The following is a 230,686-nucleotide window of genomic DNA, read 5'->3' on the forward strand; positions in this document are numbered from 1 at the left end:
ACCGATTCCGTTCAATAACAGGATGGTTGCCGGGTCTACCTTGAACAGGACGGGCACCAGTACGGTCGAACCGAACATGGCGAACAAATGCTGCAAGCTTAACGGGATGCTTTGCAGCAGCGGCGGCCGTTCGTTGACCTGAATTTCGCGTTGCGACATGAAAACACTCCTTAATAAGATGAGATAGTTCTGTAAAAACACCTTCATAATAGTACCAAAAGTCCATGTCGTTTGGAATCGATTTTTTTAACATTTTGTAAAAAGATGTCTGTGACAGTTGGAGAACGGGTTGGACTTTACGTTTACGATCCGCTTGATTATAATTAATTTTACGACTAAATATTTTAACGTTAAAACAAGTTGAGGGCAGCTTGCGGCTGCCTTTTGCTGCGGGGAGTGGGTACATGGCTTATCAGATGGATGCATCATTAACGGAAGGACCTATCGGCAAGAAGCTCATTGTGTTTGCATTACCTCTATTAATGGGTAACGTTCTGCAGTCACTCAACGGTACAATCAATGCCATTTGGGTCGGCAATTACTTGGGCGAGAGCGCCTTCGCCGCGACCTCCAACGCGAACAACATTATGTTTTTCCTGTTAAGCCTCGTATTCGGGATCGGGATGGCATCGACGATACTTATAGGGCAAAGCATTGGAGCCCAGGACGAGACCCAGGCTAAGCGCGTCGTTGGTACGAGCGCATTGTTTTTTTTATTGCTGTCGCTTGTCATTACGGTCATCGGCCTTATATTCTCACCGATGATTCTTAAGGGAATGAATACGCCGCACGACGCTATGGATTATGCGATATCTTATTTACGTATTATTTTCATAGGATTGCCATTTATGTACGGTTATAACTTTATCATGATGATTATGCGCGGGGCGGGAGATGCGAAGACGCCGTTTTATTTCTTGCTGATCTCGACGTTCCTCGATATTGTGCTCAATCCATTGTTTATTTTTGGACTGGGTCCGGTTCCCGCTCTCGGTATTTCGGGTTCAGCGGTAGCGACCGTTGTGGCTCAATTCGTAAGCTTGGCCTGTCTTGTTGTGTTTTTGTACCGGAAACAATATTTTTTGCGGATTACCCGGGAAGATTTGCCGTATGTCCGGTTTGACCGGGAGATCATCGCTTCCCTAGTGAAAAAGGGCGTCCCGATGGGTCTGCAAATGCTGATCGTGTCGACGAGCGCCATTGCGGTCATTAATCTCGTCAACAGCTACGGATCGGTTGCCACGGCGGCGTTCGGTGCAGCTATGCAGCTGTCGAGCTATGTGCAAATGCCGGCTATGGCGATCGGCGGAGCCGTATCGACGCTGGCCGCTCAAAATGTGGGCGCAGGCAAATGGGATCGCGTTCATAAAACGACCATTATGGGCATATTGATCAACTTCTTTATGACAGGTGTTCTAGTAGGCATCATTTATTTGTTCAACCGGGAAGCGCTGGGATTATTTCTTCAGGACGACGCGGCGATCGAAATCGGTATGCGTATCAATCTGATTACACTGTGGGCATTCATTTTGTTCGGCATCACGTTCGTCGTATCCGGTGTCGTGCGGGCGACGGGAGCCGTTATGGTGCCGCTCATAACGACCTTCCTTGCATTATGGTGTATTCGGATCCCGATCTCCTATTGGCTGAGCGCCGAATACGGACTCGATGCTATTTGGTGGAGCTTCCCCATCGGATTTACCGTCGGAATCATTTTATCCGTCTGGTATTATGTGTGGGGAAATTGGCGCCAAGCCAAAATGATCGGCAGCAAGCAAGCCCAGCCTGCAAAATAATAGCTTGCTGCAAAAGACAAAAGAAGCTCTCTTCAAGAGGGCTTCTTTTTTGTTAACGCACACACGTTCGCATTTTTCGGTGAATTATGGTACAATATAGCAATCGCTTCGCGGCAGTGGTCCCAAGCTGCGATGCCTTTACGGGAGGAAGAGGAGACAGTCGTGGAATGACAGGAAAAACCCATTTAATCGTAAGCACGGGCGTGACGTTATCCGTTATGCAATTCATGGGGCAAGGAATAACACTGGCTTCGGCCGCCATTGCGGTAATCAGCTCGCTGCTGCCCGATATCGATGAGCCTAACAGCCTGCTGATGCAAAAAACGATGCCGAAGAAGCTGCTCAACTTCATCAAGCTGTTTTTTGCGGCGGCGGGAATCGGATTTATTGCCTATTGCTATTTGCAATCCTTTTATACACCTTACAGCTATGGAGCCGGAGCGCTGCTGATCATAATGTGTCTTGTGAATCAGAGGCTGTTTCGGCAAATCCTGATGATATTGCTCGGAGGGCTGCTGCTGTACGTCGGAGCGGAAGCGGGGCCTTGGTGGGGAACGGCCGGAGCCTTGATCATGGTATGCGCGCTGCTGCCGCATCGCGGCTTGACTCATTCCTTATACGGCGTTGTGATGTGGGGAGGCCTGCTTTATTACGCATCGATCAGGCTAGGGGTCACCTTGTGGATGGCCGGAACCTTATCGTACACGCTGCACCTGCTATGCGATATGCTCACCAAGCAGGGGATCCATCCGCTTCCGCCATTGAAATGGAAGCTGGCGGTCCCGCTAATGAGCACTGGGAAATTCAGCGGCTTCCTCGTGGAGAGCGTTTGTATCACCTTAGCGTTCGTGATGTTGTGGAATGCATTCGTCGTGCCGATGGGGCTCGTCACCTACAGCTGGTGGGAGCAAGTGAAGGCCGTGTGGAGCAGCGTATAGAACGAGAACAGAGAGTACGGATTCGATGTCCGTAGTCTCTTTTTTTACCTTAATGCAATGGATAAGCCGTTATTGCAGGATTTTCCTTGGAATGGTGGAAAAAGTAACAAGTGCACGCGATTCGTAATGCCTGCCTATTACGGTAAGAGGGGATAATGCAAATGACGGAACGACGGACATTGGATTACTTTATACGGAACGAAAAAGAAGCGGAGCTGGCGGCGCTGGCTGACCGATTGGCGGAAGGGTTCGCATCCAGAGCCGCTGCGCACGATGCAGACGGCTCGTTTCCCTTCGAAAATTTTGAAGAGATGAAGAAGTCGGGCTTTCTGAAGCTTGCAGTTCCGAAAGAGTACGGAGGTGACGAGATCGGATTGTACGAGCTTGCTCTCGTACAAGAACGATTGGCCCGGGGAGACGGCTCCACGGCGCTCTCCGTCGGATGGCATATGGGGCATATGCTGCATTACCGTATAGCGAGACCATGGCCGGAATCGCTGTTCGAATGGTTCTGCTCGGAGGTTGTGACCAAGGGGGCTATGATTAACAGCTTTGCAAGCGAACGGGCGACCGGGAGCCCGAGCAGAGGGGGCAAGCCGCAGACCGTCGCAGAGAAGGTGGACGGCGGTTGGTTGTTAACCGGGAGAAAAACCTACAGCACGCTCAGTCCGATTCTTGAGCATTTTATCGTATCGGCCGCAATTGCCGATGAGGATCGGAACGGGGAATTTTTCGTGACGCGTTCTCCTGGAATTACTATAGAAGAAACCTGGAACACGCTGGGGATGCGCTCCACCGGAAGCCATGATCTGGTGCTGGACCGTGTATTCGTTCCTGATCATGCATTCGTGTCGCAAGCAGCGGAGACGGAGCGGAAGTACCCGAAGCAAAATGACGGAGGCGGCTGGATGCTGTTTATCCCGGCTTGCTACCTGGGGATCGCTTGGGCAGCGAAGGATTTTGCCGTCCGGTATGCGAAACAGTACCGCCCTAACAGCTTGCCCGGACCGATCTCCGATCTTCCGAACGTTCAGCAGCTCATTGGTTCGATGGAGGTCGAGCTGACAACGGCTAGGCATTTGCTGTATTCCGTAGCCGCCCGCTGGGACGAACAGCCTGAAGCGCGCAGCGCGCTCAAGACTGAGTGCGGCATAGTGAAGCATGTGGCTACGAACCATGCAATACAAGTCGTGGATAAAGCGATGCGGATTGTGGGCGGAGCAAGCTTGTCACGGGCATTGCCGCTGGAGAGAATGTACAGGGATGTCCGGGCCGGCTTGCATAATCCTCCGATGGACGATGTCGTTATCAAAAATGCGGCATTGAGAGCAATAGCCGAGCAGGAATTGAGTTAATGTGATTAATCATTTATCTCATTAACTAAATAAATCAGCATAGATTACAGCTTTAAGTAAGCCCTTATTATGGAAAAAAAAGTGAGTTTTAAACAAATATTTCTTAGTTTCCTGCATTGTTAAAAAATGGATTTGTTCGTATACTTTGACTATCGGGCACAGCGTCAACGTATTGCCAATCCGGTTGGCGCCGCCCGAAGTGACCAGTAAAGGAGGGATAGTGGCTTCGAAGTTTATGAAAGCGTTTACCATTGCCGCTGTGCGGCATATCCATCCCAAAGGAGCTGATTTGATGAGAAAAGGACGATGGTTTGCAGCAGTACTTATGATCAGCACGATATTGCCGTTTCAGGCATTCACCGCCTCGGCAGCCGGGGAATTAAGACCGTTCCCGCAGCATACCACATACACCTCCGGCACCATCAAGCCGAATAATGTAACTCAAACCCAGCTGGATAACGACGTGAAGCGGATTTACGACGAGTGGAAGGCAAGATACTTGAAGCAAAATCCGAAAGCTACGGACCAATATTATGTGTTTTATAATCTGGAGGGATATTCCGAACCTGCCAACGCCGTATCCTGCTCGGAAGGGCACGGATACGGGATGCTCGCAACGGTGCTTATGGCAGGCTACGATACTAACGCCAAGACGTATTTCGACGGCTTGTACCGTTTTTATCGCGCTCACGGCAGCGTGAATAACAGCAATCTGATGGCATGGCAGCAGATCAAGGACAGCAGCGGGAATATCGTCGATAATCCCGACGGAGGTAACGATTCGGCGACGGACGGCGACATGGATATCGCCTACGCTTTGCTGCTCGCGGATAAGCAATGGGGCAGCAGCGGATCGATCAACTATTTGGCTCAAGCGAACAACGTCATCGGCGCAATCATGAGCAAGGATGTCAACTCCAGCGAATGGATCTTAAAGCTCGGTGACTGGGCGGCGAACAGCGATGCTACCTATGGCAAGAGCACGCGGTTGTCCGACTTCATGATGAGCCATCTGAAAGCGTACCAGTCGGCTAGCGGTAACGCGAACTGGGCCAATGTAACGGATAAGGCCTACAATATTATCAATTATTTGTACAACAATAAAAGCCCGAACACCGGATTGATGCCGGACTTCGCGGTCAAGGGCTCGTCGAATTACGATCCGGCTGCCGCAGGCTTCCTGGAAGGCCCGAACGACGGCAAGTATTACTACAACTCGGCTCGTACGCCATGGCGGATTCCGGTCGATTATTTGCTAACCGGTGACAATCGCGCTGTCGGACAGCTGACCACGCTTAACAACTGGGTCAAAACATCGACCTCCAGCAATCCGAACAACATTAAATCGGGCTACAACCTGAACGGTACGGTTATTACCGGTGAAACGGACAATACGATGGCCTTCGTTGCTCCTTTTGCCGTCAGCGCTATGATCAATTCAAGCAATCAGACGTGGTTGAACAGCCTCTGGACGAAAATGGCCGGAACGTCGACCTCAAGTCTGTCTTACTTCGACAACAGCATTCGTCTGCTCGTTATGATCACGGTATCCGGTAACTGGTGGTCGCCGGTATCGGCATCAACACCGCCAACATCGGTTACACTTGTTGACGACAACTTCAACTCCGAGACAACGGGAGCGGCGCCTACAGGCTATACTACAAGCGGCAACGCTACCGTAGTGAATGTGCCGAGCTCCACGAATAAGAGCATCAAGCTGAACGATACGGATACGACCAATTCGATTAAAGCCAATAAAAGCTTTACTTCCCAGGCAGGTCAGGTGACCGTTGAGTACAAAGTCATGCTGCCGGCTGCAGCCAACAATCTGTACGTTCATTTGAAGCAGGGCTCAACCACTGCGGTTACGATCCAATCCGGCTCGGACGGAACGTTACGCTACCGGAATGCAGACGGCTCGAGCACTAACATTGCGAACTATACCGCCAACGGCTGGACGACGATTAAAATCGAGGCGGACTCGGCAACGGACAAAGCCAATGTCTATGTGAACGGTACCTCGGTTCTGTCCAATGTCGGCTTCCGGACGGCTGTGACGGGAATCGACGCGTTCGAAGCGATTACTCATTCCACAGGAACGGGCGTCCTTCATATTGACGACGTCAAGGTCACAACTCCATAAGTAGTAACGGCGAAAACGGCCTTCTCTTGCAGAAGGCCGTTTTTGTCATGCCGCAGGAGCCGTTTTTGTTGCATCCTGCATCGAAAAATGGGTTTACAAGGTTCCGTACGAGGGCTATATTTTGTATAGCGAACCACATCAACGGATAGAGGAGAGGCAGCCATGCAGGTAACGGATTCAACGCCAACCCGGAGACATCACTTTGTTTTTATTCTTGTTACGTTATTTTTCTGGGCATCTCTCTATACGTATGTCCCCATTTTGTCGCCATATCTGGATCATCTCGGAGCGACTTACAGCTTCGCTGGTTTAGTGCTAGGAAGCTACGGCTTTGTCCAGATCCTATTGCGCCTGCCTCTCGGGATAGCTTCGGACAGGATGAAAGTCCGCAAGCCTTTTATCATGCTCGGCATGCTCTCTACGACATTGAGCTGTATTTGCTTCGCCATGGACGGACATTTGGGCTGGGCGCTGGCAGGACGGATCGTATCCGGAATCGGTGCGTCGACATGGGCTGCCTTTACCGTGCTCTATGCAAGCTATTTCAGCCGGGACCAAGCGACCCGGGCGATGAGTCTCATCAGCCTGCTTACGGCTTCCGGTCAATTGGTCGGGATGGGCGTCAGCGGCTATTTGGTCAAGGAGTGGGGCTGGACGTCGACATTCTGGGTCGGCAGCGTCATCGGCGCTGCAGGTCTCATCATCAGTCTCGGCATCCACGAGCCGAAGGAAGGGATTTCAAGGGAACCGATTCAATGGAGCAACCTGTATCGGGTCATGAAAGAGCCTCTTCTGCTGAAGGTATCCACGTTGTCCATACTGGCTCACAGCATCCTTTTCATAACGATGTTCGGCTTTACACCGTCCCACGCTATGGCACTGGGAGCCGACGAATTGGGCCTGACGCTCCTTGTATTCGCGTTCATGCTTCCCCATGCGGTAAGCAACTATATATCGGGCAGATTCCTGGCACCCCGTTACGGTTCCTGGACTTTGGTCATTATTGGCTTCATTCTCAGCGCTCTGTGTACGACGGCCATTTCATTGGCGGACAGCCTAACGGTGCTTGTTGTAACGCAAGTATGCAACGGCTTTTTCCAAGGAATCTGCTTCCCGCTGCTGCTGACGCTCGCGATTGACAAAATCGACCGGGAAAAGCAAGCGACGGCGATGGGGTTTTATCAGGCGGTATATGCCGTCGGCATGTTTGCAGGTCCGTTTGTTGCCGGGTGGATCAACGAATGGGGAGGCTTGAAGAGCGGGTTTTATTTCGCCGGAGCTTTGGGCGTCGCGGCGACTATTCTGGCAATCATCTGGAGCCGGGCGGAGATGAAATTAAGTGCCGCTCAGGCGCGGAAACGAAACGTTACCGTAACCTAAGCTCACGAAGAGACAGTTTCCTGACAAGGAAGCTGTCTTTTTTTATGTTAAACCATAAAAAAACATATGGTCATAATAATTTAGCCAATTTTCAACGGGAGCCAACATGCTTAAGATTGAGATAGGTTTTGAAATATCCATTTTGCATCACTGATATACTGTTTTTTCCAAGTTTTGATTGCGGGATCAATGAATTTGAAAGAGCTTTCAAGAATGGTGAATATCGTCGTAACAGCCGCACTAGACTATGGAACATGCCCCGAAGTTGGGCGGGAGGAGACGTGAGATATGACCATGGAAAAGAAGCGATTGCTGAGAGATGCCCAATTGACGATGTTGAAGGTTGCCCGCAACGATTATCAGGAGCAGGAAGCGATACCGACTCATCAGACTGGAGATTACCATCAACTTATTGTTGTACATAGGGGCTCCGGCAAACTAATAGTGAACGATCGCCATTATCCGGTTATCAGCAAATATTTTTATCTTCTGCCTCCGCATTCCCGGCATACGTTAGATTTTACCGATGCAGCGATAATGATGACATTCAAATTCAAGCTGTGCGACGAGGGACTGGAGCATGCTCTGCAGTCGTATCCTGCACATGGCTGCTGTGGCAGCGACGATTGGGCTGATTTGAAGCAATGGTTTCAGTTGTCCGTCGAATACAGTAAAACGCCGGAGCCATTAACGTTGTATCGTATCGATTCCGGGTTCAAAGGGACTCTGCTGTCGCTTCTGCAGGGCAGTCGAATGGAATTCGAGCAGCCCAAGGACACTCAGCGGGCGAGAACCGGAGCTCACTCCAATTTCCCCATCGCCGCATATATTTCCAACCATTTGTCAGAGAGACTGTCTCTCGTTGACATTGCGAGTCATTTCGGGTTTCATCCTCACTATATAATTAAAATTTGCAATGATCACATCGGAATGAGCCCTATGCAATATTTGCAGGAGCTTCGTCTTGAAAAAGCAATGGAATATTTGCAGGATACCGATCTGACCGTTTCGGAAATCAGCGAAAAGCTCGGATGGACGACCTCGTACTTCTCCAGGCTGTTTCACCAGAAGAAGGGAATGTCACCTTCGCAGTTCCGCAAGGATGCATCCTATCGCATGATGGCGACGGATATTTCGCTATCTAATGAGCATGCGGCAGCAGGGCAGTGAAGCTTGCGTATGACAAGCTGTCGGGTTTGTTTAAAGTATGGTAAAATAGGAGGCGAAATGACGAGTCAGGAGAGGATGCGTTCGAATGAAGCATTTTGCCGTATTTTTACCGATGCTGGATGAAGAGAAAAGCCAGACCTACCGCTCCGAGCATCTCGATTATTTGGCGGCTGTACGCAGCCAGGGCCACATTTTTGCCAACGGAAGATTTACGGACGGGGCCGGGGGCTTGGTTATTTATCGGGCGAATACGCTCGAGGAGGTTCAAGCGTTCGTCAATCAGGATCCTTATGTGATTCATAAGGCGAGAGGCTTTGAAATTCATGAGTGGGATATTGTCATCGCCGACAAGTAGTTATTATAAAATTAACTTCATTAACAATTAATGATGTAAATGAATAGCTGAATCTAGTCCAGCCGATTTTTCCCGACAAGGGAAAGTCGGCTTCTGTATGTTCGATTGGATCAATACATAAGAACAGGAGAACGGATATTTTGAACGCTTCCTATTTCGAATACGCACGGTTCGGGGATCCGCTGGAGGTTCTCGAGCTGAAGTCCAAGCTTGTGACGCCTCCGGCTTCAGGCGAGCTGCTGGTCAAGATGACGGCGCGACCGATCAATCCGTCCGATCTAATCCCGATACGAGGTGCATATTCCCACCGTATTGCTCTTCCAGCGATCCCCGGATATGAAGGGGTCGGCGAAGTTATTGAGGTAGGGGCTGGAGTTTCTACCGCACTGCTGGGCAAACGAGTCCTTGCTCTGCGCGGGGAGGGGACGTGGCAGGAAATCGTCCGCATGAACGCGGATTGGGCGGTTCCCGTACCGGACTTGATTCCGGACGACGCGGCGGCGCAGCTGTATATCAACCCGATGACGGCATGGTTGATCTGCCGGGACAGGTTGGGACTTCAGCGGGGAGACACGCTGATCGTCAATGCCGGCGGATCCGCGATCGGCCGGATCTTCACCCAGCTTGCCCGGCTGCTGGAATACAAGCTCATCGCCGTAACGCGAAATGACAAGCATACGGCCGAACTGCTCTCCTTGGGAGCGGCACATGTCGTTAACGCAACGGCCGTCCCGGTGGCTCAGGCAGTGATGGAGTGGACGGACGGCCGTGGAGCCCATGCGGGGATCGATAGCATAGGCGGTGATGACTCAGCTCAGTTGGCGAGATGCATACGGCCAGGCGGGAGTGTGCTGAGTATCGGGCTGCTGTCGGGCATCGCTCCCGATTGGATACGGATTGCCAAAGAGACCGGCGTCCAGCCAAGCCTGTTCTGGCTTCGTCATTGGGTGGAACGCGTGAGTGTGCAGCAGTGGCACGAAACGTTCAACGAGCTGATGAAGCTGATAGAGCATGGCAAGCTGCGAATGGCTGCAGCCGGATCGTATTTTAAGCTGGAGGAGGCAAAAGAGGCGATACGAAGCGGATTGGAGCCGGGCGGGGAATCTAGAGGCAAGATTTTGCTGATAAGCGGGCGGCCGCATCGATGATGTGGTTCCGGATTGTGCCGCAAACTGGCAGCCGCGGTTCATTCACCGTCTGCACTTGAGAGTAGCTAGGGAAAGGTCTGCCCGCGTTAAGCGTCCATTTCCCACGCTACTCGTTCATTTCCCGGGGAAGCGCACGTCTCGATAAAATCGCAATCGATTCGACAATTCTAGCTTGGGTCCTGCCGAGTTGGACGGGTGCTAAGGTTTTTTAGTCCCCAAAAAAAGACTCCTGTCATCAGGAGCCTGCATCGGTTAGAACATGCTGAATTTTTTGCAGTCGGATATACTCGTTTCTTTGGAGACCCGGGCGGAAATAACAGTATAAGTAAGCCGCTTCATCAAAGGTGAGTCCCGGGTGGCATACGACCTCTTGGATCGTAAGCGGATTGTCCAGAATGAGCTGCCATTCGCCATCTCTTTCGCGAACAGGAACCGTTTGCAAAATTCTCTGCTTGATCTCCGTCATCTGCTGTAATTCCTCCCAAATATGAATCCAGGAAGGACTGAACAGGCCGGGCTCGGGAAATAGGCGGGCGGCTTTATCAAGCCAAGAGCGAAAGCTTGGCACTTCCTCGTCTCTCATTGTCTTGAGACGCTTTTTGTAGCCTTCAAGCAGCATATGAAACGCGGAGTAGCCTCCGTCACGGATCGAGCTTTGCCATTGTTCGAGCTGTTCCTCGGTAATCCCGTCGGCCAGATGGTCCCATTGATTGCGGCTCATGAATCGGTCTCCTCTATAGATAAAGTGGTAGATTGTCCTTAATTTAGCATATTATCGCAGCAATGAAAAGAAGGCGGAGGAGCTTTGACTTTCTTTTCCAAGTTGTGTAGCATGAGAAGTAGCTGACAAGCTGATTTACCTTCCAACCGTATGACCATTCGAAAGGAGAGACCGAGAATGTATGACGTAGTTATTATTGGAGCTGGTCCGGCAGGAGCCAGTGCAGCTTTATTCACTGCCAAAGCAGGGAAGAAGACGTTGTTGATCGATAGCGATCAAAGCATGACCAAACGAGCATGGGTGGAAAATCATTACGGCGTCATGGAAATTACCGGACCTGATCTGGTCGAGATCGGCCAGAAGCAAGCCGCTAAATTCGGTGCGGAGCTGGCTCAGGGTAAAGTTCAGAATGTTACGAAGGCAGGCGAGGGGTTCCAGATCGTAACCGAATCCGGCAGCCAGTACGAAGGCAAGCACGTCATTTTGGCTACAGGGGTATTGACGGACCTGGCCCAGCATATCGGTCTGCAAACCAAAGACGGCACCGAACCGAGAATTAAGACGGTTATCGATGCTTCTCCGGAAGGCAAGACATCGGTAGAAGGCATCTGGGCGGCGGGTACAGCGGCAGGCGTGAGCGTACATACCATTATTACCGCGGGAGATGGCGCCAAGGTGGCCATCAATGTCATTAGCGAATTGAACGGCGCCCGCTATGTCGATCATGATGTGATGAAGAAGGAATCCTGATCGCGTTCGGGATCTTACCAAAAGGGATTGTTCCAACAGGGACAGTCCCTTTTTTAATGTCCGTAAAGTATGCAGCGATTGCTGCCAAATCTCTTTAGCGATATGTTCATCTGCAGATTGGAAAAAAAATCAACCCTCTTAATCCGGATTGGATGATGAGGGTTTTGCTTCTTCTTGTATTTGTCATAATGATAAAAAGATATGCTCAGTCTGTTCGAATACCTAACTTTGTAACGGAGCGGTACAACCAAGCTTTCTAGAAATTTCATCGGCTGCTTGTCTTACCTTTTGGATATACTCGGGCAGCTGTTCTTCGCCGAATTGCACTTCCAGTCCTGCGGTACTGAGGGCAGCGATAATTTGACCGGAATGATCGAAGATGGGAGCGCTTAATTCCGCGGTATAGTTCTCAAGCTCCGACTGGCTGAAGCTGTACCCGCGTTTTCTGGTCAGCTCTAGAGAAGCACGCAGCTCTTCTTTGCCGGCAATCGTTCCCGAACCGATCGGCTTCAATTCAACCTCATTCAAGTAAGCCTCCCGTTCCTCATCCGGCAAGAAGGCGAGAATGGTCCTAGAAGAGGCACCGGCATACAGAGGAGCCTTTTTTCCGATTTTGGTAAAAAGTCTGACCGGATGATTCGTATCCAATTTTTCAATGTATATGGATTCTTGACCATCCCTGAGAACGAGATGGACAGCATGTTCGATATCGTCACGAAGCTTCTCCATCACAGGGAATGCGATATGACGGATATCCAGCCGTTCGGCGACCAAGTTGCCAAATTGCAGAAACAACAGCCCGAGGGAATAGATTCCATCCTTGTCCTTGTGAAGAAAGCCCATTTCTTCAAGCGAGCCGATCATTCGATGGACGGATGTTTTGGGAATGCCTGAGAGCTGTACCATCTCGTTGATGCTCAATTTGCCATGGTTCAAGAAAAGATTAAGAAGATCCATGGATCTGACTACCGTTTTATTTTTGTTCTGCACTTTACAAATGTTCCTCCTGAAGCCCTGATTACGGCGTATTTCGCAAATCAAGTATACACTAAAAAGACCAATGAACTCCATTGTCTGCAAAGGTTTGTGAAAAAACCGTCGAAATTTCTCTTGATTTTCAATAAATACCGACTATAATGATCGTATATCTAGGTTATTAAAAAACGGAATTACAATTCCGAAAAACGGAATTTAAATTGAGGGAAGAGGAAGGAGTCAAACAACAATGAATGGGCAGGCTCAAGTTTTGGAAGTAAGGAGCAGACGTGACATCGTCGATTTCATCAACTCCAATCCGGTAAGTAAGCCGGGATTTAAAATTATTTTGTTGGCGCTGGCAGGCGTGTTTGTCGATGCCTATGATTTCACGAGTATCGGGATCGGGACGGCTCAGCTGCAGCAGCAGTTTGGTTTGACGGCAGTCGAACTAGGAAGCTTGACGGCCATTATGGCTGTCGGTTCTTTATTGGGAGCGGTATTCGGAGGCTATTACACCGATAAATTCGGCCGTAACAAAATGTTCTTGATCGACTTGTTTCTTATGGTGTTTGCTGCCTTCGGCGCAGCGCTCTCACCCAACTTCGGGACGCTGGTCTTCTTCCGGCTATTAATGGGCATAGGGGTCGGACTCGACATTCCGGTTGCTTTAAGCTTCATCGCGGAGTTCAGCAATATGAAGAAAAAAGGGGCAAACGTGACGCTATGGTGCCCTCTGTGGTTTAGCGCTGCCTCTGTTACGGGATTAATTGCACTGCCGTTTTATTTTTTGAATCAGCATGAATACATTTGGAGATGGTCCGTCGGCCTTGGGGGCGTATTTGCACTGATCGTTTTATTCTTACGGTATTTCTATATGAATGAAAGTCCTTTGTGGGCGGCTCATCATTTGTCGCTGGAAGAAGGCGCTAAGGTTATTCGTAAAACGTACAACGTCGAAGTTCGCGTCAGTCCCGCTGCCAAAGAGGAATCGAATACGAAGAGCAGTGCAAAGCTGTCCTACATGGAAATTTTCAAAGGCAAATACAAGCTTAGAACTATTTTGGCTTCGGTGATCACCTTTACGCAAAGTATGGAATATTTCGCTGTTGGTTTTTATATCCCGACCATTTCCACGATTCTTTTCGGCCAAGGGGTCATTTATGCCATTACGGGCACGATTGTTTTCAACTTGTTCGGGGCGCTCGGAGGATTTCTCGGCTCTTCCTTGAATACCCGTTGGGGCGTTCGCAAGCTATCTATTGTTGGTTATGTTATTGCAGCTATCGGTTTGCTCCTGATGGGTACGGCAGGGAATTCCTACGTTGGAATCTCAGCTGTTCTGTTAGCCGCCTTTATCTTCGGACATGCCTTTGGGCCAGGTTCGCAAGGGATGACCATGGCGACACTTTCTTATCCGACAGAGCTTAGAGGACTTGGGGCTGGGTTTGGTCAAGGAATTACGCGGGTCGGCAGTATCCTGGGATTTTTCCTTTTCCCTGTCGTACTGGCTGTAGCCGGGTTATACAATACGCTGTTGCTGCTGGCTATTGTCCCTGTGCTGGGTTTGCTGGCGACATTGCTGATTAAGTGGGAACCGATCGGAAAAGATGTGGAAAACGAGACGATTGCATCATAACGTCTTTTCATGCAGAGACGGATAATCCTCTTGATTTTTTATCAACACCTACTATAATGATCGTATATATTAAGTTTCGAAATACGGTATTGTAATTCCGAAATACGGAATGGATAAACGCCTTACGTTGATATTCGTTACTTAGCCCCGAGAATTTGTCTATAGTGAGCATGGATATCCATCTTGCTAGGGCCTCCTTGGGGCTAGCCTATTTTTCAATTACACTATAGGGAGTTATAGTTGAATAGGAGCTCTGATACTTGTTCTTCTTCCCGAAGAAGTCAGGTATGAAAAGGAGATGATAGTATTCGTTATGTTGAAATGTCTCCGTTAGGGGATTGTGCCATCACGGTAAAGCTCGGCGATCAGGTAGATGTGGAGACTCACACCAAGGTCAGAGTGCTTTCGGATTATTTGACGCAACATCCTTTTAACGGACTGATTGAATTTATTCCTGCGTTTACTTCAGTAACGATTGTGTATGATCCCTTGCTGCTTTTTGTCAACAACAGCAAGGAATCACCTGCGGGAGAGATTCAGTATCCATATGACCTCGTGAGAAATCAATTAATAACCATATTGGAGCGGCTGAATGAAGGTACGGTGCCTGAACCAAAGGTTGTTGACATACCTGTCTGCTATGGCGGCGAGTTCGGCGTGGATTTGGTGCATGTCGCGGAGATCAACGGGCTCAGCACGGATGAAGTGATCCGAATTCATTCCGGAGGGCAGTATTTAGTGTATATGCTGGGGTTCGCTCCGGGCTTTCCTTATCTTGGGGGAATGGATAAGCGGATTGCAGCTCCACGGAAGGAGTCGCCAAGGTTAGCGATTCCGCCGGGGACCGTTGGAATTGCGGGAGAACAGACGGGCATTTATCCGATCCAGACGCCGGGCGGCTGGCAGCTGATCGGACGTACGCCATTATCGCTGTTTTTACCCGATAGGCAGCCTCCTACCTTGCTGGAGGCAGGTAACCTGATACGATTTTACCCTATCACACGTGAACAATATGACCGGTGGGGGGAATGAATCGATGACAATTCATGTTCGCAAGCCAGGCTTGCTGACAACGGTGCAGGATGCCGGAAGGTATGGTTATCAAAAGTATGGTGTCATCGTAAGCGGCGTGATGGATAGCTTTGCTCACAGGACAGCCAATTTGTTAGTAGGGAATGATGAGCAGGCAGCCTCACTCGAGATGACGATCATTGGTCCGTCACTGTATTTTGAAGCAGCTGCATTGATTGCGGTCTGCGGATCCGATTTTTCCGCCAAAGCGGACGGTATGCCGGTGCCAATGTGGAGGCCGGTTTATATAAAAGCAGGGACGACGCTAGAGTTCGGCCCCTCCCGCGAAGGCTGCAGAGGCTATATAGCTGTATCGGGGGGCATGGATGTCCCGAAGCATATGAATAGCTACTCCACCTACCTTCGCGCGGGTTTCGGGGGCTTCGAAGGCAGGGCGCTCAAGGAAGGGGACTTGCTTCAGCTGAAGCCTGCAACGGCACTGGGAAGGAAGATGCTGAGACGCCTAGAGTCCGAAGCTGGCGAGACGGCATTTCATTCGGTAAAGTGGCGAGTATCCTATGAGACCCTGCCGGCCTATAAGCCGAACCCGGAAATTCGGATAATCCCCGGAGCGCAATACGATTTGTTCGATTCGGACTGTATCGAAGCCTTGCTGTCGTCGGAGTTTAAAGTGCAGCCGCAGTCGGACCGGATGGGGTACCGGTTGGCGGGGCAGCCGCTTGCCATGCTTGAGCGGAAGGAGATGCTGTCTGAGCCGGTGACGTTCGGAACGATCCAGGTGCCGCCGGACGGGAATCCTATTGTATTGATGGCCGACAGACAGACGACGGGCGGCTACCCTAAGGTGGCTCAGGTCATTACGGCGGACCTGCCTCTATTGGCGCAAGCGCAGATCGGGAGCGGCGTGCGGTTTAAACTGGCGGATCTCCATGAGGCTCAGGAGGCTTATCTGCTAACGGAATGGAATTTGATCAATTTGAGAAAGAGCATTCAAATGTATTTCTTATAAGGAGGCATTTTTCATGAGATATGTCGATCTGAATTGTGATATGGGCGAAAGCTTCGGGGTATATAGTCTCGGCAGAGATGCGGAAATTTTATCTTTTGTCACATCGGCGAATATCGCCTGCGGGTTTCATGCGGGGGATGCGGGAACGATGAGAAAGACGGTCAAGCTGGCTCTGGAGAACGGAGTTGCGATCGGTGCTCATCCGGGATTACAGGATTTGATCGGCTTTGGCCGCAGAAGGATGGATATTTCCCCTCAAGAGGCTTACGACATCGTCGTATACCAAATCGGAGCGTTGTATGGATTTGTCCGGTCCGAGGGCGGTACGATGCAGCATGTGAAGGCTCATGGCGAACTATACAATATGGCGGCGGTGAATCCGAGCCTGGCTGAAGCCATTGCCGAAGCTGTCTACAAGGTTGATCCCGCGCTGATCTTATTGGGTCTTGCGAACAGCGAGCTTATCAAAGCGGGGGAGAAGGCCGGACTGCGTACAGCGAGCGAAGTATTCTCCGATCGGACGTACCAGTCGAACGGATCCTTAACTCCTAGAAGACAGCCGGATGCAATGATAACGGACGATTCGGAAGCGGTGAATCAAGTGATCCGTATGGTCCAGAAAGGCAAGGTGCTTTCTCGGCAAAATGCAGATGTCCACATTCAAGCGGATACCATTTGTATTCACGGCGACGGTGTGCATGCCCTTGAGTTTGCCCGAACGATTCATGAAGCATTGCAGAAGGCAGGCATTACCGTTCAACCGATCGGACAAACGATCTCCAGCAAATCCTGACACAGATAGGAGCATGATGATGAATCCTTTGCATATACAGACGGATGTCTTGGTAATTGGCTCTGGGGCCGCAGGGATGATGGCCGCCAAAGCGGCTGCAAACGAAGGAGCCAAGGTTGTTTTGGTCGATAAAAGCTTGGTCGGCCGCGGAGGCGCCACCATCCTGGCACAAATGACCGTGGCGGTAGCGTTGGGTGAAGCGGAAGAAGATAATGCAGATATTCATTTTGAAGATACAATGAAGGGCAGCCGCGGGATGGCGGATCCGGAAATCGTACGGACCATAGTGGACCGCGGTCCCGAGCTCATTATGGAAGCGGAAGGCTACGGGGTCAAATGGGCCAGAACACCGGACGGGAAGCATTCTCAAGTCGTCGCGCCGGGTCATTCACGGCGCCGCTGTGTCTACGTGGATATATTGAACACCGGAGGCGCCACCTCGGCAGGGCTTAGAAAAGCGATTTGGAAGGACGAGTCCATCGAACGTTTAAAAAATATCATGATCACGAAGCTGGTTATAGAAGACGGTACTGTCGTGGGAGCTGTAGGTTTTGCTATGGAGACATTTCAGCCCGTAATGATTGCGGCCAATGCCGTCATCCTGGCGACCGGCGGACTGACGGAGATTTATGAAAGAAACAGCGCATCGGCGAATATGACAGGCGACGGATTCATGTTGGCGGCCGAAGCCGGAGCCGAGCTGCGGGATATGGAAATGGTGCAATTTTTCCCGATAGCCCATCTGTATCCGCCGCTGGTCGGTATCGACCCGATCATGTGGGATCCTTTCCGTTACAAATTAGGCGGGCGGCTGTTAAACGGCAATCTCGAAGAATTTATGGATAAATACAATAGCGAAGTTGCAGGAAAGTATACGGCAGCGCGAGATCAGACTACCTTCGCTATTTTTAAAGAGGTTGAGGCCGGAAGAGGGACTCCGCACGGAGGCGCCTATCTCGATTTTCGCATGGTGCCGGAGGAGCAATTGAAGGAAGCGTTCGGACCGGTCATTCAAATATTGAAGAACCAGGGCGTCGATTTGACCAAAGACATGGTCGAGGTAGCGCCGATGGCGCACTTTACGATGGGCGGAATTCGCGTCAACCGTACGATGGAAACGACTGTGCCTCGCTTATATGCCTGCGGCGAGCTGATCTACGGCATGCATGGAGCGAACCGGTTGTCGGGTAATGCGATTACGGAAGCGTTAGTAACGGGCCGAATTGCTGCGGAATCCGCAGCGAAGGCCGAGCGTCGTCAGGAGCCGTCGGGCCGTCTGCAGGCTGAGCTGGAACAGGAGCTTCGACGGCTGGAACAGCTGTGGCATCCTCGTGAAGTGGATAAGGATGAGGTTTCGATGCTCTCCGTAAAGCGCGAGCTGCAAGAGTTGATGTGGGAAGGGGCAGGGCCTTTACGTACGGAGACGAGCTTGCGCGAAGCGCTGGACAAGCTGCGTGAGCTCAACGCTCGCGTGGAAGGAATTGCCTTGGCCCGACAAACCTATTATGCTCTGACCTTGGTGGAGAAAATAGAGCTGCTCCATATGCTGAAATTGAGCGAATCGATAATTATCGGAGCTTTGGCGAGACGGGAGACGCGCGGCGCTCATGTTCGCCTTGATTATGATCATGCTTATGACACTGCGGTTAGCACCACATTCCGGCTCGAGGCCGAAGGTGAATGGACGATGAAGGAAATTCCACTGCCTCGTGCGGCAGACGTCTGAATAAAGGGGGATACAACAATGTCTAACGTAAGATTACACGTGGTCCGCGGCGATTCCGAAACCGGCAGAACCATGGAGGATTACGAGGTGCCTTATCAAGAAGGTATGAGTCTGCTGGATGCGATCTTCTGGATTCGTGAGCATAAGGATACATCGTTCTCCGTAAGGTACTCCTGCAGATCGGCAAATGCATGTAAAGAGTGCATGGCCGTTGTGGATGGAAAAGCCGGTTACCTGTGCAGCATTCGGGCTGTTCCCGACTCCCATGTTCATATCGAGCCATTGACAGGTCTCCCTTGGATTAAAGATCTGATCACCGCACTGGAATAACCGGCGGTAAACCGGCTGTCATGCCAAAAGATCGAACTCATAAATCAGCGGCGGTCTAGGACGCTCTACGTCCTATGCTGTCGCTGTATTTTTTTGAGCTTTGCGCGGATTGCCCCCTTTGAGATTAAAATAAGCGGGTTATCCTATCAACGGGCACCAGCCGGATTCGGAAGGGATTGGAAGTCCCCGTAGTCTCATTGGATGAGACCTTCCAGACAAATTTCGACTAATTCTTTCGTTGTCTGTCTCCTCAAAGTACTTTACAATGGAGTCAAATCACGTCGGGGGGGAAGCGAGATGTGGAAAATAAAACGGGGCAAGGCGGGCGGACATAAGGTGTTTCTGCGGCTGTTGGTGCCCAACCTGCTGTTTTTGCTGCTCCCGCTTCTTGTCGGTTGGGTCATATACAATCAAACGCTTCAGGAAATGGAGAAGGAAGTAACTGCCGGCAACATAAGCATGCTTCAGCAGAGCAGGGATATTCTCGACCGGAGGCTGGCTGAAATCTCATCCATTGCCATGCAGCTTGTGGGCGATACGAGAATTATGCAGTTCCAGCACATTACCGAACCGTTTCAAGGCTCCAACATCAACCGCATACTCGATACGCGCAAAAGTCTCAACAACTACAGTCTAACGAATAATTTTATATTCAATTTTTTTATTGTATATAAAAACAGCGAGCTCGTGTTCACCGAGAACAGTACGTATAAGCTGCCCGAATTTTATAACAACTTTCGCTACGGGCAGATGGAGCTTGATAAATGGAAGCAGATGATGGTAGGCGATTATCATCAGCGGGACGTGCTTCCCGTCCAAAGTGTGACGATAAATGGAACCGCTTACTCACTGATGACCTACATTCATTCGCTCGGTTATCCTGGCTATCCGCAAGGCGCGGTGGTCATCACCGTCGATAACCGGGAAATCCAGAAGCTGCTGGGCGGATTAAAGCCGTCCGGAGAAGGCTGGGCGTATATTATTGACGATACGGGCCAAATCCTAACTTCCACGGCCTCCAATGCGCCGACGAGCTGGATCGACCGCAGCAAGCTGCTTGGCAAGCAGGGGAATATGCTCGAAACCATAGACAACCAGCAAATGATGGTGACGTACACGAATTCCTCCTATAACGGCTGGACCTATCTCGTAGCTCAACCGGCATCCATCGTGTTGAAAAAAGTGCTGTATATTAAGAAAATTACGTTTACCATGGCGTTTGTGTTTCTGGCGCTGGGACTTCTGATCGCTTATTTGCTCGCGTACCGGAACAGCCGGCCTCTCAGCACGATTATGGATACCATCATCGATCGAATGGACGGAGATGCCTATTCGGAGCCCGATGCGTACCGATTTATACGGGATTCCGTAGCCAAGCTCATCGATAACAACCGCGAGCTGCAGGACAAGATGAAGAAGCAGGCGCCGTTTCTGCAAGCCGCCTTGTTCGAGAGGCTGTTGAAGGGCGATTTCCTGTCCACCAAAGATACGCCCGTTCTGCTGCAGCACGTCGGAATCGAAGCGCAGGGCAATTGCTTCGCCGTTGCCATTCTTCAGCTGCGCGGCTATGAGAGCGGCTTTGACCGCAGTCTGCTTGAAGAGCTGGATGTAAAGCGGGTCAAGATCAAGGACATCCTTCGCCGCGAGTTCCAAGGGAATATTTATTGGCACGATGTGGCCGAGGACCAATTCGCCCTCTTATTTGCGTTTGCTTCGAGCAAGACGGAGACCAACGTGTCTTACTTGAATGAAATGCTTCCTCATGTGCTCGAACTGATCCAGCAGCAGGTTCATGTCGCGATATGTCTGGCTGCGGGAAACATGTACGACGAGCTGCTCAATGTCTCCCGATCCTATGAGGAGGCAAGGCAAACGCTCGAATATTTAACTTGGCGAAATCAGATAGGCGTCATGAGCTATAACGAGCTGCCGCAAGAGCAGAGCGGCTATTTTTACCCGTCGGATTTGGAAATGCGGCTCAGCAACCTGGCTAAAGCGGGGGAATGGGAAGCGGTGGAGACGCTGCTGCAGGAGCTGTATCAGATCAACTTCGAAGAGCGACGGCTGTCGGTACCGATGCTGCAGCTTTTTATGAACGAGATGCTGGGCACGGTCGTGAAGCTGCTGCCTCAGGTGCAAATGGACGAATGGAGCGTAATGGAGCGGATGAAGCAGCTTCCTGCGGAAGCGGCGAGCTACGAAGGGCTGAAGAAAAACTTTGCTTCGCTCACCAACGTGTACAGGCAAGTGTGCAGCTTTGTTAACGATCATAAGAAGAGCCAGAACGTGCAGCTGCTGGAAAGCATCGTAACCCGCCTGCATGAAGGCTTCGCATACGCGGATCTGAGTCTCGATTCCGTGGCGGATCAGCTTGGCATATCCAAAGGGTATTTATCACAGTTTTTCAAAGAGCAGACGGGCGTTAATTTCTCCGACTACCTGGAGGATTTGCGGATGACGCAGGCGAAGGAGCTGCTCGTACGCACCGATTTGCCGGTTTATGAGATCGCGCTTCGCGTGGGCTACAGCTCGTCCAATACGTTTTGCCGCGCCTTCAAGCGGTTGAACGGCGTGAGCACGACGGCATTTCGCGGTTCTCATCCATCTTGAAAGCGCATTCTTAACATTTGAATATGAGCTGAACGATTGCACATCGGCATTCTGAACAGATGCACATCGACCGTTAAGCTATCCTATATACATTCAACGGCTACCAAGCTATCTTGATAGCAGGGCAGCCGTTGATTCTATGGTACGGTCTGTGTATACCCTGCAAGCAAGTGATCCATAGCGCAACCGCCGCTACCCATATCACAGTTCTTAAAGGGGATGAATGAGAAGAAGGAGGTGAGCAATTGGAAGCGCTAAAACAAACAACAGGAGTACAATCAAAAGCCAGCGTAATGACGAGAAGCAAATCGCCGTTTTCCAAAATTCGCAAAGGATGGAGGCTGTACGCACTCATAGCATTGCCGCTTATTTATATTCTTATTTTCAAGTATGTACCGATGTACGGCGCTCAGATTGCTTTCAAAAACTTTATCGTCACGAAGGGTGTACTCGGAAGCGAGTGGGTCGGGTTCAAGCATTTCATCCGGTTTTTTAATTCGTACGAGTTTTGGAGATTGATGAGCAATACCATTGTTTTGAGCGTGTACAGCTTGATCGCCGGGTTTCCTTTTCCTATTATACTGGCGCTCAGTCTGAACTACGTAAGACACAAATTTTTTAAGCAATCGGTTCAAATGATCACCTATGCGCCGCATTTCATATCCGTCGTCGTTATGGTCGGCATCATTCTGGAAATGTTGGATCCGCGCAACGGGATCGTCAATACGATACTGAGGTTTATCGGCCTGGATACGATCAACTTCATGGGGGTACCCGAATACTTCAAGTCCATATATGTATGGTCCGGCATTTGGCAGAGCGTTGGCTTCGGCTGTATCATCTATTTGGCCGCGTTGTCGGGGATCGATCCGTCGCTCCATGAAGCGGCGGTCGTGGATGGGGCTACGAAGGTTCAGCGGATGTGGCACATCGACATTCCGGGTATTATGCCTATTGCCATCATTATGTTGATTATGAATACGGGACATATGCTGGATGTCGGCTTCGAGAAAGTGCTCCTGATGCAAAACCCGCTCAATTTGCGGACGTCGGAAGTCATCGATACTTATGTATATAAGGTTGGTTTGGCGTCGCAGGCGCTGAATTATTCTTATTCTTCCGCTATCGGCTTGTTCAAATCGGTAATCAACCTGATCTTGCTTATTATCGTTAATAAAATCGCCCAGAAAACGAAGCAGGCTAGCTTGTGGTGACCAGGGGCCGGAAAGGAGAAACCAGTGGAACATTCGAATATTCAGGAAAACCGAAGCGACAAGATGTTTACGATCATTAATTACACGATATTATCTTTGTTTCTGATTACCATAATGTATCCTCTCATCTACATTGTAAGCGCTTCAATAAGCAGTTCGGAAGCTGTCATTTCGGGAGCGGTATGGCTGTGGCCGATCGATCCTACGCTCGATGGGTACAGTGCCGTCTTCAAGCACAAGCTGATATGGAGCGGCTTTATGAACTCCATCTTCTATACGGTCGCAGGAACGGCGATTAACGTCGTCATGACCATTTTGGCTGCGTATCCGTTGTCGAGGAAAGATTTTTACGGAAAAAATGTGTTCATGTTCCTGTTCGTGTTCACCATGATGTTCTCCGGAGGGCTGATCCCGACTTACCTCGTGGTCAAAGATCTGGGGCTGCTGAATACGACTTGGTCGATGCTGCTTCCGGGCGCGCTCGGGGTATGGAACATGATCATTACGCGCACCTATTTCCAGACAACGATTCCCGATGAGCTGCTGGAAGCGTCTCAGCTGGACGGCTGTACGGACTTTCAGTTTATTTGGAAAATCGTGCTTCCTTTGTCGGGTCCGATTATTGCCGTAATCACGCTGTTTTATGCCGTCGGGCACTGGAACTCTTATTTCAATGCGCTTATATATTTGAAGAATCAAAATCTGTACCCGCTGCAGCTCGTGCTCAGAGATATTTTGGTGCAGAACGATGTGGATTTGAACATGCTGATGGACGTAGCGGAGCAAGCGAAACGGGAAGGACTCCGGGAGCTGTTGAAATATTCGTTGATCGTGGTAGCTACGGTTCCGCTTCTCGTTGTGTATCCGTTTGTTCAGAAGTATTTTGTTAAGGGTGTTATGATCGGGTCTTTGAAAGGGTAAGAGCGTGACCTCGTAATCTTATAAATTCTATTGTGGTAAAGAAACCGTCTAGGAGGGGTTTGTTTGAAAAAAATGACGCTAGTCATGCTCTCGATCCTGTTATGCTTCGGAATTGTATTAAGCGCATGCTCCGGAGCCGACGCACCTGCCGGCAAAGATACCGGAAAAACGCCGAGCGTAGCCGTAACGCCTGCCGGGCAGCTCCCGATAACGAATGAGAAGACAACGATTAAAATCCTTGTCAAAGGCAGCGCATCGGTTGAAGACTTTGCCACGAACGAGTTCACCAAATGGCTGGAGCAAAAAACGAACGTTCACATTGAATGGGAGGTAGCTCCTGAAAAGTCGGCTACCGAGAAGCTGAATCTGGTTCTGTCGAGCGGCGACTATCCGGACGTCATTATGGGCTTCGGCGTATCCCCGACGCAGATGATGATTTACGGCAGCCAAGGCGTATTCCTTCCATTGAACGATCTGATCGACAAGTACGGGGTTGAAATGAAAAAAATGTTCGACGTCAACCCGTTCTACAAGGATCTGATCACCGCGCCGGACGGCAAAATTTACGCGCTGCCGCAGGTTAACGAATGCTACCACTGTATGTATCAGCAAAGAATGTGGATTCATAAACCGTGGCTCGACAAGCTCGGACTGAAAATGCCTACGACCACCGACGAGTTCTACGAAGTGCTGAAAGCGTTCAAAACGAAGGATCCGAATGGCAACGGCAAGGCGGATGAAATTCCATTGTCCGGTTCGATTCAAGCCGGCAGCAGCCACTTGTTCTCGACTCAAATGCTCGATTCGTTCATCATGAATGCGTTTATTTATGATCACGGAGATAAGAAGCTGTACTTGGACAACGGCAAAGTAACCGTTCCGTACAACAAGCCGGAATGGAAGGAAGGCTTGAAATATTTGCGCAAGCTGTATGCCGAAGGCTTGATTGACCCGCAGGCATTGACGCAGGATAACAACCAGCTGAAAACGCTGGGCGAAAATCCGGATACGGTTATTCTCGGAGCTTCGAACGGCCATAATATGGGTTCGTTGACAACTCTGGGCGGAAGCACCGGCAGATGGCTGACTTATGTCGCCGTGCCTCCTCTGAAAGGTCCGAACGGCTTCCAAACTGCTGCATATCATCCGTATGTGGTCGGCAACGGGCAGTATGTTATTACGAAAAATGCGAAAAATCCTGAAGTGGCGTTCCGCCTCGCCGATTTCTTATACAATTCGCCGGATACGACTTTGAGATGGTATGCCGGACGTGAAGGAACCGAATGGCGCTATGCGGAAAAAGGCGAGATCGGTATTAACGGCAAGCCGGCGATCTGGAAGCAGCTGACTCCATGGGGCGGCGTACAAAACGTGAACTGGGGCCAAACCGGTCCGAACTACCGCTCCAACGATTTCCGTCTCGGTGAAGTTGCGAATCCGGATCAACCGCTGGAAGTCATTCTGTACAACGAAACGAAGCAGAAGATGGAGCCGTACCAAATGAAGATCGATAAAGTTATGCCTCCGGTCTTCTTCACGGCGGACCAGGCGTCGGAGCTGGCCGATCTGGAGAAAACGATTCTCGATCATGTCAAAGAGATGATGGCTCGGTTTATAACAGGCGACTCGGATATCGATAAGAACTGGGACGCATATGTGAAAAATCTCGACAACATGAATCTGAAGCGTTATCTCGAAATTTACCAATCGGCGTATGACGCCAAGCAAAAGAAAAAATAACGGCTTCTTAAGCGCCCTTCACACCGTTAATGGATGTGGAGGGTGCTTTTTTTCGCAGTATTTCGGCATGCTCGTCAACTCGACAGATTTCGACAAAAGTTCCCGTTGAATCCGGAATAAATCCATAATAAGATAGCCGCAGGAGGCGATTCCAGTTAATGGTTTTGCGCATTTGTACGAGAAATGAACCTGTAATCCTTTCGTAACGATTTCCATTTCGCGATTGGTTATAGTTAAGGTATCAACGTAGAACATTGACACCTTAAGTGAATGAAAGGACAGAAGACAGATGAGCCGAATCGCTATGATGGAGGATACAGGCAGCAAGACGAGGAGAAGAGAGAATGGCGGCCGATGGGACGGCACGGGCTTAAGCTTCCGTAAGGGAGGAAGCCCCGATGCCTAAGCCTGTACAAGGCGGCAGCAGCCGCTATATGGCCGGACTGGACGGCTTGCGCGCATTGGCTGTGCTTGCCGTCATCGTGTACCATCTGAATATGGAATGGGCGCCTGGAGGGCTTCTTGGCGTCGGTGTGTTTTTCGTATTGTCGGGATATCTCATAACCGATATACTAATCTCCCAATGGAAGCAGACCGGAAAGCTGGATTTAAGATCGTTTTGGGTCAGGAGGGCACGAAGGCTGCTCCCAGCGCTGCTGCTAATGCTTGTGCTGGTCAGCGCATGGATTTTGCTGTTCGACAAACCGCGGGTAGCGGGGCTTCAGGCGGAAGTGGTAGCCGGCTTGCTGTATGTCAGCAACTGGTGGTTAATTTTTCGTCAAGTCTCGTATTTCGAGAGCTTCGGGCCGCCGTCTCCTTTAGGACATTTATGGTCCTTGGCGGTGGAGGAGCAGTTCTACTTGCTGTGGCCGCTTCTGCTGCTCCTGGGCCTGAAGTTTACGCCGCGACGGATTCAGCTGCTCGTGCTTACCCTGATCGGCGCAGCGGTATCGGCTGTCGCGATGATGTGGCTGTATGAGCCCGGGACGGACCCGAGCCGCGTGTATTACGGAACCGATACGAGAGCCTTCGGGCTGCTGATCGGCGCAGTTCTGGCCATGGTCTGGCCCAGCCGGAGGCTGACGGCTCCAACGGACGCTCCCTTCCGGATAACGCTGGATACGCTGGGGATTCTGGCGCTGGCAGCGATAGGCTTCATGGTATGGAATACCGACGAGTACGACGGATTTCTGTATAACGGAGGATTAGTCCTGTTGTCGCTTGCAGCTGCCGTCGTAGTAGCGGTCATTGCTCATCCAGCAACCTATTTGGGGAAAGTACTGAGCAACAAGCCTTTGAAGTGGATCGGAGTAAGATCGTACGGCATTTATTTATGGCATTATCCCGTCATCGTGCTCACCAGTCCCGTTATGGATCACGGGCAGGTTTCGATACTGAAGATGATATTGCAAATGGGGGTGACGGTCCTGATTGCCGCCTTGTCATGGCGGTTTGTGGAGGAGCCGATCCGGCGCGGGGTATGGAGGCGAAGCCGGACGCAAGCAGGGGAAAGCAGACGAAGCCGGCAGCGGCCGCCTGCGGCTCGCTGGACTCCTGCCGCCTGCGTGCTGTTTCTTATCGGATTTCTCTGCGTTGGTATGGTAGACCGGGTAACGGATGCGACGGCGAGCTCAACGCCCCCCGGCATAGAAGCTCCGTCGGGACCGTCGGACGGGGATAAGGCTCAACAGCCGAGCGATAAAGAAGAAGCGATAGCAGCCGTCGGACCTGTCAAGCCGGAGCCGATAGCTATCGATCCGCCGAGCCAGCCGATCTCTGCCGGACCTAACAATGACGGCGGAATATCCGAGCAATTGGAGGATACGCCCGCGGAAGGAACAGGCAAGCCGTCTGATCAGTCGGACGGGCATGCTGCGGACTCTCTACCGGCAACCGTGGAGCCGAAAGGCTCGGTTGCGGCGACGACGGATCCTTCCAAGGAAGCCGGAGCGGAGATAACAGCCGGCGTTACGCCTGAAGCCAAACCGAAAGTCGGAGACGGCATAACGGTGATTGGGGATTCGGTTATTTTGGGTGCAGCCACTCATTTGGAGAAGCAGCTGCCGGGAATCGTCATCGACGGCAAGATCGGCCGGCAGCTGCTTCAAGCGGCGGATGTGGTGAAACAGTTAAAAGAGGAAGGAAAGCTCGGCAAGCGGGTCATTCTTGAGCTGGGCTCCAACGGACCCTTCACCGAGAAGCAGCTTAATTCTCTCCTTGAATCGCTAGGGGATCCCGAGCAGATCGTTCTTGTTAATACACGAGTTCCGCGAAAATGGGAGAACGAAGTCAATACGATATTGGCATCCGCTGCCGAGAACAATCCGAAAGTCAAGCTGGTGGACTGGTACGCAGCGAGCGAAGGCAAAGCATCGATCTTCGCCCAGGATGGAGTTCATCTGGGGCCTGAAGGATCGGAGCTGTACGCTTCACTGATCGTTTCCGCGCTTGCGGAATCCAAATTATAAAAACAGGGCCTCACCTTCGTATGAAGCGGGAGGCCTATTTTTTTGCTCGATAAATAGTTGAAAAGCCTGCCCGGTTTCATGAAGAAACGGGACAGGCTCGCTCGGATGTTTACCATACGCTCGGCATGACTTTGATGCTGGAGTCCAGCTTAGGAAGAAAGGAATAGCTAGGATTGAAGGTGAAAATACGTTTGATTTGGTATGTAATCATAACGACGGCAGTGATCGCTTCCGTCAGCGAAAGCTGAAGATCGGGGCAATCGACAAGCAGCCGCTTGGATTCCTGCTCGAATTCCGAACAACCGGAAATTAAGGTTAACGTCCCTTTTTGTACGGCTTGCTCCATCGTTTCCAGGAAAAATTGCGCCTGCTGAAATCCGAATTTGTTTCTCAGCCATTGATGCGTATCGAAAATAACATAGTTCGTCGTAATGAGCTTGCGGTCCAAATCGTCCAAATCGAGAAACATCGTCCGCGCTTTTGCATAATAGGGATCCTGCGGGTTCATAAATGCCATTAAGGCCGACTGGTCCAGATATACAGCCTGCTGGAGATTCGTTTCATCAAGATTGTTCATATTCATACTTCGGTTCTCCGTATAAATTAATGTTGCGTTCGGCTAAAGCGTCCAAATAAAGCAAAGGATTGCGCTCCAGCTGTTCTCTCGATATAGGAACCAGCAGGTCGGCGCTCTTGGCGGCAACATGCTGTTCCAGTATGTAATGGACCCATTCGTTTACGCTGATTTGCTGCGCATCCGCCTCTTGCTGGCATTGTTCAAATATAGCGGGCTCAAGCACGACGGTTCTGTTATCTTCTTCTTCCTCGGGTCCTGCAATAAACTGGGTTGCCGCAGTTTTCCATTGTTCCAGCCGGCGCTGCAGCAGTCTTGTGGAATTGCCCATGGACTTGCACCTCCGTTGTAATTGGTTACGGCATCTGTATCATTCGTCGCCATCTTACATGATTCGTGGGAAGTCGACAGTTTCATGGGGTCCGCTTTTTGCAAAACGACTTTCATTCGGGATAGAAAATGTACGGATTTTCCAGTTCTTTTTTCTTCACAAATGCCCCCGCAAGTTGGGCAGGGGGGACGAAGAGTATAAAATCTCGGAGCATAAGGGGACAGGACAAGTCTGTGCAGCAAGCTTACGCTGTGTACAGCACAATTCACCAACTACGGGCGCGAGAATAAGCAAAGAATATAAAAAGTCCTGCGCTTCGACAAAACGATTGAGACGGAGGATGTATATGTTTAGTGAGCTGCAATTTGGGATCGATTTAGGCACGTCCAATACGATTATTTATCAGCGAGGGAAAGGGATTGTTCTTCAGGAGCCATCCGTTATTGCCGTGAAGCAGGATACAGGGGAAGTTCTTGCCATTGGCTCGGAGGCGCAAGCCATGATCGGACGGGCACCGGGCAATCTTGAAATCATTTATCCGCTGCAGGATGGCGTCATTTCCAACTACAATTGGTCGACGGCGATGCTGCAGCATTTTATGCGAAAAATTCAGGGCCGCTCTTGGATGCGGCGCTCCAGGGTGTTCATTTCGATTCCATGCGGGATTACGAGCGTGCAGAAGCGGGCCGTTGAAGAAACGGTGTTTCAAAAAGGGTCCAATAAAGCCATCACGGTAGAAGAGCCGCTGGCTGCGGCATTGGGTGCGGGGCTGCCGGTCGACCAGCCGCTCGGCAATATGATATTGAACATCGGCGGCGGAACCTCGCAGGTAGCCATCCTGTCTCTCGGAGGCATCGTTTCCAGCAGAACGATCCGCAGGGGGGGCATGTCGATCGATCGGGACATTATCGAGTATGTCAAAAAAACGTACAGCCTGGATATCGGCGAACGGACTGCGGAAGACATCAAAATCAAGCTCGGTACGGTGGTAAAGCCGGATCCCGACGTGCAATTGGATATACGGGGAAGAGACCTGGTCGAAGGACTTCCCAAGACGATTACGATATCATCGCAAGAAATCTATAGATTGCTGGATAGCTTCATCGGCACGCTGGTGGACACCATTCGAGCGACCTTGGAGGAGTGCCCGCCTGAGCTTGCGGGGGATGTTATGGAGCAAGGCATTATTTTATGCGGAGGCGGCTCTTTGTTGAAAGGGCTTAACACGAGGCTGCAGTCGGATACGCACATTCCGATTTATTTGGCGGATCAGCCGCTGGAGTGTACCGCATTGGGAGCAGGGAAAATGCTCGATTATGATATCCGTAAATTGGACCGCACCCGTTCCTCCAAAAGCGGCAGCAAAGGGTTCCAGCCGGATCCGCTTCATGAGAATGAAGCCGTTAAGCAAGCGGCGGGAGATTAATTGCAAACAAACCGTACATACGATGACCTTGAAGCATCGTTCCATAAGGAAACCGCAGGCTCTAGCAGAAGCCTGCGGTTTTTTCTGTTGCTTTAAATACGTGCAGCCTAACCGTGTTACCTGGTCGCATAACGCGATGCCGACGCAGGGGCGTTCTTGCTTTCGGACTCCTGCTCTTTCCGGTTGTCGATAGCTTCCGCCATCGTTTTATCGGTCAAATGGGCATAAATCTGCGTCGTTTCCGGCGAAGCATGCCCGAGCTGCTCCTGCGTCTTGTACAGGTCATTCCGCAAATAATAGTCGGTTGCGAAAGAATGGCGCAGCTTATGTACGGACAGGAACGGCTTGCCGAACCGCTTGGCATACTTGATTACCATTTCCTGCATCGCGCGCTTGGTCATCCGCTCGCCTTCTTTTTTTCCGTTCGCTATGGCAAGGAAGAGAGCCTTTTCTCGCTTGGGCGCTTTGTACCTGGTTTGCCGCAGATCCAAATACGCTGCGAGGTCGTCGAACGCCTCCTGACGGAAGTAGACGGGCGTCTTGAAGGAGTCGTCATTTTTACCTTTGCGGTACACATGGGTCAGCTTCTTCTTCATATCGATATCGTCGACATTGAGATTCACCACCTCGGAGACACGAAGCCCCGAGTTTAGAATGAGGCTGATGATACAGCCGTCGCGCACTTTATTCAGCTCGTACGAATACATCGCCTGCTTGTTGTTCGCGATATCTTGCTCATAGCCGTTATATACATAATCCAGGAATTCGCGGATTTCGTCCTCCTGCAGCAGCTTTCCTTCAAGCTTCGCCGCAGTGTCCTTCGGTTTATGAGTCCGTTTGATCTCGACCTTAGCCATCACATTGCGCTTCAGCAGCGGATAGAACTGCTCATCCTCGGCGATCTGGCTTAAGTAGTGGAACAGCGAGCGAAGAGACGAGAGCTTGCGGGATATCGTTGTCTTGCTGTTGGCATTTTCCTTGCGCGTGGACAAAAACATGCGGAAATTATCGATGCTCTCCATATGCAGCTTCTCCAGCGATTCGATAGGCACATCCTTTATCGTTTGACCTTCGGCCAACCCTTCGGCCAGCAGCCAGGATAAGAAGGTTTCATAATCCCTAACATATTCCAGCAAGGACGAGGGAGACAGGTCGGGCAGTTTATAATTGATGAATTTTTCGACATACCAAGGCATGGACGGAATTTTTTTGTCCAGCTCTTGACGGTCCTTCACTTTCAGTATGTTCAAGAAGAGTCACCTCGCTATTGTATTGTTCGCAGGAAAGAAACGGCAAGTGAGGAAAAGCTATCTGATTCTTAGTATAGTACAGCGCGGCGGTGAATTGTAGTGTGCAAGTCCGTCTACCCGTAAAAGGATGGAAAGATGGAGGATGCATGAGAAGCAATTGAACAAAGCATACTAAGAATTAAATTAAAGAAAGGGGGACAAACTTCATGTCCAATCACACTTCCAAAATGGTTGTATGCACGATTTCGGCCTTCCTGCTCGCAGGCTCATTAACGGCGTGCACACGGAACCAAGCGGCGCAGCCCGCTCCAAATCAATCCGTACGTCAGCAGGCTGCCAATCCAACGCCGGCTGCGATTCAAGACAATCGGATTCAAGTGGCCAGACAGGCGGCGGACAAAATCGTTCAGCTTCCCGGAGTCAAGTCCGCGAACGTTCTGGTTACACAGAACAATGCTTATGTGGCTGCCGTGCTAAAAGACGGCACTGGACAGCTGACGAGAGATATGGAAGGTAAAATCGCCCAACAAGTAAAATCGACGGATGGCAACGTTCATAACGTGTATGTATCTACGAACCCCGACTTCGTTCAACGGGTGAACAATTATGCTGCCGATGTTGCCGCCGGCAGACCGGTTTCCGGCTTTTTTGCGGAGTTCACGGAAATGGTAAAACGGGTATTCCCGAATCCGCGATAACGATGATCCGAAGCCCTGAGTGATGAGAAGCCGCGAGGCGGATTCATTGCTTCAGGGCTTTTTTTGCTGCAATCTCTTCGTAGATTTTTCGAGCCTCCTTATGGTAAAGTTTAGTTTGATACCATTATTACTGAGGACATCTTACGAACGAAAGAGAGGTTGCGGCGAATGCAGTTGAGCGAAATTCAATCGTTGGCGCAAACGATTCGAGCTAATGTGAGCAAGGTCATCGTTGGAAAGGAAGACGTTATCGACAAGCTGCTTATTGCCCTCATAGCTTCCGGTCATATTCTGCTCGAAGACGTGCCCGGCACGGGAAAAACGCTGCTCGCCAAAGCAGTGGCGAAATCTTTGAATTGCAGCTTCAAACGGATTCAATTTACTCCCGATTTGCTGCCTTCGGATTTGAGCGGAATCAATTATTTCAATCAAAAGCTATCGGAATTCGAGTTCCGCCCCGGGCCTCTGTTTACGAATATTTTGTTGGCCGACGAGATCAACCGGGCCACGCCGCGCACGCAATCGAGCCTGTTGGAATGTATGGAAGAAAGGCAGATCAGCATTGACGGCGAGACGAGGGGGCTGGAGCAGCCTTTCCTGGTTATTGCAACCCAGAACCCGGTGGAAAACCAGGGGACGTTTCCGTTACCCGAGGCGCAGCTGGACCGGTTTCTATTCAAGGTGAGAATGGGGTATCCTACAACCGAAGAAGGACTGGACATCATGAAACGGTTTAAGGATGCCAACCCGCTCGAAGCGATTGTGAGCGTAGCGGGAACGGACGAGATCATCGCGGCACAGCGTCATTATTCCCAGGTGACGGTTAGCGACGAGCTGTTGAGGTATATGCTGCAGATCGTGGAAAAAACGAGATATCACAGCGAAGTGGCGACAGGCGTCAGCCCCCGCGGCAGTCAGGCATTATTGAAAGCGGTTCAAGTGCAGGCGCTGCTTCAAGGCAGAGATTTCGCAACGCCGGATGACGTCAAAGCGATGGCAGGGCCCGTGCTTGCGCACCGCATAATGGTCAAAGGCTCGTTCCGCTCGCGGCATCTTGCGGCTGAGTCGATTGTCGATTCCATCCTGCAGGAGGTTACCGTACCGGCTGAATCCGAGTTGGTGAAGCAGGAATGAGCATTCATTGGTTGTTATTCATTACCTTAATTGTTTTGGTGCTGCAGGTAATCTTGTTCCGCTTCTTCGGCGACAAAGGGCTTACTTATCATCGGTATTTCAGCATGAAAGCCTGCTTCGAAGGGGAGGAGGCCGAGATGGTGGAGCGGATCGCGAACCGGAATTTACTGCCGGTCCCCTGGCTGAGGCTAGAATCGCTGATCCATGCGAATTTGGTATTCTACAGCCAATCGAACCTGGACATCAACAACGGCGCCATGTTCCAAAATCATAAGAGCTTGTTCAGTCTGATGCCCTACACGCAGGTGACAAGACGTCACAGGATGGTGTGCCGCAAAAGAGGCTGCTACCGCTTGAATACGGCAGCGCTTACTCACGGCGATCTGCTCGGGATGTACAAAAATACGCTCAAGCTCGAGCTGGATGCCGAGCTGCTGGTGTACCCGAAGCTCGCGCCCCTCGAGGAAATCGCGCTGCCGTCGCACAGCTGGCAGGGGGACTTCTCCGTGCGCCGCTGGATCGTAGACGATCCGTTCATGATCACAGGCGTACGGGAATACCGATACGGCGATCCCTTGAACGGGGTGAACTGGAAAGCGACGGCCCGGATGGGCAAGCTCCAGGTGCATCAGCGAGATTATACGGCGGATCACCGGCTTATGATTTATTTGAATGTGGAAGATCATGAGAAGATGTGGAATCAGGTCAACGATGAAGAGCTGTACGAGCGAGGATTGTCTTATGCCGCCGCCATTGCCCAGCAAGCTATAGATCAGGGGATGGAAACGGGCTTCGGCACGAACGCCTATACCGTCGATGCTCCGAAGGAAGCGGTACGCGTTCACCCTGGCAGCGGTTCGGAGCAGATGACCTTTATTCTGGAGACGATGGCGAAGGTTGTCGTCGCCCGCAGCATTCCGTTCGATACATTGCTCGAGGAGGAAGCAGCGAGCGGATTCTCCAATCGCGATATTCTCATTATTACTTCTTATATAGGCGAGAAAATGAAGACGCCGATCGAGCAGCTCCGTTATCAAGGCAACTCCGTGGACATCCTGCAGCTGGAGAAGCGAATGCGCCCGGATGAACAGGCGGGTGAGAGCGCATGAGCTTCCTCTCCCGTATGGGTGCAGCGGTCCTTAAAGGCTGCGCCGAGCTGCTGCTGTTTCTGCCTCTGCTGCTCGTGTTATCCGTCTATGTGCTGCCGGAGAACGTTCGCTGGATATGGCTTGCTACGCTTCCGGTATGTTATGCCGCCGGTTTTGCTGCCGCCACATGGATCCGGATAACAAGGCTATTCCAGCTGTTATTTCTCATCGCTTGCTTGGGCGGTGGCTATACCTACCTGCTGTTCGGCACCGACCTTATCGCGCTGGTGTCCATCCCAATAGCCTGCATAGCGGTCTACAGAGGGATCAAGCTGACGGAGGTTCCCTGGTATATGCTATTTCCGGCAAGCTTTTTCCTGCTCGGTATGATTTTATATTTTTTCGCATCGGTTATCTTGCATTTCATGCCTGAATTTGAACCTTTCATGCCGTTATTGACAGGGGGCGGACTCGTATCGCTGGCAGTGACCCTGTTTGTGACGAATGAATCCAACATGAAACAGGAATCGCTGCCAGGGGATAAAGAACCGGTCATTGCATCGGAAATGAAATGGAAAAATCGCCTGCTGATCGGGCTTGTTTTGCTGCTGATCGCACTCATCGTAGCATTTCGGATGCTGCAGCAGGCGATGGGGTGGCTGAAGGAGCAGCTGGCCGCCCTGCTGCGTGCGCTGTTCGCTTCCTCCGACAAGCCGCCGGCTATGGTTCCTGAGCAAAAGCCGCAGCCTACGCCGCCTAATTTGGGGGTGAGCGAGGCGCCGCCGGTTTGGCTCGAGGTGCTGGAGAAGATATTTTACTATATTACGGCGGCGGTTATTATTGCTGCGGTCTTGTATTTGCTGTACAGGATCGCGATCAAGATTCCCGGCTGGGCGCGGCTTTTCTTTACCTGGCTCGCAGGCAAGCTCCGTTCGAACGATATGCGGGCAAGCCGGACCGGGTATGAGGACGATGTCGAGAGTCTGATGGATTGGGATCAGCTCGGCAGCCAGCTGTTCTCCCGCTGGAGACGATGGTTCGGCGGTTCGCGGCCGGAGAAGTGGGAGGATATGGCCACGAACCGGGATCGCATCCGTTTTTTGTATCGCAGCTGGCTGCGTCAATCGATCCATCAGGGATACCGCATTAAACGGTATTTGACCCCACGTGAAACCGGCCGGGAGATAGAGGCTTGGCACAAGCTTCCTCCCGATGAGGCGGATAAGCTGGTCGCCATGTATGATTCCGTCCGCTATGGTGATAAGGATGCCGTTTCCGATCAGGAGGTTCTTGCTCTGAAACGGGCAATGGAGAAGAAGCAGTAAGCATCCTGCCGCCGCCAAGAGTCGAATCGGTTGAAATAGGGGAGCGATTTCCATTATAATTTTTGAAGCGTACAGGTTACAGGAAGGGTGAGCAGGTTGATTAAGGTAATGGATGCATCCATGTCATACAGCAAGGAAGACGGCTACATCGGGAAAGTGGCTTTTGAATTTAAGGATCATAAGCTGCCTTACGAAATCACATTGCACAGCAAGAACGGGAAAGAATGGAGCTACGGCTTATTCTTCCTGAATGAATCGGGTAGTGAGGATGAGATTCTGGAAGTCGAGGATGTGCTTGAGGAAAGCGACGAATGGTACGATTTCCTCGTCAACGCCGCGAAAAACACACTTCAGAAATAAGCTGTTTCAAAAGGGAACTGTCGACCGGGTGTCGGCAGTTTTTTTTTGTTGGAACAGCCTACAAATGTTTCCCTTGACAAAAATATTTTGCCGAGTACAATCACATACATAGGAACTTTTGCTTTAATCAGCATATAATTTAATTACGCAATTGGTTTTTTTTACCCGAAAAGTTGCACGAGGCAAACAAATTTAACCTAATGCATAGATGTCCATATTATTAAGACTGTAAGAGGTGATAGCTTATGTTGGAAAACAGCCAAATCAACCAAACGGCGGACGAAGGATGGAGATTGTCAAGGAAGCAGGCGACGCTTCCTGAAGTATACCGTTCTCTCAAAATTCCTAAGACCGGAAGCTGGATCAAAAAATTTCTTGCGTTCGCCGGACCGGGCTACCTGGTAGCCGTCGGGTACATGGACCCGGGAAACTGGGCGACGGATATCGCAGGAGGATCGATGTTCGGATATTCCTTGCTGTCGGTCATCCTGTTATCGAACCTGATGGCGATGCTGCTCCAATCGCTGGCCGGCAAGCTCGGGATCGTCACAGGCAGAGACTTGGCTCAAGCATGCCGGGATCATTATTCCAAGCCGGTTGCATTTACATTGTGGATCCTGTGCGAGCTGGCGATAGCGGCTTGTGATCTTGCGGAAGTGATCGGATCGGCCATAGCCCTGAACCTGCTATTCGGCATCCCGTTACTGTACGGGGTCATGATAACCGCCGTGGATGTTCTGTTAGTTTTGCTGCTGCAAAATAAAGGCTTCCGGTTCATTGAATCGCTCGTCATCGTGCTTATTGTAACGATCGGCGGCTGCTTCTTAACCGAAATGATCTTGTCGAAGCCGGATATCGGCGGCATTGCCCGAGGCTTCGTACCGACCACGGAGCTGTTCACCAATCCGACGATGCTGTACATCGCTATTGGGATTCTCGGCGCAACGGTCATGCCGCATAACCTGTATTTGCATTCCTCTATTGTGCAAACACGGCAATTCGATCAAACTCGTGACGGGAAACGTCAAGCCATCAAATATGCGACCTGGGATTCGTCCATTGCGTTATTTTTCGCCTTGTTCATCAACGCGGCCATTCTTATTTTGTCCGCCGCTACGTTCCACAGGGCAGGAATGACCGATATTGCGGAAATCGGGGATGCTTATCAAATGCTGACGCCGCTTCTCGGTACGACGTTAGGAAGTATTCTGTTCGGCGTAGCGCTGCTCGCATCGGGGCAAAATTCTACTCTGACCGGAACGCTGGCAGGCCAGATCGTCATGGAGGGCTTCCTGAACATCCGGCTGCCCGGTTGGCTGCGCCGGCTGATTACGCGGATGATCGCCATCATTCCGGCGGTTATTGTAACAGCCATTGCCGGGGAGAGCGGAACGGCGAAGCTGCTTATTTTGAGCCAGGTCATTTTATCGCTGCAGCTGTCCTTTGCCGTTATTCCATTAGTATTTTTTACGAGCGATAAGAAGAAAATGGGTGAGTTCGCCAACAAAGGCTGGTTGAAATGGCTGTCCTGGGTGGTCGCAGGAGTCATCGCCATCTTGAATGTATATTTGCTGTACCAAACCTTTTTCGAATAAATCATTAGCTTGTTCACGATCAGGTCAGGAATCGGACTCCTAAACGGGAGGGAAGATCCTGGCCTGTTTTTTGCAGCATTATATTATAGTTATTTCCTATGAAATAAATTGAATTTATATATTTTACATTATAACAGTCGCTGTATACTATAAATAGTAACAATGAAGAAATGAGGGATGGACATGAACGAGAAGGTGATCCGCCAATTTAATGAGGTGGCGCATAAGTATGATGAGCAGAGGCGGCTGCTGATTCCGTGCTTCGACGATTTTTACGGCACCGCAGTACGATGGGCGCAGACGGATAAGCCCTCGCCGCGAATCCTTGATTTAGGCGCAGGGACCGGTCTGCTGGCGGAAGGAATGCGGACCAAGTACCCTGCATGCAAGCTGACCTTGATCGATTTGGGAGACAAGATGCTCGATATCGCCAAGCAGCGGTTCGCGGCCGTGGAGGAAATCGAATACATAGTCGCGGATTATACGGAGTATCCGTTCGAGCACAAGTTTGACCTCATTGTCTCATCCTTATCGATCCATCATCTCACTCACGAGGCTAAGCAGACGCTGTTTCAAAGAATTTACGGCTTGCTCGAAGACGGCGGCTTGTTCATTAACGCCGATCAAGTGATGGGGGAGACTCACGCCGTGGATCAGCTCTACAAACAGATGTGGGTGCAATGGATACGCACCAACGGAATTTCGACGGAGGCTGCGGACGCATCGATCGAGCGGCGGAAGCTCGACATTAACGCGAAGGCCGGGGACCAGCTCCGCTGGCTTCAGGAAGCCGGTTTTCAGGAGTCGGACTGCGTATATAAGTACCAGGATTTTGCCGTTTTTTATGCAAGGAAATCGGAATAGGAAGCATTTCTTGATAAATAAAGTCTGGCGTTTCTGCGCCAGGCTTTTTGCTGTCCGTTTCGACAAAAAGTCAAAATCGTCGACAATGTAATCAAAATACCGTTAAATATCTTGCATTGCCATTGCTTATAATAAACTCAACATTATAGAAGTAGAGGTGAAGCATCGTGAATTCTAACACATCGGCTGCTGCGGCAGAGAAGCGCATATCGCAAAAGCGGAACGGCGGGCTACAGCGGAAGGAAACCTTAGCGGGCTTCTTGTTTGTAAGTCCCATGCTGATCGGGGTTACGGTTCTTGTCTTAATTCCCATCATCGCCACTTTCGTTCTGAGCTTCGCGGACTGGAATTTTATTGTAGGCTTTAAAGGCTTCAACTGGGTAGGATTGGATAACTTCCAAAAATTGATCACGGATGCGACATTCTTGAAATCATTCCGCAATAACGCGGTGTTCTTGCTTACCGTGCCCATTTACTTAATTATATCCTTAGTTCTTGCCATTATTATTGATAAAAACGTGTATTTGAAAGGCTACTTCAAGGTTGCTTACTTCATGCCTTACATCTCCAGCGTCGTGGCTGTAGCGATCGTATGGCAAGTATTGTTTCATCCTTCGGCCGGTCCGGTCAACCAGTTTCTGATGTCGATCGGCATTTCCGATCCGCCGAAGTGGATCGCCGACCCGAACTATGCCTTGATCTCCGTTATGATGATTTCGGTCTGGATTTCCATCGGCTTTAACTTGATCGTTTATATTGCGGGTCTGCAATCGATTCCTAAAGATTTGTATGAAGCAGCGGATATCGACGGCGCCTCCAAATGGGTGCAATTCCGCAGCATTACACTGCCTTTGCTGTCGCCAACGACATTCTTCCTGTTGATCACCGGTATCATTGCAACTTTCAAAGTTTTTGACTTGATTGCCGTTCTGACGCAAGGCGGACCTATTCAGTCCACCAGCATGATCGTATGGTATTTGTACGACACGGCATTTACGAACTTGAAAATCGGTTATGCATCCTCCATGGCGGCTGTGTTGTTCTTGTGTGTATTGGTCATCACTGGACTGCAATGGATCGGTCAGAAAAAATGGGTTAACTATTAAGAGTCAAGTCATATGAAAGAAAATGAGGTGGGTACAACATGAAGGAGCCATTAAGCCTCCGTAAATTAATCATTACGGTCATCATGTTTGCAGTCAGTCTAATGTTCCTGATGCCGTTCTTCTGGATGCTTTCCGCATCCTTCAAAATGGAAGCCGATGTATTTAACTTTCCAATCGACTGGATTCCGAAGCAATGGAATGCGATTGCCAACTACAAGGAAGTCTGGTTCGGCGATTATCCTTTCTACTTATACTATTGGAACTCCATCAAAATTACCGTTGTGACTACAGTGCTTTCCGTTACGGTATCTGCACTTGCGGCCTACGGATTCTCCAAAGTGCAGTTTGCGGCAAGCAAATGGCTGTTCTTGATCGTCTTGACAACGTATATGGTTCCGTCTCAAGCGATCCTTGTTCCTCAGTTTATTCTGTACCGGTATATCGGATTGTTCGACAATCATATCGGGCTCATCATCATTGGCAGCTTTAGTGTCCTCGGTACCTTTATGCTGCGGCAGTTTTTCATGGGGCTTCACAACGAGTTCATCGAATCCGCCAAAATTGACGGAGCGGGTCACTGGAGAATTTTCTGGTCCATTGCGATGCCGCTGGTTCGTCCTGCGGTTGCAACGTACGCGATTCTACGTTTTATCTGGACTTGGAACGACTATACGAACGCGCTGATCTTCCTGCGGACGGACAAGCTCTTCACAATCCAATTGGCTATGCAGAAATTTACCTCGCTGTCCGGCGAATTCTATTCTTTGATCATGGCTGCCGCGGTATCTGCGATCCTGCCGCTGCTGATTATTTTCATCATTGGTCAAAAAAGTGTTATTGAAGGTATAGCCATGGGCGGGGTTAAAGGATAATAAGTACAGGATAAGTCAAAATAATTGTAAAAAAGTCAATTTACGCGCATGGATGAAAGATAGTAAATTGATACAATTTCAAAGAACACAAGATACAACACATAAGTTCAGGTCCAAACAAGGAGGGTTAAGTAAATGAACAAAAAAGTAGGAGCCGGTATTTTAACCAGCGTAGTGGCATTAGGTGTGCTTGCAGGCTGCGGCGGTGCCGGAGATCAGAAGGATGCTGGCCAAGGTGGAGCGGCTGCTGGAGGTACGACTGAGCTTCGCTTCTATACATTCGGGACAGAAGGCAACTATGCTTGGAAAAAAACGATTGCCGCGTATGAAGAGAAAAATCCGGGAGTCAAGATCAATGTAATCGGACTGAGTGAAAAAGGCGACACGCAAGAAGCTTTGAAAAAACTCGACCTTGCGGCTGCATCGGGCGAAGCAATGGACGTTCTGATGTTCAGTGATGCGGCAAGCTACGCACAACGCGTTGCTCTCGGCATGGTCGCTCCGATCGACGATTACATCGCTAAGGACGGCTACAAAGTCAATGAAGAGTACAAAGTAGACACGAAGCTGAACGGCAAGTACTATGCGCTGCCGGGCAAGTTTAACCCATGGTACGTTCTGTTGAACAAAACCATGCTGGACGCGGCAGGATTGCCGGTACCAAAGGATTGGACATGGGACGAATTCATGGACTACGCCAAAAAGCTCAGCAAAGGCGAAGGCGCGAACCGGGTATACGGAACGTACTTCCACGGACCGCAAAACGGCGGCTGGCTCGACTACGTGAAGCTGGCGATGTCCAACCAACCGGAAAATCCGGAGTTTATCAAAGCGGACGGCAGCTCGAACATGGACAGCCCGCTGTTCAAGAAATCGCTTGAAATGCGCGTGAAAATGGAAAAAGAAGACAAATCCGCAACACCTTACGCGGACATGCTTTCTCAGAAGCTGAACTACCGTACCCAATTCTTTAACCAAAAAGCGGCTATGATCGTGACAGGCAGCTGGATGAACACCGAGCTTGGCGGTACGGATCAAGTTCCGTTGAACTTTGACGTAACGGTTGCTCCATTCCCTAAAAACAATGCTTCTGAGCAAGGCGGTTATGCAACAGTAACTACTGACTATATTTCCGTAGCGGCTGCTTCCAAGAATAAAGATGAAGCTTACAAGTTCATTCGCTGGTTGACAACGGACGGACAGCTTGTTCAAGGCAAGAACATTCCAGCCTGGAACAAAGTGAAACAAGAAGATCTGGGCAAAATCATCGATACGATCTTGGCCGGCACGAAAAACCCCGAGAAAGTCGACAAAGCTTCTCTGGTGAGCGTTCTTGCTAATTCGAAATCCTCCGCTATTGTTCCTCCGGTTTCTTACCAAGCCGAAGTATACAAAGCGGTGAACGAAGAGTTCGAGAAGCTGATCCTGGGCAAGCAAGATCTCGATACGACGGTGAAAGCATCTCAAGACCGCGTCAACAGCATCATTGCAACGAACAAAAAATAAGGGTTATACTAATGCAAGGAGGGGAAGGCCAAGCCTACCCCTTCTTTTGCTGCGGTATGGGGATTGTCCATTTGCGAATACAGCGAGGTGATAAGGTTTGTTCAAACGGAAACGCCAATGGATAGCTTCCCGGTCGTTCCGCTTCAAGCTGATGACGGCGGCCATAACATGCATATTGATCCCTGCCTGCATCACGCTCTTGATGTACAACTACTTGACCCGGGATGCCGTGAAGGAACAGGCGGTATCGAACTCGCAGGAATCGCTGCTGCTCGTCAACAACTACGTCAGCAATACGCTGAAATACATGCTTAATATCGCCAACTCGATCCAGATGGACTCCGACTTGAACTCCATTATGAAGCGCAATGTGTTCGGTGCGCCTTATACGGGACCTACTGCCGAGTATGACGAGTTCAACGACCGGAATAAAATACTTAAACAAATTGATAATATCACTATCGGCGGAGAAAAAAGCTATGTGACGATTCTGCTGTCCAACGGCACTTATTACTCCAATTATTCGGTATATGACTATAATCCCATCAATTTAACCAAAGAACCGTGGTTTTCCCAGCTGAAAAACTTATACGGATTTAACTCGTTGTGGGTCGGCGCTTCGCCAACCGTATTCTCCTCCTTGAAGGACAGCCATCCATATCAGCTGTCGGTAGTCAGGACGCTCCGCGGAGAAGGCTCGATTATTTTCGGTTATGTCTTTGTGACGATAATGGAAAATCAGATGAATCAAAACTTCGAGCGGCTGGCCGAAAATCAGGAATTTAAAATTGTCGACGCCTCGAATACTATCATTTCGGATAATGACGTGACCAAGATTGGACAACGGTTTCCTATCGAGCTGGATGGAAGCCGGAAGGATATGGCGTCCGACATCGTACAAATCGATAACGAAGATTATCTGCTCACGCAAAAAGAGCTGTTTACCGGATGGAAGATCGTGTCGCTGACGCCTTACAAGAAGGCGATTTATAAGATCGATTCCATCTTCAATAAAGTGTTTACGTTCCAGATCGTCTCTTTTATCGTATTCTTGCTGCTGCTTGTCTATTTGCTGCGCACGTTTACCAAGCCGCTGGTCGGTTTGGGCAAGGTGGCGATGAAGGTGCAAAAGGGCAATCTCGAGGTCCGCTCCCACATCCGCGGCGAGGACGAGATCGGACGGCTCGGCTTTTCCTTCGACCAAATGCTCGACCGGATCAAGGAGATGATAGCGGAAATTTCCGATACCCAGGCGCGTAAGCGAAAGGCGGAGCTCGATATGCTGCAGGCGCAGATCAATCCGCACTTCTTGTTTAATGTGCTGAACTCCATCCGCATGAAAGTCATGTTTCGCGGAGACAAGGAGAGCGCCGAAATGATCGGCTCGCTGTCGAAGCTGCTGAGGATGACGATCAATCAGGATAAAAGCATTATTCCGCTCCATGAGGAAATTGAGATCGTCATGGATTATACGAAGCTGATGAATATGAGGCAGAAGGAGAAGGTGCAGCTTAAGACCGAGATATCTTCCGATGCGCTGCTGGAGAAAGTGCCTAGGTTTTTCTTGCAGCCTCTGATCGAAAACGCGCTCATTCACGGGCTTAGCCAATCGGCAGGGACGATTCTTGTGGAAGCCTGGGTGGAAGGGCACATGCTGATCGTCGCTGTGGAGGACAATGGAGTGGGCATGGACGAGTCAGCCTTGAATCGTCTGCGCAGGAAGGTCGAACCCGGCACGGAAAAGGCAGCTCCGGAGGAAGCGGAGCATGAGAAACATCGGGGATTTTCCAGTATGGGATTAACGAATGTCAATGAACGGATGCGCATGACTCACGGCGAGGCGTTTGTTATGCAAATTGACAGTGAACAGGGTAAGGGCACGCGCATTACGATGTTCATTCCTAGTTTGGAGGTGACATCTTCTCATGTATAAAGTAATGCTGGTCGACGACGATTATCCCGTTCTCGAGTTTCTCTCGGAGACCATTCCATGGAATGAATACGGGCTGGAGCTTCAAGGGTGCTACGAGAACGGAGCCATCGCCTTGGAACAGGCGGAGAAAGCAATGCCCGACATTCTTATTACGGACATCGGGATGCCCAGAATGAACGGCTTGGAGCTGATAGCCAAGCTGAAGGAGCAAAAGGCAAGCTTGCGCGTTGCAATTCTGTCGTGCCATAACGAATTTCATTACGCCCAGCAAGCGGTCAAGCTGAATGTGCAGGACTATGTGCTGAAGGATACGCTGGACCCGAAAGACCTGGAGAAGCTGCTTCAGCAGTTCAAGGCCAGTCTGGATCAGGATGAGCGGGTACAGACGCATCAGCATCAGCTGCAGCACATCGTAGATCGGAATAAAGAGCTGCTGAAAGAAAAATTCATTCGCAGAACGCTGCAGCAGCCGATCATGGACGCGGGGGATTGGCTTGCCGAAGCAAAGTCGTTTCAGCTGTCTCTCGAAGGCATGGAGTGTCTGCCGATTCTCGGGTTGATTGACGAATACCGCACGGCGAAGCAGCGCTTTGTGTCGGACGATATATTGCGCTTTGCCGTAGATAACATAATCGGTGAAGTGAGCTCAAGAGACGGCTCGCCGGCCGTCCATTTCGCCTATGGAACGAAGGAGTCGTTCTTCTTGTTCCCGTATTTGCCGTCGTTGAAAATCAACCCGTATGATGCCGCCGTGGAGCGGATGAAGCAGATTCAAGCCGCGCTGAACAAATATTTGAAAATCTCGATGTCCTTTATTATCGGCGAACGGTGCCGCAATCCGGAGGAAATCAAGGGGACTTTAAACGGACTGCTGGCGAGCGGCCTGCAGCGGTTTTATATGGATGAGGGCTCCATTGTGAAAAAGCAGTCGTTGAAGCACGGCGACATCGATCTGTTCTCCTGGTATGATCAAGCCAGCACGGAGCTTAGGGAATTGATGCTGGAGAAGCAGACCGGGCCGATTGTCTCTACGGTCAGACATTGGATGGCGTTTTTGAAAGAGCACAGCTTTGAGCCGGAGAAGGTTAAGGATTGGGTGCTGAAGCTGCTGCTCGATCTGAAGCTGAAGCTTCAGTCGCTGCAATATTTCCGTTCAACGTATGCCGTAGATGTGCTGCACAAGGAGATTCTCGAAATCGACTCCCTCTTTGAGCTGGAGCACTGGCTTGTAGAGCATTTGCAGTCGGTCATCGCGCTGGCCGGGGAAATAGGAGAACGGGGCAAGCGGACGGAAGTCGTAGAAGCCTGCCATTACGTATCGCTTCATTTGGACAAGCGGATCAGTCTGGAGGAGGTCGCGGACCATTTGTTTTTGAACAGCAGCTATTTCAGCCGTTTGTTCAAGAAAGAAACCGGGGAAACGTTCATCGAGTACGTCACGCGGATGAAGATGAACCGGGCCAAAGAGCTGCTCGACCAAACGAACCACCCGGTGGGGAAAATTTGCGAAATGCTCGGCTACGACAATCAGAGCTATTTCATAAAAATATTCAAAGCATCGGTAGGGGTCACGCCGCTGGAATACAGAGGTCAAAAAACTTCGCTTTAATGTAAAAATAGTCCTATCGTTCGGCGTGGCGATGAGCTAGGATTAAGATAATAACCATTATCTATCCATGGAGGACGCTGCGCTATGAAAAGCGACGAAATCAAGCAATTGCTGCAGCAGTCGATGCCCGTCGACAAGCTGCTGTTTCCGTCTTGCGAGCAGGAATCTTGGTGGGAGCAGGTAAGACAAGCGGAAGCCTATCGGCCTATGATAGACGAAATCCGTGCCGAAGCGGCGCTGCTTCTGGATCAGACCGCTCCCGCGCTTTCGTATTCGTTGTTCCGCATTTTCAAAGACCGCGGTACGAGATTGGAATACGAGCGGGTTTATTTCGAAATGAGAAAACGGCTGAACACATTCGCCATCATGTCCTTGTTGGAGCCGGAGCGGGAAGATTATCAGTCGGCGCTGGAAGAGACGCTGTGGTCCATATGCAACGAATACACATGGAGCTTGCCTGCGCATGTGAACACGACGACGGAGTCTACGGTCGAAACAGAGTATTCCGTGCAGAAGCCGAGCGAGGCTATTGCAGGCAATGCCGGCGCCATAGACTTGTTTTCAGCGGAAACCGGATTCGCCTTGAGCGAGATTTTGCGGTTAACGGAGCACCGACTGCCGCTATTGCTTCGAAACCGGATCAGACATGAGGTGTACCGACGCATTTTTTGGCCGTTCATCCATCAGGGCCCGTTTCACTGGGAAACGGCGAGTCATAATTGGGCTGCGGTATGCGCGGGCTCAATCGGTGCGGCTGCGCTTCACTTGATCAAGGACCAGGATGATTTGTCGATCATCCTGGAGCGAGTGCTGCAAGCCATGAATCATTATTTGTCCGGATTCAAGAGCGATGGGGCGACTACGGAAGGATACGGATACTGGTATTACGGCTTCGGATTTTTTGTATTTTTCGCCGATTTGCTGAAGGTCAAAACGGGAGGCGCTCTGAGCCTGTTTTCAGACGAAAAAATTCATCAAATTGCGCTGTTCCAGCAAAAGTGTTTTCTATGCGGAACATCGGTGGTCAACTTCTCGGATTCCCAACCGGAATCGCACATTCATATGGGACTGACCCATTACTTGAATCGGATGTATCCCGATGTGGAACTGCCGGAATTCGCGCTGCGGACAAGCTATACGGAGGATCATTGCAACCGCTGGGGTACGGCCTTCCGCAACTTGCTGTGGTTTCAGGAGGATAAGGCGGCGAACGGAGCGCCTTGGGGACCGGCCACCTACTTCCTTGAAGATTCGCAATGGCTGATATCAAGACATGCCGACGAGATCGGAATGTACTGCTTTGCGGCAAAAGGCGGGCATAATGCGGAGCCGCACAACCACAACGATGTCGGCCACTTCATCCTGCATTATGAAGGGGAGACGTTCCTAGCCGATCTCGGATGCGGCATGTATACGAAGGAATATTTCGGTGCGGAACGGTACTCTTATCTATGCAACGGGGCACAAGGTCATTCCGTGCCCGTAATCAACGGCCGGCTGCAGCAAGCCGGAGCTGAATATCGCGCGCGGGAGGTAAGCTGCTATTCCGATGGCGATACCATACATTATGAAATGGAGCTGTCCGCGGCATACGGCGCCGATGCTCAGATTAAGCTGTTGAAACGGAGCTTTGCATGGGAAAGAACGGAGAAGCCGGTCCTTACGTTGACGGATACGTTTGAGTTCACCGGAACGCCCGATGAGATAACGGAACGATTTGTTACCGTGCTGGAGCCGGTAATGGCGGACGGCAAGCTGACGATTCCCGGGAAGGAGCAGCGGCTCATCGTTTCATACGACCCGGACGTGCTGGAGCCGCACATTCATAAGCTCGAATATGCTGACCACTATGGCGTCATGAAAGATGTGTATGCGATAGAAATGAAGCTTCGTCATCCTTCGCAGCAGTGCAGCGCCGTGGTGCAGTTTCAGTTCGAGTCATAATTTAAGGGGGAATAGATGCAATGACTGCTTTAAATACAAGCGGCTGGGTTGAGGAAGCCTGGCAGCAAACCGTAGCCAAGGTAAACCGGACAAGCCGGAGGATCGGAGCGGGATTCCCGCATGCCAGCGTGGACGGAACTTATAAACTGGAGCCGGCTTATTGGTGGACGGCGGGCTTTTGGCCGGGGCTGCTATGGCTCTTGTACCGCGATACGAAGGACGAGCATTTCAAAGCGATAGCGGAGCAATGCGAGAGCCAGCTGGATCAAGTGATCGCCGATTACTACAAGCTGGATCACGATATCGGCTTTATGTGGACGTTGACCAGCGTTGCGCAATACAAGCTGCTGCAGTCGGAAGACTCCAAGCGCCGCGCGCTGCTTGCCGCCAATCTGCTGTGCGGCCGCTTCAATGTCAAAGGCAACTTCATCCGCGCCTGGAACCCTTGGCGGGAAGGCGAGAACAACGCCGGCTGGGCCATCATCGATTGCATGATGAACCTTCCGCTTCTGTACTGGGCCACCGAAGTAACCGGAGACCCGAGATATAAGCATCTGGCGATGGAGCACGCCGATACGGTATTGAAGCATTTCATCCGCCCGGACGGCTCCGTCTATCACATCGTTCGTTTCGACGAAACGACGGGAGAGCGAGTCGAAGCTTTGGGCGGTCAAGGCTATGCGCCCGAGTCCGGTTGGTCGCGAGGCACCGCTTGGGCGATCTACGGGATGGCGCTGAGCTACCATCATACCCGTGAAGTGCGCTATTTGCATGCCGCGAAGCAAGCGGCTCATTTCTTTATTTCGCAGCTGCCGGAGGATCATGTCCCGCATTGGGATTTCCGCATTCCTCCCGAGGTCACGCCGTATCGGGATTCATCGGCCGGCGCTTGCGCCGCGTGCGGGTTGCTTCTCATCGCAGACGAAGTAGATGCGTTGGAAGCCGATGGCTACCGGAATGCCGGAGAAGCCATCCTGCATTCGTTATACACGAACTACGGAGCGTGGGATAACGAGCAGGAGGAAGGGCTCATTCTTCACGGAACAAGCCATTATCCGGAGCAAAAAAATATGGATGTGCCGCTGATTTACGGTGATTACTATTTTGTAGAAGGCTTAAGCCGGTTGAAGGGTCATACGGAGCGTTTTTGGTAAAAATTACGAAATGGTGATGATAAAAAGCCATCTTCAAGCAGACTTGCTGCTGGAGATGGCTTTTTTGCTGTTGTGCTGCAGAAAACGGATTATCTCAAGTATTGATTTTCTGAAAATAACAGCGGCTGGAGGGAGGTATCCCACCGGGGTACTCATACTGCTTTTTCGGTTGTATGGGTTTCGAGTCACTCTAAAGAAGCCGACTGAACGTCGGCTTGTCGCCTTACTTACCGAAGCGTTCCAGCTGTTCGCCGGTGAATACCGCGCTCCCCGCCTGGGCATTTTTGGCTGCCTGCTCCGGAGATTTGGCTCCGGGGATCGCTACGACGGAAGGGCGGGATATGACAAAGCGAAGCGCCGCCGTCGCCATGTCTTCACCATCCGCCAACGCTTGGCGAACGGCTTCGAGCTTGCCGATGCGTTCTTCAAATTGCTTCCGGCCGGCGCCGTCTTGATTCCACCCGCTGCGGACGCTGTCGGTAAACACCGACTCCGCCGTATAATTGCCGGACAGAAGTCCCATTGCCAGAGGGCCTCTGACAAGAACCGCAATACCGTTGGCTTCGCAATACGGGAGGAATTCATCCTCCGGCTGCCGGTTTAACAGCGAGTAGTCCGCTTCCACTACCCGGCAAGTGCCGTTTGCGTTAAACCGTTTGAGCACTTCCAGGTTATTGGTGGAAATGCCGTATTCGCGGATTTCGCCGTTCTGCTTCAATAGGTCGAAGCCTTCGAGGAATACGGACGGATCTTGAATATCTCCGATATGGCACAGCATCACATCGACCCAGTCGGTTCTTAACCGGTGCAGGGAAGCATGGGCGCACAACCGGATCATATCGGGGGTTGTCAGCGGGACGCCTTGTCCGGTCCGCTTGCCGAAGTTGCCGATTTTCGATACGATATACGACTTATGCCGGTCCCCGCCAAGCGCTCTGCCGAGCCGCTGCTCGGAGAGTCCGTTCGGAATGCCGTACGATTCCGCCGTATCGAACAGGTTCACTCCATGGTCGATGGACGTGCGAATGGTAGAGTAGGCTGTCGCTTCATCGATATCGCCCCATTGATTGCCGATATTCCAAGTTCCGAGTCCGATGGACGATACGTTCCAGCCTGTACTTCCAAATTTGCGGTATAGCACGGGTCTCACTCCTTAATGGGTTCAGTATAAAGCAGAGTACTAATTCATCCCCATTATACCTGAATTTTATATCCGTGCGTTAAAGCGTTAATGAAAAACGGAATATCGGATATAAACAAGTGAATATTGACTATATCCATTCGGATCGGCCGTCTTTTATACTGTAGTGGTTTATTGCAAGACATTTTAAACAGCGAGGAAAGGTAAGCGGGGAAAAAAATGAAAAACCGAAGTGAGCTGCCGGCAGCCAAAAAGGAGCTTTCCTTATGGTATTTGTCGTGGCCGATTGCCATTGAAATGTTTTTACAGTTTCTCATGGGAACTGTCGATACGTTGATGGTAACCCACATCTCCGATTATGCGTCATCCGCGGTCGGACTGTCGAATCAAATCTTGAACGCAACAAGCGTCATGTTTACGATGATTAATTCCGGCGCAGGCATTCTCATCGCGCAAAAGCTCGGCTCCGGGAATGTAGAGCAGGCAAGGCGTACGGCTGCTATCACCATCAAGGCGAATATTGTAGTTGGAGCGCTGCTCAGCGTAGCGATGTTTTTCAGCGCGGAGTGGCTGTTGGGCTTTATGCAGGCTCCCGAAGAGGTGCTTCCGCTGGCCGTTACGTACTTGAGCATCGTCGGATCGAATACGATCGTCATTTCGCTGTATGCGGCTGCGTCGTCCATTATACGCAATACGGGAAATACGCGGGGACCGATGCTCATCGTCATGGGAATGAATGCGATCCATCTGGTATTGAATTACTTATTCATCTATGGGGAGTTCGGGATTCCTCAGCTGGGCATCTTCGGTGTTGCTTTGTCTACGGTTATCAGCCGGACGGTTGCGCTAATCCTCGCTCTCATCGTGATGTACAAGTCGTTCAAGCCAGGCTTTGTCAAGAGCGATTGGAAAGGGTTTGACAAGCCGCTGGCCAAGGAAGTATGGCGAATCGGCTGGCCGATGACCTTTAACGCCGCATCCTGGAACTATACGCAAGCGATTATTTTCGCCATCGTCGCCTCCATGGGCGCAGCAACATTAGCTTCGTTCACTTATATGAACACGATTCAGTCGCTTCCGTGGCTGGTCGGCATGTCCGTAGCCATGGCTTCACAAATTCGAGTCGGCCATTTGTACGGCGCCCGAAACTTTGAGCCGTGTTACCGCAGCGCTTATTCGGCGCTCTGGGCGGGGTTGCTCTTCGTCCTGACGACGTCGCTGCTCCTGCTTAGCGTAGGAAGAACGGCTATAGGCTGGTTTACTTCTGACGCCGAAATTATTCGGATAGCGATGCCGTTATTCTTTATCAACGTGGTGCTGCAGCCTCTGAAGATGGTGAATCAGGCCTTTTCCTTCTCATTGAACGGGATTGGAGATACCCGGTTTACCGCTTTGACCAATATGCTGTCCATGTGGCTGGTGGCTGCCGCCTGCTCTTATTTGTTCGGTATCGCACTAGGATGGGGCATTATCGGTATCTATATGGCAATGATTGCAGATGAGACGGTTCGGGGCATCCTGGTCGCCATCCGTTGGAGGAGAAGAGGCCGTCTGCCGGAGGCGGCAGCCGATAACCTTAGTTTCGGACACAAACATATGAGTTTGTAGCATTGAGAACTGGGTGGATTTGGAATAGGATGGTAACGAATGAAGCTTGTCCCGAATTTGGTTACTGTCCGACGACAGTCAAATAACAATAAGGGGAGTGTTCTGTATGAATCAAGCAGTTGGAGTACTAACGAAGCAAAGCTGGGTGTTAAGCTCTCCGGATGCCGTAATTCAGTTCAGCGTCGAGTTGAATGAATCCGGCATGCTGCAATACAGCGTAAGCAAAGAGGGCAAAGCGATTGTCGCCGCCTCGCCGCTGGGCATCGTTACGGACAGGCAGCGGTTTACAGATCGGCTGCAATTTATGGAAAAATCCGCTGCGGTAATTGATGAGACTTACTCGCTTCCGCACGGGAAAACATCACAATACGTCAATCATGCCAACGAAATGACGCTCGCCTTTCAAAAAGACGGGGACGTGCTGCAGCTGGTATGCCGCGCATACAACGACGGCATCGCATTCCGTTATGTGCTGCCTGCCGAAGGCGTGCTGACGATCACGGAGGAGCCGACCGGTTTCGTGCTTCCGCAAGAGACGCTGGTCAATGTATGGGCTCAAAAGTTCATGGAATGCTACGAGCGGACGTACGATTTGAGCATGATCGAGCTGATGGATGAAGAGGATTATGCCTTTCCTATGCTGTTCCAGGTAGGCAACGACGGCTGGATGCTGTTGACGGAAGCGGCCGTGTACGGCCATTACTGCGCGTCTCATCTAAAGGTTAACCGTGAGAAGCCTCGCACGCTCGATCTGGCTTTTGCACCTGATCAGCCAACCCCGAACGTGACGGACGGACCGCTCGCTACGCCTTGGAGAACGGCGATCATCGGCGACAGCCTGGCGACCATCGTTGAATCTACTTTGGTGTTCAACCTCAATCCCGCTTCGGAAATCGAGGACATGTCCTGGATCCGTCCCGGCCGTTCCGCGTGGTCGTGGCACTCCGATTCGCAATCGTGCCGGGATCATGACAAGCAGGTGAAGTTCGTCGATTTTGCCGCTGACATGAGCTGGGAGTACTCGCTTGTGGACGGAGGCTGGGACCGTGAGGAGAGCACGACGAACGTGCCGGAGCTGATCCGCTACGCGGAAGGCAAAGGTGTCGGCATCTGGGTATGGACGCATTATAACCGGATTCAGGAGGAACAAGAGTGCCGGCGGAAGTTCGCGCTATGGGCCGAATGGGGCGTTAAAGGCGTGAAGGTTGATTTCTTCGACAGCGATTCCCAGTCAAGAATCCAGGTATATGATATGATCGCACGGGTGGCGATGGAATATCGGTTGATGATTAACTACCATGGCTCCACGAAGCCATCCGGTGAACAGCGCCGATGGCCGCATGTGTTGACCAGAGAAGGAATTCTTGGTGCGGAATACTGGAAGAACGATTTGAACGAGGGCCCTAATGCCGTACACAACTGTACGGTACCTTTTACACGCAACGTGGTCGGGGCGATGGACTACACGCCGGTCACCTTCTCGAGATTGACTCGGACCGGGCACTGCCACCAGCTGGCATTGGCGGTACTGTTCGAATCCGCTGTGCAAAATTTTGCCGACTCCGTAGAGGCTTACCAAGAGAGCGCAGGACAGCCGTTCCTGAAGCAGGTGCCGGCAGCTTGGGATCAAACCGTTCTGCTGGAAGGCTATCCGGGACGTTATGTCTCGATGGCGAGAAGGAGCGGGGAGGACTGGTATGTCGGGACGATCTGCGCAGCAGGAGGCCGGACTGCCCATATCCGGCTTGACTTCCTCGATCCGGGCGAAGCGTACACGGCTGAGATTTATGAGGAAGTATTCGGGCAGCTTGATCATTACCGTTTCAAACATTCGACGGAAATTACCGTCCGCTCGGAATCGGTTACCGCAGGAGATACACTGCATCTTCCATTGAGGGTTAACGGAGGAGCCGTCCTCCGAATTGTCAAAGCTGTGAATTAACAGCTTAGCTAAAAAGGGTCCTGGCGGCGCCAGGACCGTTTTTTCCTGCCATAATAGATTTTATATAATTCCGATGTCATCGGATGGATACAGAGCTGTATTTGGCGATGAAAACTAAAGGAGAAGGTCCATGAGCAGACTGATAAAAGCAGGAACGAATGAGGAGCTTCGGCAAGCCGTTGAGAAAGCGCTGCCAGGAGACGTCATTGTCATGAAGAACGGGATTTGGACGGACGTAGAGCTGGAGCTGAAGACAAGCGGCACGCCTGATCAGCCTATTACGATCAAGGCGGAAGCTCCGGGGGAAGCGGTGCTGACCGGCGCGTCCGCACTCACTTTTGCCGGTGAATATGTAGTCGTTGAAGGGTTATTTTTCAAAGACGGAGTGCAGCCCGGACGGAACGGAAGCGACACGGTCATCCGATTTCTTAAAGAGTCCTCTCATTGCAGACTGAGCGAAACGGCCATCATAGATTATCATCCGGCGAATCCGGAGAAAAAATATTTCTGGGTCACCATCGACGGCTCCCATCATAGAGTGAATCACTGCTACTTCAAAGGCAAATATTATGCCGGGCAGCTGCTGCGCAATATGAAATATTCGAGTCATAACCTTATTGACGGTAATTATTTCGTAGACATTCCGGCATACGGAATCAACGGGCTTGAAATTATTCAAGTGATGGGGATCGGCAGCGACGGCGAGCTCGGGAGCGCAGGAGGGGAGCATGTCGTCATCGAGAATAACCTGTTCGAGCGAGCCGACGGCGAATGCGAAGAGGTCATCTCCTTGAAGTCCAACCACGATACGGTCAGAAACAACACGTTCAAGGAGTCGATAGGCGGATTAGTGATCAGGAGCGGTCATAATACGGTTGTGGAAGGCAATTATTTTATCGGCGGCCAGGTGGGCGGAACTAAGGGAATTCGCATTACGGGAGAAGACAATATCGTTAAGGGCAATTATTTGACCGGGCTTCAAGGCTTCGGGATCAGCGTTATGTCAGGGGAGTACATCGACGATTACTTGACGGATCAATGGCAGCCGACCTTACGTGCCGGTACGCCTCTGGGACGGGTTCCCGTATACAACTGGTCCAAGAACAATACAATTGCCGATAACGTGCTGATTCATAACGACGGAGTTGACCTGGACATCGGTATCGGTTATAAAACGGCATGGCCGTCCAAGCAGCGTGTTCTGCTGCCGGAGAGCAACCGGATCGCGGACAATGTCATTGTGAAGGAAAAAGGCCGGGTATACACGGCAGCGCAGCAGGATGCGTCAGTTATGAATATTTCTTTTGCCCCGAATGATTATGTTAACAACCGGATTGATTCACAGCCATCGTCCGGAATACCCGAAGGCTTCACCTTCGAAGCCATTGAGCTGCAAAGGTCGAACAACGGATTACAAGAGCCGCTAGACGGGAGAGGACTTTCTGCGCAAGGGCCATTGACAGAGGATGATGCGGGGCCAGAGTGGACCAAGCAGAAACGAAGAGCGGGAGAGCCGTTATTCCAAGCTAGAGATCAATTTGCGACGGTAGAACGTGTTCCGTGGAATACGGATAGAAACACAGCTGTACTATGTGCCGGAAGCAGTGATATGTTCATCCGCTCCCTGCGGACCAAACTGGATGTCCGCCGCCGGGATCTCTGTCCTTTGGAGCTTAATGGAGAGATACTGCTTCCCGTACAGGCGGTAGCCGAGAGACTGGGCTTTGCCACCGTAACGACGATGGTGGGAGCAGCCGTTGAGGAAATTCGAATTCGCCGAGGTGCGTCGACCTGCGTTCTAAGCGAAGGCAGGTGCACGGTTGTCTCTAACGGGGAAGAGAAGGGTATCGACCATGCTCCTATACGCTACGGGAATGTACTATTCCTGCAAGCGAAGTCCATAGCGGAGCTTCTGGGAAAAGCATTGCAGTGCTGCGAGCAAGGGCTCGTTGTGTTAACGGATCCAAATGAATCGGTGTCTTCATTTGACGACGAAGCAACCAGGATGGCAGCGTTCGAGCTGTTCAAAGTAACGGCAGGCAGCTTTGATAAGGAAATGACGATTCCTCCGGAAGGCAGATCCCACGGAAAAATTCCGGCCTATACGCTTCAGGAAGAACCGGATACTTACTGGGCTTCTTATGGGGATGGGCAGTGGATACGCTATGATCTCGGGCGAGCGGTGGAAGTCGGATCTGTCGCGATCGCTTTTTTGAACGGCGAAGCCTACGGATATTCGGCAGACATTGAAGCATCGGACAATGGGTTCGATTGGACACCCATCGGCTCTGTGGTAAGCGATAGCGATGAGCTGAAGCCGTATCCCGTTCAAGCAGTATTCGCCCGCTATGTTCGGATTGTAGGACGAGCCAATAGAGTGGGCAATGCGAATCGGATTCGTCAGGTTCAGATGTATTCTGTACAAGGTGAAGCTTTACTTTAAAAAGTGCAAACCATATGCGGCTGCCAAGACAACGTCTCAGGCGGCTGTTTTTTTGTTTGGGGATCTTTACCAAAACTTCACATCAAGGAAACATTCGATTAATAAAGCAAACCTATACTATAAATAAATCAAATTGATTAACTTAACTCCTGGAGGTCTTTTACCGCTATGTTCAACTTTACCCGAATCATGTAAGATAAGGAATCATCGGCATACGGTCGCAAAAGTAAATTGAGCGGGTGCCGATCCAAACGTCAGGAGGGTGAAGCCCATGTCTTGGAGTTCCAATGTACAGCCTCAACAGCTCGATCCCAATATGCGCACCCATTCTTTGCAAGGGGACTGGGAGTGGTATTCTCCGCTTACGCCGCCGTTCCAGGTATATGGTTTCCCTTGGCTTGCCGAAGAAGGAATATACCGCAGACTGCCGCTTAATCCGAAGGAAGCTCTGCCATCCGCTATCGACCGGTTGGCCAATTGCACCGCAGGCGGGCAAATTCGCTTCCGAACCGATGCAGAGCGGGTGGCTGTTCGCGTCCGGCTAGGCGGTACTGCTTCGATGGACCATATGCCTGCAACCGGGCAAAACGGCTTCGATGCCTATATCGGGGAGCCGGGGAGGGAACGGTATGTGGGAACATCCCGCATGAAGCTGCATGAATCCGGCTATGAGTGCATCCTGTTTAGCGGGAGCAAACCGGACAAGCTGCGTACGGTCACTCTCAATTTTCCGCTGTACCAAAGCGTATCGGAGGTTGCCGTCGGTGTTGCTGCAGGCGCCGCCATCGAAGCGGATGAAACGTATCGAAGCCGGGGGAGAATCGTCTTTTACGGCACGTCGATTACTCAAGGCGGCTGCGCCGGCCGTCCGGGATTGGCCTACCCGCAGCAAATAGGCAGAGCGCTGGCAAGAGAGGTCATTAATCTGGGCTTTTCGGGCAACGGAAAGGGAGAAGCCGAGCTGGCAGCCGTCATCGGCACCATTTCGCGCGTCGATTGCTTCGTCGTCGATTATGAAGCGAACTGCAGCACAGAGCTTTATATGCAAACGCTGGAGCCGTTTATCCGGCAATATCGGTCCGCTCAACGTGAAGTGCCGATTCTCGTCGTTTCCCGTATTCCATACGCCAAAGAGCTGCTGGATCGATCCGTTACTGCGGAGAGGAAGAAGCGTTTGGTATTTGCAAAAGAAGTCGTAGGCAAGCTGTACCGCGACGGCGATGAACGGATTGCTTTTGTCGATGGCTCCCGCCTGCTGGGCAAACGGTATGACGAGTGCACGGTTGACGGCGTTCATCCGAATGATTTGGGCTTTACCCGTATGGCTAACGGCTTGCTTCCGGCGATTCAAAAAATAATAGGCGAACCGTAAAATAAAGTTGCGATTTAGGATTGTAGAAAGGAAAGCGATATCGTAAAATAATAATTAATCAATTTGATTTATAATTAAATATTTAATCGTAGAAGGGTGGAATGATACCATTCAACCGGATACAATGATGCAAACTCATCTCAATAACGGGTGGCGAATCGTCAACGAAGCCGAATTCCAGGTGTCCCCCGGCGTCAGGCACTTCAGGCAGAGGCTCTTAGGAGAGCAGCTGTTACAGTCCGTGCACATGATAGAGCTTGACCCGGCTCATGAGTACGTCAGGCTGGAGCCGGTCTCTTCCTCACACAAGGTCCATCGATTGGAGACGGTAGGAAACTTGATGGCGGAGTTGGAGCAGGAAGGGAAAAGGGTCGTCGCAGGGATTAACGGCGATTTCTTCAGCTATGCGGGCGTTCCTTCCGGGCTGCAAATGATTGATGGTGAAATCATCACTTCTCCCGAAACCATCAAGGTCGCTATGGCTGTTATGCGTGACGGCAGTGTAAGGCTGGAGAGAGGAATTACGATGAGCGCCGAACTGTGCTGTGAAAACGGATACATGACACCGGTTGGCATGGTGAACCGCGCCATTTCGCCTAAACAAGCGGATATGACTGCCGTATATACGTGGCGTTACGGCTCGACTAACAAAAGAGCGGGAACGGCCGGCCGTCTGGAAATTACGGTTGCTACGGCAGAGCGGCAGCTAACGCTAAAGCCCGGTATTCCCGTTATGGGAATCGTTCAAGCCATTGCAGAACAATGCGGCGAAGCGGAAATCGCTCCCGGAAGCTGGGTTATTTCGGCTGCGGGCTCTGCAGCGGAGCATTGCCGCAGACATATGCAGATCGGCCAGACCGTTACACTTCGCATGAATTACAATAAAGATTTCAACAACGCCGTGCACGTGTTATCGGGCAATTCCACACTGGGCATGGAGCTTCTACAGGATGGCATCATTCCATCATCTGTATGGGACCCGGACGTAAGGCTGAACAGTGACCGGCACCCTAGAACCTTTCTGGGAACGAAAGGCGGCAAGCTGTATTTGTTTGCGGTCGACGGCAGGAGCCCCGGACATTCGGACGGGATGACCTTGGCCGAGCAAGCGGTTTATTTGCAGCAGCTCGGTATGGAGCAGGCGATCAATCTGGACGGAGGCGGCTCTACAACCTGTTACTTGAGAATCCCGGGAGAACAACGGGCGGAGCTGATCAATCGGCCGTCCGACGGCTTCGAGAGAAAAATTGGCAATGCACTGGCTGTTATATCAAGCGCGCCAGCTCGCGAGCTATCGGAGCTGATCGTGACTCCCGATCCGGTGCGGATCATCGCCGGAGGCCGTATCGCCTTCGGTGTCAAGGGTCATGACCGGCATCTCAATGCGATCAGGATTCATGCAGCGGACCTGCATTGGTCTGCCGAAGAATCCATCGGCACAATCGACGATGAAGGCTGTTTCACTGCCGGACCTAAGGCCGCAAGCGGGCAAGTGATCGTCCGTCACGGAGCTGTGACCCGGTCCGTCCAAGTACAGGTAATCGATGCATTAGCCCGGATCGATATTGCTCCTTCCAAGGCTGCTGTAGAGCCTGGCGGGAGTTGTCAACTGTACATTCGTGCTTACGACGATTATGGTCATCCGATTATAGTGCCTAATGAACTCGTATCTTGGACCTCGGACGAGAGCATTGGCGAGATGAATGCTTCCGGCGTATTGCAAGCCGTTACCACCGAAGCTCGCGGTACAGTCACTGCCGTTTGGGGAGGACTGCGTGCCCGTTCCTACGTTCAGGTCGGCAAACCGCACCGGATGATCGCCGATTTTGAAACATTGGATGGAATCCGAGTCCACGAAACGGGTACTGTGCCCGGCGCCGTTAATCTGAGCAAAGTCGCGAGGCCTTTGCCGGTTCGTTTCGGGACGTTTTCCGGCAGGCTTACCTACGAATTCGTCAGTGGAACGGAGAACTCTCATATCCGTATTTCGATGCTTAACGAGCAAGGATTCTCCGGGCGGTTGCTCGAGGGGAATCCGTTCCGGTTTGGCTTATGGGTGAACGGGGACCGAAGCGGCAACGGCATGAAGCTCGTTGTTGAAGATTCCGAAGGGAACCTGCATTCGTTACCGATAACCGGACCGGCCGGACTGAATTGGAAAGGCTGGAAATACGTTTGCGCAGAAGTCGATCCTTCCCAAGGCTCACCGTTACGGGTTCATTCGCTTATATTAGTTGGGACACCGGGAGCCAAGCCGTCAGGTGTTATCTATTTGGATCATTTCAGGGCGGAATATACGGATTTCAATGAGGATGTCGAGGGGCCGACGTTCGATCAAATGCAGCCTGCCGAGAATGCAGAAGTCACTAGCAAGCGGCCGCTGCTTCAAGTTCACGCGACCGATCCGGGCAGCGGGGTAGATCCTTCGTCCATTCGGGTTTGGCTCAATGACAGGCATATGCGCCACCGCTACTTTCCCGGCACAGGGAGAATCGAATGCTTGCTTGATACGGACCTAGAGCCCGGGCCTTACCAGGTCACCGTCGAGGCTTCCGATATGGAGCGAAATGCTGCGGTACCTGCATGCTCCTGGCATTTTACGGTCGTAGGTTAGCCTCCGCTCGTACAGTTCAACCAAAATCAATATAAAAAGGTGAGAAAACCCATGATAACCAGAAGTCGTCTTTCTATGGCTCTGCTGCTCTCATTATCCGCTGCGATAGCTGCAGCCGGCTGCTCGAATTCGGCGCAAACGCCGGCAAAAGGAAACACCGCAGGCACGGAAGCCCCGGCCAAGGCGGAGGAGCTTGTTATCACCGAACCGGTTACCGTGAAGCTCTACTCCCATAGTGCAGCGATCAATACGCCTAAAGATGTGGACGCCCTGTTCGGTACGGTCAAGAAAAAGCATCCGAATATTAACATTGAGCTCATAAAAGGAGTAAAGCTAACCGATATGATCGCTGCCGGCGAGGTGCCGGATCTGATTGCTACGACGCATTTTTATATGAACGATCTGCTCCCCCTTGGCGTAGTCAGCGATATGAACGAATTCGTCAAAAAGTATCAAGTCGATCTCAGCAAATTTGAACCGCAAGCCATCAGTGCCATCAAATCGTATGGGAAAAAAGGGGAGCTGTACGGAATTCCTTACACGCTGAACTATGGAGTGCTTATTTACAACAAAGATATTTTCGATCGATTCGGAGTCCCTTATCCGAAGGACGGCATGAAGTGGGAGGAGATTATTGAGCTGTCCAAAAGGCTGACCCGGGAAGAAAACGGAGTGCAATATTTGGGCTTCGATCCGGGCACGGAGCGCACTTTTTCCAGAGGCTATTCCTTGGGCACCGTGAATGACAAAGGACAGCCGATCTTCGATTCTGAAGGATATAAGAAAACATTCGGTTTGCTCAAGCAGATGTATGAAATTCCCGGATATATCGATCCGAAGAATAAATTTCAATATGGCGTCGATTATTTCATAAAAGATCAGAAGCTTGCCATGTTCCCTTCTTGGCTTGCCGCCATCACCAGCCGTCTTCCCCAGCTCACTGAAGGGGGTAAAGAAGGCTTCAACTGGGATGTAGCCGGTCATCCAGTGTTTGACGATCGGCCGGGGATCGGCAGGGAAATTGAGTTTCAATCGTTCATTGTTCCGCCGACAAGCAAAAACAAGGAAGCGGCTTACCGCGTCATTCTGACGATGATCAGTGAAGAATCGCAGCAGGAAATGAATCGCGGCAACAATTTGACCATCTTAAACAATCCGGAGCTCAAAAAGCAGTTTGCATCGAATACGGATATTTATAAAGGCAAAAATCTGGAAGGGATTTTCAAGGTAAAACCGGCGCCCGCACCTGTTAACTCCGAGTATGACAACGAGAATTATAAGTTTTTACGGGAAGGCTTGAACGGCATGCTATTTGACAAGAAGGACATCAATACAATTCTGCGCGAGGCGAATGAAAAGGCCGCCAACTATATGCAGGCCGAGCAGGCGCGAAAATAAGTAAGGATAAGCAAACGGGCAGGCATTGTTCAACAGGAGGCACTGCCGGACGGCCGGAATGCTGGTCAGTTCTGCTGCCTCCCGATCATTTCGCGTTCGGAAATAAGAGAGGAGTGAGTGAGGGCTTATGCAATATGTCGGCATATCTTGGAGAAAAGCCATTACGGCGTTGCTTGCGATCCAGCTGCTGATTTTGCCTGTCCTTGAGCAGGCTGGACAGCCTTACTTTGTTCGTGCCGAGGAGGCGCCGACGTCAGCGGCAACAGCTACAGCAGCTACAGCTACAACGACCAATTCGGCGAAGGTGTCATGGCAAACGATAGAGGAAAGTCAATATCCCGTCTCTCCGGGCGTAGTACATACGAGCCGTACGTTGACAGGCAACGGGCTGAAGGAATCCGTTCATCTGCTGGAGATCGATCCGTCGAATCCTTACGTGAAAGTGGAGGCGGTTTCATCCCATGGGGAAGTGTCCGAGCTCGGGACGGTGAATGAGATGCTCCGTCAGCTGGAGAGCAAAGGCGGGCGCCCTGTGGCGGGAACGAACGGGGATTTCTTCAGTTCGCTCGGGGTTCCGTCCGGATTGATGATATCGAACGGCGAGCTGGTCAGCTCACCTTCGACCAGCAAAGTAGCGATGGCCATTATGAAAGATCATACCGTAAAGATCGAAGATAATGTGACGATGACCTCGAAGCTGACCAAAGACAACGGCGAATCGTTAACCTTAACCATGATTAACAGAACTCGTGTCGCAACGCATACGAATCATGCTTTCTTGTACAATTGGCGTTTCGGAAGCTCAACACGGACACCGCAAGGCGGTGTGGAGGTCGTCGTTCGCGCCGATGATCCGGCCTATAAGCTCATCCCCGGCCAGCCGGTTAGCGCAACGGTCGTGACAGTTGCCGAATCGGCGGACACGGCTATCGAGCCGGGCACGTTCGTTTTGTCGGCAACCGGCTCCAAGGCGGATTGGATAAGGCAGAAGCTGTCCGCAGGGACGAGACTACGGCTCGACATCGCTTTCAGTAAGGGTTTTGGTGATGCGGAGCAGGTAATCTCAGGCAACTCGACGCTCGGGTATGTTCTGATAAGAAACGGCGAGGTGTCTCCGACGGTTCTCGACCCGGCGGATCCGAATACGAGCGACAGGCACCCGCGCACGATGGTTGCTTCGAAACAAGGCAAGCTGTATATCTTGACCGTAGACGGCCGTCAGCCGGGTCACTCCGATGGCATTACGATGGCGGAGGGCGCGTATTATTTGCAAAGTCTCGGCATGGAGAACGCGATTAACATTGACGGCGGAGGGTCAACCACGTACTACGTGAGGCAGCCGGGAGATGAGCATCCGAGTCTGCTCAATCGTCCGTCCGACGGTCACGACCGCGAGGTCGGCAATGGCATCGCCGTCTTGTCGACGGCACCGGTAACCGCATTAAGCCGTCTGGTTGTATCGCCGGACAGCCCGGTTCAGGTTGCGGCAGGCAGCCGCTTGTCGTTCGAATTGAAAGGGCAGGACGAATACTTTAACGGTGTACCCGTCAAGCCCGAGGAAGTCCAATGGTCAGCTCAGGGCAGCATTGGAGCTTTTGATGGTCCGGGAGCGTTTACCGCATCCATGAGCCCTGCTTCCGGCATTTTGACGGTACAAAGCGGAAATGCGGTCAAACTAATCGACATCACCGTTGTAGATCGTGCAGACCGCTTGACGCTATCGCCGAATCCGGCGGTGATCGAACCGGGCGCAGCGGTACGTTTTACCGCAGCGGCAGCCGATTCGCAGGGGCGACCGATTTGGATTTCGCCGGATCGGATCGGCTGGTCCGCGGAAGGAGCTATCGGCTCCATTGATGCCAACGGGACTCTGCAGTCCGTGAACGGAACGGCCGACGGCAAGGTGACAGCCTCCTATAACGGAGTCAAGGCAGAGGCTTTCGTTCAGGTCGGCAAGCCGCCGCTGCTGCTGGAGCCATTCGAAGGAACCGGGAATATGCAGACGAAGGAATCGAATGCCGTCGCCGGCTCCGTTACCATCACCGCCGTTGCCCGGCCGAATCCGGTCCGCTACGGAACCAAAGCCGTGAAGCTGACCTATGATTTTACAGGAAAATCGGGCAGCTCTAACGCTTATGTCAATCTGCTGAACGATGCGGGAGAGATAGGACGCGAAGTGGAAGGCAAGCCTTACCGGATCGGGATGTGGGTATACGGCGACTCCAACCGACATTGGCTTCGTTTGGGCGTCACAGACGGCATGGGGACGAGCCGCGTTTTCAATTTCACCCAGCCCGGAGGACTGGATTGGACCGGATGGAAATATGTGACCGCGGATGTTCCCGAGAACACGATCTTTCCGTTGAAGGTTCGTTATGTGCTTGTGAATGAGACAGATGAAACGAATAAAAACAGCGGCGCCGTCTATCTGGACAATTTGCGGGCCGAGTACATGGATTTGGGTGAAGATGTGACAGGACCTGTGTTCGGTGTCTCTACTCCGGCACCGGACTCGGAAGTGCAGGGGCTTAGACCTGAGATTGCTATCGGGATAACCGATGCTGGTACCGGAGTCGATCCGGGATCGATCCACTTCACCGTTGACGGCGTAGCTGTAGATCATCAGTATGACGAAGCTCTAGGTACGATTCGTGCGGTTCTGCGGAACGATCTGACCGAAGGAGAGCATGTGGTACGCGTGGACGCAGCCGATCGCGCAGGTACTTATGCCATTCCATCCGCTGGATGGTCGTTCCGGGTGAAGGCTCCGGATACCGAACCGCCGAGATGGGGAGACGGAGCGGGATTGACGGTTACGGATATTACCTATCATTCCGTGAAGCTGAGCTGGAGAGAGGCTGCGGACAATGCAGCCGTGCACGGATACCGTATATTCCAGGACGGCGTATCCGTTGCATCCGTCACCTCATCCGTTTACACGGCTACAGTAGACAGCCTTGCAGCCAATACCCGGTATGCCTTTGAGATAGAAGCCTTCGATCCATCCGGCAACACGGTACGAAGCGGTGCAATAACAGTTACAACGGCTGGAGATCCTGTGCCTCCGGCGTCACCTTCGCAAATCCGAGTCAGCGGTCACGGACACGAAATTCAAGCTTCTTTTACACCGCCAACGGACAACGATTATGCCGGCACGCGGATAGTTATTTTGCGGAACGGGAAAGAAGGAGGCAAGGAGGGCGAAGCGGATTCGCAGTTTTTGCCGCCTGGAATCCGGGAGATGAAATCGACTTGGTTGAAGCACGGGAAATACGAAGTCAGCATTTGGGCCGAGGATACTAGCGGCAACCGGTCTGCACCAGCAGTATTTGAGGTCAAATTGAACGAAGGGAACGGGGAAGAAGAAACCTCAGCATTGTAGCGAACTATACGTCAATCTGCGAATGGTTTCGATTGAAGTATGACGCTGAATGTCGTACAATATAATTAATCAAATTGATTGATTAACAGATCGTTACTTTTTGCAGAAAGGAATATCAGCATGTGGGAAATGTTGTTACTTGGTTTGGGATGTACGGCAGCGGCAGTTCCGTTGTTGTACTTCGTCTGGATGCATACAAGCCAAAGAAGAAAGAGGGATGCGGACGCTTTAATTGTGCTCGGCTATCGCTGCGACGGTAACCGCATTCATCCTCTTTTGCAGGAAAGGCTGGATATAGCGATGCGGCTGTTTCGCGAGAATCGGTACCGCTATATGATCTTGTCCGGCGGGGCTGTGAAATCGGAAATTACGGAAGCGGACATAATGAGGGAATACCTTCTGAAGCAGGGAATGGATGATGATTGCCTCCTCTTGGAGACCCAATCCCGCAATACGGTGCACAATATGGTGAACTGTAAAGCGCTGCTTCAGGAACACGGGCTGGACAGCTGTGTCCTTATTTCCAATTCTTTTCATTTGCGGCGCATGGGGTATATAATGAAGTCATTGCAAATCCCGGCGTCCCTGTATGCAAGCCGTAATTGGAACAGCATCGTGAAGCTGCAGTGGAAACTGACGTTTCAGGAGATACGGGCTTTCCGCTTGACCCTCCCGTGGCTGGAGCAAGCAATCCATATGAATTCGCCCCAGACGATGGGGAGCAAGAAAGGTGCTGCATCCCGTGAAGCCTGAACGAACAACCAGCAATAAATTACTCAAATCGATCAATCAGCAAAAGGTGCTGAGGCTCATTTATACAGAAGGCCCGATCTCGAGGGTTGAATTAGCCGACAAGACGGGCCTGACGCAGCAGACGATTACGAATATTGTCAATCGGCTGTTGGAGGAGGATTATTTGCTCGAGACCGAACCTGTCGGCGGCAGCAGCGGGCGCAAGCCCATCCCTCTGCTCGTGAAGACGGGAGGAATGTATGCGATTGGCATTGAATTGGCGGTCAAGTATGTCCGGGGCGCGCTGATTGATTTTCAGCACAGCATCATTCATGAAGTGACAGAGCAGGTCAACGAATATACCAATGTAGACACTCCGCTCGAATACGTAACGCAAGTCGTCGATCAGCTGTTGAAGCATGTTCCAAAGCCCGAGCAGCTAAAGGGGATCGGCTGCAGTATCCAGGGACTGGTCGATTCCAAACAGGGCGTCGTCATCTATTCCCCAGGCTTGCGCTGGAGAAACTACCCTTTGAAGGAACGGCTGGAGAGCCGTTATAACCTCCCGATCTATCTTGAAAATGATGCCAACCTGCTCTCTCTTGTAGAAAATTTGAACGGCAGGCTGGCCGACTCCGCTAATAATGTGACGATCAAGCTGGATTACGGGGTCGGAGGAGCTCTCGTACTGAATAATCAGCTGTGTACCGGTGCAACGCATGTAGCGGGAGAATTCGGTCATTACAAAGCTTTCGCAGCTGAGGATTCGCCGGTATGTCATTGCGGTGCCAGAGGCTGCTTGACTTCCTTTGCCTCGGTAAGCGGACTAAGACGGCATGCGGGGCGGACACCCGAGCAGTTCGACGAGCAATTGGAGGCTAATGATCCAACTGCCGTGGCGTTACTCGCCAAAATCGAGCTTGCTATCGGGACGGCTATCAGCAACGTGATCACGTTCTTCAACCCGGACCATGTGCTCATAACGGGCAAGATGATCGATGTTCTCGGACATCGGCTGCTTCCTCTGCTGGAGAAGCGCATTTATTCGACTATACCGGAGTCGTGCCGTGGGGTTAAGCTGATTCATTTGCCGCAAACGCCTAACGAATCCACTTCGGCCGGAGGGCTTGTTGTAAACCACTTTTTCGATGTTCCTTTGGAAAGCTTATCATTATAAGTTTAGCGTCTTTTTGCTGTTATTGAAGGCAGGAGACCGGGAGAGGAAGAAAATGTTACCATGTCGCGATACCGGTTGTTGGCTCTAGACCTCGACGGAACGACTTTGACCGAGGAGAAAGTCATTACTCACGAGACACAAACCTGGATCCGCCGAGCGGAAGAGGCGGGAGTTACGGTCATCTTCGCCACCGGTCGCGGGACTCAGACGACGCAATCCTATTGGGAGCAGCTGGGGCTGCAATCTCCGATGGTCCTAGTGAATGGTGCGGAAATATGGGGCAATCCTGATTCGCTATGGGAGAGAGCGAACATTCATCGTGAGCTTATACGTGAGCTTCATTCGCTTGCAGAGGAATGGAACGCTCATTATTGGGGCTATAGCGTTGAGAGCTTGACAAGCAGGCGAAACTGGTCGGAAGCCATGTTCGATCGGGATTGGATGAAATTCGGCATCCGTCATGACGATCTTGATACCATTCAAAGGCTCCGCGATATCGTCGATAGCTGGGGTACTTTGGAGATAACCCGTTCGGCTCCGGTTAATATGGAGATTTCTCCGCAAGGCATTTCCAAAGAATCCGGCGTCCGGAAAGTATGCGATAGGCTGGGGATCGGGATGGACCAGGTTATCGCCGTCGGAGACAACATGAACGATTACCGTCTTATCCGCGCCGCGGGTCTAGGTGTCGCCATGGGCAATGCGGATGAGCAGCTGAAGCGGGTCGCAGATGCATTCACCGACACCAACGAGCGGGATGGCGTGGCCAAAGCGATACAGCGGTATGTGTTCGGTTTGGATGTTGAAATGGAGCTTGCAAGCTCCATTTAGAATATGAATAGAAAAAACAGGCCAATTTCACATGGGATAATGTGAAGTTGGCTTGTTTTCTTTTTTTTCGTAGCTCCGCTTTGCGGGACTCCATTCCTCTATGATCTTTTAGCTTCCTTTTAGCCTATTTTAAAGTCTATTTAAGGTTCGGGCCTCATGATAGAGTCATAAGCCACAGCAAATACCGCAAGTGACTAACTTTTATCAGGAGGGCTTTCTATTATGGATAACTACAATCGTCAAGATAATGATAAGCTTCATCAATCGGAGAACCAGTATAACCCGCCGTTGGATCAAGATCAGGACAGCATAAGCAGCGAAAATGCGGAGAATGTGGAAGTGACGAAGCCGAAACGAAGCAGCTCGTTTTTCAAATATTCCGGACTTGTCACATTGGATTCCAATCAGCAAGAGCATGAGATGTACGCAGCACCGAAACGAAATTCCCTGAAAAGCATGTTTGCCGCCTTTTTGGCCGGAGCTGTTGTAGTAGGGAGCTTGATGTTCGCGGCGGATAAATACAACTTGTTCACCGTGAACGGCACATCCCAAGTCGCGCAATCTTCTTCGTCATCCGCCGGAGCAGGCGGTGCACAGACCGCCTCGTACAACACTATAACGAACGGAAGCATTGCGTCCATTGCGAAGGAAGCAAGCCCGGCGGTTGTCAAAATCGAGACGAAGGTGAAGGCGAGCAAGCAAGGCAATTCAATGCTTGAAGACCCGTTCCTGCGGCAGTTTTTCGGCTATGACGGCAGCCAAGGCCAATCGCAGCAAAACCAAAGCGAAGAGCTTCAGCCGAGCGGATCGGGAAGCGGATTTATTTTCCAGTCGACCGGATACATTTTGACCAATGAACACGTCGTTGACGGCGCAGATGAAATTAATGTGTATGTACAAGGACATGACGAGCCGTATAAAGCCACATTGTTAGGCAACAGCTATGATCTGGACCTGGCTGTGCTCAAAATTGAAGGAGATCAGCCATTCCCGACATTGCCGATAGGTAATTCCGACGATGTTCAGGTAGGCGACTGGGTTGTTGCCATCGGAAATCCGTACGATTTCGATTACACCGTTACATCGGGAGTCATTAGCGCCAAGGAGCGACCGATCAGCATTCCGGATTCGAAAGGAACACGCAATTACAAGCATTTGTTCCAGACGGATACAGCCATCAATCCCGGTAATTCCGGCGGACCGCTTCTGAACATGAATGGTGAGGTCATAGGTATCAATACAGCTGTAAGCGCCGACGCACAAGGAATTGGTTTTGCTATTCCAACCAGCACGATCAGCTCTGTTCTTGAAAACTTGAAAAACAATGTGAGTATTCCTAAAGAACCGTCTCCTTATATCGGTGTCGGCGTTCAGGAGGTAACGGAAGATTTGGCGAAGGATTTGAATCTGCCAAACACCAAAGGCGCTTATGTCGCCGATGTCCAGCCTAAAACACCGGGTTTTGAAGCCGGTTTGAGACCATACGATACTATTATTGCCGTTAATGGCACCGAGCTATCCAAACCGGAGGATTTAACGAAGAAAATTCAAGCCTCCAAGGTCGGTGACAAAGTGAAGCTGACCGTCATTCGTGACGGAAAACAGCAGGAGTTCACAGTGACTGTCGGAGACCGCAATGCCACAGAGAAAAAATAACAAAAAGGCTGCCGTGAGGCGGCCTTTTTTGTTTTACCATACTGCTGCGATCCCTTACCAAATTGACAAAAAAATGGGTAATCAGTACAATTTCCTTACGAATATTCGTTTTGCAAGGAATCGGAAACCAATTTGACAAAAGGGGATACATCATGATTGACATGGCAACGCTTGGCGCATTTTTGGCGGTACTTATCGGCATCTTTCTCATACCCGGACCTGCCGTACTGCTAACGGCGACGCGAACGGTTCAAGGGGGACGGAAAGCAGGGATTATGGCTGCGTTCGGCATAGGATTAGGCGATATGATTCATACGATTTTTGCCGCGGTCGGTCTTTCCGCGATATTGATGACATCCGCTTGGGCTTTTCAGGCAGTGAAATTTGCCGGAGCTGCGTATCTGATTTACTTGGGAATCCGAGCGTGGATGGAGAAATCCGTTGACCCGCAGCTGCCTAAGGTTCAAGCTCTATCGCCTTTACAATCGCTAGGTCAAGCAGTGTTGACGGAGCTGCTGAATCCGAAGACGGCGTTATTCTTTTTGGCATTTTTGCCGCAATTCGTTCATCCGGAGCGGGGGGCGTCGGTGTTCCAATTTTTAATTCTCGGCTTGATCTTCGTGCTGCTGGGAACGGTATATACGATATGTATTGCAATGAGCATCCGGCCGTTGAGCCGGGTGGTGAAGCGGGTTTCTTGGCTTGGGCGTTGGAGCGGCAAAATAATCGGGACCATTTATATCGGGCTCGGATTGAAAGTAGCTATGCAAAGCCGTTGAGTGTTTGGACGAGCGGCATTATTGAACGAGAGAACGGCTGCCGTGCGGCAGCCGTTTTGTTGTTAGTTGTTCTGTTATCTGTACCCGTTTGCGACCAACTCTTCTAATCGCGCCATAACCTTATCCCTGTAGATGCCCCCATGGTAGCAAACGACCTTGTCTATATCGAATGCCAGAAGCTTGCTTAGGGAAGCGTGAGCGGTAGCGGGATCGAAGGTCGTTTCAGGATCGGCTCCGTGTAAAGATCCGTCGCGCACTACGAGCGCGTCCCCTGCGATCAAGGTACGTGATGGTGAATGATATATACTCACATGCCCAGGCGTGTGACCCGGTGTGTCAATGACAACGCCGCCGCCGCACCATGGGAGGCGCTGACCGCCCGCAATCACATCGTTCACCGGTGCCTTTGGCGTATTAAGCATCAGAGCTTTTAGTCCTTTTCTAAACGACTCCGGTACCTGCTCAGGCATCCTATCGACTGCCGCTATAGCTTCGTCCGTAAAGCGAAGAAGCCGTCGGTCCCCTTGGATATAAGGCTTCTCCAGCAGATGAGCCGATACATGGATAGGGGTGGCGGAGCTCTCAACTAAGTCCTGTAAGCTGCCGATATGATCGATGTCCTGGTGTGTGATGATAATTCGTGTCAAACGTTCCAGAGGAACGCCGCAGCTTTTCGCTTCAGAAAACAGCTGCTGCTTCTGTCCCGGATATCCCGTATCGACGAGCACTACGTCATGATCATCCCATAGTAAAACCGGATGTACGGTGTCCATACGGCCCATTACAGGAGCGGATATAGAGAGCATGGCAATTCCTTGAGCAATAAGCATAGGGGTTCACACTCCTTGTCAGGATATGAAATACCCGGCCGGGGTCATTCTTTTGTATTGTATCGAAAGTTTAGATGTGTGTAAATGATAAATATTTTATAATACCATAAATAAAGTTATTTGTCAATAGTTAATTCGTAGAATAGAACATCTTTCTCCTTGGATGCTTTGCCAACTGATGTTGAAGGCGGTTCAAGGAAACAAAACTGTCGTGCTTGTGGCAGATTTTGTTCGGGAAGACGTTTCGGAGCTTATGGACACAGCTTGTTCAAGCGCCTTTTAGGTTATATAATAGAAAAGGGTATAATGACCGATGATATAAATTCCATGTCGAAAGAGAGCGGGAACAGAATGGGACGTAAGTGGAACAATATTAAAGAAAAGAAAGCTTCTAAAGACGCAAACACGAGTCGTATATATGCCAAATTCGGACGCGAAATTTATGTAGCGGCCAAGCGGGGGGAGCCGGATCCTGAGTCCAATCGGGCTTTGAAGGTGGTCCTCGAACGCGCCAAAACGTACAACGTTCCGAAAGCGATCATTGACCGCGCCATCGAGAAAGCGAAGGGCGGAGGGGACGAAAATTACGACGAGCTGCGTTACGAAGGCTTCGGTCCTAACGGCTCCATGGTTATCGTAGATGCTTTGACGAACAACGTGAACCGGACCGCATCGGAAGTTCGTGCGGCATTCACCAAGAACGGCGGAAGCATGGGAGTGAGCGGATCGGTATCATACATGTTTGATGCTACGGCTGTATTCGGGATTGAAGGCAAAACGACGGATGAAGTGTTCGAGCTGCTGCTGGAAGCCGATGTGGATGTACGCGACATCAGTGAGGAAGAAGACGGAGTTATGGTGTATGCCGCTCCTGAACAATTCCACAGCGTCCAAGAAGCATTCAAGAATGCCGGCATTACGGAATTCTCTGTTGCCGAGCTGACGATGCTGCCGCAAACGTACTTGACGATTCCGGGCGACGCGCAGGCGCAATTTGAGAAAATGATTGATGTGTTAGAGGATTTGGAAGACGTTCAGCAAGTATACCATAATGTTGAGTTCGAAGATTAATCTTCATGGAAAAACCGCGCAAGCGGTTTTTTTTGTTTCATCATTGGTCAATCTGTATACAATGAAGCTGATCGTGAACGGAAAGGCTGTCGCCTTTCTTTTTTTGACAACAGTTTAACCGAGTTTAGTCTAATTGTGACGCGTATCTCCAGAAGATTGGAATCGATTGGAAGGAATTTCGTGCGTGAACGAGAATATTAAATCAAAATAACTGATGAGGAGGAGAGTCTGGGAATGAAGGTCAAACGAATTGTCGCCAATATTGCGACGCAGCATGTGTTGGCTGCCCAAAGCTTTTATCAGGATGTGCTTGGCCTCGATGTACTGATGGATCATGGATGGATAACGACTTACGGCTCCACGGATGAGATGAGTATCCAAATCAGTATTGCGAGCCAAGGCGGGTCCAATGCCCCTATACCGGATCTGTCGATTGAAGTGGACGATGTCGATGCTGCATTAGAGCGGGTGAAGCAAGCGGGATTTCCGATTGAGTACGAGCTGACGGAGGAGCCTTGGGGTGTTCGGCGGTTCTTTGTCCGTGACCCTTTCGGTAAGCTGATCAATATTCTTGCTCATGTATAACAATATGAAGATGTTAGAGAGCGGTACCTGGAAAGAGCCGGGAGAGCAGGCGGCAGGCTGACTGCTCTCCGTAATCACAATGCTGAAGAGAATGCAATGGGTTAGCCTTGTTGGCCTTCTTGAGTCGAAGTATTCTGCTCGATTTGGGATAGCACCGATAAATGCTGCTGCATCATTTGGATGACCAGCGCGAAGGTTTGTTGAGTCTGCTCGTTGTTCATTTGCATTTGTTCCCTAATTTGATCGGTGACCCCGATTAACGAAGTTTGGAGCTGGCTGATCTGGTTAAGAACGAGCTGAGTTTGCTCGTGATTCTCCTGAATTCTTTGCCCGATTTCTCCCGTTGTATCGGTTAGTGCGGCTTGAGACTGACTAATTTGGCCAAGAACGAGCTGAGTTTGCTGATGATTCTCCTGAATGGCTGCCCCGATTTGTTCCGTCGCCCCGACTATTGCAGCTTGGGATAAGTTGAGCTGGCCAAGAACGAGCTGAGATTGCTGGTGATTCTCCTGAATGGCTGCCCCGATTTGTTCTGTCGCCCCGACTATTGCAGCTTGGGATAAGTTGAGCTGGCCAAGAACGAGCTGAGATTGCTGGTGATTCTCCTGAATGGTTGCTCCGATTTGTTCCGTCGCGCTTACTTCTGCAGCCTGGACTTGACTGATTTGACCAAGAACGAGCTGGCTTTGCTGATGATTTGTCTGAATTTCCTCCCTGATGCGGACGTTCTCATTAAGATGTTCAACTTGGTATTGGGCTATTTGAGCGAGAATTTGTACGGATTGCTGATGATTCAGTTGAACTTGATCGCTAATCCCGGCAGTCTGGTTAACTAGCTGAGCTTGTGACTGCACGATTTGCTGGAGAGCTCCCGGCGAAGGCGGCTGCATCGCTTGAATTTGCTCTCTGATTTGCTCGACTCCGGTAACTAGCGCATTGCGTGTTTGTACGATCTGATCGAGGACCTGGGGATTTTGGCTTTGACCTGCTTGTACTTGCTCCATAATCTGTTCAATGCCGCTGCTCACTTTTGCAAGCTCCTGCGTGCTTTCCTTTTGCTGCTGTACTAATTCTCGCCCTGTCTTCGTCTGAGTTTGCTCTTCACGAAGTGTTCGGCGAAGCAATGTGCGTGACGATTTGACTGCCAATAATAACACCTCCTTGTAATATGTTAATAGTGTAGTAGCGGAGGGGTAAGATTGTCTGGGTAAAAAGGAAAACAATTTAGGCGACATGTCCCAATGACAGCGGCGGATAGTTGAATATATAGAAATGCTCCCTACCTATGTGAAAAATTGGCATATATAATGGAGTCGTGGCAATGTGTGGTGAGGGGGTCTTAGGGTGACAGAATTATTGGATATTCATACTATAGTACAATTTCTCGTTGAACAAGGCGTTGTCGAGCGTACCGTTACAATTAACAATAGATTAAAAGGAACAACGGACGGTCGCGTATTTACACTGGCGGAAAACGAGGAACCCAAATATGTATTAAAAATAGACCATCCGCAAAGTATTTCCTATGTAGAGCAGCTGCATCAAGCTTACTTATCTAGTCCTCTGCTGCCTAAGCTCATTTATATCGATCCTGATAAGCAATATATCGTATATACGTACATTGACGGCACCACTCATGTGAATCGGGGCGCTAAAGTAACTTGGCTTACACGGCTGGTACATGATCTCCTAAACCACTATGAAAAATATGAACAGTCGAAACAGTGGGGGAGATTGGAGACTCCCCGGGAATCGTGGCAAGAATTTAACCAGCGGAGCTTGCACTATGCAGAGAGGGCCATCGGCAGTCTATTGCCCGCAGAGGATCACGAATCGGTCAGAGCATGGATAGGAAACCTTTCCGATGTAAAATCAAAATATTTGTTGCATGGAGATACGGGGATCCATAATTTTGTGTTTCAGCAAGGCGAGCTTGCAGGTGTAATCGATCCGTCTCCAATACTAGGCCCTATAACGTACGATTTTACTTATGCTTTTTGTTCCTCTCCGGACGATTTGAAACGGTCAACCTTGTTCGCTGCATTCGACAAGCTGAATCGGACAACAATCGACAGATCAAGGCTTATCCAGGAAGTGACCTTTCAGCTTTATTGCCGAATCGGCATTTGCTCGAGAGTGCACCCGCAAGATTTGAACGATTACTTGAACGCCTGGGATCATTGGAAACGCGAGGTCCGGCTACATGAGGTGTAGAGGGAAATTTTGATATAGAGTATAGTCGGGAGGGGTCCTAAATGTCTGAGTTTTTCGTTGGCATTGTGCCTCCGGAGCCTTATCTGAAGCAAGTAGTCTCATTTCAACAGCGGTGGTCCAGCAATCGCCTTCCTGACATGGTAGAGCCGCATATTACCGTCAAAGCTCAAGGCGGACTGACCTGGGACATGGGCTGGCTCGGCAGGTGTAAGGAAGTGTGCCAAGCAATCCCCCCGTTTGAATTGGCAATAACTGCACCATTATCATTCGGCGATGAGGTTGTCTTTTTGGGCGTCCATTCCAGCCGCATATTGGAGCTTCACAGGCAGTTAGTTCATGCGGTATCGCCGTCCATAGAGCAGCTTGAGCAATATTTCGAACTGGATCGATATGTACCGCACATGACACTAGGCCAAACTCACTGGGGAATGACACAATCGGAGCTTGCTGCCATGAAATCCGAAGCGGGCAAAGCGCTGTCCCCATATCCTGCATTCACGGTTACTCATCTGAGGGTGTACCAGCTGGAAGCAAATCATAGTTACGTGCCCTTCGAAGATATTCTGCTAAAAGAAAACGGAATGAATCGTAACAACAAATGAAACAGAGCAGCGCGGTCAAAGGAGTTTTGATGATCCTTTTCCGCGCTGCTTTTTATTATGGGTTCTGCTTCAGTTTGTTCATCTCCTGTAACGACATCTCATTGCATTTTCTTAAGAACCCAAGGATCAGCTGGATCTCTTCCGCTTTGTATTGCGATATCAGCTGGGTCGTGGAGTGTGCAATAGACTGGAATAGGGGGGAGAGATGGTCGGAGCCGCCCGTCACAGGTTTGACTACTACGCGGCGGCGATCGTTCGGATCTTTATCTCTGATGACATATCCCGCTTGCTCTAACCGGTCAATGACATTGGTAACGGCCCCCGTTGTCAAGCCGGTTAAATCTGCAAGCTGGCCGGCTGTGACCGGTCCGGTGCGAAGAATGAAGTCAAGACATTTGTGATCGGTGACATTCAAGCCCAATGTTTCGGAGATGACCTGGTGAAGCATAATGGCGCTGGTGCTGGTTTGACGTAATTCCATGAGTAAGGCCTGCTGCAAAGAAGCAAGCTCGGAAGAAGTCAGGGAAGAATGATCGCTTGACATATAGAGACCTCCAGATTAAGATAAGTATATCTTAATTAATTAAGATAATTATTTAATTAAGATAACTTGTTAATTAAGCTTTCTTATGTCACACAGTATATCACATTGCATAGGAGTCACCTAAACGAAATTACAATGGAAAGGTTGATGTGGAAATGGCAGCTCAAGAGGATTTGAAAGCAATTCAACTATTGTTTAATAAGCTGGGCGAATCCTGGAATAGGGGAGATGGGGGAGCTTATGGCGAATGCTTCATGGAAGATGCGGATTACGTGACATTTGCCGGACAGCATTTGAAAGGAAGCAAGCAAATTGCCGAAGTTCACCAGTGGCTGTTTGACAAAATGTTAAAAGGCTCTACCATGGTATCCAGCGCTGCTTCTTCGATTGAGCCTCGCTTCATCTCGCCTGATGTTGCCATTGTTCACGCGATTGGAGAAGTACGGCTCGCTCAACCTTCCCAAGATCATAATGAGAGGGAATCCATTAATACGAACGTAGTTGTAAAACAGAATGGGGAGTGGAAAATTACCGCTTTCCATAACTGCCGCATTCAGGATATCCCCGGCGGCAAACGATAATTGCATAAGTTGGCATAACTCTCCTCGAACCTCTATATATATGACATCAGAAAATATAATTTGCGAGGAGAGTGCCCTCATTGTCAAATGAATTCGTCAGACGTTCATTGGATGAGATCAGGTTCTGGTCACGCATTATGAAAGAGCATTCTTTATTTCTCAAGCTCGGGTTTCGTTGTGAAGACACCCAATTAATTCAGGAAGCCAACCAATTTTACAAAATATTCGAGAATATCGAAGTACGAGCTCATTCCTTTTCCGACACGACGGATCCTGAGCAAATCAGACGGTTCAATGCCGAAGTCCGGAATGCTGCGGCGCATATTTGGGCGTTTAAACGAAAGGTGCTCGGTCTCATCATCTCCTGTCAGCTGCCAGGCGGCAACAACTTCCCTTTGTTGGTTGATCATGTTAGCCGGGAAGCCAATTATTTCCGAAACCGGCTGGATGAATTAAATACAGGGACGCTGGAGCCGCTTCCGGATGCGATTATCGACGAGAACGTATTTTTTCTAAGAATCATGGCGGATCATGCTAAATTCATCGGGCATCTGCTTGACCCGTCGGAGCGGCAATTGGTTGAACAAGCGCGTAACTTCAGCCATGATTTCGATCAGCTGCTATTCCAAGCGATCGATTTAAGCGGTATGCGCCCTCAATCCCAAACGGTGCCTTTGTTGGACCAATTTTTGGATGAAAATAAGGTCTCGGTCGTTGCGCTCCGTGACTTCAAAAAGACGGCAAAGGAATTAATCGATGCCTGCCGCATCAAAAGTATTATTCATCCTTTGCTTGCCGATCATGTGTTTCGCGAAGCAGAACGATTCCTGTTTATTATCGATATGTTTGAAGCAAGCTTGACGAGGGTGCGAAGATAGTTTCTGGTGAGATAAATGCGATAGGCACGATTGCTGTACACCGAAGACAGAGCGGACTATAATAAGGGATATTGTTCCTTTAGCGGAAGGAGAGTCTCGAGTGTCTGTCATTGTAGGTGAAATCAGCGAAATCGTTCGCTATCCGGTCAAATCATTCGCTGGTGAGCGACTGGAGAAATGCACGATAGAAGCTTATGGTTTATATGGAGACCGGTTTGGCGCATTTTTCGATCCTGCCAAAGTAGGCTGGGAAAGCTATGTTACGGCCAGAACGATTCCGCAAATGTTAGGCTATCAGGCATCTTTAGTCGAGGACCAGGTTCTTGTGAAATCGCCGGACGGCCGAACCTTTGCGTGGAATGGACAATTGTTGGAGGAAATACAGCGGTATACCCGGAAAACGATTTCCATGACAGAATATCGGGCGCCAAATCTGGAAAGTCCGGAATTGATGTCTGTCGATTCGGCCAGCATTTTGATTGTTACCGACACATCCTTACATAAGCTGGAAGCGATATGGAATAAACCATTGAATCCACGCCGTTTCCGTGCAAACCTCGTAGTCACGCTGGAGGGGGACGTAAAGGATGAAAGCGAGTGGATTGGAAAGCGGCTGCGTGTCGGGGATTCGGAGCTGCAGGTTGACTCCTACTGCGAGCGTTGTGCCATGATTACTATTGATCCGGACACACTTGAACGAGATAGCACTCTCTTGAGAAAAGTGAATGAAGAGATGAATCTTCAATTTGGCGTGTATGCTTCCGTTGCAAAAGGCGGACCGATCCAAGTCGGCGAAAAGGTATATCTTTTGTGAGCCGGATATGATGATAACAGCATTAAAGCCCTCGATCCCAATGGGAACGGAGGGCTTTTTGCGTTTCGCCGATAGACCGAGGAACTATCAATAGACATCCTTGGAGTATCTATGGGAGCCGATCATCTCTTTCACATAAGCATTCGCCTCGGATTCACTCATACCGCCATGCTGCCGGATAATTTGCTTTAAAGCGGCATCCACGTCTTTGGCCATATGCTCGGCGTCGCCGCAAACATAAAAGTGCGCTCCGGCTGAAAGCCAAGCCCACAGCTGTGAGCCGTGCTCCAGCATGCGATGCTGGACATAGATTTTCTCGGATTGATCCCGGGAAAATGCGGTATCCAAACGGTGCAGCACACCGTCGTTTTGTAAGCCTTCCAGCTCCTTCTTGAAATAAAAATCGAATTCGGAGCGTTGTTCGCCGAAGATGAGCCAATTATGTCCTTTGGCGCCGACGGCTCGCCGCTCTTGCAGAAACGCCCGAAAAGGGCCGATTCCCGTTCCGGCGCCGACCATAATCATCGGAGTATCCGGATCGGCCGGAGTGCGGAAGTGCTCGACCTTTTGAATAAAGATCGGCACCTTGGTACCGGATGCAACCCGGTCGGCGAGAAAGACGGAGCAAACCCCGTTCCTTGCGTTCCCGTTGCATGAATAGCGTACGGTAGAAACCGTAATATGAACCTCGTCGGGAGTGACTTTGGAGCTGGAGGAAATCGAGTACAGTCTTGGCTGCAACGGCTTGAGAGCCCCGGTAAAATCGTCCGCACTGACCGTCACCGGGAATTGCTGCAGCAGATCGATGAGCTGCCGCCCCCATAACCATTGCTTTAACTCCGATTTGTTTTCGGGCAGCAGCAGGGTCTTCAGCTGCTCGCTCTTGGAGTGCTCTTGGACGAACTTCAGCATGCCCGGGGTGATACGGGCTATTTCGAAATGCTGAAGCAGCGCTTCGTCTAGCTCGATTTCACGATCTTTTACTTTTACGAGAACGGTCGGCTCCAGCTTAAGGGCTTCGAGCATTTGCTCGACGAGCTGCGGACTGTTGGTCGGCCAGACACCGAGAGCATCTCCGGCTTCATACTGCAGTCCGGTGTTTTTCAAATCGAAAACATACTGGCGGGTTTCTTTCTCAGAGCCGTCTTTGTTCAGAAGCCGATTGGTTGTCAGTCGGGTGTGCAGCGGGTTTTTGCGGTCGTAGGTGACGGTTGGTTTCGATACGGTCCCGTTCACACTTTCATCCAGTGCCTTGTCAATGGCATGAACCCACGCTTCATACGATTGTTGAAATTCGGTATCGCAGTCCACACGATGGGATAGCCGTGTGGCGCCGAGCTGTTCCAGACGGGCGTCGAGATTGCGGCCGAAACCGCAAAACAAGTCGTAGCTGGAGTCGCCGAGTCCCAGCACAGCATACCGAAGCTCAGGTAAACGAGCGGCTTGTTCCTCCTGCAAAGCCTGCCAGAACGCTGCGCCATTATCAGGCGGATCACCTGCTCCGAAGGTGCTTGTGATGAACAATACATGACGCTCCGAAGCTAATAACGCTAGGGAAGCGGCATTCATATTGACTAAATGAACGTCATAGCCGGAGTCCTGCAAACGTCTAGCACAGTCGATAGCTGCACCTTCCGCATTGCCCGTTTGGGACGCCCAAACAATGGTAATACGCGGCTTACCGGTGCTTAGCTCCTGCGCGGCCGTAGACGAGACCGCGTTCGGCGCTACCGTTACGGACTCCAACGTTGCTTGTGGCGTAAAAACAGCTGCCTGTGCTGCGGGAGCTTCTGCGGCAGGAGTATGAGTGCGGGAGAACAACCCTGCGAGCATGCCGTCAAGCCAAAATCTCTTGGATGATTCAAGCGGAGCGGTGACCGGAAGTACAGGGACCCCGGAAGCCGATTTTGATTCTTCCGTACGCAGGCTGGTAATAAATCCGGAAAGATATAGCTTCTCGTGACGGTCTAATGTCATGACGGGCGATGGTTCAATTCCGAGCATATTGGCAATCGTATCGACTTTGGCCATGTAGACTTCCTCCTTATTTATTGAGCTTGCATCCTCTGCATCCGGGTGGACAGAGAGGTTATCGGCGGGAACCTCCGTCTTCTCAGTCACGGGTGTATCGGCGGTACGAATGAGCGATACGGCACTAAACTTAAATTCAGGCTGAAACGATATCGGGTCGATGGCGTCGCTTGTAACCGCGTTAATGGCAAGCTGTTCGCCGAATACATCGTTCCAGTGAAACGGGGCGAAGCAGCTGCCGGGAAGGACTCGATCGGTGATGATCGCAGGGAGTACCGCCGATCCGCGGCGGGATGCTACTTTGACCGAATCTCGCTCGTTAATTCCGAGAGCTGCTGCGTCTTCGGGATGAATTTCGATGAACGGGCCGGGATTCAGCTTGTTTAACGTCGCGATTTTCCCGGTCTTCGTCATGGTGTGCCATTGATGCTGCAGCCGTCCGGTATTGAGGACGAACGGGTACTCAGAATCCGGCATCTCGGCAGGAGGTAAATACGGCCTCGCCCAGAAGACACCTTTTCCGCTTTCCGTCGGGAAAACGATGCGCGGACGGCTGCCGTCGGCATGCTCCAGCAGCTGTTGGCTTCCTCCGTTATTCAAATAACGGATAGGATTGCGGTCACCGCTAGTTTCCGGTGCACAAGGCCACTGGAGAGGAGCTTCTTTCAATCGCTCATAGGAAGCGCCGCGAAGGTCGTAGCCGGTTTTGGGATTCCAAGCCTGTCGGATTTCTTCAAATACCTCGGCGGCAGTCTGATACGTAAAGGCTTCGGCATAGCCCATCTCACAGGCAACGCGGGCAATAATCTGCCAGTCAGCCAATGCTTCACCCGGCGGATCAACCGCTTTTTGCATCAGGGTCATATTTCGTTCGGAATTGATCATTACTCCTTCGGCTTCTGACCATAGGGCGCCGGGAAGCATGATGTCCGCATACCGGTTGGTTTCCGTATCGAAATAAGCATCTTGAGTGATGACGAGCTCGGCTGCCTGCAACCCGGCAATGACGTTGTCACGATTAGACACGGAGGCGACGGGGTTGGTGCAAATAATCCAGCATGCTTTGATGTCGCCGGCTTGCATGCTCTGGAACATGGATAGGGTACCTGTACCTGCTTCCGTTCGTAGAGTTCCTTTGGGCAGGCCCCACATATCTTCTATGAAAAGCCGGTCGGCTTCGACAAGCGTGGAACGCTGTCCGGGTAAGCCCGGGCCCATGTAGCCCATCTCCCGGCCTCCCATGGCGTTAGGCTGGCCTGTTAAGGAGAAGGGGCCGCTTCCAGGACGGCATATCGCTCCGGTTGCCAAGTGCAGATTGCATATGGCGTTCGTATGCCAAGTGCCGTGCGTGCTCTGATTGAGGCCCATCGTCCAACAGGTCATCCATTCGGGCGACTCGCCGATCCACTCAGCTGCCAATCGAATCTGGGCTTCGGGAATCCCGGTGATCTCAGAAACTTTGTCAGGAGGGTAGTCCTCAAGAAAATCCGGCATCGCTTCCCAGCCTGAAGTGAATTCGGCAATGAAGGAGGGATCCGTATGACCGTTTTTGACAAGCAAATGGAGAAGACCGTTAAGAAGCGCCAGATCGGTACCCGGCTTGATTTGCATATATAGATGCGCTTTATCTGCCGTTGTGTTGCGTCTCGGATCGACAACGATCAGCTTGGCCCCGGCTTTGATCCGATCCATGACCCGCAGGAACAAAATGGGATGGCAGTCCGCCATATTGGCTCCGATGACGAAAAACAGATCGGTCCGATCCATATCCTGATAAGAACCTGGTGGACCGTCAGCACCTAACGAAAGCTTATAGCCGCTTCCTGCGCTGGCCATGCATAAACGAGAATTGGATTCGATATGGCTGGTGCGGACATAGCCCTTGGCCAGCTTATTGATCAAGTACTGCGCTTCCAGTGACATTTGCCCCGACACATAGAAGGAGAGGGCGTCAGGTCCGTGCTTATCGAGAATGGACCGAAGCCGTTGTGCGGTTTCACGTATCGCGTTGTCCATGACGAGCGGGACCGGATCGGCTCCTCGCTGCGGACGTTGATAAGCATACTCCATCCGGCCTGAATCGTTGATCGGCTGGGCGCATGTATTTCCTTTCGTGCACAGCCTGCCAAAATTGGCCGGGTGCTCTTTATCGCCCGTCACTTTTACTACACGGTTTCCGGACACTTCCATAACAATACCGCAGCCGACGCCGCAGTAGGGACATACACTCTTAATTTTTGTGGATGTCATGCAATTCACCAACCTCTTGCTTAATCAGTCTTAGGGCAAAGCAATATGTCAAGTTAGAAATTATTACAGAGGGATATGCACAATATATATCGCAGTACGATCAAAGTCAATATCGAATGTCATGTATTATGACATTAATGATGATAAATTTTGATTAATATATGAAAAACTGCGATTTATGCAACTTAATATAACATATAATTATCGTTAGTTTTTCTGATTTTCATTGTTCTCCTGTCTGAAATGCAATACACTGTAAAGAAAAGGGACTACCAAAGGAGCCGGCTATGAACGAAGAACGATTGCCGAAGCATGTCTACGAGCAGCTTGCTCTATTTCGATACCGGATCCGCAAATTTATTCGCTTCAGCGAGGAAGCGGCCAGAAGCAAGGGGCTGACTCCGCAGTATCACCAGCTTATGCTCTCCATTATGGGGTTTCCCGAGAGGAATTATGCCACTCCCAAAGAGCTGGCCGAGCGGCTGCAAATTTCCCCTCATGCCTGCGTGGAGCTGATTCAACGCTGCGAGGAGCTGGGCTTGGTCTGGCGGTTTCCTAACCAGTCGGATAAGCGAAGCATTTATATCGGCCTGACCGATAGCGGTATGGAAGTCTTGGAGGAGCTGTCAGAAATACATCGGGACGAATTAAAACGTGCTGGGCTGCTTGAATTTCACGATCCGGAGGAGCGGTAGGAGGATCGAACGAAAGGCAAACAATTCGTAAGCAGCGGCACGCGGAGAAGGCCTCCTTCATCGGAAAGGGGGCCTATTTTATCACATGTTATATTATGTGACATGAAAAAGAAGAATGATTTAGTGCAGATTCATAACATCTTCATTCGTTACCGCTTGGTGTTCAAATTTCAAGTTTCATACAGGATTTCTCCTGTGAGTGACAGATCGTACCCGGGGATGGTCAGCAGCTCCTTCTTAAACTCCTCGGACCGCGTGATGTGCAGCAGGGAGGGCAGCCAAGAATGAGTGTGCTCATTCTTCAGGATGACGAGATCGTAACGCTCCTGGATTAATGGGATAAAATCGACTTGTCCCACAAGCGCAGCCGCTTTCTCAATACCGATGCCGACATCCGCTTCGCCGGACGATACTTTGGAAGCGACACCGAGATGATTCGTTTGTTCATTCTCGTAGCCGATCAGCTGATCAGGCTTGATCCGGTGAAGCCGCAGCTGCTCATCGAGCAGTACACGGGCGCCGGAGCCTTTCTCCCGATTGACGAAGCGAAGTCCAGGACGGCTTAAGTCGGACCAGTGCTCGAGATTGAACGGGTTGCCCTGTTTGACATACATCCCCGCATTTCGGGAAAGCAGGTTGACGACGATATAGGAAGATCCGACGAGAATCCGCCGAATGTAAGGAATATTGTAGTCACCGGTATCCCCATCGAGCAAATGCGTGCTGACAATGTCGGATTCTCCGCGGTACATGGAAATCAGGCTGTCCATAGAGCCGACGAATGAACGCAGCGGACGGATGCCGGGGATATGCTTCTCCATATGCTTAGCCAATATATCCAGCCCGATGTCGTGGCCTGTTATGACGATACTGCGCGGTCCGTTGAAGGCTGCGGGAGCAGCGGAATGGAAGGAGTGACCGGCCGGAGCAGGGCGCTCAGCAATCGCCGCTGTTTTGGCGCGCTGCTTGTATGCTTCCAAGTCTGCAGCGTCAACCCGCATCTGCTTGCCGACCCGATAGGAGGGCAGCTCGCCTTTTTTGATCAGGTCATAAACAGTCAGCTTGGATATTTTCAGCAGCTTGGCGATTTCTTCGGTCGTATAGGACATATCGCTGGCCATCGGATGCCTCCTTGTTACATGTTGTTCGTTATGCTTCATTGTAACATAATTTGTCATGAAAAGTTTATGGACAGGGTTACTCTAGCCAGGAAAACTATGTATAATGATTATTATTTATATCTAAATAGTATTAAATAGAATGGTGGAGGGGTAATCATGTTTCGAATAAGTAAAAGTAATATGATTTTGTCTGCTTTGCTAGCTATGACATTAGTAGTTACTGGGTGCGGATCGGGAACCAAACCGGCAGCGGACAGCGGAACTGGGGCACAAGCACCGAGTACCAATGCAGCGGCTCAGAAACCGGCTGAAACGGTAGAGCTGACCATCTCGGCCGCAGCAAGTATGACAGATGCGCTTAAGGAAATTCAAAAGGATTTTGAGACGAAAAATCCGTCTATTAAATTGAACTTTAACTTCGGTGCTTCCGGGGCGCTGCAGCAGCAAATCGAGCAGGGGGCGCCGGCGGACTTGTTCCTCTCGGCGGCTGCCAAGAACATGAGTACGCTTGTCGAGAAGCAGCTGATCGATGCCAAGCAGCAGAAAAAATTGCTGACAAACGAGCTCGTGGCTGTAGTCAATGCCGATGGGAAGACCGCCGTAGCGAACGTATCGGATCTAAGCAAAGCGGATGTGAAGCATGTAGCGATCGGGATTCCGGAAAGCGTCCCTGCCGGAAGCTATGCGAAAGAAGCGCTAACCAACGCGAAGCTGTGGGGAACGCTGCAATCCAAGATGGTTCAAGCGAAGGATGTCAGACAAGTGCTGCAATACGTAGAAACAGGCAATGCGGAAGCTGGCTTTGTGTATAAAACCGACGCGATGACGTCGCAAAAGGTCAAAGTCGCCTTCGCCGTCGATCCGAAAACCTATACCGCGGTGGAATATCCTATCGGAATAGTTAAGGCAACGAAGCATAGTAAAGAAGCGGAAGCCTTCTACAACTATTTGCAAGCCAAGCAATCGCTGGATATCTTCGTTAAGTACGGCTTTTCCGTTATTCAATGATTGCGGCATCAATAGATTGGCAGCAATTTTGGACGCCGATCCGGCTGTCGGTGCAAGTCGCCTTGTTATCCAGCGTGGTGGTCGTACTGCTCGGAATAGCTGCAGCCTGGTGGATGTCACGGCGATCGTTTAAAGGAAAGACGCTTCTGGAAACGGCGTTCATGCTGCCGCTTGTGCTTCCCCCGACGGTCATCGGCTTTTTACTGCTGGTTATCCTTGGCCGTAAGAGCTGGTTCGGGCAATTCATCGAATGGCTGTTTGCAGCTCCTGTCATCTTTTCCTGGTGGGCTGCCGTCATCGCTTCCATCGTCGTTGCCTTTCCGCTTGTTTACCAGACGATGAAAGTGGGCTTCTCCTCCGTAGATAAAGATTTGGAGGCGGCAAGCCGCTCGATAGGGGCAAGCGAATGGCAGGTGTTCCTGTATATTACGCTTCCATTGACGTACCGCTCGCTCGTTTCCGCCTATATTCTAGGCTTTGCCCGCGGACTTGGCGAATTCGGAGCGACACTGATGATTGCGGGGAATATTCCGGGCAAAACCCAAACGATCCCCACCGCCATTTACGTTGCTGTGGATGCAGGTGATACTGCCATGGCATGGGCTTGGACGGGATCGATCATTGTTATCTCGTTCATCATGCTGCTGCTGACCGGGCGTAGAAGCTGATGCGGATTTCATAACGCAAAAAACAAACAGCACAATGTGCTGTTTGTTTTTTTATGAGGAAGTATTTACTTTCGTGCCGCTGAGGAAGAATCGCGGATTATAAGTTCGGAGTCAAGCACGACAACTCGGTCAGGGGTGATTTCCGTATGCTCCAGCTGATGGATGATTTTCTCGACAAGGATGCTGCCCATCTTGAATTTCGGCTGGGCTACGGTGCTTAGCTTCGGTGTGATATAGCGGCTGACGCGATTGTTGTCGACTCCGACAATAGCAAGCTGCTCGGGGATTTGAATACCGAGCTCTGCACAGGCTTGGTACACGCCAAGAGCCATTTCGTCGTTAGCGGAATAGATGGCGGTGAAAGAAACCTTTTTCTCGAAGAGCCGTTTCATCGCTTTGTAGCCGCCCTGTTCGCTAAAATTACCGTTCTCGACCCACTCCGGACGAAAAGGGATATGGTGCTCCCGAAGCGCCTTCAAATAGCCCTCGAGCCGGTCATAGCTGTCGATCGCATCCGCATAACCACTCAAAAAGGCGATCTCCCGATGACCCTGTTCGACCAGATGATTGACGACATCTCTCGAAAATTTCACATTATCCGTGAACACGCAGGGGATGGTAGGGTGCTCAATGTACCGGCCGACGATACCGACAGAATAGTTCAGATCGGCAAGACGGCAAATTTCTTCGTCGGATTGGAGCGGGGTGACGAGAATCATGCTGTCGACCGTTTTATCCATGAGCAGATTGATAAATTCCAGCTCTTTCTCTTTGTTGTTGCCCGTATCGCAAATAATGACCTTATATTTCATGGCGTAAGCCTTATTCTCAATCCCTTTGATAACTTCCGCGTAGTAGGAGTTGTTAATTTCGGGTACGATGACTCCGATGGCCATCGTTTTCTGGGAACGCAAATTTTTGGCTGCGGCATTCGGCTGGTAGCCGAGCTCGTGAATGATCTTCATGACCTTTTCTTTGGTCGCTGCCGTAACACTGCTGCTGTTATTGAGCACACGCGAGACGGTCGCGGAGGAAACTCCCGCTTTAGCCGCTACATCGACGATTTTAATATCCATCTTCATCAACCTTATCCGTAGTTAATAGGCACTTTTATCGTTGTTAAAAATATACTCTATTACGAAATCGATTTCAAGCTGATACACCAAGCGTACCAGCCTGAAATCGCTTAGCATTACTTGCTGGCGGCTTCCTGCTGCTCAATCGTTTTGTTCACCGATTCGGTCGCTTCGCGCAGCACCGTATTGATATCTTTTTTGCCTTGGATGACGCTCTTCAAGTCCGGCACACGGCTGGCGGCGTTGTCATATTTGGTTACATCCCCGGCGGGGGCGTATTTTTTCGGCCGAAGTGCCATCACGTTTTTACCTTTATAGAGCGGATTCTCTTGACCGAAAGCCTTCATGACTTCCGGATTGCTGGAGATCGGGACAAAGTAGCCTTTCTTGGCATTGTCCTGCTGAAACTCGTCCGAGGTCCAGAAGGTGAGCGCCTGGAAGGCTTGATCCTTATGCTCGGATGTAGTCGTTATATAGAAGTAGGTCGGGTACGCTTGAGGGCCAAGCTCGGGTTTATCTTTGAATACAGGGTAGGGTGCGAGATCCCAATTCATCCCCTCTAGCCGTTCAGCCGGCTCCAGCGCTGTATGGGCCAGGAACATCGCAAAGGTGCGATCTTTGAAAAATTGGTTGCGTTCGTACGGCTCCGACATTTGATTTCCTTGCAGCGAGGCATAAGCAGATGGGCTGTACAGACGAAGGAAGTTGTCGGCGAACGGTTTCCATCTGTCGTCGGAAGTAAATGTGGCCGTTTTCGTTTTCTTGTCCACCAGCGGGATGGACCATTGATTTAACAGCAAATAATGGTTGTAGGAGGTGCCGAATCCAAAGTATTGCGTTCCGTTGTCCTGGCGGGTCAGCTTTTTGTTCAGATCAATGAGATCGTCCCATGTCATGCTGTTGCTAGGATAAGGAATTCCGAACCGGTCGAACAAATCTTTGTTGTAATAAATAGTGGCGGGAGGGACGAGAACAGGGAGTCCGTACATGCCTCCGTCGGCCATCTGTTTGGCCAAATCGACCATGGAGGGATCGATCTTGGCAAGATCATATTTGAACTTTTTTATGAGCGGTGTAATATCGTATTGCAGTCCGGCATCGAGAAGATTGGCGGGAGTTACGCCTATGGAAGACGCTACGATGTCAATTTGTTGTCCCGCTGTAATAAGCTCAGGAATCGAGGTGCCTTTGGAGCCTCCGACTATGTATTTTACCGTAAGATGAGGATGCTTTTTGGTGAGGGGCTCGCTGAAGGTTTTGGTGAATTTGTCCTGGTCCCAGTCCTGTGGGAACGGATAGTACACGACGAGCTCGGCGGGCTCGGTATTGACAGGGGCTTGAGCCTCGGCTTCGGGATTGTTGGCGGGTGCTGTCCGGCTGCAGCCTGACAAGACAACGGCAAGCAGTGCGGTCAATACTATGAGTTTTTTTGTATACAACGAATACGACCTCCTTTTAAATATGAACCATGGTTAAAAGCTTCGATACGATTCAAAGCAAGGGAAGGATAGTGCTTACAATGGCTGTATGCAAAATGGCAGGGGGTCATCATCACCTCCAGATAGACTGAAATCGATTTCATTTATAGACGCCGATCTCCAGTCGTATAGGTTTCTTGCAGTAATCAGCTGATAGCCTGAAAATAGCGGAGGTGACGTACCGAGATGCAATCAAAGTTGACCTACAGCTAATGGAATGAGTATAATGTGAAATGTAATCGTTTGCAAGATGGAAATTTTGATTATAGTGAAATCTTGCTCGCCGGCCCCAAATTTGTCCGGAAAAGTTAAGTAAGCAGGAATTCGGTTGTTTCTAGTGTAAATTAGAAATAGACATAAATAACCCTTTATCAAGGGGAGGTTCGGGACTCCATGCTGCAGGAAACACTAGCCGGAAACAGCTGGATTGTAGAGGGGTCCATTATCAAATCCTCTTCGAATGGAATCATGGTTACGATAAGCAAGCGATTCGCACCCTTATGGAAATTACCGATAAGTATGAAGAGAAGCGAATTATTATGAAGCGTAATGAAGAGATTTAGCGCTACGTAGACGAATTTCAAGCGAGGCTGGTGCCGGTGAGTTGAAGTGATTATGCCCGCATCCCCAAGCAGCAGGGGCAGACTATTCCTGCTGCGGATAGGCTGCCTTAAGCGCCTCGACGGATTCATACGACTCCGTTTCAAAGACGAACTTGGCCGGTGCTTTCTCCGTCTTGTTCTTCACAATGTGGCCGTAGTATTTGCCATTCTTGGCGAAGACGAACATCGTTTTATCCGGCTCGTCTCTTAAAATGTACTTTTCAATCATGGACAACAACCTCCGGTTTGATCACTTCGGTGATGTAACGGCTTAGCCGTCGGCCGACCTCCGCTTTCACCGCTTCTTTTCTTATTGTAAATCGCCCGCTCTGCCCGCGCAATAGATACGGATAATGCACGCTGTCGTGATCCCGGGTTTCTACGGAATCGATCACACAAATGTTAAGCTCTTTAAGCTGCAGCCTGACGGCATTCAAGTCCTCACGCATCCGGTTCATCACGATTTCGGCCGCCGAAGCGTACAAGTTTCTCAGCATTGCGGTGGATGTCTCCATCTCCAGCCGGTTCTTGTTCACAATCGATATGACGATGGGCAGCAGGATGTAGTCGCTGATCAAATTCATTTCTTTCTCGGTTGCGTTCATGGGAATCACCTCAACACTTATTATATGCGAACGCACGTTCTTTATTCAATATGCAAAAAGGAAGCAGATTATAAGGCGATTGAATCTATATGATTTGCACAAACGGAGTGTCTGTGCGCGAGCCCGAAATGCCGAGTTCGGGAACTAGGCGGTTTTCGACATGGCAATTTAATCCATGTATTGAAATAACATCATCCATTTCAACGGCGATCCTTACTGTGATATTCTGATATTTGATGGATAATCTTGCTTACGTAAATACGGAAGGGATGAGCTGCTTGGAACAAGTGCCGAGAGCACGAATGCGAAGAATGGAATTTGAACGGGACCCGGATAAAAACGGAATGTATTATTTTAAAATTTATATGTGGCTCCTGACTTATCTCAAGCCGTACAAATGGCAAATGCTTCTGTTTATTGTGTGCGGATTGTTGATATCGCTTTCACAAATGAGTATTTTCCGGGTACTGCAGCACATCATTGACGATATTGTCATGGCAGGCAACGCTGAGAAATTCAAGCTGATTATAGGCGGTCTGGTGCTGATCCTATTATGTATGTTCGCCGCAATGGCTGCCAACAACCTGCTGTCGCGGCTCATTCGGGAGAAAGCTTCGCGCGATCTCCAATTCGACTGTATCAAGCAGCTGCGCCGGCTCAGCTTCTCGTATTACGAGAGCCACGCGGTAGGAGAGACGCTGTCGCTGCTGAACAGCGATGTGCAGGCGGTGCAGAGCATTTACCAGCGGCATTTTCCAAGTCTCATCAATAATGCGCTGCTGCTGTTCGTTGCTTTAGGCTTCGTGCTGCACATGAATGCGGCGCTTACGCTCGCCACGCTGCCCTGTTTTTTGCTGTATTACTTGGTCGGGCCGTTTCTGACGAAAAAAACGTCCTTTTGGGGCAAAATCGCCAGAGACCGCAGAACGGATTGGAACCGTAAAATTTACGAGAGCATTACCGGCATAACGGAAATGCGGGCGTACCGGAGCGAATCGTGGGACCTCGAACGGTTTCAGCAAAAGCACGAGAGCTACAACGAGAGCCAGAAGATGCAGTTTGTGTACCGCGGACTGCGGGCACTGGCCCGTCAGCTGTCTTCGTTTGCCGGGATGATGGTCATGTTCGTGTACGGAGCGTACTTGAACCGGATAGGCTCGCTGACCGTCGGCGAGTTCGTTGCGTTCACAATGTATTACCAAATGCTGAGCCGTCAATCGTCGCAGCTGGTCTCTATTTTTATGGATCAAAGCTTGCTGCTGCACCAAGGGGAGAAGCTGAAGGATTTCATGGGTCTCGAGCCGGATGTGAAGGAGGCTGCGCAGCCCAAAGTATTGCCGCGCATTCACGGAAATGTCAGCTTCCGCGGTGTCCGGTTCGGCTATAACGACCGGCAGATTTTGACCAACTTTACGCTGGAGATTCAAGCGGGTGAACGAGTTGCTTTTGTCGGCACCAGCGGCAACGGCAAGTCTACCTTGTTAAAGCTGATAGACCGGTTTTACGACCCCAACGCGGGAGAAATACGTCTCGACGGCGTACCGCTGAAGGAGATGTCGCTGGATCAGCTGAGGGATGGGATCGGCATTGTGTTTCAGGAGACGTACCTGTTCGGTACGACCATTATGGAAAATATCCGCTTCGGCAATCCCGAAGCTACGGAAGCCGAGGTGCATGAAGCAGCCAAAGCGGCGAACGCGCACGACTTCATTACGGCGCTGCCGAACGGATACGATACCAATGTTGGGGAACGCGGCGTGAAGCTGTCAGGGGGGCAGCGCCAGCGCATCGCAATAGCACGGATGTTCATCAAAAATCCGCGTATCGTCCTGCTGGATGAGGCTACCTCCGCACTCGACAACGTCAGCGAACGCGAGGTGCTGAACGCTCTTGAGCATCTAATGAATGGACGTACGACCATAACGGTTGCCCATCGTTTATCTACCGTTCGCGATTATGACCGGATCGTTGTATTGAAGGACGGAAAGGTGGCGGAGGTCGGCAGCTATGACGAGCTCATTGCAGGCCGCGGCTGGCTGTATGAATTGGAAACGGACCGTATCGCTCACGGATAGAAGGAAGGAATAGGCAGATGGAGACAATCCGATGGATATGGGGCTATGCGGTCAAGGCGCGCTGGGGCATTCTGCTCAGCATGCTGGTGCTGGTCCTCTCGCAGTCCGCGCAAATTATGGCGCAGGGCTCGCAAAAGTTTTTGATCGACGATGTACTCGTCGGCAAGCATTACGACAAGCTGAGCTGGGTGCTGCTGTACTTCACTTTTACCTATACATCATCATATGTGCTGACATGGTGGGGCAGATATTTGACAAGAATGAACGGGCTTGTGCTTCATAAACAAATCGGCAGCAGCTTGATGTCTGTCATCCAGCGGACCCCGGTCAGCTCGATTCAAGACAGCAGGACGGCCAAATGGGTGCAGTATTTTACAAGCGACCTGCAGAACGTATCTACATTCGTCGCCGAAGAATTGCCCCGTGGCCTTCAACAGGTTGCGGGTACGGCGCTTCTCATGATCATCATCGGCTGGAACAGCCCGATTGTACTGGCTATTGTTGCTGTGTTCAGCGCATTGTATATCGGAATCGGCCGCTATTACGCCCCGATCATGAGGCAGCAAACAAAGGAAATGCAGGAGAAGCGCGGCGATTTGCTTACCAAAATTGAGGAAGGCATCTCCTCGACGCGGGAAGTTATCGCCTATAACCGGATGACGTGGGAGGAGAAACTGTTCCGCGGCTCCTTTAATCTTTTCTTCGATAAGGTCATGCAGAACGGCAAGCTGTCGAATACCCAGCTTCTCTTGAGCAACAGCGTCCAATGGATCGGAAGGATGAGCGTGCTCATCTTCGGCGGTTATTCGGTAATCAAAGGAGATGTCTCGATCGGGTTGTTCGTCATCGTATATCAATATTCGAACCAGTTATTTACCAATTTTCAGACAGTATTCGATTTTGTTATGAACATGTCCGGAAAGCTGGCCTTTGTCGACCGCGTCAAAGGGATTTTCGATCAAGAGAAAATGAATGACGGCACCGTGCCGATGCAGTCCAAGATTCGCAGCCTGGAATTCGATGAGGTCACCTTCAGCTATCCGGGAACGGACCGGATCATTCTGGACAAGATGAATTTAGCGTTTCCTTTCGGGGAGAAAATTGCCATTGTCGGTTCCAGCGGAGGCGGCAAATCTACCGTTACCCAGCTTTTATTAAGGTTCTTCGAGCCTAGCGGCGGTTCGATCCGCGTCAACGGCATTCCGCTCTCCGATATACAAATGGCTGATTGGATGGGCAAAGTGGCCGTCGTATTCCAGGAGCCGTTTATGCTGCCGGATACGGTCCGCAACAATTTGCTGCTTGGGCGGGAAGGGATTACCGAGAGTCAAATGATCGAGGCTTGCCGCGCTGCGCAAATTCACGATTTTATCATGTCGCTGGATCAGGGGTACGATACGATAGTCGGTGAACGCGGTTATACGTTATCCGGCGGCCAGAGGCAGCGGGTAGCCATAGCCAGAGCGGTTATGGGCGACCCGGAAATTCTCATTTTGGACGAAGCGACATCGGCGCTGGATATGGAAACGGAGCAGAAGCTGCAAAAAAATCTCGATGAGCTGCGAGCAGGGAAGACGACGTTAATCATCGCCCACAGGCTGTCGACAATCCGCAACGCCGATCTGATAATGGTCATTCAGTCCGGCAAAGTGGTCGAGCAAGGGACGCATTACGAATTGATGGCCAAAGGAGATGTATACCGCAGGCTTGTATCGACGATGAGCGATGCATATACCGAATCAACGATGGAAGCGTAGCAGGATTGGAGATCCGGACATTCACATGAAGTGGATGACCCGGATTTTTTGCGCTTAGAGGTGCCCAGGTTTATATGAACATTATCATATGATTTTATAATAGATAACCGTTGCATCGAGGCTGCCGTCAGCAGATTGTGCATAACAAGGGATTCGGCCGGCTTGTTCATATCCTAGCGATGTATACAGGCGATTGGAAGGATCCCCCTCTCTTGTATCCAGAACCAGCAGCGACCTGTTCTCCTGCTTGCCCCGCTCCTCAGCGGCCTGCATAAGCAATCGACCGATACCGTTGCGGCGAAACGAAGGGCGGGTCATCAATTTGGCGATTTCGGCCCGATGAGTTCCGTTCGGTTTCGTACACAGATGAAGCTGAACGCTCCCAACGACCCGTTGATTTATCGCTGCGACAAATAGTACGGCATCAGGATTTACTACGTGATCCCAGTAATGCTCTGCATCCGCGACTGATAACGGAGGCAGAAATCCGATCGAAGCCCCATCTTGTACCACCTCGATCAGAAGCTCTGTAAGCTCGTTTCTGTGAGGGCTAATGGAATGGATTTGTTTTATTGAGAGATTGTCTGACATTTTTTCATCCCCTCCAGCTGGGTTGTTAATAATCACAATTTTTCCGCTATAGTGAAATCGTATCGAAAAATGTACTATTTGTATAACGAATTTTACAAATGCTAATAATTAATAAATCGAATCATTGAGGTGTGCAAAGTGGATTTATCTCATTTGGAAGCTTATTTGGCCGTGTGCAAGTACCGTAATTTTACAAAAGCCTCGGAGCATTTGCATATTTCCCAATCCGCTGTAACAGCCAGAATTAAAGGGCTGGAGAGTGAAATAGGCAAGGTTTTGCTGCTTCGCGACAACCGGAATGTAAGCTTGACTCCGGCTGGAACAGCGTTTCTTCCATACGCCGAGAGGATGCTGAGGCTGTTTGAAGAAAGCAAAGTGACGTTATCGGAGGAGCTGGAGCACTATATCATTTTGAGCGGACCGGGAGCTGTCTGGCATTTTCGTTATTTGGAGCAAATCCTCTCGTTCCGGAGGAACCGTCCGAAGGTAGCGGTCAAGTTTCTAAGCTATATCGATTCAAGCTATATGATTAGAGATCTTTTGCTGGATGGCCTGGTACATGTTGCGATTCGCAATGACGCTCCGTCCCACCCGAAAGTCTCGGCACAATGTCTGTTTGAGGATGAATATGTTCTTGTTTCGGCCAAGCCAAGAGGTTTGATCGTCAGCAGGGCCGATTTTTATTCCCCGGAGTATTGTCATATTGAATGGGGGGCGGCGTTCCAGGAATGGTTTGCCCAAATGGTTGGCGCGGGATATGTTCCACCCTTACAAACGGATCATTCCATGATCCTGCTTACGATGCTTTTAAAGGGGGCGGGGTTCGGGTTTTTGCCGCGGTCCGTGGCACAGCCCTACTTGGATAAGGAGGAGCTGGTCGAGCTGCCATGTGAATACAAGGCGCCGGTCACTGCATATTATGCTCATTACTTGACGGAGCAGCGTGATCATATCAGCGTCAAGCTGGGATTGCAATTGTTAGGCGTATAGTAAGATTTCATTTAGATGGACAGCGCACTATTTGCGAAAAAAGCAATCTGAAAGAAATTCGGCTCCTTTCTATGTGTTAAGATGAAATCAACCAAATTCACGAAAAGGTGGCTAATCGATGAAAGCTAACATTTCCAAAGGAACTCTCTGGACGTCACGTATCATGAGCGGAATTGTCATTTTGTTTATGCTGTTTGATAGTATCATGAAGCTGGTCAAACCGGCGCCGGTAGTAGAAGGTACGTTGGTACTTGGATTTGCGGAGCATCATATTGCGGTTATTGGAATTTTGGGGCTTATATCGACTATTTTGTATGCGATCCCTCGCACATCGTTCTTGGGAGCTCTGCTGTTAACCGGCTATTTCGGCGGAGTTATTGCTACGCACGTACGTATGGATGCACCGTTGTTTACTCATGTGTTGTTTCCGGTGTATATCGCCATATTGGCTTGGGGCGGCATATGGTTAAGGGACGGAAGAGTGCGCAGCCTCTTTCCTATACAAAGCAGAGAGCTGGACAGATGAAGAAAGTACATAGCTAAGATAAGCAGAGGACTGCTCGGGTAACCGGGCGGTCTTCTTACGGTAAATCCGAAGATGGAGGGCATGTATGGACATTACGCAAGCAAGAAACGGGGACTCAGGCGGCAAGACCAAAGTGATAGTCACCGGAGCAACGGGAATGGTAGGGGAGGGCGTGGTGCATGAATGCTTGATGCATCCGGATATTGAACAAGTGTTAGTTATAAACCGCAAGCCGTGCGGAATCGTCCATGGCAAATTGAGGGAGATTATCCATGCCGATTTTTTCGATTTATCCCCGATCGAATCGCAGCTGGCAGGCCACGATGCCTGTTATTTTTGCCTCGGTGTTTCTTCTGTTGGGATGAAAGAAGAAGAATATTACCGGATGACCTATGAGCTGACCCTGCATGCAGCAGGCATGTTATGCAAGCTGAATCCCGGCATGGTATTTTGTTATGTTTCCGGGAGCGGGACCGACAGCTCGGAGAAGGGGAGAAGCATGTGGGCAAGGGTGAAAGGAAAGACGGAGAACGAGCTGCTGCAGCTGCCGTTCAAAAAAGCTTATATGTTCCGGCCGGGTTACATCCATCCGACAAAAGGATTGAAGCATACTCACGGGTATTATTATGCTCTGTCCTGGCTGTATCCGATTGTGAAGCTTCTTGTTCCGCAAGGGGTGATAACGTTAAAAGAGCTAGGGATAGCGATGATTCATACGGTTACTAAAGGATATGAGAAATCCATTTTATACAGCAAGGATATTAAAATCCTGGCCGAACGATAGTGACCGATCTAGGTGCGGAAAACTCAACAAGTGCTCGCAGCCGGTACGGAACGAAAGGAAGCCGGGCGGCAGCATAGTGAAAAGCGTTCTGACAACAAGTCAGGCGCTTTTTTTTGCCTGGACCACAATAAAAATTTCTAAATGTAAAATTATTTTCTTGATATAAAATATTGACTCGTGCTACACTGTTTCCATAATCTCTCAAACCCAATATATGGAACAAGGCAGGTGACCCGTACTCTTGTCAGCTCAGCTGCGCATTGGTGTAGTAGGCGTCTATCATGAAACGAATACATTCGCACCTGGAGTAACGCAATGGGAGGACTTTCTCGATGGTTTCACCGTAGGGAAAGAGGCTTTTCTGGAAGCATTCCGGCATACCCGCACAACCATGGGAGGCGTTATCGAGGCTGCGGATCAACGGAGCGTTCTGCTTGAGCCCGGGATTTATGCGTCGGCAACTCCAAGCGGAATCGTGTCGGCAGAGGCGGCACAGCGCCTGATGGAACAGATAGCAGCCTCTGTAAAGACAGGGCTCGATGGATTGGTTGTCATCCTGCATGGAGCGATGGTATCCGAGCAGCACTCCGATATGGAAGTGGCCTTGCTGGAGACTATCCGTTCCGTTGTCGGCAAGGAAATGCCCATCGCGGTGACGGTAGATCTGCATGCCAATTTGGGAGAGCAAATGCCCGAATTATGCAACCTGCTGGTAGGGTACGATACCTACCCTCATATCGATGCTTATGAACGCGGATTGGAAGCGGTCGATCTGTTGATACGTCACATTCGAGGAGAGATTCATCCGACCATCGCTATCGCACGGCCGAACATGCTGGTTGTTCCGCAAACGATGATCACTACAGAAGGCGTCATGAAGAGGATCATGGAGACGGCCTTTGAGATCGAAAACGATCCTGAAGTGCTCAATGTAACCGTATGCGGCGGGTTTCCGTATAGCGACGTCCCTTGTGCAGGGATGGCCTTTGTTGTGACAACCAATCGGAATGAACAATTGGCATTAAGCTATGCCGATAGTCTGGCTCAGCTTGCATGGTCACTCCGTGATGAATTTGTGACGAAACAGCTCTCGTTGGAGCAGGCGATGAAGGAAGCACTCGATGCCAAGGAAGGGCCAGTCATTCTGGTTGAGGGATCCGATAATGTCGGAGGAGGAGCTCCGGCGGACGGCACGCATATACTGCCCGCCCTGCTGAAGTTCCCCAAACCAAGTCTCATTATGCTTCGGGATCCTGAAGCGGTTGCGGCTGCGGTCCGAGTCGGCGTAGGAGCCAGGATGAAATGCAAGGTCGGCGGGAAAAGCGATCGTCTTCATGGAGAACCCGTTCCTGTCGAGGGAAGGGTACGGCTGCTTTCCGACGGCCGGTACACGCATCGAGGGCCATACATGAAGGGGCAGGCAGCCAATATGGGCACGACAGCTGTCATCGAAGCAGGGGAAGTAACGATCATTTTGACGGAACAGCGAGTTCCGCCTTGGGATATCGGTCATGCGGCGTCCCTCGGATTGGACCCGGCATCCTTTCACATCATTGTAGTAAAATCCGCTATCGCATGGATTAGTGCGTACGGACCGGTCGCCAAACAAGTCATTCCGGTGGATACGCCCGGATGCTGCACCGTCTCGCTCGATCATCTTGTTTATCGAAATTTGCATCTACCGATCCATCCATTCATGTCCTTAGAAAAGGAGCATGCCCAGTGACACGATACGAACAATCTGCAGCAAAATTACAGGAAGCCGAGACTTATTTGGCCGGGGGAGTGGCAAGCAGTCTTCGAGCATCGATGAAGCCGACTCCCCTTTATGTCCAGCATGCTTATGGAGCTAGACTTCGTGATGTCGATCAGAATGAGTATATCGATTATATGCTGGCCTATGGGCCGTTAATCCTAGGGCATGCCCATCCTGCGTTCAATGAACGTATGAACCAAGCTCTGCAGCGGGGGAGCACGTACGGAATGCAGCATGAAGGAGAGATTGAGCTCGCACGGCGGCTTACGGAAGTACTGCCATGTGCGGACCAGGTCGCTTTCAGCGGATCCGGCACGGAAGCGGTGATGCTGGCGCTTCGTCTGGCACGCGCTTATACAGGCAAATCCAAAATCGTCCGATTCAGCGGTCATTATCATGGCTGGTCGGATGCGATTTTCACTTCATTTCCGAGTCCGGATTTTATCGCTTCAGGGGGCTTGGGAGACGACAATACGGACATTGCACCTGGAACCGGAGGTCAAAGCAGGAATAGCTTGCAAGACATCCTTCTCATCCCGTGGAACGATCCCATTGCGCTGGAGGAAACGTTAACGAAGCATCATGATGAAATTGCAGCGGTCATCACCGAGCCAGTGATGTGCAATTCCGGCTGCATTGCGCCGAGGACGGGGTATATGGAGCGAATGAGGGAGCTGACGGCCCGGTTCGGCATTGTGCTGATATGGGATGAAGTCATAACCGGCTTCCGGTTAGGATTAGGCGGCGCTCACGGACGATTCGGCATTACGCCGGATCTGGTGACTATCGGTAAAGCTTTGGGGGGCGGGATTCCATTAAGTGCCGTTGCCGGCAAACAAGACATTATGCGTCTTATTGCAAGTGGTAAGGTTATGCATCTCGGGACTTTAAACGGAAACGGTCTGTCTACGGCCGCTGGTATCGCAGTCATCGAGGAGCTGGCGAAGGGAAATGGGCAGGCATTTGTTCACATGGAGAATACTGCAAGCTTGCTGGCCAAGGAAATGCGCTCGCTCTTCAAACGACAAGGAATCCCGGCGGTTATTAACCAGCTGGGTCCCGTGTTCCACCTCATGTTTATTGATCGGCCGGAAGTCGCGGACTTCGATACGTTCAATCAGCGCGATACCGGTTTGTATGCTCGATTCGCCGAAGAAATGCTGAAAGAGGGGATTCTGGTTCGACCCAACGGGCTTTGGTATGTATCCACGGCTCACGGCGAGGACGAAGTGAAAGAGACGCTCGTTGCCGTGGAGAAGGTTATGAAGCGAATAGGGCAATAACGTTTGACGTGCGGGAAAAGAGGTGAACGAGCTTGTTCTTTGTCAGCAGCAGATTAACGGCTCCTCACATGTTCACAACCGGTATTGAAGGTCCAGCCTGTGATGCAATGGGAAATCTGTATGCCGTGAACTTCTCAACCAAGCATACGATCGGCAAAGTCACACCGGACGGAGAGGGAAGCCTGTTCCTCCAGCTGCCGGAAGGGGCTACCGGGAATGCCATTCGCTTCAGCAGGTCCGGCACTATGTATATAGCCGATTATACGGGTCACCGTATTCTGAAAGCGGATATGACCACGAAGGAAGTATCGGTATTCGTCCATGAACCTGCGATGAATCAACCGAATGACCTGGCTGTAACGTGGAAGGAAACCTGGTTTGCAAGCGACCCGAATTGGAAGCAGGGAGACGGGCAGCTGTGGAGAATCGACCGGAATGGCCGGTGTGTGCTGCTTGAAGCCGGGATGGGAACGACGAACGGCATTGAAGTGAGCAGTGACGAGCGGACATTGTATGTGAACGAAACGGTTCAACGGAGGATATGGAAGTACGATTTGTCTGAACGGGATGAAATAAGCAACAAGCGGCTGTTCTACGAGTTTGCCGATTATGGCTTAGACGGGATGCGCTGTGATATGACCGGAAATCTTTACGTCACCAGGTATGGAAAGGGAACGATTGCCGTTCTGTCTCCGGATGGCCTATTGGTCAGGGAGGTTGCCTTGACCGGCAAATTATGCACGAACGTCACATTCGGAGGCGCTGATGGATGCACATGCTATGTTACCGTTGCCGATACGGGAGCGATTGAAAGCTTCCGCACGGATATTCCGGGGCGCTGCTGGGCTTTGTGGAAACAAGATAATGGAAACAAGATAAAATGAAGGAGTGACTCCAGATGCATCAAAGTAAACAACCTGTTGCGACGCAAGAGGCAAGTACAATGCCGTTTTCTTCCGCCATAGCGGCGGGAGGCTTCCTATTCGTTTCCGGTCAAGGAGGGTTGGACCCTGATACCGGCCGGGTGGTGGGTCCGGATTTACAAGCGCAAACAATACAGACGCTGGCTAACATTGAGCGTATTTTGCAAGAGGCGGGCGCTTCGCTGCAGGATATAGTCAAAGTGAACGTATATTTGAAAGAAAGAGCGCTCTACGATGAATTCAATCAGGTGTACAGAACTTATTTCTCTTATCCATTTCCGGCAAGGACAGCCGTATACAGCGATTTAAATTATGATATATTGGTAGAGATTGACGCTATCGCCATTTTACCCAAAGGATAAACAAAACGATAAGGATGATACTGACATGACGACATCAAGCTATACATACCGCTGCGAGCGGGTACAATCAGGACTGGATTCTGCTAATTGGGAGTCATTGCCGAAGGTGGAGCTGGCAGACTCCCCGACAGGAGAACGAGCGGCTCTCCGTACTGTCGTACAGTGCTGCCGGGATAGCATCGCCTTGTATTTTCGATTCGAATGTCAAGACGATTTCGTGATTTCTTCTTATACCGAGAGGGATGAACCGCTTTACGAGCAGGATGTCGTGGAAATTTTCATAGACGAAACGGGAAATGGAACCCGATATATGGAAATCGAGCTCAGTCCGAACAATGTCATATTCGATGCCATCGTGACTAACCATAACTTCACGAAACCAGGCGGACGGTTAGAGGTGGATACTTCGTGGGACATGGAGGGCTTGCAGACTTCGGTGACCCGGGACGATAATGGAGCCTTTCACTATCAGATCGTGATGCCCTTGGATCAATTTGCTTCCGTACCTGCAGAAGGGGATAGCTGGAGGATCAACTTTTACCGGATTGATCAGGAGGTTTCGGGAGTAAGACACTACTCTGCCTGGTCTCCGACTTATAATCCTTCGTTCCATGCAGCCGAAAGGTTCGGTACTTTACTATTTGTATAAAGGAAGGAAAAGGGATGACAACGGACAAAACGAATCCAACGGTCAAATCGGCCGATCGTGTTCTGGACATCTTTGAATTGTTTGCCGAAGCCGATGTCAGGGAGCTAAGCTTAATGGACATTTCCCGCCGTCTGGAGCTTCCGACAAGCAGCTTGTTCAAAATACTGCAAAATCTGGTTCACAGAGGCTATTTGGAGAAGGATGAGCATGGCAAAATGTTTCGCCTTGGCTACAAAATTTTTCAGATCGGAGCGAAATATGCCCAGCATACCAACTTGACTGCCGAGTTCCAGTATGTCGCTCAACAAATCGTTGCAGAAGTGAATGAAGCGGTGTATTTGTCGATCCGGAGCGGGCGAAATATATTGTACATTGCGGAGAGACAAAGCACGCACCCGGTACGCTTCGTATCCCACTTAGGGATGCAGCTTCCGCTACATACAACGGCTATGGGGAAGCTGTTCTTAAGCTCATTGAGCGACGAGAAATTGGCAGAGCTGTATCAGGAGGAGGAGGAGCTGGGGCTTCTTACCGATACAACCATTTCCGAGTGGGATGTGCTGAAGAAGCAGCTGGATGAAATTCGTCGAACCGGCGTTTCATTCAGCAACGGGGAAGCGGTTCAAGGCGTTCGCTGCGCAGCTGCTCCCATAGTCAATGCCAATCAAGAAATGATTGCCGCAATGAGCATTTCCATTCCACTAACGCGATGGAAGGAAGAGACTTGGAACCAGATGACGGAGCTGGTTGTTCAAGGCGCGAAGAAGCTGAGCTGGGTTCACTTTTACCAGCCTGATGAATCGATGAGGACGTGAGAGAGCTAAAAGCAGCGGTCCCAGTCTCTCTCCTGACCTTGGCGGACCGTTTAGCTGTCGGTGAATTGCTTTCTAAGCTCAAGCGGAGTAAAGCCATTCATTTCCTTAAACACCTTATCAAAATAATTGACATTACAAAACCCGGTTAAATCTGCAATTTGCGTAATCGACAAGTCTTGCTGGATCAGCAGACGCTTAGCCATATCGACCCTGTATCGATTGATGTAGTTCGTCGGAGTTACACCCGTGACCTTTTTGAAAAAACGCGTGAAATGGAAGGGGCTCATATTCACAAGGGACCCTAGGGTGTCGGTATATATTTTTTCAGCATAGTTGGACTCTATGTAGTCGAGAGCCGGCTTCAAACGCAGATATTGAGCGGAATGCTTGCTTACGTCTTTGGATAGGCACTGTTCTTGCTGAAAGCTTCGTAGAAGAGGAATCATTATCCGGAACAGGGAAGATATAATAAGGTGCTCGCTGCCGATATCTTGATTCGTGTATTCGCTGAATGCGGAAACAAAATGGGCGTGAAGCTCGTTCCAAAGCGGATGTGAGGGCACGAAAGGCTCCAGGATCGGAGCGGAATGAAGGAAACGGGAATATACATGCTGCGTCTCAGATAGGTCGAAAGAGCTTGCCAATAAAGACATGTCGAATATCATGCCGTGGATCGTACTGCTTGTCCCATGCAAGGAGTGCATCGAATGAATTTTGCAGCTGTTAACAAAAATAATGGCCGGTGCGCAGATGACAAACGTTCGGTTGTCAATATGCAGCTGAGCTTCACCATCGACAAGATGAATGAATTCAAGGTGCTCGTGCCAATGCGGTCTGACCAGATGAGAGCAGCTTACGACTTCCGTCATCCTCAATGGGAAGCGCTTACCTTCGAAAGGCTCAATCTTCTTCACAGCATCCATGCAGCCACCCGCCTTAAGGTTCTTTTGAAGATTAGTATACCATAGCTTGCTGCAGCCGTAACGAGAAAAGAGCAAAATCATGCAACGAAAGCGCAGATTGTTCTATAGAAGACGTGCTCCGAATTGCGCATAATGATATCAATAAAAGCAATTCATAAGGGGAGAGAGTCCGTTGACGAGCTTGACGCCATTGCATGTTCAATCACATTTACCTGATATTTGGAAGGAAGGGGCATTATTCGCCTTCTCCGGTTATGACGGACCGACGGATTCGAGCTCCGGATTCGTAGCTTCACTAGGAGCGACGGGGTACAGCTTGTTATTCCATACACCCCAGCGGAGATTGCTGTCGTTTGAAGTTCCTCAGTCTGGTAACGTAAGGATTTGCACGGGAGACGTGCTCCTGACCGAATTGGAGGAAGGAAGCTTACTGGCTGTGTATTCCAGCTGGCATACGCTCATAGGAACTGCGCCATCGGCAGTCCTTATACAATTAAGCTTCGAGCAGAGCGATGGCGGTGAATCGTGGCGGGAAGACAATCTTATTATTACAAAATCGAAGAACGGGCAGGATGCGGTGGTGCTTGTTCGGGATAAGGAACGTTGGTCGCTGGCTTTCGGACGGCAGGTCGAAGAGGCATCAAAGCGGGCATTGGAAGGGTTGGAGCTGGATGCTGCGAAGACAGCGGAAGATAGGCTGCGGTTTTACCGGAATGTTCCTACAATTGCCGATTCAACGAAACAGCAGCTGCTAAACAAATGCTTCAGCGTTATGAAAGTGAATACGCTCTCTCCCGAGGGCGTTATTCAACAGCGATGGTCGACTCCGGACCGCGTTCCCCATCAAGCTATGTGGCTGTGGGATTCCGTATTTCATACGATAGCCATGAATAAGCTGGATCCTCTGTTATCCTGGGATTTTCTAAAATCCGTACTGGATACACAGCTGGAGAGCGGAATGATCCCTCATATGACCAGAGTCGACGGTACGTGCTCGAGCATAACTCAGCCTCCGCTGCTTGCCTGGGGCGTATGGGAAAATTACCTTCACACTAAGCGCCTAGCTCACCTGCAATATGCGCTTCCTGTCCTGGAACGGTATCTTACCTGGGACTTGACGAATAGAGACCGGAATGGCAACGGGCTGTTGGAGTGGATGATCGAAGGCAATCCACTGTGCCGCTCCGGAGAATCCGGAATGGATAATTCCCCAAGGTTTGATCGCGCCGCCACGCTGGACGCAGTCGATTTCTCCGTATTCGCCGCTCACGAGGCTGAATGTATCTCATTAATAGCTGATGTGCTCGGGGAAGAAGAGAAAGCGGGGTATTGGAGGAAGAAGGCTTCCTATCTGAATGAACAGATCCAGTTGCTGCTCTGGGACGAACATGAAGGCTTCTATTTCGATAGAGAGATGGACGGCAGCAGCTCTCGGGTGAGAGCGGTGAGCGGGTTGCTGCCGCTGCTGCTTAAGCCGCTGCCGCAAGAGCGGACGGAGCGGTTAATCAGCCATTTGCGGGATCCACGGCATTTTCTGACGAAGTACCCTGTCCCGACGACAGCCCTATCGGAACCGACCTATGGAACGGACATGTGGAGAGGGCCGGTATGGATCAATATGAATTATCTTGTGTACATGGGATTGATTAAGCAGGGTAGAGTGGAAGAGGCGAACGAGCTGGCCGCCACGACAATCGAAATGGTCCAAAGCAATTACGAGCAGTTCGGCGTTATCTTCGAATATTACGATTCTTCCGGTCAAGTTCCGCCTCCAGCCTGCGATAGAAAAGGTCCTACGTCAGGGATCTATGACATCAGACGGAAAATGGATGTGGTTCGCGATTTTCACTGGTCCGCCTCGCTGACCGCCTGCTTGTTGATGGAGACCGATCAAGGTTAAAACTGCCTTCATGGGAGGATGACAATGTTGCAGCTGCACAATAAAGTAATTCATATTACAGGATCGTTAGGCAAGCTCGGATTGTCGGCGGTTAAACTGTTTGCAGAACGGGGAGCCGTTGTCATTGCAAGCGATCTGGCTGATCCGGAGGGCGCTGCTCTGAAGCTTGGCAAAGTGCTGGATGAGAAAGTATGGCAAGAGCAAGTTATGTATTTGCAGCTGGACGCACGAGACGAATCCCAAATCCGGTTGGGGATGCAAGCAATTCAGGATCGTTGGGGGCGATTGGACGGATTGTACCACAACGCCTATACCCAAATCTATAAACCGGCACTGGAGCTATCCTTAGAGGAATGGAACCAGGTGATACTCGGCACGCTGACCAGCACCTTTCTGATGAATAAATATTCGCTCCCGCTCATGATTGAGACTGGTGGCGGTGCTATCCTCAACACATCGTCCGTCTTAAGCCAGATGGTAAAACCGGCCTGTCTGGCGTATGGCGCAGCCAAAGCGGGCGTCAATCAAATGACTCGCGTCATTGCTTCCGATTACGCAGACAAAGGGATCCGAGCCAATGTGCTGCTGCCGGGCGACATTAAGACGCAGGAGGCGCTTGCCGCCATGCCGCTTTCCTTTCGCGAAGCGGTAGCCGAGCAGACGCCGCTTGGACGGTCGGGGACACCGGAGGAAGTATCGGAGCTGGCAGCCTTTCTGCTGTCCGACGGTGCTTCGTATGTTACCGGAGCTTTGGTAGCTGTAGACGGGGGGTTCTCGCTATGAACGACGACTTCTTGTTCCACCGTAAGACCCGGGAAGTATTAAATCGCCATGCAGCGGAAGGCTATGCCGTGGTTGTCCCGCTTGCCGCTACCGAACAGCACGGTCCCTATCTTCCGGTGTTTACCGACAGTATCATTGGCAATCATATTGCGCTGGAAGCCTGCAGGAAGGCGTCGAGCACTATGAAGCTGCTGCTGGCACCAACGCTGACTATAGGATGCTCGCAGCACCATTTGGCCTTCGGCGGTACATTATCGTTCACCTCGTCTACCTATCTTGCGATGTTGAATGATATCGGCGAAAGCTTGGTGAGAGGAGGCTTCCGGAAAATCATCTTTCTGAACGCTCACGGGGGCAACGAGCCATTAATGCATCAGGCCGCACAGGATTTGGCCGTGAAGCATGACATCTGGACTGCGTCTTCCTCTTATTGGAGCCTATCGAGAACGGCTCTTAACGAGCAGAACGCCCAGGATATGGGGATGGTCCCGGGTCATGCGGGAGGATTCGAAGCTTCGCTCGTCGCAGCCCTTGAACCGGATTGGATCGAAGCCCCCGATCGGGCAGCACAACCGTTGCATCCGCAGCGTTCATGGATTAACGCGGGGCCAGCAGGCTCCTTTGTAGGAAAGCATGGACAGCTGACGGGAGCGGACGGGTATACGGATGGTTACACTCATGCCGATGCCGTAAAGGGTGCTGAATGCTTGCAATCCATTATACAATCGACGGCAAGCTGGCTCGAACAAGTGGTTAATTGGATGAATGAAAGGATGGAAGTCGAAGGATGAGCGGACCGGCACGACGCAAACAAGTGGCTGCAATCGTAACCGAATACCGTTCCGATTCCCATGCAGAAGTAATCCTTGGCAGGCTGCTGGGCCAATTCGGGTATCATCCGCAAATCGACGTAGCGTCCTTGTACCTGGATCAGGTTCCGGCTAACGATATGGGGTTGGCTGAAGCACAGGCACATGGCGTTGCCGTCTGCACAACGATCGAAGAAGCTATTGCCATCGAGCGAAACGGCAGTTCGATCGACGGGATCCTTTTGATCGGTGAGCATGGGGACTATCCGTGGAATGAGAAGCGTCAGAAGCTGTATCCGCGACGCCGTTTCTTTGAAGAAGCTTTCAAGGCGATGGATAAACTAGGGTTGGCAGTGCCTATATTCAACGACAAGCATTTGTCTTATCGAATGGATGACGCACAGTGGATTTACGGTGAGCTGAAGAAGCGAGGATTGCCGTTTCTAGGCGGATCCTCTATACCTCTTACGCCTCAAGTGCCGGACTACCCAACCGGCAAGTTAAATAAGGTACAGGAGATTTTCGTAATCAGCTGGCTTGGTCTCGAATCTTATGGCTTTCATGGGATGGAAGTGCTGCAGTCACTTGCCGAGCAAAGAGAGGGCGGCGAGCAGGGGATCGTTTCCGTTCAGGCTTTGGAGGGGCGTTCCGTCTGGGCTGCGATGGATCAAGGTAAGGTTCCTGAGGATTTGATGCTCCAAGCGTTACAAATGACCAGTGAGGAAATTCCAGGCCATCCGAGAGACCATGTCGACGTCCCCACGCTGTTCATGGTGGAATATCGCGATGGAGTGAAGGGTTACGTTCTCCAGCTGCAGCGTTTTGTAAAAGAGTGGGTGTATGCCTTCCGCGGAGGGGACGGGGAAATTACAGCCTCACGCTGCAGCAGCGAGCCGGGACGTCCTTACATACATTTCGCCGAGCTGACGAGACGAATCGAGCAGATGGTCATGACAGGGCAATCAACGGTTTGTGCTGAACGGACTTTTCTCACCACCGGAATGATCAATATGAGCATGGAATCGCTGCATCTCGGCAAAAAGCTGGCAACTCCCGAGCTCAGCACGATCCGCTACTCTCCTGCAGCAGCTGCAAAAGCTCAATTATAGCAGGGCACACTAAACAAATGGCAAAGAAAGAGGGATGCCGAATGGGCATGGGCAGCTTTTCCAAGTTGTACTACTACAAGCCTTCCAGCAAGGATTCAACCTCCGCACTGCATGTCGAAGCGGATCTGTGTATTTACGGCGGCACACCGGCCGGAATTGCAGCAGCCGTGCAAGCAAGCCGCATGGGCTTAAAAGCCGTGATCGCCGAATTCAGCCAGCATATAGGAGGCATGACGTCAAGCGGGCTCGGACGTACGGATGTGGGAGAAGCAGCGGCAATTGGCGGCATATCGAGCGAATTCTACCGTGCGCTTGGTCAATATTACGACAGTAAGGAGCCTGACGGAAGAGCGTGGGCTTTCGAGCCGCATGTGGCGGAGCGCATCTATTTGGAGTGGTTGGAGCAAGCCGGGATACCGGTATACTATGAGCAGCATTTGGAATCCGTAGAGATGCACTCGGGACGTATACGGAAGCTGACCATGGAGAACGGAAATACATTTTCGGCACCGATGTTCATTGATGCTTCCTATGAAGGCGATCTGCTTGCGCAGGCGGGCGTTTCGTATCATGTGGGAAGAGAATCGAATTCGGTGTATCAAGAGATTTTGAACGGAATTCATTTCGGTCACCCCAAACATAACTTTATGGCCTGGGTGGACCCCTATGTAAAAGAAGGCAAAATCGACAGCGGGCTGCTGCCGGGGGTTACCGATGCCGCGCCGGGAGTACAAGGCCAAGGCGACAGCTCGGTGCAAGCCTATAACTTCCGCATATGCTTGAGCCGCAACAAGGACAATCAGCTTCCTTATCCCGAACCGCCCAACTATAACCGCGATGAATTTGCATTGCTGGCGCGGTATATCCGTAATGGAGTTTGGGACGCGTTAAGGCTTAATAAGGAGATGCCGAACTTCAAGAGCGATTTAAATAATTGGGGCGGGGTTTCGACCGATTATATCGGCAGGAACTATGACTGGCCGGAGGCCGATTATGCACGGCGCGAGCAGCTTTTTCAAGAGCATGTGCACTACAACATGGGAATGCTGTATTTCCTGGCGAATGATGATAGCATTCCAGCATCGGTCCGAGCGGAGGTCAGGGAATGGGGACTGCCTGCCGATGAATTCCGGGCAACCGGCGGATGGCCGCACCAGCTGTATATCCGTGAAGCGAGACGAATGATCGCTGAGGTGGTCATGACGGAGCAGCACTGCCGTCACTACCGAGTCGAGGAGGATTCTATAGGATTGGCTGCGTACACAATGGATTCCCATAACTGCAGGCGGCTGGTTCTCGACGGACGATGCATTAACGAGGGGAATGTCGAGATCAGTCCGAACGGTCCGTACCCGATCTCTTACCGCGCTATTATCCCTAAGGGAGAACAGTGTACGAATCTGCTCGTCCCCGTGTGCCTGTCGTCAACGCATATTGCCTATGGATCTATCCGAATGGAGCCCGTGTTCATGATTCTCGGGCAATCCGCCGCAACAGCCGCCGCCTTAGCACTAGAGCACCAATGCGCATTGCAGGATCTGGACTACCGGCTCTTGCGCAGCCGATTGCTGCAGGACGGTCAAATACTTGATGCAGTCAAATCGTAACAGCCGCTAAAAAAGTGCAATCACTTTATGGTTAACGGGAGGTTATTCTCATGAACAAAAAGACGGCAGTTGTCGGACTCATCATGGCTTTTTCCCTAACGGCTTGTTCTACCGGAACATCGACAGAGAGCGGGCCAGGTGCGAAGAGCACGACAGCACCGGGGACTACGCCATCATCCAATCCCGTCACGCTGAAGATCGGCTTGCCTGGCGGGTATGACATTACAAGCAAGAAGCTGATTGACAACTTTCAAGCCAAATATCCGAACATTAAGCTGGAAATTGAGGAGACGCCTTGGGCTGATTTCGTGACCAAAATCGTCACCCGCATTGCGGGAAATAATCCGCCTGATCTGTGGCTGCAAGAAAATGCGGTTATTCTAGGCTACGGAAAACGCGGTGTCGCTGAAAATTTGGAGCCTTACATCAAACGGGATTTGAAGACGGAAGACTACGTAAGTGCTCTTACCTCCGCCAAGCTCGACGGCAAAATCTATGGCATTCCCCACGGAATTAACCCAGGAGCACTAGCCTTTAATAAACAGATATTCACGGAAAACAATGTACCGCTGCCTACGGACAACTGGACCTATAACGATATGATCGAAGCCGCCAAGAAGCTGACCAAGGATACGAACGGCGACGGGAAAGCGGATATTTACGGCTTCCAGGCGGGCAACAATATTACGCTTGGCTGGCTCCCGTGGATGCGGGCATACGGCGGCTCCGCGTTGGACCCGACGCTGACCAAAGCGACCTTTGCAGATCCCAAATCGATTCAAGGACTTACGGCATGGGCGGATACCATTAACAAGCTGAAGATCAGCCCTACCCGGGAAGCGGCCAATACGGGCAAATTTTTCGAGAACGGCAAGGTGGCTATGACTTTTTTCCAATATGCTACCCAAGTATCGCTCAATAAGAACAAACCCGATCTGGACTGGGATACGGTCAAAATTCCGATCGGCATGGACGGCAAACGGTTTGTTCCTATGGTAGTTAACCAATGGGTGATGTACTCCAAATCGAAGCCGGAGGTTAAGGAGGCGGGCTGGACGTTCCTTAAGTACTATTTGAGCGACGAAGGACAGACCTTGCTTTCGGAAAGCGGAACGAGCTTGCCTGTGAAGAAGACGGCGCTGGAACAGCTGGAGAAATCAACCTCCAAGCCGGCGAACAAAAAGGCATTTACGAAAGGCATCGAAGAAGCGGGAGGCACACTGGACGAGAATCCGTCGTGGAATGAATGGAGAGCGGCGGCCGGGCCTATTCTGAACGATATTATGGACGGCAAGCGAACTCCGGAAGACGGAGTGAAGGAAATACAGCAAAAGGTGCAGCAGGTGCTCGACGACAACAAGTAAGCCGAATTAGTGATGAGAAGGGGTGTTTCCATGCGCAAACAAGGCTGGTGGGGGTTCGCGTTTACCTTACCGTTTGTCCTGCAGCTGCTCGTATTCTTCTTGTTCCCATTCGTATTTTCCTTCTACCTGACTTTTACGAAGTGGGATCTATTCAACCCGCCGCAGTGGATCGGATTGCGCAACTGGACTCAATTCCTGCACCAGAAAGTGTTCTGGCTCTCGCTGCGCAATGTCGGATATTTCGCGGTTTTGTTCGTGCCTCTGCAAACATTGGCTGCGCTTGTTCTGGCTTATCTGCTCAACCTGCAAATTCGGGGAAAATCGTTATTCCGAATGGTATTCTTCCTTCCCGTTATTACCCCTTGGGTCGCGGGCGGCATGATCTGGCTCTGGATTTACAACAATGAGTACGGTCTGCTTAACTGGATTCTGCAGACCATGGGTCTCCAGCCTGTGGACTGGATCCGGAGCGGGAACTGGTGGCTCGTTATTGGGTCCATCGCCCTGGTAAATATATGGAAGGGTGCAGGGTATTCCATGGTTCTAATATTGGCCGGCATGCAGAACATTTCGCAAGAAATGATGGAGGCAGCTCGTATGGACGGGGCATCGGGCTGGACCTTATTTACTAAAATAACGGTTCCTCTCGTGTCCCCCATGGTGTATATGGTTATGATCCTTTCCACGATTTCCGCGTTTCATGCGTTCGACGTGTTCCTGGTCATGCTAGGGGATGTCATCTCGGTTGCCGACCGGAATATGGTGCCCAACATCCTGATTTACCGCGATTCGTTCTTGAATTTCAAAATGGGCAGCGCATCTGCGATGGCCTGGGGACTGTTCCTGATAATTCTGTGCATCACGATGATTCAAAAGTTTGCAGAGAAGAGGTGGGTGCATTATGAATAAGCCGTCCATCGGCTTGCATGCCGCCGCCTATGTCATTCTGGCACTGGGTTCCGTCATCATGCTCGTCCCGTTCCTGTATATGCTGTCGACCTCCTTAACTGCTCCGGGCTCGGAGCTGACTTTGCCGCCTAAGCTGATTCCGGACCCCTTCGTTTGGAATAATTACAAGCAGGTTTGGATTGAGGTTCACTTCTTGCAATTTACGTTGAACAGTATTTTTGTGACCTTGCTTGATCTGATCGGAACGGTGCTCTCCTGCGCAGTTGTCGCTTATGGCCTTGCATTCTTCCAATTCCGCAGCCGCAACTTGATTTTTATGGCGATGCTCGGGACGATGATGCTGCCTTCCCAGATTACGATGATTCCGACATATTTCATTTGGAAGTCTGTCGGGGCATTGGATACGTTCTACCCGCTTATACTCAGAAGCTTTTTGGGAGGGGCCTTCGGGATCTTCCTGCTGCACCAGTTTTTTAAGACGCTGCCGAGGGAGCTCTACGATGCGGCATGGGTGGATGGGGCGAATCCTTGGACCATTTTCATTCGCATTTACCTCCCGCTCGCTAAACCGGCTTTGTCGGCTCTTGCTGTCTTCACGTTCATTAGCGCTTGGAATAACACGCTGGAGCCGTTGATTTATTTGCAGGATAAGCAAATGTTCACCCTGCCTCTCGGGCTGCTGTTTCTAAAAAATGAGGTACAAAACCGGATGACTCTGATAATGGCCGGTGCGGTCATCACCATTGTTCCCGTGCTGGTAGTGTTCCTGTTCGCGCAAAAATATTTCGTTCAAGGCATTGCATCTACGGGGCTGAAAGGCTGATCCAGGTTGTAGTTTTTCGGATGATAAATGAGATAAAGGAGCGATCTCCGTTATGTCTGTACAATCCAATAAAGAAAACGAATCGGTTGAAGCTGTGATCCAGAAGGTTGAAGAAGAGAGCGCAGCAGGACGGGAACATAAGCAGGATGCGCTGATTAGCCGCAGAAAGCTGCTGGCGGTATTAGGAATGGGAGGAGCAGCCGCTATCACCGCAGGGTTATGGAAAGGGGCGGGAGCGGCCACCGCCTATGCCAATGAAATGACCGTCACCCAATCCGTATATGACCAGAGCAAAAAAGTAAAGCCGAAAGAACTAGCGGCATTGCTTGACGAGCATTTGTGCTTGGCGGTAAAGCTGGAGGAGCTGCGGGCCGAGACCGATCCGGATTCCACGATCATGTACTATGTGACGAACGAAGGGCAAGAGGGATTTTTCCGTTATGATCCGAACGATAGTACGACGCCCGATAATACAGGGACCGTGGCGGTGTCAACGAATGGATGCCGGTTTAAGAGGATCTATGAGGATACGCTGATTGTTTCCTGGTTCGGGACGAAAGCGGACGGCGTAACGAACGACACGCAGGCTCTGCAGGCGGCATTAAATGCCGCTTCCGGGCGTAAGCTGTTCATTCCGAAGCAGCGGGCAGGGTACTATTTGACTGGACAGCTTTTTATTCCAGGCCAAATTGCGATCGAGCTGGAGCCGGGTACGATTATTCAAGCTGTGGACACCTTAAGCCGCGTCGGTCCTGCCTATGAACGGCTAATCCGTATCAAGACCGTAAAGGATGTGTACATCAACGGGAACGGAGCGACCTTTCGCATGAATAAGGCGGCCTACACGTCAGGGGAGCAGGCGCATATCTTCGATATCAGCGGCTCGGAGAATGTGGTGATCGAGAACGTTAACGCTAACGATAGCGGTGGCGACGGGTTTTATGTAGGCTATTTCGAATCGACCGTCCTGTCCTGCAAAAATATTGTGCTCCGCAATTGCAAAGCGAACAATAACCGCAGGCAAGGGTTGTCCGTTATATCGGTTGACGGTCTGCTGGTGGAAAGCTGCCGGTTCACGAATACCAAAGGAACTGCGCCGCAGAGCGGGGTGGATATTGAACCGAACAGCCAGCTGGATCTGTTGAAAAATATCCGGTTCGTTCAATGCGTAGCGGAGGGAAATACGGGACGCGGATTTCTGGTAACGCTGCTGAAGCCGACAGCTCTAAGCGAAAGTATCGATATTGTGTTTGACCGCTGCAAAACCAAAGGAAACTCATACGGCTTCTCCATGAACTATGGGGGAGACGGTGCAAAAGCCGTACCCGGGGAGATTAAGCTGATCGATTGTATTGCGGAAAACGAGCAGTATTCGGGGTTCTCGGACTTATCCTTCTCCGCGGACAGCGCGAAGCGATCCTATATCCGATGCCGTGCCATCAACTGCAACACGGTGAATCAACCGGACGATCCGTACAGCAACGGTTCTTCGTTCATACTTACCACGGTGCCGCAGCAAGTAAGAACTTCGATAGGAAATGCGGTCTATGTAGATTGCGAATCGGTGGATTTACGCTCGGCGCCTCTGATGAAGCGCGGATTCACATTGAGAAAGAACAAGACGGAGCTGATTCGCAACGTCCAATATTTTAATTGCTCCGTACTGGGCGGGGGCCAGAGCTTATACTCTATAGATCCTTCAACGGAAGACCTGTATGCGGAAAATCGGCCTGTGAAGGTTCGAGCGTTTACGGCATCGGGCTCCCTATCCTTTGATTACACCGGCTTCCAAATCACTAACGCCGGCGCATCCGGGGATATCGTCCTAACCCTGCCGGCTGCAAAAGCTTCCGTGGCGTTTCAATTTTATTTGGATTCGCCATTCCGGCTTAGTCTGGCAGCCTCTTCCGGCGGCTCCATTATTACGCCTGCCGGCGTAAAATCATCCATCGGAACAGCTGCAGCCGGGAGCTCGGTCTCGTTAATGGGGCGAGCCGACGGCAGCTGGGCGATAACGGGCATGGTTGGCGATTGGTCATAGTTCGCATAGGGATAAACAAAGTTCAAGGCTGCCGATGAGGATCGGCAGCCTTTGTTTTATGCAAGCGTGCAGCGTAAACGTATCGTTGAATTATCAGATGTGCTGCAGCGGAAGATGGCAAATCAGTGGAACGCCGCCACCAGCATGGAGATTCCGGAACACAGCAATAAAATATCCAGCACATACCGGTGCGTGGACGTATTCATTCGCTTGACAACCGACTTGGCAAGAAATGTACCGGCCATTAAAGAGGCACCGACGATGAGCCCTTGAAAAATCATCTCGACAGGCAGAGCCCCGGACTCCTGGAATGTTACAACTTTACTGACGTACAGTGCGAGCGAGCTGGCCGCTTCTGTAGCAAGGAATGCGCCTTTTACCAGTCCATAGGAAGTAAAAGCGGGCACGCTAAGAGGTCCGGTTGACAGGACCAGGCCGGTCAAGAAGCCAATGATGGCTCCAGCGACGGAAAGCTGCCATAAGCGTATTCGATAATGCTTTGCATCAAGCCAATGTCTGACGGGGATCATCAGCAGGAAAAACATTCCGAGCGCTATATCGATCATCCTTACCGGCAGTACCAACAGGGTTCGCGCGCCAATGGCGGCAGCAGGCACGCCCGGCAGCGAGTAAGCGGCAAAGGCCCGCCAGTTCACTTCGCTCCACCAGGCGATAATTCTCGAAATATTGGCCATGACGGCAGCTACCGCCATAATAGGCACTGCTTGCTTGGGACCGAATACTAGGACGAGAACCGGCAATAGCATAATGGATGAGCCGGTACCAATGACTCCGCTTATAGCGCCTGCCGCAAGCCCGACCAATAGAACCAATACATATTCCACGACAAAAAACACTCCACTCCCTATAAGCTCATTAAACAGCAAGCATAGAACATATGGCAAACAGCGCATTCACCCGAATTATTGTATCAGGGTATGCGTAAAGTGGAAAGGGACAATAGAGATAATCCGGGTTCTGCAAGAGGAATACATTATGAGGATCCCGAATACTTACAAGGTTCAATCATTACGATACGGTTCGATTGGAGGAGGCTTTGAACATGGCTTGGCTTCATGTACATTATCATTCCGAAACACTGCGGATGCCCGTACCGATGGAGGTGCTGCTGCCTCAATACCATTCCGGAGGATCACGCAAAGTGAGTGATTCGGGTCCTTACCAGACGCTGTATTTGCTGCACGGCATGAGCGACGATCATACGGCATGGATGCGGCGTACCAGTATCGAGAGGTACGTGGAACAGCTCCCGCTGGCGGTGATTATGCCTGCCGGACATCTTGGATGGTATACGGATATGGTGAGAGGCCGCGATTATTTCTCCTTCTTGACCGAGGAGCTGCCAGCGATCAGCGAAAGAATGTTTCCGCTTTCCGGCGCAAGGGAGGACCGGTTCATTGCCGGACTGTCCATGGGCGGCTACGGGGCGATGAAGGCGGGGCTGCTTGCTCCTGACAAGTATGCAGCCGCAGCGTCCTTCTCCGGGGCGTTGGATGCCGTTGATGTTTGGGACCGGATCGGCCCTAGGCTTGCAGGCGATGTATTCGGGAGTAGAGAGCAGCTCGAAGGCGGCAGGAACGATCTCTTTGCGGCTGCAACCGCCATTGCCAAGTCCGGGCAAAGCTGTCCGCAGCTATATGCGTGGTGCGGTACGGAGGATTTTCTGTACGATGCCAACGTACGTTTCAAGGAGCATGCCGCCGGGCTAGGACTTCCGCTCACCTACGAGGAGGGGCCGGGAGATCACCGGTGGAAATACTGGGATCTGTGCATCGAACGCGTTCTCGACTGGCTGCCGGTGCGCGATGCCCGTGTCGAGTGAGAGGAGGAATCACCTATGGCATTGATAGAGATGCATATGTTCTCGGAGACGTTGGGGATGGAAATGACCGTCAACGTCATCCTGCCTCAGGAAAAGCGTCCGTATGCGGGGGACGGGAAGATGAAGGTGCTATGGCTTCTCCATGGAGGTCATGGCGATGAAACGGCATGGCTAAGGATGAGCCGCATAGAGAGGTATGCCTTGGAATACGGCATTGCCGTAGTAGTACCGGGAGTGCATCATTCCTGTTATACCGACATGGTTCATGGAGGAAGGTTTTTCACATATGTCGCGGATGAGCTGCCGAAGGTGGTTTGCCATCTGCTTCCTCAGTTATCATCCGCTAGAAAGGACAATTACATATCCGGCTATTCGAACGGCGGTTACGGCTGCTTGAGAGTAGGACTTGCGCGTCCTGAGCAGTATGCGGCGATCGGAGCCTTCTCGGCGGGTGACAAGTCGGATATCGCCTTTGACAATGACGGGTCCCAGCGGGCACGGGACCGGATTCTTTTGTTCGGGGATGGCAGCATCAAGAATACGGATAATGACTTGAAGCATCTTGGACGCGAAGCGCTGGTCAACTCAGCTGTGCTGCCGAGAGTATACCACGCGTGCGGGAGTCTCGATCCCTGGCTCGATTTGAACGAGCTGGTGCGCGATTTTTTCACCTCGTTGGAAGGGAATCCGTACGACTATCTGTATCATGAGGCTGAAGGACTCGGGCATACATGGGAGTTCTGGGATATGGAAATCGTCCGTTTCCTGGAATATGCCGGGCTTCGCAAGGAGCCGTCCCGATTCATTGGCGTATAATACGATCCCCAAAAAATAAAGCCTGCAGCGCTCTGCAAGGCTTTTTTTTTTATGTCACTGTCACACTTTGAACTTATCGTCCACTTCGTTCCGGAACGCTTTGGGAGAGATGCCGATATGTTTCTTGAACCATTGCGAGAAATAGGAGGTACTGTCGAGACCGATCTCATAGCAAATGCTGTTGACGGGCATATCGGTTGTTCCGAGAAGCAAACAGGCTTCGCGGAGCCGTCTCGCTATTACATAATCCATGATGGAGAAGCCTGTCATTTCCTTGAATAGATGAGAGATGTAGTACGGCGATAAATGCAGCTCAGCGGCAAGCTCGTCCAGCGAAAACCTTTTCTTGAAATGAGCTTCCACCCATTCCATCACCTTTTCGGTATGATGATCGGTGCGGATCTGGCTGCTGACTGCGCTGGTAGTAGTATCTCTCAAGTAATTGAGCAACGAGATGATAAAGATGACGAATTCTTCATATCGGGTTTCCTGCGGTGCCTGTCTAAGCCGGGCATGAAACCGTTGATACAGGAGGGTCAGCTCCATCCGGTCTTCTTGAGGAAAGATTTGCTGAATTACATGCTCTTTCCATAAATGCCGGAAATAGGCTCGCAGCTCCGGGAACGGCTTCAGACGGGTATCCAGGAACACGGGATCCAAATTAAGCACGCTTCTTATGTACTTGCCGGCGCCGGGATCCATATACACCCGATGCAGCTGGTATGGCTGGAACAGGATCAGCGTGTTAGGCGATATCGCATAAATTTTTTGATCCAGGACGATATGGCCTGTGCCCTCGTGGACGAAAAGCAGCTCAATTCCTTGATGAGAATGAAACATATCGTAGACGGAGCCTATCCGTTCATGCTTATAGTTCAGAATAAACGGGCCGCGTCCAATAAAGTCTACCATCTCGATCAGCTTCATATACGCATTCTCTCCTTAACATGAACAATAATGGTTCGATGCACCAGGACCCATCCCCAGAATGTGGTTGATGCTTGGATTATATAAGTAAAGGAACCGCAATACAACAACATTTTAGAACAAAGAAAAGACATTGGTTGTTGGAGATGCTTTGTTATAATCATGTAAGGGCTTACAATGGTTATGCAAATGCCCGGGATTACCAATATTTCCTGCATTGGAGTGAGCTCTATTCGACCCGTTTGATGCCGCAAGCAGTGCCCCCATCATGACTTGACCTCAAGCCGATTGTCTTCCATGAATCAACATCTTCAAATGAAGCATGAAAAACTCGCAGATGTAAAAGAGAATGGAAAGATCAACAATATCATATTGAAGGGGTAATCTTATGACCAAATCCAGCACTTTCCGGTTCAAGCAAACTCCGGCATATCTTGTTGCCGCATCTCTGCTTATGGGGATGGTGTCCGGCTGCAGCAGCCCGAGCGCCACGGCACCGGAATCGGAACCGGCCAAGCAAACGGCGGAGAACAAACCGCAGACTCCCGTCGAGCTTACCATGGCTCCGTATTTTCTGAATATGACGGATGAAGAATTCGATCAGATTATGATCAAGCCGTTGAAGGAGAAATATCCGCACATTACGCTGAAGATCGTAAGAGACGATATCACCAAGCTGGTGGCGGCTGGTCAGACTCCGGACATTGTGTACAGCGCGAACTCCAGATTTTCCGTGCTTCAGGATTTGGATATTCCTTCGGATCTTAGTTCCTTTGTGAAGTCCAGCAAAATGGACTTGGCCAAATTTTCGAGCCCCAATATCGATTGGATTAAAGAGCTCGGACCCAAGGGGGAAATTTACGGTATTCCTTTCGCGCTGAACCAGATGGCGCTGTTTTATAATAAGGATTTGTTCGATAAGCGCGGGGTACCGTATCCAAAGGACGGAATAACGTGGGAGGAATACGTCGATCTGGTGAAAAAAATGACGTACAACGACGGCGGCGTGCAATATCGCGGCAGCCTCCCGCCGAATCCGGAGTTTATCGCACGGGTAAGATCGATGTCTCTGGTCGATGCAGCCACCAATAAAGCGCTCATCAACAATGATGCGTTCAAATCCGTGTTGGAGAGGGTGCACGAATTTTATCAAATTCCCGGGATGGTCGTCGACGGCAAGATGCCGCCGAATCAGGATAGCTTCGTGAAGGATCAGCAAACGGCGATGTATTTGAACTGGATCCCGGATACGCTCGGCTTCATTCAGAAAGCAGGAACGCAGCTGAATTTCGACCTGGTCGGAGCTCCGGCCTTCAAGGATAAGCCGGGGGTTACGATTGATCCAGGCGCACAGATGATGGTCATTTCCAAAACTTCCAAGAACAAGGAAGCCGCCTTCGACGCGATTCAGCTGTTTACTACGCCGGAGGTGCAAAAGATTTTGAATCGCTCTAGTCGTTTGACCGTTCTGGCCGACGAATCCATCAGGAAAGATTTCCTTGCCGACCTGCCTTTGACAAAAGATAAGAACATTCAAGGCGCCTTAAAAATCAAGCCTGCCAAAATGGCTCCTCCGAATCCGTATCATGTCATCGTGGCGGGGAAAGTCAACGCGGTCGTCACGAATCTGGCGACAGGCGCGAAGGACATCAACACGATCCTTAGGGAAACCCAGGAGGATGCGGATAAGGCCATTGAACAGGAATTGGCCAAGAAAAAGTAATTGCATTCAATAGATTGGGAGCAGTCAACCGGTTGAGGCGGGCTGCTTTTTAGCTTTACTCGAATTTGTAAAGGGATAGGACAGGGGGAAGCAAGAACATGGAGCATGGTAAGCAGCATCCGTACTTATATTTCGATCGTTCATGGGTGGGCACCTTTGTTAGACGGTTGCGGCATGATGAAGCGCTTCAACGCGAGTGGACCGGCTTCGTCACTCAGGCGGACGAGCTGCTCAAGGAGAGTTTTGTCGATGAAGCCTACGCAGACGGGGAGGATTCCCAGCATGGCCGTTACGGCCCTCCAAGCGAGCAGGTGGCCAGAATGGGAACCGTGCTCGGCCTTGTATTCCAAGTGACGGGGGATCTTCGTTACGGCGAAAAGCTGAAGAGCGCTTTGCTTCACTATAGCGGCTATAACAAATGGTTCGGGAAGGGGTTGCTCCGAAATGATCCGCCGTGGCATTCCGAGCTGAATACATCGCGCTTCTGTCACGGTTTTGCTGTAGGCTACGACTGCATCTATGACATTCTGAGTGACGAAGAACGCAGGCTTGTGCGCGGAGCGTTACTCGGACTGGGCGTTCTGCCAACGCTTAGGGATTGGGTGTTTGCCGAAACCCGAATTCATACGCTTGATTCGATGGGACACAATTGGTGGGCGGTTATGATCGCGTTGGCCGGTGTAGGCGTACTGGCGGTGCTGAATGAGGAGGATAAGGCGGAGGCTTGGCTGGAGGAAATCGTCCGCATCTTCCCTGAGTATTTCCTGTACAAAGGGAGCGTACTTGGCGGCAAAAGCCCGAACTACGATGAAGAAGGCGCGTTCTACGAAAGCGTCAACTATGCCAATTACGGATTGTACGAATACTTGGTATTTCGTCTTGCTTTGCAAGAAACACGCGGGTATACCGGTTTCTCGGATATTCCGATGCTGGAGAAGGCGGGGGATTTCTTCCTGCATACCACTTATCCGGCATCCGAAAGGCCGCTGACCGTCAATTTCGGTGACGGCCACATTCATAATGGAGGCGCACAAGCAGTGAAGCTGCTGATGGCGAATGGATGGGGCGATGCGCGTTTGCGCTGGTATGTCCAGGAATGGAAATCGCCGGCCGGTTTCTATGACATCATATATTATGACCGGATTTGGACGGGGAAGTCTGAAGCACCGTCATGCGACCATGCTTCGGTGATTTATCCCGAGATCGGTTGGGCGGTGATGCGTGATGGCTGGAAGCAAGACAGTACCCTTCTGGCAGTCAAGTCGGGCTTCACCTGGAATCATGCCCACGCCGATGCAGGCTCCTTTGTGCTGTACCATCATGGGAAGCCGCTGCTGATCGATTCCGGGAACTGCTCGTATGGCCGTCCGGAATATCAAGGCTATTACATGCAGAGTGTAGCTCACAACGTAGTGCTGTATAACGGCAAAGGACAGCCGGTACAAGATATAGCGCGAGGGGTGAAGGAGCCCGGGCAAGTATACCACCTGGTGGACCACGAAGGCCTGCGCTATGTGTATGCCGATGCGACAGGGCCGACCTCGCTCCATTTTTCACGGAATTACCGCCATTTTCTGTGGGTGGAAGGCGTCATGTTAATCATTGACGATATTCGGACTCATGAGCCGGGTACTTTGCAATGGCTGCTGCATTATGAGGGGGAAGCGATACCGCTGTCGAATGGACACCTACGCATTCAAAATGGCGAGGCGGAAGTTACGGTGCAGCATTTATTCCCGAGCGAGCTGAAGGTAAAGGAAAAAGAGGGATTGGCCGATCATGCTCCGGATACGAAAGTGAAGTATTTATCTTATGAAACGGTGCAGTCGGGATTGGATACCAAATTCATTACAGCGATCGCTCCGGTTGATCCTGACCGCAAGGCACCGGATGTCACAGTCACAGAAGGCGATGAAGTAATCCGTGTACGGATCGAAGGCGGAGGAAAACGAACGGACGTGCATCTAAACCTGCGTGCTGACGGGCGAATTATGCATCGAAATTGCATTCGGACCTGTGATGGCTGGGAGACGGACGCTTATCTGGTTGCGCTGACGCGTCCGGCCGATTCCGAAGTGAGTGACGGATCCGATATCGAGAGATGCTTCATCAGCTATGGCAGCTTCCTGCGCAGAGATGGCCGGCCGCTGTTCTCATCGATGTCGCGAGCAACGGCTTGCATCAAGCTAAGTGAGCAGGTGTTGTCCGTATCGATACAGGGACAGCCCTTTATTCGAGCGGAGCTTCGTCCGCCGGTCATGCCGGCCGCAATAACGACCACCGGCAGCGCGGAGCTGCTGCTTGCTGAGAACGGTCTCATCGCGATTCGCCAAATCACCCCGATGCCGGCAAGACGTCCGGGATGATGCGTGATGCGCGATCTTTCGTCCGTGTTCGTCATGCTCTGCCAAGCCCGACCTTAGCTCGAAGGAGAGCCTTCGCTTTCCGACAAGGGTACAATCGCTAGATCCATTTGATTCGGGACGAGGCTGCATGAATCATTGCAGTCTCGTTTTTTATAACCGCAAATGGAAAGATAAAGTTCGGTAAAGCGATAAAGCGTATCGGAGATTTCCAATTGGTGATAAAAACTACCTTGCTTACGAAGCGAGTTTTGCTAAAGCAAAACTTTAAGGTTGTTCATCCCTGAAATGCTACGATAGGAGTTTTTCTCATGTGAAATTATTCCGCAAACAAATGTATTTAATGATGCAAGAAAATGGTTGACATAGAAACATTTCTCACTTAACATAAAATTACAGAAGTTATATTAACGTTAATACAACAATGAATTCAAACTTGTGCAGACACACTAACATCCTGGTTTTTCATCCATACATCCAGTACGTAACCATTGATTTTATTTTGGAGAAGGAGTTGTTATTATGAGTAACGGGCAAGAGAATGTTCAAGTATACGAACCGGTTCCAACCAGCCGCTATTTGGCGGATCATCCAAGAGGGTCTTATTATACCGGGGATTATAAGCTCGGCCTTAACTTCTACAGCTTCAGCCATAATCTGAACTCTTGGATGAACGGCAGCACGGACGGAGCGACTCCGATCGACACGATGCAAGTGATCCGGTTTGCAAAAGACGCGGGATTCGATGCCGTGGATGTAACCTCGTACTACATTCCCGGGTATGACAATGCTTCGATGCCGACCAAATCAGACCGTGAGATCTTTGAGTATGCCGCCAATATCAGAAAGCTGTGCGAGGAATTGGGAATCGCCGTCAGCGGAACAGGAGTAAAGAACGATTTTGCCGATCCGAGCCAAGAGAGACGTGAGCTGGATGTGAAACGAGTCAAATATTGGATCGATGTAGCGGCTGAGATGGGAGCTCCAGTCATGAGAGTGTTTAACGGAGCTGTACCGCAGGATATCGAAGCTCATGGCTGGGAGAAGATAGCCCGCGAAAGGATCATTCCTGCACTTCAGCAATGCGCGGAGTACGGGGCGAGCAAAGGGGTTGTCGTCGGCATGCAAAATCACGGAGATATGGTGTGCACAGCCGATCAAGTGATCCGAATTTTGCAATGGGCGGATCATCCTAATCTGGGGCTGATCAACGATACCGGATTTTTCAGAAACTTCCGTGATCGAACGGGTCTTGACTACGCCTGGTATGACGATATCGAAGCAGTCCTTCCTTATACCGTCAACTTCCAGGTTAAGCGAAAACCGGCCGGGGCGAACACCGATGCTCTTATCGATCTGGATGAGCTGTTTACCCGAATTCGTTACAGCAGCTACCGGGGCTGCATTCCGTTGGAGACCTTGTGGGTGAACGGGGACGCGAATCATCCCAAAGATTTGAACGAGCCGCCATTCGGACAGGTTGCCGATTTTCTTAACCAAATAAGAGCTGCATCGGAGCGTACGAAAACGAAGTCGTCCTAAACGGAGGAGCAAAAGGCATGTGATTGAACTAAGAGGGAACTTTCGATGCCAATACCGCTTTGCGTTAAGCGGACTAACTTAAACGAGGTGCGTGAAGGTGGATTTTACCGGAAAGGTAGCTGTAGTTACCGGAGCAAGCTCCGGAATAGGTCTGGCAGCCGCCAAAATGCTGAGCGAGCATGGATCCTATGTCATCTCGCTGGCGAGAGACGAGGGCAATCTGAGGAAGTCGATCGATTCCATCGAGGCCGATGTGAGGAAGAACATTACCGGAATAGCAACCGATGTCAGGGACGAGGCTTCCGTCAAACAAGCCATAGAGCAGACGGTATCCATGTATGGGCAAATCGATATATTGATAAATGCGGCCGGCGTAAGCATGCCTGGAAAGCAGCTGCTGCAAGAAATTGAGCTGAAGCAATGGCAGCGAATCATGGAAACGAATTTGACCGGGACGTTTCTAGTGAGCCGAGAGGCGCTGCTGCGGATGAATGAAAGAAATTCCGGCTATATTATCAACATCTTGTCGACGGCCGCTTTTCATGCTGGCAGCGGGGACAGCATTTATTCCGCTTCCAAATACGGCGCAAGGGCATTGACGGAATCGATGATCTCGGCCAGCCGCCGTTCGGAGTTCGCGTCTCGTCCATCAGTCCGGGCGCTGTCGATACTAACATATGGAGCCACAAACTAGAGCCGGTGTCGCAGGAAAGCCGCGATACGATGCTGAAACCGGGCGATATAGCGGACATTATTCTGTTTTTATTAACCCGCCCGCGAGCCGTTCATATCGATAATATTACGGTTACTTCTTGGGATCGATGATTGTGATGATTGCTGTCAGAGAAAAATGGTTCAAGCAGCCCGCGAATAGCGGGTTTTTGCTTGTAAATAATTCGGTAGGGGAAGCGACTCTCCCGGGTGATAACCTGCAAGGAAGCTGCACCAAGACGTGCTAGCGGGCTATCGTACCTCGGACACAGGATCCGCTATTCCTTGGAATTCTGCTTCTTTTGCAGAGCGATCGGACAGTGAGTCCGTTATTTGCTAATTTTTCAAGCGAAAATAGTGTAATTTGGCCCAATAAAGGACCTCAAGTCCGATCACCATAGAAAAAGCGCCATTTTGGGTGAAATAACGGATCCACGGTCCACAAGTAATTTGACAATGCTCAACTTTGCTGTGCCCCGGTGCGTTCCCCCAACATCATCATCAGTCTCTCACAAGCTCAAGCCCGCGAATAGAGGGCTTTTTTTCTTGTTATAATCTCGGACTAGCCGTCTTCTCCATCCTAAGTAAGACAAAAAAATGAAAGTTTGGAAATGAACTCCGCAAACTTGCGTAAAGATTAGGCTTCAGATGATATGCTATGCTGAAAGCGTTATCAGGAGTGGACATCATTAGCACCCTTATGAATGGAGGAGAATGTTTGTACAACTTTAAAAGAGGCTTATCCGCATGGATGGCTGCCGTACTCTCTGTCAGCCTGATCCTCGGGTCCGGAGCGTCCGGTTCGGGACAAGCGGAAGCCGCAGCGGCGCCTTCCGGATCGAAATTCGACTTCGGATCGGATACAAGTCCGGTGGCGGCGGGCTATACCCGGGTTTCCAACACCATGATTTACAGTGCGGCACGGGGTTACGGGTTGGACAAGACGGTGAATAACCGGGATCGGGGCACCTCGGATCCGCTGCTGCGTGATTTTGTACTTGCATCCGATTTTGCTTTCATGGTCGACTTGCCCAATGGGGAATATTCCGTTCGCGTCATCGCAGGGGATGATATCGCCTCTAACAAAACCGAGGTGAAGATCGAGGGTGTCTCCTACGGCACCTTGACCTCGTCCACCGGCAATTATGCCGAGCTGACCAAGACGATCCAGCTAAACGACGGACAAATGACCTTCCAGTTTAGCAAGGACGGCCGGGTCAATGCGATTGAAATCACACCACAGAAGGCGCCGACCGGACTAACCGTAACCTCCGTAACGTATGCGCCGAATCCTTCGGTGGGGCTCGTATGGGATGCCGTTTATGGCGCGTCTAGCTACAACATTTATAGACAAACAGATGGCGGTACGGACTTTACCCAATTGGGGTCTACTGTTGAGCCGGCTTATACGGATACAACGGTTCAACTCGGCGGGACCTATCAATACAAGGTCACACAGATGATGCTGCAAAATATCGAATCCGCAGCCAGCGCACCCGTGACCGTAACGATTCGTGATGCCTCTGTTCCGGTACCTGCTGCGCCTACAGGCCTAACCATAACTGATTCCACGAAAACGAGTTTGACGCTTCGTTGGAACTCTGTACCTTCTGCGCTGCAATATCGGGTACTTCGTTCCCTAACCCCCGAGGGACCGTTTACCGAAGTGGGGACGGTATCAGCGGCAGGGTATACGGATCAGGACGTATTTACGACGGTACCTTACTATTATCAGGTAAAAGCAGTCAGCCTGGGCGGAATGTCCGGACCGTCGGAGGTGCTTGCCGTACCGGCCATGACGAAGCTGACACGTCAGATGGAGACGCTGGACCGCAGTCCGGTTGCCGTGAAGGTTGACGGCGGCGTCTACGCGGGTTGGAGGCTTTTCGGAACCGATGCCAAGGATATTGCCTTCAATCTGTATCGGAATGGCATAAGGATTAACCAGGAGCCGATTACCGGAAGCACGAATTATTTGGATGCCGATGGAACGGCAGACTCCGCCTACGAAGTCCGTGCTATACGTAATGGAACGGAAGATTCATACGGCGAGACCTTCCAGGTATGGGGCCAAAATTATATGGATGTCCCGCTCCAAAAGCCGGCTGACGGCGTCACTCCTGCCGGAGAGGCATACACCTATCGCGCCAACGATGCAAGCGTCGGCGATCTTGACGGCGACGGCAAGCTCGAGCTGGTAGTGAAATGGGATCCTTCCAATTCCAAGGATAATTCCCAGTCCGGTTATACCGGCAACGTGTACTTGGATGCTTACAAGCTGGACGGGACCAAGCTATGGCGAATCGATCTCGGACGCAATATCCGCGCCGGGGCCCATTATACGCAGTTCATGGTATATGATTTGGACGGAGACGGCAAAGCCGAGGTCGCTTTTAAGACGGCTGACGGCACCGTTGACGGCACGGGTCAAGTGATAGGGAATGCGGGCGCGGATTACCGCAATTCCAGCGGGTATATTTTGAGCGGCCCGGAATTTTTAACTATTTTTAACGGCCAGACCGGGCAGGCATTGTTCACAACAGATTACGATCCGCCGAGAGGCAATGTCTCCAGCTGGGGGGACAATTATGGGAACCGGGTGGACCGCTTCCTGGCAGCCGTTGCCTATCTGGATGGAGAACGGCCGAGCCTCGTCATGGCAAGAGGCTATTACACACGCACCGTGCTGGTTGCTTACAACTGGCGCGACGGCAAGCTGACCAAGCTGTGGAAGTTCGATACGAACGATCCGGGCAACTCTTCCTACACCGGGCAGGGCAATCATAATCTGTCCGTTGCGGACGTAGATCAAGACGGCAAGGATGAAATCACTTACGGCGCTATGGCCATTGACGACAACGGAACGGTCTTGTATTCGACCGGGCTGGGTCACGGGGATGCGATGCATCTAGGCGATTTGGATCCGAGCCGCCCGGGAATGGAGTATTTCGGCGTCCACGAGGAATATCCGAATCCGGCGGGTATCGAGTTCCGCGATGCGAAGACCGGCAAGCTGATATGGGGCGTTCCTACGAATTACGATGTAGGCAGAGGCATGTCCGCCGACATCGACCCCCGTTATCTAGGGGAGGAGATGTGGACTTCCGGAGAGTCCGGCGGCGTGTACACTACAACCGGTCAGAAAATCAGCACCTCCGTGCCGTCGATCAATTATGGCATCTGGTGGGACGGGGACTTGCTGCGCGAGCTGCTGGATCACAAATGGAGCGATCCGATCGGCGTCGGCAAAATCGATAAATGGGATTATACCGTCAATAAGTCCGTCAATGTGTTGATGGCCACCGGTACGAATTCGAATAATACGACCAAGGGCAATCCTTCTCTTCAGGCCGATTTGTTCGGAGACTGGAGGGAGGAAGCGGTCTGGCGTACGGAAGACAGCAGCGCGCTGCGGATTTACACGACGACCGATGTGACCTCTCATCGATTGTACACCCTAATGGATGATCCGGAGTACCGATTAGCCGTCGCTTGGCAAAACGTCGCGTATAATCAGCCTCCGCACCCGAGCTTCTATCTGGGTGAAGGTATGTCGGAGCCGCCTGTTCCATCGATTCAGCGCATTCCGTTGAAGGTGGTGGCCATTTCCGTAACGGCGCCGGCCTATGAAGTCGAAGCAGGCCGCAGCCTCCAGCTCCGGGCGCAAGTATTGCCTGCAGCCGCTGAGAATAAGTCGGTAGCATGGAGCGTACAATCGCAGGACGGTACACCTTCGACGATTGCATCCATTGATGCGAACGGCGTGCTGCGAGCTATTGCGCCGGGAACGGTTCAAGTGAAAGCGGCAGCCACCGATGGATCCGGGATCGTTGGAAGTGCAGCCGTTACGATCGTTATTCCTGACGGCCCTGCAGCGGGAGCTCCCGCCAAAGGCGTCCTGTCCAGCGATAACGGGCATGATACGGGTATTTTGGACGGCAGCTACAAGATTACGATGAACGTATGGTGGGGAAATAACGGCACTATTTACAAGCTTTACGAGAATGACCGTCTGATTGAAATCAAGACGCTTTCCGATCAAACGCCGAATGCCCAAGCCGTTACGAGCACGATCACAGGCAAGCCGAACGGAACTTACCGATATACATGCGAGCTGATCAATCGGCAGGGTACGACCCCGTGCGATCCGATTTCCGTACAGGTGACCCAAGCTAATCCGGGCAAAGCGGTGCTATCCCATAACAATTGGGACGGCGACGGCAGCTATGACATCCAAATGAATATGTGGTGGGGGACGAATGCGACCACCTACAAGCTGTACGAGAACAATGTGCTTATCGATACCCAGACTCTTAAGAGCGCTACCCCCGCAGCCCAAGCGGCGGTAACGAAAATTCAAGGCCGCAGCGCCGGAACGTACGAGTACATCGCGGAGCTGAGCAACGATGCGGGCACGTCCCGCTCGGAGGCCATCAAGGTCAAGGTTTCCCCGTAGAAACCCGACTAGAAGAAGCTTAGATCAAAAGCAAATGCTTGATCGCTTTTGGCTAAGCTTCTTTTTTACCACATAGGAAAGTTTAAGTTCGGTAAAGCGATAAAGCGTATCGAAGATCTTTTCTTTTGGCGATAAAAACACCTCGCTTTACGAAGCGAGTTTTGCTAAAGCAAAACTTTAAGGTCGCACATCCTCGAAGTACTCCGATAGGAGTTTTTCTCATTTTCAAACCAAGGAGGAGAACGACAAAATCCCTGCTTTTTTGCGTACAAATAGGCTATAATTATGTCTGAATCGACCATGATGCACGGCAGCGGTTGCCGTATGATGAATATAAGGGCTGCATACAATGGGGAGAGCCCATGAAGTCTGTTTCCGCAAGAACAACGTGACTGATGCTTTCGAAGGAAGGTTTACTTTGTAAGACTTGAAGGAGGTTTTCCCATGGAAAGACAGTTGCACAGCAGCCAATTTATTAAAGAGCAGTCGTTTCCATTCTGGATCCGGCGTTTTTTTCACGACCATGATCATGTTCCGCTGCTGCACGGCCACGACTTTGTCGAGCTGGTCTATGTTGTGCGGGGAGAGGCGCAGCATGTATTCGAGGGTAATTTCTACGACATCCGTTCGGGGGACGTATTCATCATCAATCCGGGCGAGGTGCATACATACAGCATTAATCCCGGCAAAGAGATCGAAATCATCAACTGCCTGTTCATGTCGGATCTGATCCAGGGCAATTGGTTGCAGGATTTAGGCGTTACCCAGTCGATGGACTATTATTACGTGCATCCTTTTCTGGATAAAAAAGAGCGCTTTCATCGCTGCCTGAACTTAAACGGGCATGATGCGACGCGCACCCAGTTTTTGCTGGAGACGATCATTCATGAATTTGAGAACCAGCAGCCGGGCTATGAACCGCTCATTCGGCTCCAGATGGTGGAGCTGCTCATCTTGCTGTCCCGTGCTTACCGGCAGGCCGAGGGCCAGAGCGGCAGAGAGCATGTTCGCAGCAGCGCGAAGCAGCTGCTTGTCCGGCGCATTTGCGGTTATTTGGAGCGCAATTTCGATAAAAAGATCAGCATTCCGGACCTGTGTGAGCTGTATAGTATAAGCTCCCGGCAATTGAACCGGATTTTCAAGGAATCGCTCGGGATGACTGTCGTCGATATGATTCACCGCATTCGTATCGAACGGGCAAAGCACCTGCTGCTTGAGACAGACGAGAAGGTGATCACAGTTGCTGGGCGTGTCGGATACGAGGACCCGGCGTTTTTCAGCCGCTTGTTTCACCGTGAGGTGGGCTGTTCGCCCGGCAAATACCGGGAATCGACCTGAGAGAAACCGGGGGGAGTCCTATGCGTATGCGTCATTGGAATGACCGGATGCTGAAGACGAAAATGTTCATTTCGTTCTCCGTCGTCTCCTTGTTCATCGTAGGAATCACCTGCTGCATCTTTTATTACAAAAACACGAACGACAGCAAAGCGCAAACGTTCTCTTTATCGAACATTATTTCCAAGCAATTTTCCGAAATGATAGATCTGTACATGCAAAACGTCGAAGAGCTATCGCTTGCGATCTCTATCGATCCTTCCATTCAGAGTATCCTGTTCGACTTCTACAAGGAGTCGGATCCAATCAAAAAAGAGGTCGTAGGCTACAAGCTCAATCCGATCCTGTTCAATTTCTCCTATCCGAAGCCTTACGTGCAGAGCATATCCATCTATTCGTTGGATAGCCACCTGTATCAATACTCGAAGCTGGTTGACCCGAGGCCGAGAATGCTATTGACACTGGATCAGCTGCAGCAATTCAAAAGCACGCTTAACAGCAATGCCTTTGTTATTATGCCGGTTGACGAGGACGATCAGCATAGGGAGAAGGCGGTGTCGTTCGTCCGCAAAATTACGAAAATCCCCACCCAGACGATCATAGGCTTTGTGAATATTCACATCAATGTCAACGCTTTCAAGATGGTGCTGGCCAATACCAATGCCAATGAGCTGGAGCACTCAATGCATGTGCTGATTGTGAACGACGAAGGCAGAATCATCTATGAGAACGGAAGCAGCGGCAGCACAGGCGGCGAGCAGCGGTTTGAGTTCGACCGGACTGCCTCCAAAGGCGAGCTGCGCTGGAAGCAAACCGATTTTTTGTATACGGCCGTAAAATCCGGCTATACCGGGTGGCATACCGTGATTCTCATCCCGAAGGATGTACTGCTGCTTAAACAAAAGCGGATTCAAGATATCGTCCTGCTAGTAGGCGTCCTCACTATGCTGCTTATTGCAGCGGTTTCCTATGTGCTATCCCATCACATCACATTGCCCTTAAACAAACTGATGCGGAATATGTCCAGAGTCGAGCTGGGCGATTTCAGCCATAGAATGGAGTACGCCGGACGCAACGAGCTCGGGAAGCTGAGCCGGATGTATAACCATATGCTGGACAGCATCTCCCGGTTAATCCATGAAGCGTACGAGTCGAAGCTGGCGGAGAAGAACGCACAGCTGTCGGCCCTGCATGCGCAAACGAACCCTCACTTTTTATACAACACCCTAAACATCATGAAATCGATCAGCCGCCTAAGAGGCATTGAGGAGGTAGCCGATATATCCGAGTCGCTTGCCGGCTTGTTCCAATACAGTATGAAAAATATCCATCAGCCGGTAACGCTGCAGGAGGAAATCGACCATATACGCAACTATTTTACGATTCAGCAGCACCGGTTCGGGAACCGGATCCAGCTGCAATGCGATATTCCTGAGCATTTGCTCCAGGCGTCAGTTTTGAAGCTAACCGTACAGCCATTGGTGGAGAACGCGTTTAACCACGGGCTGCGCAAGGTGAAATCGGGAGGCTGCATTACGCTCCATGCGGCGGAATCCAAGGGTGTGCTCACTCTTACACTTCACGATAACGGGGAGGGGATTCCGGAGAAGACGATGGCTGAGCTGCAGCGGGCTTTCCTAATGTCCAATGCGCTGAATCCTTATAAGGGCGAAGCCCATGGTATCGGCTTGTTGAACATTCGCCAACGAATTCAGCTCTTTTACGGTAAGGAGTACGGGCTGCACATAACCAGTTCATCGGGAAAAGGAACCTCCGTCTCCTTGACGCTGCCGTACCGGACCGACCTCAAGGAAAGCCATAAAGCCAGGGAGGCTACTTTATGAATATTTTTGTAGTGGAGGACGAACGCTGGGCATTGGCGGAGCTTGTGCAGCTGCTCTCCAGTTATGAGCCGGCGCACCGTATTATTGCTTTTGACAATGGAGATGATGCATTGGCTGCAGCGGAAAGTACCCGTCCGGATTTGGTGCTGACGGATATTAACATGCCCGGGATTGACGGACTGGAGCTGATCGAGCAGCTGACGAGGCTGGACTCGACGATCAAATGTATGATCCTGAGCGTTCACGATGAATTTGAATACGCCCGCCAGAGCATGCGGTACGGTGTCGGCGATTATTTGCTGAAGCCCGTGAAGAAAGAGGCATTGTATCAAGCGGTGGACAAAGCGATTGCGGTTATAGAGGAGGAGAACAGACGGAGGGAGGCCTGGTTTCACGGCAGTATTGCCCGAATGCTGTTAGCTGAGGAGACCGGAGGCGCGGAATCGGCCATTGAACGGGAAGTCAATCGTCAACGGTATGTCCTGCTGCTGCTAACCCTGGATAAGGGGGGACAGCAGGTATCAAGTCGGGAAGACAGAGACTACGGAGGGGGCTTCGATGCGGATAGGTACAAACGGGAGCTAGCAGACGTCGTCCCGCCTGCCGTTAAGATTCATGGTGTCGAGCTGGATAAACGGCACACGGTTTTGCTGATTCCCGTGAGCTCCTCCGCTGAAGAAGACAGGATACAGCACGCTGTATCGCGCATAGCCAATGGAATGAAGGGACTATGTACGGAGCATCCGTTGTGTGTACATACAGGGCTTGCGTTAAAGAAAGAAAATCAGCCGCTTCGCGGAGTATATCTTCAGCTGAAGAAGTGTGTGGAGGAGCAGGCGGTCTTCGGAATATCGACTTATGTAACGTTAGGGAAAAAGCGGGAAGATGCGGATCTCTCAAGCATCTGGGACAAGGTGCGGATTATGGAGGTTCACTACAAGAAAGGCGAGCTTCAAAAGGGACAACGAACCCTCGAGCTCATTAATGCAGATCTGTGCCAAAAACAGGTGACGAAACGGCAGCTGAGGCTGTTCGTCCAGGATATGCTGTTCTCGCTAAAGTATCGGCTGCTGTCCACAGGCAGCGGGGTCGTGAGCCTTAACGATTTGCAGGAGAATTTGAAGCATTTGAACGAATGTGCGGGTTATGACGAGCTGACCGTCTGGCTGAAGGAGAAGCTGCTTGACCTGTATTTCGGAAGGGACAGCTGCGACAGGAATCCGAAGGAGCTTGTGCCTTTACTGCTTCAGTACATTCATGCGCATTATCAGGAGAACATCTCGCTTCAGCAATTCGCAGTCGATCATCATATCAGCATGGGTTATATGTCCCGCATGTTCAAGAGCCAGACCGGCACAACCTTCTCCGACTATATTGCCGCTTACCGTATTCAAAAGGCGAAGGAGCTGCTGAGCGGTGGCATCGATCGGCTGCAGGTGGTCAGCCAGCTTGTCGGCTATGAAGACACGAAGCATTTCAGCACCTTATTCAAGAAATTCGTAGGTCAAACCCCCATAATGTACGCCAAAGAGCATTCCTCCGACCAATAGGAAAAATTCCCCCCGTGAATCCGTACAATTCACATGTATTCACGTGCGTTGAAACCCTTTTACAATACAGATACAGCAAAGCCAAACCACGTGATAACAAAAGGGTCAAAGGCGAACGAGCCGGTAAAAAAGGAGGAACACAAATGAAACGATCCTCAATGTTAACGGTTATTACTTATGCTGCTCTTGTTTCAATGCTGGCAGCAGGGTGCAGCTCGACAAGTCAACCGACAGGCGGTACCGGGCAAGCTCCGAACGGAGGTGCAGCTTCATCCGGAGGGGCCAAATCAGGAGAGCCGACTACGCTCACGCTTCTGATCGGCTCAACAGGGACCCCGTATCCCGCAACCCAGGCGGTAGCGGCGGAGGCGGAGAAAAAGCTGAATATCAAAATCAAGTTTGATATTAAGCCGGACGGCACCGAAGGGGACAACCTGGTGAAGACGCGCCTCGCAACAGGTGAGATGGCGGATATTTTGTACTACAATTCCGGCTCGCTGCTTCAGGCGCTGAACCCTGAAGAGAACTTCGTCGACTTGTCCAAGGAGCCCTACATGGCAAATTTGCTCGATTCTTATAAGGAGACCGTGACCTCCAACGGGAAAGTGTTCGGTGTGCCGGGAGGCTCCTCCAATGTCGGCGGCATTTTGTACAACAAGAAAGTATATGCAGAGCTCGGCCTTACCGTTCCAAAAACATGGGCTGAGTTCATAGCGAACAGCGACAAGATCAAGGCAGCGGGGAAAACGGCCGTCATCGGCTCGTATAAAACCACTTGGACCTCCCAGCTGTTCGTTCTTGCCAATCAATACAATGTACAGTCGCAAGTACCGACGTTCGCCAAGGATTATACGGAGAATAAAGCCAAGTATGCCACGACTCCCGCGGCGCTTCGCGGCTTTGAGATGACCTCCGAGGTGTTCAAGAAGGGGTATTACAATAAGGACTTCCTCGCTACCACTTACGATACGGGCTTAAAAATGCTTGCCGAAGGCACCGGCGTCCAATACCCGATGCTGACCAGCGCAATCGACGCCCTGGCACAAAACTATCCCGATAAAGTCAAGGATATCGGTGTATTCCCGATTCCGAGCGACAACGCCAGCTTGAACGGCTTCACCGTATGGATGCCGAGCTCTTACTATATTAATAAGAAAAGCAAGAACATTGATGCGGCCAAAAAGTTCGTCGAGTTCCTCATCTCTCCGGAAGGGCAGAAAGCCTATATGTCCAAGAGTAAAGCGAACGGCCCTTATGTCGTCAAAGGGATTCAGGTGCCGGACGACGCGTTCCAAGCGGTCAAGGATATGCAGACTTACTTCGATAACGGTAAGACGCTCCCTGCGCTGGAGTTCATCTCTCCGGTCAAAGGGCCGAATCTGGAGAGTATCTTGATCGAGGTAGGAACAGGACAGAAATCGGCTGCGGACGGAGCCGCCGACTATGATAAAGATGTTCGGAAGCAGGCGCAGCAGCTCAATTTGCCGGGCTGGTAACAGCTACACCAGTCAGTTCTGGCAGTTCCCGATGCGCTGCTTCCGATGAACCGATGATGCTATGCCGGCCCTGCAGGTGTCCTGCAGGGCCGATTCCATCCGTAGATAAGAGGGAGGGAACCTGATGACACTGAGTCAAAAGAAAATGTATTCGTACTTGTTCTTGCTTCCAGCAGGTATTATTTACTTCGTGTTTTATCTGCTTCCGACGATCATGTCGCTATTTTTCAGTCTGACCCGGTGGACGCTGACCAAATGGCAGTTTATAGGCTTGGACAACTACGTCATGTTCTTCGAAGAGTCTTCGCTGAAAATCGGCTTCAAAAATACGCTGATCTTTGCTGTCGTCACGTGCGCGCTCAAGGTGATCCTCGCACTGCTGCTCGCTACGCTTCTGACTTCGTCCATTTGGTTTAAGGACTATTTCCGGTCGATGGTATTTTTCCCGACCTTGTTAAGTACGATTGCCGTCGGCATCGCCTTCAGCACGATGATGCACCCGACGCAAGGGGTTATCAACACCGCTCTTGCCGCCTTTGGCATTAACGGTCCGGACTGGCTGGGCAATACCAAGCTCGCGCTGATATCGGTCGCGCTGGTTGACGTATGGAAGGGCGTCGGTATTGCGACGGTCATCTATATTGCCGGCATTATGTCCATTCCGCAGCATTATTACGAGGCGTTGAAAATAGACGGCGGGAACGCCTTCCGCGCCTTTTGGCATATCACGCTGCCGCTCAGCAGACCTGCAATGAATTCCGTCATTATATTGGCCTTCATCGGCGGCTTGCGCACGTTTGACTTGATCTGGGCGATGACGAAGGGCGGGCCGGGCTTCGCATCCGACCTTATTGCCTCGATTATTTATAAGCAGTATCAGGCGGGCTTTTACGGACTTGCGACGGCAGGCAATGTCATTTTGTTCATCGCCATTTCGGTCCTTGCGTTTCCGCTATACATGTTCTTGAACCGAAGAGAGGTGGACCTGTGAACCGGATCGTGCAAAAAACACTGGTCAGCGCTATTTTGCTGGTGTTGTCTACCGTCATCTTCTGGGTGCCGTTCTATTTTGTGATCATCAATTCCTTTAAATCTCCTACCAAAGCGGCCGATATGAATATGGCTTGGCCGGATTCGTTCCATATCATTGAAAACTACCAAGCGGTGCTGGCGGCAGCGGATCATATGCTGGTTCGCGCATTTTACAACAGCACGCTCCTGACTGTCTTGTCGATTGCGGGGCTGGTGCTGGTCAGCTCTTTGGCGGGCTTCGTGCTGCAGCGGAGAGAGAAGGGCAGGGGGGCAGCCACCTTAAACTTTCTCGTGTTGGCCGGGCTGATGATTCCGCCTGCCGTCGTCCCGACGATCTGGGTATTGAACTCCATCGGGCTGTTCAAGACGCTTCCGGGGCTCACCTTGGTCGAAATCGCACTGCATTTCCCTTTTTGCGCCATCCTGTACAAAGCGTTCACGGCGACGATACCGCGGGACATCGACGAAAGCGCGTTTATCGACGGGTGCGGCGGGTTCAAGCTGTTTACTCATATTATTTTTCCGCTGTTAAAGCCGGTTACTTCCACGATTGTCATCATTCAATCGGTCAGCGTGTTTAACGATTTCGTCAATCCGCTCTATTTTTTGCCGGGCTCCGAGAACGCTACCGTGCAGCTCACTCTCTATAATTTTATGAGCATGTACATAACTTCATGGAATTTGCTATTCGCTGATGTGGTGCTGATCTCGATACCGCCGTTAATTTTATTCCTCTTCTTCAATAAAAAAATTGTCGCAGGGATGACCGCAGGCTCTGTCAAAGGATAGGCTGCCGTCCCTTTTCGTCCGCATCGACCATGCGAATGGCGCAATGCACAATGAAGCCGCTTGGAGCGCGAAGTACAATAAGGGCAAGAAGAAAGTTTTCTTACGAAAACTCAGGTTGTTGAGAAACCTTGTATTTTCGAAATGTTTGTAATAGGTAGGTGGGGATATACCTCGGAGGAGTTTACGTCCGCCTTTGAAACCTGTGAAAATACCGCTAATTCTAATCAGATTCATAGGTTTCAACAGCGGCTGGAGAGGTATACCCCACTGGAGTATACAATCAAATTTCGATTTCCTTTAGTTTCACAACAAGCTCAGTTTTGTACACAAAACTCAAGCTATGCTTACGAAGAAAGTTTTCTTACGAAAACTCTTAGGAGGAAAGTACATGGAAAGCTCCAGCGGTAGTGTACTTTGGTTTACGGGCCTTTCGGGCGCGGGAAAAACAACTACGGCAAATCAGCTGAACGAAAGGCTCACGAATGCCGGACGCAAGGTCGAGATGCTGGACGGGGACGTCATCCGCACGACGATAGGCAGCGGGTTGGGCTTCAGCAGGGAAGACAGGATGGAGAACATACGGCGTATCGCGTTTGTAGCGAATTTGTTGTCCCGCAACGGGATTGACGTCCTCGTATCCGCCATCACGCCTTATCGGGAGATGCGCGAGTATTTGCGCGAGCATGTCAAAGAATATGTGGAAATATATGTAAAATGTTCTCTTGAGCAATGCGAAGCCCGGGACGTGAAGGGTCTGTATGCGAAGGCAAGACGCAACGAGATTCAACAATTCACAGGCATATCCGATGTGTACGAGGAACCGGAGCAAGCGGACCTTGTCATCGATACTCAGCATCAGCCGGTCGAGGCGAATGCTGCCCTGATCATGGATTGGCTTAGATGCAAGCGATGGGGAGCAGCCGAGAAGCTTGAAGAGAAGCTGGAACAGCAGCCGCAGCCGTTGATGAGTCCGGTGAAGGAGAGCTTGAATCAAGAAAGAAACCGTTGGCAGGAGGGTGCCGCCGGATGAAAATCATCATGATTTCGCTGGATACATTGCGTGCGGATCGCCTCGGCTGTTACGGGTATACCAAGCCGACCAGTCCGCACATAGACAGGATCGCTTCGGAAGGCGTACTTATGGAGCGTGCGTACGCAGCAGATATTCCTACCGAGGTGGCGCATACCGCTATTTTTACAGGAAAAATCGGCTTGACGACCGGCGTCGTATCGCACGGCTCAGATCTCTCGTACTTGCCTAAATCGGTGGAATGGCTGCCCTCCAAGCTGAAAGCCGCAGGCTTCAAGACTTGTGCGGTAGATAATTTATACAATCTGAAGGAATGGTTCGCCCGAGGCTACCAATGCTATCTGAACAGCTCGGGGAAAAAGCGGTGGATTGACGGACGCACCGTCAACGATTTGGCGCTGCCCTGGATCAGGGAGCATAAGGACGACGATTTCTTCTTGTTTCTCCATTACTGGGATGCGCATACGCCTTATTTGCCGCCGGAGTCCTACATTGAGCCTTTTTATGATAAGAACAGGGACCCCTACAAAGACGGCGGGTCCGGTATGTCACGGGCTTATGAGCACCCGGCGTACCCGTTCTTCAAGCATCATCATTACAAGCTGCTCGGGCCAATTACGGATGTGGAGTATATGAACGCGCTGTACGATGCCGAGATCCGTTATCTGGACGACATGCTGCGGGAGCTGGACGAAACCCTCGAGCAGCTTGGGATCAAAGAAGACACGCTGCTCGTGCTGTTCGGCGATCACGGGGAGAGCTTGACCGAGCATGACATCTATTGGGATCATTGCGGGTTATATGAGCCGACGGTCCATGTGCCGGTCATCCTGAGATGGCCGGGGCATATTCCGGAAGCCGTGCGTGTGCAAGGCTTCGTCCAGCATGCGGACCTGCTGCCGACCCTTTTGGAAGCGGCGGCACAATCCGCTCCGTCCGGGCTGGATCTATCGGCGCTTAGAGTGCCGGAGGGGATTGACGGACACAGTCTTTGGCCCTCCATCAGAGGAGAGAGCAGCGGGACGATGGAGGAAGTGTTCTTGAGCGAATGCGCGTGGCAGGCAGCGAGAGCCATCCGGACCGAGCGCTATAAGCTGATCCGCTATTATGACCCGGGCATTTTTCAGCGTCCGGTTACGGAATTGTACGATTTGCTCGAGGATCCGGAGGAGCTGGTGAATTTGGCCGATTCAGAGCCTGAGACGGCGGAGGAGCTGGAATACAAGCTGAACCAATGGATTGCCCGCAAGCTGGCCGGCAGACCGGATCCGATGCTGAAGCAGATCCAGGATAGTCAGCTGCCGTTTCGCCGGCGAATCGAATCAATTCTTGGCACCGTAGGCTTAACGTGGGAAAGCTGGATCCAAAATCCCCGCAGGGAACGCTATGACGCGCTGGATCACTCCCACACGGGTCACAGTTTATAGAGTAGATCGTTGTTCCGCCCGGAATTTGACTCAATCGACCCTAAGGTTGTCGCAATCGGCAATGTTATCATTTTCCAGGCGGATTATGATAGGTACAGCATCGTGGTTCACGGCTCACAAGGCAAGGCTTCGTACATTCAAATCGAAAGGTGGTGCAGTCCCAGCTTGCAGCCGTTGCATTCGGAGCAGGCGGAGGGACGCAAACGAATGGCTTTGAAAATCGGGATTGTCGGAATGAACGGGATCGGCATGCGACATGCGGAATGCTACGCATCGGATCCGCTGGGGCAAGTGGTCGCAGTATGTGATGTCGTGAAGGAAAGAGCCGATAAGGCGGCTGAAAAGTATGGTGTCAGAGCCTACTACCGGCTGGAGGACATGCTGCAGCAGGAGCCGGAGCTGGATATCGTCGATGTGACGACCGGCGGGATAGATAACGGAAGCTGGCATTTCGAGCCGGCGATGCAGGCCATAGCCGCAGGGAAGCATGTATTGATCGAGAAGCCGCTTGCAAACGATATTCACGAAGGAAGAGAGCTGGTCCGCTTCGCAGCGGAGAAGAAGGTTACGCTCGGCTGCAACCTGAATCATTACTTCTCCCAGCCGGCGGAACGTGCAAGGCAGTATATGGACTCCGGAGATATAGGGGAGACGGTCTACTGTCTGGCGAAGATGGGCTTCAACGGCGGAGAAGAGATGTATTCGGCCCCGAAGTCTCCGAAGGATAAAGGCCAGCCTTATTTTCATATGAAAGCGTTCTTAACACATCCATTTAGCGTAATGAGATATTATTGCGGCGATATCACGCATATCCAGACGTTCTCCAACCAGGCGGGATTCCGCAAGAGCGCCGGGGATATTACGGTTTCGATCAACAGCATCCACGTGAAATTCGCGAGCGGTGCCTCCGGTTATCTGCTCAGCCAAAGAGGCGACGCCACTTATGGTCTGGGCGGCTGGTGGAGCATGGAGGTCGGCGGGACCAAAGGAACGTTCTGCATCGAAAACTGCGTGGAAAAAGTCTCCTACTGGCGGGCTCAAAAGGGCGTACCGGTTATTGGAGCCCATCCTCAGCCAGAGGTCACTTCATCCGGTGTTACGGAGTTCAACTCGACCTTCAACAACCGGCTGCATGCCTTCCTCGAGGATATTACGAACGGGGTTCCGCGGGAGCATATCCGGGCGTCAGGCAGAGATGCGCTGGCCGTTCTGGAGTACACATATGCCGTCATTGAATCATACGAACAAGGCGGGGCGGTAGTAAGACCTCATCCGCTGCCGGCATTCCACGGCGATCCGTTGGCGATGAAGTAAGAGCCGGCTGCTTCTAACATAATAAGAAACTAAGGGAGTGTAATCCATAATGATTAAGCTTGGTGTGAACTCGGTACTGTTCAAGGAATTCGATTTTGCCGATGCAGCCCGGCATATTGCGCTTAGCGGGTATGACGGCTTAGAGATATCGGCGATTCAGGGCATGTGCGAGCATCTGGATCTTGCCCGTTGGAAGTCCCAAGCGGCGGAGCTTCGGTCGATTGTTCAAGATAACGGCATCAGCTTCCTGTCGATGGAGTTCGGCAGCGTCAAGGACGAAGAGCGTCTCTTGACCGCCTTCGAAGCGGCAGCGGAGATCGGCATTCCCATCGTCAATATCGGACCGGGCGGCAAAACCGGTGTAGAAGAGGACGTGCAGCGCTCGATCGACCAGCTGCAGCGCATGTCGGAGAAGGCAGCGGCCTTAGGCGTTACGCTATGCGTCAAGGCTCATATCGGTCAGGCGATTCATGACACTCCGACGACATTAAGAGCCATGTCGGAAGTGACTTCATCGGCGTTCGGCATCGACATGGACCCGAGCCATATTTACCGGGCTAACGAAAATCCGGAGGATGCGCTGCCGGCCGTCATCAGTCGCGTGAAGCACGTCCATATCCGGGATTGCAAAGGACGCGAGCAAGGGCCGGGCCCGATCGAGCTGCAGGCTTGCGGACGCGGAGATATTAACCTGTTCGCCTACTGCAAAGCGATGGTCGATAACGCGTACGACGGGCCTGTCGTACTGGAAGTGATCGGTGCGAAGCCGGAGCATTCGCTGGCGCAGGTGTCTATTATCGCCGCAGAAACGTACGGATATTTGAACGCATGCTTGAAGCAGCTCGGGGCCAGGTAGTCCCCGAAGAAACCCGAACCCAAATGGACACGACAAGGAGCGTGAATAGCAATGTCTGCATCCGCCAAGAAGCCTAACTTGATCATATTGGGCATCGACAGCCTGCGAAGAGATCATATGAGCTCTTACGGCTACAATAAATTAACGACACCTCACCTGGATCAATTTGCCCGTGAAGGGGTATTGTTCGAGCAGCATTTCAGTCCGAGTATACCGACGACACCCGCCTATGCAGCGATGCTCACCGGCAAAGACTGCTTTGGCACGAACGTGGTGGCGCTGCGTCATAAAGGGCAGGTAGGTGCCCCGACGCTGGCCGAGATTCTCGGCGATCAAGGCTATAACACGACTTGCGTAGGGTTTACCGGAAATCCGTCGTCACGCGGGTTTGAAACGTATTTGGACTATGAAGCATGGGCGCCTGATGAAACCGGAAGATGTCCGAAAGCGGAAAACTTGAACGCGGTAGCCATTCCCGAACTGCACCGATTGGCGCAGGAGGATAAGCCGTTCTTCCTGTTTCTGAGGCATATGGACCCTCACTCGCCTTACTTGCCGCCGAAGCCCTTCGAGCGTATTTTTTACGGCGGCGATGAGCGCGACCCGTCGAACCAATCCATGGAGTCGGTTTATCAGTTCAAGCCGTTCGCCGACTTCTTGAAGTCGTGGATTCCGGATGGGGTGACGGATCACGAATATGTAAGCGCGCAATACGATGGAGCCGTTGCTTACATGGACGCGAGCATTCAGAGCATCTTCCAGGCAGTGGAATCGCTGGGCTTGACGGAGGAGACGTTGATCGTCGTCACATCCGACCATGGGGAAACCTTGTATGAGCACGATTGCTACTTCGATCATCATGGGCTGTATGATTGCACTCTGGTTGTGCCGCTTATATTCAAGTTCCCCGGCAGGCTGCCCTCCGGCAAACGGGTGTCTGACGTCACGGTCATCCATGACATTATGCCGACTATTTTGGAGCTGCTCGACATAGAGGAGCCTCTGGAAGCGGACGGACAGAGCCTGCTGCCCTCCATTGACGGGAAGCCGGAACGTCGCGTAAGCGAGCTCTATCTTACGGAATGCACTTGGATGCGCAAGCACGGCTGGCGTACTCCGCATTGGAAGCTGATCCGCGCGCTGGAGCCGGATTTTCACTTCAAGCCGGAGGTGGAGCTATACAATCTGATTGAGGATCCGGAGGAAAACCACAATATCGCCGAGCAGGAACCGGAGATCGTCGAGCTGCTGACGGCCAGGATGGAATCGCATATTCAACGTCGCGAAGAGGAGACGGGGCGTACGAACCCGATCTATACCAATTTGGGGTGGCATGGCAAAGGGGATGCTCCGTTCACATCCTCCCAGCAAGCGTACGACACGCTGCATATCGGCAGCTCCCTCACAGCCAGGTCGCTTCAGGCCAAATCGAGCAAGTAGGGAACGATAACGCGATACCGTTAGGAGGCCCGCGCAATGATACGAACTGCCGTAGTCGGCGTGAACAACATAGGCAATATTCATTGCCGTTATTACAACCAGCACCCGGATACCGAGCTTGTCGCGGTATGCGATATCATGGAGGATCGGGCCAAGAGTGCGGCGATGACTCACGGGGTAAAAGCTTATACCGATCTCAGGCATTTGCTCGATAGCGAAGAGATCGACATGGTCTGCGTAGCTACGGGAGGGGAGGAAAAAGGCAGCCATCACTTCGACCCGGTGATGGCCGCCATCGAAGCGGGCAAGGATGTGCTCGTCGAGAAGCCTATTTCCAACTCGATCGAGGAAGCCAGAACCATGGTGCAAGCAGCTCGGGAGCGGGGAGTGCGCTTCGGCTGCAACTTGAACCACCGGTTCACCCCTGCCGCATCGAAGGGCAGAGAATGGATCGATCGCAGCATGCTGGGAGCTCCCTTGTTCATCAACATGCGGTTGACCATCGATAATAAGGCGGATTTTACCGAATGGTTCCATATGCGGGCGCTGCATCCTCACTCTATCGATGTGATGCGGTATTTTTTCGGCGACGTGAAGCGGGTTCAGTCATTCATGTGCAAAGCCCCGGGACGCAAGACGTGGTCGACGGCCAGCGTCAATATGGAATTTGCCAATGGAGCGGTAGGCCATTTGACCGGAAGCTACGACATGTCGATGCTGCACCCGATTGAATGGTGCGAAGCCGCAGGGACGGAAGGCCGCTTCGTCATCGAGAATGTGTATGAGAGCATTACCTATTATCCTCGTCAAAGCAGTGAAAAGCTCGTTATGCAAAACTCGATTATGAGGGGAATGCAGGGCTTCAACGATACGTTCGGCAACCGGATCAACCGGTTTATCGATCAGCTGAAGCAGCAGGTAGCGCCTGAACAGATCGAAGGCTCCGGAGCCGAGGCGCTGGCAGCCCAGGAAATTATCGAAGCGGCAATCCGCTCGCATCAATCCGGCGGGAATGTCGTCGAGGTTCCTGCCATAAGATAGGGGGATGGACGAATTGGCAAACCGAATGCCCTTGGATATCCGTTCCGGCGGAGATATCCGGAAAAGACGGGTCTGGAAGCATATCAAAGCGTATTTGTTTCTCGCGCCCATTTTGGTATCGATAGGGCTGTTCAAATATACGCCGTTCGTCCACGCCTTCCTCCAATCGTTCTATGAATGGAACGGCGCGAACGTAAACCGTTTTATTGGGATGGACAATTTCATCGCGTTGTTTCACGATAAGACATTTTATGCTTCGATGAAGAACATCGCGTTGTTCACAGGCAGCTTCCTGCTCATTCAATTGACGTTTCCTCTGCTGGCCGCCATCGGTGTATATCGGATGAAACGGGAGAAGGTAAGCTCCTTGTTCAAATTTATGTTCGTCCTGCCGATGGTCGTGCCTCATATCATTGTTTTTCTATTGTGGAAGTGGATCTATGTCGGTGACGGGTTATTGGACCGGCTGCTCGAGGCCATCGGTCTGGGGCAGCTGATTCATGCCTGGCTGGGAGAGAGCGATACGGCGTTAGGGTCCATCGTCTTTATTAACTTTCCTTGGGTGTCCGGCATTTTTTTTCTGATTTATTTGGCAGGATTGGTAGCAATCCCCCGGGAGCTGGTAGAAGTCGGAGAGATGGACGGGATGAGCGGCCTGCAGCGGCTCCGGTATATCGAGCTTCCTCTGATTCGCAGCCAGGTTCGTCTCGTTCTTATTCTTGCCTTTATCCAACAGTTCCAAAGCTTCGAGAACGTGCTGGTGCTGACCAACGGCGGTCCCGGCTTTTCCACCTTGACGCCCGCGCTGTATTTGTATAAAAAAGGCTTCGAATACAACGAGCTCGGCTACGCTTCGGCCATAGGCGTCGTCGTATTTGTGCTGCTGCTTGCAGTTACTCTTGCGGCAAACCGGTTTATCAAGCCTGCGGATCGGGCGGATTAAGAGGGGGGACCACAATGAGAAGACTGGGTACGGTGACGAACTATTCCGTTATGACGCTGCTGCTTTTGCTGACGCTGGTTCCCTTTTATATGCTGATCATTACTTCGCTTAAATACCGTGATCAGGTCATTCATCAATTTTGGTCTCCAGCTCTTCCGCTGCACCTGAACAATTATGTCCAGGCGTTCCTTCAGCTGGGACCTTATTTATGGAATTCCATTTTGATCACTGCGGGTATTATCATCTGTGTGCTTGTCAATTCCACGCTGGCGGGATATGCATTCGCGCGGTTTTCTTTTATCGGCAAAGGGATCGCTTACTATTTGATCATTATGCTGATGATGGTTCCTTCGTTTCTCATTCTGATTCCTCAGTTCATTTTGTTCCGGGATCTCGGCTTGATCAATACGTATTGGGCGCAAATATTCGGGCCGATGGCAGGCGCTTCCGCGATGGCGACGATGCTGATCCGGACCTTTTTCGAAGGGCTGTCGAACAGCTTGCTCGAAGCGGCGGAGATCGAAGGGGCCGGCGATGTGCGTATTTATTGGCAAATAGCGGTACCGCTGTCCCTTCCCGTCATCTCGACGGTAGCCGTTATCAATGCGCTGCTTGGCTGGAACAATTACGTCTGGCCTTTGGTCGTAACCTCGGGCGACAAGGTGAAGCCGATCATCCTTGCGCTCGGAAGCGTGCACGGTCCCTTGGATCAGGTGCAGGGGCTGCAGTTTGCAGGCTATGTCATATCCTCCGTCCCTCTACTGCTGCTGTTTATTTTTGCAACGAAATCATTCGTTTCGGGAATTACGTCAGGTGCGGTCAAAGGGTAGAACAGGAGATCGTGGTTATATGACAGAGGAGGAAGCAGGGAAGAGGGCTTCAATAGCGATAAGATCAAGTGAGGTGACGTACATGAAGGTCCTTACACGTTGGACGGTTCAGCTTGCGGCCGTGACTTCCGGCATACTGGCGCTTAGTGCATGCAATGCCGATACGCCGGCGGGCGGCTCTGCGAAAAGCGATGGAAAAACGATCGAGCTGAGCGTAATGGTCATGCTGGAAAGCGATGGGGATGAAGCGGAACGCAAATCATGGGAGAGCATTGCCCAGACTTATAACGATTCGCACCCTGGTGTCAAGGTCAACCTGCAGCTGCAGCATTTTGCCGGTGTGGAGCAGCACCGTACTTGGGTGACGACCCAGCTGATCGGCAAGACAGCGCCGGATCTTTTTACAACCCGCTACATCTGGGATCAGGAGGATTTGAAAAAAGGGCTGCTCGTCGACCTGACTCCTTACTATAAGCAGAAAACGGCCTATTCCGGGGATCAGCCATGGGAGAAGCAGTTCCCGCCAACGATATTGCAGCAGCTGATCGGGGACGACAAAACGTACGCGAGCGTTCCGAACTACGTCAATTCCGTCCGTATTTTGTACAACAAGGATTTGTTTGCCCAGGCCGGCATCACGAAGGTGCCGCAGACATGGAATGAGTTCCTCGATGCGCAGGAGAAGCTGCTTAAAATCAACGTCGTTCCGTTCGCGTTCCCTAACTCCAAGCCGGGGGATTACAATTACAACTGGACGATCCGGATCTTGACGGAGGAGCTGGTGGCCGGCTCATACAGCAAGCTGGATATCGACAAGAGCGGCTTTATCGAAGTAAACGAATATGCGAGAGGCGTCGATCAAGGAATCATCGATATCGAGAAATCGCCGTACAAGGATGTATTTGCCATCGTCAAGAACTGGAGCAAATATTGGCCGAAAGGCTACAACGGCCTTGATTTCGAGACGGCGGGCGATTTGTTCCTTCGCGGCAAAGCGGCCATGGTCATGCGGACATCCGGGCAGAGCAAGCCTCTATTCGAAACGACGGCACGCAAATTCGAAATGGCGGCCTTCCCGCTGCCTTACTTAACGAAAGACAATCACCCCGACGCGCTGGGCAAGCTCATGGAGATCGGCGGCGTGCCTGCGGGAAATATGGCCATACCGAAAACCATTGCACCTGAAAAAATGGAGGCTGCGGTCGATTTTCTTGCCTATACTACGTCCCCTAAGGTCCAAGGTCTGCTGGCGGAAAACCTGTATCGTACGCCGGTTACAGAAAATGCGGCGCTGCCGGATAAATTGAAGGGCTTCCAGTTCGTCGGCGAACGAATGCAGCTCAACATTTATGCCGGAGAGGTTGACAAGAACGTCACGGAGCTTAATCAGAAGCTCGGTCAGCTGTATTTGGAGGGCTCGAGCACGCAGGACAAATATTTGGCGGAGTTAAAGAAAACGATGGTGGATGGAGTCAAGAAGAAGATGAGCGATAACCAGTGGACCAAAGAAAATAACTACGGGATCAAAGCTCCATGAAGCAGCCTCATATTTTGCTGATTATGCTGGACCAGCTTCGGTACGATTGTATTGGGTACAGCGGTGCCTACCCGGTGAAGACGCCGAATATCGATCGGCTGGCATCGGAAGGGATGTGGTTCGAGCATGCTTATACCCCGATCCCGACTTGCTGTCCGGCAAGGCAAGCATTCGTTAACGGACGGAGACCGGAAGCCTTCGGGGCGCTGTGGAATTTCAAGAACGGTCTGCCTGTCCCGGCGCTGGAACCGAAGGAATATGCTTGGCCACGGGAGCTGGGCAAGTTGTCGTATCGTAATGTTATGCTTGGCAAATGGGATGTTCATCCTCAGCATAGTCCGTTGGAATACGGCTATGATTTCTTCGTTGGGCTGGCTTCCTATACGGAAATGACCGAACGGAAGTATCCCGATGTCCGGTTTCGCGCAGGTTATGTCGGGGAGAGCAATCCGATTCCGCTGGAGGATTCTCAAACCCATTGGCTCGCTGACCAGGCTTCCGGCTTCATTAAGGAGCTGACGGCGAAAGGCGACCCATGGTACATTCAACTGAACTTCAGCGAGCCGCATCTTCCTTGCCGTCCGTCCGAGCCGTTCGTTTCCATGTATTCGCCTGAGGAAATCCCTGAATGGGGAGGGTTCCGCGAGACCTTTGCGAATAAGCCCTATATCCAAAGGCAACAGCTGCACAGTTGGCAGGTGGATGCTTTTACATGGCAGGATTGGGCGCCTATCGTAGCCCGATATTACGGCATGATCAGCCAAACCGACGATGCCATCGGACGTGTACTTCGTGCGCTGGACGAATCGGGTGAGGCGGAGAATACGCTCGTTATCTTTACGGCCGATCATGGAGATATGTGCGGTTCCCACGGGATGATGGATAAGCATTATATTTTATATGACGATGTCGTCAAGGTTCCGTTGATCGTAAAATATCCACCTCTAGTCCCGCAAGGCGCTCGGTGTAATTCCTTTATAAGCAATATGCTGGATTTGCCTCCAACCCTCCTGGAGCTGACGGGTGCTGCCATTCCTTCGTTTTTCGCGGGCCGCTCGTTTGCACCGCTTCTGGCGGAGGAGGAGGTCGCGGACTGGAGACCGCACATCGTAACCACTTATAACGGACAGCAGTTCGGACTGTATACCCAGCGCATGCTGCGTACGAAGCGGTGGAAATACATTTGGAACACGACGGATATCGATGAGCTGTACGACATGGAGCAGGATCCGTATGAGCTGCTGAACCGGATAGACGACCCAAGCTGCAAGGAGCTTGTGAAGCAGTATCGGATTTGGTTGTATGAAACCTTGGAGGCGGAAGGCGACGGCCTGGTGCAAAACGAGTGGATGCGAAATCAGCTGCTCCACAATGCCATTGTGTAAGTAGGCAATCTTGCCTATGCCAGTGCTAATGTATGGAGCGGTTGTGTGGACCGGCTCCTTTTATTTTTTGAAAAATAGGGGTCTCCTATCTTGTTCTGCAGCGATTCGTAATGTAAACTATGATTAGAATTCTAATTATAGGGAGAGTTATACAGCATGCCGAACAATCCTCCTGTAATGTCACGAATAGGAGTCATCTTCCTCACTTGGCAGCGGTATTTGCAAAAGCAGCTGGTTCCGCATCAAATTACGTTAAAACAGCAGTTCGTCCTTCGCAAGCTGGTTTCGAAGCCGGCTCTGAACCCATCTCAAATTGCCGAGTTTCTTTACTGCGACCGTCCGACAGCAACCGTCATCATTAACAACATGGAGCGGCAGGGCTGGGTGAAACGAAGCAAGGATCCGCTTAACAAGAAGATGGTCCAGATTGCGATTACGGAAGAAGGGGAGCATAAGCTGGCGTCCTTGCAGCCGGTTTTTCAATCTGCGAATGAGTTTGATCCTCTATCGTGTTTTACAGAGGAAGAGAAGCAGCAGTTAGGCGCGCTGCTGGGCAAGCTGTCGGATCATATCAAGCAAGTAAAGCATGAACCTGAGTAACATTCATGTTTATGCTTGTATAATGATTAGAGTTCTAATTATGATCTCGAGTTGAAGGAGAGATGCTGTATGGCTGCAGTCATCAACACAGGACCGCTACCGGAAGAGCGGGCACGAATCGTCGAGAAGCTGGTTCAGGAATGGATCGCGCTTCATCCTGGAATGGACGGATTTATTCTGACCGGCTCGATCTGGAATCCGGACACGCAGTTGCCTCATTCAGACATTGATATCAATTGGCACGGCTCGGCCAATGAAAGGATTCATGATCCGCGACTGGATACGCACAGTATCTTTCAGGAGGCGGGAATTACGGTTGAGATTGCCCATTATTTCTGGGGACATTTGTCGGAGCCCGAGTCCATGCGTCTGCCGGTTATCGTTTCTCTGAACCGGGCCCATATTTTGTGGGAGAGAGAAAGCCGATTCTCCATCCCCCAGCAGCGAACCTACGAACTGCTGAGTGACGCTCAATGGGTTGAGAGTGCGGTGGAGCGCCTCATTTCAGAAATGAAAGCGCGTGCAGAGCTGTGGCTCGATCCGGAATATTGCCGGGAGAATAAAGACGATCATCAAGGATTCGACTTCGTGAGATCGGTAGTAGGCCCGACCGTCGGTCTGCTGGATTCCGTTGATCTACGACCTCCCAGCGCTGCACGCAAAGGCTTGATGGAGATTACGCAAACGAGCGCATTATGCGGCATGCCGGAAATCAGCGAGATGGTATTGTCTTGTCTGGGAGCGGACTTAGTGAGGGAAGAAGAGATTAGAGAATGGAACCGGCTGCTGGATGAGCTCTATACCTCGGCTGCTGATCTATGTCCCGGGGTGCAGCTGGTGAAACGCGAGTACCACGTTCAGGGCATACATTCCATGGTATCCATGGGATACACTAGAGAATGCGTGTGGCCTCTTTGGCGCGGTTTCGCCGATTGTATGCAATTGCTTGAAGGTGTATCTGATAAGGGGGAGGAGGCATTCGTGAGGTTTGCCGAGCGGTTGCAAGTGTACACGGTTGAGGATATTACTAAGAAAGCGAAGCAGAATATTGCCATAATTGAGCTAATCCAAGGAAACCGGCAGAGACTGTCCGAGCATCTGTTATCGGTGGTTCGATCGTCTAAATAGGGTTACACCTCTGAGGCAAAAAATAATACAGCCCTCTGCCACGACCGGTGACAAAGGGCTGTGATGGTTTATCTGGACATCCAATCCGATGTGGTACTGCTAATCAATCGCTTATAACCCGGCAAAAACTCTTCATACACGTTGACGGTATATTGTGTCGTATTGATGGACAGCTCTTTGCTGTCCGCCGTCCATTTCTCGGTCCCCGAGCCGATGTCCCATCCTTTCGTCCCGGCGTCCTCAGGCTCCAGAGCGTAGGCCTCCTCATGGATTTTCTCTCCGGCACCGTCGAGCAGCTCGACGATCACGCGCCGTTTTTTCATCTCCGATACGATACTCAGGTCCTTCAGCAGCGTGTAATCGAAAGAATAGTTGACCTCGAATACGGCTCTTTTCTCGTTATAGTTCCAATACGGTTTGTTTTTGTCTTTGATGGTCAGCGTATAAGGATAGAAATTCAATTCGCCTTCCTTAACGGGCTGCGAAGCGCTTTTTTCCGGCAACAAATATTCGGCTGCCTGGAGGAAAGAATCGGGCTTATCCGTCATGCCGGACAGCTTGCTGCCGGTAACGGCCAGCCCAAGCATGAGCTTAAGGCCTTGGATATCCGCGCCTTTGGGCAATACGGTCCAAGCGGTGAGAGATGCTTTTCCTTGGGGGATAACCCTTTGCTCGGTTACTTCCACCTCGGCAGGATATACGGCTCCTTCCGCCGTCACCAATTGCGTCACCCATTTATCCAACGGGTTATACCGTTTGTCGAGGTTAACGGCATCCACACGGACCGTCACCAATTGCCCGTTGGTGCTTTCGTAAACGGTCGGCGCTGAAGCCGAGTAAGCCCATTTTCCTCCGAGCCCGTTCATCTCGGTGGACTGCCCGGCGGCTACTTCTTTCACTGGTGCGGCCGTTTGCTTGCTCCATTCGGTACGATGAACATTTTGCGGCTTGCCGTTCATATCGACGGCTTCCTGGAGGAGGATATCCCAGGCTTGCACGATTTCCTTAGGATCCAGATTGGCCTGCATGTACATGCGGGTTGATTGTCCGGGCTGCAGCAGCCGGATCGTATCGGTGGGCACGACCTGCGCCGTCCATTCCTGCGTATTATCCGCCCTGAATGTCCCGTTCAGCTTGGGAACGGGCACTGCTGCGTCTGAGACGTTAACGAGCGTAACAGCAGCGGTAACCAAATCGCGATGATCCCAAGGCCAGCGCTGCAAGGATTCCAACGAAGCGGTGAAGGTGCCTTCCGCTGCGATGAAGGTCCGTGATGCCCCGGACTCGGCTCCCCCCGTGTCTGCCGGAATGGGCACGTACGAGGCGGGGACATACACTTTGGCCTGATTATTGGCTTCCGCAAGCGTTCGCGTGATGACCAAGCCGGCAGGGGAAGAATCGGTGTCGGTCTCTGCAGGCAATGTAGCAATCAAGGTAAAGCTCATGTCCGTTCCCGGCTCTATGATCAGACCTTCCGTCTTACGGTCAGGCGTCATGGAGTAGACCTGATCCCCGGAAGACTGCAGCCAGAAGCTCCAATCCGGCAGCGCAGCCGGAGCGGCTTGAGCGTTGCGGAAGGTTACGGTCCATGTGATTTCCTTATTTTTTCCCATGCTTCGTGAAGCCGTGCTGGCGATAGTGCCTTGAAGCGTTCCGTTATTCACATTCACATCAACCACATTTCCTCCCGGTGCAGGGGCAGCGTCGGATAGTGCCACCGAACCGAGCGGGACGGAAAGGGAGGCCGAGCCGAAATCCCATCTGCCGATTTCTATAAGGAGACCGTCGGCATTAAGACCGTTGGCTACGGTTCCATAAAATCGATAAGTCCCGCTGGCTCCTGCAGGAACGAGCTTACGTTGCGCATCCTCGGGCAGCACCTTAAAGTTCATGATGCTGCCGGAGCGGGTCTTGACGGCAAAATAATAATCGTCCAACGGCAAATCCACGCTGCTGCCGTTGCGAATGGTGACCTCGAACGAGATTACCGACGAGCTCTCGTGCCGGAACAGCCTCGTATTGCCGACCTCAAGCATCTGCTCCGCTCCTAGCACGATTCGGGTTGTGCCTCTCACCGAATCGGAGGACAGCTCCGGCTGATCCGCAGCCGATCCAATCATTGGCGGTAAGCAGGATGCAGTTACCGCCAATGCCAACATTGCCGATAGACCAAGCTTGGTCCATAATATCCGTTTCACTGGCATCTCCACCTTATTGTTCTCTCCCGGCTGTGCGGGGCTCAAGCTATTCGTTCAAATAAGTTGTAACCCGGTTCTGGATCAAGCCGGCGGCAGCTTTTGCCGTTTTCGATTTATTGAAGAACGCTTGGGTTTCTTCTTTTACGATTTTCAATACGTTAGGGTCTCCCGCAGCATATTGGTCCGCTTTCTCCACGAGCTGCAGGATCGATTGAAATTGCTTCTCGTCAATTGCGCCCGACGGGGTAGCCCCATTGGGACCCTGCAGCTTGATCCTTCCGCTTGCGAGCTGCTCGACGGACTGCCTGAGCTGTTTTTCCAGGGAAGCCTTGTGAACGGCAAAGCCCATCATACCGGGCTTGGACTGGATGTTTTCCGACAAAAGAAATTGCAGGAATTTCCATGCCTCCGCTTTATTTTTCGATTTCTCGTTGATGCCGAACATAAGATCAGAGGTAATAGTAATTCCGCCTTTTTTGCCGCCGTCTGAAGGAGTGGCATAGATGGTTCCTTTTCCTTCGTACATCATTTGCGGCATGAAGAGCAGCTGCATGGGCATCGGGACGCTCATCGATTTGAACACATCCTTACCCGCATTCGCCATGTCGGCTGTCTCCAGGATTTGCCCCTTGTCATACATGTCGCCGACCTGCTCCAGCAGGCTTACAAATTCAGGAGCATCGAATGCCGCTTTTTTACCTGTTACAAGCTTGCCGTATTGGCTCATTACGATATCCGAGATAAGATCTGTCTTGGGTTTGCCGGTCCAAACCGCCGTGGCGTTACCGCCGGATTGAACGGCTTGCCGGCCCAAATCCAGCATCTCCTTCCAGGTCCACTTCGAATCGTCGACGGCGATTCCTTTCTCCGCCAGTAACGGTGCATTGCCCAGCGTCATGTTCATTTTGAAATGGACGGGAATTGCAAAGGTTTTTCCATCGAGCTTCATAGAGTTGAATACGCCCGTATAATAATCGGAGGCGCGGAACCCGCTATCTTTTTGGATGAGATCGTCCAGATTCGCGAGCAGCTTTTTGTCCGCATATTTGGCGTAAGGGAGGTTTTCTAACGCAATCAGATCGGTTCCTTTGCCGGACATCAGCTCGGCATTGACGCCGGTCCGGTACTTTTCCAGATCGGCCTCGCTGTTCTTGTCGCCCTCGGGGCTTCTCATAACCATCCTCTTTTCTCCGCCGCCCTCTGGGGTCGCTACATAGGAGCGAATATCGATATCGATATTCGGGTTCGCCTCCTCGAACAGCCGCTCCGCTTCCTGAAGGAAAGGATCTTTTTTCAGAACGGATACCGTTACGGTCGTTCTGCCGTTGTTCGCTGACGGAGAGCTGTTAGTGTCTGCAGGCTTGGAATTGCTGCTGCACGCGCTCAATGGCATAGAGAGCAGCACGGACGATAAAAATACGGTAGTAATGCGGTGGTTTTTCATAGTTTCCAATCTCCTTTATCCCATGGATTCTTAGCTTAGCCGAACCTGATCGCCGTCACTAATCGGCTCGCTCGTTTCGGTAACAATCTTTTCGTCGGGTGAAATCATCCCGTTCAAAATCGCGTTCGTTTCATCCGAATCCTCGGTATGAACATATTTTTTGCGAACACGGAATTCGTTGCCGAGCGGGCGCTTCGTTTCTTCAACGGTATAAATGTATTCGCCCTGGGAATCTGTCTTAATAGCCGACTTGGGCACCAAGGGTTTGGGCGTTCCGACCTTCCGGCTTACCTGGAATTCCGCCTGCTCGCCGCCGATAAGCTTGGTGTCGGAGATAGCTACCGTAACCAGCTTCATACTGGAGGTGCTGTTCTGATTTTGACTCTGGCTCTGGCTCTGGCTCTGGTTTGAGCTGCCTCCCGAGTCGGCTTGGTCAATCTCGGTCACCTTCCCTTTCACGAAGCGGGGGACGGTCTCTTTAATCTTCACGTCAATGGTTTCGCCGGTGATCAGGCGGTTGGCGGAATCCGCATCCACTTTCGTTTCAAGCTCCCACCCCTGGGACAGGTCGGATAGTACGACGACGGCTTTGCCTTGAGATGAGGTGAGACCGACATCGGCCTGCAGGTCGTCGATCAGCCCGTCGAATGGCGCCGTAAGGGTGCTTTTATCGGCAATATCTTTGCGAATGCTCTCGATTTTGCGTGCTTGGATCGACATATCCAGCTTCAGCGCTGCGATTTGCCGTTTGATCTCCTCCAGTTTGGATGCTTCACCTCCCATTCCGTTCAGCTTCAATGAATCCTGCAATTTCTCCAGCTCCAGCTGCTGCTTAGCCAGCCGATCCTGCTCGTCCGCCCTATTTTTCTCGGCGGTAGAGGGATCCAGCACGATGAGCGGCTGCCCTTTGGTCACGGCGTCGCCTTCTTTGACCAGCACTTCTTTCACGACCCAGCCGGATGGATCGTACAGCGAGACGTTGCGTTTCGGTCGAATCGAGCCCGATCCTTCGATATCATAGGAAAGCTGGCTGATCTGGGGCTTTTCGACAGACACCTTCGGAAGGATCATTTGCCGGTATGTATTCGAGAAAAAGGTGAGCAGGAGCAAGCATCCCGTAAAAATCCCCGCCGCACGACGGATCGTCCGTTTGCGCCTGGCACGGAGTTCTTCTTCCGCAATCCCTATCATGGGTATGCCTCCTCATTGATGGTAGTTAGCCTTTGATCCCCGATAATTGAATGCCTTGAATCAGCTCGTTCTCTCCATGCAAATACAGAAATACGATGGGAGTCATATAGAGCGAAGCCGCAGCAAACGCGACACCCCGGTCCCCTTCGTTAATTCGCGAAAGATAAACCGATAAAGGCTGCATCAGCGCATCCTGCAAAAACAGCAACGGCTGCTCCACCATATTCCAGTTGTCGACGAAGACAAGAATTTGCATGGCTGCGATACCGGGCATGGTCATGGGGATCATTACGCGCATAAAAATCGTTACATACCCGGCACCGTCGACCTTGGCCGCTTCCACGTAAGCCCAGGGGATATGGGACATAAACTGCCGCAGCAGGAAAACGCCGAATGCCGAGAAGATGCCGGGAAGGATAATGGCCGGATACGTATTCAGAAGTCCGAGCGCATCCATGGCGATAAAATTGGGAACCAGGGTCACCTGGAACGGCAGCAGCATGGTAATGATGTAGAGAAAAAACAAGCCGTCTCTGCCGGGAAAACGCAGCTTGGCAAAGGCGAAAGCTGCCATGGACGCCACAATGGTCTGTCCTGCCACGATGGGAACCGTTAACATGACGGAATTCCAGAACATGGATAAAAATTGCGGTTTATCCAGCAATATGAGTTGGAACTGCTCCAGCGTAACGAGATCGGGAATCCACTTCAAATTGGCGTATTCACCGGCTGCAGCATCGTCCCCAATCGCATCGTAATTGACTGCGATCTCATTCTCGGACATAAACGAATTGGTTACCGTTATAACCAGTGGCGCGAGCATCAACAGTGCTACGATGAGCATCGCAGCCGTCAGCAAGCTTTTGTTTGCTGCGTGTAGCATGGGATCATCTCCTAAGAGTTTTTCCGTGAGGAAAAACTGCATCGAAAGCAAAGGCTTGAGTTTTTCCGTGAGGAAAAACTGCATCGAAAGCAAAGGCTTGAGTTTTTCCGTGAGGAAAAACTGCATCGAAAGCAAAGGCTTGAGTTTTTCCATCCCGCCGTCATTCGATAGATTGCCGGAACCGCTTGTCTACTTGAAATAGCAGGACAACTACGGCGACGATTCCCGCAGCCATAATATAGGCGGCTGAAGTCAGCTTCTGGTAATCCAACGACAGGAACATGTTGTTCATGTAGTGCTGAAGCATATAAATGCTGTCGTGGGGGTATTCGCCTGCCATCAGGTACGTCTCCCTGAACACCTTGAACGAGCCGACGACGGACATGATCGTGACGAAGAACAAGGTCGGGATCAAATACCGCAGGGTGATACCGAAAAACTGCCTGACTTTGCCCGCACCGTCCATGCTTGCCGATTCATAGTAATCCTGCGGGATCGTTTGGAGTCCGGCGAGCAGCAGTACGACGTTATAGCCTGCATTTTTCCATATGTACATCAGGATGATGACAGCCTGTGCCTCGCCGCTTTCCATCCAATTGACCGGGTCGCGGCCCGAGGCGGCGAGCATGCCGTTCAGCCAGCCGTGGGTATCGAAGACGACCTGCCAGAACAATACGACCGAGGCTACCGGGACCACGAGAGGCAGCACGAAGGCGGTTCGGAACCATCTGCGGAGCGGAAGGCTGCGGTTCAGCAATACGGCAATGGACAATGAGACCAAAAGGAGAAGCGGCACCCCGATACCGGTGAAGGAGAACGTATTGACGGCGGCCTTGCGGAACGAGGTGCTGTTCCACACCTCCTTGTAGTTGTCCGCTCCGACGAACGTGCCGTCCACAGGGCTGTCCATCAGCGAATAATAAATCCCTCCGATAAACGGAATGAGATAAAATAGAGCAAACCCAATGAGACTGGGCGCCAAAAAGAGCAGCGCAGCCGGTCCGTCCCGATCGGGGCCGGATATACGCCGGAATAACGCCCAGTTGCTCCGACTCGCTTGACGGGCCATATACACGATCCTTTCTGTCTGATTTTTCCTTGCTTTCGGTAGTCAGTGTATCAGCCGTTTGTGATTCTTATGTGACAAGACGGAGCTTTTTTGCTTTAATGGGGGAAGAAATAAGTTGCAGGAGGGAAGCTTAGGATGAAAACCGTTCTGGTGGTTGAGGACGAGCCGCTGATGCGGGAATTGATCGCAGACTACATGAAAAGCGAAGGTTTCTGTGTTGTGGAAGCCAAGAATGGGGCGGAGGCGTTGGACAAATTTGCCCAATCACCAGCCGACGCCGTCGTATTGGATATTATGATGCCTTACCTGGACGGTTTCGGAGTTTGCCAATTTCTTCGCAAAACCTCGGATACGGTAATCGTTATCGTAACGGCAAAATCCCAGGAATCCGACAAGCTTTACGGCTATGAGCTTGGCGCCGATGACTATGTGACGAAGCCGTTCAGCCCCAAGGTTTTGGTGGCAAAGGTGAAAGCGTTATTGAAGCGTGGCGGAAATTACGTAGAAGCGGAGTCGATTGTCCATCGGGTGGAAGGGCTTGAAATCCGGGAAAAGTCATACGAGCTGCTGGTTGACGGTCAGCATGCGGACGTGACGCCGAAGGAATTTGAGCTGCTGCTGTACTTGTACAAAAACCGCAGCTTCGTACAAACCCGCGAAGCACTGCTGAATGGAGTATGGGGGTACGAATATGACGGGGATACCCGCAACGTAGATGCCGTCATCAAGCGGCTGCGCCAGAAAATGGGGCCTTATGCCGGACTCATTCACACCGTGAGGGGCAACGGCTACGTGCTCAGGGTGCGGACATGAAGTGGCGGGGAATCTCCTTCAAGCTGTTTGCCGCTACAAGCCTGGTGTTCATTGGCTGTCTCACCGTGATGATGTTTCTCCAGCTTGCCTTCTTCGAGCCTTATTATGTCCGCGACAAGACGAACAGCTTTCTTAGGGATTTCGAGCAGAGCCGGAACCGTTTTTTGTCGGAGAATCCTGGCCGTAATACGGTGCCGAACTATTTTGCCGAGCTGGAAGAGCAATATTATGCGGTGACCGCTGTTATGACGATCACAAATAATGAAGTCATGATCTCTGCGGGTAAAGGCATCGGCGGCAGAGATAAACAGCTACTCATCCGCTACCGCTTGCCAATGGATATTAAACCGGACACTCTGCCGTCCATCCCGGCGTTTCCGGATGCCGAGCGGGACAAGCTTCTGACCGGCGTGCAGCAATGGTTCAAGAAACCAGGGGAGATGGACAAGGTCCTTAAGCATTACCAGAAAGCAACTTTCTTCACCGACGTATCGCTGTCTGCAGGGCCGAACAACCGCGTGTTCGTAGTTGTAGCCCCTCTACAGGTAAAAAACGGTCAGGGAACGATCATGATCGGAGTTTCGTCCCTGCAGCCGGTTGGTGATGCGGTCAATGCCTTCCAGGGATTTTACTCTTACTTTTATTTGCTGGCCGCGGCCGGAGCGCTGCTCTTGGTGCTGCTATATTCCAGAATGATCACCAGGCCGCTCCGGGCTTTAAATAAGACGGCTCAGAGGATGGCCAAGCTCGATTTCCGGCAAAAAAGCGGCATTCGCCGTAACGATGAAATCGGCAGCTTATCCGATACGCTGAACTTCCTCTCCGAGAACCTGGATAAGGCGCTGTCCGATCTGCAGAAGGCGAACGTGAAGCTGCAGGAAGACATCGAGCAGGAAAAACGGCTGGACCGCCTACGCCGCGAATTCGTTGCCGGAGTGTCGCACGAGCTGAAGACACCGATAAGTCTGATCGGCGGCTATGCCGAAGCGCTGCAGGACAATGTAGATGACGGCAAAAAGCGCGACCGCTACGCTGCCATTATCCGGCAGGAGACATCACGGATGGCCGGCATCGTGAACGATATGCTGGACCTGAGCCAGATGGAAACGGGCCAATACCGGCTCCAGCTGGACGAATTCCGGCTTGACGAAGCGGTACATTATATCGCGGGCAATCTACAGGAGTACGCCGGCAGCGGGGGGAAAACCATCGAGCTGGAGCTTCTGCCGGTCGCGGTCCATGCCGACCGGTTCCGCATCGAGCAGGTCATCACCAACCTTTTGAGTAATGCGCTGCGGCATACCCGCGACGGAGGCAGACTTGGGATAAAGATGGAACAAGACTCGAAGGAGATTCGGACCATCGTCTGGAACGAAGGCGAGAGGATCCCGGAAGAGGAGCTGGCCCATCTATGGGACCATTTTTACAGGGTAGAGAAGTCGAGAGAGCGGGATTCCGGCGGTACCGGTATCGGACTTGCGATTGTCCGGCAAATTATGCAGCTGCATGGCGGGCAGTTCGCAGTCCGCAACACGGAGGAAGGCGTGGAATTCAGTTTTTCGTTGCGGACAGAATGATGGTGATACCGGATTAGGCATTTCTTATATCCTGAAGAATACAATGGGTTATGAACATGCCGTCGGGAGGGGAATCATCATGCCTTACTTGCAGTACCCGTATCTGGGTTGGAAACAGCAATGTACGTATGTCCCTATCGTCTTTCCGCCGCAGCATCAAGATAGACAACCGGGGTTTGAATATGTAATGAATCCGCGTCCGATATCGGATAATCCGTCCTACGTAGGAAGCGGGAGGTTAAGGAATAAAATCGCGATTATTACAGGAGGAGATAGCGGGATCGGACGTGCTGTAGCGATTGCCTTTGCAAAGGAAGGTGCCGATCTGGCCATCGCCTATCTGGATGAGCACCAGGACGCGGCTGAAACCAGACAAATGATTAACAGCCTTGGCCGCCATTGTGTTCTGATCCCTGTTGATTTAAGAGCGGAGGAGGGCTGCCGGCTGGTTGTAGATACTGCGATACGCACGTATGGCCGGCTTGACATCCTGGTGAATAATCATGGCGTCCAGTTTCATCAGCATAGCATTATGGATATTACGAGAGAGCAGCTGCTCAATACGTTCCACACGAACATTATTTCCTTCTTTGATATGACGAAAGCCGCTTTGCCGCATTTGAGGCCCGGAAGCTCCATCATTAATACGACCTCGGATACGGCTTTTTCAGGAGCCAGGTTTATGATCGATTACACGGCAACGAAAGGCGCCATCGTCTCCTTTACACGATCGTTATCCCTCTCGCTTGCCGATCAGGGAATCCGGGTTAACGCAGTGGCACCTGGACCGACTTGGACTCCGCTTATCCCGTCGGCATTTACTGCGGAGCAAGTGACCACCTTCGGAACGGAAGTTCCGCTGGGACGGCCTGGGCAGCCGTTTGAATTGGCACCCGCTTACGTTCTTCTGGCTTCCGATGATGCCTCTTATATATCGGGCCAGGTTGTTTTCGTTAACGGAGGATCGATTGTTGTATGAGCAAATAGTTCCAGTAATGGTTGAATAATGAGGGGCTTAGCACTTGCTTGGAAACATAGACGAGGCGCTGGTCCTTTTTTGTCGTGCAATAATGATTGCTGCACTTGGCTATGGTTCCATGAATCATAGCGGCTCATACTGAATTCGTGCCACACCCTTCTCAAGCAAGGATCTGTACGCTACAATAGATCAAGAATAATGAGAATTGTTCTCATTAGATTGATGAAAGTGAAGAGGAGGAGTTCACGATCAACACGTTTGTCAGAACCTCCAATATTGAGCGAATGCAGCATATGTGGTTTACATTGGATTATTTGTTCAGCAAACAGTGCCGGCCGGGGTGGAGCTTTCAGCGCAGACTAATGAAGCGGCATGCTTTGCTTTTTGTTACAGGCGGGCAATTCGAGCTGTGTGTCGATGGGGAATGGCATCGGTTAGAGTCAGGCCAATATGCGCTTCTGGCGCCGGGGGAGCTCGCGGAAGCCAGAGTGTCCTCTTCGGAACCGTCGGATATTGTTCTCCTGTCCTTTTCCTATGGTGAGGCGAGACCGGACAAGAAAGGGAACGGGCTGGAGGAACCCAATGCCCTATTATTCGATAATCATTTACTAAGGGGATTGCCGTTCGGGCAAGCGGTCCTCCCATTGATAGAGCAGCTGGAAATAACTGAATTGGAACGGGATGCAATGGGCCGCTGGAAGCAAACTATTGTTTTTCAGCAGCTGCTGTTCACCTTGGCCACCGAGGCGCAAAAAAGAAAGCAAGCCCAAGGCGGGATGCGTAAAGCGAAACAGCAGCTGGTATCTTATCTGGATGAACACTATATGAATGCGGATTTATCGCTGCAATCGTTGGCCGAGTCCTACGGCATCAGCTGGAGCAACTTCTCGGGAATTTTCAAGAAATATGTTGGCGTTAAGCCCATCGACTATTTGACGCAGCTGCGGATGAATCATGCGAAATCACGCTTGCTGCAGTCTGTGCGCATGGAGGAAGTAGCCCAACAGGTTGGTTACCGCGACCCGCTGTATTTCAGCCGCAAGTTCAAAAAAAATGTTGGTATATCACCGTCTGAATATAGAAAAATAAGCGCCAAGGAAAATATCATTACGCTTTCTCCCCATGTGAACGATTACTTGCTGGCATTGGACATGCTGCCCTTCGCTACGCTTCCTTATGCTGGAAACGACCATACGGAAGGTCTGCTTCCCTACATTGCCGATAAGCTTAGGGGGACGCGGCTCATCGGAGAAGAATTTCAGCACGATCCGGATACGCTGGTTAGCGCCAATCCAAGAATGATTCTCTCTTTCGATGGTCTATGGACAAGTCTGGCTTCCTTACAAAACATAGCCCCGACGGTCAATATTAAGCTTAAGGATGATTGGAGGAGCCTGCTATTTGAATTATCGGCGATGTTTGGCCGAAAAGCGCAATATGTTCAATGGATTAGGCATTTTGAACAAAAAGCGTCTCTGGCCAGAAGACGTCTGGCACAGGGATGGAAGCGTAACGAGACCGTCATGGTGCTGATTGCGTCTTCCAACGAGCTCAGAGTATACGGAGGGAGAAGACAGCTTGGAGAAGTACTGTACCAAGAGCTGCGGCTGCTGCCGCCGCAAGGCATTACGCTGCAGGGACAAGAGTGGAGGTCTGTAGTCTCGCTGCCGGGAGCCCACAATGGGCAGAAGAAGGATTCGACATTTTTCAATAATTGGGGAAGGCTGCTCCTGATAGATCAGGCTGCGGCCTTTTTTCATGTACAAGTCCAGCTTTTTGATAGATATGGTAAGCAAACATGTATTGAAATTTTACAAATTTGAATTATATTTAATAGTAGTAAACATTAGATTATGGTTGGTTTACTAGCAGAACTAGCGGGAGGATTACATAGCGTTAATGCAGCATGAATGGCTGGGGATTACATTGGGGGCTACAGAAGGGGCAGTAGAAAGAGAAAATAAGAAAAAGTCGTTCAAAGAAAAGAGAATGAAAACCAACACAAAGCACTACCCAACTTATCTGTTTTATGGTAAGTCTATAAGTGAAAAATTACTAACTAGAAAGTATGGTGTTCTATGCCCGCAGTCAGTCGAATTTTGTTGTACATCTTGGAGTATGGTGCAACGGGCCTCTTTACATTTTCGATATTTCGCCTCTTGTATGGAAGAAATCCGGTAAAAATTATCCTCATTACTACGTTGATGGGAATCATTCAATTCTATTTATCTGAAATTGCGGATATGAAAGCAACAACCATCATCTTTTTGCCCTTGTTTTTGATCATTACCTGTTCGGTAGTTTTTGCAATGCCGATCTCTTACTCGTTTCTAATAGCGATTATTTTCACGGCGGTCGGATTTTTGTCTGAATTTATGATCGCTTCCATCTTGCAGGTTGCAGGGCTGACGACCTATATTAGAATAAGAGGATCGCTGATGCTCATGTCCACGATTCAGCTCGGTGTCACGGTGTTTCTTCTGTCGCTGACGTATTTCTTTTACAAAAGAAAATTCGGCTTCATGTTTGTAGAAAGCAGCATGTACGGCAGAAAAGTGTTGAAGCCTATCAATATTTTATTCGGTATCCTGCTGGTGCTAGTGGTTTGCGCCATTGAAGTAAGCAGGCTGTCCATTTACACCGCAACGCACAGCATTGTGCACCCTATCATCTTTTTTACCATATCGGCGCTTCTCGTCACGATCTTGCTGGTTGCGTGGAGAAAGAACAAAAAGTCAATCGATAAAAAATATACGAATACGATTGGGGTAGGTAAAAAATGAATCCTATTGATGCGGCAGCAGCTCGCATTGCTGAGTTTATTAGAAAACATAATGACAAGGCCGCATCAAAAGAACTGCTTACTTATTCCTTAATCATTACGCTGAATACGCTTATCGCCCTGTTGATATCCATGCTCGTGTGCGTCTTTACAGGGAATTTCGACCGCTTCATGGTCGTGTTCCTTGTCTTCACGGCACTTCGGTACTTTACGGGCGGAGCACACCTGAATTCTTCGCTGTCCTGCTGTATTTTTACGATCGTCGTATTTGTCTCTCTAGTTCATATTCATTACCCCTATATGTATTTAGGCTTAGTTTTCGACATCATCTCCTTTATCTTATTTGCTCTAAAAGCACCAAGCGGAATCGATGTGATTCGCAAAGTAAGTCGAAAACATAAAATTTTAATAAAATCTATCAGTTTACTGCTTATTTCGGCAAATTTCATTTTACAAAATTCTCTCTTATCATCTATTATAATAGTACAAGCGTTTTCATTTACTAGCTTATTTCAAAAAATTGCGGGATTAGAGGGAGGAATTACCCATGAAGAGAGTACTAGCCATGATTCTTAACACTGCATTAGTTGGAGTTGCTTTCTTTACAGTACCTACATCTTTCAGCTTCGAGTGGCATCGACCGGAAGTACCGCAAGAATTAAAAAAATAGGGCTTACTGCTTTTATCCGTGAACAAGATGGATCACGGACTTTCATTTCATAAAAGATGACTTCTGAGTTTCTCAGTTGTCGTCTTTTTTTGTATCCTTCGGGATTATTCCACAGGCGGGGTTATGGTTAAAGTTTACACGATAGGGAATCCTTTGTTATTATAATGGCAATAGCATAAAAGCGATGATGAGAAGAGTAAGGGAAACAGGTCCTTGTACAGAGAGCTCCGGATGCTGAAAAGGAGTCATGGGCACCTCCCTGAACCAAGCCTCGGAGCAGTGTGCCGGAACGGAACGATCCGCGGGATGGCATGACGGGAGCTCCCGTTACAGAGCCGAAGTATCGCATAGAAGCTTATGCCGTACTTGCTGAGGTTAATATGGCGACATATTAATGAACCTGGGGTGGTACCGCGAGAATTTCGTCCCCGAGACATGAGAGATGGTCTTGGAGGTGAAATTTTTTTTTGGTCAAAAGCTAAATACCGCTTACTACGTTCATTAGGAGGATCAAGCCATGGAACATGAGAAGGATCGCGGAACCGAGCATTTTTTGTACAGGACCATAACCGAGGAGCTTGAGGCCGAGCCTTTGGGCAGAACGATGTGTACACGATTTCCGCCCGAGCCTAACGGCTATCTTCATATCGGCAGCGCCTATGCCATCCATACCAATTACATGATAGCCCGCAAGTTTAACGGAACGTTTCATCTGCGCTTTGACGATACGAATCCGTTGAAAGAGGACTGGGAGTATGTGAACGCAATTATCGACGACATCCGATGGCTCGGCTACGATCCGGGCAGCCATATTTACTTTGGCTCGGATTATTCGGATGAAATTTATAGCGCGGCTGTCACCTTGATTAAGAAAGGGAAGGCCTATGTATGTGACTTGACGCCGGAGGAGGTCTCAAGCTATAGAGGGACCTTAACGGAGCCCGGCAGAAACAGCCCTTACAGGGATCGGACCGTAGAGGAGAATCTGGAGCTGTTGGAGCTAATGAAGCAGGGGGCGTTCCCGGCGTCATCCAAAGTCGTTCGGGCTAAAATCGATATGAGCTCCCCGAATCTGAACCTTCGCGATCCCGTCATTTACCGGATTCTTCATGCAGAGCATTACCGTACGGGAACCGACTGGTGCATTTATCCGATGTACGATTTTGCCCATCCTATTCAAGATGCGATTGAAGGCATTACCTTCTCCTTATGCTCCATCGAATTCAAGGACCATCGGCCTTTGTACGAATGGGTTCTCAAGGAGCTTGACATACCTGAGCCTCCGCGGCAAAGGGAGTTCGGGCGGCTGAACATCACCGGGGCTGTTACGAGCAAACGGTTTCTGAGGCGGCTGGTGCAAGAAGGGTATGTCGACGGCTGGGACGATCCGAGGCTCCCGACGCTCCGCGGCTTAAGGAGAAGAGGCTTTACGCCGGAGAGTATCCGCAGCTTCATAGAGGAAACCGGCAGTATCCGGACCCAAAGCACGGTCGATATTTCCTTGCTGGATCATTGCCTCCGTCAGGATCTGAAAGCTCGTACGATCAGTGTCATGGCGGTTCTGCAGCCGTTGAAGGTTGTCATTACGAACTACCCTGAAGATGCCGTAGAGCAGCTGCAGATCGAGAATAACAGCGAGAACGAGGCTCTGGGAAAACGCGAGGTTCCGTTCGCCCGAACGATCTATATCGAGCGGGAGGATTTTATGGAGCAGCCGCCCAAAGGGTTTCACAGGCTGAGTCCGAATACGGAGGTCAGGCTGAAGGGTGCTTACTTCATCCGATGCGAGGAAGTTGTCAAGGACCTCGATACTGGCGAGATTACGGAGCTTCGCTGCACCTATGACCCGCAGACGAAGAGCGGTACCGGCTTTGCCGGGCGTAAGGTGAAGGGAACGATCCATTGGGTTTCGGCTGCCCATGCGGTTAACGCCGATGTCTATCTCTATGATCAATTGCTGCGCGGACAGGAGCTTCCTGACGAGGACGACGGAAACTGGACGGAAGTAATCCATCCCGAATCGCTTGTAATTATGAAAGACAGCTTGCTGGAGCCCTACGTTCATGGTGCGCAGGCGGAGGAAAAGCTTCAATTTTTCCGTCATGGCTATTTTAGTGTAGATAAGAAGCTGACCGTGGGCGGCCGGCTTGTATTCAACCGGATCGTACCTTTGAAGGATACATGGAATAAAAAAGCTTGATTGCGTGAGAACGAAGAGATTTCAGAATTTTCGCTTGCACCTTACGTAACGTCATGTTTTATAGTGGTCTTACCGGGAAACGCTAGCGCCAACGGAGGAGTTGATTATGGATCGACAATGGAAGGTCGGGGAGCTCGCCAAGCTGACGGGACTCACCGTGCGAACGCTGAGATTTTACGATCAAATCGGCTTATTCTCGCCGTCCGACCAGACAGAGTCCGGCCACAGGCTCTACAATGAATCCGACCTGTCGCGTCTGCAGCAGATAGTATCGCTCAAGGAGCTGGGCTTATCCCTTGATGAAGTCAAGTCTGTGTTGGACGGAGGGCAATATAGCCCTCTTGAGATTGTGACGATGCAGATGGAGCGAATCCAGGAGCAGATCAAGCTGCAGCAAAAGGTTTTGGAGCAGCTCGAGCACGTATCCAAGCTGATGCAGTGGAAGACTCCGTTGACCGTTGAAGACTTCACCAGCTTGCTGCTGGCCATGAAATCGGGCCATGAGAAGCTCGTTGTCGAGCGGAGAATGAGCTGGGAACACCATCTGGATCTGCTGGGAGATTATCTATCCGAGGAACATAAAGTAACCAAGCCTAAGGAGGACAACAATCATGACTGAACGATTCGTCAAGCACGCCACCTTCGTCGTCGAGCGGACCTATCCCGCTTCGCCGGCGCAGGTATATCACGCATGGGCCGATCCGGTCGCCAAAGCAAAATGGTTCTCCAAGCCCGACATCTTCGATTTCCGGGTTGGAGGACGCGAAACGAGCAGCGGCGGTCCGCCGGAAGGACCGATTTTTACTTTTGATGCGTTCTACCAGGAGATTGTTCCGGAGCAGCGCATTGTGTATACGTACACCCTGGATTCGGGTGACACGCGGATGTCGGTTTCCATCACGACGGTAGAGATCCTTCCTGCCGATGGGGGAACCAAATTGATTTTCACCGAGCAGGGCGCTTTCTTCGACGGACATGATACGCCTGAAGTACGTGAGCATGGTACTGGCTTAATGCTGGATGCGTTGGGCAAATCGCTCTAAAGGAGGTAATGCCCTTGACTTCAAGCATAGGTGCCAATGAAATCTTAACCACACGTGTTATGGATGCACCGCGGGAGCAGGTGTTTCATGCATGGACAAGCCCTGAGCTGTTAGCTCGCTGGTGGGGGCCGAAGGGCTTTACCAATACGTTTCATGAGTTCGACTTGAAGCCCGGCGGCGCGTGGAGGTTCGTCATGCACGGACCCGATGGTACGGATTACCCTAATCATAGCCAGTTTGTCGAGATTGTGCCGTTGGAGCGGATCGTGTTCGACCATTTGTCGGGACACGAATTTCGGGTCACGGCCGCCTTTGAAGACTTGGACGGGCGTACCAAAGTCACATTCCGTCAGCTTTTTAAAGACGCAGCCGAGTTCGAACAAGCCAGAATGTATTGTTTGGAAGGCAATGAGCAAAACATGGACCGGCTTAGCAATCTATTGACCGGCGAGACTGTGAAAGATTGAATACTTAGCTATAAGCGGCCTGCTATACGTGGGCTGCTTTTTTTTGTGGAGGGCATTTAGCGGGAGGGAGATTCCAACGTATCAAGGACGCGGAAAGCTCGTTTGATAAATATGGGCTGTACCGTCTTTTTCTCCTACAAAATAGAGCTCCTTATGATCTTTGCTTAAAACCGGGGAGCGAAGCTTGCGAATGCCGTACTGGTTCAATCCAAGCGCCTTCGCTTCGGTCCATTGGCCGTCAAGCTGATAACTGACGTACAGGTCGTTGCTTCTGCCGAACAATAAGATGCTCTCGTCGCCGGATATATGCGGATAGCCGTCGATGTCGCTCGTATTGATCACCGGTCCGAGATGCTCCGGTTCCCCGTACGATCCGTTAACGAGCCGGGAGCGGTATATATCGTCCTTCCCATTACTGTCGGCACGAAAGGAGGTAAAGTAGACCGTACCGTTGTCACTGACGGACGGATAGTAGTAGAAATCGTCGGCTTTCAGCTTAGGAATGTCTAGCTGTTTGGGGACATCCCAGCCCTTATCGGTCCGCTCGGAGACCCACAGATTCAATGAGGAGGACGGAGCTGCTTGATCGGCTGCTGCGCGGAACGAGTGGAAGTATACTTTGCTTGCGTCTTTATTGAAAGAAGGTGTGCCTTCACTTACAGAGGTGCTGCTGAAGGAGGGAGCTGCAGGTTCGCTCCATTGCCCCGCCGCATTGAACGTGGTTTCATATATAGCGAATGATTTGCCCTTCACTTCCTCAAACAGCATTGTCTTTCGATCGGAGGTGAAGGTGAAGTTATCGATCTTCCTTTTCACTGCTGAACCGTTGACGAGTATTCTAGGCTCTTCGGCTTTTGAATTGCTTGTTGGTGCAGGAGACGGCTGCTGTTTCGCGCCAGAAGAAGCTGAGAGCCCATCTGGGGGCAGGTCGTTGCCGGTTCCGCATCCTGTTACAGTGATCCATAGTGAGGCCAGAGTGACTACTAATAAACATTGAACGTTTCGAATGGCCGTCGTCCCCTTCCTTTACTCTCATTCACCATCATTTCGTGTGATATACTGAACTATAACAAAATGGCATAATTGTAAAAAGAGGGCACTTTTTTGTAACAAGGGGGGTACCTATGGGAAAAACGGAATACCGCTGCTTGGTCGACGCTGCGCTCGAGGTGATCGGTGCCAAATGGAAGCCCTTGATTATCCATCAGCTTTGCCGCAGACCTCGTCGGTTTCGCGAGCTAGAGAGGGCCGTGCCGTTCATTACCAGAAAAATGCTTGTTCAGCATTTGCGGGAGCTGGAAGCTCATGGTATTGTTCACCGTAAAATTATCCCGGCCAAACCGGTTCTGGTCGAGTATTCGATAACCGACTATGGGACAACACTGTATCCCGTATTGCAGCAGCTATCCGATTGGGGTAGACAGCACTTGGAGCGCGATGGGGAAGGGTAACTGAAAATATATGACGTGAGGAGTGTCTCAATGACACCGTTTCAAATAAAAGGGATTGTATTCGATATGGACAATACGCTCCTCAAATCGAACATTGATTTCCCTGCAATGAAGCTGGAAACCTTCAATTATCTGGTTGCGAGCAAGCTGTTGCCTGAGGATTTTCCGGCACATGAGCATACTTCATCTTCATTAATGACCCATGTCCAAAGTTCAGGACTTTGGAACGGACAGCTGCAGAAAGAAATATGGGGCATCTTCACGAAGCATGAGCTTCTTGGCATGAAAGATGCAGAGCTTGAGCCTGGTGCGAGAGACTTGCTTCAGCGGCTGCATACCCAGCTTGCTATGGTCATTCTGACAAACAATTCTTACGTGGCGGCTTTGGCGGCGCTGCAGTATCATAGTCTGGATAAATATTTTGATTATATCGTAGCCAGGGAACAGATGGAGTTTATGAAGCCATCCCCCTGCGGCGTTTACACGATTCTAAGCAGATATAAGCAAATAGCTCCTGAGGAATGGTTGTCCGTTGGCGATTCATGGATCGACGGCAAAGCGGCTCAGGATGCGGGTGTTAAGTTCGTAGCATATCGGGGAAAGCTGGCGGAAATGAGCAGCCGAGGGGTAGTTCCCGCAGGGGCGATTCATCATCTCAGCGAGCTGACGGCATTTCTAGGTTAACTTGCGATTGTTATTTCATTGGTGTGCGTTACCTTAGTATCGTGCAAGGTGCATGCCTAGTATCGTGCAAACAATAAAAAAGACAACAAAAATCGTAATTTTTCACATCCACAGCAGCAGATAAGTGCAATACAATAGACTTTATGTAAGCGATACCCATATTCAGGCAGTTATTCTATCTATTGCGAGGAGGGCAGGTAAAGACTAATCGAGTGCAAATGGATATGCTTACTGATGAAAGGGCATACATAGACCTGCTCTGCAGGTCTTGGGTCTATGTCGCTATAACAAATGGACTAGCACAAGCTTAAACTGAAAGGAGCCATCTGCATTGAGTCTGCTGAAACGTGTAAAAAAAGCGACGTCAGTTGTATTAACGTTATTCTTCGTTTCGAGTACGGGTCTTATGAATATTCCTGTCGTATCGGCGGCACCATCCGGTTCATCTGCACCGATAGTGGATGAGGATTTTATCAAAAATTATGGAAGCGGTAACTCGGTTACTATCAACGCACAGCAGGACAGATCGCCTTATGATGTGTTTGGCCAAGCGTTCGGCACAGACAATCCGGTGGAAGGCGCTACTAAGACGGCAAGACAAATCCTAGGGGCTGAAGTCGAAAGACATGTCGCGAACATGTACGACTCTGCATTAGGCAAGAACGTGTTTAAAGTAGAAGTTAACGGTAACGACTGCTACACCTGCTATTTGCATGGTACGTCCTACAACGCTGCCACAGGCAAATTTGAAGGCGGGAACGACGACAGGCAAAGAATCGAGATTAGACCGGCCGAAGAAAGCACAAATTGGATTGGCTTGGAAAATGAAATTACTGCGTTCAACTGGAAGCTGAAAATCGATAAGGAAATTACGAAGCCGGACGGATTTTTTCATATTTTCCAATACAAGGCTTATAATTCGACCGGAGATGTCAGCGATAAGGCTTTGCATGATTCCGTCAATTATCCGAACTTTAGAAGCTCCGAGGACGGAAACCCGATTCTGACGTTTACGATCTCTTCGTCCGCCAAACAAAATCTTGAATTCCGTTATGCCGATATCGGTACGGATGCGGGTCAAGAAGTATTGTCTTCGATTCCTCTCGATTCCGTTAAGGACAGATGGCTCGATATTACGGTGAAAATTCTTAATTCCGAATCCGGTTGGGTTACCATGGTCATGAAGGACGCTTTAACCGGGGAAGTGCTGAGAGAATACAATGATCCGGACCGGATTCTTGATATGTGGAGACGTCCCGAGATCAAATATAACAACCAGACGTTTGAAGGACCATATTCTGCCGTCGAAAAGATGCTGAACCGTCCGAAATGGGGGATTTACCGTAAAGCGGACAAGTCGAACCCTAATGTCAAGGACGCCAAAATTTATCTTGCCGATATGACGCTGTATAAATCATCTACAGTGGCTTCGCCTGTGAATCTTGCCTACAACAAGAAGGCTTATAATGTTGGTGATACACAAAAAGCTAATTTATTCCAATTAGCTAACGCAAAGGCGGAAAGGCTTACTGACGGCGTACAAAAGGATCCCGTTAAATATACGAATTTGAATGTGCCTCAGAACAATTTCTCCTCTCTGGGCGATTTGAGCTGGATCGGTACCGATAGCTCGAAAAAGGGAAATGTTGTTATCGATCTGGGCAAGCCTATGAGCTTTAATCAAATTAAGTTGTTTGCAAAAACAGAAAGATTAAAGTATGTAAATGTATCGTTGTCCGATGATGTGAATGATCACACAGAGGCAGAGATACCAGGCATTTCATTTACACCAATAAAGGAAAATGAAAATATTTATTTTAACCCAGACAACAACAGCGGAAATGATTCGGCTGACAAAGAGTACTTAATCGATCTTGGGAAGACCTATACTTCCCGGTATGTTAAGTTTTATTTTGAAAATGGTGCCGGGTCTAATAGTACCAATAGCGGAAGTAATCCTACCTTCACTATGACAGGGCCGCCACGTTTGACGGAGCTGGAAGTGTACAATGCGCCACTAACTCCGCAAAATGTAAAATTAACTTACAACGGCGGTTCAGAAGCAACGCTTTCTTGGGATCAAGTACCTGCCGATAAATTCATTATTTACGATAATAGTAATCCTTTGGCGGAATCAGCGTCGAATACGTATAGACTGACGAACTTGGATCCAGGAGCAACGTATAATTTGTCAGTGGCGACCGTAACAACCGATACTTATTCCCGCAAATGGATGAAATCGCCGAAGAGTATAGTCGAAGTACTTCAAACTACCGGAGATCCTATCATTCCGAATCCACCGGCATCGGTTGCGGCATCCGGCATAACGGATAAATCAATCACAGTCAATTGGGAACCCGTTGCAGACGCCGAAAGCTACCGGGTTTCGCTGGTTACCGACGCACTTGAGAGAGTCATAGCGGATAAATACAGCACGAACACCAGCTATACGATCAAGGATCTGTCTCCCGGCACATCATATAAAGTGAAAGTGTACTCCATACGAAGAGGCGCACCTTCTACAGCAGCTGCCGAAGTGCAGGTTACTACTACGGGGCAACAATTCCCTTCCGATAACCTGTTGTTCAATAAAGAGGTTCAGTACCCGAGAGTATGGAACGACGATACGAGCAGCTATGGAGCGCAAAAGGCTCTGGACAACGAGGAAAGCTCACGTTGGGTTGCGATCAAAGGCTCCACTACCTCATGGATGATGGTTGATTTTGGAGCTGTATCTCCTGTCAATGTGCTGGAGTACTACAGCTACCAGAATAAGCTGAAGAAAGTTTCGTTCTATTATGCTACGGATGCTGAGGCATTTACGAATCCGGAAAGCAGCAAGTGGATCAAAATCCTTACCGATGACCGGGTAGCTCAAGGCAAGTATGGCAATCCAAGCATCACCAAAATTGCCGAGAGCATTAAACTTGACGCACCTGTCAACGCGCGATTCATCAAATTTACGGTGGACGAAGTCGACGGCGATATTAACGTCAACGAAGTGAAAGCTTTCGGACCTATTGCCTTTACGGGGAAATCGTCATTACAAGCAACGGAAAAAACGGATACCAGTATTGGACTTAACTGGGCCGGAGCTAATACAAACATGCCGGTTGCAGGCTATGACGTATATAACGGCAATACCAAATTAACAACTGTAACTTCCGATGTGTATAGCTACTCGGTCACCAATCTTACTCCAAAGACCGATTACACCTTCAAGGTTAGAGCGGTAAGCCAGTCTGTATACGGCTCTAGCTATTCTCCATATGGTGAATTGACGGTTAATGCAACTACATTGCCAGGATCAGGTACAGATCCAGGGACGAACCCGGGCACGGATCCTGGGACGAACCCGGGCACAGACCCAGGGACAAACCCAGGTACAGATCCAGGGACGAACCCGGGAACAGATCCTGGGACGAACCCAGGCACAGACCCAGGAACAAACCCTGGTACAGATCCAGCCATCCCAGCGCCATCAGGGCTTGCAGCAACTCCCGGGAACGGACAAATCACATTGTCGTGGAACACTGTAACCGGTGCGACCTATTACAATGTGAAGCGCAGCACGACTTCAGGCGGAGCCTATACGGCGATTGCTTCCAATGTAACAACGAATGTGTACACGAACACTGGCTTGACGAATGGCGTGAAATACTACTACGTTGTGACTGCTGTCAATGCTAAGGGTGAGAGTGTTATCTCGAGTGAAGTATCCGCTACACCAAATCAACCGGGCCGCAATAGAAGCGGCGGCGGAGGCGGCGGTGCTGCAGTAACGACGCCAACCGTTCAACCGGCGAATGACGGTGCACAATTCCTGAATGTTGAGCCCGTCATTGAGAAGGGGAGCGACGGCAGGAATATAGCAAAAGTAACATTGGATGCAGCGGCGATTTCCAAAGCTATCGAAGCTTTGACAAGCAATAGCGCATCCAATCAAAAAATCATTATCGAAGCCAAGAGCGGAGATGCCGCAACTGCCGCATTCCAGCTGCCTGCACAGCAGTTAGCTGATGCTTTGGCAAAGCTTCCTGCTTTGAGCGTTTCCGTAAAATATGGCGATGTAACCTATGATTTGCCAATCGAAGCGATTGATTTCGCTGCACTTGCCAAATCGCTTGGCGTCGAAATGAAGGATCTGAAAATTACCATTACGATGGGCAAAGTTGCCGACAGCACGCTTGGAACCATTACCTCAACAGCAAAACAAGCCGGATTGACGCTGCTCGCCGGTGCTACAGATTTTCGGGTTACGATAGAAGGTAACGGCAAATCGGCCGATGTAACTGATTTTGGCCTCAACTACGTTACAAGAACGATGAATATCGGCAAAGCGATAGATTCAAAGAATGCAACAGCAGTACTGTACAATCCTTCCACAGGAGAGTTCAGCTTTGTACCGGCTCTCTTTACAGGAACAGGCAGCTCGACACAAGTATCGATTAAGCGTCCCGGCAACAGTATTTACACGGTCGTTGAATCGAACAAAACCTTTGCGGACCTGAGCAGCCATTGGTCCAAGGCCGATGTAGAGCTTCTGGCATCGAAGCTTGTGGTTAAAGGAATGACCGATACGAGCTTCACGCCGGACAATCGGATTACCCGTGCTGAATTTGCAGCAATCCTCGTCCGCGGATTGGGTCTTTCCGACAGCAGCGCTGCCAAATTCTCCGATGTGAAAGCAGCGGATTGGTATGCCGGTGTAGTCGGAGCGGCTGCCAAAGCAGGCTTGGTTGACGGCTTCGAGGACGGCACGTTCCAGCCTGGAGCCAGCATTACCCGCGAGCAGATGGCCGTCATGGTAACAAGGGCTATGAAGCTTGCGAACAAAACCGCAGCAGCTGATGCCAAAGCATTGGACAAATTCAATGACCAGCAAGCTATCAGCAGCTGGGCTAAGGAATCGGTTGCCAAATCCGTAAAAGCGGGCATTATTAACGGCATGACGGATCGCACCTTCGTTCCGACAGCCAACGCAACCCGTGCAGAAGCGGCTGTTATGATCAAACGCTTTCTGCAATTTGCTGAAATGATGAATTAAAGGGCTAGGGAGAAGTGCCTCTTTTCGCTGTGAGCGAGGAGAGGTACTTTTTTTGTCTAAATATAGTAATGAGAAAAATAATTCGCGCTGCTGAATCACTGACATGCAGCTGTCAGTATTCTCCATTTACAATGACAATAGAAACGACAAGAAACAAATTAAACAGACGTTATTTATCGAAAAAAACCATCATTCCAGGAGGGAAATGAACGATGAGTACAAACACATTACGAGGGCTTTCCACAATCAGCTTTTGGGCGGAGGATCATGCGGCAGCAAAAAAATGGTACGCCGAGCTATTAGGCATCGAGCCGTACTTCGAACGGCCGGGATATGCCGAGTTCCGCATCGGTGATTACCAGCACGAGCTGGGCCTGATCGATAGCCGATACGCTCCAGCCGGTTCAGCCGCAAGCCCGGGGGGTGCCATTGTCTATTGGCACGTTGACGACTTGGCAGCAACGTACGAGAGGCTGCTGTCCTTGGGAGCCAAGCCATATGAGGCGCCGACAGAGCGCGGCGTTGGATTCGTCACTGCGTCTGTAGTCGACCCGTTCGGGAACATCTTGGGCATTATGTACAACCGGCATTATTTGGAGGTGTTAGGAATTCGAGAATCTTAAGATTGGCAGGCCGGAAGCGGTCTGCTTATTTTTTTGATAAAAAACCTTCAAGCATAATGACATGCATTCACTGTTTCTGACATTGGCTGATAACCGGTTATTGTTTAGTATGGGGTTAAGAAATCCGCAACCGTCGAGGGAGAGAGGAAGTAAACGTCCATGAACAAACAAAAGAAGCAACCGAATGTACTATTTATTATATCTGACGACCATCGCCATGATGCGATTCATTGCGCCGGCGATTCGACCGTCCATACTCCTCATTTGGATGCGTTGGCTGCAGGCGGGGTACGATTCGCGGGAACCCATATTATGGGCGGCTGGAATGGTGCGGTGTGTGTACCGTCACGTGCTTGCGTGCACAGCGGGGTATCCGTGTTCCGATGCGTGGAAGGCAATACTATTGCGCCTCAGCTGGCACTGTTACCGGAAACGCTGCGCAGCGTTGGCTACCATACCTATGCTGTCGGCAAATGGCATAACGACCGGGCTTCATTTAACCGCAGCTTCGCTGGGGGAAGCCGGATATTTTGGGGAGGAATGAGCGGTCACTACCATGTGCCGTTGCATGATTTCGACGCTAGCGGCACCTACTCCAAGGAGAACGCTTATTATTTGGACAGCCATTCACATTCAACGGATGTATTTACCGATGCGGCGGTAAGCTTCCTGGAAGCTTATGATCAAGACAATCCTTTTATGCTGTATTTAGCCTACACTGCGCCGCACGACCCAAGGACTGCTCCTGAAGAATTCCGAAGCATGTACCGGGATGAAGACATTCCGCTGCCGCCTAATTTTATGCCGGAGCACCCCTTTGATAATGGAGAAATGAAGATTCGTGATGAGGATTTGGAAGCGTATCCAAGAACGCCGGAAGCTATAAAGCGGCATATAGCCGATTATTATGCAATGATCTCCCACATGGACGATGGAATAGGAAGAGTGCTTCAGACGCTTCATGAACGCGGCTTGATGGACAATACAATCATCGTCTATACTGCCGATCATGGGCTGGCGGTAGGGCAGCACGGGCTTATGGGCAAACAAAACATGTACGACCATAGCATACGTATACCGCTCATTATGAAGGGCTGCGGAATCCCAGAGGGGATAGCCGTCACCGGCTTGACGTATCAAATCGATATTTTTCCGACGTTATGCGATCTGACGGGAACGCCGATTCCAGCTACTGTGGAAGGGATGTCTCTGCTGCCCCATATGTCAGGAAATAGCAAGGAGATCAGAACGACGGTAGGCTCCGCCTATAAGGACATTCAGCGTACGATCAAGGATAATCGCTGGAAGCTCATTCAATATCATCCCGATCAAGGAGTACATAAGGGGGAGAAGCTGCAATTGTTTGACCTGCTTCAGGATCCTTGGGAGACGAAGGATCTCTCGGATCAGCCGGATTATGACCAAATAAAGCAGCGGCTGGTTCATGAGCTGTTGAATTGGAGAAGGTCGGCAGGTGATCCATTGCTGCAATAATGGTGTTCACATTAGTTAATGCTTTGCACGGATGACGGGGAGTAGCCTCTGTACTTTTTGAATTGCTTGGAAAATGAATAGGGGTCGGGATAGCCGATAATGCCCGAAATTTCTTTGACCGACTGATTGGAATGCTTCAGCAAATACTCGGCATATTCCATCATTTTCATCAGCTGATATTCCTTTAGAGGCATTCCTACCGCTTCGTGAAACATTTTGGAGCAATAGCTTGGGGACAAGCCGGCAACCTTCGACAGCTGCTGAAGGGTGAATCGTTCCGTCGGGTGGTCGTTCAAATACTCCTTGAGCTTCCAAATTCCGGGATGCATAAGCTGTCCGTTAACTAACGTATGGTATTCGCAATAAATTTCAGCCAGCGTTTTGGATATGGCGGCATGGCAAAGCGTATCCTTGGCTAAGGACGGCGGATATTGATGATAACGATGGATCGATTCAAACAGGCTCTGAAAATGAACGGCATTCCGGGGAGTAAAGCAAAAATGAAACGGCTTGACCTGTGATTTTATAAGGACTTCTTCATTAGGAGCATAGTATCTGAACCGGATCGGGATGATTCTGAACGAGGAGTCCATCTTGCGAAACGCATGGTGCCGGATGTCATTCATTAGGAACAACAGATGATTTTGGGTCAGCTCTATGGTCTGGTCCTCCACTACATAAGCGCCGGCTCCCGAAACGACATACAGCATATGGATATCGTCCAGCACCCGTTCCGGAATAATCCAATTCGAATTGATACTAAGCGTAACATTGTAGCTTGTCATGATCCGGAATATATAGGGCTGCACCATCACTTCCTTCATCAATGCCTCTAATCCATCTAATGTATTTGCTGAATTGCTCTTTTTTGACATGATTCATCTACCTCCATGCTCGTCAAAATCATACTAACGATCCGCTATTTCCTTGTCAATACAAATCATTGTTTTTTCTGATTGGGATATCCGGCAAAAGCTTGTGATGATGTGCAATATCTGTTTTTGACATGGGTTGTCATACAAACAGGAGGGTCGGAAGATGATCAATAAGTGGATTAAGGTAAATGCCTATCTAGTTACTGTCTTCGTGCTGCTCAGTGGATGTACCTCGTCCAGCCCAGGCGACAGTTCACAAGAAAATCAACCGGCGGAGGGGCAGGTCAGTGATGCCGGAGTGTTCCCCATTACCGAGAAACCCGCCACACTCAAGGTTATGGTAAAAGCGAACCCGCTTGTCGAGGATTTCGCTGCGAACCGGTTCAGCAAATGGCTGGAGGAGAAGACGAATATTAAGGTCGAATGGGAGGTTGTCCCTGAGAAATCGGCGCAGGACAAGCTGAATCTGGTGCTGGCCAGCGGCGATTATCCCGACGTTATTATGGGCTTCGGCGTCAGCCCGGCGCAGCAGTTGATTTACGGAAGTCAGGGAGTGTTTCTCCCGCTCAACAAGTATATCGACCAGTATGGTGCGGAAACGAAAAAAATGTTCCAGGAGAACGACTACATCAAAGGGTTGATCAGTGCGCCGGACGGTAATATTTACAGCTTGCCTCAGGTCAATCAGTGCTACCACTGCTCCGTTCCTAACAAGATGTGGATTTATAAGCCTTGGCTGGATAAGCTCGGTCTTAAGCTTCCGACGACGACGGATGAGTTGTATGAAGTGTTGAAAGCGTTTAAAGAGAAGGATCCGAACGGAAACGGAAAAGCGGATGAGATCCCTCTGGCGGGATCTATCATTGGTGGCTCTCAGATTGATCTGTTCCTGATGAACGCTTTTATTTACAACAATTCCAATCATCTTCTGCTTCAAAATGGCAAAATCGATGTTGCCTTCAACAAACCGGAGTGGAAAGAGGGACTGCAATATTTACACAAGCTGTACACTAACAAGCTGCTGGATCCTCAAACGTTCTCGCAGGACGACAAGCAGCTGAAACAGCTCGGGGAAAATCCGGACGTTCCGATATTGGGAGCGGCACCTGCTCAAAATATGGGGGTATTTACCCAGTTTTTCGGTTCAAGCGGCAGATGGCTGGAGTACGTTGCCGTTCCTCCATTGAAAGGGCCGAAAGGGGTACAGCTAGCATCAAGCGACCCGTGGGGGATATCCGGCGGCACCTTCGTCATTACGAATAAAGCCAAAAATCCGGCTGCTGCCTTCCGCTGGGCCGATGCAATGTACAATCGGGAGATGACGTTAAATTCCGTCTTCGGCAGAATGGATCAGGAATGGCGCTGGGCGGAGAAGACGGAGCTCGGCATCGATAATAAACCGGCCATATGGAAGCGTCTTGCCAGCTTCGGACAGGTTCAAAATATACATTGGGCGCAAACAGGCCCATCTTACCGGTCCAACACGCTGCGCTTAGGCGAGGCGATGGATCCGGAGAAGCCGAATCAGGAGATTTTGTTATATAACGAAACCAAGTCCAAGTATGAGCCCTATCGTCAGAAGCAGGAGCAGGTGGTTCCGCCGTTGTTTTTCAACAGCGATCAATCGGCGGAAATTGCGGACCTGCAGAAAATCATCGGCGATTACGTGATGGAAATGATCGCGAGGTTTGTAACGGGAGATGCCGATTTGACTAAAGATTGGGATGCCTACCTGAAAACCTTGGACGGCATGAATGTGAAGCGCTACATTCAATTGTATCAGGAGGCTTATGACAGCAGGTCTGTGAAAAATAGCGGAGCACATAGGAAGCCCGGCGCATACAAAGCGTCTGGGCTTTTAAATTTGCATACTTCGACTAAATTTGCGCCTGCCCAATAAGACTTTTATATCTTACGAATCATTACTTTAAGGATAATAACGAATATGATAAAGCTTGAGTCGTGTTCTTTTGGTACGGTAATTCAGCAATATCAGATATCTCCAACGGGGTTTACATAGTGGCGAGGCAGCGGAAGCTCTGCGGCGGATATCGCCGAATTCATGAAGGAGGAGTGTGGTAAGCCAAAAGGAAGGTGGGGAAAGTCTGTACGGTGCGGTTGCTATTGGCTGTCGGTATGTCCGAATGAATTATCTCATATGGAGGGAAGTTCTGTGAGAATCTTTAGAAAGACCGCTATTCTTTTTATGGCCCTTTTGCTGTCGCTAAGTGTAGTTTGGCCGGCATCTCAAGCCCTTGCAGCCTCTATCACCCGGTTCTACATCTTTGACGCGGGTTCGTATTTGATCGCCGGTAACGAGTACATACCTGTATTTGAAAGCGACAAAGGTTTTATGACATCCGTGGAGTATGTCAAGTACGAATATTCCACCGATAACGGCGCAACGTGGATTAACCTTCCGACATATAGTCCGAAGGGTTACATGATGGACTTTTTTAGGCTGCCTATCGATCCGCAGCTCATCTCGGCCAAGTTTCGAGTCAGCGCCTATTATTCGCCTCTCATCGGGGCAAAGAGTTATTCCGAGAAAACGATCGGACCATACAAGATCTTACAGCCGGCGGATCCATCCGATCTCACGGCTACACCGAATGACGATGCTACGGTAACGTTAAAGTGGAACGATAATTCGAATATGGAGTCTTATTATCAAATAACCCGGTACGGTCCTGACGGCACAAAGACGTTTGAAGTCAACGATACAATGAACCGCATTGGTCCGATTACTTATGTAGATAAGCAAACGAATAAAGATAAGAGCTCGGTTTATGTTTACACGATATCGGCAATCATCGATAAATATAACTTACCGGACAATCTGCAGCCCGGGAATGTCAATGTTATTGCCAAAACAAAGGTGCCTTTGAAGGAAGCGGATTTGTTCCGTCTGGACCTTAATACCCCTATTGCAAGCTTAGGTACGGAATACACTTATCTGCAAAAATTTAATATCCACAAGGTTGCAGACCTCAATAAAGTGGCTGTGAACAGTGTCAAGCTGGATAAACCGGCCATGATTTTTAAAAAAGGAGAGCGAGGAGCATTGACGGTAACGGTGGTTCCTTCCTCCGCGACGAATCGCAATGTAGCATGGAGCAGCGATAATCCTGATGTTGCCGAAGTAGATTCCAAAGGCAATGTGACGGGCAAAGCTGCAGGCTCGGCGAAGATATCTGCAAAGACCGAGGACGGGGGATTTACGGCAGTAAGCGTAGTGACAGTCATCGAGGTGCCGGATTTGAAAATCATTCAGCCTAATTTAGGAAACGGAAAGCTGATTTATGACCCTGACATCATCCAGTCCGCTCCAAATGCTGAAATGGACATGATTAACCTTCAGCAAGTCGTGTCTGAACGGCAGGAAGCCTTGGAGCTTGCAAGGAAATTGAACGAATCTTTGAATGAAACTACAAAGGACATTGTAGGCAATATCAGCGGCGGCGGTGCTATTAACGCAGCTTTCGTCTATATCAGCGATGAAGCCGTCACGCTAAGAGTGGGCGAGAACAGACAGGTGACCGCAATGGTTGCTCCTCCTGATGCGACGAATCAGAGCGTGAGCTGGAGCAGCAGCAATCCTCAAGTTGCCGAAGTGGACAGCAACGGCGGCATTACGGGCAAATCGAAAGGTACGGCGACTATAACCGTGCGGACCGCTGACGGCGGATTCACCAACAGCTGCGAAGTAACGGTAGTGAATAACTTGACGGATGTATCCGGTCATAAGGCGAATACGGAAATTATGTTAGCGATGACACAGGGCATCGTGAGCGGCTATCCGGATGAAACGTTCCGTCCGGACGGGGATGTTACCCGAGCCGAATTTACCGTAATGCTGATGAATGGAATTCAGCCGGGTGCGGCATCGACCGAGCTTGCCTTCAAGGATAAAAACAGCATCGGAGACTGGGCGCAGCAGCCGGTGGCTCAAGCAGTGCAGCTTGGCATTATTAGCGGATACGATGACGGTACGTTCCGTCCGGATGCGAAAATCACTCGTGCGGAAATGATTTCGATGGTGATCCGCGCCTCCGGCTTGGAAACGGAGGAAGGACAGCAGAGCGGCTTCACAGATCAAGCCGATATTCCGGACTGGGCGAAAAAAGCTGCGAATACGGCAGAACAAACGGGTATTATTATTGTCGGAGGTCTGCCTGAGAGTAAATTCGCGCCTCAGACGTTGTCTACCCGTGCGGAAGCCGCTTCCGCTATCGTCAGAATGCTCATGATCAAGAAATAACGGATAAGCAGATTTGAGGAGACAAAAAAGACCTTTACCGGATTGCCTGGTAAAGGTCTTGCTTTTACGATCCTATTTATTCTCTGGAATTCTGATTTCCAGCTCGCTTAAATAATGGTTCGTGGAGGCACTTCTTGGCTCCGAAAATTCGACCTCCGCCGATTCGGCATATTTTCCGATATAATTGATTCTTATCTGCATCGGAATAGGCGCATGACCTTCCGGCAGCCATCTGGCCGTAGCCGTGTACTTGCCGATCGGTACTTCATCGATACCAAGACCGCCTAGGACAGGGCCAACACGTTTGGTTATCGTTTTGCCGCTGTTGCCGTCGAGTAACGGACCCACAGGGGTGAGCGTTATCTCTACATCGCCGATAAGGAACTCAGGCAAGGAGGTATCATAGGTCAAGTAAGGATAAATATAAATTTGCCCGTCGAATTTGGTCCATGTAAAATCCTTGACGGCTCCGGCGCTGCCTGCGAGCGGCTGATCGACGTCGGCGGTTAGCCGGAACTTGTAGTTTTTGCCGTTAAACGACTTCACCAGATCGGCTCCCATCCGCCAGGAGGTGGCTACCTGCGGCAGCTCAATCCGGTAATGCCCCGACTCGTCGGTTACCCCCAGGACGTTGCTGTTGTAGAGCAGGGTGTTATCCGCATAAACCGTAACTCCGGGCACAGGATTGCCTTTTGCGTCGCGGATATAGCCTTTTACTACATAAGGCTCTATTTCCTCTTTAGCCGGTTCGGGAGTCGGGTTTGGAGCCGGATCATCGGGCTCGGACACAACCTCGCCTTCATCAATCTGAATCGTCGCCGTACTGCCGTTACTGGAATATGAGACCTCGTATCCGCTATTCTCGGCTACAAAACGCAATGGAACCAAGGTGCTTCCATTAATAATCTGGGCTGGTATATCCAGCGGGACATTATTGCCGTTTACTTTTGCAGTCGTACTACTAATGGTCAGCTCAATATTGAGGCCATCCTTAGTGCCGATCGCTTGCTGAACCGTTCCTGTATCGACCCATTTGACGGCAAAGCCAAGGGCTTCGAACAATTTGCGGAAAGGGACCAGCGTCGATCCGTCCTTAAGAATCGGTTTGGCATCGTCGAACATAAGCTCCTGCCCCTTGAAAAATACATGAATCGTCGGACCTTCCGCAGGTACAGGCGGCGGTGGAGTAGGAGTCGGAGCAGGCTGCCCTGATCCCGGATTAGGAGTAGGGGTAGGAGTAGGAGTAGGCTGCCCTGATCCAGGTTTCGGCGTAGGAGTCGGCACTGGCAGTCCCGAGCCCGTATTCGGCGCGGATGCTCCCCCAGCCGTCATCGGCTGCTTATATTTGATCGGCTTGGAAGTAACCATGCCCTGCGGCGTCTCGATTTCCAGCACATAATATTGCGTTTCCTTGATCGTCCCGTTATTGCTGGCGTATAGATCAAATGCAAGCTCTCCGGTGAACTCGCCTACAGGTGCATTTACCTCTTTTTGAAAACCTGGATTGATAATTTCGTTCTCATACGTGGTCGCTCCGTTTGTGCTTGTGACCGGTTTGTTCCGCACCATCCCAAGCAGCCAGCCAGTAGTAGCGCGGTTTGTTCTCCATACTCCTTGATCATTATCATCCCCGTAGGCATCCGTAGACCGCAGAACTACGGATTTTATTACCGTATTCTGCGCTAGACTGAGCGTTAGCTTGAAGTGGCCGTCCTTATTGCCCTCCGGCGTGAAATCCGCTGCACCGACAATATCGGAAGCCGTATCCAGCAGGCTGAATTCCTTGATTTGCACACCGGTCGAAGTCTCGCCGAATGCGCCCGCGAGTCCGGGTGCGGCAAGCGCTCCTGCCAGTACCGTGCTCAGCACAGCATTACGTATGTTTTTGCGCAAAATGTACATGGTTTGTGGTTTCCTCCTTGATATCTCTTTTCCTTGTAATTGCCCTAGTGGCATGCCGATCCTTCCGTTACATCATCATCCTCCCGAATCTGCGGTGTTTTTTGAAATGCACAATCAAGTATGACAGCTTAAGCCGAGAAACTATATTATCCAAAAGAGTACTTTCCGAGTACAAAAGGATACTTTTTCATGTTAACTTGTAAGTTAATTAATAAACATCGTGTTGACGCAAATCGGGAATCGAGTCATAATTGAAGCAAGTACGGAGGGGATGGGGTGGACAGATGAGCACGCCTTTTGTAAAAAGCAGAGGCATTCTCTTTTGGAAAAACTTAGGTTTGGTCCTGTTGATAACCAGTATCCCGATAGCCTTGGCAGGTATGCTGCTGTACACGTTCGGAACAAGCCGAATCGAAGCCGAAATGAATAGATCACATCAAAACCAGTTAAACATGTCGATTCAACAATTGAATGATTACCTCGCGAATTTGGAGCATTCCGTCGTTCGGCTGGCATTTGACGGGAGCTTCGACGAAACGTTAAAGCAGCTCGATTTTGTCCAAGACTTCTCTAAAACAAACGAAATTATGAAATCGTTCTCATTGATGACAGAATCCAATTCACTTATCAGCAGCGTTAATTTGTATATACGAGATTCGGGTAAATTGATTAGCGACGAGATAGGGTTCCAAACCATCCGCTCGGAAGAAGACATCAAGCTGTTGGACCATTTATTGGAGAAGGAACAGACCATTTATTGGAACTATAGCTTGAGAAAGATCAACTCCCCGGATTCCAATCATAAAGCGATCATTATTAAGCTGCCCGGAGGACAATTGTACGGTTCCTTTGGCGCTGTCATCATTTATTTGAATCAGCAAACATTGGATACGATGGTACATAAGCTTGTTGCCGGTGAAGGGGTCTCTCTCTTATTTAACGAACATGGAGATTATGTAACCGCTCCCAACCCTGTTGCAAGGAACCAGGACCGTCTCAGTCTGGAGCAGGCTTTAAAAGAGAAAATCAGTACCGAGAATGCTCCGGAAAGCATGTTCAAGTACGAATGGGGAGGCACAACCTACTCCGTGTCGTTTGGCAAAATCGCTAAGCTGGGCAGCAAATGGACCGTCGTCTCCGCAACGCCTCTGTCCCAGGTCACCGCTCCGGTCACGGATTTATCCATGCTCATCCTGTGGATCAGCGTGATTGCATTAACCATCGGCTTGCTGCTGTCATGGTTTGCATCCAATACGATGTATGCGCCTATTATTCGCATTAAACATCTGTTCGAGGTACCCAAAGACGGGAAGAACGAGGGGAAGGATGAAATATCCTTCATTGAGAATCAATGGAAACAGTACTTGGAAGAATGGAAAACGCTTTCTAACCGGGTCAAGCAATCGATTCCGGCGCTTCGCGAGAGCTTTTTGCTGCAGTTTCTTCACCATAGCCTGAGTAATCATACGGCCAGAGAGCTATTCGATAAGCTGAAGCAGCTGGATTGGGATGTAGAGGGGCAAAAGTTTGCCGTAATGGCCGCCCAATTGCATGGGTTATCGGAAATGGGAGGGAAATGCACGGACCGGGACGATCAGCTGATCACCTTCGCCGCGTCGAATATTCTCATGGAGCTATGCCCGGTTGAAATGAACAAAGTCCATGTCATCCATTTTCAGGATATGTCGGTTGGAGCCTTTTTTGCTGTCGATCCAAAGCTTTCGAATGACGAGATCAAAGCTTTGCTCAATAAGCTCTCCCACGATTATATTGCTGCGGTGAATAACGTGCTGCGGCTTCGAGTCACTATCGTAACCGGAAAAATATCCGATTCGATAACGGAGATGCCCCATGTGCTTGACCAGACGAGAAAGGCATTGCGTTTCCGGGATCTTCATACGTCCAATCAACTGCTGGACATGAATCAAATCCGGGTGGAGCCGACCCACTATAAGCGCTTCCCGACGGACTTGGAAAGGGAGATCGTGCACGCGGTAAGCTTGGGTCTGGAAGAGGAGGCGGTAACGCTCATCCGAAAATTCATGCAGGAGCTGCAAAGCAGCGACAGTACGGAATTCATGGTGCATCAAGGAATGATGAAGCTGCTCGGATCGATTCACGATACCATTCTGAGGCATGACGTAAACCTGTACACATTATACGAGGGTACGCATCTTTATGAGGAATTAATGCATTTAACGGAAGCGGAGCAAATCGTGGAATGGTTTCAATTTAAGCTGATCCGGCCTTTTATCAAAACGCTGTCCGTCGCTTACGACAACCAGATGCGGGAGCTGATGGACCATCTGCTGATGCAAATTCAAGACGAGCTTCTGAGCGACGTGTCGCTGGATAAGTATGCAGAACAGCTGAACATGAGCCCTTCCAAGCTGAGTAAAGTGTTCAGACAAATTAACGGAGTGAATTTTATCGATTACATCATCCGGCTTCGGATAGAAAAATGTAAGGAGCTGCTGGTGCATACGGATATGAAAATTAACGATATGGCGGAGCTGCTGCAATACCAGGCATCCCATCTGATCCGGTTGTTCAAGAAAAGCGAAGGAATCACGCCGAGACAATACCGTGAAAAGCATCGGGAGCGGGATACCGCAGCTTTATAACCAACCATACAATCCTTCCAACCGCTGTTTGGAAGGATTTTTTTGCCTTGATCTGCAGACGGAAAAAAAAGACGATAACCGGAAATTTTTCGCGGACATAGCGAAAATTTATTATTATTGCAGTATGCTTGGAAGCGCTTTACATTGAGCGTATCGGCTTTGCCATCATTGGAGCATGTGTCTCGGGAAGGAGGGAGATGTCAAAGGCCAACGAGCATGCGGCAAGCAGAATTGGATTTTAAGCACATCATAGAAGCGGGGTGAAAAAGCAAATGTCGGCACATGAAACCAAGCTTAGGTCTTACACAATGGTGAAGAAGAAGAGCAAGCTGATGCTTTGGTCCGATCTGAGACGCGATAAGTATTTATACTTGCTGGTTTTACCCGGAATCCTGTACTTCCTTATTTTTAAGTATTATCCGATGTGGGGCATTATCATTGCCTTTCAGGACTACTCTCCTTATCTGGGAGTGTGGAAAAGCGCCTGGGTCGGAATGGAGCATTTCGTCCGATTTTTTACGAACCCGAGCTTTTACGTCTTGTTCCGCAATACGATGATGATCAGCCTACTGAGCTTAGTCTTCTTTTTCCCGCTGCCTATCCTGCTAGCCTTAAGCATGAATGAGGTAGGCAACAAGTTATTCAAGCGAACTATCCAATCTATCGTGTATTTACCTCATTTTCTGTCCTGGGTCATTATTGCAGGGATTACGTTTTTGCTTCTGTCCCAATCCAACGGCATCATCAACCTGCTCCTCGAGCGGATGGGATACGCCAAGATTGCTTTTTTAACCAGTGAGAACTATTTCTGGGCACTTCTTACCGGGCAGAACATATGGAAGGATACCGGGTGGGGTACGATCATTTTTCTCGCTGCGATCACGGGAATCGACTCCCAGCTGTATGAAGCGGCCAAGATCGACGGGGCGAGCCGTGCAAGGCAAATATGGCATATTACGCTTCCGGGAATACGGAATGTCATCATTATTTTGTTGATTTTGCGGCTGGGGCACATTATGGATGTCGGCTTCGAGCAGGTGTTTTTGATGTCTAACGGAGCAGTAGCGAACGTTGCAGACGTGTTCGAAACGTATGTGTACCGGAACGGGATCCAGCAGGGGCAGTTCAGCTATACGACGGCTGTCGGGCTGTTTAAGTCCGTCATTGGACTTGTGCTGGTCGTATGGGCCAACTGGACAGCCAAGCGGTTTGGCGAAGAAGGCGTCTATTAAGGAGGGGCGTCGAGTGTAAAGGAGGATGAATCGCATGAGAGAAAGTCTGGGAGACCGGATTTTTAACATCACCAATATCGTGCTGCTGATTATCGTTGCCCTCGTTACCTTATTTCCTTTGTACTATGTGTTTGTCGTTTCCTTCACAGAGCCCGGCGAATTCGCCGATAAGAACGGCTTTGTGCTGCTGCCGAGCCGATGGAGCACAGGAGCTTACGAGTATTTGCTCTCGACCTCGGCTTTTATTAGGGCTACCGGAGTCAGCGCCTTTCTGGCCACGGCAGGAACCTTACTCAGCCTGATGATCACATCGGCGTTTTCCTTCGGTCTTTCCCGCAAAAGACTGCGTGGCAGAAACATCATGCTGTTCATGGTCATGTTCACCATCCTGTTCAATCCCGGTATCATCCCCGTTTATTTGCTGGTCCGGGATTTGGGACTCATTAACAGCGTATGGTCGCTGATCATTCCGGTCCTGACGAGCGGCTGGTATGTCATCTTGATGAAAAGCTTCTTCGACAGTATTCCGATCGAGCTGGAGGAAGCGGCCATGATTGACGGCTGTAACGAGCTTACGATCTTTTTTCGGATCATTCTTCCGCTATCAGCCGCATCGCTGGCAGCGTTCGGATTGTTTTACGCGGTGGCTTACTGGAATACGTTCTTTAGCGCAGTCTTGTACATTAACGATTTTACCAAGGTGCCGCTGCAAATCGTATTGCGCAACATGCTGATCGATTCGGATACGGCGGTGGGAGGGGCGTCCGCAGTAGAGATGGCTTCCGATAAGCAGCTGCCTACACAGACGATCAAGATGGCTGCTGTGGTCATATCTACGCTTCCCATCCTGATAGTGTACCCGTTCCTGCAAAAGCATTTTACGAAAGGCGTCATGCTCGGATCCGTCAAAGGATAATACAATATGAGGAGCTGTTACGATGAAAAACTTTAACGAACTGGATGCAAGTTGGCGTATTGAAAAAATAGAGCAAGTAGTGATGAAAGGCGAACGCAGACGATTGGCCGGATGCAATGCAAGACTTGGGGTACACGGCAAAGAAGTCAGCTTCCCAATGCTGAGCATTACGATAGGCGGCATTACCGGCTACGGCTGGTCGAGAATATCCAAAGAGAATGCAGCGGCTTTGGTCGGCAGCCGAGTCGGCGACATCTTCTCCGAGGAGCAATGGATCGACGACCGGTTCCAGGCGATTCAGTTCCCGCTGCTGGATTGGCTCGGACAAGTAAGAAACCAGCCGGTATACGAGCTGCTGAGCGGAACAAAGACGACGTCTCCTTTGCTGGTTCCCTGCTACGACACCTCCTTGTACTTCGATGATCTCCATCTTGCCACGGATGCCGAAGCGGTTCGGCTGCTTCAGGACGAGGCGATGCAGGGGTATAATGAAGGCTTCCGCGGCTTCAAAATTAAAGTGGGACGCGGGGCGATGCATATGGACTTGATGGAGGGAACTAGAAGGGACATCGCCATAGTCAACGGTATCCGGGAAGCCGTGGGGCCGGCATGCAATATTTCCATCGATGCCAATAATGGATATAACCTGAACTTGACCAAGCATGTGTTGAAAGAAACGGCGCAGTCCAATCTGCTGTGGATTGAGGAAGCATTCCATGAGGATGACCGGTTGTACCGCAATCTGAAGGAATGGATGGCCGAGCAGCAGCTGAACGTGCTCATTACCGACGGCGAAGGCTTGGCGGCGAAGCCGATCGTGGAGTGGGCGGAGCAAGGATTGATCGATGCCATTCAGTATGATCTGAAGGACTACGGAATTATTAACTGGTTAAAGCTCGCCGAACGGCTGGCACGAAGCGGAGTCAAGGCGGCACCGCATAACTACGGCGGTTTCTATGGCAATTATGCATCAGCCCACGCGTATCCGGCAATCAAAGGCTTCCTATTCGTAGAGTGGGATGAAGCTCAGGTTCCCGGAATCGATACGTCCGGCTACTCGATTAGTGACGGTAAAATATCCGTTCCGCAAGCTCCGGGCTTCGGATTGCACGTCGACAAAAGCTACTACGACAATCAGGTCCGTGACAACGGATGGAGTGTATAGCTGTCCCAGCCTACTAATTTCGAGGAGAGATGATTCCTTATGAACATTCGTGAGCATCGATGGTCCCGTAAGCCCGCTATACTGGCCGTTTCTTCCGCTATGCTGCTGTCTGCCTTTACAACCGCCTGCACATCGTCCACCAGCTCTCCGCCAAGTGAGGGAACGACTCCGAAGGAGGCTGCACCCCCTTCCGGCAAGCCAACGGAAATCAAGATCATGGTGGACTATACTATCGCCCAGCCGCCTTCTCCGGAAAATCCGGTACTGAAGGAATTCGAGAAGAAAACCAATACGAAGCTGACCGTTCAATGGGTGCCGGGAGGAGATTATTCGGACCGGGTCAATGTGGCGCTGGCAGCAGGGGATATTGCCGATTTAATCAAAATTCCAAGTATAACGACCCCGCTGTTCCGCCAAATGGTGAAACAGGGAGCGTTTTGGGATTTGACGCCTTATGTCAAGGACTATCCTAACCTCATGGCTCTGGATCCTAAGATTTGGAACAATACCAAAATTGACGGTAAAAGCTTCGCCGTGCCTGCAGGAAGGCCGTTGGACGGGGGCGGATTCTTCTCAATCCGCAAGGATTGGCTGGATAAGCTCGGACTGAAGATGCCAACGACGATGGATGAGCTGTATACTGTGATGAAAGCGTTTAAGGAGAACGCGCCGGACGGGAAAAAGGATACCGTCGGCTTCACGATGCGCAGCGCGCAAATGATCGAAGAGGTGTTCACCGGGACGGTTGGCCGATGGAAAGAGAAAGACGGCAAGCTCGTCAATATGAACCTCGAGCCGGAGGTCAAAGAATCGATTGCCTTCCAGCGCAAGCTGTACCAGGAAGGGTTAATCCCTCAAGACTTCCCGGTGCTGAAAGAAACCCAATACTGGGAGCTCGCCACAAGCGGCCGAGCTGGAGTTACTGCGGAAACGCCGGAAGCGCTGTTCCGATACACCATGGATCAATGGAAGAAGGATCCGAAGGTAGAGTGGACCCCATTGGTATCCTTGGCGCCTAAAGCGGGAGGGAAGCAGTATGTCTCTCAAGGCTCCGGCATGAACGGCGTATTGGCGATACCCAAATCCGTACCGGAAGCCAAGATGAAGGCGATATTGAGCTTCATCAACTATGGCTCCGGCGGCGAAGGTCTGGATTTGACTCTATACGGAATAAAAGATGTCCATTATTCGGTAGCCGACGGCTTGAAGATAGCTAACGACAAAGCGGTGGCGGATAGCGTAGGAACCGGCTCGTGGGGAAAAATGTTCAGTACGCCTGTCGTAGACCTATGGCAATATGCAGCGGGCATGCCTAAAGAGATTTACCAGCGTAATATGAAAATCGCGGAGGAGCGTTCGAAAATATCCGTTGGCGATCCGGCGATCGGGTTGGTCTCAGAGACGGATCTCAAGATGGGCGCGGATTATACCAAGAAAATTGCCGATATGAAGACACAGGTTATTATCGGGAAAATTCCGATGGAGGAATGGGATAAATACGTTGAGACGCTGAAAAAGGATGCCAACTATCAAAAAATTACAGAGGAAATAAACGCGGAATATCAAAAACGCAAATCTGCCAAATAAGAGGTGCAGGCAGACTAGGATGAACAAAGCAAACTGTTTGACTGCTTGGAGCAGTTCAAACGGTTTGTTTTTGTTTACTGAAATCCCGGAGAAGTAATACTCCAGTTCGCGCATCCCAGAATAGATATTTTTTTGGCAAGTGAACAAGAATATCTTATTTTTCAACAAATATTACTGAGTTTTCAGCATAGACACCCCTAATTAATCGGAGCTATGATAAAAAGTGTAAGGGTTTACAAACAAAATGGGGGACTTGAACATGAAGATGAAACAGATTGCGCCGGTAATGTCGGCCTTGCTTGCCGTAACGATGCTGGCGGCATGCAGCAGCAAAGGGAATGAAAGCGCTACAAAGGAAACGGCTGTACAGCCCGTCGTAGATATGACGAAACCGGTCACGTTGACGGTAGCTTCCGGTTTGGGCATGAGCCTGGAGGACTTCGACAAAAGCTATGGCGATGACATTCGGAAGAAGTTTCCCAATGTTACATTAAACTATATTGCGCGCGGTCAAGGAACCACGATACCCGAGCTTATCGCTGCAGGAACCTATCCGGATCTGGTGTTCGGCGTGCTATCGGATGTCGATAACTACTTGATCAACCTGAATTTGCACATGGATATGGCGCCGCTTGCCAAGAAGCACGGATATGATCTTGGGAGGTTCGAGCCGGGCTTGCTGGATGCGATTAAGACGACGACGCCGGAAGGCAGCCTCATCGGTCTGCCGATGCCTTATGGCGGAACGCAGGTTATGTTTTACAACAAATCCATCTTCGATAAATTCGGCGTGCCGTACCCTAAGGACGGCATGACTTGGGATGATACATACGACTTGGCGAAGAAAATGACACGTAACGAAGGCGGCGAAATTTATCGCGGGTTCAGCTCGTTCTACGGCGTCGTGCTTCGCGATAATCAGCTGTCGGTTCCCTATCTCGATCCGAAAGCCGATAAAATGTACAATCCGGAGAAATGGAAGGAGCTGTTCCTTAACATTTCCCGATTCTATGAGATTCCTAACAATATGAGAGCGGAAGGAACTTCGCAAACTACGGAAGCGGCTGCGTTCGGCGCTACGCAGAAGGTTGCATTGACCGTCACCCAATTCGGCGCGTACAGCGGTCTTCCGGATGAGATGAACTGGGATATGGTTACCATGCCGACATTCAAGGAAGCGCCTAATACGTCCGGGATGGTCACTGGCTCCAGCGCTTACTGGTACATCACGAAGACGAATCAAAATCCGGATATGACCTTCAAAGTTGTTGAATACTTGCTGTCGGACGAAAGACAGATCGCGGAAGCGAAGTCGAAAGCGAACATGCCGTCCGTTAGGACGATCAAAGATTTGGATAAGATTCTGGGCTCCGAGATGCCTAAGCTGAAAGGCAAGAACATGGCAGCCGTTACAACGATGAAGCCTGCGGCCGTTCCACCGGCTCGTTCACAAGGACTTGTAGGCGCCAACCTGAATGAGTTGAAAAAAATCGTTGAGGGTACGATCAACAAGCTTATAATCAACAAGATCGATATCAATACCGCGCTTCGCGAAGCGGAAGAAGCGATGGCGAAGCAGGTCGAAGCCAAGAAGAGTCAATGATGGATAACAAACCGCCGGGTAACCCGGCGGTTTGTTGCTTTTTGCAGTTTCTTTTGCGGTAATGGGAAAGTACATTTTCGTTTGCATTACAGACATTAAGTATCTATAATGTAGTTTATGAGGATGAGGGAATGGGCGGCATATATAAAAGCTGGGATCGCTCAGGAGTTTTCCAAAAAAGTAAGTGCTCAACATGCAGTAAACAAGAAAGCTCAGTTTCTTGTAACTTATTATGGATATTACAGATCCGGAAGGGTGGTTATTATGAATCCATTAGTTGATGTAGGAATTATCGGCGGCGGGCCTGCCGGCTTGAGTGCAGCATTGGTGCTGGTTAGGGCTAGAAAAAGCGTGATTGTCATTGATGAAGGGCGTCCGCGCAATCGGGTTACCCGCGAGTCTCATGGGTTTCTTACCCGAGACGGCATTCAGCCAGGTGAGCTTCGGCGAATTGCGAAGGAACAGATATCCGCATATCCTGGCATCCAGTTTGTAGAGGATACCGCTGTATCCGTCACCGGCTCCGATGGTAACTTTCTGATACAGACCGGCCGGGGAGAGGAGTACCGGTGCAAAAAAGTGCTTTTTGCCTCAGGAATGAAGGACCTGCCGGTAGAAATAAACGGATTGTCTGACGTGTACGGCAAAAGCGCCTTTGTCTGCCCGTATTGCGATGGATGGGAGCTTAGAGACCGGCCGCTCGTAGTCATCGTCAAAGGAGCGAAGGCTCTGCATCTGGCGAAAATGCTGTCCGGGTGGACCGACCGGTATACCGTCTGCACGAATGGTCCTGATGAGTTGACGGATGAACAACGCGAGGAGCTGAAGCAGCATGGCGTGCCAGTGCTCAATTCACCGATCAAGCAGATCGAATCGGTTGACGGCATGGTACAGCAGGTTGTATTGGAGGACGGTACGGCAGTGCCGTGCACGGGAATCTTCTTCGCTCCGAAGCTTGCTGCAGGCTCTGACTTGCCGAAGGCGCTGGGCTGCAAAGTGGCGGATTCAGGAATGGTAGTGGTCGACGGCTTGGGCAAAACGAACGTTCCCGGCGTCTATAGCGCAGGTGATGCGGCATCGGAGCTGTATCAGGTGGTAAACGCCGCATCATTAGGGTCATTAACTGGAATGGGAATCAATCATGACTTGATTTCAGAAGCCTGGTACAGCGATGACAAAGCGATATAATGATTAGTGCAGAGTCTTGAAGGCCAAAAAAGGATATATATTATAAGTTGGCCTGGCCGCAGCAGTTTTATTCCAAAAACTACTGTTTTTCCGCCAAATTGTTACACGAAAGGGAAGCTTGAATCCTCAGGCTTCTCTTTTTTTTGTCGAATAGAAGAGAAGGAATTCCAAGTGCTTCGCTAGAATTAATAAATGTGAAAGCGTTAAATTGATAAGAGCCGCATAGTATTAATGCATTTTCAGGCATATTGCCTGTTCAAATTTTGGACAAATGATTGTGTCGAAAAAATGTACTTTCGCCCTGACCTATTGCAAAGAGTGAAATCTTCAAAAAACTGTCGAAGGAGCTGGGTATTAGCCGGAAAATGCCGGGAAAAACGCTGATTTAAGTGTGCTAATTATCAAAATCATACCTTTTCGGAATTTGTAAATGCATTTATCAGGATTACTTATGAATCTTATAAGGTCATTCTAATTGACCTGTTTGGCTTGCTGTGTTAGGTTCAATATATCTAAAGATTAAGAAGATAAGTTTACTGGGAATTAAATATTACTACTGGGGTGGATATTGTTGGAACTTCAAGTAACGAACAGTCCTTTTAGTCAGGAGCAGGCAGAGCTGCTCAATCGTCTTCTGCCTACTTTAACGGAATCGCAACGCATTTGGTTAAGCGGATACTTAACGGCGCTTCAAGGCGCTGCAGCCGCGGCAGCACCAGCCGGAGCACCCGCAGCCGTCGCAGCGGCTAGCACACCTTCCGTCTCCAAGGAAGTAACCGTGCTCTTCGGATCACAGACCGGCAAGAGCCAAGGCTTGGCAAAGAAGATGTCGAAAAAGCTCGAGGGACGCGGGTTTCAAGTATCGCTCTCCTCAATGAGCGACTTCAAAACGAGCGGCTTGAAAAAAGTGCAAAACCTGCTTATTTGCGTGAGCACGCATGGCGAAGGAGATCCTCCGGATAACGCGCTTCCTTTCTATGAGTTCCTTCACAGCAAACGGGCGCCGAAGCTGGATGGCTTGCGTTTCTCCGTCCTGGCATTGGGCGACACGTCCTATGAATTTTTCTGTAAGACGGGCAAGGATTTCGACCAGCGCTTGGAAGAGCTCGGCGGAACACGGATTGCGCAGCGCGTAGACTGTGACGTTGATTTCGATGAGGCCGCTGCCGAATGGATGGAGAGTGTATTGGGCTCTCTCAGTGAGACTTCGGGGACTGTATCGAGTCCGGCAAGCAATGCAGGCGCTGCTGCAGCGAGCGACACGGCATCGGAATATTCGAGAACGAATCCATTCCAAGCCGAGGTTCTTGAGAATTTAAATTTGAACGGCCGCGGTTCCGATCGTGAGACCCGCCACGTTGAGCTATCCCTCGAAGGTTCCAACCTTCAGTATGAGCCGGGGGATTGCCTCGGTATCATTCCGGAAAATGACCCTCGTCTTGTAAGCGAGCTTATCGCCGCAATGGGGTGGAAGCCGGAGGAACAGGTTACAATTAATAAAAATGGCGATAAACTGTCCGTACAAGAGGCATTGCTGCGTCATTATGAAATTTCCGTTTTGACCAAACCATTGCTGGAGCAAGCAGCCAAGCTTTCTTCGAGCAGCTCGCTCAAAGAGCTTGTAGAACCAGGACATGAGCAGGGGCTGAAAGCCTATATTAAAGAACGGGATCTTCTGGATTTGGTTCAGGACCACTCTTTTAAGGGAGTGTCGGCGGCAGAATTCGTCTCCATCCTGAGAAAAATGCCGGCTCGCTTGTACTCGATCTCGAGCAGCTCCAAGGCGTCTCCGGAAGAGGTGCACATTACGGTTCGCGCCGTGCGGTACGAGTCGCATGGACGCGAGAGATACGGCGTCTGCTCCGTTCAGCTTGCCGAAAGGGTACAATTGGGCGACAAGCTGCCGGTATTCATTCAAAACAACCCGAACTTCAAGCTTCCGGAAAGTCAGGATACGCCTATCATTATGATCGGACCAGGTACGGGCGTAGCGCCGTTCAGAGCCTTCTTGGCTGAGCGGGAAGAGACCGGAGCGGAAGGCAAGACATGGCTGTTCTACGGAGACCAGCACTTCACCACCGATTTCCTGTATCAAATCGAATGGCAGCGCTGGATGAAAGCGGGAGTATTGACACGTATGGATGTTGCCTTCTCCCGGGATACGGACAAGAAAGTATACGTTCAGCATAGAATGCTCGAGAAGAGCAAGGAGCTGTACCAATGGCTGCAAGAAGGCGCGAATGTATACGTCTGCGGCGACGAGAAGAAGATGGCGCACGACGTACATGCAACGCTGCTGACCATCCTCGAACAAGAGGGCGGCTTCAGTCCGGACGAAGCGGCGGAATATTTGAGCCGCATGCAGCAGCAAAAACGGTACCAGCGGGATGTTTACTAAGCACGATTCCTGAAGAAAAGAGGAGAAAGCAGCATGTCAGATAATAACTTACTGTCACCGAACAGTGCTCCGCACAGTGACGTAGAAGAGATCAAACGCAGAACGAATTACCTACGGGGCAGCCTTGCAGAGACGTTGGAAGACGTCCTCACGGGCTCTATCCCGGAAGACGATAACCGCTTGATGAAATTTCACGGCAGCTACATGCAGGACGACCGGGATTTGCGCAACGAGCGTCATAAGCAGAAGCTGGAGCCTGCTTATCAATTCATGCTTCGCGTACGCGCGGCGGGCGGAGTCGTTACATCGGATCAATGGCTGATGATGGACCGCATCGCGCAAAACTATGCGAACGGCACGATCCGCTTGACTACCCGTCAATCGTTCCAATTGCATGGCGTATTGAAATGGAACATGAAGAAGACGATCCGCGAAGTGAACGACGCCTTGCTGAGCACATTGGCGGCTTGCGGCGACGTTAACCGTAACGTCATGTGCAACCCGAACCCGTATCAATCGGAGGTTCATTCCGAAGTATACGAGTGGGCGCGCAGAATCAGCAATCATCTCGATCCTCGGACTAGAGCGTATCATGAAATTTGGCTCGACGGTGAGAAGATCGTTGATAGCCAAGATAACGACGTAGAACAAGAGCCAATTTACGGTAAAGTGTATTTGCCGCGTAAATTTAAAATTGGTATGGCGGTACCGCCGTCCAACGACGTCGACGTATTCTCCCAAGACTTGGGATACATTGCAATTATTGAAGACGGACGTCTGGTTGGCTTCAACGTTACAGTAGGCGGAGGAATGGGGATGACCCATGGAGACCCGCTGACGTATCCTCAAGTGGCACAGGTGATCGGCTTCTGCACACCGGAGCAAGTCGTTGATGTTGCGGAGAAAACCGTTACGATCCAGAGAGACTACGGCGACCGCTCCGTCCGTAAGCACGCACGCTTTAAATATACGATTGATGACCGCGGTATCGATTGGTTCATTGAAGAATTGAGCAGCCGTCTCGGCTGGAAGCTGGAAGCGGCGCGTCCGTATACATTTGAACATAACGGAGACCGTTATGGCTGGGTTAAGGGAAGCAACGGAAAATGGCATTTCACGTTGTTCATCCAAAATGGCCGCGTTATGGATGAAGGCGACTATTTGCTGATGACCGGTCTTAGAGAAATTGCCAAGATTCATACCGGTGACTTCCGCCTGACTCCGAACCAGAACCTGATTATCGGCAATGTAAGCAGCCAGAAGAAGAAAAAGATTGAAGATTTAATTAAGGAATACGGCCTCTCCGATGGAGTACAGCATACGGCCTTGCAAAGAAATTCCATGGCCTGTGTAGCTTTGCCAACCTGTGGAATGGCGATGGCCGAGGCGGAGCGCTATCTTCCGGAATTGCTGCAAAAAATCGAGCCTATGCTCAATGAGGCCGGTTTGCGCGAGGACGATATCGTGATTCGGATGACAGGCTGCCCGAATGGCTGCGCGCGTCCGATGCTGGCAGAGCTTGCGTTCATCGGTAAAGCACCGGGCAAGTACAATATGTACTTGGGAGGCGGCTTCGCCGGAGACCGTCTGAATAAGCTTTACAAAGAAAACATCGGCGAAACGGAAATTTTGGAGTCGCTGCAGCCGATCATTACCCAATATGCCAAAGAACGGCATGAGGGCGAGCATTTTGGCGATTTCACTATCCGTGCCGGCTATGTCAAAGAAGTTCGCTCCGGTCAAGATTTTCATTCATAATCCATCAAGCTTGATTACAAACGAAGTGGCTCCCCTAGGGATTCACTTCGTTTTTTCTTGTCCCCAGGCAATGTTCTCTTTCTATCAAAAAAGAAACGCTTGCTCCGAAAAACAATAACACCTCCAATCCACAGTAGTGGAGGAGGTGTTATGTCGTTAAGATCATTCATCGTAATCTTCTATAATGATCGTAATCGTATTGGAGCGGACTTCCCCGGAATAGCTTCTTCCATCCAACTCATAACGATATGCTGCCACCATATAGCGATGAATACGGTGGGAAGCGTCATCCTCCTTTACCAAGATCTTATAACAGATGGTCACCTCTTGATTCGGGTGAATGATTCCGAGCGAAACGGTACCGTTAATCATTACGAGGCCGCCGCTGACCCCGGACCATCTCAAGCTTCCCGCCACGTAAGAAGTATTGGCCGGAATAAGCTCAGACAGGACTACTCCCGCAGGCCAGTTCCCCACATTGACTGTAACAACCTTGCATTCAGTTGTACATCCGATTTCGACAACGGAAGGGTCAACTTCAGCATGTAGCTGAAGGATCGGGACGACCAACGCGGTCACCACCGTATTGGAATCATCCGTTAATTGAATGAGCCGCCCGTCGGGTAACCGGAACGTATAGTAGACTTCGGCTAGATTGGTTATCAACGGCTTCTGGATCGTTACGGTAGATGGAATTTGGACTTCATAGGTCACAACCGACTGTGAGTCTGCCGTTAAGGTTCCAAGCGGAAGACGATCGGAAGGCTGGGCACCTCTTTGTAGAACACCGTTGATATAAATACTGTTCCATACGAACAATGTGTTATCCGGTACGGTAATTTCCAGCTCTGCATCCACAGCAAGTGTTCTATTGTTTCGGACAACGATTGTATATTTCAGCGTATCGCTGATTGTAGCCCGGACATAGTTAACGGTGGTGACAACTTGCAGGCCAGCGGCATAGGCTTGAATGGTTACCGTATTGGTCTCCAAGCTGTAAGATCCTCCACCGACGTTATAGGACACGGTTGCTTGACTAAGGAATGACTCTGACGGCGGGATTTGGACGACTTGCATACGGAACGAAATCTTGACTGATGCCCCTGGGGCAACCGATGCAACCGGAATGCCTATCTCAGGATTCAATGTGGGAGCAATCATATCGTTGATAACGACGCTGCCCTGAATGAACAGCATGCCTGGAGGCACAGGCATTTTCATGATGACATTGGATATAGCCGTGTTCCCCTCGTTCACAATGACCGTTTCGTAAGTAACGATATCTCCGACAAAGGTAGTATTGGTGCTTGCACTAAGGCGTGCCGAAACAAAAAAAGGTTTCACCGGAATGTTGACGATGTTGGACGGTTCGCTTCCCGTTACGACTCTGTCATCGTCGGCTTGGAAGGAATACCTCGCTACGGCCTGATTACTCAACTGAAGATCCGCGGGGATGGAGACCACGATGACTTGAAAGACGATCGTTATAGTGCCGTTGACTTGCAGTGTGCCGGCTGGAATCCCACTGCCCGGGCTGATGCCGGGAAGCGGGATTCCATTGAGCAGCACGCTGTTTGCAATTAACGAAGTTCCTTCCGGAATCGTATCGAATACTGTCAGCTGCGCATCTTTATTACCGGTGTTGGTCATAACGATCCGGTAAGTAATCGACTGACCGAGCGATGCTTCCGTTTCGACGGATGATTTAGTGACAGTAAGAATGGGACCGACCAACGGTGTGACAACGGTGTTGGAGTAAGATACCTGCTCTGTGCCGGAGGTGTTGAAACGAACCAGGGATTGGTTTTGCAGCAATGGGTTCGTTCCGTCGGGCATCATATTGTCGTAACCTCGACCTTGAAGGTTACCGTAGAGAAAGTACCGTTAACAATGGTGCCGACTTGGATCCCGGTATTCGGATTGCCGGATCTTGATTCTCCGTTAACGGTAACACTGCCTGGAACGAAGACCGTTCCTGCCGGAACAGGGTCAATCATAACCACGTTGTTCACCGGTTCGATGCCATTGTTGCTGATCACAATCGTGTACGTAATGATGTCTCCGACTACGGCATCGACGGCATCCGTACTTTTCGCTACGTTGACATTCGGCGCGGAAACAGGGATGACCAGCACATTCGAATTGACGGTGCCTGTCAAAACCCGACCGTCCGGAGGTGAATACGTGTAGTTGGCGGTTGCCTGGTTAACCAATTGCTGCGGTGAAGGAAGAGCTTCCACCGTAACCTCGAGTGTAACCAATACGTTCACGGTTGTTCCTGCAGGTACGACCCCCAACGAAATCCCTGTCCTTGGATCGGCACCCGGCTGAGGAACGTCGTTCACAATGACGCTGTTGGGAACAAATGCGGTTCCGGCCGGAATGACATCCGTTACGGTTATCGTAGCGGCCAAATTACCGGTATTGGTTACATTGAGCATATATACGACCGTATCTCCAACCGTGGCATTGGTCGTGTTCGCACTCTTGGTTATTGCGACGATCGGCTGATAGACAGGGATAACAAGGGTGTTGGAGAACGTCGTGCCAGAGAACGCGCCGGAAGTAAAGCTGACGGAAGCTTGGTTGCTAAGCTGTGCAGGGCTCGGCAGCGCGTCGACGACGACGCTGAACGTGACGTTAACTGTAACTCCAGGAGCGATGGTATTCAGCAATATGCCTGTAGTAGGGCTGACACCCGGCTGCTGGACTTCGTTCACCTTCACGCTATTGGTCACGAAGCTGGAACCTGCCGGAATCGGATCGGTAACGACGACGTTGTTCACGTTCTCGATGCCACTGTTGGTTACAGCGATTTTGTAAACGATGGTATCTCCTACGACGGCATCTGTCGATAACGAGCTTTTCACCGCGGCGACGTTAGGCGCCGATACGGCAATGAGAGTCGTATTGGAGCTGAACGATCCGCCTGACGAGCGTCCGTCCGGAAGCGTAAAGGCGAAAGTGCCCGTTGCTTGGTTGGACAGCTGCTGGTTGGGCGGCAAGGATACGATCACAACGGAGAACGTGACCGTAGCTTCGGTTGTGATCACTCCAAGCGGAATTCCGGCTGACGGGTCCGCGCCTGGAATCGGTGAGCCGTTCAGCAGGACGCTATTGGGAACCAGCGAGGCTCCAACCGGAATCGTATCGGTTAACGTGACCGTAGCGCCGATGTTGCCCGTATTATTCAATTTGATTTGGTAAACAATGGTATCTCCTACGGTTGCTACGGATGTATTCGCGCTTTTGACCGCATTAAAGAACGCCTGATACACCGGTGTCGTAACGGTATTGGAGAATGTTACGGCAGAGAACGCTCCGGACGTAAAGCTTACCGAAGATTGATTATTTAATTGGGCAGGCGAAGGCAAAGAGATCACAGTAACGTTGAAAGCTACTGTAACGGTATCACCTGAATCGATGGAGCCGATCGAAATGCCGGTCGCCGGATTAGCTCCTGCTCGTGAAATCCCGTCAACGGTCACGGTCCCGGGCACTAGAGCGGTCCCGTTAGGAAGCGGATCCGTGAACACGACACTATTGACCGCTTCTATGCCGGTATTGGTCATTTTGGTAGTATAGACGATAACGTCTCCTACGTACGTTGCCGTTGTAGGGGTAGTTTTGACGACATTGACATTAGGCGCCGATACCGGCATCGTAACCGTATTAGACTGTACGGAACCGCTGTGCGGAGTTCCGTCAGGCAGAGTAAAGGAGTAAGCGGCGGTCCCCTGATTTACGAGCTGCTGCGGGTTCGGCAAGCTGGTAATGATCACGGAGAACATGACACTCGCGGTAGTGCCCCCCGGAACCGAAGCTATAGGGATTCCAGCGGAAGGATCGGTACCAGCGAGAGATGAGCCGTTAACGATGACGCTGTTCGGGACGAACGTAGTCCCGGCAGGAATCGTATCGGTTATTACAACAGAGGCTCCGTAGTTCCCGGTGTTGTTGACAAGAAGCGTGTATGTCAGCGTATCTCCGACTGTAGCAATGGTTATGCTTGCGCTTTTGACCACGGAGAGGATCGGCTGGAAGACGGGCGTTAACAGCGTGTTCGAGAAGGTAACCCCGGAAAAAACGCCTGATGTAAAGGTGACCGCAGCTTGATTGCTTAATTGGCCGGTTGAAGGTATCGCATTGACGAGGATGCTGAAACCGACCGTAACGAAACCGGATGACGGGATTGGCGATAAAGCAATGCCTGTTGTCGGATTTCCAGGAACGGATGACCCGTTAATCGTTACGCTGCCGGGAACAAAGGACGATCCGGCAGGCGGTGCATCCGTAAATAGCACATTATTGATTGTGACGAGTCCGTCATTACGGACCAGCACGGAGTAAGTGACGGTATCGCCTACCGCTGCTGCCGTTGTGGTTGTGCTCTTGGCCACCGTAACATTGGTTGCGGATACCGGGAACGTGACCGTGTTCGAGACGGCCGAACCCGTTAATGGCCTGCCGTCAGGAGGCGTGTACGTGTAGGTGGACGACGCTGTGTTGCTGAGCTGCTGAGGGGTCGGCAAAGAGGTGACGACCACGGAGAAGCTGACGTTCACATTCGTTCCGGGCGCTACAGAGCCAACGGCAATCCCTGAGACAGGGGAGCTGCCCGGCTGAGGAACGACTCCGACAATAACGCTGTTCTCGCTGAAGATCGTGCCCGGTGGAATCGTATCCGTTAGCGTTACGACAGCCGGCAGATTCCCGGAATTGCTCACATTGACGGTATAGGTAACCGTATCGCCGATGGTCGCGTTGCTGGTGCTGGCGCTTTTCACCAGCGCAATTTGCGGTTGGGTAACCGGTGTGACGGTAACGTTGGATGAAGAGGACCCGGAGAACGTACCGGATGTAAAGCTGACCGTGGACTGATTGTTAATCTGGGATGGAATCGGCATTAATATCTTCACCTCGAATGTTACGGTAGCCGCCGTGCTGGGAGCCAGGGTACCGATTGGGATGCCGGTGGACGGATTTGCGGAAGGCCGAGGGGAGCCATTCACAAGTACGCTTCCGGTGATGAAGCTTACATTCTCAGGAAGAACATCGCTGAGAATGATATTATTGACGTTCGCAATGCCGTTATTGCTAACCACCGATGTATAGGTAAGCGTATCGCCGGTAACGACATTCGGCGCGCTGGCGGTTTTTTTGACGCTGACGTTCGGCGGCGAAACGGGAATCGTAACCGTATTGGAAGCCGCCGAGCCCGAGAAGGGTCTGGAATCAGGCAAAACATACGAATAAGATGCCGACGCCGTATTCACCAGCTTCTGTGTTGCCGGTAAAGAATGAATCGTACAGACGAAGGTCACGGTTACGGTTGTGCCCGCAGCCACCGAACCGACCGGAATACCGGTAACCGGGCTGACATCCGGAATAGGATTATTGTCAATAATGACGCTATTGTCTACGAAGACGGCTCCGTCCGGGATATTGTCCGTTAAGGTTACAGCGGCGGGATAGTTGCCCGTATTGCTGATTTGTACCACATAATTGTATGTATCACCGACGGTAGCATTGGAAGTGCTGGCGCTTTTCACCAAGGAAATGACAGGCTGGTATACCGGCGTGACGATAGTTTCCGACAACGACGTTCCGGAGAAGGAACCGGATGTAAAGCTAGCGCTTGCTCTGTTGCGAAGCTGCGCCGGATTCAGCAACGCGGTGACTTGGATCTGAAAAGTAATCGTGACCGTAATTCCTGCATTGACGGTTCCTATTGTTATTCCAGCCGCCGGGTTGGCGCTCGGCGCAGTGCTTCCATTAATCGTAACGCTACCGGCTGCAAACACGGCTCCGGCAGGAATAGGATCCGTTACGACAACGTTATTGACTGCTGCAATACCATTGTTCTTTATGACAATCGTATAGGTGAGCGTATCGCCAACCGTTGCGGCGGTACCATTTACCGACTTGCTTACGGTTAGGTTGGGGGCCGACGCCGGAATCGTAACGGTGTTGGAGCTGCTGGAGCCGGATAGTCCTCGACCGCTCGGCAGCTGATAGCTATAGCTGCCAACCGCTTGGTTGACGATGGAAGGCGGAGACGGCAGCGAGTTCAGTACAACCTGGAACGTTACGTTTACCGGTGTTCCCGTTGTTACCGCTCCCAGAGCAATTCCGGTTACTGGGGATGCTCCGGGTACTGAGGCTCCATTGACCGTGACACTGCCGGCAACGAACGCCGTACCCGATGGAATATTGTCGGTCAAAGTGACTTGAGCGGCAATATTTCCGGTATTGCTGACGGCGACCGAATACGTGATCGTATCTCCTACGGTCGCATTGGATGTACTGGCGCTTTTGGTCAGTCCTATGACCGGTACATAGACCGGTGTCGTCGTGCTGTTCGATAAGCTGATCCCCGAAAAAGAGCCCGAGCTGTACGATACCGTCGATTGATTGACCAGCTGCGCCGGATTTGGAAGAGAGCTTACGGTTACCCGAAAAGTGACGGTGGATGAGCTTCCTGCGGTAATGAGCCCGACCGGGATGCCGCTGCCGGGATTGGCCGTAGGCTTGGCGACCCCGCCGACGATGACACTGCCTGCAACCAGGGTCGTGCCCGCTGGTATCAAATCGGTCAGCACAACATTGCTGACAGCCTCAATCCCGTTGTTGGTAATGACCGAGGTGTATGTTAACGTGTCGCCGACCGTGGCATCCGGAAGGCTGACGCTCTTGACTACGCTCACACTCGGCAGCCGTACCGGGATCGTCAAAGTGTTCGATGACGCGGATCCGCTGACGGTTCTGCCGTCCGGCGGATTATATGTATACGATGCCGTCGCCTGATCCACGAGCTGAGGAGGGGAGGGCAGCGAGTTCACCTGCACCTGGAACGTTACGGTTACTGTGCCGCCTGCCGTCACAGTGCCGATAGCGACTCCTGCCGCAGGATTAGCGCCGCTAATGACGACTCCATTGACTCGGAAGCTGTTGGTAACAAAGCTGCTGCCAGCTGGAATATTATCGGTGATCGTAGTTACAGCTCCGATGTTACCGGTATTGGAGATCGACAACGTATAGGTAACCAGATTCCCGACGGTTGCGTTTGCCGTACTCCCGGTCTTTGTAATTGTAAGCACGGGAGAGTAGACGGTTATCGGGAGCGAATTGGATGGAACCACTCCCGAAATGGTAGGCCCTCCGGCAACGCTTTGAAACGAAAATGCCGCATTCGCCGTATTCACTAGCTGCTGGCTGCTCGGCAAGGATGTCACCGAAGCGCGGTAAGTAACCGTAACCGAGCTGCTGAGGTTCACCGTCCCGAGCGGTGCCCCTGCCGTAATATCATATGTAGGACGGCTGACTCCAGCTACGGTGACACTGCCGTTGACGAAGGTCAACCCGCCTGGCAGCACATCGGACAGAACGACGCTGGATGCATTGGCCGTACCGGTGTTGCTTATCGTTACCGTATAGGTAATCGTATCTCCGACAATGACGCCCGACACATTGGCGCTTTTGACCAAAGTGATTTTCGGAGCATTAATATCGACCTGAATCGCGTTCCCGTTGACGACATACGCATCGCCCGATGTAGTCAGGCTTAGAACGGCGGATGATTGAGTGTTGACAAGGCGTGCCGATACATCAACGTTGGTGATGTCCCAGCCCTGACGTCCCCCGATAATGTTAGTACCCGGGGTACCATTAGTCTGGTTGCGGTTGCCGAATGTACCTGTCATGTCCAGCTGACCGGCGTCGTTGTTAATCTGCGAAGCGAAGAAGTTGTTGGCAAAATTGTTCGGACCGGATAAAGCTACGAGCGAAGAGGAGGTAGGCCCGAACAGCGCTTGATCCCCGGTCCGATTCGCATCCCCTTCCTGTGCGCTGAATAAGGCGCGTCCTCCTAAGGGGCCAGAGAGTGGCGTGGCAAATCCGGTCAATGTCGTGTTGACGGGGCCGGAGTTAGCCTGTACGAGTACGGCGCCCGCCCGGATGGACATGTTTCGGAACGGGAGCAAGCCGTTCTGATAGATAACGCCCAAGGTCCATCCGGCATGATTGGCCGTCGGATCTCCGGTGACGACGATGGTTCCGACTACACCGCCCGTCGTGTAAGTTCCTGCTCCCCCTTGCTGAACAATGGTAGTGACATTGGCTGATCGCACATAGGCGAACGCCCCGTTTCCCAAATCGACCTGATTGCTTGTGGCCGAATCCGGGGTAATACTGAAGGTTCCGGCGGGATTTATTAGCGTAACCGGATTGTTGATGGCGGAGCTTAAATTGACATTGCCGTTAATGTAGGATCCGCCCCAGATCAGCTCCGCATATAATACGGTGCTGCCGGCTGGAAGCGTGAGAATGGCCGACGAGCTGTTGCTTTGATACAGGCTGGTTGTGCCGTTCGGATACGTGCCGAAAACACTTGACGTATTCGTTGTTGTGAAAGCGCCAATGCTGTCCTGCGTTCCCGGCGTGCCGGAATTATCGGATCGGCTCAGTCCCATCGTATTCCCGGTAAACGTGATCGCTCCAGTTGCATTGAACGTAGCGCGAACAATAAGAGGAATTGATGTCACCCCCTTACAGTACAAAATAGAGTTTTGCAGCAAGTAAAACGGGTACGTCATGCTACAATGAGTAACTGTTCCTTTACCATGCCTATGAGCGAAAATGCATTAATTGTTTGTCTTCTCGAAAAAAACTACGGCTGAGGCTCCGTCCGGAGAGCTGCGGCATGATTGGCCTCAGGATACGTAAGCCGGCTTAGCTTCTCCAGCTCCGTGGAGGTAATAGGCTTTTTGATGACAATCAGATGGTACATAATCTCCTGAACGACATTGACACTGAGCGTCTTAAGCACTTCCAATTCTTCCATCTCGTATAGCGGAGGCGCATAGGGGATCTGATAGAACAGCTCCATCCGCAGAAGCCGAAAGTCGAATGGAGGGGCCGCATCCGGCATATACAGCAGCTCGGGACAGACCGGGCTTTGGGATGGCTGAAAAAAAGCGGGCGTAAGATATTTCGGAGTATACTCATCGAATTTGTGCTTTAATCCCGGATTCGACATATGAGCGAAGCTGTGGGCATACGGAGCCAAGATGCATACTACCGCTGTGTGGACGCACATTCGGTATAGCTCGGACAAGAGCCCGTTCAGGTTATCGACATAAGGCAAAGAGCGGCTGGCCATGACGAATTCCACCGAGTTGTCAGGCAAAGGAATCGGATCGTTCAAATCCCACACCAGATCGACGCCCTGCAATGGCCTGCGGTCTATTCCCCAGAAGCCCGGATGCTTGTTAAGACCGCAGCCGATATCAATTTTCATGCGACCCTCCCCATTCCTAGACGCGTGTTTTTACGGCACATTCATTATTTTGTATAGTATGTTTGTACCTACTGAGTCGTATAGTTAGTTGCCATGCCCCTGCCGAAATGTTCAGAATGAAATGCAAGCATGTGTAACAACAAGAGGAGAGCAGGATTTGTGATAAAATACCATAGGAGAACGCATCTGAACTATCGATTCTACGCATATAGTTTCAGAATGAACATTTTATAAAAGGGAGTCATGATATGAGCAATGCATCACAAACAGACCGGAAGTCTCCGTCCCAATTTTGGATACAAGCCTGGGAGCAGGCGTCGGGGGCGGATCTTCGCGTCGGCAGCGATCAGGAGGAGGAAAACTACTGGCGCGAGAACGCAGCGGCCTACGATGAGCGAAATCCGTTAGCGCCATATACACAGCCCATAATGGATAAGGTGTTTCAGCACCTGCAGCCGGATGATCATCTGCTGGAAATAGGTCCGGGTACGGGAGGCTTCACCCGATTGCTCGGTCAGCATGTCCGGGAAGTGACGCTCATTGAACCGTCTGCCGCCATGTATGAGGTGCTGTGCAGCAGCTGGGACCAAGGACATAAGCCGTTGCCCAAGGCGATGATAGCCAAGTGGGAGGAGGCGCCTGAGGTTACGGCCGATATTGTATTTGGCGCGAATGCCTTCTACCGGATCCGGGACATGAAATCCAGCTTGCTGAAAATGCATCAAACGGCGCGCCGTCATGTGTTTCTTATTCAGTCGATCGGGCGGCCTTTTGCCGGACCTCTTCATGCAGAGGACAATGGAGAATGGGTGGATAAAGAACGTGCAGAGGTTTTATCCGGCATACTGGATGAGCTCAATATCCGCCACCGGTACGATACATTCCCTATTCAGCGGAAAAATGGGATGATCCATGATGTTGCCCTGATTCACTGGAGCAAGCTGCAGAGGAATAAGGAAATAAAAAATACCAGATGCGATCTGCTATAAGCGATTAGAACAAAGGGTACGAAAAACAAATTCGATATGCGAAGAATATGTTACGGATGCCAAAATATGGGGTAAATACACCTTTAAGTGCCCATATGAACCAATGGGTTCCGACTAGAACAGCTCCCGCTGCCATAGCCAAGCATGCTGCGCGGGTTAGCTGTAAAAGGAGGCTGCAGTTTGAATACACTGTGGGGCATACGCACAAGCATTAGGGATTGGTTCGAGGCCATATACCGGCTTTGCCAGGCATGGCTTGCCAAATATCCGTACATCCGGGTGGCGTATGCGATTCTGGTTTGGTTATCGTTGATCGTATTTGTTTTAAGCTTGATCTTCTTCAGAGAATCACGCACGATGCTCGTTCAATACTTATGGTCGCTGTATGTTCTGCTGCAGTTCTGGTTTCTGTGCAGAAGCAAAACGCTGCGATGGAAGCCGATCGTTCTATTCGTCCTTGCAGGCGTATATGTTGTCATTCCGATCACAACGCTCACGCTGAGCGGCTTCCATGCGGTATTCGGGGGCAAAACATCCGATACGTGGTCGGTTGCGGTCCTTACCCCGATCTTTGAGGAGGTATGGAAGCTCCTTCCGCTTGCCGTCTACCTGCTGTTCTCCCGGAGAGCGTCCGCCCTTAGCTTGGGCGATTATACGTTGATCGGCGCAGCTACCGGGGTCGGCTTTCAGCTGATGGAGGAGCTTTCGCGGCGATGGCTGAATTCCGGCATCATTGGAAGAACATTTGGATACAGCACGACGCTGCTTGGCGGTGAAACGATTCATTGGGACGTATTCTCACTGTTTCCCGGCCGGTTTGAGGAAAGTTTGCTGCCAACCTTGATGACCGTTGGACATCCCGTACATACCGCGATGATCGCACTTGCCTGCGGCGCCGCCTATCGGCTGCGCATGCGCACAAGAATGAGGCGATCGATCTTTGCCTTCCCGGTACTTATGCTGATATGGTCCATCCTGGATCACGCTGCATATAACGGCCAGCACAAGCTGCCGGATTGGGTGTTCACCGTCCATGGATGGACAGGTGACGGTTATTTGACGCAGCCGGCCTTTCTCCTCATGCTGGGAGCGGCGATATTCGCCGATTACCGGTCGCTGAACCGGATTCGGGATCGACTTCCGTCTTTACCGGGTGAGACGGTAATCAATCCGTTGACGGAGCTCTGGAACACCGCATACGCCTTACTGCACGACCGGGGCCAATTTCCTTCTTGGATCGGCTTTTACCGGAAACGGCGTGAGCTTGGCTTTCAATTGCTTTATGGCAATGAGGAAGCAAGGGGCAGGGATGAGCGTATCCGGGAACGGATGATGGTATTGTACCGCACACTTGCCGGGATAGCGGCGATAATGCTTGTTGCCGGTCTCTTCGCAGGTTTGATGGATTATTACATGGGCGGAGACAGTACATCGTGCTTCGCCTGTATGTTCGATTCCCTGCAAAGATGGTGGGATCGGCTGGATTGGTATGAGCAGGGCGCCATTATGCTCGGTGCGCTGGCGTTATCCCTGCTGTTTGTCGGGTTCTGGCCGGCTCTCGGCTTTGCTTTGACCGTAGGAGGGATAGCTGGCAGCGGGCATACGATTGCCGATTATATTCGTGACCCTCGAAAGCTGCTGACGCCGGAGAATGCGCTGGCCGTAGCGACAGGCATTGTTCTAAGCCGCATTCCATTCGGCAGAGCGCTTCGTTGGGCAGGGAAGAAAGGCCGGGATTACGTCCGCAAACTCCTCGACAAGCTGGGCTCTCGGAAGCCTGATGCGGATATACCCAATAAACCGCCGAGGCATGATGGCATGGATGCCGACAAGCCTGTGGACGAACCGAATCATAACAACAAGCAGGATGATGAAAAGGGAGATAAAGGGGACGACGAGAAAGCTCCTGTTGCAGGTAAATCGTTCAACGAGGTCGAAATAGTCGATCACAGGGGAAACCCGCTGGGTGAGTTCGATGAGATTGACCTGGACAATCGTATTTTCTACGAAGACAAGACCGCCAAAGGACTGGACCGCATTAATCCGCGAACGGGACAGCCCGCTCAGACGCCGCAAGAGTTTGCCGACAAGCAAATATGGAAGAAGACTCGGGTGCGGATTCAGAATATGCTGGAAAAAGCGGCCTCCACCCGCCCGACGCCAAACGGGTCTGCCGAAGTGCCCGATTTGGAGGAGATTAAGTCGATCAAAGACTTCGTGTTCCGGCTCGACGGGGATACCCCGGAGCTCCGAGCCGCCGTTGAGAACAGCTTGAATCAACTTAGAAACGAATTCCCGGATTATACCTTTAACGTCTTATTTGGGGGGAAACCGTAATGTCAATCAGCGCATTTATACCTGAACCTGCCGATGAGCTAGAACGGCAGTTTCACGTGCCCGTTGCGGCGGAGGCATTTTTCGCGGAATGCTGGGAGCCGGCGGCAGAAGCATTAGGTTTAAAGTGGATACCCGTATTTTCGACAGGGATTGAAATCATGAAGGAAGACTTGCCGGAAGTGCTCGACGAGCTGAATCGGCTCAAGGAATGGGCCTTGGATCAGCCGGGCGCAGAGAGAATGGAAAAGCTGACGATGCGGATCGAATTATTGCTGACTGAGCTGCCCAAAGCGCTGCAGCGGGACGGGGCAATTGTCTATATCGGGTAATGGAGGGATGAAGCGTTGAGTACCACCGATCGTTGGATAGAGCATGTCATCCGGATGGCGGAGGACAATGCCGTTAAGGAAGAACCGTTTGCGGCGATCGTAGTGCGCGGCGAGGTAATCGTAGGGACGGGTGTCAACTGTGTGCACGCAACAAGCGATCCAAGTGCCCATTCGGAGCTGCTGGCTATCCGGGATGCATGCAAACGGCTGGGCACCATCGATTTATCCGATTGTGAGCTGTATGCCAGCGGTGAGCCGTGTCCGATGTGCATGGGAGCTATCTATTGGGCCAAACCGCGGGCAGTTTATTTTGCATGCAGCAAAGAGGAGGCGGCTGCAGGCGCCGGCTTCACGGATCCGCTTAGCAGCTTTTTTGCCGAGATGGGGCGACCGCCGGAAGAGAGGACTCTAAGCTTCCATCAAATCCATTCTTCACGCAAGCTGGAGCCGTTTAAGGCTTGGGCTGCGTACAGAAGCAAAGTATGAGGACTACAATATGAACAATCTGCACGCAATTTTGAAGACACACTATGATCTGGATATTACCGGTTTAAAGCCTATGCAGGGAGGTTGGGCTGCTCTTGCGTTCAGAGTGTATGACAACAGCCATGCGTATTTCCTGAAGATGTATGAACAAAGCAGAGCGTCCACCTCTAAATGGACGCAACACATTGATGATTACGTGCCGATTATGGTTTGGCTGCATCAGCATAGCCGTTTGAAGCATAAAATCCCTGTTCCGGTGATAACACAGCAAGGCGAGTATAAGGTTGAAGACGATGAGGGCGTATATTTGCTCTATGAATATATCGACGGGGCAACTATAGGCGAGACGTCTTTGTCCAAACAGCAAGTGATCCAGCTCTCAGAAATCATAGCCGAGCTTCATCGCTATGGAGACGAAATCCCCGTCCCAACAGATGCATTACGTGAGGATTTCACCGTACTGTTCCTGCATCAGTTAAGACTTGCATTGAACGAAGAGTTTGGCGAATTGCCCGACGATGTAAGTATAACCGTAGAGCCTTACAGGCCACCGATGAATGCTCTTATGGATACTCTCGACAGTCTGTCCGGCTATTTGAAGGGACGAACCTGCAGCATGGCGCTCTGCCACACTGATATTCATAATTGGAACATGATGCAGTCCGGACAACAGCTAATGCTGATCGACTGGGAAGGATTGAAGCTGGCTCCCGTTGAAGCGGATTTCATGTTTTTGACGGATCAGCCGTATTATGATGCGTTTCTCGATATATATCGGAATGTTCATCCCGGCTTTGAGCTTTGCACCGAAGCTTTGCAGTTTTACAAATATAAACGTTTGCTGGAAGATATATGGGAATTTATGGAGCAGCTGATGTTCGATAAGCAGACTGCCGATGAGCGAGCGGCTACACTTAACAGCTTGCAAAAAGAGCTGAATCACCTGTAACATCGCAGCTTCCATCCAATGGGGCAGTCTCCGGACTGCCCTTGTTTGCATTAGTCTGATGTTCTTCTGCGAAGCGATAATAATTTTTAATTATAAAAGAATCGTACTGCCAATCCGCGGAATGTGCCGGATATAATGGAACCATATTGCAGGATGCTTTAAGGATTCTGCATAACAACAAATAACAGAAACGGGTGTTGATTATGAAAAATTCACGGAAATCTCAACCTCATATTTATTGGAGGGCGACTATACTTTAACCCTCCAGCCCAATGGAGGAGAAGCTATTGAATGCTAGAACCCAAAAATTTTTGTCCTACTATCGGCCTTATATTAAGTTACTTGTTGCTGATATGGCATGTGCGGTTATCGTTTCTGCCATCACTTTGCTCCTTCCCTTATGTGTGAGATACATCACCAACCATATGCTGGATGGTAACAATCCCGATGCGCTGTACCAAATTTACGGGATCGGAGCCTTTATGCTGGCTTTAGTAGCCGTTCATACGTTGTGTGACATGTTCATTTCCTATAAGGGTCATATGATGGGGGCCATGATGGAGAGCGATATGAGGAGGGAGCTGTTCGATCATTACCAGAAGCTCTCGTTCAGCTTTTATGATGATCAGAAAACAGGGCAGCTTATGACCCGGACGACCAACGATATTTTATCGCTTGCCGAATTATATCATCACGGTCCCGAGGACCTCGTCATTGCCATGCTCAAATTTATCGGCGCATTCGCCATATTAATCTATATCGATGTGAAGCTGACCTTGATCGTTTTTCTCTTTTTGCCGGTCATGGCCGCCTATGCGTTCTATTTCAATAAGAAAATGAACGCTGCTTTGAGAAAAAGCAAGGATCGGATCGGCGATATCAATGCACAGGTGGAAGATACCCTGGCAGGTATCCGCGTCGTGAAATCCTTTACCAATGAGCAGCTGGAAAAAGAGAAATTCGAATACGAAAACGACCGTTTTGTCCAAAGCAGAAGAGAAGGCTACAAAAGCGAGGCGCTCTTCGCGGAGGGCATGAGTGCATTTACCCACCTGATTACAATCGCCGTCATCATCTTTGGGGGAGCCGCCATTGTGGATGCATCGCTGCAGCTTGCGGATTTGCTGACCTTTTTCCTATGCATCGCTCTTTTGATCGAGCCTATACAGAGACTGGTGAATTTCGCCAGGCTCTATCAGGAAGGGATTACCGGCTTCGACCGGTTTATGGATATTTTGGAGATAGAGCCGGATATTCAGGATGCAGAGGATGCCGTTGAGCTTGCTCATGTGCAGGGGCGGGTACAGTTCCAAAATGTAAGCTTCAAGTATAAACAAGACTATGGCAATGTACTGAATAACGTATCTCTTGATATCCGCGCGGGAGAATATGCAGCCTTGGTAGGGCCATCAGGCAGCGGCAAAACAACGCTTTGCTCCTTGATCCCCCGGTTTTACGAGGTATGCCAGGGGACCATAATGCTTGACGGCCTCGATATCCGGCAGATCAGCCTGCGCTCTTTGAGGCAACATATAGGCATCGTACAGCAGGATGTGTATTTGTTCGCCGGAACCGTGCTCGACAATATCCGGTACGGCAAAGCGGGGGCAAGCAGGGAGGAAATCATCGAGGCAGCCAAGCAGGCGAATGCGCATCAATTCATCATGGAGCTGCCGGATGGCTATGACACGGACATCGGTCAACGCGGCGTCAAGCTGTCCGGAGGGCAAAAACAAAGACTCAGCATCGCGCGCGTATTCTTGAAGGATCCGCCGATTCTCATCTTCGATGAAGCGACTAGCGCATTGGATAATGAAAGCGAGAAGGCCATTCAGGATTCGCTGGAGAAATTAACCGATAACCGCACTACGCTCGTAATAGCCCATCGTCTGTCAACCGTGAGGAATGCGCAGCGAATTATAGTTCTGACGGATCACGGAATCGATGAACAAGGAACGCATGAAGAGCTATATGCTTCAAACGGTACGTATTCCCATTTATATAGCATGCAGCTGAAAATGTAATTCCAAAAGCCACCGGCATGAACCGGTGGCTTTTTTGAGGTGCTTGCAAATACTCAAACAAGCGGTTTTTGGATTAAAGTAGCAAATTTGAACCGGTGTCTGTGACCGTCATTCAATGTGGTCATACCAGTTACAAAGTGGACATGCTTGCCGTTTCCAACGGGAATGGCAAGTCCGGTTCTAATTTTTTTGAGGTCATGGAAATGATTTAAGAAATCGGTATGGGATAGATCGATCTCATGGATGTGGCTTCTTCCAACCCGGATCACTTGCCCCGTAACGCCTGCAAACCGATGATTATGTCTGTCTGCGCCTTCTTCGGCTAATTGTGTACTGCCTTGGAATTCATGCACATGGGTTTGTGTCGGTGTCCATCTTTTTTTGCGTGCCAATATTTTTCTGCTCATATGAGCGTAGGCCTCCTTTAAGTTTAGTTGAATCATGGTATTATATTTTCGCGATTCGAGGAGCGCGTTAGGCAGCTTGATCAATTGTTTGTAGAGTAGGGTAATATGGGAGAATACCCGGTTGCTCCGGATCAGCTGGATCTGGTTATTAACAATTATTGAGAACAATAAAAATGGAGCCTAACGGCCCCTTAATAGTCGTGATTTATGAGATTGGCGCCTCGGCTTCACCACTAAGGTAACGCTTTCGGGCTTATGCTTTTCTAAAGCTTTGTACATCCGTACCCTTCCCGAGTAAGTGGCTGTATGCAGAACGATCTTCCTGGGATACGTTCCTTTCTCAATCATGTACTTTACAACGCGGTACCCGGTCGGCTTATCGGTGCCAAGATTGTAATCCAGCGACAGGACATTGATATTGCCGTGTTTGACGTATCGGATGCATTCTCTAGCGGATCTGGCTAGCTTATACCCTTTGGGTCTTGGTCGCAAGTCATCCAGAAATACGTTGATCATAGCCTATCCCCCTTAAGCTTCTCCGTCATTATTGTCGCCCTTACTATATGCAGGATGCTGCGAGTGTGATTGGGCATAAAATATGCTAAAGGTTAGTTCCAAAGAACTAAGTTTGTAGTACAATGATTGGGTTGCATGATCGATTCGGGATTAGGTCATTTTAGGCGAGGAGAGTACTGTCACATGCTAAATCGATTTAAAGGCAAAGCCATGATCAAGGCGCTGCAGAGATATGCGGACGATAAGGAGGAATATACGAAGGCATTATGGCTGTTCGGCTATTTATTTTGCGTAGTCTCTGCTTCCACGGTAGGCAGGACATCGGCCGATGCACTGTTTCTGTCCCGCTTCGATGCGTCCGAGCTGTCCGTCATGTATTTGCCTCAGTCGGTTTCGCTGATTGTGATCGGCGTTTTGTTTCAGAAATTCAGCGGCAGGTTTCGTCTGGACCGGTTGATCCAGGTGCTCATTCCGGTTATTTCCCTGCTTGTGCTCGTGTCCAGAATGGGTGTGGGGCTTGGCTACGATTGGGTCTTACCGGTCATTTACATTGGTTATGATGTGTTCAACTTTCTAATGATTGTTGTTTTCTGGCAGTTCGCAACAGCTGTGATGGACCAACGGAAGGTAAAACGGATGATTGGCTTGGTCGGCAGCGGAGGCCTCGTCGGGGGCATCATTAGCGGCTTCGGGCTGAAGCTTATCGTGCCCGTGGTCGGGACGGCCAACCTGATCTATTTCTATGCCGCTTTGCAGATGCTTGCGCTGTTAGCTGTATACAGACTGATCAAATTGGGTGCGGATCCTAAAGAAACCTTTGCTTCAGCTCCAGCAGGCTCCAAGAAACCGGTCAAGGAGCGACAGAAGCAGGAGGAACCAAAGGGCGGCCTGTTTCATAATGTACCGCACTTGAAATATGTTGCTGTCATGTTCGCCGCTCTCGTGCTCTCGCTTACGTTTATTGATTACCAGTTCAAAGTCATATTGAGAAATACGTTGCAAAATGAAGCTTTGGCCGGATTCATGGGAAGCTTTTACGGTTATTCCGGGTTGTTGGCTTTATTCTTCCAGCTATTTATTTCGGGCACGTTGTTAACCCGCTTTGGGGTGATGACGGCGATTCTCGTATTTCCGGTAGCGTTGTTTGCGGGCAGCCTGGGCGTACTCCTGATGCCGGTGCTGGCTTTGGCCGTTATTGTCAAAGGAAGCGATAAAGTGCTGGGAGATACGATTCACTCCTCCGTTAGCCAATTGATCATGTTTCCTATAGCTCCGTCGTGGCGGAATAAGGCCAAAAGCTTCCTTGACGGCGTTGTACGCAATGGCGCCAAAGGGGCGGCAGGCATCAGCCTTATGATCTTATCTCCGCTGCTGACTGCAGGACAGTTCAGCTACCTGATTCTTGGGCTGCTTGTGTGCTGCGTTGCGGCGGCGATTCAGGTGAAAAAGGCGTATTTGCAAACGTTGCTGTCATCGCTCGAAACAAGAGGCACGGATTTGCAGGAAACGGAGCTTGATTTCATGGATCCGGCTAGCCGGGACATCCTGAGTGCCGCTTTACGCGGCTCGGACAAGCAGCAGATTCTGTATGTCTTGAAAATATTGCGCGGCTTGGATTCCTTTGACTTGACGCCTTATATCCCGGCTCTGCTGAAGAGTCCTTATCCTGAAGTATGCATTGAGACGATTGCCTATATAGAGCAAAAGGTTCCTGCCGGATTGGATAAGGAGCTGAGACAGCTGCTCGATTCCGGCCATCCGAAGATCCAAGCCCAAGCCTTGCTTGCGCTGGCTGCGTATTTCCAAGACGACGATTTGGAGACAATCACAGCCCGTCTTGAAGCGGAGGAAGTAGAAATCCAAGCCGGGGCGATTGCGGGCTTGATCAAATTTTACGGTATCGAGGGGATGTTCCGGGCGGTGGGGACTCTGAAGCAGCTGATGGAAAGCGGGGTCGATGAGGAGCGCCAGGCCATGGCCGTTCTGTTCGGGAGGATCGGTATCCGGAGCTTCTACAAGCCGCTCATACCGATGCTGCAGGATACGTCACCTCCAGTTCGCAGGTCCGCCCTGGAATCAGCCGCTTCGTTACGCGTGCCTGAACTGGTTCCACAGATCGCGCTCATGCTGCGGGATAGCCAGACAAGACGCCATGCTATCGAGGCGCTGGCTGCTTATGACGAAAAGCTGATCATAGGGCTGCTGACGCCTTGCTTTCAGCAAGCGGGCAAGGATTGGCTGCATCTGCCCAAAGTATTCGAGAGGATCGGAACGCAAGAGGCGTTCGACGCGCTGCTCGCACAATATACTCTGTCTGATTACGAAATGAGGGACAAGCTGGCGGAAGCGCTAAGAAATCTTCGCCCGGGCATACGGCAGGTGAATGAGAAGCTTCTAGAGGAGCTGATCCTCGATGAAATCCGGTTGTACGCACAATTTGCCGAGCATGGTGCAGCGGTAACGGGAGCCGACGGGAAAGCGGCGGCTGTCTCCGAGGCGATAGCTCAGCTCCGCTCGTCTATGACAGAGCGAATCTTCGGATTATTAGGGCTTATCTATGATGCCAAGACGGTCCAAGCGGTATATATCGGCTGGTCGGAGGGAGATGCGAGACAGCAGGCGAATGCCGCGGAAGTGATGGATCAGCTGCTGCAAGGGCATCTCAGGCTGGAGGTGAACAAGCTTATGACCTCCCCAAGAACGATACAAGGCGGCCGAATGCAGGGGATATCCGGGGAGGACGAGCTGGGTTGGCTCTATGAGCATGGGGATGAATGGCTGCGGCGCATGATCCGATACGAAACCGGTTCACAGTACCGGCTGGGGAGCAGGGAAGGGATGAAGCTCGGATTCAGCACGGATGGCAGCTCGGGTATGGAAGAGCCGGACGTTCAGATGAACCGGGTCCGGTGGTTGAAGAACATATCCCTATTCCAGGGCTTGAAGGATAGGGATTTGTTTCAAATTGCCGCGCTGCTGAAGCCTGTATATGTACCGGCTGGTGGAATGGTATTTCAATTACGGGATCCAGGAGATTCCTTATACATTATCGAGAGCGGTCAAGCGGGGGTATACCGTAACCGCGAGCAAGTAAGCGTGCTGCAAGCCGGGGCTTGCTTGGGACAGACGGCGCTGCTAACGCAAAAAGCAAGGACGGCCACGGTTCGGGCCGCAACGGATCTGCAGCTGTGGAGACTTGATTCCGCTGCCTTTTACGAGCTGATGTTTGACCGGACCGGGATCGCAATGGAAATGATGAAATTGTTATCCCGCCGTCTGCGATCCATGCTGGAGAGCAGCGCGCAGCGGCTCGAGGCGGATTCAGAGCATGAATCCGTAGAGACGGTTCCAAGCCCGTCGTCGCAATCCGAGGCTGCTGCTTCTGTGGAGAGCGTTCATACCGCTTCAACGGCAGACACGGCTGCGAACAACAAGCTGCTGCGCAGAGTCTTGATCTTGCAAAAAATCGAGCTGTTCTCCCATTTGGCTCAGGATGACTACATCCGATTAGCCCAGATGGTCGATGAGGTGGAATACGAGGCGGGGGAAGCCATCTGCAGGGTGGATGAGTTCGGAGATGCGATGTTCGGCATCATTGAAGGAAACGTCCGCGTTCATCGAGGCGGTGAAACCTTCGCCAATTTGGGCGAGGGGGAATACTTCGGAGAGATGGCGATCATCGATAGCGGCCTGCGTTCGGCCGATTGTACAGCCGTAGAGCATACAGTGCTGCTTCAGCTGCAGCGCGATCAAGTCTTCTCCTTTTGCTTTCAAAACATCGATGTGCTGCGCAGCATGATGCAGGTGCTGGCGGACCGAGTCAAAGGCATGATTCACGAAGACGTAAGCCGTTAGCGCGTGCGGAAAAAGCGGTCATACCCTCAGGAGGAGGCCGCTCGGCTTGTTGACGAAGCCTATCCTTTCAGATTTTTGTTGATAAAACTCTGGAAGAAGAGCAGTGCTGTACTACTTTCGGACCGTAGATCCGTTATTTAACCGAACATGGTACTATTTACATGAGGATCGGACGTGAGATCCTTTATTTCGCCCAAATACTCTATTTTCGGTTGAAAAATTAGCAAATAGCGGTTTCTCTGTCCGATCGGTCTGCAAAAGAAGCATAGATCCAAAGTATAACGGATTCTCTGTCCGATAGACCGGATAGACCGCCGTCAAGTGTATGAGCAGCTTGTTCCCCACCATTGTATCATTGAATACTGGAGCAAGAAGACTATTCCAGCACTTGTATTGCTCTCAAACCGTCTTAGGGATAAGGCGGTTTTCATTTTGCCGCTACGGTAAATTAACCTAGCCATTACTAAAGGTTGCTGCCGGGCATCCTGGGAAAACGCCGATAGACGAGTTTCTCGCCACCATAGAATGTATAAGATTCCGAAGGAATCGGATGAAAAATTCTAGTTGGTGATTCTTTAAGGCTGCTCGCCTCTGTATACCTCGATAGAGGTTGTCTCATCGCCGCTCAGCGCTATATATCGACAATACATGTGCCGCTCCCCGTGCTACAATATGACAAACTTTTTGATCAAGACAAGCTATACTGGGAATATGACAGCATTCCTGTCCGTATTACATATACTAACCCGGGGAGTGGTTTATGTGGACGAGCAGTTCATTAAGAGGCTTCACACGTTAAATCGTCGTGACGAATTAAGATCGCAGCTATTGATCGAAGGTGTTAAGCTCACTCTCAAGCGCAAGAAGGAATTGGGGTTGTTGGACAGGTATTTTCATTCAAAAAAGGATCCGGTCATCGCAAAAGGCTGGAATGGTTAAAAATATGCTGATAGCCCGTAAACATGTATTGCGAAAAATCGCGATGCAGTTTACGGGCTATTTTTATCGCATCCATGATGATAGAGCTTTAAGTTATGTGCCCGGCTTAAGAAACCAGCATACCTTGTTGCTCCCCTGCAGAGGTAGCGGTTCGCGGTTAAGCCGCAGTTCAACGAAGGTGGTTGTAAAAGGATAAAAAAACTTCACTTTGCAATCTCCAAGTAGGCTGGTGAGGTCCAGGGCGGCATGCCACACGCCATCCGCGTCATACGTTCCGTCGGTAAAGCCATGGTAGGCTACGAAGTTGGAGCCGGAAGAGGCTATAATGTTCATAGTGAGGCTTTGCAGGCTCTCGGGCTGCAGATCCTTCAGATTGATATGAAAATTCCGCAAGCTCGAATCGCCGCTGAACACATGGACATTCACATCGAAGTGTTCCATCGCATCCGAGCCCCCATCTTGACGCACCCCTTCAAGCTGGATGAAGTAATCCGGTATCGGATCCCCGCGCTCATCGGTCACGCGCATAACGAACTGCTGCCAGGGAGTAAGAATTTTTTTCATATGGCAAGCATTATCCTTATACCAATCGTCCAAATCCGTCTTGCTGTTGACATCGAGGGCGCTATGCACCATTTGCACCAGTGCGTCGGTCGGCTGTTTGACGATCGTTCCATGGTTTAAACCTTCAACCGGGATCAGGGGGATGTCAACATGGTGATCCTTGTGCCAATTAGAGAGCGTTATCCGATTGCTATCGTCTGTATTGCGGGTCACATCCAATGTAATCTTCCGCGCGTTCAAGGCGCAGCCGGCCCACCTTACCGTCCCGTCCGTGCCGTCTTCGTTGACTATACTGCGCAACCCACCGTAAGGCTCCGATCCGCAAAAGGTAAAGATGTACGGCGTATCCCCATCCGGCCCGTAATAAGGCTTGGCGCCGAACAAATCTTGATCCGTTAAATCCCAGGTGAAACGGCTTCCCAGCTCCAGCCCTTCGAGAATCCGGTCTCCTGCTTCCAGAAAATCAGGGCCAAGCTCCTTGCGCCCTTTGAATATACCGCCCAACCAGCTGCGACCTTTGTGTGCCAAAGGAGAGCCGAAAGTGGCGGGCGCGAGCGCGATCAAATGCTTGAGGCGATCGCGCCGTTTGGCATAGACGGTGAGCCAGGAGCGGATAACCAGCATCCCGGTCGAATGGACGATAGCATCGAAGGCTTCGTCCTCCTTCAAGCCTATTTCCTCACGAAGCGCCCGGTCGAACCCTTCCGCAATATCCGGAATGGTTACCTCGTTGGTCAGCGATTCATAGGAACACACATGAAGGGATTGAGGATCGCGGCCTTTTTCACATAGTCGGTTCACCCAGGTTTGAAAAGCCTCTCCCGTGTCCGAGTAGCCATGAATCAAGACAATCGGTCGTTGCGTCATCGCTTTCCTCCTAATAGCTTGTATTTTGCAGATCCAATGTTATATATAAGAGGAATTCGTCAAATTAGAAGACTGCAGCGGAAATTATATGCTGAAGGCGATGTCGGTAAGCAGATGGAGCCCAATATCGTGCTAGTAGCTTTTTACTAAAACCTATGTAGTGCGGCTTTGTGATATCGTAACGTTTACGCTTTTTTGTCGTCATATACGCAGCCGATTAAGAAGAGAAAAACAATAAGAATCCAAAGGACAAACTGATTCATCATAACACCATCCTCCCAATTGGTTTGCATTTGCTCGGTTTGGGGGCAGGGAGCTTTTATGCTGAATGCCTTAGGGAATGTCATTTTATGCTGAGCCGCTACAGGTGGTGCCTAGTCGTTATGGATCATTGATAAAGGCTGTATGGGCTTCAATAGATTGTTATTAGTGAAAGTTGTTAGAAAAGTGCAAATATTTCTTTACATAAGGCATTCCTTTTTTGCAGATGTGTTCTAAAATAAAATATTGCGTAGCAATGAATTAGGACGAGGAGGTAGCTCTATATGGATCAGACGCGTTCCCCGAAGGTTTTTATTCTTGATCCGGCACTGCTGCTGGAAGTCAAGAAACGGATTCACAATCAGGATGAAAAGGTTCTCGGCGCTTGGCAAAAGCTGAAGTCTCAGGCTGCGGATGCCTTGAATGCCGGTCCGTTCTCCGTCGTGCATAAAGCTCTTACGCCTCCGAGCGGAGATAAGCGCGATTACATGAGCATTGCGCCGTATTGGTGGCCGAATCCGCACACAGCCGATGGGCTGCCGTATATTCGGAGGGATGGCGAAGTCAATCCCGAGCGGACCAAACTGGACCGTTCCGCAATAGGGAATATGAGCAGCCATGCGGATACGCTGGCTTTAGCTTATTTCTACTCGGGGGAAGAAGCTTTCGCTGAGAAAGCCGCTCAGCTGCTAAGAACGTGGTTTATGGACGAGGAGACCAGGATGAATCCTCATCTGAACTACGGGCAGGGTATCCGGGGAATCTGTGATGGAAGAGGCATCGGGATCATTGAAACCAGGGAGCTGTTAAAGGTTGTCAATGCGATAGGGCTGTTGGAGGGATCGGCTGCCTGGACAGCGGAGGATCAGTCGACACTGATCGCATGGTTCACGCAATACCTTGACTGGCTGCTTCAAAGCGATCATGGGCAGGACGAAGCTGGCCAAGCCAATAATCACGGCACGCATTACGATGTACAGGTTGCGGTGTTCAGCTTGTTCACAGGCGAGAAGGACATATCGAAGCGGGTAATAACCGAAAGCGCTATCTTGCGAGTTGCATCGCAGATCGAACCGGATGGACGTCAGCCTCTGGAGCTCGCACGAACGAAGGCGCTCGGGTATTCGACCATGAACCTGGACGGATGGCTTGACCTGGCAGCTATCGCTGCATCCTTCGGCATAGATTTATACAACTACAAGACGGCCGACGGCCGGGGAATCCGCGCAGCCTTGGACTATATAGCGCCTTTCTATACCGAGCCCGAAGCATTTCCATATCCGCAAATCCAGCCGATGGATATGAATACGGTCATGAAGCTATTAAGGCGAGGTGCCTTAGCTTATGATGAACAAGAGTATGAGCGAATCATCGATCGTTTACCCAGCATCAACACGGCTCAGAGCCGAATTCAATTGCTGTATCCTGCTTTTGGATGATTACTGCAAATATAGACATATAAGGAGTCAATGAATATGGAAGACAGCAAGGCGCAATTGCAGTCCATCCGGTTAACGGCGACTAAGTCTGCACTTCGTTTGGATGAGCCGGCATGGATCTTTTTGAGCGGGACAATGAGCAACGGAAAGGAAGCGAACTTCCTGGGATATAAGACGGCCTATTCATGCAGCGATACAGAAGTGCTGTCAACGGTGACTAAAATGGGTGTAGGCGCCTATGTCCGGGCCGGCACTCGTACGGACGGTAACGCCACTGTCACGGTAACTGTCACAGCTCCAAGTGGGGACACATGGACGGACAGCGTCCGCTTCATGGTCATTCCCGAGCCGGAGCGGCCGTTCAACCATGCCTATCACCAGACTCTGACGATGAAGATCAGCGTTTGCTCGAACGACGGCACCGTCTTCAGTACGTTCGAGCAAAGTCTCGAATTAATTAAAAAAACGGATACGCTGACGCGCGGCATTCCCAAAATCGTCTACCTGTCCGGCTGGCAGTACGGCGGCCACGATACCGGATATCCTGCGTGGGATATCGTTAATCCGAAGCTGAAGCGTCCGCAGGATGCTTCTGCACTGGACAGTCTCAAATGGCTGATGAACGAGGCGTTTGCCTATAACACGACCGTCAGCCTGCATATCAATATGCTCGATATTAATAAGAGCAGTCCCATGTGGGACACTTATCTCGAACAGGACCTGATTGCACGCAATGCGGATGGCAGCTTGAAATCATACTTATGGGGCTATCCTATCAGCTTCACGCGGGAATGGAATGCGGGCTTCACACAAATCCGCATCGATCAGCTCCTACAGATGCTGCCTTTGAAAAAGGCGGGGACGATCCATATCGATGCGTTCCATCAATATATTCCCCGTCTGGAGCATGAGACGATCAGTCCATATCATAACATCAGCGTTGAAGAGGAGACGGAGACGCAGAAGAAGATTTTCCGTTATTGGCGGGAGCAAGGAGTGGACGTCACCTCGGAATTCGACAAGAAATATCGAGTGGATCCGCTTCTCGGGCTCCAACCGATGGCGTGGCATTTCGGCCAGCTCGATCCGATGAAGGTCCCGGCCGCACTGTGCATTGGCGGCGAAGGCGGCGATCCGCGATTCGGAGTATCGATGCTGGGACAGAAGACGATGAAGACGGACCCGGAACGGCTGGAAGGGTTTGTGGATGAATTTTGCCGTAAGACGCTGGTCTGGTATTACTTGAACCGGCTTGAGCGGCTGTCTGATATTGACGGAGTAGTCACATTCTCGGAAGGCGTCACAAGCTCGATTGACAACGACATTGCCTTAATCCGCCAAGGAGATGTCATTCTGAGAGACGGACATGATCTATTCGTTCCCGCTCTATGGAACGAGAAGAAGCATAAAGAGATCCTTGCTTTTAGCAGGAACGGGTATGAGAGCCGGGAGTGGACGATGCCTGGAGACTGGAAGCAGGTGGAGCAGGTGGATATTTATTCAATTGAATTGTACGGCTTGACTCCTATGGTGAAGGGGCAAGCTGTCGGTCAAAGCGGGCTTACTCTAACGCTTGGCAAAGGACAGGCTGTATCCATCGTACCGTCGGGGACAGCGTTACAATGATAAAATTGAGAAACGGAGACGACCTATGGGCAATGTGCAGAAACCGGAATCGCGACCTAATGTGATTGTGTTCTTTACCGACCAGCAGCGCTGGGATACGACAGGCTACAATGGCAACCCGCTAGGTCTGACGCCGAACTTGGACCGTATGGCATGGAACGGGATGCAGGTACCGCTCGCTTTTACCTGCCAACCGGTTTGCGGCCCTGCCCGTTCCTGTCTGCAGACGGGGATGTACGCAACGGCTTCAGGCTGCTTCACCAACGGCATTCCGCTGCCGGAAGGGTCAAGAACTATCGCGCATTCCTTTCATGATGCGGGCTACGATACCGCCTATATCGGGAAGTGGCATTTGGCCAACACGCGTACGGAGCCGGTGCCTGAGGAGCGAAGGGGAGGATACCGCTACTGGCTGGCCGCCGATTCCCTGGAGCATACGTCCGATGCTTATCGCACGCTGCTGTATAACGCGGATAACGAGCCTGTAAAGCTTCCCGGCTATCGGGTCGATGCGCTGACAGATGCGGCGATCCGCTATATCGCGGAAGGACGTCCGGAAGAGAAGCCGTTCTATCTGTTCCTCTCTTACCTGGAGCCGCACCATCAAAATCACCGCGACGATTACCCTTCTCCGGACGTTTATAAGGGCAAGTATGCCGGCGGACAGTACGTACCGCCCGATTTGGCGGCGCTCGGAGGTACCGCGCATCAGCACCTGGACGGCTACTATGGCATGGTGAAGCGGTTGGATGAAGCGCTTGGCCGATTGATAGACGCGCTCAAGAGTCTCGATTTGCTGGACAATACCGTTATTGCGTTTACCTCGGATCATGGCTGCCATTTCAAAACTCGCAACAATGAGTATAAACGCTCCTGTCACGAAAGCTCTATCCGGGTGCCGTTGGTCTTCTCCGGCCCTGGCTTTGACGGAGGAGGCCGCGTACGCGAGCTGGTCAGCCTGATCGATCTGCCGCCGACGCTGCTGGATGCCGCCGGCATTGACGTACCGGAGCAGATGCAGGGGCGTTCGCTGCTGCAGCAGGTGAACCGCCGGAAGGGGGATGCTGATTCCCAATCCCCGTGGCCTCAGGATGTATTCGTACAGATCAGCGAATCGCAGGTCGCCAGAGCGCTCCGGACACAGCGCTGGAAATACGGGGTGCATGCCCCAGAGCGCCACCCGATTAAAGACTCGGGTTCCTCCGAGTACGTAGAACAATTTCTGTACGACCTGGAAGCGGATCCTTATGAATTGACCAATCTGGTCGAATTCCAGTCCCACGAGGCAGTGCGTGCGAGACTGCGGGAGCGCCTGATCCAGCGGATGATCGAAGCGGGCGAAGAGGCGCCGGTGATCGTTCCGATGCTCTCCAAGCCATCGGGGCAGAGGAAAGTGCTGCCTGAGGAAATAGAGATGTAGCCGTTAAAGAGTGACGGAACCACGCAATTCCATGTTATACTATAGGTAAAATTACCGTATTGGAGGAGTCATGTATGCGATATCGGAATTTGGGGACAAGCGGGTTGGAAGTTTCGGTGCTTGGTTTGGGTACGAATGCATTCGGCGGACGGGCGGACAAGGATACATCGATACGTGTACTTCACCATGCTGCAGACAACGGCATTACGTTCATTGACACCGCCAATATTTATACAGGTACGAAGTCGGAGGAGATCATCGGAGAAGCGTTCGAGGGTCGGCGGCATGAGGTGATCCTCGCAACCAAAGCAGGCATGAAGCGAGGAGATGGACCGAACTCCAGAGGCTCCTCGCGTCAGCATCTTATGCAGGAGCTTGAAGGAAGCTTGCGCCGTCTGCGGACCGATTACATCGACTTGTATCAAATCCACGCCTTCGATCCGAAGACGCCGCTGGACGAGACGCTCCGTGCGTTGGACGATCTGGTCACTTCCGGTAAAGTGAGATATGTCGGCGCTTCGAATTATTCGGCCTGGCAAATGATGAAGTCTCTGGCCGTTAGCGAAAATCAACGATTGATCAAATATGTATCCGTTCAACCGGGTTATTCGTTGGCGGACCGCGGAGTGGAGCGGGAGCTGATTCCCTTCTGCAAAGATCAAGGCATAGGAGTCATTCCTTACTTCCCTCTGGCCGGAGGAATTCTGACGGGCAAATATTCGGGCGGAGCCGTACCAAGCGGGTCCCAATTGGACAAGAACCCTAACTTCGCGTCGCGGATGGACACCGCCAGAATGGCATTGGGCGAGCGTGTAGCCAACATCGCGGCCGAGATCGGAACATCGGCTACGGCGCTTTCGCTCGCTTGGCTGATGCATCAGCCTGCGGTAAGCACGGTCATCGCCGGAGCGACCCGTGAATCGCAGATCGACGAGAATCTGAAGGCGGCGAGCCTGGAGCTTAGCGGAGATGTTCTGAACGCGCTCGATGAAGCGAGTGAGGAATTTATTTATTCTCCGCCGTTTGGAAGCGGACCCCGCAGAAAATAAGACTGAGCGCAAGGGCACCCGCGGGTGCCCTTGCCATTTGGGAATACAGGTGACATGATGAGCAAAATTACGATAGGCATGTTCGCCCATGTGGATGCAGGTAAAACCACGTTCGCCGAACAGCTGCTTTATTATACAAATAGTATTCGGGAGAGAGGCAGAGTCGATCACAAGGATGCTTACCTCGACGCCCATACAATAGAAAAGGCAAGAGGTATTACCATCTTCGCAGATCAAGCCGTCATGTCGTATAAGGGCACGACCTATTATTTGATCGATACGCCCGGACACGTCGACTTCTCTCCGGAGATGGAACGGGCCGTCCGGGTGATGGACTATGCCATTCTCATCATTAGCGCAGTGGAGGGAATCCAGGGACATACGGAAACAGTATGGCAGCTCCTTCATAAGCATGACGTACCGACATTCTTTTTCATCAATAAAACGGACCGGACCGGGGCGGACGCAGACCGGGTCATCGAGGACATCCGCCTTCATTTGACGGCGGATGTATGCCCGTTAACCGGGAGCCTGAAAGATGGAATCGTCGGGGAAGCTTTGATGGAAAGCATGGCGGAGCGGGACGAGCATTTGCTGGATCAATTCATTGCGGGGACGAGAGATCATGCATATTGGCTGAGCTCGCTGCAGGCTATGATTCGAAGCCGCCGGCTCTTTCCGTGTGCAAGCGGCTCCGCATTGCAGGATGTCGGGGTTAGCGAATTTCTGGACCAGCTGCATACAGCAACGACAGTGGACTATGACGAACAGGCACCGTTCGGCGGGCGCATTTATAAAATTCGCCATGACAGCAACGGGGTGCGAATGACCTTCATTAAGGCGTTAAGCGGGACGCTTAAGGTCCGTGATGAATTGTGCTATCCGGCCAATGAAGTTCAGCTATGCGAGAAGGTTACCCGGCTTCTCATAGTTAACGGCAACAAGTCGCAGCCGGTCGAACAAGTGACTGCAGGCGACCTGTTCGCGGTAACGGGACTCACTGCGGCTGAAGCGGGGCAAGGGCTAGGCTTGTTTTCAGACCGGTTGGTCTATGAGATGGTGCCGACGTTGAAGTCCAAGGTTATCTTCGATAACCAGCTGAACGTTAAGGAGGTGCTGAAGGCGTTTCAGATTTTGGATGCCGAGGACCCGTCGCTGAACGTCGTCTGGGAGGAAAGCCTGCAGGAAATTCATATCCACGTGATGGGCGTTATTCAGCTGGAAGTGCTGGAGCAGATTGTTAGAGATCGGTTCCGGCTGGACGTCTCTTTCGGCAATCCGGAAATATTATATAAAGAGACGATTCAATCTGCCGTGAACGGCTACGGGCACTTCGAGCCGCTGAAGCATTATGCGGAGGTGCATCTGCGGCTGGAGCCGGGAGAGCGCGGCAGCGGGATGGAGTTTATGAATGCCTGCCATGCCAACGATTTAACCGTTGGCCATCAGAATCTGATCCGTACACACCTCTTTGAGCGGGATCATCACGGGATCTTGACGGGGATGCCGGTTACCGATATCAAGGTGACGTTGCTGACGGGCGCAGCGCATAATGAGCATACGCACGGCGGAGATTTTCGCGAAGCCACCTTCCGCGCTTTAAGACAAGGATTGGAGAAAGCGCGCAACGTGCTTCTCGAGCCTTACTATCACTTTAAAATCAAAGTGGAGCTAGACGATATGGGCAGGGTGTTATCCGACATTCAAAAAGCTAGCGGACAATTCGAGCCGCCTCAAACGACAGACACCCATGCGGTCATAACGGGGCAAGTTCCCGTAGCTACTTTTATGAATTACAGCACGGAGCTTGCTTCCTTCACGCATGGCAGAGGCAGCATCCAGCTCGTCTTCGGCGGCTACGATCTCTGTCACAACGAACAAGAAGTGATTGAGCGGAAGGGCTACAGGAAGGATGCAGACCCGCTGTACACCTCCTCGTCGATTTTTTGCGCCAAGGGACATGGCTATACGGTAGCATGGGATGAGGCGGAGGCGAAGATGCATCTATTATAAACCTTGAGGGCAGAAAGGCAGGAGGAACCCATGGCTGTACATCAATTTAATCCAAATGGTTACTTCAATACGATAGGCGGGCATCAGCCCGTACTCCATATTAGCGATGGAGATACGGTGATTACGACTACCGTCGATGCCAGAGGCTGGGATCAAAGAGGGGAAAGTGCCGCGCTACGGGGGAATCCGATGACCGGTCCCTTTTATGTGGAAGGTGCGATGCCCGGAGATACGCTGGAGGTTCGGCTCGAGTCGATGACGCCTAACCGGGAGTGGGGCTGGACCTCCAATGTATTGGCTCCCCATGTCGTTGACCCCGGCACGGCGCTGCCGCCGTCGGAAATCGTGCGGTGGACCGTGGACGTCGGTCAAGGTGTCGCCGCTTTGGAGCAGCCGAGCCCCGGATTAGCGAATTTGAAATTGCCGTTGCGTCCTTTTCTCGGCTGCTTCGGTGTTGCCCCTTCGAGAGGCCAGGCTATTTCTACGGCGACTAGCGGTGAATATGGCGGAAATATGGATTATAAAGGATTTACAGCCGGTGTTTCCGCCTATTTTCCGGTATTTGCGGAAGGGGCGCTTTTCCACCTGGGTGATGGTCATGCCCTTCAAGGGGATGGGGAAATCGCGGGAACCGGAGTGGAAATCAGCTTGGATGTCCGTTTTTCCGTCAAGCTGCATAAAGGGAAAACCATCCGATGGCCTAGAGGGGAGTCGGGTACGCACTGGTTTTGCATCGGCAATGCCCGG

Annotated in this window: 178 protein-coding genes and 1 other annotated feature (2 of these 179 cut by a window edge); of the genes, 144 read left to right on the forward strand and 34 right to left on the reverse strand. The window is 50.9% G+C overall.

The features are described from left to right. Positions 1–159, reverse strand: the 5' portion of a protein-coding gene (gene uraA, locus DVH26_RS16245) for a uracil permease (RefSeq protein ID WP_239634813.1). Its footprint begins 1,113 nt before the window's first position; 159 of the gene's 1,272 nt are visible here — the first part of the coding sequence; the start codon lies at positions 157–159; its stop codon lies beyond the left edge, outside the window. 245 nt (positions 160–404) lie between these two features. On the opposite strand from uraA, the gene DVH26_RS16250 reads away from it, so the two are divergent. The 8 genes from DVH26_RS16250 to DVH26_RS16285 all read left to right on the forward strand — a co-directional run bounded on the left by DVH26_RS16250 (position 405) and on the right by DVH26_RS16285 (position 10,285). Next, positions 405–1,796 carry an MATE family efflux transporter gene (locus tag DVH26_RS16250; protein WP_239634814.1) on the forward strand — a complete coding sequence of 464 codons (1,392 nt, stop codon included), beginning with the start codon at positions 405–407 and terminating at the stop codon, positions 1,794–1,796. A gap of 167 nt (positions 1,797–1,963) precedes the next feature. Further along, positions 1,964–2,734, forward strand: coding sequence for a metal-dependent hydrolase (locus DVH26_RS16255; protein WP_239634815.1), 771 nt, complete (start codon positions 1,964–1,966; stop codon positions 2,732–2,734). Between the two features lie 161 nt (positions 2,735–2,895). After that, positions 2,896–4,089: an acyl-CoA dehydrogenase family protein gene (locus DVH26_RS16260; protein ID WP_239634816.1), complete on the forward strand. Its 1,194-nt coding sequence runs from the start codon at positions 2,896–2,898 to the stop codon at positions 4,087–4,089. 220 nt (positions 4,090–4,309) lie between these two features. Continuing rightward, positions 4,310–6,232, forward strand: coding sequence for a family 8 glycosyl hydrolase (locus DVH26_RS16265; protein WP_239634817.1), 1,923 nt, complete (start codon positions 4,310–4,312; stop codon positions 6,230–6,232). A 162-nt stretch (positions 6,233–6,394) separates the two neighbouring features. Then, a complete protein-coding gene (locus DVH26_RS16270; RefSeq protein WP_239634818.1) occupies positions 6,395–7,612 on the forward strand; it encodes an MFS transporter in 1,218 nt (405 codons plus the stop codon). A 288-nt stretch (positions 7,613–7,900) separates the two neighbouring features. Beyond that, positions 7,901–8,782 carry a helix-turn-helix transcriptional regulator gene (locus DVH26_RS16275; protein ID WP_239634819.1) on the forward strand — a complete coding sequence of 294 codons (882 nt, stop codon included), beginning with the start codon at positions 7,901–7,903 and terminating at the stop codon, positions 8,780–8,782. Positions 8,783–8,867: 85 nt separating this feature from the next. Further along, positions 8,868–9,137, forward strand: coding sequence for a YciI family protein (locus DVH26_RS16280; RefSeq protein ID WP_239634820.1), 270 nt, complete (start codon positions 8,868–8,870; stop codon positions 9,135–9,137). A 140-nt stretch (positions 9,138–9,277) separates the two neighbouring features. Then, positions 9,278–10,285, forward strand: coding sequence for a zinc-dependent alcohol dehydrogenase family protein (locus tag DVH26_RS16285; RefSeq protein WP_239634821.1), 1,008 nt, complete (start codon positions 9,278–9,280; stop codon positions 10,283–10,285). Between the two features lie 235 nt (positions 10,286–10,520). On the opposite strand, the gene DVH26_RS16290 is transcribed toward DVH26_RS16285, so the two are convergent. Beyond that, positions 10,521–11,006, reverse strand: a complete 486-nt coding sequence (locus DVH26_RS16290; RefSeq protein WP_239634822.1) for a hypothetical protein — start codon at positions 11,004–11,006, stop codon at positions 10,521–10,523. Positions 11,007–11,183: 177 nt separating this feature from the next. Between DVH26_RS16290 and DVH26_RS16295 the strand changes: the two genes are divergently transcribed. Next, complete coding sequence (locus tag DVH26_RS16295; protein ID WP_239634823.1) at positions 11,184–11,756, forward strand: FAD-dependent oxidoreductase; 573 nt, start codon at positions 11,184–11,186, stop codon at positions 11,754–11,756. A 222-nt stretch (positions 11,757–11,978) separates the two neighbouring features. On the opposite strand, the gene DVH26_RS16300 is transcribed toward DVH26_RS16295, so the two are convergent. After that, on the reverse strand, positions 11,979–12,746 hold the full coding sequence (locus DVH26_RS16300) for an IclR family transcriptional regulator (RefSeq protein WP_239634824.1): 768 nt from the start codon (positions 12,744–12,746) through the stop codon (positions 11,979–11,981). Between the two features lie 235 nt (positions 12,747–12,981). Between DVH26_RS16300 and DVH26_RS16305 the strand changes: the two genes are divergently transcribed. The 11 genes from DVH26_RS16305 (at position 12,982) to DVH26_RS16355 (ending at position 28,213) form a co-directional block, all read left to right on the forward strand. After that, a complete protein-coding gene (locus DVH26_RS16305; RefSeq protein WP_239634825.1) occupies positions 12,982–14,370 on the forward strand; it encodes an MFS transporter in 1,389 nt (462 codons plus the stop codon). A gap of 321 nt (positions 14,371–14,691) precedes the next feature. Continuing rightward, positions 14,692–15,402: a 5-oxoprolinase subunit PxpB gene (pxpB, locus tag DVH26_RS16310; RefSeq protein ID WP_239634826.1), complete on the forward strand. Its 711-nt coding sequence runs from the start codon at positions 14,692–14,694 to the stop codon at positions 15,400–15,402. A gap of 4 nt (positions 15,403–15,406) precedes the next feature. After that, positions 15,407–16,411 (forward strand): 5-oxoprolinase subunit C family protein, encoded by a 1,005-nt coding sequence (locus DVH26_RS16315; RefSeq protein WP_239634827.1) that lies wholly within the window; start codon positions 15,407–15,409, stop codon positions 16,409–16,411. A 13-nt stretch (positions 16,412–16,424) separates the two neighbouring features. Next, the gene (locus DVH26_RS16320; RefSeq protein ID WP_239634828.1) at positions 16,425–17,204 is read left to right on the forward strand and encodes a LamB/YcsF family protein; all 780 of its coding nucleotides are present in this window, start codon (positions 16,425–16,427) and stop codon (positions 17,202–17,204) included. A 19-nt stretch (positions 17,205–17,223) separates the two neighbouring features. Then, positions 17,224–18,930 (forward strand): FAD-binding protein, encoded by a 1,707-nt coding sequence (locus DVH26_RS16325; protein WP_239634829.1) that lies wholly within the window; start codon positions 17,224–17,226, stop codon positions 18,928–18,930. Positions 18,931–18,948: 18 nt separating this feature from the next. Further along, a complete protein-coding gene (locus DVH26_RS16330; RefSeq protein WP_239634830.1) occupies positions 18,949–19,260 on the forward strand; it encodes a 2Fe-2S iron-sulfur cluster-binding protein in 312 nt (103 codons plus the stop codon). 297 nt (positions 19,261–19,557) lie between these two features. Next, entirely contained in the window at positions 19,558–21,870 is a 2,313-nt protein-coding gene (locus DVH26_RS16335) for a helix-turn-helix domain-containing protein (protein ID WP_239634831.1), read from the forward strand. A 293-nt stretch (positions 21,871–22,163) separates the two neighbouring features. Next, entirely contained in the window at positions 22,164–23,084 is a 921-nt protein-coding gene (locus DVH26_RS16340) for an ABC transporter permease (protein WP_379453540.1), read from the forward strand. Between the two features lie 24 nt (positions 23,085–23,108). After that, on the forward strand, positions 23,109–24,005 hold the full coding sequence (locus DVH26_RS16345; protein WP_239634832.1) for a carbohydrate ABC transporter permease: 897 nt from the start codon (positions 23,109–23,111) through the stop codon (positions 24,003–24,005). A gap of 72 nt (positions 24,006–24,077) precedes the next feature. Continuing rightward, the gene (locus tag DVH26_RS16350; RefSeq protein WP_239635393.1) at positions 24,078–25,745 is read left to right on the forward strand and encodes an ABC transporter substrate-binding protein; all 1,668 of its coding nucleotides are present in this window, start codon (positions 24,078–24,080) and stop codon (positions 25,743–25,745) included. A gap of 398 nt (positions 25,746–26,143) precedes the next feature. Further along, the gene (locus tag DVH26_RS16355) at positions 26,144–28,213 is read left to right on the forward strand and encodes an acyltransferase family protein (protein WP_239634833.1); all 2,070 of its coding nucleotides are present in this window, start codon (positions 26,144–26,146) and stop codon (positions 28,211–28,213) included. Between the two features lie 109 nt (positions 28,214–28,322). Here DVH26_RS16355 and DVH26_RS16360 read toward each other — a convergent pair whose 3' ends face one another. Beyond that, a complete protein-coding gene (locus DVH26_RS16360; protein ID WP_239634834.1) occupies positions 28,323–28,796 on the reverse strand; it encodes a type II toxin-antitoxin system VapC family toxin in 474 nt (157 codons plus the stop codon). After that, positions 28,777–29,118, reverse strand: a complete 342-nt coding sequence (locus DVH26_RS16365) for a hypothetical protein (protein WP_239634835.1) — start codon at positions 29,116–29,118, stop codon at positions 28,777–28,779. The genes DVH26_RS16360 and DVH26_RS16365 overlap by 20 nt, the downstream gene beginning before the upstream one ends. A 340-nt stretch (positions 29,119–29,458) precedes the next feature. On the opposite strand from DVH26_RS16365, the gene mreB reads away from it, so the two are divergent. Further along, positions 29,459–30,544: a rod shape-determining protein gene (mreB, locus tag DVH26_RS16370; RefSeq protein ID WP_379451505.1), complete on the forward strand. Its 1,086-nt coding sequence runs from the start codon at positions 29,459–29,461 to the stop codon at positions 30,542–30,544. Between the two features lie 116 nt (positions 30,545–30,660). Here the strand turns inward: mreB and xerS are convergent, their stop codons facing one another. Further along, complete coding sequence (xerS, locus tag DVH26_RS16375) at positions 30,661–31,794, reverse strand: tyrosine recombinase XerS (RefSeq protein WP_239634837.1); 1,134 nt, start codon at positions 31,792–31,794, stop codon at positions 30,661–30,663. A gap of 206 nt (positions 31,795–32,000) precedes the next feature. Here xerS and DVH26_RS16380 point away from each other — a divergent pair, with 206 nt between their 5' ends. The 14 genes from DVH26_RS16380 to DVH26_RS16445 all read left to right on the forward strand — a co-directional run bounded on the left by DVH26_RS16380 (position 32,001) and on the right by DVH26_RS16445 (position 48,982). Further along, positions 32,001–32,492, forward strand: a complete 492-nt coding sequence (locus DVH26_RS16380; protein ID WP_239634838.1) for a YhcN/YlaJ family sporulation lipoprotein — start codon at positions 32,001–32,003, stop codon at positions 32,490–32,492. A 168-nt stretch (positions 32,493–32,660) separates the two neighbouring features. Beyond that, positions 32,661–33,626 carry an AAA family ATPase gene (locus DVH26_RS16385; RefSeq protein WP_239634839.1) on the forward strand — a complete coding sequence of 322 codons (966 nt, stop codon included), beginning with the start codon at positions 32,661–32,663 and terminating at the stop codon, positions 33,624–33,626. Beyond that, complete coding sequence (locus tag DVH26_RS16390; RefSeq protein WP_239634840.1) at positions 33,623–34,735, forward strand: DUF58 domain-containing protein; 1,113 nt, start codon at positions 33,623–33,625, stop codon at positions 34,733–34,735. The genes DVH26_RS16385 and DVH26_RS16390 overlap by 4 nt, the downstream gene beginning before the upstream one ends. Next, positions 34,732–36,039 (forward strand): DUF4129 domain-containing protein, encoded by a 1,308-nt coding sequence (locus DVH26_RS16395; protein ID WP_239634841.1) that lies wholly within the window; start codon positions 34,732–34,734, stop codon positions 36,037–36,039. Before DVH26_RS16390 ends, DVH26_RS16395 begins: the two co-directional genes overlap by 4 nt. Positions 36,040–36,135: 96 nt before the next feature. Beyond that, positions 36,136–36,399 carry a hypothetical protein gene (locus DVH26_RS16400; RefSeq protein ID WP_239634842.1) on the forward strand — a complete coding sequence of 88 codons (264 nt, stop codon included), beginning with the start codon at positions 36,136–36,138 and terminating at the stop codon, positions 36,397–36,399. A 245-nt stretch (positions 36,400–36,644) separates the two neighbouring features. After that, positions 36,645–37,994, forward strand: a complete 1,350-nt coding sequence (locus DVH26_RS16405; RefSeq protein WP_239634843.1) for an Nramp family divalent metal transporter — start codon at positions 36,645–36,647, stop codon at positions 37,992–37,994. A gap of 183 nt (positions 37,995–38,177) precedes the next feature. Then, complete coding sequence (locus tag DVH26_RS16410) at positions 38,178–38,858, forward strand: class I SAM-dependent methyltransferase (protein ID WP_239634844.1); 681 nt, start codon at positions 38,178–38,180, stop codon at positions 38,856–38,858. A gap of 206 nt (positions 38,859–39,064) precedes the next feature. Continuing rightward, complete coding sequence (locus DVH26_RS16415) at positions 39,065–39,964, forward strand: carbohydrate ABC transporter permease (protein ID WP_239635394.1); 900 nt, start codon at positions 39,065–39,067, stop codon at positions 39,962–39,964. Between the two features lie 38 nt (positions 39,965–40,002). Then, positions 40,003–40,836 carry a carbohydrate ABC transporter permease gene (locus DVH26_RS16420; RefSeq protein ID WP_239634845.1) on the forward strand — a complete coding sequence of 278 codons (834 nt, stop codon included), beginning with the start codon at positions 40,003–40,005 and terminating at the stop codon, positions 40,834–40,836. 135 nt (positions 40,837–40,971) lie between these two features. Next, positions 40,972–42,342 (forward strand): ABC transporter substrate-binding protein, encoded by a 1,371-nt coding sequence (locus DVH26_RS16425; RefSeq protein WP_239634846.1) that lies wholly within the window; start codon positions 40,972–40,974, stop codon positions 42,340–42,342. A 97-nt stretch (positions 42,343–42,439) separates the two neighbouring features. Further along, the gene (locus DVH26_RS16430; protein WP_345774062.1) at positions 42,440–44,275 is read left to right on the forward strand and encodes a sensor histidine kinase; all 1,836 of its coding nucleotides are present in this window, start codon (positions 42,440–42,442) and stop codon (positions 44,273–44,275) included. Continuing rightward, positions 44,268–45,884, forward strand: a complete 1,617-nt coding sequence (locus DVH26_RS16435) for a response regulator transcription factor (RefSeq protein WP_239634847.1) — start codon at positions 44,268–44,270, stop codon at positions 45,882–45,884. The genes DVH26_RS16430 and DVH26_RS16435 overlap by 8 nt, the downstream gene beginning before the upstream one ends. 84 nt (positions 45,885–45,968) lie before the next feature. Continuing rightward, entirely contained in the window at positions 45,969–47,828 is a 1,860-nt protein-coding gene (locus DVH26_RS16440) for a heparinase II/III family protein (protein WP_239634848.1), read from the forward strand. Positions 47,829–47,848: 20 nt separating this feature from the next. Further along, a complete protein-coding gene (locus tag DVH26_RS16445; RefSeq protein ID WP_239634849.1) occupies positions 47,849–48,982 on the forward strand; it encodes a glycoside hydrolase family 88 protein in 1,134 nt (377 codons plus the stop codon). Positions 48,983–49,205: 223 nt separating this feature from the next. Here the strand turns inward: DVH26_RS16445 and DVH26_RS16450 are convergent, their stop codons facing one another. Further along, positions 49,206–50,123, reverse strand: coding sequence for an aldo/keto reductase (locus DVH26_RS16450; protein ID WP_239634850.1), 918 nt, complete (start codon positions 50,121–50,123; stop codon positions 49,206–49,208). A gap of 219 nt (positions 50,124–50,342) precedes the next feature. On the opposite strand from DVH26_RS16450, the gene DVH26_RS16455 reads away from it, so the two are divergent. From DVH26_RS16455 to DVH26_RS16510, 12 genes are all read left to right on the forward strand, one after another. Next, the gene (locus DVH26_RS16455; RefSeq protein ID WP_239634851.1) at positions 50,343–51,731 is read left to right on the forward strand and encodes an MATE family efflux transporter; all 1,389 of its coding nucleotides are present in this window, start codon (positions 50,343–50,345) and stop codon (positions 51,729–51,731) included. Positions 51,732–51,837: 106 nt separating this feature from the next. Further along, the gene (locus tag DVH26_RS16460) at positions 51,838–53,673 is read left to right on the forward strand and encodes a glycoside hydrolase family 97 protein (RefSeq protein WP_239634852.1); all 1,836 of its coding nucleotides are present in this window, start codon (positions 51,838–51,840) and stop codon (positions 53,671–53,673) included. A gap of 130 nt (positions 53,674–53,803) precedes the next feature. After that, positions 53,804–56,116, forward strand: a complete 2,313-nt coding sequence (locus DVH26_RS16465; RefSeq protein ID WP_239634853.1) for a chondroitinase-B domain-containing protein — start codon at positions 53,804–53,806, stop codon at positions 56,114–56,116. A 271-nt stretch (positions 56,117–56,387) separates the two neighbouring features. Further along, the gene (locus tag DVH26_RS16470) at positions 56,388–57,488 is read left to right on the forward strand and encodes an SGNH/GDSL hydrolase family protein (protein ID WP_239634854.1); all 1,101 of its coding nucleotides are present in this window, start codon (positions 56,388–56,390) and stop codon (positions 57,486–57,488) included. A 124-nt stretch (positions 57,489–57,612) separates the two neighbouring features. Further along, positions 57,613–60,102, forward strand: coding sequence for a phosphodiester glycosidase family protein (locus DVH26_RS16475; protein ID WP_239634855.1), 2,490 nt, complete (start codon positions 57,613–57,615; stop codon positions 60,100–60,102). A gap of 51 nt (positions 60,103–60,153) precedes the next feature. Next, positions 60,154–61,500, forward strand: coding sequence for an ABC transporter substrate-binding protein (locus tag DVH26_RS16480; protein ID WP_239634856.1), 1,347 nt, complete (start codon positions 60,154–60,156; stop codon positions 61,498–61,500). 127 nt (positions 61,501–61,627) lie between these two features. Beyond that, positions 61,628–64,882, forward strand: coding sequence for a phosphodiester glycosidase family protein (locus tag DVH26_RS16485; protein ID WP_239634857.1), 3,255 nt, complete (start codon positions 61,628–61,630; stop codon positions 64,880–64,882). Between the two features lie 120 nt (positions 64,883–65,002). Then, complete coding sequence (locus tag DVH26_RS16490; RefSeq protein WP_239634858.1) at positions 65,003–65,635, forward strand: YdcF family protein; 633 nt, start codon at positions 65,003–65,005, stop codon at positions 65,633–65,635. Further along, a complete protein-coding gene (locus DVH26_RS16495; RefSeq protein WP_239634859.1) occupies positions 65,625–66,791 on the forward strand; it encodes an ROK family transcriptional regulator in 1,167 nt (388 codons plus the stop codon). The genes DVH26_RS16490 and DVH26_RS16495 overlap by 11 nt, the downstream gene beginning before the upstream one ends. 60 nt (positions 66,792–66,851) lie before the next feature. Next, positions 66,852–67,622, forward strand: a complete 771-nt coding sequence (locus DVH26_RS16500) for a Cof-type HAD-IIB family hydrolase (protein WP_239634860.1) — start codon at positions 66,852–66,854, stop codon at positions 67,620–67,622. Positions 67,623–67,844: 222 nt separating this feature from the next. Beyond that, positions 67,845–69,278 (forward strand): S1C family serine protease, encoded by a 1,434-nt coding sequence (locus DVH26_RS16505; protein ID WP_239634861.1) that lies wholly within the window; start codon positions 67,845–67,847, stop codon positions 69,276–69,278. Positions 69,279–69,430: 152 nt separating this feature from the next. Further along, positions 69,431–70,057, forward strand: coding sequence for a LysE family translocator (locus DVH26_RS16510; protein WP_239634862.1), 627 nt, complete (start codon positions 69,431–69,433; stop codon positions 70,055–70,057). Positions 70,058–70,131: 74 nt separating this feature from the next. Here the strand turns inward: DVH26_RS16510 and DVH26_RS16515 are convergent, their stop codons facing one another. Next, entirely contained in the window at positions 70,132–70,887 is a 756-nt protein-coding gene (locus DVH26_RS16515) for an MBL fold metallo-hydrolase (RefSeq protein WP_239634863.1), read from the reverse strand. Positions 70,888–71,238: 351 nt separating this feature from the next. Here DVH26_RS16515 and DVH26_RS16520 point away from each other — a divergent pair, with 351 nt between their 5' ends. Continuing rightward, entirely contained in the window at positions 71,239–71,958 is a 720-nt protein-coding gene (locus DVH26_RS16520) for a YebC/PmpR family DNA-binding transcriptional regulator (protein WP_239634864.1), read from the forward strand. 234 nt (positions 71,959–72,192) lie between these two features. After that, positions 72,193–72,543: a VOC family protein gene (locus DVH26_RS16525; RefSeq protein ID WP_239634865.1), complete on the forward strand. Its 351-nt coding sequence runs from the start codon at positions 72,193–72,195 to the stop codon at positions 72,541–72,543. Between the two features lie 101 nt (positions 72,544–72,644). Here the strand turns inward: DVH26_RS16525 and DVH26_RS16530 are convergent, their stop codons facing one another. Continuing rightward, complete coding sequence (locus DVH26_RS16530) at positions 72,645–73,691, reverse strand: coiled-coil domain-containing protein (RefSeq protein ID WP_239634866.1); 1,047 nt, start codon at positions 73,689–73,691, stop codon at positions 72,645–72,647. A 196-nt stretch (positions 73,692–73,887) separates the two neighbouring features. On the opposite strand from DVH26_RS16530, the gene DVH26_RS16535 reads away from it, so the two are divergent. Both DVH26_RS16535 and DVH26_RS16540 read left to right on the forward strand, forming a co-directional pair. Continuing rightward, a complete protein-coding gene (locus DVH26_RS16535) occupies positions 73,888–74,757 on the forward strand; it encodes a phosphotransferase (RefSeq protein ID WP_239634867.1) in 870 nt (289 codons plus the stop codon). A gap of 41 nt (positions 74,758–74,798) precedes the next feature. Then, positions 74,799–75,359, forward strand: a complete 561-nt coding sequence (locus DVH26_RS16540; protein ID WP_239634868.1) for a 2'-5' RNA ligase family protein — start codon at positions 74,799–74,801, stop codon at positions 75,357–75,359. A gap of 55 nt (positions 75,360–75,414) precedes the next feature. On the opposite strand, the gene DVH26_RS16545 is transcribed toward DVH26_RS16540, so the two are convergent. Beyond that, complete coding sequence (locus DVH26_RS16545) at positions 75,415–75,903, reverse strand: MarR family transcriptional regulator (protein WP_239634869.1); 489 nt, start codon at positions 75,901–75,903, stop codon at positions 75,415–75,417. Positions 75,904–76,058: 155 nt separating this feature from the next. Between DVH26_RS16545 and DVH26_RS16550 the strand changes: the two genes are divergently transcribed. The 3 genes from DVH26_RS16550 (at position 76,059) to DVH26_RS16560 (ending at position 78,176) form a co-directional block, all read left to right on the forward strand. After that, positions 76,059–76,484: an SgcJ/EcaC family oxidoreductase gene (locus tag DVH26_RS16550; RefSeq protein ID WP_239634870.1), complete on the forward strand. Its 426-nt coding sequence runs from the start codon at positions 76,059–76,061 to the stop codon at positions 76,482–76,484. Between the two features lie 80 nt (positions 76,485–76,564). Next, a complete protein-coding gene (locus DVH26_RS16555) occupies positions 76,565–77,362 on the forward strand; it encodes a DUF2935 domain-containing protein (protein WP_239634871.1) in 798 nt (265 codons plus the stop codon). A 100-nt stretch (positions 77,363–77,462) separates the two neighbouring features. Continuing rightward, the gene (locus tag DVH26_RS16560; protein WP_239634872.1) at positions 77,463–78,176 is read left to right on the forward strand and encodes an MOSC domain-containing protein; all 714 of its coding nucleotides are present in this window, start codon (positions 77,463–77,465) and stop codon (positions 78,174–78,176) included. Between the two features lie 87 nt (positions 78,177–78,263). On the opposite strand, the gene DVH26_RS16565 is transcribed toward DVH26_RS16560, so the two are convergent. Next, positions 78,264–82,457, reverse strand: coding sequence for a sulfite reductase subunit alpha (locus DVH26_RS16565; protein WP_239634873.1), 4,194 nt, complete (start codon positions 82,455–82,457; stop codon positions 78,264–78,266). A gap of 287 nt (positions 82,458–82,744) precedes the next feature. Here DVH26_RS16565 and DVH26_RS16570 point away from each other — a divergent pair, with 287 nt between their 5' ends. After that, on the forward strand, positions 82,745–83,152 hold the full coding sequence (locus DVH26_RS16570; protein ID WP_239634874.1) for a MarR family winged helix-turn-helix transcriptional regulator: 408 nt from the start codon (positions 82,745–82,747) through the stop codon (positions 83,150–83,152). 170 nt (positions 83,153–83,322) lie between these two features. Here the strand turns inward: DVH26_RS16570 and DVH26_RS16575 are convergent, their stop codons facing one another. Then, a complete protein-coding gene (locus DVH26_RS16575) occupies positions 83,323–84,273 on the reverse strand; it encodes a helix-turn-helix transcriptional regulator (RefSeq protein WP_239634875.1) in 951 nt (316 codons plus the stop codon). A 156-nt stretch (positions 84,274–84,429) separates the two neighbouring features. On the opposite strand from DVH26_RS16575, the gene modA reads away from it, so the two are divergent. Continuing rightward, positions 84,430–85,281, forward strand: coding sequence for a molybdate ABC transporter substrate-binding protein (gene modA, locus DVH26_RS16580; RefSeq protein ID WP_239634876.1), 852 nt, complete (start codon positions 84,430–84,432; stop codon positions 85,279–85,281). Next, the gene (modB, locus tag DVH26_RS16585) at positions 85,278–85,949 is read left to right on the forward strand and encodes a molybdate ABC transporter permease subunit (RefSeq protein WP_239634877.1); all 672 of its coding nucleotides are present in this window, start codon (positions 85,278–85,280) and stop codon (positions 85,947–85,949) included. Before modA ends, modB begins: the two co-directional genes overlap by 4 nt. Positions 85,950–86,014: 65 nt before the next feature. Here modB and DVH26_RS16590 read toward each other — a convergent pair whose 3' ends face one another. The 4 genes from DVH26_RS16590 to DVH26_RS16605 form a co-directional block, all read right to left on the reverse strand. Continuing rightward, positions 86,015–87,025 (reverse strand): LacI family DNA-binding transcriptional regulator, encoded by a 1,011-nt coding sequence (locus tag DVH26_RS16590; protein WP_239634878.1) that lies wholly within the window; start codon positions 87,023–87,025, stop codon positions 86,015–86,017. A 116-nt stretch (positions 87,026–87,141) separates the two neighbouring features. After that, on the reverse strand, positions 87,142–88,464 hold the full coding sequence (locus DVH26_RS16595) for an ABC transporter substrate-binding protein (RefSeq protein WP_239634879.1): 1,323 nt from the start codon (positions 88,462–88,464) through the stop codon (positions 87,142–87,144). A 684-nt stretch (positions 88,465–89,148) separates the two neighbouring features. Further along, on the reverse strand, positions 89,149–89,334 hold the full coding sequence (locus tag DVH26_RS16600) for a hypothetical protein (protein WP_239634880.1): 186 nt from the start codon (positions 89,332–89,334) through the stop codon (positions 89,149–89,151). After that, positions 89,327–89,710 (reverse strand): YhjD family protein, encoded by a 384-nt coding sequence (locus DVH26_RS16605; protein WP_239634881.1) that lies wholly within the window; start codon positions 89,708–89,710, stop codon positions 89,327–89,329. Before DVH26_RS16605 ends, DVH26_RS16600 begins: the two co-directional genes overlap by 8 nt. 287 nt (positions 89,711–89,997) lie before the next feature. Here DVH26_RS16605 and DVH26_RS16610 point away from each other — a divergent pair, with 287 nt between their 5' ends. Then, positions 89,998–91,785: an ABC transporter ATP-binding protein gene (locus DVH26_RS16610; RefSeq protein WP_239635396.1), complete on the forward strand. Its 1,788-nt coding sequence runs from the start codon at positions 89,998–90,000 to the stop codon at positions 91,783–91,785. Positions 91,786–91,802: 17 nt separating this feature from the next. Then, positions 91,803–93,542 carry an ABC transporter ATP-binding protein gene (locus tag DVH26_RS16615; protein WP_239634882.1) on the forward strand — a complete coding sequence of 580 codons (1,740 nt, stop codon included), beginning with the start codon at positions 91,803–91,805 and terminating at the stop codon, positions 93,540–93,542. 84 nt (positions 93,543–93,626) lie between these two features. Here the strand turns inward: DVH26_RS16615 and DVH26_RS16620 are convergent, their stop codons facing one another. After that, a complete protein-coding gene (locus DVH26_RS16620) occupies positions 93,627–94,133 on the reverse strand; it encodes a GNAT family N-acetyltransferase (protein ID WP_239634883.1) in 507 nt (168 codons plus the stop codon). A 138-nt stretch (positions 94,134–94,271) separates the two neighbouring features. Here DVH26_RS16620 and DVH26_RS16625 point away from each other — a divergent pair, with 138 nt between their 5' ends. The 9 genes from DVH26_RS16625 to DVH26_RS16665 all read left to right on the forward strand — a co-directional run bounded on the left by DVH26_RS16625 (position 94,272) and on the right by DVH26_RS16665 (position 102,221). Next, entirely contained in the window at positions 94,272–95,123 is an 852-nt protein-coding gene (locus tag DVH26_RS16625) for a LysR family transcriptional regulator (protein WP_239634884.1), read from the forward strand. A gap of 118 nt (positions 95,124–95,241) precedes the next feature. Beyond that, positions 95,242–95,649 carry a DoxX family protein gene (locus DVH26_RS16630; protein WP_239634885.1) on the forward strand — a complete coding sequence of 136 codons (408 nt, stop codon included), beginning with the start codon at positions 95,242–95,244 and terminating at the stop codon, positions 95,647–95,649. A gap of 85 nt (positions 95,650–95,734) precedes the next feature. Beyond that, positions 95,735–96,433, forward strand: coding sequence for an NAD-dependent epimerase/dehydratase family protein (locus DVH26_RS16635; protein ID WP_239634886.1), 699 nt, complete (start codon positions 95,735–95,737; stop codon positions 96,431–96,433). Between the two features lie 241 nt (positions 96,434–96,674). Then, positions 96,675–98,159, forward strand: a complete 1,485-nt coding sequence (locus tag DVH26_RS16640) for a M81 family metallopeptidase (protein WP_239634887.1) — start codon at positions 96,675–96,677, stop codon at positions 98,157–98,159. Next, positions 98,156–99,472, forward strand: a complete 1,317-nt coding sequence (locus DVH26_RS16645; RefSeq protein WP_239634888.1) for an aspartate aminotransferase family protein — start codon at positions 98,156–98,158, stop codon at positions 99,470–99,472. The genes DVH26_RS16640 and DVH26_RS16645 overlap by 4 nt, the downstream gene beginning before the upstream one ends. Before the next feature lie 68 nt (positions 99,473–99,540). Next, positions 99,541–100,356, forward strand: a complete 816-nt coding sequence (locus DVH26_RS16650) for an SMP-30/gluconolactonase/LRE family protein (protein WP_239635397.1) — start codon at positions 99,541–99,543, stop codon at positions 100,354–100,356. A gap of 14 nt (positions 100,357–100,370) precedes the next feature. Next, complete coding sequence (locus DVH26_RS16655) at positions 100,371–100,757, forward strand: RidA family protein (protein WP_239634889.1); 387 nt, start codon at positions 100,371–100,373, stop codon at positions 100,755–100,757. Between the two features lie 25 nt (positions 100,758–100,782). Beyond that, positions 100,783–101,406, forward strand: coding sequence for a carbohydrate-binding family 9-like protein (locus DVH26_RS16660; protein ID WP_239634890.1), 624 nt, complete (start codon positions 100,783–100,785; stop codon positions 101,404–101,406). A gap of 14 nt (positions 101,407–101,420) precedes the next feature. Continuing rightward, on the forward strand, positions 101,421–102,221 hold the full coding sequence (locus DVH26_RS16665; RefSeq protein ID WP_239634891.1) for an IclR family transcriptional regulator: 801 nt from the start codon (positions 101,421–101,423) through the stop codon (positions 102,219–102,221). Positions 102,222–102,271: 50 nt separating this feature from the next. Here DVH26_RS16665 and DVH26_RS16670 read toward each other — a convergent pair whose 3' ends face one another. Continuing rightward, positions 102,272–103,144, reverse strand: coding sequence for a helix-turn-helix domain-containing protein (locus tag DVH26_RS16670; protein WP_239634892.1), 873 nt, complete (start codon positions 103,142–103,144; stop codon positions 102,272–102,274). Between the two features lie 172 nt (positions 103,145–103,316). On the opposite strand from DVH26_RS16670, the gene DVH26_RS16675 reads away from it, so the two are divergent. Genes DVH26_RS16675 through DVH26_RS16715 form a run of 9 tightly spaced genes read left to right on the forward strand, consistent with a single transcriptional unit; the run spans position 103,317 to position 114,489 of the window. Next, entirely contained in the window at positions 103,317–105,044 is a 1,728-nt protein-coding gene (locus tag DVH26_RS16675; RefSeq protein WP_239634893.1) for an amylo-alpha-1,6-glucosidase, read from the forward strand. Positions 105,045–105,068: 24 nt separating this feature from the next. Beyond that, on the forward strand, positions 105,069–105,827 hold the full coding sequence (locus DVH26_RS16680; protein ID WP_239634894.1) for an SDR family NAD(P)-dependent oxidoreductase: 759 nt from the start codon (positions 105,069–105,071) through the stop codon (positions 105,825–105,827). Then, positions 105,824–106,618 (forward strand): creatininase family protein, encoded by a 795-nt coding sequence (locus DVH26_RS16685; RefSeq protein ID WP_239634895.1) that lies wholly within the window; start codon positions 105,824–105,826, stop codon positions 106,616–106,618. The genes DVH26_RS16680 and DVH26_RS16685 overlap by 4 nt, the downstream gene beginning before the upstream one ends. Beyond that, positions 106,615–107,745 (forward strand): hypothetical protein, encoded by a 1,131-nt coding sequence (locus DVH26_RS16690; RefSeq protein WP_239634896.1) that lies wholly within the window; start codon positions 106,615–106,617, stop codon positions 107,743–107,745. The genes DVH26_RS16685 and DVH26_RS16690 overlap by 4 nt, the downstream gene beginning before the upstream one ends. 17 nt (positions 107,746–107,762) lie before the next feature. Continuing rightward, positions 107,763–109,352 (forward strand): FAD-dependent oxidoreductase, encoded by a 1,590-nt coding sequence (locus DVH26_RS16695; protein WP_239634897.1) that lies wholly within the window; start codon positions 107,763–107,765, stop codon positions 109,350–109,352. A 50-nt stretch (positions 109,353–109,402) separates the two neighbouring features. After that, positions 109,403–110,716 carry an ABC transporter substrate-binding protein gene (locus DVH26_RS16700; RefSeq protein ID WP_239634898.1) on the forward strand — a complete coding sequence of 438 codons (1,314 nt, stop codon included), beginning with the start codon at positions 109,403–109,405 and terminating at the stop codon, positions 110,714–110,716. Positions 110,717–110,746: 30 nt separating this feature from the next. After that, entirely contained in the window at positions 110,747–111,625 is an 879-nt protein-coding gene (locus DVH26_RS16705) for a carbohydrate ABC transporter permease (RefSeq protein ID WP_239634899.1), read from the forward strand. Continuing rightward, positions 111,618–112,448: a carbohydrate ABC transporter permease gene (locus tag DVH26_RS16710; RefSeq protein WP_239634900.1), complete on the forward strand. Its 831-nt coding sequence runs from the start codon at positions 111,618–111,620 to the stop codon at positions 112,446–112,448. Before DVH26_RS16705 ends, DVH26_RS16710 begins: the two co-directional genes overlap by 8 nt. Before the next feature lie 52 nt (positions 112,449–112,500). Then, complete coding sequence (locus tag DVH26_RS16715; protein ID WP_239634901.1) at positions 112,501–114,489, forward strand: right-handed parallel beta-helix repeat-containing protein; 1,989 nt, start codon at positions 112,501–112,503, stop codon at positions 114,487–114,489. Between the two features lie 122 nt (positions 114,490–114,611). Here DVH26_RS16715 and DVH26_RS16720 read toward each other — a convergent pair whose 3' ends face one another. Beyond that, a complete protein-coding gene (locus tag DVH26_RS16720) occupies positions 114,612–115,334 on the reverse strand; it encodes a sulfite exporter TauE/SafE family protein (RefSeq protein ID WP_239634902.1) in 723 nt (240 codons plus the stop codon). Positions 115,335–115,552: 218 nt separating this feature from the next. Here DVH26_RS16720 and DVH26_RS16725 point away from each other — a divergent pair, with 218 nt between their 5' ends. Both DVH26_RS16725 and DVH26_RS16730 read left to right on the forward strand, forming a co-directional pair. Further along, entirely contained in the window at positions 115,553–116,332 is a 780-nt protein-coding gene (locus DVH26_RS16725; RefSeq protein ID WP_239634903.1) for an alpha/beta hydrolase, read from the forward strand. A 15-nt stretch (positions 116,333–116,347) separates the two neighbouring features. Then, complete coding sequence (locus DVH26_RS16730) at positions 116,348–117,148, forward strand: alpha/beta hydrolase (RefSeq protein ID WP_239634904.1); 801 nt, start codon at positions 116,348–116,350, stop codon at positions 117,146–117,148. A 60-nt stretch (positions 117,149–117,208) separates the two neighbouring features. On the opposite strand, the gene DVH26_RS16735 is transcribed toward DVH26_RS16730, so the two are convergent. Continuing rightward, positions 117,209–118,075: a helix-turn-helix transcriptional regulator gene (locus DVH26_RS16735; RefSeq protein WP_239634905.1), complete on the reverse strand. Its 867-nt coding sequence runs from the start codon at positions 118,073–118,075 to the stop codon at positions 117,209–117,211. A 388-nt stretch (positions 118,076–118,463) separates the two neighbouring features. Here DVH26_RS16735 and DVH26_RS16740 point away from each other — a divergent pair, with 388 nt between their 5' ends. The 23 genes from DVH26_RS16740 to DVH26_RS16855 all read left to right on the forward strand — a co-directional run bounded on the left by DVH26_RS16740 (position 118,464) and on the right by DVH26_RS16855 (position 150,447). Further along, positions 118,464–119,798, forward strand: coding sequence for an ABC transporter substrate-binding protein (locus DVH26_RS16740; protein WP_239634906.1), 1,335 nt, complete (start codon positions 118,464–118,466; stop codon positions 119,796–119,798). Between the two features lie 98 nt (positions 119,799–119,896). Next, the gene (locus DVH26_RS16745) at positions 119,897–122,164 is read left to right on the forward strand and encodes a heparinase II/III domain-containing protein (RefSeq protein ID WP_239634907.1); all 2,268 of its coding nucleotides are present in this window, start codon (positions 119,897–119,899) and stop codon (positions 122,162–122,164) included. A gap of 519 nt (positions 122,165–122,683) precedes the next feature. Continuing rightward, on the forward strand, positions 122,684–123,703 hold the full coding sequence (locus tag DVH26_RS16750; RefSeq protein WP_239634908.1) for a sugar phosphate isomerase/epimerase family protein: 1,020 nt from the start codon (positions 122,684–122,686) through the stop codon (positions 123,701–123,703). A 97-nt stretch (positions 123,704–123,800) separates the two neighbouring features. Next, positions 123,801–124,397 (forward strand): SDR family oxidoreductase, encoded by a 597-nt coding sequence (locus tag DVH26_RS16755; RefSeq protein WP_239634909.1) that lies wholly within the window; start codon positions 123,801–123,803, stop codon positions 124,395–124,397. A 735-nt stretch (positions 124,398–125,132) separates the two neighbouring features. Then, positions 125,133–128,870, forward strand: a complete 3,738-nt coding sequence (locus DVH26_RS37100) for a rhamnogalacturonan lyase family protein (RefSeq protein WP_345774063.1) — start codon at positions 125,133–125,135, stop codon at positions 128,868–128,870. 444 nt (positions 128,871–129,314) lie between these two features. Further along, a complete protein-coding gene (locus DVH26_RS16770; protein ID WP_239634910.1) occupies positions 129,315–130,208 on the forward strand; it encodes an AraC family transcriptional regulator in 894 nt (297 codons plus the stop codon). A gap of 26 nt (positions 130,209–130,234) precedes the next feature. Next, positions 130,235–132,049 carry a sensor histidine kinase gene (locus tag DVH26_RS16775; RefSeq protein WP_239634911.1) on the forward strand — a complete coding sequence of 605 codons (1,815 nt, stop codon included), beginning with the start codon at positions 130,235–130,237 and terminating at the stop codon, positions 132,047–132,049. After that, positions 132,046–133,599: a response regulator transcription factor gene (locus DVH26_RS16780; protein ID WP_239634912.1), complete on the forward strand. Its 1,554-nt coding sequence runs from the start codon at positions 132,046–132,048 to the stop codon at positions 133,597–133,599. Before DVH26_RS16775 ends, DVH26_RS16780 begins: the two co-directional genes overlap by 4 nt. 143 nt (positions 133,600–133,742) lie before the next feature. Then, positions 133,743–135,095 (forward strand): ABC transporter substrate-binding protein, encoded by a 1,353-nt coding sequence (locus DVH26_RS16785; RefSeq protein WP_239634913.1) that lies wholly within the window; start codon positions 133,743–133,745, stop codon positions 135,093–135,095. Between the two features lie 124 nt (positions 135,096–135,219). Beyond that, positions 135,220–136,086, forward strand: a complete 867-nt coding sequence (locus DVH26_RS16790; RefSeq protein ID WP_239634914.1) for a carbohydrate ABC transporter permease — start codon at positions 135,220–135,222, stop codon at positions 136,084–136,086. Further along, entirely contained in the window at positions 136,083–136,916 is an 834-nt protein-coding gene (locus DVH26_RS16795) for a carbohydrate ABC transporter permease (protein WP_239634915.1), read from the forward strand. The genes DVH26_RS16790 and DVH26_RS16795 overlap by 4 nt, the downstream gene beginning before the upstream one ends. 388 nt (positions 136,917–137,304) lie before the next feature. Then, positions 137,305–137,946, forward strand: a complete 642-nt coding sequence (cysC, locus tag DVH26_RS16800; RefSeq protein WP_239634916.1) for an adenylyl-sulfate kinase — start codon at positions 137,305–137,307, stop codon at positions 137,944–137,946. Then, a complete protein-coding gene (locus DVH26_RS16805) occupies positions 137,943–139,373 on the forward strand; it encodes a sulfatase family protein (RefSeq protein WP_239634917.1) in 1,431 nt (476 codons plus the stop codon). Before cysC ends, DVH26_RS16805 begins: the two co-directional genes overlap by 4 nt. A gap of 165 nt (positions 139,374–139,538) precedes the next feature. Then, entirely contained in the window at positions 139,539–140,687 is a 1,149-nt protein-coding gene (locus tag DVH26_RS16810) for a Gfo/Idh/MocA family protein (RefSeq protein ID WP_239634918.1), read from the forward strand. 49 nt (positions 140,688–140,736) lie between these two features. Continuing rightward, a complete protein-coding gene (locus DVH26_RS16815; RefSeq protein WP_239634919.1) occupies positions 140,737–141,543 on the forward strand; it encodes a sugar phosphate isomerase/epimerase family protein in 807 nt (268 codons plus the stop codon). Between the two features lie 51 nt (positions 141,544–141,594). Continuing rightward, positions 141,595–142,983, forward strand: a complete 1,389-nt coding sequence (locus tag DVH26_RS16820; RefSeq protein WP_239634920.1) for a sulfatase family protein — start codon at positions 141,595–141,597, stop codon at positions 142,981–142,983. A gap of 36 nt (positions 142,984–143,019) precedes the next feature. Beyond that, positions 143,020–144,024: a Gfo/Idh/MocA family protein gene (locus DVH26_RS16825; protein WP_239634921.1), complete on the forward strand. Its 1,005-nt coding sequence runs from the start codon at positions 143,020–143,022 to the stop codon at positions 144,022–144,024. A 13-nt stretch (positions 144,025–144,037) separates the two neighbouring features. Then, positions 144,038–144,967: a carbohydrate ABC transporter permease gene (locus DVH26_RS16830; RefSeq protein WP_239634922.1), complete on the forward strand. Its 930-nt coding sequence runs from the start codon at positions 144,038–144,040 to the stop codon at positions 144,965–144,967. Positions 144,968–144,981: 14 nt separating this feature from the next. Then, positions 144,982–145,797 carry a carbohydrate ABC transporter permease gene (locus tag DVH26_RS16835; protein ID WP_239634923.1) on the forward strand — a complete coding sequence of 272 codons (816 nt, stop codon included), beginning with the start codon at positions 144,982–144,984 and terminating at the stop codon, positions 145,795–145,797. Positions 145,798–145,879: 82 nt separating this feature from the next. After that, positions 145,880–147,334 carry an ABC transporter substrate-binding protein gene (locus DVH26_RS16840; protein WP_239634924.1) on the forward strand — a complete coding sequence of 485 codons (1,455 nt, stop codon included), beginning with the start codon at positions 145,880–145,882 and terminating at the stop codon, positions 147,332–147,334. Beyond that, positions 147,331–148,719: a sulfatase family protein gene (locus DVH26_RS16845; RefSeq protein ID WP_239634925.1), complete on the forward strand. Its 1,389-nt coding sequence runs from the start codon at positions 147,331–147,333 to the stop codon at positions 148,717–148,719. The genes DVH26_RS16840 and DVH26_RS16845 overlap by 4 nt, the downstream gene beginning before the upstream one ends. A 156-nt stretch (positions 148,720–148,875) precedes the next feature. Continuing rightward, a complete protein-coding gene (locus tag DVH26_RS16850; RefSeq protein WP_239634926.1) occupies positions 148,876–149,319 on the forward strand; it encodes a MarR family winged helix-turn-helix transcriptional regulator in 444 nt (147 codons plus the stop codon). 69 nt (positions 149,320–149,388) lie between these two features. Next, the gene (locus DVH26_RS16855) at positions 149,389–150,447 is read left to right on the forward strand and encodes a hypothetical protein (protein ID WP_239634927.1); all 1,059 of its coding nucleotides are present in this window, start codon (positions 149,389–149,391) and stop codon (positions 150,445–150,447) included. Positions 150,448–150,515: 68 nt separating this feature from the next. Here DVH26_RS16855 and DVH26_RS16860 read toward each other — a convergent pair whose 3' ends face one another. The 5 genes from DVH26_RS16860 to DVH26_RS16880 form a co-directional block, all read right to left on the reverse strand. Beyond that, positions 150,516–152,645 (reverse strand): hypothetical protein, encoded by a 2,130-nt coding sequence (locus tag DVH26_RS16860; RefSeq protein ID WP_239634928.1) that lies wholly within the window; start codon positions 152,643–152,645, stop codon positions 150,516–150,518. Positions 152,646–152,691: 46 nt separating this feature from the next. Next, entirely contained in the window at positions 152,692–154,089 is a 1,398-nt protein-coding gene (locus DVH26_RS16865; protein ID WP_239634929.1) for an ABC transporter substrate-binding protein, read from the reverse strand. Positions 154,090–154,119: 30 nt separating this feature from the next. After that, a complete protein-coding gene (locus DVH26_RS16870; RefSeq protein ID WP_239634930.1) occupies positions 154,120–155,280 on the reverse strand; it encodes an efflux RND transporter periplasmic adaptor subunit in 1,161 nt (386 codons plus the stop codon). Between the two features lie 25 nt (positions 155,281–155,305). Continuing rightward, positions 155,306–156,163, reverse strand: a complete 858-nt coding sequence (locus DVH26_RS16875; protein ID WP_239634931.1) for a carbohydrate ABC transporter permease — start codon at positions 156,161–156,163, stop codon at positions 155,306–155,308. Positions 156,164–156,323: 160 nt separating this feature from the next. Continuing rightward, on the reverse strand, positions 156,324–157,232 hold the full coding sequence (locus DVH26_RS16880) for a carbohydrate ABC transporter permease (RefSeq protein WP_239634932.1): 909 nt from the start codon (positions 157,230–157,232) through the stop codon (positions 156,324–156,326). 135 nt (positions 157,233–157,367) lie between these two features. Here DVH26_RS16880 and DVH26_RS16885 point away from each other — a divergent pair, with 135 nt between their 5' ends. The 12 genes from DVH26_RS16885 to DVH26_RS16935 all read left to right on the forward strand — a co-directional run bounded on the left by DVH26_RS16885 (position 157,368) and on the right by DVH26_RS16935 (position 167,763). Further along, complete coding sequence (locus DVH26_RS16885; protein ID WP_239634933.1) at positions 157,368–158,045, forward strand: response regulator transcription factor; 678 nt, start codon at positions 157,368–157,370, stop codon at positions 158,043–158,045. Further along, positions 158,042–159,622: a sensor histidine kinase gene (locus tag DVH26_RS16890; protein WP_239634934.1), complete on the forward strand. Its 1,581-nt coding sequence runs from the start codon at positions 158,042–158,044 to the stop codon at positions 159,620–159,622. Before DVH26_RS16885 ends, DVH26_RS16890 begins: the two co-directional genes overlap by 4 nt. 79 nt (positions 159,623–159,701) lie before the next feature. Further along, positions 159,702–160,601 (forward strand): SDR family oxidoreductase, encoded by a 900-nt coding sequence (locus DVH26_RS16895; RefSeq protein WP_239634935.1) that lies wholly within the window; start codon positions 159,702–159,704, stop codon positions 160,599–160,601. Positions 160,602–160,894: 293 nt separating this feature from the next. Next, on the forward strand, positions 160,895–162,424 hold the full coding sequence (locus tag DVH26_RS16900; RefSeq protein WP_239634936.1) for an AraC family transcriptional regulator: 1,530 nt from the start codon (positions 160,895–160,897) through the stop codon (positions 162,422–162,424). Positions 162,425–162,500: 76 nt separating this feature from the next. After that, positions 162,501–162,782 (forward strand): hypothetical protein, encoded by a 282-nt coding sequence (locus tag DVH26_RS16905; protein ID WP_239634937.1) that lies wholly within the window; start codon positions 162,501–162,503, stop codon positions 162,780–162,782. Between the two features lie 62 nt (positions 162,783–162,844). Further along, positions 162,845–163,384: a hypothetical protein gene (locus DVH26_RS16910; protein ID WP_239634938.1), complete on the forward strand. Its 540-nt coding sequence runs from the start codon at positions 162,845–162,847 to the stop codon at positions 163,382–163,384. After that, on the forward strand, positions 163,381–163,959 hold the full coding sequence (locus tag DVH26_RS16915) for an accessory gene regulator B family protein (RefSeq protein ID WP_239634939.1): 579 nt from the start codon (positions 163,381–163,383) through the stop codon (positions 163,957–163,959). The genes DVH26_RS16910 and DVH26_RS16915 overlap by 4 nt, the downstream gene beginning before the upstream one ends. Then, positions 163,949–164,053, forward strand: coding sequence for an AgrD family cyclic lactone autoinducer peptide (locus DVH26_RS37305; RefSeq protein ID WP_379453547.1), 105 nt, complete (start codon positions 163,949–163,951; stop codon positions 164,051–164,053). The genes DVH26_RS16915 and DVH26_RS37305 overlap by 11 nt, the downstream gene beginning before the upstream one ends. A 175-nt stretch (positions 164,054–164,228) precedes the next feature. Beyond that, positions 164,229–164,486, forward strand: a binding site (T-box leader). Positions 164,487–164,570: 84 nt separating this feature from the next. Next, positions 164,571–166,253 (forward strand): glutamine--tRNA ligase/YqeY domain fusion protein, encoded by a 1,683-nt coding sequence (locus DVH26_RS16920; protein ID WP_239634940.1) that lies wholly within the window; start codon positions 164,571–164,573, stop codon positions 166,251–166,253. Positions 166,254–166,359: 106 nt separating this feature from the next. Then, the gene (locus DVH26_RS16925) at positions 166,360–166,872 is read left to right on the forward strand and encodes a MerR family transcriptional regulator (RefSeq protein WP_239634941.1); all 513 of its coding nucleotides are present in this window, start codon (positions 166,360–166,362) and stop codon (positions 166,870–166,872) included. After that, on the forward strand, positions 166,865–167,296 hold the full coding sequence (locus DVH26_RS16930; protein WP_239634942.1) for an SRPBCC family protein: 432 nt from the start codon (positions 166,865–166,867) through the stop codon (positions 167,294–167,296). Before DVH26_RS16925 ends, DVH26_RS16930 begins: the two co-directional genes overlap by 8 nt. A 59-nt stretch (positions 167,297–167,355) precedes the next feature. After that, positions 167,356–167,763, forward strand: coding sequence for an SRPBCC family protein (locus DVH26_RS16935; RefSeq protein WP_239635399.1), 408 nt, complete (start codon positions 167,356–167,358; stop codon positions 167,761–167,763). Between the two features lie 81 nt (positions 167,764–167,844). On the opposite strand, the gene DVH26_RS16940 is transcribed toward DVH26_RS16935, so the two are convergent. Further along, on the reverse strand, positions 167,845–168,579 hold the full coding sequence (locus tag DVH26_RS16940) for a TolB-like translocation protein (protein WP_239634943.1): 735 nt from the start codon (positions 168,577–168,579) through the stop codon (positions 167,845–167,847). 308 nt (positions 168,580–168,887) lie between these two features. Here DVH26_RS16940 and DVH26_RS16945 point away from each other — a divergent pair, with 308 nt between their 5' ends. The 5 genes from DVH26_RS16945 (at position 168,888) to DVH26_RS16965 (ending at position 177,062) form a co-directional block, all read left to right on the forward strand. Further along, positions 168,888–169,214, forward strand: coding sequence for a winged helix-turn-helix transcriptional regulator (locus tag DVH26_RS16945; protein WP_239634944.1), 327 nt, complete (start codon positions 168,888–168,890; stop codon positions 169,212–169,214). 30 nt (positions 169,215–169,244) lie between these two features. Then, the gene (locus DVH26_RS16950) at positions 169,245–169,898 is read left to right on the forward strand and encodes an HAD family hydrolase (protein ID WP_239634945.1); all 654 of its coding nucleotides are present in this window, start codon (positions 169,245–169,247) and stop codon (positions 169,896–169,898) included. A gap of 331 nt (positions 169,899–170,229) precedes the next feature. Beyond that, the gene (locus DVH26_RS16955) at positions 170,230–174,945 is read left to right on the forward strand and encodes an S-layer homology domain-containing protein (RefSeq protein ID WP_239634946.1); all 4,716 of its coding nucleotides are present in this window, start codon (positions 170,230–170,232) and stop codon (positions 174,943–174,945) included. A 212-nt stretch (positions 174,946–175,157) separates the two neighbouring features. Then, a complete protein-coding gene (locus tag DVH26_RS16960) occupies positions 175,158–175,568 on the forward strand; it encodes a VOC family protein (protein WP_239634947.1) in 411 nt (136 codons plus the stop codon). 159 nt (positions 175,569–175,727) lie between these two features. Then, entirely contained in the window at positions 175,728–177,062 is a 1,335-nt protein-coding gene (locus DVH26_RS16965) for a sulfatase family protein (protein WP_239634948.1), read from the forward strand. Positions 177,063–177,073: 11 nt separating this feature from the next. Here the strand turns inward: DVH26_RS16965 and DVH26_RS16970 are convergent, their stop codons facing one another. Then, positions 177,074–177,937 (reverse strand): helix-turn-helix domain-containing protein, encoded by an 864-nt coding sequence (locus tag DVH26_RS16970; protein WP_239634949.1) that lies wholly within the window; start codon positions 177,935–177,937, stop codon positions 177,074–177,076. A gap of 163 nt (positions 177,938–178,100) precedes the next feature. Between DVH26_RS16970 and DVH26_RS16975 the strand changes: the two genes are divergently transcribed. Continuing rightward, positions 178,101–179,837, forward strand: coding sequence for an ABC transporter substrate-binding protein (locus DVH26_RS16975; protein WP_239634950.1), 1,737 nt, complete (start codon positions 178,101–178,103; stop codon positions 179,835–179,837). 273 nt (positions 179,838–180,110) lie between these two features. Further along, on the forward strand, positions 180,111–182,198 hold the full coding sequence (locus tag DVH26_RS16980; RefSeq protein ID WP_239634951.1) for an S-layer homology domain-containing protein: 2,088 nt from the start codon (positions 180,111–180,113) through the stop codon (positions 182,196–182,198). Positions 182,199–182,270: 72 nt separating this feature from the next. On the opposite strand, the gene DVH26_RS16985 is transcribed toward DVH26_RS16980, so the two are convergent. Further along, positions 182,271–184,100, reverse strand: a complete 1,830-nt coding sequence (locus DVH26_RS16985) for a stalk domain-containing protein (RefSeq protein ID WP_239634952.1) — start codon at positions 184,098–184,100, stop codon at positions 182,271–182,273. A gap of 284 nt (positions 184,101–184,384) precedes the next feature. Here DVH26_RS16985 and DVH26_RS16990 point away from each other — a divergent pair, with 284 nt between their 5' ends. The 9 genes from DVH26_RS16990 to cysI all read left to right on the forward strand — a co-directional run bounded on the left by DVH26_RS16990 (position 184,385) and on the right by cysI (position 198,571). Then, positions 184,385–186,724: a helix-turn-helix domain-containing protein gene (locus DVH26_RS16990; protein WP_239634953.1), complete on the forward strand. Its 2,340-nt coding sequence runs from the start codon at positions 184,385–184,387 to the stop codon at positions 186,722–186,724. 308 nt (positions 186,725–187,032) lie between these two features. Continuing rightward, positions 187,033–187,956 (forward strand): ABC transporter permease, encoded by a 924-nt coding sequence (locus DVH26_RS16995; protein ID WP_239635400.1) that lies wholly within the window; start codon positions 187,033–187,035, stop codon positions 187,954–187,956. 34 nt (positions 187,957–187,990) lie between these two features. Continuing rightward, entirely contained in the window at positions 187,991–188,872 is an 882-nt protein-coding gene (locus DVH26_RS17000; protein WP_239634954.1) for a carbohydrate ABC transporter permease, read from the forward strand. A gap of 22 nt (positions 188,873–188,894) precedes the next feature. Then, positions 188,895–190,037, forward strand: coding sequence for an enolase C-terminal domain-like protein (locus DVH26_RS17005; protein ID WP_239634955.1), 1,143 nt, complete (start codon positions 188,895–188,897; stop codon positions 190,035–190,037). A 39-nt stretch (positions 190,038–190,076) separates the two neighbouring features. Next, on the forward strand, positions 190,077–191,624 hold the full coding sequence (locus DVH26_RS17010) for an extracellular solute-binding protein (RefSeq protein WP_239634956.1): 1,548 nt from the start codon (positions 190,077–190,079) through the stop codon (positions 191,622–191,624). 259 nt (positions 191,625–191,883) lie between these two features. Beyond that, positions 191,884–193,227, forward strand: coding sequence for an ABC transporter substrate-binding protein (locus tag DVH26_RS17015; protein ID WP_239634957.1), 1,344 nt, complete (start codon positions 191,884–191,886; stop codon positions 193,225–193,227). A 264-nt stretch (positions 193,228–193,491) separates the two neighbouring features. Further along, positions 193,492–194,415: an NAD(P)/FAD-dependent oxidoreductase gene (locus tag DVH26_RS17020; protein WP_239634958.1), complete on the forward strand. Its 924-nt coding sequence runs from the start codon at positions 193,492–193,494 to the stop codon at positions 194,413–194,415. A gap of 571 nt (positions 194,416–194,986) precedes the next feature. Next, on the forward strand, positions 194,987–196,813 hold the full coding sequence (locus DVH26_RS17025; protein ID WP_239634959.1) for an assimilatory sulfite reductase (NADPH) flavoprotein subunit: 1,827 nt from the start codon (positions 194,987–194,989) through the stop codon (positions 196,811–196,813). 33 nt (positions 196,814–196,846) lie between these two features. Then, positions 196,847–198,571: an assimilatory sulfite reductase (NADPH) hemoprotein subunit gene (gene cysI, locus DVH26_RS17030; RefSeq protein ID WP_239634960.1), complete on the forward strand. Its 1,725-nt coding sequence runs from the start codon at positions 196,847–196,849 to the stop codon at positions 198,569–198,571. Between the two features lie 162 nt (positions 198,572–198,733). On the opposite strand, the gene DVH26_RS17035 is transcribed toward cysI, so the two are convergent. The 3 genes from DVH26_RS17035 to DVH26_RS17045 all read right to left on the reverse strand — a co-directional run bounded on the left by DVH26_RS17035 (position 198,734) and on the right by DVH26_RS17045 (position 207,869). Further along, the gene (locus DVH26_RS17035; protein ID WP_239634961.1) at positions 198,734–200,410 is read right to left on the reverse strand and encodes a DUF11 domain-containing protein; all 1,677 of its coding nucleotides are present in this window, start codon (positions 200,408–200,410) and stop codon (positions 198,734–198,736) included. Further along, on the reverse strand, positions 200,407–207,114 hold the full coding sequence (locus DVH26_RS17040) for a DUF7507 domain-containing protein (RefSeq protein ID WP_239634962.1): 6,708 nt from the start codon (positions 207,112–207,114) through the stop codon (positions 200,407–200,409). Before DVH26_RS17040 ends, DVH26_RS17035 begins: the two co-directional genes overlap by 4 nt. 125 nt (positions 207,115–207,239) lie before the next feature. Further along, the gene (locus tag DVH26_RS17045; RefSeq protein ID WP_239634963.1) at positions 207,240–207,869 is read right to left on the reverse strand and encodes a class I SAM-dependent methyltransferase; all 630 of its coding nucleotides are present in this window, start codon (positions 207,867–207,869) and stop codon (positions 207,240–207,242) included. Positions 207,870–208,117: 248 nt separating this feature from the next. On the opposite strand from DVH26_RS17045, the gene DVH26_RS17050 reads away from it, so the two are divergent. The 6 genes from DVH26_RS17050 to DVH26_RS17075 all read left to right on the forward strand — a co-directional run bounded on the left by DVH26_RS17050 (position 208,118) and on the right by DVH26_RS17075 (position 214,983). Continuing rightward, positions 208,118–208,858 carry a class I SAM-dependent methyltransferase gene (locus DVH26_RS17050; RefSeq protein ID WP_239634964.1) on the forward strand — a complete coding sequence of 247 codons (741 nt, stop codon included), beginning with the start codon at positions 208,118–208,120 and terminating at the stop codon, positions 208,856–208,858. A 180-nt stretch (positions 208,859–209,038) separates the two neighbouring features. After that, complete coding sequence (locus DVH26_RS17055) at positions 209,039–211,195, forward strand: PrsW family glutamic-type intramembrane protease (RefSeq protein WP_239634965.1); 2,157 nt, start codon at positions 209,039–209,041, stop codon at positions 211,193–211,195. Further along, on the forward strand, positions 211,195–211,524 hold the full coding sequence (locus DVH26_RS17060) for a hypothetical protein (RefSeq protein ID WP_239634966.1): 330 nt from the start codon (positions 211,195–211,197) through the stop codon (positions 211,522–211,524). The genes DVH26_RS17055 and DVH26_RS17060 overlap by 1 nt, the downstream gene beginning before the upstream one ends. A gap of 15 nt (positions 211,525–211,539) precedes the next feature. Continuing rightward, on the forward strand, positions 211,540–212,010 hold the full coding sequence (locus tag DVH26_RS17065) for a nucleoside deaminase (RefSeq protein ID WP_239634967.1): 471 nt from the start codon (positions 211,540–211,542) through the stop codon (positions 212,008–212,010). 10 nt (positions 212,011–212,020) lie between these two features. Continuing rightward, positions 212,021–212,959 carry an aminoglycoside phosphotransferase family protein gene (locus DVH26_RS17070; protein WP_239634968.1) on the forward strand — a complete coding sequence of 313 codons (939 nt, stop codon included), beginning with the start codon at positions 212,021–212,023 and terminating at the stop codon, positions 212,957–212,959. A 287-nt stretch (positions 212,960–213,246) separates the two neighbouring features. Continuing rightward, positions 213,247–214,983 (forward strand): ABC transporter ATP-binding protein, encoded by a 1,737-nt coding sequence (locus DVH26_RS17075; protein ID WP_239634969.1) that lies wholly within the window; start codon positions 213,247–213,249, stop codon positions 214,981–214,983. 53 nt (positions 214,984–215,036) lie between these two features. Here the strand turns inward: DVH26_RS17075 and DVH26_RS17080 are convergent, their stop codons facing one another. Together DVH26_RS17080 and DVH26_RS17085 are read right to left on the reverse strand one after the other, a co-directional pair. Beyond that, positions 215,037–215,390: a YmaF family protein gene (locus DVH26_RS17080; RefSeq protein ID WP_239634970.1), complete on the reverse strand. Its 354-nt coding sequence runs from the start codon at positions 215,388–215,390 to the stop codon at positions 215,037–215,039. A gap of 180 nt (positions 215,391–215,570) precedes the next feature. Beyond that, positions 215,571–215,906, reverse strand: a complete 336-nt coding sequence (locus DVH26_RS17085) for a cyclic-phosphate processing receiver domain-containing protein (RefSeq protein WP_239634971.1) — start codon at positions 215,904–215,906, stop codon at positions 215,571–215,573. A gap of 183 nt (positions 215,907–216,089) precedes the next feature. Here DVH26_RS17085 and DVH26_RS17090 point away from each other — a divergent pair, with 183 nt between their 5' ends. Both DVH26_RS17090 and DVH26_RS17095 read left to right on the forward strand, forming a co-directional pair. Continuing rightward, positions 216,090–219,761 (forward strand): Npt1/Npt2 family nucleotide transporter, encoded by a 3,672-nt coding sequence (locus DVH26_RS17090; RefSeq protein ID WP_239634972.1) that lies wholly within the window; start codon positions 216,090–216,092, stop codon positions 219,759–219,761. Positions 219,762–220,523: 762 nt separating this feature from the next. After that, entirely contained in the window at positions 220,524–220,700 is a 177-nt protein-coding gene (locus DVH26_RS17095; protein WP_239634973.1) for a hypothetical protein, read from the forward strand. Positions 220,701–220,793: 93 nt separating this feature from the next. On the opposite strand, the gene DVH26_RS17100 is transcribed toward DVH26_RS17095, so the two are convergent. Continuing rightward, positions 220,794–222,131 (reverse strand): esterase/lipase family protein, encoded by a 1,338-nt coding sequence (locus tag DVH26_RS17100; protein ID WP_239634974.1) that lies wholly within the window; start codon positions 222,129–222,131, stop codon positions 220,794–220,796. 545 nt (positions 222,132–222,676) lie between these two features. Here DVH26_RS17100 and DVH26_RS17105 point away from each other — a divergent pair. From DVH26_RS17105 to DVH26_RS17130, 6 genes are all read left to right on the forward strand, one after another. Continuing rightward, entirely contained in the window at positions 222,677–223,831 is a 1,155-nt protein-coding gene (locus DVH26_RS17105; RefSeq protein WP_239634975.1) for an alginate lyase family protein, read from the forward strand. Positions 223,832–223,867: 36 nt separating this feature from the next. Next, positions 223,868–225,457 (forward strand): endo-alpha-N-acetylgalactosaminidase family protein, encoded by a 1,590-nt coding sequence (locus DVH26_RS17110; RefSeq protein WP_239634976.1) that lies wholly within the window; start codon positions 223,868–223,870, stop codon positions 225,455–225,457. A 25-nt stretch (positions 225,458–225,482) separates the two neighbouring features. Continuing rightward, positions 225,483–226,877, forward strand: a complete 1,395-nt coding sequence (locus DVH26_RS17115) for a sulfatase family protein (protein WP_239634977.1) — start codon at positions 225,483–225,485, stop codon at positions 226,875–226,877. Positions 226,878–226,951: 74 nt separating this feature from the next. After that, positions 226,952–227,926, forward strand: a complete 975-nt coding sequence (locus tag DVH26_RS17120) for an aldo/keto reductase (protein ID WP_239634978.1) — start codon at positions 226,952–226,954, stop codon at positions 227,924–227,926. A gap of 57 nt (positions 227,927–227,983) precedes the next feature. Next, positions 227,984–229,939 (forward strand): GTP-binding protein, encoded by a 1,956-nt coding sequence (locus DVH26_RS17125; protein WP_239635401.1) that lies wholly within the window; start codon positions 227,984–227,986, stop codon positions 229,937–229,939. A 30-nt stretch (positions 229,940–229,969) separates the two neighbouring features. After that, positions 229,970–230,686, forward strand: partial view of an acetamidase/formamidase family protein gene (locus tag DVH26_RS17130; RefSeq protein ID WP_239634979.1) — the 5' portion only. The gene runs 189 nt beyond the window's last position; 717 of the gene's 906 nt are visible here — the first part of the coding sequence; the start codon lies at positions 229,970–229,972; the stop codon falls past the right edge of the window.

It is taken from the genome of Paenibacillus sp. H1-7 (assembly GCF_022354825.1).
Classification (GTDB): Bacteria; Bacillota; Bacilli; order Paenibacillales; family NBRC-103111; genus Paenibacillus_S.

Bases quoted from the DNA above. Each gene is read 5' to 3' on its own strand.
- DVH26_RS16850 (WP_239634926.1), top strand. From the start codon at position 148,876: ATGCCGAACAATCCTCCTGTAATGTCACGAATAGGAGTCATCTTCCTC.
- DVH26_RS16545 (WP_239634869.1), bottom strand. From the start codon at position 75,903: ATGTCAAGCGATCATTCTTCCCTGACTTCTTCCGAGCTTGCTTCTTTG.
- DVH26_RS16395 (WP_239634841.1), top strand. From the start codon at position 34,732: ATGAGCTTCCTCTCCCGTATGGGTGCAGCGGTCCTTAAAGGCTGCGCC.
- DVH26_RS16710 (WP_239634900.1), top strand. From the start codon at position 111,618: ATGAATAAGCCGTCCATCGGCTTGCATGCCGCCGCCTATGTCATTCTG.
- DVH26_RS16600 (WP_239634880.1), bottom strand. From the start codon at position 89,334: ATGATTGAAAAGTACATTTTAAGAGACGAGCCGGATAAAACGATGTTC.
- DVH26_RS16895 (WP_239634935.1), top strand. From the start codon at position 159,702: ATGCCTTACTTGCAGTACCCGTATCTGGGTTGGAAACAGCAATGTACG.
- DVH26_RS17020 (WP_239634958.1), top strand. From the start codon at position 193,492: ATGAATCCATTAGTTGATGTAGGAATTATCGGCGGCGGGCCTGCCGGC.
- DVH26_RS17045 (WP_239634963.1), bottom strand. From the start codon at position 207,869: ATGAAAATTGATATCGGCTGCGGTCTTAACAAGCATCCGGGCTTCTGG.
- DVH26_RS16965 (WP_239634948.1), top strand. From the start codon at position 175,728: ATGAACAAACAAAAGAAGCAACCGAATGTACTATTTATTATATCTGAC.
- DVH26_RS16950 (WP_239634945.1), top strand. From the start codon at position 169,245: ATGACACCGTTTCAAATAAAAGGGATTGTATTCGATATGGACAATACG.
- DVH26_RS16775 (WP_239634911.1), top strand. From the start codon at position 130,235: ATGCGTCATTGGAATGACCGGATGCTGAAGACGAAAATGTTCATTTCG.
- DVH26_RS16620 (WP_239634883.1), bottom strand. From the start codon at position 94,133: ATGTCAGACAATCTCTCAATAAAACAAATCCATTCCATTAGCCCTCAC.
- DVH26_RS16480 (WP_239634856.1), top strand. From the start codon at position 60,154: ATGATAACCAGAAGTCGTCTTTCTATGGCTCTGCTGCTCTCATTATCC.
- DVH26_RS16655 (WP_239634889.1), top strand. From the start codon at position 100,371: ATGCATCAAAGTAAACAACCTGTTGCGACGCAAGAGGCAAGTACAATG.
- DVH26_RS16805 (WP_239634917.1), top strand. From the start codon at position 137,943: ATGAAAATCATCATGATTTCGCTGGATACATTGCGTGCGGATCGCCTC.
- DVH26_RS16315 (WP_239634827.1), top strand. From the start codon at position 15,407: ATGACAATTCATGTTCGCAAGCCAGGCTTGCTGACAACGGTGCAGGAT.
- DVH26_RS16920 (WP_239634940.1), top strand. From the start codon at position 164,571: ATGGAACATGAGAAGGATCGCGGAACCGAGCATTTTTTGTACAGGACC.
- DVH26_RS17110 (WP_239634976.1), top strand. From the start codon at position 223,868: ATGGAAGACAGCAAGGCGCAATTGCAGTCCATCCGGTTAACGGCGACT.
- DVH26_RS16990 (WP_239634953.1), top strand. From the start codon at position 184,385: ATGAGCACGCCTTTTGTAAAAAGCAGAGGCATTCTCTTTTGGAAAAAC.
- DVH26_RS16865 (WP_239634929.1), bottom strand. From the start codon at position 154,089: ATGAAAAACCACCGCATTACTACCGTATTTTTATCGTCCGTGCTGCTC.
- DVH26_RS16970 (WP_239634949.1), bottom strand. From the start codon at position 177,937: ATGTCAAAAAAGAGCAATTCAGCAAATACATTAGATGGATTAGAGGCA.
- DVH26_RS16780 (WP_239634912.1), top strand. From the start codon at position 132,046: ATGAATATTTTTGTAGTGGAGGACGAACGCTGGGCATTGGCGGAGCTT.
- mreB (WP_379451505.1), top strand. From the start codon at position 29,459: ATGTATATGTTTAGTGAGCTGCAATTTGGGATCGATTTAGGCACGTCC.
- DVH26_RS16510 (WP_239634862.1), top strand. From the start codon at position 69,431: ATGATTGACATGGCAACGCTTGGCGCATTTTTGGCGGTACTTATCGGC.
- DVH26_RS16330 (WP_239634830.1), top strand. From the start codon at position 18,949: ATGTCTAACGTAAGATTACACGTGGTCCGCGGCGATTCCGAAACCGGC.
- DVH26_RS16590 (WP_239634878.1), bottom strand. From the start codon at position 87,025: ATGGATATTAAAATCGTCGATGTAGCGGCTAAAGCGGGAGTTTCCTCC.
- DVH26_RS16335 (WP_239634831.1), top strand. From the start codon at position 19,558: ATGTGGAAAATAAAACGGGGCAAGGCGGGCGGACATAAGGTGTTTCTG.
- DVH26_RS16390 (WP_239634840.1), top strand. From the start codon at position 33,623: ATGAGCATTCATTGGTTGTTATTCATTACCTTAATTGTTTTGGTGCTG.
- DVH26_RS16485 (WP_239634857.1), top strand. From the start codon at position 61,628: ATGCAATATGTCGGCATATCTTGGAGAAAAGCCATTACGGCGTTGCTT.
- DVH26_RS16475 (WP_239634855.1), top strand. From the start codon at position 57,613: ATGATGCAAACTCATCTCAATAACGGGTGGCGAATCGTCAACGAAGCC.
- DVH26_RS17060 (WP_239634966.1), top strand. From the start codon at position 211,195: ATGTCAATCAGCGCATTTATACCTGAACCTGCCGATGAGCTAGAACGG.
- DVH26_RS17115 (WP_239634977.1), top strand. From the start codon at position 225,483: ATGGGCAATGTGCAGAAACCGGAATCGCGACCTAATGTGATTGTGTTC.
- DVH26_RS16325 (WP_239634829.1), top strand. From the start codon at position 17,224: ATGAATCCTTTGCATATACAGACGGATGTCTTGGTAATTGGCTCTGGG.
- DVH26_RS16260 (WP_239634816.1), top strand. From the start codon at position 2,896: ATGACGGAACGACGGACATTGGATTACTTTATACGGAACGAAAAAGAA.
- DVH26_RS16550 (WP_239634870.1), top strand. From the start codon at position 76,059: ATGGCAGCTCAAGAGGATTTGAAAGCAATTCAACTATTGTTTAATAAG.
- DVH26_RS16835 (WP_239634923.1), top strand. From the start codon at position 144,982: ATGAGAAGACTGGGTACGGTGACGAACTATTCCGTTATGACGCTGCTG.
- DVH26_RS16410 (WP_239634844.1), top strand. From the start codon at position 38,178: ATGAACGAGAAGGTGATCCGCCAATTTAATGAGGTGGCGCATAAGTAT.
- DVH26_RS16380 (WP_239634838.1), top strand. From the start codon at position 32,001: ATGTCCAATCACACTTCCAAAATGGTTGTATGCACGATTTCGGCCTTC.
- DVH26_RS16725 (WP_239634903.1), top strand. From the start codon at position 115,553: ATGGCTTGGCTTCATGTACATTATCATTCCGAAACACTGCGGATGCCC.
- DVH26_RS17125 (WP_239635401.1), top strand. From the start codon at position 227,984: ATGAGCAAAATTACGATAGGCATGTTCGCCCATGTGGATGCAGGTAAA.
- DVH26_RS16490 (WP_239634858.1), top strand. From the start codon at position 65,003: ATGTGGGAAATGTTGTTACTTGGTTTGGGATGTACGGCAGCGGCAGTT.
- DVH26_RS17035 (WP_239634961.1), bottom strand. From the start codon at position 200,410: ATGATGCCCGACGGAACGAACCCATTGCTGCAAAACCAATCCCTGGTT.
- DVH26_RS16870 (WP_239634930.1), bottom strand. From the start codon at position 155,280: ATGATAGGGATTGCGGAAGAAGAACTCCGTGCCAGGCGCAAACGGACG.
- DVH26_RS16290 (WP_239634822.1), bottom strand. From the start codon at position 11,006: ATGAGCCGCAATCAATGGGACCATCTGGCCGACGGGATTACCGAGGAA.
- DVH26_RS16280 (WP_239634820.1), top strand. From the start codon at position 8,868: ATGAAGCATTTTGCCGTATTTTTACCGATGCTGGATGAAGAGAAAAGC.
- DVH26_RS16635 (WP_239634886.1), top strand. From the start codon at position 95,735: ATGGACATTACGCAAGCAAGAAACGGGGACTCAGGCGGCAAGACCAAA.
- DVH26_RS16815 (WP_239634919.1), top strand. From the start codon at position 140,737: ATGATTAAGCTTGGTGTGAACTCGGTACTGTTCAAGGAATTCGATTTT.
- DVH26_RS16425 (WP_239634846.1), top strand. From the start codon at position 40,972: ATGAACAAAAAAGTAGGAGCCGGTATTTTAACCAGCGTAGTGGCATTA.
- DVH26_RS17015 (WP_239634957.1), top strand. From the start codon at position 191,884: ATGAAGATGAAACAGATTGCGCCGGTAATGTCGGCCTTGCTTGCCGTA.
- DVH26_RS37305 (WP_379453547.1), top strand. From the start codon at position 163,949: ATGATTCTTAACACTGCATTAGTTGGAGTTGCTTTCTTTACAGTACCT.
- DVH26_RS16505 (WP_239634861.1), top strand. From the start codon at position 67,845: ATGGATAACTACAATCGTCAAGATAATGATAAGCTTCATCAATCGGAG.
- DVH26_RS16540 (WP_239634868.1), top strand. From the start codon at position 74,799: ATGTCTGAGTTTTTCGTTGGCATTGTGCCTCCGGAGCCTTATCTGAAG.
- DVH26_RS16790 (WP_239634914.1), top strand. From the start codon at position 135,220: ATGACACTGAGTCAAAAGAAAATGTATTCGTACTTGTTCTTGCTTCCA.
- DVH26_RS16350 (WP_239635393.1), top strand. From the start codon at position 24,078: ATGACGCTAGTCATGCTCTCGATCCTGTTATGCTTCGGAATTGTATTA.
- DVH26_RS16525 (WP_239634865.1), top strand. From the start codon at position 72,193: ATGAAGGTCAAACGAATTGTCGCCAATATTGCGACGCAGCATGTGTTG.
- DVH26_RS16740 (WP_239634906.1), top strand. From the start codon at position 118,464: ATGACCAAATCCAGCACTTTCCGGTTCAAGCAAACTCCGGCATATCTT.
- DVH26_RS16945 (WP_239634944.1), top strand. From the start codon at position 168,888: ATGGGAAAAACGGAATACCGCTGCTTGGTCGACGCTGCGCTCGAGGTG.
- DVH26_RS16515 (WP_239634863.1), bottom strand. From the start codon at position 70,887: ATGCTTATTGCTCAAGGAATTGCCATGCTCTCTATATCCGCTCCTGTA.
- DVH26_RS16730 (WP_239634904.1), top strand. From the start codon at position 116,348: ATGGCATTGATAGAGATGCATATGTTCTCGGAGACGTTGGGGATGGAA.
- DVH26_RS16295 (WP_239634823.1), top strand. From the start codon at position 11,184: ATGTATGACGTAGTTATTATTGGAGCTGGTCCGGCAGGAGCCAGTGCA.
- DVH26_RS16355 (WP_239634833.1), top strand. From the start codon at position 26,144: ATGCCTAAGCCTGTACAAGGCGGCAGCAGCCGCTATATGGCCGGACTG.
- DVH26_RS16570 (WP_239634874.1), top strand. From the start codon at position 82,745: ATGAACGAAGAACGATTGCCGAAGCATGTCTACGAGCAGCTTGCTCTA.
- DVH26_RS16935 (WP_239635399.1), top strand. From the start codon at position 167,356: ATGGATGCACCGCGGGAGCAGGTGTTTCATGCATGGACAAGCCCTGAG.
- DVH26_RS16785 (WP_239634913.1), top strand. From the start codon at position 133,743: ATGAAACGATCCTCAATGTTAACGGTTATTACTTATGCTGCTCTTGTT.
- DVH26_RS17005 (WP_239634955.1), top strand. From the start codon at position 188,895: ATGAAAAACTTTAACGAACTGGATGCAAGTTGGCGTATTGAAAAAATA.
- DVH26_RS17100 (WP_239634974.1), bottom strand. From the start codon at position 222,131: ATGACGCAACGACCGATTGTCTTGATTCATGGCTACTCGGACACGGGA.
- DVH26_RS16385 (WP_239634839.1), top strand. From the start codon at position 32,661: ATGCAGTTGAGCGAAATTCAATCGTTGGCGCAAACGATTCGAGCTAAT.
- DVH26_RS16855 (WP_239634927.1), top strand. From the start codon at position 149,389: ATGGCTGCAGTCATCAACACAGGACCGCTACCGGAAGAGCGGGCACGA.
- DVH26_RS16460 (WP_239634852.1), top strand. From the start codon at position 51,838: ATGAATCAAGCAGTTGGAGTACTAACGAAGCAAAGCTGGGTGTTAAGC.
- DVH26_RS17090 (WP_239634972.1), top strand. From the start codon at position 216,090: ATGCTAAATCGATTTAAAGGCAAAGCCATGATCAAGGCGCTGCAGAGA.
- DVH26_RS16440 (WP_239634848.1), top strand. From the start codon at position 45,969: ATGAAAAGCGACGAAATCAAGCAATTGCTGCAGCAGTCGATGCCCGTC.
- DVH26_RS16365 (WP_239634835.1), bottom strand. From the start codon at position 29,118: ATGGGCAATTCCACAAGACTGCTGCAGCGCCGGCTGGAACAATGGAAA.
- DVH26_RS16825 (WP_239634921.1), top strand. From the start codon at position 143,020: ATGATACGAACTGCCGTAGTCGGCGTGAACAACATAGGCAATATTCAT.
- DVH26_RS16470 (WP_239634854.1), top strand. From the start codon at position 56,388: ATGTCTTGGAGTTCCAATGTACAGCCTCAACAGCTCGATCCCAATATG.
- DVH26_RS17105 (WP_239634975.1), top strand. From the start codon at position 222,677: ATGGATCAGACGCGTTCCCCGAAGGTTTTTATTCTTGATCCGGCACTG.
- DVH26_RS16715 (WP_239634901.1), top strand. From the start codon at position 112,501: ATGTCTGTACAATCCAATAAAGAAAACGAATCGGTTGAAGCTGTGATC.
- pxpB (WP_239634826.1), top strand. From the start codon at position 14,692: ATGTCTCCGTTAGGGGATTGTGCCATCACGGTAAAGCTCGGCGATCAG.
- DVH26_RS16705 (WP_239634899.1), top strand. From the start codon at position 110,747: ATGCGCAAACAAGGCTGGTGGGGGTTCGCGTTTACCTTACCGTTTGTC.
- DVH26_RS16750 (WP_239634908.1), top strand. From the start codon at position 122,684: ATGAGTAACGGGCAAGAGAATGTTCAAGTATACGAACCGGTTCCAACC.
- DVH26_RS16465 (WP_239634853.1), top strand. From the start codon at position 53,804: ATGAGCAGACTGATAAAAGCAGGAACGAATGAGGAGCTTCGGCAAGCC.
- DVH26_RS16700 (WP_239634898.1), top strand. From the start codon at position 109,403: ATGAACAAAAAGACGGCAGTTGTCGGACTCATCATGGCTTTTTCCCTA.
- DVH26_RS16565 (WP_239634873.1), bottom strand. From the start codon at position 82,457: ATGACATCCACAAAAATTAAGAGTGTATGTCCCTACTGCGGCGTCGGC.
- DVH26_RS16695 (WP_239634897.1), top strand. From the start codon at position 107,763: ATGGCAAAGAAAGAGGGATGCCGAATGGGCATGGGCAGCTTTTCCAAG.
- DVH26_RS16275 (WP_239634819.1), top strand. From the start codon at position 7,901: ATGACCATGGAAAAGAAGCGATTGCTGAGAGATGCCCAATTGACGATG.
- DVH26_RS16820 (WP_239634920.1), top strand. From the start codon at position 141,595: ATGTCTGCATCCGCCAAGAAGCCTAACTTGATCATATTGGGCATCGAC.
- DVH26_RS16360 (WP_239634834.1), bottom strand. From the start codon at position 28,796: ATGAATATGAACAATCTTGATGAAACGAATCTCCAGCAGGCTGTATAT.
- DVH26_RS16900 (WP_239634936.1), top strand. From the start codon at position 160,895: ATGTGGTTTACATTGGATTATTTGTTCAGCAAACAGTGCCGGCCGGGG.
- DVH26_RS16930 (WP_239634942.1), top strand. From the start codon at position 166,865: ATGACTGAACGATTCGTCAAGCACGCCACCTTCGTCGTCGAGCGGACC.
- DVH26_RS16890 (WP_239634934.1), top strand. From the start codon at position 158,042: ATGAAGTGGCGGGGAATCTCCTTCAAGCTGTTTGCCGCTACAAGCCTG.
- DVH26_RS16500 (WP_239634860.1), top strand. From the start codon at position 66,852: ATGTCGCGATACCGGTTGTTGGCTCTAGACCTCGACGGAACGACTTTG.
- DVH26_RS16960 (WP_239634947.1), top strand. From the start codon at position 175,158: ATGAGTACAAACACATTACGAGGGCTTTCCACAATCAGCTTTTGGGCG.
- DVH26_RS16665 (WP_239634891.1), top strand. From the start codon at position 101,421: ATGACAACGGACAAAACGAATCCAACGGTCAAATCGGCCGATCGTGTT.
- DVH26_RS16670 (WP_239634892.1), bottom strand. From the start codon at position 103,144: ATGGATGCTGTGAAGAAGATTGAGCCTTTCGAAGGTAAGCGCTTCCCA.
- DVH26_RS16685 (WP_239634895.1), top strand. From the start codon at position 105,824: ATGAACGACGACTTCTTGTTCCACCGTAAGACCCGGGAAGTATTAAAT.
- DVH26_RS16735 (WP_239634905.1), bottom strand. From the start codon at position 118,075: ATGAAGCTGATCGAGATGGTAGACTTTATTGGACGCGGCCCGTTTATT.
- DVH26_RS16875 (WP_239634931.1), bottom strand. From the start codon at position 156,163: ATGCTACACGCAGCAAACAAAAGCTTGCTGACGGCTGCGATGCTCATC.
- DVH26_RS16885 (WP_239634933.1), top strand. From the start codon at position 157,368: ATGAAAACCGTTCTGGTGGTTGAGGACGAGCCGCTGATGCGGGAATTG.
- modB (WP_239634877.1), top strand. From the start codon at position 85,278: ATGATTGCGGCATCAATAGATTGGCAGCAATTTTGGACGCCGATCCGG.
- DVH26_RS16420 (WP_239634845.1), top strand. From the start codon at position 40,003: ATGAAGGAGCCATTAAGCCTCCGTAAATTAATCATTACGGTCATCATG.
- DVH26_RS16770 (WP_239634910.1), top strand. From the start codon at position 129,315: ATGGAAAGACAGTTGCACAGCAGCCAATTTATTAAAGAGCAGTCGTTT.
- DVH26_RS16680 (WP_239634894.1), top strand. From the start codon at position 105,069: ATGTTGCAGCTGCACAATAAAGTAATTCATATTACAGGATCGTTAGGC.
- DVH26_RS16405 (WP_239634843.1), top strand. From the start codon at position 36,645: ATGTTGGAAAACAGCCAAATCAACCAAACGGCGGACGAAGGATGGAGA.
- DVH26_RS16745 (WP_239634907.1), top strand. From the start codon at position 119,897: ATGGAGCATGGTAAGCAGCATCCGTACTTATATTTCGATCGTTCATGG.
- cysC (WP_239634916.1), top strand. From the start codon at position 137,305: ATGGAAAGCTCCAGCGGTAGTGTACTTTGGTTTACGGGCCTTTCGGGC.
- DVH26_RS16660 (WP_239634890.1), top strand. From the start codon at position 100,783: ATGACGACATCAAGCTATACATACCGCTGCGAGCGGGTACAATCAGGA.
- DVH26_RS17080 (WP_239634970.1), bottom strand. From the start codon at position 215,390: ATGAGCAGAAAAATATTGGCACGCAAAAAAAGATGGACACCGACACAA.
- DVH26_RS16305 (WP_239634825.1), top strand. From the start codon at position 12,982: ATGAATGGGCAGGCTCAAGTTTTGGAAGTAAGGAGCAGACGTGACATC.
- modA (WP_239634876.1), top strand. From the start codon at position 84,430: ATGTTTCGAATAAGTAAAAGTAATATGATTTTGTCTGCTTTGCTAGCT.
- DVH26_RS16845 (WP_239634925.1), top strand. From the start codon at position 147,331: ATGAAGCAGCCTCATATTTTGCTGATTATGCTGGACCAGCTTCGGTAC.
- DVH26_RS16910 (WP_239634938.1), top strand. From the start codon at position 162,845: ATGAAAGCAACAACCATCATCTTTTTGCCCTTGTTTTTGATCATTACC.
- DVH26_RS16615 (WP_239634882.1), top strand. From the start codon at position 91,803: ATGGAGACAATCCGATGGATATGGGGCTATGCGGTCAAGGCGCGCTGG.
- DVH26_RS17120 (WP_239634978.1), top strand. From the start codon at position 226,952: ATGCGATATCGGAATTTGGGGACAAGCGGGTTGGAAGTTTCGGTGCTT.
- DVH26_RS16255 (WP_239634815.1), top strand. From the start codon at position 1,964: ATGACAGGAAAAACCCATTTAATCGTAAGCACGGGCGTGACGTTATCC.
- DVH26_RS16340 (WP_379453540.1), top strand. From the start codon at position 22,164: ATGACGAGAAGCAAATCGCCGTTTTCCAAAATTCGCAAAGGATGGAGG.
- DVH26_RS16690 (WP_239634896.1), top strand. From the start codon at position 106,615: ATGAGCGGACCGGCACGACGCAAACAAGTGGCTGCAATCGTAACCGAA.
- DVH26_RS16575 (WP_239634875.1), bottom strand. From the start codon at position 84,273: ATGGCCAGCGATATGTCCTATACGACCGAAGAAATCGCCAAGCTGCTG.
- DVH26_RS16995 (WP_239635400.1), top strand. From the start codon at position 187,033: ATGGTGAAGAAGAAGAGCAAGCTGATGCTTTGGTCCGATCTGAGACGC.
- DVH26_RS16915 (WP_239634939.1), top strand. From the start codon at position 163,381: ATGAATCCTATTGATGCGGCAGCAGCTCGCATTGCTGAGTTTATTAGA.
- DVH26_RS16270 (WP_239634818.1), top strand. From the start codon at position 6,395: ATGCAGGTAACGGATTCAACGCCAACCCGGAGACATCACTTTGTTTTT.
- DVH26_RS16880 (WP_239634932.1), bottom strand. From the start codon at position 157,232: ATGGCCCGTCAAGCGAGTCGGAGCAACTGGGCGTTATTCCGGCGTATA.
- DVH26_RS16455 (WP_239634851.1), top strand. From the start codon at position 50,343: ATGAAAAACCGAAGTGAGCTGCCGGCAGCCAAAAAGGAGCTTTCCTTA.
- DVH26_RS16650 (WP_239635397.1), top strand. From the start codon at position 99,541: ATGTTCACAACCGGTATTGAAGGTCCAGCCTGTGATGCAATGGGAAAT.
- DVH26_RS16250 (WP_239634814.1), top strand. From the start codon at position 405: ATGGCTTATCAGATGGATGCATCATTAACGGAAGGACCTATCGGCAAG.
- DVH26_RS17000 (WP_239634954.1), top strand. From the start codon at position 187,991: ATGAGAGAAAGTCTGGGAGACCGGATTTTTAACATCACCAATATCGTG.
- DVH26_RS16985 (WP_239634952.1), bottom strand. From the start codon at position 184,100: ATGTACATTTTGCGCAAAAACATACGTAATGCTGTGCTGAGCACGGTA.
- cysI (WP_239634960.1), top strand. From the start codon at position 196,847: ATGTCAGATAATAACTTACTGTCACCGAACAGTGCTCCGCACAGTGAC.
- DVH26_RS17085 (WP_239634971.1), bottom strand. From the start codon at position 215,906: ATGATCAACGTATTTCTGGATGACTTGCGACCAAGACCCAAAGGGTAT.
- DVH26_RS17050 (WP_239634964.1), top strand. From the start codon at position 208,118: ATGAGCAATGCATCACAAACAGACCGGAAGTCTCCGTCCCAATTTTGG.
- DVH26_RS16925 (WP_239634941.1), top strand. From the start codon at position 166,360: ATGGATCGACAATGGAAGGTCGGGGAGCTCGCCAAGCTGACGGGACTC.
- DVH26_RS17010 (WP_239634956.1), top strand. From the start codon at position 190,077: ATGAACATTCGTGAGCATCGATGGTCCCGTAAGCCCGCTATACTGGCC.
- DVH26_RS16975 (WP_239634950.1), top strand. From the start codon at position 178,101: ATGATCAATAAGTGGATTAAGGTAAATGCCTATCTAGTTACTGTCTTC.
- DVH26_RS16520 (WP_239634864.1), top strand. From the start codon at position 71,239: ATGGGACGTAAGTGGAACAATATTAAAGAAAAGAAAGCTTCTAAAGAC.
- DVH26_RS16445 (WP_239634849.1), top strand. From the start codon at position 47,849: ATGACTGCTTTAAATACAAGCGGCTGGGTTGAGGAAGCCTGGCAGCAA.
- DVH26_RS16630 (WP_239634885.1), top strand. From the start codon at position 95,242: ATGAAAGCTAACATTTCCAAAGGAACTCTCTGGACGTCACGTATCATG.
- DVH26_RS16435 (WP_239634847.1), top strand. From the start codon at position 44,268: ATGTATAAAGTAATGCTGGTCGACGACGATTATCCCGTTCTCGAGTTT.
- DVH26_RS16320 (WP_239634828.1), top strand. From the start codon at position 16,425: ATGAGATATGTCGATCTGAATTGTGATATGGGCGAAAGCTTCGGGGTA.
- DVH26_RS16840 (WP_239634924.1), top strand. From the start codon at position 145,880: ATGAAGGTCCTTACACGTTGGACGGTTCAGCTTGCGGCCGTGACTTCC.
- DVH26_RS16605 (WP_239634881.1), bottom strand. From the start codon at position 89,710: ATGAACGCAACCGAGAAAGAAATGAATTTGATCAGCGACTACATCCTG.
- DVH26_RS16905 (WP_239634937.1), top strand. From the start codon at position 162,501: ATGCAGCATGAATGGCTGGGGATTACATTGGGGGCTACAGAAGGGGCA.
- DVH26_RS17070 (WP_239634968.1), top strand. From the start codon at position 212,021: ATGAACAATCTGCACGCAATTTTGAAGACACACTATGATCTGGATATT.